The sequence below is a fragment of the Acinetobacter sp. CY05 genome (genome assembly GCF_059515805.1).
The window spans coordinates 57,672-288,357 of the sequence record NZ_JCAKMW010000001.1 but is presented as its reverse complement, the minus strand read 5'-3'; the positions used below and the strand labels follow the sequence as shown (position 1 = coordinate 288,357).

The 230,686-nt window shown below is 41.7% G+C and carries 229 protein-coding genes, 10 tRNA genes and 2 pseudogenes (2 of these 241 only partly in view); 123 read left to right on the top strand and 118 right to left on the bottom strand.

Annotation, left to right across the window (positions count from 1 at the left end):
* The 3 genes in view from AC5YCD_RS01515 to AC5YCD_RS01505 are tightly spaced (at most 52 nt apart) and all read right to left on the bottom strand, a layout consistent with a single transcriptional unit that may run on beyond the window.
* A protein-coding gene (locus AC5YCD_RS01515) for a phage antirepressor KilAC domain-containing protein (protein WP_496128354.1) crosses the window boundary here: on the bottom strand, positions 1–6 show its 5' portion. Its footprint begins 699 nt before the window's first position; only the first 6 of its 705 coding nucleotides appear in the window; its start codon is at positions 4–6; the stop codon falls past the left edge of the window.
* A gap of 52 nt (positions 7–58) precedes the next feature.
* Complete coding sequence (locus tag AC5YCD_RS01510; protein ID WP_496128353.1) at positions 59–526, bottom strand: phage regulatory CII family protein; 468 nt, start codon at positions 524–526, stop codon at positions 59–61.
* A gap of 51 nt (positions 527–577) precedes the next feature.
* On the bottom strand, positions 578–766 hold the full coding sequence (locus tag AC5YCD_RS01505; RefSeq protein ID WP_496128352.1) for a hypothetical protein: 189 nt from the start codon (positions 764–766) through the stop codon (positions 578–580).
* Between the two features lie 108 nt (positions 767–874).
* On the opposite strand from AC5YCD_RS01505, the gene AC5YCD_RS01500 reads away from it, so the two are divergent.
* From AC5YCD_RS01500 to paaI, 12 genes are all read left to right on the top strand, one after another.
* Positions 875–1,528: a LexA family protein gene (locus AC5YCD_RS01500; RefSeq protein WP_496128351.1), complete on the top strand. Its 654-nt coding sequence runs from the start codon at positions 875–877 to the stop codon at positions 1,526–1,528.
* Positions 1,529–2,322: 794 nt separating this feature from the next.
* Entirely contained in the window at positions 2,323–2,535 is a 213-nt protein-coding gene (locus tag AC5YCD_RS01495) for a hypothetical protein (RefSeq protein ID WP_496128350.1), read from the top strand.
* 12 nt (positions 2,536–2,547) lie between these two features.
* Entirely contained in the window at positions 2,548–2,850 is a 303-nt protein-coding gene (locus AC5YCD_RS01490) for a hypothetical protein (RefSeq protein WP_496128349.1), read from the top strand.
* Between the two features lies 1 nt (position 2,851).
* Complete coding sequence (locus AC5YCD_RS01485) at positions 2,852–3,187, top strand: hypothetical protein (protein WP_496128348.1); 336 nt, start codon at positions 2,852–2,854, stop codon at positions 3,185–3,187.
* Positions 3,184–3,522, top strand: a complete 339-nt coding sequence (locus tag AC5YCD_RS01480) for a phiTE_072 family protein (RefSeq protein WP_496128347.1) — start codon at positions 3,184–3,186, stop codon at positions 3,520–3,522. The genes AC5YCD_RS01485 and AC5YCD_RS01480 overlap by 4 nt, the downstream gene beginning before the upstream one ends.
* Positions 3,519–3,935, top strand: coding sequence for a hypothetical protein (locus tag AC5YCD_RS01475; protein WP_496128346.1), 417 nt, complete (start codon positions 3,519–3,521; stop codon positions 3,933–3,935). Before AC5YCD_RS01480 ends, AC5YCD_RS01475 begins: the two co-directional genes overlap by 4 nt.
* Positions 3,928–4,125, top strand: a complete 198-nt coding sequence (locus tag AC5YCD_RS01470; RefSeq protein WP_496128345.1) for a hypothetical protein — start codon at positions 3,928–3,930, stop codon at positions 4,123–4,125. The genes AC5YCD_RS01475 and AC5YCD_RS01470 overlap by 8 nt, the downstream gene beginning before the upstream one ends.
* Before the next feature lie 33 nt (positions 4,126–4,158).
* Positions 4,159–4,410, top strand: coding sequence for a hypothetical protein (locus AC5YCD_RS01465; RefSeq protein WP_496128344.1), 252 nt, complete (start codon positions 4,159–4,161; stop codon positions 4,408–4,410).
* Positions 4,397–4,933: a hypothetical protein gene (locus tag AC5YCD_RS01460; protein ID WP_496128343.1), complete on the top strand. Its 537-nt coding sequence runs from the start codon at positions 4,397–4,399 to the stop codon at positions 4,931–4,933. The genes AC5YCD_RS01465 and AC5YCD_RS01460 overlap by 14 nt, the downstream gene beginning before the upstream one ends.
* Positions 4,930–5,139: a helix-turn-helix transcriptional regulator gene (locus AC5YCD_RS01455; RefSeq protein WP_407410691.1), complete on the top strand. Its 210-nt coding sequence runs from the start codon at positions 4,930–4,932 to the stop codon at positions 5,137–5,139. The genes AC5YCD_RS01460 and AC5YCD_RS01455 overlap by 4 nt, the downstream gene beginning before the upstream one ends.
* A 105-nt stretch (positions 5,140–5,244) precedes the next feature.
* Entirely contained in the window at positions 5,245–6,033 is a 789-nt protein-coding gene (locus AC5YCD_RS01450) for an rRNA large subunit pseudouridine synthase E (protein ID WP_496128342.1), read from the top strand.
* Between the two features lie 161 nt (positions 6,034–6,194).
* Complete coding sequence (paaI, locus tag AC5YCD_RS01445; RefSeq protein WP_496128341.1) at positions 6,195–6,584, top strand: hydroxyphenylacetyl-CoA thioesterase PaaI; 390 nt, start codon at positions 6,195–6,197, stop codon at positions 6,582–6,584.
* Between the two features lie 8 nt (positions 6,585–6,592).
* On the opposite strand, the gene AC5YCD_RS01440 is transcribed toward paaI, so the two are convergent.
* Positions 6,593–7,225: a hypothetical protein gene (locus AC5YCD_RS01440; protein ID WP_496128340.1), complete on the bottom strand. Its 633-nt coding sequence runs from the start codon at positions 7,223–7,225 to the stop codon at positions 6,593–6,595.
* A gap of 60 nt (positions 7,226–7,285) precedes the next feature.
* A complete protein-coding gene (locus AC5YCD_RS01435; RefSeq protein WP_496128531.1) occupies positions 7,286–8,989 on the bottom strand; it encodes a M61 family metallopeptidase in 1,704 nt (567 codons plus the stop codon).
* Between the two features lie 180 nt (positions 8,990–9,169).
* Here AC5YCD_RS01435 and AC5YCD_RS01430 point away from each other — a divergent pair, with 180 nt between their 5' ends.
* From AC5YCD_RS01430 to AC5YCD_RS01410, 5 genes are all read left to right on the top strand, one after another.
* Positions 9,170–10,465 (top strand): D-alanyl-D-alanine carboxypeptidase family protein, encoded by a 1,296-nt coding sequence (locus AC5YCD_RS01430; RefSeq protein WP_496128339.1) that lies wholly within the window; start codon positions 9,170–9,172, stop codon positions 10,463–10,465.
* Between the two features lie 97 nt (positions 10,466–10,562).
* Entirely contained in the window at positions 10,563–11,864 is a 1,302-nt protein-coding gene (locus AC5YCD_RS01425; RefSeq protein ID WP_496128338.1) for an NAD(P)/FAD-dependent oxidoreductase, read from the top strand.
* 136 nt (positions 11,865–12,000) lie between these two features.
* On the top strand, positions 12,001–12,483 hold the full coding sequence (locus AC5YCD_RS01420; protein ID WP_122901294.1) for an FKBP-type peptidyl-prolyl cis-trans isomerase: 483 nt from the start codon (positions 12,001–12,003) through the stop codon (positions 12,481–12,483).
* A gap of 93 nt (positions 12,484–12,576) precedes the next feature.
* Positions 12,577–13,596: a hypothetical protein gene (locus tag AC5YCD_RS01415; RefSeq protein ID WP_496128337.1), complete on the top strand. Its 1,020-nt coding sequence runs from the start codon at positions 12,577–12,579 to the stop codon at positions 13,594–13,596.
* Between the two features lie 197 nt (positions 13,597–13,793).
* Positions 13,794–15,224: a cryptochrome/photolyase family protein gene (locus AC5YCD_RS01410; RefSeq protein WP_496128336.1), complete on the top strand. Its 1,431-nt coding sequence runs from the start codon at positions 13,794–13,796 to the stop codon at positions 15,222–15,224.
* 30 nt (positions 15,225–15,254) lie between these two features.
* Here the strand turns inward: AC5YCD_RS01410 and yaaA are convergent, their stop codons facing one another.
* Positions 15,255–16,034 carry a peroxide stress protein YaaA gene (gene yaaA / locus AC5YCD_RS01405; protein WP_496128335.1) on the bottom strand — a complete coding sequence of 260 codons (780 nt, stop codon included), beginning with the start codon at positions 16,032–16,034 and terminating at the stop codon, positions 15,255–15,257.
* A 122-nt stretch (positions 16,035–16,156) separates the two neighbouring features.
* Here yaaA and AC5YCD_RS01400 point away from each other — a divergent pair, with 122 nt between their 5' ends.
* A complete protein-coding gene (locus AC5YCD_RS01400) occupies positions 16,157–16,786 on the top strand; it encodes an alpha/beta hydrolase (protein WP_496128334.1) in 630 nt (209 codons plus the stop codon).
* 37 nt (positions 16,787–16,823) lie between these two features.
* On the opposite strand, the gene AC5YCD_RS01395 is transcribed toward AC5YCD_RS01400, so the two are convergent.
* From AC5YCD_RS01395 to pheA, 4 genes are all read right to left on the bottom strand, one after another.
* Positions 16,824–17,186, bottom strand: coding sequence for a hypothetical protein (locus AC5YCD_RS01395; RefSeq protein WP_496128333.1), 363 nt, complete (start codon positions 17,184–17,186; stop codon positions 16,824–16,826).
* Between the two features lie 113 nt (positions 17,187–17,299).
* Complete coding sequence (locus AC5YCD_RS01390) at positions 17,300–19,546, bottom strand: bifunctional prephenate dehydrogenase/3-phosphoshikimate 1-carboxyvinyltransferase (RefSeq protein WP_496128332.1); 2,247 nt, start codon at positions 19,544–19,546, stop codon at positions 17,300–17,302.
* Between the two features lie 3 nt (positions 19,547–19,549).
* Positions 19,550–20,641 carry a histidinol-phosphate transaminase gene (gene hisC, locus AC5YCD_RS01385; protein WP_496128331.1) on the bottom strand — a complete coding sequence of 364 codons (1,092 nt, stop codon included), beginning with the start codon at positions 20,639–20,641 and terminating at the stop codon, positions 19,550–19,552.
* A gap of 63 nt (positions 20,642–20,704) precedes the next feature.
* Positions 20,705–21,814, bottom strand: a complete 1,110-nt coding sequence (gene pheA / locus AC5YCD_RS01380) for a prephenate dehydratase (RefSeq protein WP_496128330.1) — start codon at positions 21,812–21,814, stop codon at positions 20,705–20,707.
* A 317-nt stretch (positions 21,815–22,131) separates the two neighbouring features.
* On the opposite strand from pheA, the gene AC5YCD_RS01375 reads away from it, so the two are divergent.
* On the top strand, positions 22,132–23,850 hold the full coding sequence (locus AC5YCD_RS01375; RefSeq protein WP_496128329.1) for an AMP-binding protein: 1,719 nt from the start codon (positions 22,132–22,134) through the stop codon (positions 23,848–23,850).
* A 109-nt stretch (positions 23,851–23,959) separates the two neighbouring features.
* Positions 23,960–24,457 (top strand): DJ-1/PfpI family protein, encoded by a 498-nt coding sequence (locus AC5YCD_RS01370; protein WP_496128328.1) that lies wholly within the window; start codon positions 23,960–23,962, stop codon positions 24,455–24,457.
* A gap of 40 nt (positions 24,458–24,497) precedes the next feature.
* Here the strand turns inward: AC5YCD_RS01370 and AC5YCD_RS01365 are convergent, their stop codons facing one another.
* Complete coding sequence (locus tag AC5YCD_RS01365; protein WP_496128327.1) at positions 24,498–25,841, bottom strand: dicarboxylate/amino acid:cation symporter; 1,344 nt, start codon at positions 25,839–25,841, stop codon at positions 24,498–24,500.
* A gap of 431 nt (positions 25,842–26,272) precedes the next feature.
* Here AC5YCD_RS01365 and AC5YCD_RS01360 point away from each other — a divergent pair, with 431 nt between their 5' ends.
* On the top strand, positions 26,273–27,274 hold the full coding sequence (locus tag AC5YCD_RS01360; RefSeq protein ID WP_496128326.1) for a glycosyl transferase family protein: 1,002 nt from the start codon (positions 26,273–26,275) through the stop codon (positions 27,272–27,274).
* Here AC5YCD_RS01360 and AC5YCD_RS01355 read toward each other — a convergent pair.
* From AC5YCD_RS01355 to AC5YCD_RS01345, 3 genes and pseudogenes are all read right to left on the bottom strand, one after another.
* Positions 27,271–28,379, bottom strand: a pseudogene (locus tag AC5YCD_RS01355) (alkane 1-monooxygenase). The gene AC5YCD_RS01360 and the pseudogene AC5YCD_RS01355 sit on opposite strands and share 4 nt — an antisense overlap.
* Before the next feature lie 100 nt (positions 28,380–28,479).
* Positions 28,480–28,752, bottom strand: coding sequence for a YeaC family protein (locus tag AC5YCD_RS01350; protein ID WP_496128325.1), 273 nt, complete (start codon positions 28,750–28,752; stop codon positions 28,480–28,482).
* Positions 28,752–29,660, bottom strand: a complete 909-nt coding sequence (locus tag AC5YCD_RS01345) for an NAD(+) kinase (protein ID WP_496128324.1) — start codon at positions 29,658–29,660, stop codon at positions 28,752–28,754. The genes AC5YCD_RS01350 and AC5YCD_RS01345 overlap by 1 nt, the downstream gene beginning before the upstream one ends.
* Before the next feature lie 190 nt (positions 29,661–29,850).
* Here AC5YCD_RS01345 and mrcB point away from each other — a divergent pair, with 190 nt between their 5' ends.
* Together mrcB and AC5YCD_RS01335 are read left to right on the top strand one after the other, a co-directional pair.
* The gene (gene mrcB, locus AC5YCD_RS01340) at positions 29,851–32,271 is read left to right on the top strand and encodes a penicillin-binding protein 1B (protein WP_496128323.1); all 2,421 of its coding nucleotides are present in this window, start codon (positions 29,851–29,853) and stop codon (positions 32,269–32,271) included.
* Positions 32,272–32,290: 19 nt separating this feature from the next.
* A complete protein-coding gene (locus AC5YCD_RS01335; protein ID WP_496128322.1) occupies positions 32,291–32,449 on the top strand; it encodes a hypothetical protein in 159 nt (52 codons plus the stop codon).
* Positions 32,450–32,472: 23 nt separating this feature from the next.
* On the opposite strand, the gene AC5YCD_RS01330 is transcribed toward AC5YCD_RS01335, so the two are convergent.
* On the bottom strand, positions 32,473–33,375 hold the full coding sequence (locus AC5YCD_RS01330; protein ID WP_496128321.1) for a thiamine phosphate synthase: 903 nt from the start codon (positions 33,373–33,375) through the stop codon (positions 32,473–32,475).
* 134 nt (positions 33,376–33,509) lie between these two features.
* On the opposite strand from AC5YCD_RS01330, the gene hemP reads away from it, so the two are divergent.
* A complete protein-coding gene (hemP, locus tag AC5YCD_RS01325; RefSeq protein ID WP_496128320.1) occupies positions 33,510–33,680 on the top strand; it encodes a hemin uptake protein HemP in 171 nt (56 codons plus the stop codon).
* A gap of 65 nt (positions 33,681–33,745) precedes the next feature.
* Here hemP and AC5YCD_RS01320 read toward each other — a convergent pair whose 3' ends face one another.
* From AC5YCD_RS01320 to tfpB, 4 genes are all read right to left on the bottom strand, one after another.
* Positions 33,746–35,050, bottom strand: coding sequence for a sensor histidine kinase (locus AC5YCD_RS01320; RefSeq protein ID WP_496128319.1), 1,305 nt, complete (start codon positions 35,048–35,050; stop codon positions 33,746–33,748).
* Positions 35,047–35,709, bottom strand: a complete 663-nt coding sequence (locus AC5YCD_RS01315) for a response regulator transcription factor (protein WP_496128318.1) — start codon at positions 35,707–35,709, stop codon at positions 35,047–35,049. Before AC5YCD_RS01315 ends, AC5YCD_RS01320 begins: the two co-directional genes overlap by 4 nt.
* A 79-nt stretch (positions 35,710–35,788) precedes the next feature.
* Positions 35,789–36,148: a NirD/YgiW/YdeI family stress tolerance protein gene (locus tag AC5YCD_RS01310; RefSeq protein WP_496128317.1), complete on the bottom strand. Its 360-nt coding sequence runs from the start codon at positions 36,146–36,148 to the stop codon at positions 35,789–35,791.
* 91 nt (positions 36,149–36,239) lie between these two features.
* Positions 36,240–37,997: a type IV pilus assembly ATPase TfpB gene (gene tfpB / locus AC5YCD_RS01305; protein ID WP_496128316.1), complete on the bottom strand. Its 1,758-nt coding sequence runs from the start codon at positions 37,995–37,997 to the stop codon at positions 36,240–36,242.
* A gap of 174 nt (positions 37,998–38,171) precedes the next feature.
* On the opposite strand from tfpB, the gene AC5YCD_RS01300 reads away from it, so the two are divergent.
* Positions 38,172–39,185, top strand: a complete 1,014-nt coding sequence (locus AC5YCD_RS01300; protein ID WP_496128315.1) for a hypothetical protein — start codon at positions 38,172–38,174, stop codon at positions 39,183–39,185.
* A 24-nt stretch (positions 39,186–39,209) separates the two neighbouring features.
* Here the strand turns inward: AC5YCD_RS01300 and tsaA are convergent, their stop codons facing one another.
* Positions 39,210–39,920: a tRNA (N6-threonylcarbamoyladenosine(37)-N6)-methyltransferase TrmO gene (tsaA, locus tag AC5YCD_RS01295; protein ID WP_496128314.1), complete on the bottom strand. Its 711-nt coding sequence runs from the start codon at positions 39,918–39,920 to the stop codon at positions 39,210–39,212.
* Between the two features lie 102 nt (positions 39,921–40,022).
* Here tsaA and AC5YCD_RS01290 point away from each other — a divergent pair, with 102 nt between their 5' ends.
* A complete protein-coding gene (locus AC5YCD_RS01290) occupies positions 40,023–40,802 on the top strand; it encodes a ferredoxin--NADP reductase (protein WP_122901339.1) in 780 nt (259 codons plus the stop codon).
* A gap of 43 nt (positions 40,803–40,845) precedes the next feature.
* Here the strand turns inward: AC5YCD_RS01290 and AC5YCD_RS01285 are convergent, their stop codons facing one another.
* The 9 genes from AC5YCD_RS01285 to glyA all read right to left on the bottom strand — a co-directional run bounded on the left by AC5YCD_RS01285 (position 40,846) and on the right by glyA (position 50,461).
* The gene (locus tag AC5YCD_RS01285; protein ID WP_496128313.1) at positions 40,846–41,379 is read right to left on the bottom strand and encodes a hypothetical protein; all 534 of its coding nucleotides are present in this window, start codon (positions 41,377–41,379) and stop codon (positions 40,846–40,848) included.
* 822 nt (positions 41,380–42,201) lie between these two features.
* Positions 42,202–43,767: an alkyl hydroperoxide reductase subunit F gene (gene ahpF / locus AC5YCD_RS01280; protein WP_496128312.1), complete on the bottom strand. Its 1,566-nt coding sequence runs from the start codon at positions 43,765–43,767 to the stop codon at positions 42,202–42,204.
* 137 nt (positions 43,768–43,904) lie between these two features.
* Positions 43,905–44,822, bottom strand: a complete 918-nt coding sequence (locus tag AC5YCD_RS01275) for a hypothetical protein (protein ID WP_496128311.1) — start codon at positions 44,820–44,822, stop codon at positions 43,905–43,907.
* Between the two features lies 1 nt (position 44,823).
* Positions 44,824–45,954, bottom strand: coding sequence for a toxic anion resistance protein (locus tag AC5YCD_RS01270; protein WP_496128310.1), 1,131 nt, complete (start codon positions 45,952–45,954; stop codon positions 44,824–44,826).
* 2 nt (positions 45,955–45,956) lie between these two features.
* Positions 45,957–46,760 (bottom strand): tellurium resistance protein, encoded by an 804-nt coding sequence (locus AC5YCD_RS01265; RefSeq protein ID WP_496128309.1) that lies wholly within the window; start codon positions 46,758–46,760, stop codon positions 45,957–45,959.
* A 74-nt stretch (positions 46,761–46,834) separates the two neighbouring features.
* Positions 46,835–47,491 (bottom strand): Crp/Fnr family transcriptional regulator, encoded by a 657-nt coding sequence (locus AC5YCD_RS01260; protein WP_496128308.1) that lies wholly within the window; start codon positions 47,489–47,491, stop codon positions 46,835–46,837.
* A 100-nt stretch (positions 47,492–47,591) separates the two neighbouring features.
* Positions 47,592–48,557, bottom strand: a complete 966-nt coding sequence (locus AC5YCD_RS01255) for a TauD/TfdA dioxygenase family protein (RefSeq protein WP_496128307.1) — start codon at positions 48,555–48,557, stop codon at positions 47,592–47,594.
* Positions 48,558–48,691: 134 nt separating this feature from the next.
* Positions 48,692–49,096, bottom strand: coding sequence for a nucleoside diphosphate kinase regulator (gene rnk, locus AC5YCD_RS01250; RefSeq protein WP_496128306.1), 405 nt, complete (start codon positions 49,094–49,096; stop codon positions 48,692–48,694).
* Positions 49,097–49,207: 111 nt separating this feature from the next.
* Positions 49,208–50,461, bottom strand: a complete 1,254-nt coding sequence (glyA, locus tag AC5YCD_RS01245; RefSeq protein ID WP_496128305.1) for a serine hydroxymethyltransferase — start codon at positions 50,459–50,461, stop codon at positions 49,208–49,210.
* A 320-nt stretch (positions 50,462–50,781) separates the two neighbouring features.
* Between glyA and AC5YCD_RS01240 the strand changes: the two genes are divergently transcribed.
* From AC5YCD_RS01240 to AC5YCD_RS01230, 3 genes are all read left to right on the top strand, one after another.
* Positions 50,782–51,027: a hypothetical protein gene (locus AC5YCD_RS01240; RefSeq protein ID WP_496128304.1), complete on the top strand. Its 246-nt coding sequence runs from the start codon at positions 50,782–50,784 to the stop codon at positions 51,025–51,027.
* 171 nt (positions 51,028–51,198) lie between these two features.
* A complete protein-coding gene (locus AC5YCD_RS01235) occupies positions 51,199–51,897 on the top strand; it encodes a putative quorum-sensing-regulated virulence factor (RefSeq protein WP_496128303.1) in 699 nt (232 codons plus the stop codon).
* Between the two features lie 257 nt (positions 51,898–52,154).
* The gene (locus AC5YCD_RS01230; RefSeq protein ID WP_496128302.1) at positions 52,155–52,505 is read left to right on the top strand and encodes a hypothetical protein; all 351 of its coding nucleotides are present in this window, start codon (positions 52,155–52,157) and stop codon (positions 52,503–52,505) included.
* Between the two features lie 37 nt (positions 52,506–52,542).
* On the opposite strand, the gene AC5YCD_RS01225 is transcribed toward AC5YCD_RS01230, so the two are convergent.
* Together AC5YCD_RS01225 and AC5YCD_RS01220 are read right to left on the bottom strand one after the other, a co-directional pair.
* Positions 52,543–52,755: a hypothetical protein gene (locus tag AC5YCD_RS01225; protein ID WP_496128301.1), complete on the bottom strand. Its 213-nt coding sequence runs from the start codon at positions 52,753–52,755 to the stop codon at positions 52,543–52,545.
* 374 nt (positions 52,756–53,129) lie between these two features.
* Positions 53,130–53,206 (bottom strand) — tRNA-Arg (locus tag AC5YCD_RS01220).
* A 178-nt stretch (positions 53,207–53,384) separates the two neighbouring features.
* On the opposite strand from AC5YCD_RS01220, the gene AC5YCD_RS01215 reads away from it, so the two are divergent.
* The 8 genes from AC5YCD_RS01215 to AC5YCD_RS01180 all read left to right on the top strand — a co-directional run bounded on the left by AC5YCD_RS01215 (position 53,385) and on the right by AC5YCD_RS01180 (position 60,239).
* The gene (locus tag AC5YCD_RS01215; protein WP_496128300.1) at positions 53,385–54,320 is read left to right on the top strand and encodes an ABC transporter ATP-binding protein; all 936 of its coding nucleotides are present in this window, start codon (positions 53,385–53,387) and stop codon (positions 54,318–54,320) included.
* On the top strand, positions 54,317–55,090 hold the full coding sequence (locus tag AC5YCD_RS01210; protein ID WP_496128299.1) for an ABC transporter permease: 774 nt from the start codon (positions 54,317–54,319) through the stop codon (positions 55,088–55,090). The genes AC5YCD_RS01215 and AC5YCD_RS01210 overlap by 4 nt, the downstream gene beginning before the upstream one ends.
* The gene (gene queF / locus AC5YCD_RS01205; protein WP_496128298.1) at positions 55,090–55,902 is read left to right on the top strand and encodes an NADPH-dependent 7-cyano-7-deazaguanine reductase QueF; all 813 of its coding nucleotides are present in this window, start codon (positions 55,090–55,092) and stop codon (positions 55,900–55,902) included. The genes AC5YCD_RS01210 and queF overlap by 1 nt, the downstream gene beginning before the upstream one ends.
* 21 nt (positions 55,903–55,923) lie before the next feature.
* Entirely contained in the window at positions 55,924–56,580 is a 657-nt protein-coding gene (locus AC5YCD_RS01200; protein WP_496128297.1) for a hypothetical protein, read from the top strand.
* A 331-nt stretch (positions 56,581–56,911) separates the two neighbouring features.
* Positions 56,912–57,919, top strand: a complete 1,008-nt coding sequence (gene mltB, locus AC5YCD_RS01195; protein WP_496128296.1) for a lytic murein transglycosylase B — start codon at positions 56,912–56,914, stop codon at positions 57,917–57,919.
* Positions 57,920–58,190: 271 nt separating this feature from the next.
* Positions 58,191–58,802 carry a septal ring lytic transglycosylase RlpA family protein gene (locus AC5YCD_RS01190; RefSeq protein WP_496128295.1) on the top strand — a complete coding sequence of 204 codons (612 nt, stop codon included), beginning with the start codon at positions 58,191–58,193 and terminating at the stop codon, positions 58,800–58,802.
* A 102-nt stretch (positions 58,803–58,904) separates the two neighbouring features.
* The gene (locus AC5YCD_RS01185) at positions 58,905–59,360 is read left to right on the top strand and encodes an Mpo1 family 2-hydroxy fatty acid dioxygenase (RefSeq protein ID WP_496128294.1); all 456 of its coding nucleotides are present in this window, start codon (positions 58,905–58,907) and stop codon (positions 59,358–59,360) included.
* A 213-nt stretch (positions 59,361–59,573) separates the two neighbouring features.
* Positions 59,574–60,239 carry a hypothetical protein gene (locus AC5YCD_RS01180; protein WP_496128293.1) on the top strand — a complete coding sequence of 222 codons (666 nt, stop codon included), beginning with the start codon at positions 59,574–59,576 and terminating at the stop codon, positions 60,237–60,239.
* Positions 60,240–60,302: 63 nt separating this feature from the next.
* On the opposite strand, the gene tsf is transcribed toward AC5YCD_RS01180, so the two are convergent.
* Both tsf and rpsB read right to left on the bottom strand, forming a co-directional pair.
* Complete coding sequence (tsf, locus tag AC5YCD_RS01175) at positions 60,303–61,184, bottom strand: translation elongation factor Ts (protein WP_496128292.1); 882 nt, start codon at positions 61,182–61,184, stop codon at positions 60,303–60,305.
* 141 nt (positions 61,185–61,325) lie between these two features.
* Positions 61,326–62,075 (bottom strand): 30S ribosomal protein S2, encoded by a 750-nt coding sequence (rpsB, locus tag AC5YCD_RS01170; RefSeq protein WP_496128290.1) that lies wholly within the window; start codon positions 62,073–62,075, stop codon positions 61,326–61,328.
* A 212-nt stretch (positions 62,076–62,287) separates the two neighbouring features.
* On the opposite strand from rpsB, the gene map reads away from it, so the two are divergent.
* From map to chrA, 5 genes are all read left to right on the top strand, one after another.
* On the top strand, positions 62,288–63,112 hold the full coding sequence (map, locus tag AC5YCD_RS01165; RefSeq protein ID WP_496128289.1) for a type I methionyl aminopeptidase: 825 nt from the start codon (positions 62,288–62,290) through the stop codon (positions 63,110–63,112).
* 137 nt (positions 63,113–63,249) lie between these two features.
* Positions 63,250–64,461 carry an MFS transporter gene (locus AC5YCD_RS01160; RefSeq protein ID WP_496128288.1) on the top strand — a complete coding sequence of 404 codons (1,212 nt, stop codon included), beginning with the start codon at positions 63,250–63,252 and terminating at the stop codon, positions 64,459–64,461.
* Entirely contained in the window at positions 64,454–64,588 is a 135-nt protein-coding gene (locus AC5YCD_RS01155) for a hypothetical protein (protein WP_496128287.1), read from the top strand. The genes AC5YCD_RS01160 and AC5YCD_RS01155 overlap by 8 nt, the downstream gene beginning before the upstream one ends.
* Positions 64,589–64,775: 187 nt before the next feature.
* Positions 64,776–65,729: a TauD/TfdA dioxygenase family protein gene (locus AC5YCD_RS01150; RefSeq protein ID WP_496128286.1), complete on the top strand. Its 954-nt coding sequence runs from the start codon at positions 64,776–64,778 to the stop codon at positions 65,727–65,729.
* A gap of 183 nt (positions 65,730–65,912) precedes the next feature.
* On the top strand, positions 65,913–67,097 hold the full coding sequence (chrA, locus tag AC5YCD_RS01145; RefSeq protein ID WP_496128285.1) for a chromate efflux transporter: 1,185 nt from the start codon (positions 65,913–65,915) through the stop codon (positions 67,095–67,097).
* A 316-nt stretch (positions 67,098–67,413) separates the two neighbouring features.
* Here the strand turns inward: chrA and sthA are convergent, their stop codons facing one another.
* Entirely contained in the window at positions 67,414–68,829 is a 1,416-nt protein-coding gene (sthA, locus tag AC5YCD_RS01140; protein ID WP_496128284.1) for a Si-specific NAD(P)(+) transhydrogenase, read from the bottom strand.
* A gap of 212 nt (positions 68,830–69,041) precedes the next feature.
* Here sthA and lipA point away from each other — a divergent pair, with 212 nt between their 5' ends.
* Both lipA and AC5YCD_RS01130 read left to right on the top strand, forming a co-directional pair.
* Positions 69,042–70,055: a lipoyl synthase gene (gene lipA / locus AC5YCD_RS01135; protein ID WP_496128283.1), complete on the top strand. Its 1,014-nt coding sequence runs from the start codon at positions 69,042–69,044 to the stop codon at positions 70,053–70,055.
* A 170-nt stretch (positions 70,056–70,225) separates the two neighbouring features.
* A complete protein-coding gene (locus AC5YCD_RS01130; RefSeq protein ID WP_496128282.1) occupies positions 70,226–71,458 on the top strand; it encodes an acetamidase/formamidase family protein in 1,233 nt (410 codons plus the stop codon).
* Positions 71,459–71,513: 55 nt separating this feature from the next.
* On the opposite strand, the gene AC5YCD_RS01125 is transcribed toward AC5YCD_RS01130, so the two are convergent.
* Genes AC5YCD_RS01125 through AC5YCD_RS01110 form a run of 4 tightly spaced genes read right to left on the bottom strand, consistent with a single transcriptional unit; the run spans position 71,514 to position 75,536 of the window.
* Positions 71,514–71,699, bottom strand: coding sequence for a hypothetical protein (locus tag AC5YCD_RS01125; RefSeq protein WP_496128281.1), 186 nt, complete (start codon positions 71,697–71,699; stop codon positions 71,514–71,516).
* Complete coding sequence (locus AC5YCD_RS01120; RefSeq protein ID WP_496128280.1) at positions 71,696–73,405, bottom strand: FAD-dependent monooxygenase; 1,710 nt, start codon at positions 73,403–73,405, stop codon at positions 71,696–71,698. Before AC5YCD_RS01120 ends, AC5YCD_RS01125 begins: the two co-directional genes overlap by 4 nt.
* 24 nt (positions 73,406–73,429) lie before the next feature.
* On the bottom strand, positions 73,430–74,713 hold the full coding sequence (locus tag AC5YCD_RS01115) for an MFS transporter (RefSeq protein ID WP_496128279.1): 1,284 nt from the start codon (positions 74,711–74,713) through the stop codon (positions 73,430–73,432).
* Positions 74,714–74,756: 43 nt separating this feature from the next.
* A complete protein-coding gene (locus tag AC5YCD_RS01110; protein WP_496128530.1) occupies positions 74,757–75,536 on the bottom strand; it encodes an IclR family transcriptional regulator in 780 nt (259 codons plus the stop codon).
* A 389-nt stretch (positions 75,537–75,925) separates the two neighbouring features.
* On the opposite strand from AC5YCD_RS01110, the gene fahA reads away from it, so the two are divergent.
* The 6 genes from fahA to AC5YCD_RS01080 all read left to right on the top strand — a co-directional run bounded on the left by fahA (position 75,926) and on the right by AC5YCD_RS01080 (position 80,333).
* Positions 75,926–77,233 (top strand): fumarylacetoacetase, encoded by a 1,308-nt coding sequence (gene fahA / locus AC5YCD_RS01105; RefSeq protein WP_496128278.1) that lies wholly within the window; start codon positions 75,926–75,928, stop codon positions 77,231–77,233.
* Positions 77,220–77,858 (top strand): maleylacetoacetate isomerase, encoded by a 639-nt coding sequence (gene maiA / locus AC5YCD_RS01100; protein WP_496128277.1) that lies wholly within the window; start codon positions 77,220–77,222, stop codon positions 77,856–77,858. Before fahA ends, maiA begins: the two co-directional genes overlap by 14 nt.
* 22 nt (positions 77,859–77,880) lie before the next feature.
* Positions 77,881–78,456 (top strand): VOC family protein, encoded by a 576-nt coding sequence (locus AC5YCD_RS01095; protein ID WP_496128276.1) that lies wholly within the window; start codon positions 77,881–77,883, stop codon positions 78,454–78,456.
* A 3-nt stretch (positions 78,457–78,459) separates the two neighbouring features.
* On the top strand, positions 78,460–79,161 hold the full coding sequence (locus AC5YCD_RS01090) for a CoA transferase subunit A (RefSeq protein WP_496128275.1): 702 nt from the start codon (positions 78,460–78,462) through the stop codon (positions 79,159–79,161).
* 3 nt (positions 79,162–79,164) lie between these two features.
* The gene (locus AC5YCD_RS01085; RefSeq protein ID WP_496128274.1) at positions 79,165–79,812 is read left to right on the top strand and encodes a CoA transferase subunit B; all 648 of its coding nucleotides are present in this window, start codon (positions 79,165–79,167) and stop codon (positions 79,810–79,812) included.
* Between the two features lie 131 nt (positions 79,813–79,943).
* Positions 79,944–80,333: a carboxymuconolactone decarboxylase family protein gene (locus tag AC5YCD_RS01080; protein WP_496128273.1), complete on the top strand. Its 390-nt coding sequence runs from the start codon at positions 79,944–79,946 to the stop codon at positions 80,331–80,333.
* Between the two features lie 54 nt (positions 80,334–80,387).
* On the opposite strand, the gene carO is transcribed toward AC5YCD_RS01080, so the two are convergent.
* Positions 80,388–81,107: an ornithine uptake porin CarO gene (gene carO / locus AC5YCD_RS01075; protein ID WP_496128272.1), complete on the bottom strand. Its 720-nt coding sequence runs from the start codon at positions 81,105–81,107 to the stop codon at positions 80,388–80,390.
* A gap of 305 nt (positions 81,108–81,412) precedes the next feature.
* Between carO and dapD the strand changes: the two genes are divergently transcribed.
* The 5 genes from dapD to AC5YCD_RS01050 all read left to right on the top strand — a co-directional run bounded on the left by dapD (position 81,413) and on the right by AC5YCD_RS01050 (position 84,731).
* On the top strand, positions 81,413–82,234 hold the full coding sequence (gene dapD, locus AC5YCD_RS01070) for a 2,3,4,5-tetrahydropyridine-2,6-dicarboxylate N-succinyltransferase (protein ID WP_496128271.1): 822 nt from the start codon (positions 81,413–81,415) through the stop codon (positions 82,232–82,234).
* Between the two features lie 108 nt (positions 82,235–82,342).
* Positions 82,343–83,053: a 7-carboxy-7-deazaguanine synthase QueE gene (queE, locus tag AC5YCD_RS01065; protein ID WP_496128270.1), complete on the top strand. Its 711-nt coding sequence runs from the start codon at positions 82,343–82,345 to the stop codon at positions 83,051–83,053.
* A 25-nt stretch (positions 83,054–83,078) separates the two neighbouring features.
* Entirely contained in the window at positions 83,079–83,747 is a 669-nt protein-coding gene (queC, locus tag AC5YCD_RS01060; protein ID WP_496128529.1) for a 7-cyano-7-deazaguanine synthase QueC, read from the top strand.
* Positions 83,748–83,763: 16 nt separating this feature from the next.
* Positions 83,764–84,165 carry a hypothetical protein gene (locus tag AC5YCD_RS01055; RefSeq protein WP_496128269.1) on the top strand — a complete coding sequence of 134 codons (402 nt, stop codon included), beginning with the start codon at positions 83,764–83,766 and terminating at the stop codon, positions 84,163–84,165.
* Positions 84,166–84,278: 113 nt separating this feature from the next.
* A complete protein-coding gene (locus tag AC5YCD_RS01050) occupies positions 84,279–84,731 on the top strand; it encodes a peroxiredoxin (RefSeq protein WP_496128268.1) in 453 nt (150 codons plus the stop codon).
* 34 nt (positions 84,732–84,765) lie between these two features.
* On the opposite strand, the gene AC5YCD_RS01045 is transcribed toward AC5YCD_RS01050, so the two are convergent.
* Positions 84,766–85,365 carry a LysE/ArgO family amino acid transporter gene (locus AC5YCD_RS01045; RefSeq protein WP_496128267.1) on the bottom strand — a complete coding sequence of 200 codons (600 nt, stop codon included), beginning with the start codon at positions 85,363–85,365 and terminating at the stop codon, positions 84,766–84,768.
* A gap of 104 nt (positions 85,366–85,469) precedes the next feature.
* On the opposite strand from AC5YCD_RS01045, the gene AC5YCD_RS01040 reads away from it, so the two are divergent.
* Positions 85,470–86,366, top strand: coding sequence for an ArgP/LysG family DNA-binding transcriptional regulator (locus AC5YCD_RS01040; RefSeq protein WP_496128266.1), 897 nt, complete (start codon positions 85,470–85,472; stop codon positions 86,364–86,366).
* Positions 86,367–86,393: 27 nt separating this feature from the next.
* On the opposite strand, the gene AC5YCD_RS01035 is transcribed toward AC5YCD_RS01040, so the two are convergent.
* Both AC5YCD_RS01035 and AC5YCD_RS01030 read right to left on the bottom strand, forming a co-directional pair.
* Positions 86,394–87,902 carry an amidohydrolase family protein gene (locus AC5YCD_RS01035; protein ID WP_496128265.1) on the bottom strand — a complete coding sequence of 503 codons (1,509 nt, stop codon included), beginning with the start codon at positions 87,900–87,902 and terminating at the stop codon, positions 86,394–86,396.
* A gap of 200 nt (positions 87,903–88,102) precedes the next feature.
* Positions 88,103–88,672 carry a nicotinate-nicotinamide nucleotide adenylyltransferase gene (locus AC5YCD_RS01030; RefSeq protein WP_496128264.1) on the bottom strand — a complete coding sequence of 190 codons (570 nt, stop codon included), beginning with the start codon at positions 88,670–88,672 and terminating at the stop codon, positions 88,103–88,105.
* Between the two features lie 100 nt (positions 88,673–88,772).
* On the opposite strand from AC5YCD_RS01030, the gene AC5YCD_RS01025 reads away from it, so the two are divergent.
* A complete protein-coding gene (locus AC5YCD_RS01025; protein WP_496128263.1) occupies positions 88,773–89,573 on the top strand; it encodes an enoyl-CoA hydratase-related protein in 801 nt (266 codons plus the stop codon).
* Between the two features lie 18 nt (positions 89,574–89,591).
* Entirely contained in the window at positions 89,592–90,347 is a 756-nt protein-coding gene (locus AC5YCD_RS01020; RefSeq protein ID WP_496128262.1) for a nitroreductase family protein, read from the top strand.
* A gap of 8 nt (positions 90,348–90,355) precedes the next feature.
* On the opposite strand, the gene AC5YCD_RS01015 is transcribed toward AC5YCD_RS01020, so the two are convergent.
* The 4 genes from AC5YCD_RS01015 to AC5YCD_RS01000 all read right to left on the bottom strand — a co-directional run bounded on the left by AC5YCD_RS01015 (position 90,356) and on the right by AC5YCD_RS01000 (position 96,462).
* Entirely contained in the window at positions 90,356–90,676 is a 321-nt protein-coding gene (locus tag AC5YCD_RS01015) for an NGG1p interacting factor NIF3 (protein ID WP_496128261.1), read from the bottom strand.
* Positions 90,677–90,836: 160 nt separating this feature from the next.
* Complete coding sequence (locus AC5YCD_RS01010) at positions 90,837–90,956, bottom strand: KGW motif small protein (protein WP_496128260.1); 120 nt, start codon at positions 90,954–90,956, stop codon at positions 90,837–90,839.
* Between the two features lie 361 nt (positions 90,957–91,317).
* Complete coding sequence (purL, locus tag AC5YCD_RS01005; protein WP_496128259.1) at positions 91,318–95,151, bottom strand: phosphoribosylformylglycinamidine synthase; 3,834 nt, start codon at positions 95,149–95,151, stop codon at positions 91,318–91,320.
* 321 nt (positions 95,152–95,472) lie between these two features.
* Positions 95,473–96,462, bottom strand: a complete 990-nt coding sequence (locus tag AC5YCD_RS01000) for a M28 family metallopeptidase (protein ID WP_496128258.1) — start codon at positions 96,460–96,462, stop codon at positions 95,473–95,475.
* Positions 96,463–96,619: 157 nt separating this feature from the next.
* Here AC5YCD_RS01000 and AC5YCD_RS00995 point away from each other — a divergent pair, with 157 nt between their 5' ends.
* The 3 genes from AC5YCD_RS00995 to ruvB all read left to right on the top strand — a co-directional run bounded on the left by AC5YCD_RS00995 (position 96,620) and on the right by ruvB (position 99,644).
* Positions 96,620–97,960, top strand: coding sequence for a deoxyguanosinetriphosphate triphosphohydrolase (locus AC5YCD_RS00995; protein ID WP_496128257.1), 1,341 nt, complete (start codon positions 96,620–96,622; stop codon positions 97,958–97,960).
* Between the two features lie 70 nt (positions 97,961–98,030).
* Positions 98,031–98,633, top strand: a complete 603-nt coding sequence (ruvA, locus tag AC5YCD_RS00990; protein ID WP_496128256.1) for a Holliday junction branch migration protein RuvA — start codon at positions 98,031–98,033, stop codon at positions 98,631–98,633.
* A gap of 9 nt (positions 98,634–98,642) precedes the next feature.
* Positions 98,643–99,644 carry a Holliday junction branch migration DNA helicase RuvB gene (gene ruvB, locus AC5YCD_RS00985; protein ID WP_496128255.1) on the top strand — a complete coding sequence of 334 codons (1,002 nt, stop codon included), beginning with the start codon at positions 98,643–98,645 and terminating at the stop codon, positions 99,642–99,644.
* Positions 99,645–99,660: 16 nt separating this feature from the next.
* Here ruvB and AC5YCD_RS00980 read toward each other — a convergent pair whose 3' ends face one another.
* Positions 99,661–100,092, bottom strand: coding sequence for a hypothetical protein (locus AC5YCD_RS00980; protein WP_496128254.1), 432 nt, complete (start codon positions 100,090–100,092; stop codon positions 99,661–99,663).
* A gap of 96 nt (positions 100,093–100,188) precedes the next feature.
* Positions 100,189–100,473, bottom strand: a complete 285-nt coding sequence (locus tag AC5YCD_RS00975; protein ID WP_496128253.1) for a hypothetical protein — start codon at positions 100,471–100,473, stop codon at positions 100,189–100,191.
* Between the two features lie 168 nt (positions 100,474–100,641).
* On the opposite strand from AC5YCD_RS00975, the gene AC5YCD_RS00970 reads away from it, so the two are divergent.
* The 7 genes from AC5YCD_RS00970 to pal all read left to right on the top strand — a co-directional run bounded on the left by AC5YCD_RS00970 (position 100,642) and on the right by pal (position 106,729).
* Positions 100,642–101,547: a TonB family protein gene (locus AC5YCD_RS00970; protein ID WP_496128252.1), complete on the top strand. Its 906-nt coding sequence runs from the start codon at positions 100,642–100,644 to the stop codon at positions 101,545–101,547.
* Between the two features lie 189 nt (positions 101,548–101,736).
* A complete protein-coding gene (gene ybgC, locus AC5YCD_RS00965; protein ID WP_496128251.1) occupies positions 101,737–102,144 on the top strand; it encodes a tol-pal system-associated acyl-CoA thioesterase in 408 nt (135 codons plus the stop codon).
* Positions 102,145–102,168: 24 nt separating this feature from the next.
* Positions 102,169–102,867: a protein TolQ gene (gene tolQ, locus AC5YCD_RS00960; protein WP_496128250.1), complete on the top strand. Its 699-nt coding sequence runs from the start codon at positions 102,169–102,171 to the stop codon at positions 102,865–102,867.
* On the top strand, positions 102,867–103,313 hold the full coding sequence (gene tolR, locus AC5YCD_RS00955; RefSeq protein ID WP_496128249.1) for a protein TolR: 447 nt from the start codon (positions 102,867–102,869) through the stop codon (positions 103,311–103,313). The genes tolQ and tolR overlap by 1 nt, the downstream gene beginning before the upstream one ends.
* Positions 103,314–103,316: 3 nt before the next feature.
* Complete coding sequence (tolA, locus tag AC5YCD_RS00950; protein WP_496128248.1) at positions 103,317–104,675, top strand: cell envelope integrity protein TolA; 1,359 nt, start codon at positions 103,317–103,319, stop codon at positions 104,673–104,675.
* A gap of 170 nt (positions 104,676–104,845) precedes the next feature.
* Positions 104,846–106,123, top strand: a complete 1,278-nt coding sequence (gene tolB / locus AC5YCD_RS00945) for a Tol-Pal system beta propeller repeat protein TolB (RefSeq protein ID WP_496128247.1) — start codon at positions 104,846–104,848, stop codon at positions 106,121–106,123.
* Positions 106,124–106,150: 27 nt separating this feature from the next.
* Positions 106,151–106,729: a peptidoglycan-associated lipoprotein Pal gene (pal, locus tag AC5YCD_RS00940; RefSeq protein ID WP_496128246.1), complete on the top strand. Its 579-nt coding sequence runs from the start codon at positions 106,151–106,153 to the stop codon at positions 106,727–106,729.
* A gap of 33 nt (positions 106,730–106,762) precedes the next feature.
* On the opposite strand, the gene AC5YCD_RS00935 is transcribed toward pal, so the two are convergent.
* Complete coding sequence (locus AC5YCD_RS00935; RefSeq protein WP_496128245.1) at positions 106,763–106,948, bottom strand: NF038105 family protein; 186 nt, start codon at positions 106,946–106,948, stop codon at positions 106,763–106,765.
* A 183-nt stretch (positions 106,949–107,131) separates the two neighbouring features.
* Between AC5YCD_RS00935 and AC5YCD_RS00930 the strand changes: the two genes are divergently transcribed.
* From AC5YCD_RS00930 to AC5YCD_RS00910, 5 genes are all read left to right on the top strand, one after another.
* A complete protein-coding gene (locus tag AC5YCD_RS00930; protein WP_496128244.1) occupies positions 107,132–108,106 on the top strand; it encodes a class 1 fructose-bisphosphatase in 975 nt (324 codons plus the stop codon).
* A 48-nt stretch (positions 108,107–108,154) separates the two neighbouring features.
* Positions 108,155–108,931 carry a TrmH family RNA methyltransferase gene (locus tag AC5YCD_RS00925; protein WP_496128243.1) on the top strand — a complete coding sequence of 259 codons (777 nt, stop codon included), beginning with the start codon at positions 108,155–108,157 and terminating at the stop codon, positions 108,929–108,931.
* Between the two features lie 157 nt (positions 108,932–109,088).
* Positions 109,089–109,703, top strand: coding sequence for an RNA polymerase sigma factor (locus AC5YCD_RS00920; RefSeq protein ID WP_496128528.1), 615 nt, complete (start codon positions 109,089–109,091; stop codon positions 109,701–109,703).
* Entirely contained in the window at positions 109,700–110,020 is a 321-nt protein-coding gene (locus AC5YCD_RS00915; RefSeq protein ID WP_496128242.1) for a hypothetical protein, read from the top strand. Before AC5YCD_RS00920 ends, AC5YCD_RS00915 begins: the two co-directional genes overlap by 4 nt.
* Positions 110,010–110,399: a DUF3106 domain-containing protein gene (locus tag AC5YCD_RS00910; RefSeq protein WP_496128241.1), complete on the top strand. Its 390-nt coding sequence runs from the start codon at positions 110,010–110,012 to the stop codon at positions 110,397–110,399. The genes AC5YCD_RS00915 and AC5YCD_RS00910 overlap by 11 nt, the downstream gene beginning before the upstream one ends.
* Positions 110,400–110,425: 26 nt before the next feature.
* Here the strand turns inward: AC5YCD_RS00910 and hda are convergent, their stop codons facing one another.
* Both hda and cxpE read right to left on the bottom strand, forming a co-directional pair.
* The gene (gene hda / locus AC5YCD_RS00905; protein WP_122899650.1) at positions 110,426–111,133 is read right to left on the bottom strand and encodes a DnaA regulatory inactivator Hda; all 708 of its coding nucleotides are present in this window, start codon (positions 111,131–111,133) and stop codon (positions 110,426–110,428) included.
* 40 nt (positions 111,134–111,173) lie between these two features.
* Positions 111,174–112,376: a chloramphenicol efflux transporter CxpE gene (cxpE, locus tag AC5YCD_RS00900; protein ID WP_496128240.1), complete on the bottom strand. Its 1,203-nt coding sequence runs from the start codon at positions 112,374–112,376 to the stop codon at positions 111,174–111,176.
* 134 nt (positions 112,377–112,510) lie between these two features.
* Here cxpE and purM point away from each other — a divergent pair, with 134 nt between their 5' ends.
* Entirely contained in the window at positions 112,511–113,581 is a 1,071-nt protein-coding gene (gene purM / locus AC5YCD_RS00895; protein ID WP_496128239.1) for a phosphoribosylformylglycinamidine cyclo-ligase, read from the top strand.
* A gap of 6 nt (positions 113,582–113,587) precedes the next feature.
* A complete protein-coding gene (gene purN / locus AC5YCD_RS00890; protein ID WP_496128238.1) occupies positions 113,588–114,217 on the top strand; it encodes a phosphoribosylglycinamide formyltransferase in 630 nt (209 codons plus the stop codon).
* A gap of 32 nt (positions 114,218–114,249) precedes the next feature.
* Here the strand turns inward: purN and AC5YCD_RS00885 are convergent, their stop codons facing one another.
* Together AC5YCD_RS00885 and sppA are read right to left on the bottom strand one after the other, a co-directional pair.
* Positions 114,250–115,038: an alpha/beta fold hydrolase gene (locus tag AC5YCD_RS00885; protein ID WP_496128237.1), complete on the bottom strand. Its 789-nt coding sequence runs from the start codon at positions 115,036–115,038 to the stop codon at positions 114,250–114,252.
* Positions 115,035–116,057, bottom strand: a complete 1,023-nt coding sequence (gene sppA, locus AC5YCD_RS00880; protein ID WP_496128236.1) for a signal peptide peptidase SppA — start codon at positions 116,055–116,057, stop codon at positions 115,035–115,037. Before sppA ends, AC5YCD_RS00885 begins: the two co-directional genes overlap by 4 nt.
* A gap of 120 nt (positions 116,058–116,177) precedes the next feature.
* Between sppA and AC5YCD_RS00875 the strand changes: the two genes are divergently transcribed.
* Positions 116,178–117,170 carry a lysophospholipid acyltransferase family protein gene (locus AC5YCD_RS00875; protein WP_496128235.1) on the top strand — a complete coding sequence of 331 codons (993 nt, stop codon included), beginning with the start codon at positions 116,178–116,180 and terminating at the stop codon, positions 117,168–117,170.
* Here AC5YCD_RS00875 and AC5YCD_RS00870 read toward each other — a convergent pair.
* From AC5YCD_RS00870 to AC5YCD_RS00860, 3 genes and pseudogenes are all read right to left on the bottom strand, one after another.
* A pseudogene (locus tag AC5YCD_RS00870) lies at positions 117,103–119,511 on the bottom strand (DNA internalization-related competence protein ComEC/Rec2); the annotation flags it as partial. The gene AC5YCD_RS00875 and the pseudogene AC5YCD_RS00870 sit on opposite strands and share 68 nt — an antisense overlap.
* Before the next feature lie 83 nt (positions 119,512–119,594).
* Complete coding sequence (lolD, locus tag AC5YCD_RS00865; RefSeq protein ID WP_496128234.1) at positions 119,595–120,275, bottom strand: lipoprotein-releasing ABC transporter ATP-binding protein LolD; 681 nt, start codon at positions 120,273–120,275, stop codon at positions 119,595–119,597.
* Complete coding sequence (locus AC5YCD_RS00860; protein ID WP_496128233.1) at positions 120,268–121,503, bottom strand: lipoprotein-releasing ABC transporter permease subunit; 1,236 nt, start codon at positions 121,501–121,503, stop codon at positions 120,268–120,270. The genes lolD and AC5YCD_RS00860 overlap by 8 nt, the downstream gene beginning before the upstream one ends.
* A gap of 24 nt (positions 121,504–121,527) precedes the next feature.
* Between AC5YCD_RS00860 and AC5YCD_RS00855 the strand changes: the two genes are divergently transcribed.
* A complete protein-coding gene (locus tag AC5YCD_RS00855; protein ID WP_496128232.1) occupies positions 121,528–122,103 on the top strand; it encodes a PilZ domain-containing protein in 576 nt (191 codons plus the stop codon).
* On the opposite strand, the gene AC5YCD_RS00850 is transcribed toward AC5YCD_RS00855, so the two are convergent.
* Positions 122,083–122,994: a DMT family transporter gene (locus AC5YCD_RS00850; RefSeq protein WP_496128231.1), complete on the bottom strand. Its 912-nt coding sequence runs from the start codon at positions 122,992–122,994 to the stop codon at positions 122,083–122,085. The genes AC5YCD_RS00855 and AC5YCD_RS00850 overlap by 21 nt on opposite strands.
* The gene (locus AC5YCD_RS00845) at positions 122,994–123,464 is read right to left on the bottom strand and encodes a YaiI/YqxD family protein (RefSeq protein ID WP_168401668.1); all 471 of its coding nucleotides are present in this window, start codon (positions 123,462–123,464) and stop codon (positions 122,994–122,996) included. Before AC5YCD_RS00845 ends, AC5YCD_RS00850 begins: the two co-directional genes overlap by 1 nt.
* A gap of 227 nt (positions 123,465–123,691) precedes the next feature.
* Here AC5YCD_RS00845 and AC5YCD_RS00840 point away from each other — a divergent pair, with 227 nt between their 5' ends.
* Positions 123,692–124,621, top strand: a complete 930-nt coding sequence (locus AC5YCD_RS00840) for a hypothetical protein (RefSeq protein WP_496128230.1) — start codon at positions 123,692–123,694, stop codon at positions 124,619–124,621.
* Between the two features lie 40 nt (positions 124,622–124,661).
* Here the strand turns inward: AC5YCD_RS00840 and serC are convergent, their stop codons facing one another.
* The 8 genes from serC to AC5YCD_RS00800 all read right to left on the bottom strand — a co-directional run bounded on the left by serC (position 124,662) and on the right by AC5YCD_RS00800 (position 133,359).
* Positions 124,662–125,744: a 3-phosphoserine/phosphohydroxythreonine transaminase gene (gene serC, locus AC5YCD_RS00835; protein ID WP_496128229.1), complete on the bottom strand. Its 1,083-nt coding sequence runs from the start codon at positions 125,742–125,744 to the stop codon at positions 124,662–124,664.
* A gap of 169 nt (positions 125,745–125,913) precedes the next feature.
* Complete coding sequence (locus AC5YCD_RS00830; protein WP_496128228.1) at positions 125,914–126,381, bottom strand: hypothetical protein; 468 nt, start codon at positions 126,379–126,381, stop codon at positions 125,914–125,916.
* Positions 126,382–126,424: 43 nt separating this feature from the next.
* Positions 126,425–126,772, bottom strand: a complete 348-nt coding sequence (locus tag AC5YCD_RS00825; protein ID WP_496128227.1) for a hypothetical protein — start codon at positions 126,770–126,772, stop codon at positions 126,425–126,427.
* A gap of 126 nt (positions 126,773–126,898) precedes the next feature.
* Complete coding sequence (locus AC5YCD_RS00820; protein ID WP_496128226.1) at positions 126,899–127,300, bottom strand: DUF3887 domain-containing protein; 402 nt, start codon at positions 127,298–127,300, stop codon at positions 126,899–126,901.
* A gap of 62 nt (positions 127,301–127,362) precedes the next feature.
* Positions 127,363–130,299 (bottom strand): DNA gyrase subunit A, encoded by a 2,937-nt coding sequence (gyrA, locus tag AC5YCD_RS00815; RefSeq protein ID WP_496128225.1) that lies wholly within the window; start codon positions 130,297–130,299, stop codon positions 127,363–127,365.
* Positions 130,300–130,606: 307 nt separating this feature from the next.
* Positions 130,607–131,539, bottom strand: a complete 933-nt coding sequence (locus tag AC5YCD_RS00810) for an FAD-binding protein (protein WP_496128224.1) — start codon at positions 131,537–131,539, stop codon at positions 130,607–130,609.
* A 15-nt stretch (positions 131,540–131,554) separates the two neighbouring features.
* Positions 131,555–132,304, bottom strand: coding sequence for an electron transfer flavoprotein subunit beta/FixA family protein (locus tag AC5YCD_RS00805; RefSeq protein ID WP_496128223.1), 750 nt, complete (start codon positions 132,302–132,304; stop codon positions 131,555–131,557).
* 449 nt (positions 132,305–132,753) lie between these two features.
* Positions 132,754–133,359, bottom strand: a complete 606-nt coding sequence (locus AC5YCD_RS00800; RefSeq protein WP_496128222.1) for a LysE family translocator — start codon at positions 133,357–133,359, stop codon at positions 132,754–132,756.
* A 112-nt stretch (positions 133,360–133,471) separates the two neighbouring features.
* Here AC5YCD_RS00800 and AC5YCD_RS00795 point away from each other — a divergent pair, with 112 nt between their 5' ends.
* Positions 133,472–133,960, top strand: a complete 489-nt coding sequence (locus AC5YCD_RS00795; protein ID WP_122899692.1) for an Lrp/AsnC family transcriptional regulator — start codon at positions 133,472–133,474, stop codon at positions 133,958–133,960.
* A 40-nt stretch (positions 133,961–134,000) separates the two neighbouring features.
* Here AC5YCD_RS00795 and AC5YCD_RS00790 read toward each other — a convergent pair whose 3' ends face one another.
* The 6 genes from AC5YCD_RS00790 to AC5YCD_RS00765 all read right to left on the bottom strand — a co-directional run bounded on the left by AC5YCD_RS00790 (position 134,001) and on the right by AC5YCD_RS00765 (position 139,308).
* On the bottom strand, positions 134,001–134,369 hold the full coding sequence (locus AC5YCD_RS00790) for a hypothetical protein (protein ID WP_496128221.1): 369 nt from the start codon (positions 134,367–134,369) through the stop codon (positions 134,001–134,003).
* 132 nt (positions 134,370–134,501) lie between these two features.
* Complete coding sequence (locus tag AC5YCD_RS00785) at positions 134,502–135,422, bottom strand: tyrosine recombinase XerC (protein ID WP_496128220.1); 921 nt, start codon at positions 135,420–135,422, stop codon at positions 134,502–134,504.
* Positions 135,423–135,468: 46 nt separating this feature from the next.
* Positions 135,469–136,314 (bottom strand): diaminopimelate epimerase, encoded by an 846-nt coding sequence (dapF, locus tag AC5YCD_RS00780; RefSeq protein WP_496128219.1) that lies wholly within the window; start codon positions 136,312–136,314, stop codon positions 135,469–135,471.
* Positions 136,315–136,327: 13 nt separating this feature from the next.
* On the bottom strand, positions 136,328–137,572 hold the full coding sequence (gene lysA / locus AC5YCD_RS00775; RefSeq protein WP_496128218.1) for a diaminopimelate decarboxylase: 1,245 nt from the start codon (positions 137,570–137,572) through the stop codon (positions 136,328–136,330).
* A gap of 42 nt (positions 137,573–137,614) precedes the next feature.
* Positions 137,615–137,788, bottom strand: a complete 174-nt coding sequence (gene lptM, locus AC5YCD_RS00770) for an LPS translocon maturation chaperone LptM (protein ID WP_496128217.1) — start codon at positions 137,786–137,788, stop codon at positions 137,615–137,617.
* 119 nt (positions 137,789–137,907) lie between these two features.
* Positions 137,908–139,308 (bottom strand): amino acid permease, encoded by a 1,401-nt coding sequence (locus AC5YCD_RS00765; protein ID WP_496128216.1) that lies wholly within the window; start codon positions 139,306–139,308, stop codon positions 137,908–137,910.
* 297 nt (positions 139,309–139,605) lie between these two features.
* Between AC5YCD_RS00765 and AC5YCD_RS00760 the strand changes: the two genes are divergently transcribed.
* The gene (locus AC5YCD_RS00760) at positions 139,606–140,952 is read left to right on the top strand and encodes an alanine/glycine:cation symporter family protein (RefSeq protein ID WP_496128215.1); all 1,347 of its coding nucleotides are present in this window, start codon (positions 139,606–139,608) and stop codon (positions 140,950–140,952) included.
* Positions 140,953–141,002: 50 nt separating this feature from the next.
* On the opposite strand, the gene AC5YCD_RS00755 is transcribed toward AC5YCD_RS00760, so the two are convergent.
* A complete protein-coding gene (locus AC5YCD_RS00755) occupies positions 141,003–141,374 on the bottom strand; it encodes a hypothetical protein (RefSeq protein ID WP_496128214.1) in 372 nt (123 codons plus the stop codon).
* A 161-nt stretch (positions 141,375–141,535) separates the two neighbouring features.
* On the opposite strand from AC5YCD_RS00755, the gene radA reads away from it, so the two are divergent.
* On the top strand, positions 141,536–142,930 hold the full coding sequence (gene radA / locus AC5YCD_RS00750; protein WP_496128213.1) for a DNA repair protein RadA: 1,395 nt from the start codon (positions 141,536–141,538) through the stop codon (positions 142,928–142,930).
* Positions 142,931–143,043: 113 nt separating this feature from the next.
* Complete coding sequence (locus AC5YCD_RS00745) at positions 143,044–144,051, top strand: Tim44 domain-containing protein (RefSeq protein WP_496128212.1); 1,008 nt, start codon at positions 143,044–143,046, stop codon at positions 144,049–144,051.
* A 209-nt stretch (positions 144,052–144,260) separates the two neighbouring features.
* Here the strand turns inward: AC5YCD_RS00745 and AC5YCD_RS00740 are convergent, their stop codons facing one another.
* Positions 144,261–145,454, bottom strand: coding sequence for a trypsin-like peptidase domain-containing protein (locus tag AC5YCD_RS00740; protein ID WP_496128211.1), 1,194 nt, complete (start codon positions 145,452–145,454; stop codon positions 144,261–144,263).
* A 137-nt stretch (positions 145,455–145,591) separates the two neighbouring features.
* Here AC5YCD_RS00740 and AC5YCD_RS00735 point away from each other — a divergent pair, with 137 nt between their 5' ends.
* From AC5YCD_RS00735 to AC5YCD_RS00710, 6 genes are all read left to right on the top strand, one after another.
* The gene (locus tag AC5YCD_RS00735; protein ID WP_496128210.1) at positions 145,592–146,350 is read left to right on the top strand and encodes a Nif3-like dinuclear metal center hexameric protein; all 759 of its coding nucleotides are present in this window, start codon (positions 145,592–145,594) and stop codon (positions 146,348–146,350) included.
* Between the two features lie 140 nt (positions 146,351–146,490).
* Complete coding sequence (sodB, locus tag AC5YCD_RS00730) at positions 146,491–147,117, top strand: superoxide dismutase SodB (RefSeq protein ID WP_122899714.1); 627 nt, start codon at positions 146,491–146,493, stop codon at positions 147,115–147,117.
* Positions 147,118–147,252: 135 nt separating this feature from the next.
* A tRNA-Asn gene (locus AC5YCD_RS00725) sits at positions 147,253–147,328 on the top strand.
* Positions 147,329–147,507: 179 nt separating this feature from the next.
* Positions 147,508–147,583, top strand: a tRNA-Asn gene (locus AC5YCD_RS00720).
* 172 nt (positions 147,584–147,755) lie between these two features.
* Positions 147,756–147,831 (top strand) — tRNA-Asn (locus AC5YCD_RS00715).
* A gap of 51 nt (positions 147,832–147,882) precedes the next feature.
* Positions 147,883–148,347 (top strand): DUF2726 domain-containing protein, encoded by a 465-nt coding sequence (locus AC5YCD_RS00710; protein ID WP_496128209.1) that lies wholly within the window; start codon positions 147,883–147,885, stop codon positions 148,345–148,347.
* On the opposite strand, the gene AC5YCD_RS00705 is transcribed toward AC5YCD_RS00710, so the two are convergent.
* Positions 148,337–148,555, bottom strand: coding sequence for a hypothetical protein (locus AC5YCD_RS00705; protein ID WP_496128208.1), 219 nt, complete (start codon positions 148,553–148,555; stop codon positions 148,337–148,339). The two genes, AC5YCD_RS00710 and AC5YCD_RS00705, sit on opposite strands and share 11 nt — an antisense overlap.
* Positions 148,556–148,656: 101 nt before the next feature.
* A complete protein-coding gene (locus AC5YCD_RS00700; RefSeq protein WP_496128207.1) occupies positions 148,657–150,396 on the bottom strand; it encodes an FAD-dependent monooxygenase in 1,740 nt (579 codons plus the stop codon).
* A 166-nt stretch (positions 150,397–150,562) separates the two neighbouring features.
* Here AC5YCD_RS00700 and AC5YCD_RS00695 point away from each other — a divergent pair, with 166 nt between their 5' ends.
* Positions 150,563–151,435: a LysR substrate-binding domain-containing protein gene (locus tag AC5YCD_RS00695; protein WP_496128206.1), complete on the top strand. Its 873-nt coding sequence runs from the start codon at positions 150,563–150,565 to the stop codon at positions 151,433–151,435.
* Here the strand turns inward: AC5YCD_RS00695 and AC5YCD_RS00690 are convergent.
* The 5 genes from AC5YCD_RS00690 to glnA form a co-directional block, all read right to left on the bottom strand.
* Positions 151,432–152,667 (bottom strand): alpha/beta hydrolase family protein, encoded by a 1,236-nt coding sequence (locus AC5YCD_RS00690; protein ID WP_496128205.1) that lies wholly within the window; start codon positions 152,665–152,667, stop codon positions 151,432–151,434. The two genes, AC5YCD_RS00695 and AC5YCD_RS00690, sit on opposite strands and share 4 nt — an antisense overlap.
* An 81-nt stretch (positions 152,668–152,748) precedes the next feature.
* A complete protein-coding gene (ubiA, locus tag AC5YCD_RS00685; protein WP_496128204.1) occupies positions 152,749–153,627 on the bottom strand; it encodes a 4-hydroxybenzoate octaprenyltransferase in 879 nt (292 codons plus the stop codon).
* Between the two features lie 11 nt (positions 153,628–153,638).
* Positions 153,639–154,106 (bottom strand): chorismate--pyruvate lyase family protein, encoded by a 468-nt coding sequence (locus AC5YCD_RS00680; RefSeq protein ID WP_496128203.1) that lies wholly within the window; start codon positions 154,104–154,106, stop codon positions 153,639–153,641.
* Positions 154,106–154,384, bottom strand: coding sequence for a hypothetical protein (locus AC5YCD_RS00675; protein WP_496128202.1), 279 nt, complete (start codon positions 154,382–154,384; stop codon positions 154,106–154,108). Before AC5YCD_RS00675 ends, AC5YCD_RS00680 begins: the two co-directional genes overlap by 1 nt.
* Before the next feature lie 95 nt (positions 154,385–154,479).
* On the bottom strand, positions 154,480–155,895 hold the full coding sequence (gene glnA / locus AC5YCD_RS00670) for a type I glutamate--ammonia ligase (RefSeq protein ID WP_496128201.1): 1,416 nt from the start codon (positions 155,893–155,895) through the stop codon (positions 154,480–154,482).
* An 852-nt stretch (positions 155,896–156,747) separates the two neighbouring features.
* Here glnA and AC5YCD_RS00665 point away from each other — a divergent pair.
* The 6 genes from AC5YCD_RS00665 (at position 156,748) to AC5YCD_RS00640 (ending at position 160,953) form a co-directional block, all read left to right on the top strand.
* Positions 156,748–157,335, top strand: a complete 588-nt coding sequence (locus tag AC5YCD_RS00665; protein ID WP_496128200.1) for an anthranilate synthase component II — start codon at positions 156,748–156,750, stop codon at positions 157,333–157,335.
* Positions 157,336–157,346: 11 nt separating this feature from the next.
* The gene (trpD, locus tag AC5YCD_RS00660; RefSeq protein ID WP_496128199.1) at positions 157,347–158,393 is read left to right on the top strand and encodes an anthranilate phosphoribosyltransferase; all 1,047 of its coding nucleotides are present in this window, start codon (positions 157,347–157,349) and stop codon (positions 158,391–158,393) included.
* A 13-nt stretch (positions 158,394–158,406) separates the two neighbouring features.
* Positions 158,407–159,213, top strand: coding sequence for an indole-3-glycerol phosphate synthase TrpC (gene trpC / locus AC5YCD_RS00655; RefSeq protein WP_496128198.1), 807 nt, complete (start codon positions 158,407–158,409; stop codon positions 159,211–159,213).
* Between the two features lie 10 nt (positions 159,214–159,223).
* Entirely contained in the window at positions 159,224–159,907 is a 684-nt protein-coding gene (locus AC5YCD_RS00650) for a Smr/MutS family protein (protein ID WP_496128197.1), read from the top strand.
* A 93-nt stretch (positions 159,908–160,000) separates the two neighbouring features.
* Positions 160,001–160,549, top strand: coding sequence for a GTP cyclohydrolase I FolE (folE, locus tag AC5YCD_RS00645; protein WP_171525750.1), 549 nt, complete (start codon positions 160,001–160,003; stop codon positions 160,547–160,549).
* A 47-nt stretch (positions 160,550–160,596) separates the two neighbouring features.
* Positions 160,597–160,953 (top strand): cupin domain-containing protein, encoded by a 357-nt coding sequence (locus AC5YCD_RS00640; protein ID WP_496128196.1) that lies wholly within the window; start codon positions 160,597–160,599, stop codon positions 160,951–160,953.
* 20 nt (positions 160,954–160,973) lie between these two features.
* On the opposite strand, the gene AC5YCD_RS00635 is transcribed toward AC5YCD_RS00640, so the two are convergent.
* The gene (locus AC5YCD_RS00635) at positions 160,974–162,353 is read right to left on the bottom strand and encodes a GGDEF domain-containing protein (RefSeq protein ID WP_496128195.1); all 1,380 of its coding nucleotides are present in this window, start codon (positions 162,351–162,353) and stop codon (positions 160,974–160,976) included.
* Positions 162,354–162,766: 413 nt separating this feature from the next.
* On the opposite strand from AC5YCD_RS00635, the gene AC5YCD_RS00630 reads away from it, so the two are divergent.
* Complete coding sequence (locus AC5YCD_RS00630) at positions 162,767–163,093, top strand: hypothetical protein (RefSeq protein WP_496128194.1); 327 nt, start codon at positions 162,767–162,769, stop codon at positions 163,091–163,093.
* Between the two features lie 50 nt (positions 163,094–163,143).
* Complete coding sequence (locus tag AC5YCD_RS00625) at positions 163,144–163,698, top strand: DUF4385 domain-containing protein (protein ID WP_496128193.1); 555 nt, start codon at positions 163,144–163,146, stop codon at positions 163,696–163,698.
* Here the strand turns inward: AC5YCD_RS00625 and AC5YCD_RS00620 are convergent.
* The 4 genes from AC5YCD_RS00620 to hemE all read right to left on the bottom strand — a co-directional run bounded on the left by AC5YCD_RS00620 (position 163,676) and on the right by hemE (position 168,124).
* Positions 163,676–165,568, bottom strand: coding sequence for an Lnb N-terminal periplasmic domain-containing protein (locus tag AC5YCD_RS00620; RefSeq protein WP_496128192.1), 1,893 nt, complete (start codon positions 165,566–165,568; stop codon positions 163,676–163,678). The genes AC5YCD_RS00625 and AC5YCD_RS00620 overlap by 23 nt on opposite strands.
* A gap of 41 nt (positions 165,569–165,609) precedes the next feature.
* Positions 165,610–166,074, bottom strand: coding sequence for a DUF3015 family protein (locus AC5YCD_RS00615; protein WP_496128191.1), 465 nt, complete (start codon positions 166,072–166,074; stop codon positions 165,610–165,612).
* A 172-nt stretch (positions 166,075–166,246) separates the two neighbouring features.
* The gene (locus AC5YCD_RS00610) at positions 166,247–167,044 is read right to left on the bottom strand and encodes a DUF817 family protein (protein WP_496128190.1); all 798 of its coding nucleotides are present in this window, start codon (positions 167,042–167,044) and stop codon (positions 166,247–166,249) included.
* 9 nt (positions 167,045–167,053) lie between these two features.
* Positions 167,054–168,124, bottom strand: coding sequence for a uroporphyrinogen decarboxylase (gene hemE, locus AC5YCD_RS00605; RefSeq protein ID WP_496128189.1), 1,071 nt, complete (start codon positions 168,122–168,124; stop codon positions 167,054–167,056).
* A 204-nt stretch (positions 168,125–168,328) separates the two neighbouring features.
* Here hemE and AC5YCD_RS00600 point away from each other — a divergent pair, with 204 nt between their 5' ends.
* Both AC5YCD_RS00600 and AC5YCD_RS00595 read left to right on the top strand, forming a co-directional pair.
* On the top strand, positions 168,329–169,558 hold the full coding sequence (locus AC5YCD_RS00600; RefSeq protein WP_496128188.1) for a L,D-transpeptidase family protein: 1,230 nt from the start codon (positions 168,329–168,331) through the stop codon (positions 169,556–169,558).
* Positions 169,559–169,698: 140 nt separating this feature from the next.
* Complete coding sequence (locus AC5YCD_RS00595) at positions 169,699–170,397, top strand: pirin family protein (protein ID WP_496128187.1); 699 nt, start codon at positions 169,699–169,701, stop codon at positions 170,395–170,397.
* A 36-nt stretch (positions 170,398–170,433) separates the two neighbouring features.
* Here AC5YCD_RS00595 and AC5YCD_RS00590 read toward each other — a convergent pair whose 3' ends face one another.
* From AC5YCD_RS00590 to greB, 4 genes are all read right to left on the bottom strand, one after another.
* Complete coding sequence (locus AC5YCD_RS00590) at positions 170,434–173,196, bottom strand: M16 family metallopeptidase (protein WP_496128186.1); 2,763 nt, start codon at positions 173,194–173,196, stop codon at positions 170,434–170,436.
* Positions 173,197–173,350: 154 nt separating this feature from the next.
* Positions 173,351–173,441: transfer RNA gene (locus tag AC5YCD_RS00585), tRNA-Ser, on the bottom strand.
* A gap of 176 nt (positions 173,442–173,617) precedes the next feature.
* Positions 173,618–173,708, bottom strand: a tRNA-Ser gene (locus AC5YCD_RS00580).
* Positions 173,709–173,803: 95 nt separating this feature from the next.
* A complete protein-coding gene (gene greB / locus AC5YCD_RS00575; RefSeq protein WP_496128185.1) occupies positions 173,804–174,292 on the bottom strand; it encodes a transcription elongation factor GreB in 489 nt (162 codons plus the stop codon).
* A 359-nt stretch (positions 174,293–174,651) separates the two neighbouring features.
* Here greB and AC5YCD_RS00570 point away from each other — a divergent pair, with 359 nt between their 5' ends.
* Entirely contained in the window at positions 174,652–175,764 is a 1,113-nt protein-coding gene (locus tag AC5YCD_RS00570) for an MltF family protein (protein WP_496128184.1), read from the top strand.
* A 47-nt stretch (positions 175,765–175,811) separates the two neighbouring features.
* On the opposite strand, the gene AC5YCD_RS00565 is transcribed toward AC5YCD_RS00570, so the two are convergent.
* Together AC5YCD_RS00565 and ttcA are read right to left on the bottom strand one after the other, a co-directional pair.
* The gene (locus AC5YCD_RS00565; protein WP_496128183.1) at positions 175,812–176,195 is read right to left on the bottom strand and encodes an SCP2 sterol-binding domain-containing protein; all 384 of its coding nucleotides are present in this window, start codon (positions 176,193–176,195) and stop codon (positions 175,812–175,814) included.
* A gap of 137 nt (positions 176,196–176,332) precedes the next feature.
* Positions 176,333–177,256 (bottom strand): tRNA 2-thiocytidine(32) synthetase TtcA, encoded by a 924-nt coding sequence (gene ttcA / locus AC5YCD_RS00560; RefSeq protein ID WP_496128182.1) that lies wholly within the window; start codon positions 177,254–177,256, stop codon positions 176,333–176,335.
* Positions 177,257–177,750: 494 nt separating this feature from the next.
* Between ttcA and AC5YCD_RS00555 the strand changes: the two genes are divergently transcribed.
* Positions 177,751–178,611 (top strand): lytic transglycosylase domain-containing protein, encoded by an 861-nt coding sequence (locus AC5YCD_RS00555; RefSeq protein ID WP_496128181.1) that lies wholly within the window; start codon positions 177,751–177,753, stop codon positions 178,609–178,611.
* Between the two features lie 123 nt (positions 178,612–178,734).
* Positions 178,735–179,640 carry a protease HtpX gene (gene htpX, locus AC5YCD_RS00550; RefSeq protein WP_496128180.1) on the top strand — a complete coding sequence of 302 codons (906 nt, stop codon included), beginning with the start codon at positions 178,735–178,737 and terminating at the stop codon, positions 179,638–179,640.
* A gap of 42 nt (positions 179,641–179,682) precedes the next feature.
* Here the strand turns inward: htpX and AC5YCD_RS00545 are convergent, their stop codons facing one another.
* The 3 genes from AC5YCD_RS00545 to AC5YCD_RS00535 form a co-directional block, all read right to left on the bottom strand.
* Positions 179,683–180,237, bottom strand: a complete 555-nt coding sequence (locus tag AC5YCD_RS00545) for a DUF4112 domain-containing protein (protein WP_496128527.1) — start codon at positions 180,235–180,237, stop codon at positions 179,683–179,685.
* Positions 180,238–180,321: 84 nt separating this feature from the next.
* Positions 180,322–181,653 (bottom strand): magnesium transporter, encoded by a 1,332-nt coding sequence (mgtE, locus tag AC5YCD_RS00540; RefSeq protein ID WP_496128179.1) that lies wholly within the window; start codon positions 181,651–181,653, stop codon positions 180,322–180,324.
* 95 nt (positions 181,654–181,748) lie between these two features.
* Positions 181,749–184,847, bottom strand: a complete 3,099-nt coding sequence (locus AC5YCD_RS00535) for a multidrug efflux RND transporter permease subunit (RefSeq protein WP_496128178.1) — start codon at positions 184,845–184,847, stop codon at positions 181,749–181,751.
* Positions 184,848–185,045: 198 nt separating this feature from the next.
* On the opposite strand from AC5YCD_RS00535, the gene AC5YCD_RS00530 reads away from it, so the two are divergent.
* On the top strand, positions 185,046–186,179 hold the full coding sequence (locus tag AC5YCD_RS00530) for a glycerophosphodiester phosphodiesterase (RefSeq protein ID WP_496128177.1): 1,134 nt from the start codon (positions 185,046–185,048) through the stop codon (positions 186,177–186,179).
* Between the two features lie 55 nt (positions 186,180–186,234).
* Here AC5YCD_RS00530 and AC5YCD_RS00525 read toward each other — a convergent pair whose 3' ends face one another.
* A complete protein-coding gene (locus AC5YCD_RS00525; protein ID WP_496128176.1) occupies positions 186,235–187,854 on the bottom strand; it encodes a YadA C-terminal domain-containing protein in 1,620 nt (539 codons plus the stop codon).
* A gap of 560 nt (positions 187,855–188,414) precedes the next feature.
* Here AC5YCD_RS00525 and AC5YCD_RS00520 point away from each other — a divergent pair.
* Complete coding sequence (locus AC5YCD_RS00520) at positions 188,415–188,798, top strand: hypothetical protein (protein ID WP_496128175.1); 384 nt, start codon at positions 188,415–188,417, stop codon at positions 188,796–188,798.
* Between the two features lie 340 nt (positions 188,799–189,138).
* Here the strand turns inward: AC5YCD_RS00520 and groL are convergent, their stop codons facing one another.
* From groL to AC5YCD_RS00500, 4 genes are all read right to left on the bottom strand, one after another.
* Positions 189,139–190,773: a chaperonin GroEL gene (groL, locus tag AC5YCD_RS00515; RefSeq protein WP_496128174.1), complete on the bottom strand. Its 1,635-nt coding sequence runs from the start codon at positions 190,771–190,773 to the stop codon at positions 189,139–189,141.
* Positions 190,774–190,824: 51 nt separating this feature from the next.
* Positions 190,825–191,115: a co-chaperone GroES gene (locus tag AC5YCD_RS00510; RefSeq protein ID WP_067729023.1), complete on the bottom strand. Its 291-nt coding sequence runs from the start codon at positions 191,113–191,115 to the stop codon at positions 190,825–190,827.
* A 185-nt stretch (positions 191,116–191,300) separates the two neighbouring features.
* A complete protein-coding gene (locus tag AC5YCD_RS00505) occupies positions 191,301–192,071 on the bottom strand; it encodes a metallophosphoesterase family protein (RefSeq protein ID WP_496128173.1) in 771 nt (256 codons plus the stop codon).
* Entirely contained in the window at positions 192,052–192,987 is a 936-nt protein-coding gene (locus AC5YCD_RS00500) for a diacylglycerol/lipid kinase family protein (RefSeq protein ID WP_496128172.1), read from the bottom strand. Before AC5YCD_RS00500 ends, AC5YCD_RS00505 begins: the two co-directional genes overlap by 20 nt.
* Positions 192,988–193,401: 414 nt before the next feature.
* On the opposite strand from AC5YCD_RS00500, the gene AC5YCD_RS00495 reads away from it, so the two are divergent.
* From AC5YCD_RS00495 to AC5YCD_RS00485, 3 genes are all read left to right on the top strand, one after another.
* Complete coding sequence (locus AC5YCD_RS00495; protein WP_496128171.1) at positions 193,402–195,231, top strand: phosphoenolpyruvate carboxykinase (GTP); 1,830 nt, start codon at positions 193,402–193,404, stop codon at positions 195,229–195,231.
* A 307-nt stretch (positions 195,232–195,538) separates the two neighbouring features.
* Entirely contained in the window at positions 195,539–196,855 is a 1,317-nt protein-coding gene (locus AC5YCD_RS00490) for an MFS transporter (RefSeq protein WP_496128170.1), read from the top strand.
* A gap of 94 nt (positions 196,856–196,949) precedes the next feature.
* Positions 196,950–197,378, top strand: coding sequence for a hypothetical protein (locus tag AC5YCD_RS00485; protein WP_496128169.1), 429 nt, complete (start codon positions 196,950–196,952; stop codon positions 197,376–197,378).
* Positions 197,379–197,402: 24 nt separating this feature from the next.
* Here the strand turns inward: AC5YCD_RS00485 and AC5YCD_RS00480 are convergent, their stop codons facing one another.
* On the bottom strand, positions 197,403–198,071 hold the full coding sequence (locus AC5YCD_RS00480; RefSeq protein WP_496128168.1) for a class I SAM-dependent methyltransferase: 669 nt from the start codon (positions 198,069–198,071) through the stop codon (positions 197,403–197,405).
* Between the two features lie 311 nt (positions 198,072–198,382).
* A complete protein-coding gene (gene folD, locus AC5YCD_RS00475) occupies positions 198,383–199,231 on the bottom strand; it encodes a bifunctional methylenetetrahydrofolate dehydrogenase/methenyltetrahydrofolate cyclohydrolase FolD (RefSeq protein ID WP_496128167.1) in 849 nt (282 codons plus the stop codon).
* 154 nt (positions 199,232–199,385) lie between these two features.
* On the opposite strand from folD, the gene AC5YCD_RS00470 reads away from it, so the two are divergent.
* The 5 genes from AC5YCD_RS00470 to AC5YCD_RS00450 all read left to right on the top strand — a co-directional run bounded on the left by AC5YCD_RS00470 (position 199,386) and on the right by AC5YCD_RS00450 (position 200,746).
* Positions 199,386–199,459 (top strand) — tRNA-Cys (locus AC5YCD_RS00470).
* A 10-nt stretch (positions 199,460–199,469) separates the two neighbouring features.
* Positions 199,470–199,555, top strand: a tRNA-Leu gene (locus AC5YCD_RS00465).
* 118 nt (positions 199,556–199,673) lie between these two features.
* Complete coding sequence (locus tag AC5YCD_RS00460) at positions 199,674–200,396, top strand: hypothetical protein (protein ID WP_496128166.1); 723 nt, start codon at positions 199,674–199,676, stop codon at positions 200,394–200,396.
* Positions 200,397–200,506: 110 nt separating this feature from the next.
* Positions 200,507–200,592, top strand: a tRNA-Leu gene (locus tag AC5YCD_RS00455).
* 68 nt (positions 200,593–200,660) lie between these two features.
* Positions 200,661–200,746 (top strand) — tRNA-Leu (locus tag AC5YCD_RS00450).
* A 108-nt stretch (positions 200,747–200,854) separates the two neighbouring features.
* Here AC5YCD_RS00450 and AC5YCD_RS00445 read toward each other — a convergent pair.
* From AC5YCD_RS00445 to rlmE, 4 genes are all read right to left on the bottom strand, one after another.
* Positions 200,855–201,169 (bottom strand): DUF5713 family protein, encoded by a 315-nt coding sequence (locus AC5YCD_RS00445; protein WP_496128165.1) that lies wholly within the window; start codon positions 201,167–201,169, stop codon positions 200,855–200,857.
* A 75-nt stretch (positions 201,170–201,244) separates the two neighbouring features.
* A complete protein-coding gene (gene folP, locus AC5YCD_RS00440) occupies positions 201,245–202,099 on the bottom strand; it encodes a dihydropteroate synthase (protein ID WP_496128164.1) in 855 nt (284 codons plus the stop codon).
* A gap of 71 nt (positions 202,100–202,170) precedes the next feature.
* The gene (ftsH, locus tag AC5YCD_RS00435; protein ID WP_496128163.1) at positions 202,171–204,066 is read right to left on the bottom strand and encodes an ATP-dependent zinc metalloprotease FtsH; all 1,896 of its coding nucleotides are present in this window, start codon (positions 204,064–204,066) and stop codon (positions 202,171–202,173) included.
* Between the two features lie 136 nt (positions 204,067–204,202).
* Complete coding sequence (gene rlmE / locus AC5YCD_RS00430) at positions 204,203–204,853, bottom strand: 23S rRNA (uridine(2552)-2'-O)-methyltransferase RlmE (RefSeq protein WP_496128162.1); 651 nt, start codon at positions 204,851–204,853, stop codon at positions 204,203–204,205.
* A 195-nt stretch (positions 204,854–205,048) separates the two neighbouring features.
* On the opposite strand from rlmE, the gene yhbY reads away from it, so the two are divergent.
* Positions 205,049–205,372 carry a ribosome assembly RNA-binding protein YhbY gene (yhbY, locus tag AC5YCD_RS00425; RefSeq protein ID WP_496128161.1) on the top strand — a complete coding sequence of 108 codons (324 nt, stop codon included), beginning with the start codon at positions 205,049–205,051 and terminating at the stop codon, positions 205,370–205,372.
* 9 nt (positions 205,373–205,381) lie between these two features.
* Entirely contained in the window at positions 205,382–205,921 is a 540-nt protein-coding gene (locus AC5YCD_RS00420; protein WP_496128160.1) for a DOMON-like domain-containing protein, read from the top strand.
* A 33-nt stretch (positions 205,922–205,954) separates the two neighbouring features.
* Here the strand turns inward: AC5YCD_RS00420 and AC5YCD_RS00415 are convergent, their stop codons facing one another.
* On the bottom strand, positions 205,955–206,524 hold the full coding sequence (locus AC5YCD_RS00415; protein ID WP_496128159.1) for a hypothetical protein: 570 nt from the start codon (positions 206,522–206,524) through the stop codon (positions 205,955–205,957).
* 310 nt (positions 206,525–206,834) lie between these two features.
* Here AC5YCD_RS00415 and carA point away from each other — a divergent pair, with 310 nt between their 5' ends.
* The 7 genes from carA to AC5YCD_RS00380 all read left to right on the top strand — a co-directional run bounded on the left by carA (position 206,835) and on the right by AC5YCD_RS00380 (position 214,623).
* Positions 206,835–207,977 (top strand): glutamine-hydrolyzing carbamoyl-phosphate synthase small subunit, encoded by a 1,143-nt coding sequence (gene carA, locus AC5YCD_RS00410; RefSeq protein WP_496128158.1) that lies wholly within the window; start codon positions 206,835–206,837, stop codon positions 207,975–207,977.
* 13 nt (positions 207,978–207,990) lie between these two features.
* A complete protein-coding gene (gene carB / locus AC5YCD_RS00405; RefSeq protein ID WP_496128157.1) occupies positions 207,991–211,221 on the top strand; it encodes a carbamoyl-phosphate synthase large subunit in 3,231 nt (1,076 codons plus the stop codon).
* A 92-nt stretch (positions 211,222–211,313) separates the two neighbouring features.
* A complete protein-coding gene (gene greA / locus AC5YCD_RS00400; RefSeq protein ID WP_496128156.1) occupies positions 211,314–211,790 on the top strand; it encodes a transcription elongation factor GreA in 477 nt (158 codons plus the stop codon).
* 200 nt (positions 211,791–211,990) lie between these two features.
* Positions 211,991–212,617, top strand: coding sequence for a CatB-related O-acetyltransferase (locus AC5YCD_RS00395; protein WP_496128155.1), 627 nt, complete (start codon positions 211,991–211,993; stop codon positions 212,615–212,617).
* A gap of 39 nt (positions 212,618–212,656) precedes the next feature.
* Positions 212,657–213,556 (top strand): hypothetical protein, encoded by a 900-nt coding sequence (locus tag AC5YCD_RS00390; protein WP_496128154.1) that lies wholly within the window; start codon positions 212,657–212,659, stop codon positions 213,554–213,556.
* A gap of 65 nt (positions 213,557–213,621) precedes the next feature.
* Positions 213,622–213,972, top strand: a complete 351-nt coding sequence (locus tag AC5YCD_RS00385; protein WP_496128153.1) for a hypothetical protein — start codon at positions 213,622–213,624, stop codon at positions 213,970–213,972.
* Positions 213,973–214,179: 207 nt separating this feature from the next.
* Positions 214,180–214,623, top strand: coding sequence for a universal stress protein (locus AC5YCD_RS00380; RefSeq protein ID WP_496128152.1), 444 nt, complete (start codon positions 214,180–214,182; stop codon positions 214,621–214,623).
* Here the strand turns inward: AC5YCD_RS00380 and AC5YCD_RS00375 are convergent.
* Entirely contained in the window at positions 214,607–214,969 is a 363-nt protein-coding gene (locus tag AC5YCD_RS00375; RefSeq protein ID WP_496128526.1) for an MGMT family protein, read from the bottom strand. The genes AC5YCD_RS00380 and AC5YCD_RS00375 overlap by 17 nt on opposite strands.
* Positions 214,970–215,027: 58 nt before the next feature.
* Entirely contained in the window at positions 215,028–216,527 is a 1,500-nt protein-coding gene (locus AC5YCD_RS00370) for a cation:proton antiporter (RefSeq protein WP_496128151.1), read from the bottom strand.
* Positions 216,528–216,724: 197 nt separating this feature from the next.
* On the opposite strand from AC5YCD_RS00370, the gene AC5YCD_RS00365 reads away from it, so the two are divergent.
* Complete coding sequence (locus tag AC5YCD_RS00365; protein ID WP_496128150.1) at positions 216,725–217,282, top strand: hypothetical protein; 558 nt, start codon at positions 216,725–216,727, stop codon at positions 217,280–217,282.
* On the opposite strand, the gene ypfJ is transcribed toward AC5YCD_RS00365, so the two are convergent.
* Together ypfJ and AC5YCD_RS00355 are read right to left on the bottom strand one after the other, a co-directional pair.
* Positions 217,275–218,177 carry a KPN_02809 family neutral zinc metallopeptidase gene (gene ypfJ / locus AC5YCD_RS00360; RefSeq protein WP_496128149.1) on the bottom strand — a complete coding sequence of 301 codons (903 nt, stop codon included), beginning with the start codon at positions 218,175–218,177 and terminating at the stop codon, positions 217,275–217,277. The two genes, AC5YCD_RS00365 and ypfJ, sit on opposite strands and share 8 nt — an antisense overlap.
* Positions 218,178–218,220: 43 nt before the next feature.
* A complete protein-coding gene (locus tag AC5YCD_RS00355; protein ID WP_496128148.1) occupies positions 218,221–219,144 on the bottom strand; it encodes a DUF808 domain-containing protein in 924 nt (307 codons plus the stop codon).
* A gap of 158 nt (positions 219,145–219,302) precedes the next feature.
* Between AC5YCD_RS00355 and trpS the strand changes: the two genes are divergently transcribed.
* Entirely contained in the window at positions 219,303–220,316 is a 1,014-nt protein-coding gene (trpS, locus tag AC5YCD_RS00350; protein WP_496128147.1) for a tryptophan--tRNA ligase, read from the top strand.
* Positions 220,317–220,656: 340 nt separating this feature from the next.
* On the opposite strand, the gene sucD is transcribed toward trpS, so the two are convergent.
* The 7 genes from sucD to AC5YCD_RS00315 all read right to left on the bottom strand — a co-directional run.
* Complete coding sequence (sucD, locus tag AC5YCD_RS00345; protein ID WP_496128146.1) at positions 220,657–221,568, bottom strand: succinate--CoA ligase subunit alpha; 912 nt, start codon at positions 221,566–221,568, stop codon at positions 220,657–220,659.
* 11 nt (positions 221,569–221,579) lie between these two features.
* Positions 221,580–222,746, bottom strand: coding sequence for an ADP-forming succinate--CoA ligase subunit beta (sucC, locus tag AC5YCD_RS00340; RefSeq protein WP_496128145.1), 1,167 nt, complete (start codon positions 222,744–222,746; stop codon positions 221,580–221,582).
* A 177-nt stretch (positions 222,747–222,923) separates the two neighbouring features.
* A complete protein-coding gene (gene lpdA / locus AC5YCD_RS00335) occupies positions 222,924–224,357 on the bottom strand; it encodes a dihydrolipoyl dehydrogenase (RefSeq protein ID WP_496128144.1) in 1,434 nt (477 codons plus the stop codon).
* Positions 224,358–224,417: 60 nt separating this feature from the next.
* Positions 224,418–225,632, bottom strand: coding sequence for a 2-oxoglutarate dehydrogenase complex dihydrolipoyllysine-residue succinyltransferase (gene odhB / locus AC5YCD_RS00330; RefSeq protein ID WP_496128143.1), 1,215 nt, complete (start codon positions 225,630–225,632; stop codon positions 224,418–224,420).
* A gap of 18 nt (positions 225,633–225,650) precedes the next feature.
* Positions 225,651–228,470: a 2-oxoglutarate dehydrogenase E1 component gene (locus AC5YCD_RS00325; RefSeq protein ID WP_496128525.1), complete on the bottom strand. Its 2,820-nt coding sequence runs from the start codon at positions 228,468–228,470 to the stop codon at positions 225,651–225,653.
* Between the two features lie 806 nt (positions 228,471–229,276).
* Positions 229,277–229,987, bottom strand: coding sequence for a succinate dehydrogenase iron-sulfur subunit (locus AC5YCD_RS00320; protein WP_496128142.1), 711 nt, complete (start codon positions 229,985–229,987; stop codon positions 229,277–229,279).
* 14 nt (positions 229,988–230,001) lie between these two features.
* Positions 230,002–230,686: the final stretch of an FAD-binding protein gene (locus AC5YCD_RS00315; RefSeq protein WP_496128141.1), read on the bottom strand. It continues 1,214 nt past the right edge of the window; only the last 685 of its 1,899 coding nucleotides appear in the window; its start codon lies beyond the right edge, outside the window — the gene reads right to left on this strand; its stop codon occupies positions 230,002–230,004.

The following is a 230,686-nucleotide window of genomic DNA, read 5'->3' as shown; positions in this document are numbered from 1 at the left end:
ATTCATGTTCATTTACCCTGTTAGTTGGTGAACAACCGAAAAAGCCTGACCTCGCACGTCAGGCTTTTTCTGTTTCTGAGTTATTGTTTTTAATACAAGCTTGAAATTGCGTATCAAGCTGCGCCAGTGCAATATGCATTTGATGAATAATCTTTGACATATCTGCCACTTCACCTTGAGTCACACGACCATCTGCCATGATTTCGCGGAAAGTAGACATCACATCGCCACCACGCATGCCAATACAAAGCACCTTGTCGGTGAGTGATATATCGCGGCTTTCAGGAATATCGGGAAGATCAATAGCAACTTTCCCATGTTCAGCAGCTAGTGCTTGCATGATTCGATAATCACCAGTTAAGGCCATCAGTTTTGATGCTTCAGCAAGTGTTAAATGATGCGTCTTCGTGTTTGGATTCACTTTGCTATTCAGTACCGCAACACTCATACCCATACGTGGTGCTAATGATGATGCGCCACCCGGATAATCATGCACTGTGTTATACGCTGCATCTTCGATGTTCATGTATGCCCTCTTTGAACGTGTTTTTGTTTAGTGTGTTAAGCGATAATTTGTTTAAGCGGTTAGAGCTTTTAAATTTGCTTTCACCTTACCTTGCGTAAGAACTTCAAAAGTTGCTTGTGTACGAAGTGGGATACCATTTTTCCCCCACTTCCATAATGTGACTTCTGAAAACCCAATTTTTTGGGATAATTCGCGTTTGTTTTTACAGCCGTAATGGCTCATAAGATCACTAAGTTTCATCGCCCTCTTCACTTAACTACAGTTAATAAACCAAAGTTACCACACCTTAACCACAGTTTCAAACTAATGCATTAACATTAGTTAAGATTATTGAGAATGGATTTGATCATGTCTTTCCACTTACGCCTTCAAGAAAAATTAAAAGAAAAAGGCTATAAGCCTGCTGATTTAGCTAGAGCGGCTGAAGTTTCAAATGTAGCTGCTGGAAAGTGGATTCATGGAGATAGCCAACCAAAAGCCGGGAAACTAAAACTTATAGCGAGATTCTTAGGTGTTAGTGATGATTGGCTTTTAACTGGTAGAGAGGCATCTCCACGACTAGATAACAATATAGATTTATCTCAAAAATTTTCTATCGAAGGTCGTCCAGTCCCTGTGATCTCATGGGTAGCTGCTGGTACATTTGACTCAATAGAAACTGTTCTAAAAGACGTTGAAGTGGATGAATATCTACCACCCATTAGAGAATGTGGGAAAAATGGATATGGTTTAGTTGTTGTTGGCAACTCAATGAAGCCTGACTTTAAGCCGGGCGATCGAATTTATGTAAATCCCGATATCCAAACTTTTGATTTACATACAGATGATTTGGTGATTATTGCGTGCTGTGGTGAAAGTGAAGCCACATTTAAAAAGTTAATCATTGAAGGTGGTGTTAAGTACTTGCAGCCACTTAACCCAGATTGGCCTGAACAAATTATTCGCTTAACTGAAGATTGTCGTTTGGTTGGCAAAGTGGTTGGTTTGTATAGAAAAATTTAGTTGAGTCTTTCTAATGGAGTTTGGTGTGGTTGACTTGATACAAATCCATGAAATACGACTTAAAAATACTCGAGATTTAATGAAAGAATCGCGATTAAGCCGTGTTGACTTTGGTTTTTTATGAAAAAGATAATTCAAGCAATAAAGATGTGGTGGTGTGGAAATGTCTTCACCTATAAAGACGAAAATGTCTTTGGAATTGGAGTTGATAGACACTGGACTTCAAGAACTGCGCATTCCGTTGTTAATTATATGATTAAGCATCAAGCTTGGATAATACCCACAATTATCACAGCAGTTGTTGCTATAGTTTTGGCTAGACCTTGGAAATGGTAATTACTTAAACCAAGTCCACCAAGGGAACCCATATATAGTCTTTTTTTTATTTAATGGTTTTGAATTTTGACGAATCTCCCTCATTAGTTTTTTTCTTTCTGCAATGTGATTGTTTAATCTTACTTTTGCTTTAGATAGTTTATGTTTTTTGATAACAGGGAATTTATCTATAACTCGCATTAATATGAATATGATTGTGAAAGTATTCATCAATAAAGAAATACAAAGTAAATTAATATCCACTTAAAAAAGCTCCACACAACCCACCCCTTGCGGTGGGTTTTCTTTTGTCTATTAAAGCATAGTTAACAAAAAAAGCTGACTAAATAAAAACCATAGTTAATTTTATTGTTGACTATTTTATTAACTATAGTTAATCTTTTAATCACAAACAACAAAAAACCTCGCCAGACGTCGAAATCAAGGGCGAGGTTTTAGGACTAAACAGTGGAGTCATTATGACAAATCAAACTACCGAAAAGCAAATGCCAAAACTCTTTGAGCGTGTGGTTGTTGTAACTGCAGCAATCACCGCAACACTCTTCGTTTATTTCTTGCTGATTCAGCAAACAGATCAGATTGAAGTCGATGCCGAGTTTAGTCGTGCATACGCTTCTGAAATGCAGGCCATTCGAGCCGAAGCTGATCGAAAACACTATTTCGAAAATTAAATTAGGTGATCTATGACTTCAATCAAAAAGCAATCTCGCCCTGCCTTCCGTGAATTTTTGGGTGAAGCTGATGGTCAGTTCAAGGTGCGTGTTGGTCAAACCATTTATCTCGTTGAGCCGCACCGCCTAACTGCAAATCGCTTCAAGATGATTCATCCGGGTTTTAGTTGGCTGAGTCGCACAAAAGTCATTGATCGTAAAACACAAGAAATTCGTGCGCTTACTGTTGAAGATTTACAAAAAGAATGGCTGACAAAGAATCTACAGGCCGTTGTAAATCAGAACGTACGTCGCTCCCAATATAGTGAGACTTAGAATGTCAATTATCTATAAAGCAAAAGATGTGCAGCCATCTAATCCAGCTGTTGTACCTACCCGCCTTTGCAAAGCTTTCACAACATTTTTATTGAACGGCGGTTACCAAGGGTTTGATGTGGAAAATCATGCTGAGTTTAAGAAGCCTAAAAGCCCATCAATTCATATTTCACTAAATGGGGCTATTTGTAAGCAAGGTCAGAAGCAGTATGCACTTTTCTTGCAAATCTACCTGCGCACTGGTGCTAACTTTTTAGAGCGCTTAAATCGACAAGCAAACATGGCGATTCGTAGTGGTAAAGCTGGATTTAAATTTATCGATAAGGTGGCGGCATGATTCCTCAAGTTAATGTTCATCACATTCCGTCATCAGATGAAGTTACTCAAATCGATATGTTTTGCGTTAAGCATCCTGATGGCCAATATCAAATCACTATTCGCTGTTGGGATCATGCTTGGACTGCTTATCGTGAGTGTTGTGGCTTCGAAACCATTGAGCAGTATTTTACTGAAATGTGGTTTGAAAATGGTTTTGAGGAACATTTAGTTAATTTGTTCTTACGTGCAAAACATACGAAAGCCGAGGAAAAATGGCTGCGTAAAATTATGAAAAATATTTGCGTGTACTTAAAAAATCTTAATTCTGATAGCGTTCAGGAGTCAGCCGCATGATAAACGCACCAATTAAACAGGGATACGGTGATGCCATTGCTCAGTTTCTAGCAAACGGCGGGCAAATCACACCTGCAGTTAATAGCAATAAGTCGCCTGATTTTAACCCCAACCTGCCCACTGGTGGTCTTGAGAATTTTCAGCTTCGCAAAGAAGCTGAGCAACAAGGTTTTAAATCTTATTCAACGTTTGTGCCGTGCGAAAAGTGCAATACGTCAGAGCGTTCAGTCAAAACAAATGCTTGTCTTGCTTGTGATCGACGTAGAGCACGATCAAAAACAGGCTTAAGTGATAAGACTCTGCAAGATGTTGGTCTCTACTTACTAGATAGCGGCAAGTCTATTGAGTTCACCAGTGGTGGCCAAACGTACGTATTAAAAATTGAAGCAGCTCAGGAGTCAACCAATGTATGACTTTCACTGCCCATTTTGTTCATGGGGTATGGATCGTGAAGATATTAACGATCAAGTACATGAAGATGATCATGTTGGCGAATGGGAAGTTAAGTGCAATCACTGTAAAAAGGACTTCACACTCGAAGCTGCACCAAGCATTGATTATTTTGTTCGTATAAAGAAAACACAGCAGACCACCTCTTTTTGAGGTGGTAGTGAAAAACTATCAGGATTAGAAGAAATGAAAAATCAAGAAACCAACTTATCTAAAGTTATGGCTATACATGCCGAACTTCTTGAAGAAAACCCTTATTGCTACTTTGAACTTGCTTATACACGTTATACAGATTGGATGGCTTGGATCTGCACCAATTCTCGTGACCACGACCCAAGCAGAAAAGTTTTGCTTTGTGGTCAAGGTTCAACAGCTGAAGAAGCATGTGCTGATGGTTTAGCTAAATATGAAGCGGAGCAAGCCGATGCAAGCGAATGAAATAATTAAGCGACTTGGTTATGAAAAAGCCAAAGTTATGCTTCAAGGTTTGGGTAATGAATATAATGCTGCATTGCTTGAATACCGCCGCCAAAATGGTTTTTTTGAAGTTGGGGATACAGTAGTAATAATTAATCATCCAACTGCGAGTAAAGGTACTTACCAGGTTAGAGAGCCAATAAACAGTAACTCTGTTGGAATTGCGCCTATTTGTAAAAGCGGCAATGTTTTGGATATGTGTGCTCAATTAGCATCACCATACTATTTGCGACATGCTGAAGATATGGAGATTGAAGCTCAGCGACAATTAGATCTGCCAAAGCGTAACTCAATCATCAAAGCTAATTTTAAAAATGCTGCAGGTGAATATATTCAGGTTATTGGCAAAGTTCGAGAATTAAAAGGCCGAACAATTTGCTGTAATGAGGTTGGTACCGGGAAACCGTTCTTTTGTTTACCTGGCGAGTTTAAAAAATATGATCTGCCTGAATCTGTAATTTTAAGTTTGGGAGAAGTGTCGTGAGCACTACTATTGATCGTCGTGTGCGTGCATCTGAGTTTATGCAACTATTGGCGGTTGGTCGTGAAAAGTTTTACAAAATGATCAATCGCGGCGAAATTGAAAAGCCAATTAAGATCACTGATCGTGATGTCTTCTGGTACGAATCATACGTTAAAAACAAAGTTGAAGAACATAAGCCCAAATCTGATACAATGGCCCACATCTAAGTGGGCTTTATTTTTATCTATACGGTTAGGTTTGCAAAAACGGGTAACTAAACGGGTAATAGGCAAAAGCCGTAAAACTTTTCATATATTTATCAGTGTGTTATTGTGAAAATTGTAATTCTTAACAAGCCTTATGACGTCCTCTCCCAGTTTCGTAAAGACGAAGCCCATATGACCATGTCTGACTTTGTCGATGATCCAGACTTACGTCTTGCGGGTCGTTTAGATATGGACTCAGAGGGCTTGGTGTTTTTAACTGACCATGGCGGTTTAAACCAATACATTACCAACCCTGCCAATAAAAAGTTTAAAACTTATTTGGTACAAGTCGATGGTGATATCACTGAGGACGCGCTTGAGCAACTGCGTAAAGGCGTTGAGCTCAAAGATGGTATGACGCTGCCTGCTAAAGCCATTAAAGTGCAGCAGCCTGAATGGTTATGGGATCGTGATCCTCCAGTCCGTTACCGCGCTAATGTACCAACCTCTTGGGTTGAAATTCAAATTTGTGAGGGTCGTAACCGCCAAGTACGTCGTATGACTGCTGCCGTTGGTTTTCCAACACTGCGTTTAATTCGTACCCGTATTGGTCAAATTGATTTAGTGCAATTGGGTTTACAACCGGGCGAAACCAAAGAAATTGAACCTTTGTTATATTCAGATTTCCAAAATGTACCCAAGGAAGAACCCTACCGTTCACGTTCTTATGTGAAAAAACCGGGTGGTACAGGCGGTAAGCCAATGGTGCGTAAAAATAAAGATGGTTCTGTGAAAAAATCAGGCACCAAACGTATTTGGCAAATGGATGACAGTGAAAAGCCACGTCGTAAGACCAATGGTACTACACGTCCAAACACCAAAGCACCACGCGGTCGTGGCCGTGGTCGCGGTTAAGTCATCGCTTATTTAAAAGCCTGCCCTTGTGGTGGGCTTTTTTATGCTTGTTATTTAAGATATAAAACTTAGGCTATTTTTAAACGCTTGAATTCACTTTGATCTTTATGTTATCTATACGCACACAATAAAAATTTATAGCTAAAACAAGGAAAATATTGATGGATCAAATGGTGAATCCCATGTTTAATAATGACATGCTGATGCAACAATTAGGCGCACATTTAGTTAGTTTTGCCGAACATACTGCAACGGTTGAACTTAAAATTACCGAACAGCATTTACAGGGGCATCAGACTTGTAATGGTGCGGTGATTTTTGCGCTATGTGATGCGGCTTTTGCGATTGCCTGTAATACAGGTGAGCATCCTGCTGTGGGGCAGCATTGTAGTATTAATTATTTAAAAGCAGGTGCTTTGGGTGATGTGTTAACTGCAACGGCAGAGCATAAAACCACCAGTGGCCGTACAGGGATTTATGACATTAGCGTCACCAATCAAAAGCAACAGATTATTGCTGAGTTTCGCGGCACTTCACGAATTATTAAATAAAAATAAGCTCACGAAAGTGGGCTTCTATAATCATTTTCAAATCTTACACAAGCTATTTTCTCAATACCATTAGATATAACGAGCGTAAAGTCATAATAATCACTATATATACCACCAAGCTGATTGCTATATCGTATTTCTATTCTGAAAGTAGTGTGCTTATGTAGAGTTAAACTCATTTTATCATTTTGATTTAATGCCAAAGTAAACTTATATTCTTCATTAGATTTTAAAATATCTAATCCCATTTGATACTCTTCATTAGTATCCAACCTGTAAATCTCAACACATCTTGCGGATTGTCCAACATTCAATACTTGGAATGTAATCTCTTTTTTATCTGCTTTTGAATATTGAATATTATATATTTTCAATATTGGTTTAGCTGCGTTATGCATAGCTTTCATTTGGTCTGCTATAGCTTGAATATTTAATGCGTTACTCTTAGTCTGATCACAATACCCATAAATAAGCCATAACAATGTAAGCGGTGTAAATACTCCTGCTAATACGCCCGATAGTTCATAAAAAGTTGTCGGTCTATCGAATAACTCAAGAACGTAAAAAGCTACAAAGACGATGATCCATACTATAGAAGTAATAGCTACGAATTTAGTAGAAATAAGACTTTTCTCTTCCATATTAAAATAAAAAACCCATGTCGAAACATGGGTTTTAAGTTAAAACTGCTTCAAATGCAATTATGCTTTAAGCCATTTTTCAGCTTTGGCTTGATCTGCCACTTTTAACTCAACCGAAGCTAAGCCAGTTTCTGCTGCTGTCACTTCAAATTGCATTAACTCATCACGGCGGAAAGCAAGTACCGTAAACCTACCTTGCTGCTTGGCATAACTTGCAAGTAATTTTTCTGAGGCTTTTAAACCATCAATCGCAATAATCACATCATTGGCAGACAGACCTGCTTTAGCGCCTGCACCATCACGACGCGCTTGCTGAACCACAACACCTTCAGGTTTGTCGCTGAGCTTTAAACCAAAGGCTAAAGCTTTGTCATCTTTGACTTGATACGAAATACCAAATTCAGGGAATAACTGATCAAGTGGCAATTCATCTGTTGTATTGACTAAATGGTTGATTTGTTCAAGCCAGTTATCACCCGTTAATTCTTTACATAACTCGTAAATGGTACGTTGATTGACTTGAATACCGTTTTGCGCATTTTCATACAGTTTACGCATTAAGGCATCTAAACTTGAACCACGTAAACGTAAACCTAAGTCTAAACACAACGCCACTAAACAACCTTTGTTGTAATAGCTAGTACCTGCATTATTTGAGTTTTCATCTTGACGATAGAACTTAATCCACGCATCAAAACTCGATTCAGCCACAGTTTGTACAAAACGACCCGGATTTTGTAAATAACGATCAATCTGCGCTTTAAGCAACTCTAAATAGGCATCCTGATTGATCACCCCACTACGTAATAAAATCAAATCATCGTAGTAAGAAGTAAAGCCTTCAAAAATCCACAATAAAGAGGTATAGCCTTCTTTATTCAAATCATAATTGACAAAGTTTTCAGGACGGATAAATTTCACCAACCAAGAATGGAAATATTCATGGCTGCATAAGCCTAAGAAACGCTGATAGTCTTTCGATGGCTGTTCAGGCTCATTGGCTTTGGGTAAATCGGCACGCGGCGTAATTAAACTGGTGCTGTTTGGATGCTCTAGACCACCATAACTATTGCCCGTTGCCATGGTCATAAATGTATAGTCTTTAAATGGCGCCGAACCAAACAGTTGAATTTCTGTGGCACAGATTTTTTGAATGTCTTGCTGCATACGCTCAGCATTCATGGCATGTTTACCTGACACCACAAATTCGTGGGCAATCCCTTCAGCTTCAAAGCTAAAACGGGTTTGCTCTGCCAATTCAAATGGTGAATCAATTAGCTGCGCATAGTTATCCGCTTCTAAAGTAAAACGACCTTTGACTAAACTACGGGTTTTTAAGCCTGTGGCAATTTGGAAATGCTTTAATTCGTCAGGTAAGAAGACTTCCACCTCAACCGCTTTATGCTCTTGACCTTCTAAGCTTAAACAAGCACACGCTGGGTTAATGTATAGACGTGTTGCATCCACATAGGCGCCACGTACCGACAAATCATACGCATAAACATCATATTCAACCGTAATTAACTCGTAATCGGTATTAAACAAACGCCATTTATTTTTCTCAAATTTTTCAATTTCGAGTAAACGCCCTTCTTCATCATAAGCGCGTACGCTTTCTAAATGCTTGGCAAATTCACGGATTAAATAGCTGCCCGGAATCCACGTTGGCAGTGCTAAAACCTGTGTTGGCTCAGCCACAAAACGTAAAGTGACATGAGCAAGATGCTGACGATAATCGTCAAATTCGATTTGATAATGCAACATAATGGGCAAGACAAAAAATAAAATAGGTAACTTGGCAAGAAGCTTAACATTTTTTTGCCAAGCAATGCATAGACGTTGCATTTGTCGGCTTTTTGACTAGCCAGAAGAAAAAAAAAGGCATAGCATGCGCAGACTTTTTTTAGATTGCTTTGTCAATGGATTGGCAAATAAGGAACCGCCTTGAAACCTGTGTTTTACCTGTTGGCAAGCTTAGGGCTACTCTGCTCCAGCGCAAGCTATGCCAACCTACTTAACATTGCCCCTGAATCTGTTGAAGCTGAAGCGTGGACCATTGTGGATCCACAATCAGGTCAAGTGATTGCTGAACATAATAGCCATGTACAGCGTGCGCCTGCCTCACTCACCAAAATGATGGTGGCTTATATTGCCTTAAAAGACATTCAAAACGGCAAGCTGACATTAGATGAAGTCCTTACCGTCAGCCCTGTGGTGAATCAGGTGATGTGGGATGAATCACAAATGCGCTTAAAAGTAGGTGAAAGCGTCAATGTCGATACGCTGCTGGCAGGCTTAATTGTGATGTCTGCCAACGATGGCGCATTAATGCTCGCAGAACGCATTTCAGGTAATGTCCCTAACTTTGTGGCACGCATGAATGCTGAGGCCAAAGCCTTAGGCATGCAGAACACCCATTTTGAGAATCCACCTGGCATTACCATGCCAAAGCATTACTCAAGTGCTGCAGATTTAGCTTTACTGGGTCAAGCCTTAGTCAATCAAACCCCTTACTATCTGCATTATTCAAAAATGCCAAGTTTTAGCTATCACAATATCTTTCACCATGCGACCAATTTACTGTTGCCTGTGGATGCCAGCGTCGATGGCTTAAAAACCGGTTTTACCAAGGCAGCAGGTTATAACTTAGCCCTCACAGCAAAGCGAGCAACGGGCAACCCTTATGCGCCTGAACGTCGTTTGCTGGTGGTGGTCTTGGGTACGCCAAATGCGCAAAAACGTGCCGAAGTGGCACATAAGCTGATGAATGTGGCCTATACCTATACCCGTAATGAAGCCATTATTAAAGCAGGACAAACAGTGGCTGAAATTCCTGTCACCAAGTCTAATTACACTTGGTTTCAAGTAAAAGCTTTAAGCCCTCAGGTCGCAACCACCTCCCTCTATCAGCAAAGTTTCCCAATCAATCTTAAAGACTTTGATCAGGCCAGCCAACGAATTCGCTATATGGCGGTGAGTGGTGAGCAGCAAGTCATTGAGCCTTTGTCGGATACTAAAACCAAAGTAGATATTCGCCTACCACAGCAAAGTTTAGCTGCACCTTTACACCAAAAAATGGATTTGGCTGAGGTTAAGGTCTATCAAAATGACAGTTTGCTACGCAGCTTTTCAATCGAAAACCAAGTTGAAGTGGATCGCTTAAATATTTTTGCCCAGTTTTTTGCTTGGTTTAGTGACCTTTGGCATCAAGTAGAACGCAAAGCTAAAGTTACGCTGTAATTTTATGTAACTTGTATAACAATTTTTGCTAGGTTGAACTTTTAGGAGATGGCATAGTCATGCCATCTCTTTTTTCTATAACAACAATAGGGACACAATGATAACTACACATAAAATTGTGATTATTGGTGGCGGCGCAGGTGGACTGGAACTAGCAACACAATTAGGCAATAGTTTAGGTAAGTCCAGCAAAGCTGAAATCACGTTAGTCGATCAAAAACTTACCCATATATGGAAACCCCTGTTACATGAAATTGCCGCAGGCCGCTTAAACATTCATGAAGAAGAAACCAATTATTTTGCGCATGCAGCCAAGCACTACTATCAGTTTGTTTTAGGGCGTTTTGTCGCCGTGGACCGTCACAACAAACGCGTGAGCATACAAAGTGAACAATGGGCAAAAAAAGCCGCCAATGGTGATAGTGCCAGCAGCGCTACGATTTCATTAGACTATGACACCCTCATTTTAGCCTTAGGTTCAACTTCTAACGACTTTAATACCGAAGGCGTGAAGCAGCACTGCCATTTCTTGGATAATTTAGAACAAGCGCAAAAGTTCCAACAAGATTTACTGCATTTATATTTAGATGCACAGCATTTGCCCGACGCACGTGCCTTAAACATTGCTATTATTGGCGCAGGTGCCACAGGTGTGGAATTGGCAGCCGAACTGATTCATGCCAAAGAACACTTTTATCAATATGGCCTGACCAAGATTGATCCAAGCAAAGTCAATATTACGGTCATTGAAGCAGCGGATCGAATTTTACCCGCACTTTCGACTAAAACCTCTTTACATACCCATGAGCAACTTGAAGATTTAGGTATTCAAGTCCTAACGCACCATCGTGTGGCCAAAGTGGATGCCGACACAGTATATTTCGCCGATGGCTCTCAGTTGGCAGCAGAAATTAAAGTCTGGGCCGCAGGTATTAAAGCACCTGATGTATTTAACCATTTCACTGAATTTGAAAAAGATCAAATCAATCGCTTACATGTATTTGCCACCTTACAAACCACCATTGATCCTGATATTTTTGCCTTTGGTGATTGTGCACATTGCCAACCCATTGCCAATGAACCAGTGCTGGCACCACGTGCGCAAGTGGCCAGTCAGCAAGCCAGCTTTTTAGTGCGTGCCATGAAAGCCCGTGTGGCCCAGCGCCCTTTGCCGATGTTTAAATTTTCAGAAAAAGGTTCCTTGGTATCATTAAGCCAACACAGTGCTGTGGGTGAACTCTTAGGCAAAGTCAATATTCACGGCGTGATTGCCAAGTCAATGTATGTCTCCTTGTATCGGGTGCATCAAGCCAATATTCATGGTTATACCCATGCCGGTTTACTCACCGCCAAAGATTTAATGACAAAAAACATTGGTCCAAAGATAAAACTGCATTGAAATTTATTGATGTGCCCCTATTAATAAAAAAACAGCATTAGAACGGTAAAAATGCGAATTTTAGCGAAATCTCTTCGATAAATTTATTTTTCCCTTTATGATGTATCTTTAGAAATTTATTGAATGGATCAATAACATGACTGCAATTGCAAATAACCACGTGGTATCTTTCCACTACACATTGACTAACGCTGAGGGTGAAGTTCTTGATAAATCTCAAGGCGAGCCACTTGTATACTTGCAAGGTGCAGGCAACATCATCCCTGGTTTAGAAAACGCATTACTTGGTAAAGCAGTAGGCGATAAGTTCACTGTAACTGTACCTGCAGCTGAAGGTTACGGCGAATACAACCCTGAACTTGTACAAGAAGTTCCTGCTAAAATGTTCCAAGGTGTGGATAACATCCAAGCGGGCATGCAGTTCCAAGCACAAACTGATGACGGCGTACAAATCGTAACTGTGAAAGCGGTTGAAGGCGAAAACGTAATCGTTGATGCAAACTTCCCACTTGCTGGTCAAGACTTAACTTTTGATGTTGAAATCGTAGACATCCGTGATGCTTCTCAAGAAGAATTAGATCACGGTCACGTACACGGTGTAGGTGGTCACCACCACTAAGATCATCTGATCTACAAAAAGGCAAAGTATTTTACTTTGCCTTTTTTTATGGCATCGCTTTTAATCAAATCAAGATCATTGGCTTTATATATTATGAAAACAACTTATCTGATTGCCATTTTAGCTTGCGCTATCACACAAACTGCCTGTAGTAAGACACTCGCTGAGCCAGCCAAATGCCGTACTAATGCCCTGCCTCACGCACAAGATTTTAATAAACTGTATCAAAAAGATGAATTTCGTATCTTCTATTCAACCTTAGCAAATTCCAAACATCGTCTAAAAGAGAACAAAGATCAAAATAAAAATGGTGTGCCGGATTATGTTGAAGATGTGGCGACTCAAGCAGTGGCCAGTCGTGAAATTTTTAAAGCAGCAGGTTTTCGCCATCCACTACAGAGTCCACGCTATCAAAATATACCCAACATTAGTATTTTTATTCAAGACTTAAAAGGCAATGGGGTAGCTTATGAAGTGCCTGCTGCTCATCCTAATCTGCCCAACCAAATGCCGTGTAGTTTGGTCATGCACATTTCTACAGATCTCAAAGGCTTTCCAGGCAATTATTGGACCACCGTGACCCATGAACTTTTTCACTTATACCAATACGGTTATACACAATTTAAAAACCGCTGGTATTTAGAGAGTTTAGCCAATTGGTCAGAGCGTAGTTTACGTGTCGACCTCAGTCCAGCCACAAAAAAACTCCCCCCTCTGCCTAAAAACCCACAAAGCTTACAGCAGGAAATCTTTAACGAAGGTTATCATCGTTTATGGCGGCGTTTAAGTGTCATTGAAAGTCAAGATCGTCTCATTATTCCAGCACATTTACAAAAAATGCGTTATAGCAATGGCAGCTTGGTATTTAAAGACCACGAATGGCGTAATACAGCTTTAGTGCTCAAGGTCATGCAAAATCTAGAACAAGCCTCTTTCAACATCAGTCAAGAGAGGCAGTGGCAAGCCTATAAATGGAAAGAAAGTGATCAGCGCTTAAAAGCGTGGGATGCGGTGATCTGGCAAAATATTCAAGCAGCTCTCAAACAACAAGGTTATCAAAGCCCAGAAGCCAAGCAATTGCAACGACTTCAGCTTAGCACAGTGACGCGTTGACCCAGATGAGACCAAATTCAACGCTTTAGCTCAATCAAGCTGAACTGTAATAAACAAGTAAACTCATTCGCTGTACCTGTTCTATGATTTATTTTTAAGTCAATATATAAAATACCAACAAAGCTATCGATTAGCCTCACAAGAATTTCACGTGTTTTCAAGCTACACTTAATTCATTTACGCATTTTATGAGCCCTATGTCTGCTTATCAACTTGTTTGGCTGCGCCAAGATTTACGTACCTTTGATCATAGTGCCTTGTACCATGCAATGGCCGCTGGGCCAACTATTGCTGTGGTGGTGCTATCACCACAGCAATGGCAGCTGCATGGGGATGCGAGCCTAAAAATCGATTTTTATTTACGCCAATTACAGCAGTTACAACAGCAGCTTAAGCGCCTGAATGTACCACTCGTGATTTTGCGTATTGAGCATTGGCGCGACATTGCAGAGCACTTTTGTCAGCTCTGTCAACAACTGTCTATTGTCAAGCTTTACGCCAACTGTGAAGCTGGCATAAACGAACAACAGCGTGACAATTTGGTTCAAGAAACACTTCAACATATCGGTGTTGCGGTGGAGTTTTTTCATGATCGAACCATATTTCCATTGGGTTCGATTTGCAATAAATCAGCGCGGCCTTATCAAGTCTTTGGTGCCTTTAAAAAACAGTGCTATGAACGACTCCGTGTCGCTTTACCCTCCTGTTACCCTGTGCCTGAAGCCCAAGCCAAAATCGATTTAAATTTAGCATCGTTTTGCACCATCCCAGAGTTAACTGAACTTGGCTTTAGGGAGATTGACCCCACACAACAAACGCTGTGGCCGGTGGGCGAAGAAACCGCACTGGATCGTTTAGACGTTTTTATTGCCGATCAAGTCAAACATTATCAGCATGAGCGCGACTACCCCAATTTAAATGCCACGAGTCAATTGTCACCCTATTTAAATAGCGGGCTGTTGTCTATACGCAGCTGTATACAGGCCCTATTCCGCTCACAATATGGTGATTTTTATTTTGACAATGAAGGGCAACAAACATGGCTCGATGAATTGTTGTGGCGCGAATTCTATCAACACCTCCTCTTTGATTTTCCACACCTCTCAAAACATCTGCCCTTTAAAGCGCAAACACAGGCATTAGCATGGCGTAATGATGCGCAAGATTTAGCAGCATGGCAACAAGGACAAACTGGGATTCCGATTGTAGATGCGGGTATGCGTCAAATGCGTGCCACAGGTTGGATGCACAATCGTGTGCGAATGATTGTGGCGATGTTTTTCACTAAAAATTTACTCATGGATTGGCGTATCGGTGAAGCATGGTTTATGCAGCACTTAATTGATGGTGATTTAGCTGCCAATAATGGTGGCTGGCAATGGTGTGCCTCTACCGGTACCGATGCTGTGCCTTATTTCCGAATTTTTAATCCAGTCAGTCAATCACAAAAATTTGACCCTCAAGGTGACTATATTCGACGTTGGGTGCCCGAATTAGCGCATTTAGATGCCAAAGAAATTCATGATCCTTATGCTAAACAACCCCATCGAGCTTTAAATTATCCCAAAGCAATCGTTGATTTAAAGCAAAGTCGCCTACGTGCTTTAGCGGCATTTCAAGCTTTATAAAAAAATCCCGATCAATGATCGGGATTTTTCTTAAGCAAGCTGCTCATCACGTTTAAACACCAGCTCATTGCCGTGTGAGCTGACTGGGTCAAAGTAGTAACCATCCACATTAAATGCTTTTAAGGCGTCTGGCTGTTGCACTTGGTTTTCGATAATATAGCGCGCCATTAAACCTCGGGCTTTTTTGGCGTAAAAACTAATCACTTTATATTTGCCATTTTTCTGATCTAAAAACACAGGCTTGATCACTTGTGCATTAAGTTTTGACTCTTGTAGTACTTTATAATATTCATCAGAGGCCAGATTCACCAAAATATCTGTTTGATTTTCTTTTAAATCTTGATTGATGAAATCAGTGATGATATTGCCCCAAAACGCATATAAATTGCTGCCACGCGGATTTTTTAAACGTGTGCCCATTTCTAAACGATAAGGCATCATTAAATCTAAAGGTTTTAGCAACCCATATAAACCCGATAACATACGTAACTTTTGTTGGGCATATTCTAATTGCTGATCCGACAAACGATAAGCATCTAAACCCGTATACACATCTCCCTTAAATGCAAAGATGGCTTGGCGACTATTGGCCAAGTTAAAATCTGGCTGCCAGTCACGAAAACGTGCCACATTTAGCTGCGCAATTTTTTCACTCACCGACATTAAACTGGCAATTTCTGTAGCACTGAGCTTACGACTTAGGTCGATAAGCTGTTGTGAGTGCTCTAGCAACCTTGGTAAAGTATGCACATCTGTAGGTAGACTGGTTTCATAATCGAGGGTTTTGGCTGGGGAAATAACAACAAACATAGAAAATTTGATCAAAAAATAATTAAACAAATATAACAGCAGCGCTATTTTAATGCCAATCTGTGTTTTTACTGAACATTATCGGTAGAATGTCGCGTTGTTTCTTTACCTGACTGTTGATTATGTCTGAGCAAATTTTCATCCAAGGCCCAGCAGGCAAAATTGAAGTTTTTGTCGATTACCCTCAGGGTGAAGTGAAAGGATTCGCTGTTGTCTGCCACCCCCATCCTCTACAAGGTGGTACACCGCACCATAAAGTTCCGGCACTGCTCGCGCAGATGTTTTTAGAACGTGGCTGCGTCGTCTATCGTCCAAGTTTCCGTGGTTCAGGCGCGAGTGAAGGCGTACATGATGAAGGTTTTGGCGAAACCGAAGATGTATTAGAGGTGATCCAATTTGCCCGCAAAAAGCATCTCACCGTACCATTTTATGCCGGTGGTTTTAGTTTTGGCGCGCACGTGATGGTCAAGGCTTATGCCACGCTCCCTGTAGAACTACAGCCCAAACAAGCCATGATCTGTGGTTTACCTACTGCAACTGTGGCAGGTGTACGTCATTATGTGACTCCACCGATTAAAGGCGATATTCTGTTTATTCATGGCGAAGCTGACGAAGTGACTTTATTGTCCGATATGATTGAGTGGTCACGTCCACAGCGTCACTTAGTCACGATCTTGCCAGGTGCCAATCATTTCTTTACCGGTTATTTAAAACAATTACGTCTTGCAATGACACGTTATTTAACCTTGTAAAATTTAAAACCTCGCTTTTGCGAGGTTTTTTTAGGCCTTATTTCCACTTAAAATCATGAAAATTTTTATCACTTTTTAAGGTCGTTTCAACGGCTTGTGCCAACTGATTCAGTAAACTTTGCTCGGTGATCCGCTCCAACCAGTCTTGTTCTTCTGCAGGATAAGAGCTGATTTCACAAACCATTTGTCCGTTATCATCTTGACTTTGACAGCTTACCGCCAACGGTAATTCATGCTCTTCAACACTGACTGCAATATGATCACCACTTTGCGATAAGGTTTCAAAACCAAAATCTGCCAATTTATCTGCCAAAAGCTGCGTGACGTGTTTTTGTGCCAAAAGGCATGCGTTGACATTATTATTTGCTTCACAGTGTGCAATAAATTGTAAAACTCTCATCTATGCATCCAAAAGACATTTTTGTTGTATAGACTTGAGCATATGCTCATAAACTCAAACAGCCAAGTGAATCACTTGGCTGTTGTGTATTTTTTGAGCAAAATTTAGACTAATTACTCAGTCACTTGAATTGCTAGACCTGCTGTGTTAGCCAGTTCAGTAAAGGTTGGGAAACTGGTTGCCACTGTTTCTGTACCTACAATTTGAATTGCACCTGAAGTACGTAGACCTGCCATCGAGAAACTCATGGCAATACGATGATCATGATGTGATTCAATTTCACCACCGGTGAAGATTGCGCCCCACTCACCTTGTTTACCCTTACCTTCAATGATGATGCCATCTTCAGTTGGTGTGCAGTCAATACCCATGGTTGTTAGACCATCTGCCATTACTTGAATACGGTCTGATTCTTTAACACGTAATTCAGCAGCACCGGTTAATACAGTTTGACCTTCTGCACATGCCGCGGCAATAAATAACGCTGGGAACTCATCAATGGCCAATGGCACTTGATCTTCCGGAATATGAATGCCTTTAAGCGTACGTGTGCCTTGAATACGAATGTCTGCAATCGGCTCACCGCCTGCAATACGCTCATTGTGTACGGTAAGATCAGCACCCATCTGTTTTAAAATTTCGATAATCCCAGTACGCGTTGGGTTAATACCCACAGCTTCTAAAGTAATATCTGAACCTTGTGTAATCGCAGCGCCCACCATAAAGAAGGCTGCTGAAGAAATATCAGAAGGCACTTGAATATGAGTACCCACCAATTTGCCACCGCCTTGCAAGGAAATACGATTACCTTCGGTTTTTACCTCATAACCAAAGGCACGTAACATACGCTCAGTATGATCACGGGTCGGCTCAGGTTCAGTGACAGAGGTTTCACCTGCCGCCCAAAGACCTGCCAATAAAATCCCTGATTTCACTTGCGCAGAGGCCATGGGTAAGTCGTAATGTACGCCTTGTAAAGCTTGACCACCGGTAATTGAAATCGGCGGTGTACCACGCTCACCTGTGCTTTGAATTTGTGCACCCATTAAACGTAATGGCTGAGCAATGCGCTCCATTGGTCGTTTAGACAGTGATGCATCACCGGTCATGACTGAATCAAATTGTTGCGCAGACAACATGCCTGAAAGCAAACGCATAGAGGTGCCTGAGTTGCCCATATACAGCGCAGATTTTGGTGCTTTTAGGCCATGCATGCCCACACCATGAATGGTCACTTCACCATTTTTAGGGCCTTCAATCGAGACACCCATATCACGGAAAGCTTGCAAGGTAGCCAGCGCATCTTCACCTTCTAAAAAACCTGTGACATGCGTGGTGCCTTCTGCAATCGCACCAAACATGATTGAACGATGTGACACTGATTTGTCACCTGGTACGGTAAATTTACCTTGGAAATTCTTAGCACCCGGTTGGATTGTAAATTGTTGTGTCACTTGTGTGTTCTCCAGCAAAGGTTTTTGAGCAAGCATATGATTAAAGTGCTGACGCGCCGCTTGAGCATGGCCCAATAAGCCCATCAATTGTTGTGAATTTTCATCTTCAATCAGTTTGCGAATCACCGCCAATTGTTGTTCAAAACCATCTACAGCTTTTAAGATCGCGGTTTTATTGGCGAAAAAGATGTCATGCCACATTTGTGGATCACTGGCAGCAATACGTGAGAAATCACGAAAACCGCCTGCGGCATAACGGAAAATATCTAAGTTATCTTCTCGGTTGGCCAGTTGTTCAACCAAGTTAAAGGCCATTAAATGCGGCAAATGACTGGTATGTGCCAACACTTCATCATGTTTGGCCACATCCATACAAATCACTTCTGCATGAGCAGCTTGCCACAGTTGAATCAGTCGCTCGACTGCCCATGTGCTACTTGTCGGCAGTGGGGTCAAAATTACTTTGTGATTGGCAAATAAATCCACTTTACCTGCATGCACACCCGTATGCTCGGCACCAGCAATCGGATGCCCCGGTACAAAACCTGCTGGTAAGTCTTCACCATACACCGCTTTAGCTGCCTCAACGACATTGCCTTTGGTACTGCCGACATCGGTAATAATGGTGTTGGCCATTAAATGTGGTTTGATCAGCTCAAGGACTTTTTGGGTCGCGCGCACGGGTAAAGCCAGTACCACTAAATCCGCACCTTGCACCGCATCAATCGGGTTATCATAACCCGCACAAATTAAACCTAAAGCTTTGGCATCGCTTAAGGTTTTCTCAGAACGGGTGGAGGCCACAATCTGTTTGGCTAAGTTTTCTGCCACCATCACGCGGGCTAAACTTGAACCAATCAGACCTAAACCAATAAAAGCAACTTTTTCAAACTGTAGCTGTGACATTAGTTATGCTGTTGCCTCTAAAGACAGAACTTTCGCCAATGCGCTTAAGAATTTAGCATTTTCAGCTTCGGTTCCAATCGATACACGTAAATGGTTGGCAATCCCTACAGGACGCACAATCACACCTTCTTTAAGTAAAGCATTAAACGTGGCCGCAGGGTCTGCTTGTACATCCACCAATAAGAAGTTGGCACGTGATGGCACATAGTTTAAGCCCAAAGCTTGAAAACCAGCTTCTAACTGCGCCATACCAGCTTTATTGGAAATACGCGATTTTTCAATAAAGTCTTCGTCTCTTAATGCGGCAACGGCTGCTACCATGGCTAAATGGTTCACGTTAAATGGCTGACGAATACGGTTTAAGAAATCTGTCACTTCAGCAGAAGCTAAAGCAAAACCCACCCGTAATGCCGCTAAACCATAGCATTTAGATAAAGTACGGCTAATAATTAAATTTGGATATTGGCTTAAGAATTTTAAGCTGTTGAAGTTTTCTGGGAAATATTCCACATACGCTTCGTCTAACACCACAATCACATGGCTTGGCACTTGCTGCATAAAGCTTTCAAATTCAGCTTCTTCAAACCAAGTCCCAGTTGGGTTATTTGGATTAGCAATAAAGATTAACTTGGTGTTGTCTTGTACTGCTTTGGCCATGGCATCTAAGTCATGGGCAAAACCTTTGGCAGGCACTTCAATGGCCTCAGCATTAATGGCTTGGGTCACTAAAGCGTACACAGCAAATGCGTGTTGGCTATACACCACAGAATCTTTTTCTGACACAAAGGCACGGGCAAACATTTCTAATAGATCGTTTGAACCATTACCTAAAGTAATTTGTTCATGTTGCACATTAAACTGTGCTGCCACTTGGTCTTTTAAAATAAAACCACCACCATCAGGATAACGACCAATTTCTGCCAACTCTGCTGCGACGGCTTGTTTGACTTTCTCTGAACAACCGAGAGGGTTTTCATTAGATGCCAATTTTACAATATCCGTTAAACCTAATTCACGCTCTAACTCGCTCATAGGTTTACCTGGTTGATAAGGCTTTAATTTTGCAATGCCGTCATTGGCTGGCACAAAGGTCATATTCTACTTCCCGATGGAGACAATTATACCGAGCAACAGCAGTTGCGCTGCTCGGCTTAAAACTTATAGCACAGCGATTGGGTATGAACCAAGCACACGTACTTCTTTGACTAAAGGACGAATTTCTTCAATCGCCGCTTTAACCTGTTCTTGCTCAATGTGACCTTCTAAATCAATAAAGAACACATAAGCCCACTTCTCTGGTAAAGCTGGACGCGTTTCAATACTGGTCAAACTAATATTGTGTTTGGCAAATGGCGCTAAAATTTCAAGTAAAGCACCGGCGCGGTCATGTGCTGAAATCAGTAATGAAGTCTTGTCATTGCCGCTTTGTGGCACTTTTTCACGACCAATCACCAAGAAACGTGTGGTGTTTTCAGGGTTATCTTCAATATTGCTATGTAAAATTTCTAAGTCATAAATATTGGCTGCAATTTCAGATGCAATCGCTGCTGAATGCCATTCATTACGAATACGACGTGCTGCTTCTGCATTTGAACTTAAAGCAACACGCTCTACACCCGGATAATGCGCATCTAACCAACCACGGCACTGCGCAAGGGTTTGTTGATGCGCATAAATTTGTTTAATGCTGTCTTTACGGGTGTTTTCAGAAATCAAAAATTGATGATGAATACGCAGTTCGACCTCACCAATCACATTTAAATGTGAGGCTTTAAAACAATCTAAAGTATGATTCACCACACCTTCTGATGAGTTTTCAACTGGCACTAAACCATAATGTGCGCTACCCGCTTCGACTTCACGGAACACTTCATCAATGGTAGGTAATGGACGTACTACCGCATCTTGACCAAAATGCTTGAGTACTGCCGAATGGGTATACGTACCCACAGGCCCTAAAAAGGCAATACTTTGTGGCGCTTCGAGCGCTAAACATGCCGACATAATTTCACGGAACAAACGCGCCATGGTGGCATCAGACAACGGGCCATCATTACGATCCATGACATTGCGTAAAACTTGTGCTTCACGTTCCGGGCGGTAAAACAATGGATTCTCTTCTTGCGCGAATTTGGCTTTGGCAACAGCTTCAGCTAAACGTGCACGGCGGCTAATCAGTTGTTGGATCTGTTGATCTACAGAGTCGATATCTTCACGAATTTTAGCTAAATCAAGAGAAGTCGTTGTGTTTTGATCGTCGTTGACCATTGTTATGTCGCCCTTCAGGAAATGTGATGCAAACAGTATAACAATAGAGAGCTTTGAAATCTTGCGCAATACAACTTTAATGGATTCAGTCTTAAAAACAGACAGTTGGTTAAAATAAGCTCAATTGTTCAAAGGTCTTCTGCCAACCTATTTCTTATTTTTTAAGCACTCATAACCATTAGTTTGAGCTTGGCTTTTGCTCGCCTTAAACTTGGCAAATTTGCCTTGGTTTTTGGCATTTTTTCAACTAGGCAAGCCTACACTTTTTATGCACATTAAAGCGCTACAGCCAATAATAACAATCAAGGATGATTTAAATGAGCATTTCAACACTGCAACCGTGGCAACAGCACTTCCCAAAGCAATTGCTTGAGCATCCTTTCGGTGAGCAACCCTTAGCTCAGCATTTAACTGCGCTTTTAGATCAAGCAGTTGCGCAATACTCAAACCAGCCTGCTTTTAGTTTAAGCTTGCCAAATGGCTTGAGCCAAACTCTGACTTATCAGCAAATTGAGGATTTTGCCAATCAACTGGCCAATTTCCTACAACATACTTGGCAGCTGCAACCCGGCGATGTAGTCGGTATACAACTGCCTAATAGTCTGCATTACCCCATTGCGGTGTTTGCCTGTTGGAAAATTGGTGTGATTATTAGCAATATTAATCCACTGTATACTGCACGCGAGTTGGAATACCAGTTAACTGATACTCAAGCCAAAGCCTTAATTGTTTCAGATCTCTTCTTAAACACCTTTGAGAAGGTGCTGCAGCAACAACCGAAATTGGCTGAGTTAAAACTGTTAACCGCAAGTTTAAGTGAATTTTTCCCTGCACCGATTCAACAACAATTGGCGCAACACTTTCACCAAGAAGCGCAACAACAACAGCGCAGCACCAGTGCCAGCATCCCTTTTACGACTTTTGCACAGGCGCTTGCGCAAGGTGCTACACACTTACCCTATCAAGCCCAGCAGCATCAGACTGCAGTTTATCAATATACTGGGGGTACTACAGGTCGTAGTAAAGGCGCAATTATTTGCCACAGTAATCTGATTCATCTCATTGCAATGATGGCGCAATATCTAGAGGCTTATCAGACACCAATCAACCCACAGCAATGTATTTTAACCGCGATTCCGCTGTATCATATTTTTGCCTTTACCGTAAACTTCTTAAGTTTTGTTAAAGGTGGCGGACATAATGTTCTTATTCCATCACCGCGCCCCATGCACAACTTAAAACCTGCCTTTGAACAATTTGACATTACGTGGCTGACCGGTGTAGATACTTTATATGCAGGTTTATTGGCAGAAGATTGGTTTGTGCAAAATCCACCGCAGTTAAACTGCGCCATTGCCGGTGGTACAGCCTTACGCCCAAGTACTGCCGAACGCTGGACAAACATTGTGGGTCCAATTTTGGAAGGTTATGGCATGACCGAAACCAGTTGTGCGGCGCTATTGCATCCGCCGCTTGATTCAATCCGCCGTGGTTCAATTGGTTTTCCATTTCAAGGTTCAAATATCAAAATTATTGATGATCAAGGTCAAGAGTTAGGGATTGATCAAGCCGGTGAGCTTTGTGTACAAGGGCCACATATCGTGCAGGCTTATTTAAATCGCGATACAGAGACCCAAGAGACTTTTATAGATGGTTGGCTGCATACTGGTGATATTGCCAAAATTGATGCTGAGGGCTTTTGTTATATCTTAGATCGTAAAAAAGATATGGTATTGGTCTCAGGTTTTAATGTGTATCCTAATGAAGTTGAAGCGGTACTCATGCAGCATCCTGATATTCGTGAAGCAGCAGTGATTGCCGTTAGCGATGAAAATACCGGTGAAGCGGTCAAAGCGTTTATTGCCACACATAAGCCTGTATCAAGTCACGAGATCCTTACCCACTGTCGTCAACATCTAACCGCCTATAAAGTGCCTAAACACATTGAGTTTTTGGCAGATCTACCTAAATCCACAGTAGGTAAAATCTTACGTGCTGAGCTACGCATACTTGAACAGCAGTCACATTCTGCCTAGCATCGCATTTACCTTAGATTATGATTTGACCACAAAACTCCCCTGCATCATGCAGGGGTTTTTAGTTAGGCTAAAACACAAACGACTCTGACACACAAGGGATGGTCTCATGTCTAAAAATATTGCGCTCTTGCTCGGTCCTAATTTTAGTGACGCTGAATATTTGGCGGCAGCTGATACCTTACAATTTGCCGGCCATCATCTGATTCATATTAGTCCTTGCTTAGAAGATGTGATTTATGGGGAAAAACAAACACCAGTTCAATTACAGCAGCATTTACCAGATGTTTGTCTGCTGGGCATTGATGGTTTAATGTTGTTTGCCTTAGAACAGCATCCTTGGGTCAGTGATTTTGTACAGCGGGTGGCCAATGCACATAAGCCCATTTTTAGTTTTAGTCAGGCAACCGAACTTCTCATTGCTGCTAAAGTGGCTTATGGACGCCGTTTAACCGCAGCCAGAAGTGGGCAAGCCTCTTTAAAGGCTGCAGGCGCCGTGTATTTAGACCAAGCAGTGGTCAATGACCATAATCTGTATATTTCAAGTCGCAGCCACGAAGACTTAGCTGCCTTTTTACAAGAAACCTTACATGTATTACGCGCATAAAAAAGGGCAGCCTCAGCCACCCTTTTAAATAACTCTAGCGTTAAGCGTTGGCTTTACTCTCTTCTGCCATTTGCGCATCAATCACATCTGGATGTGCTAAAGCATAGTCCAAACGCTCTTTATCTAATTGACCTACCCATTTTGCAACCATAATGGTTGCCAATGAATTACCAATTAAGTTAGTTAAAGCACGTGCCTCAGACATGAAGCGGTCGATCCCTAAAATTAAGGCCAAACCAGCCACAGGAATATGTCCTACCGCAGAAAGTGTTGCCGCCATCACAATAAAACCTGAACCCGTCACACCTGCTGCGCCTTTAGACGAAATTAACAGTACAAGCAGTAAGGTAATTTGGTGGGAAAGGTCCAGTGGTGTATTGGTGGCTTGTGCAATGAAGATGGCTGCCATGGTTAAGTAAATCGAAGTACCATCTAAGTTAAAGGAATAACCTGTTGGAATGACCAAACCGACAACTGATTTTTCACAGCCTGCCAGTTCCAATTTTTTCAACATTCGTGGTAATACCGATTCAGACGACGAGGTACCTAATACAATTAACAACTCTTCACGAATTAAGCGAATCATTCGCATGATGCTAAAGCCACCAATACGCGCAATTGCACCCAAAATAATAAAGATAAACATGACACAAGTAATGTAAAAACAGATGATTAACTGTGCCAATTGCGCCAGTGTACCAATGCCATATTTACCAATGGTAAATGCCATCGCACCAAATGCACCAATTGGTGCAAGCTTCATCACCATATTTACAATGTTAAAGAACACATGTGAAATTTGATCAATAAACTGTAAAACCGGTTTACCTTTAGCGCCCAACTGATGCAGCGCAAAACCAAACATAATGGCAAACAGTAACACTTGCAGGATTTCACCCTCTGCAAATGCCCCCACCACCGTGTTTGGAATAATGTTCATAAAGAAGTCAATCGTAGATTGCGATTCACCACTTGCGACATATTTTGAGATGCCTGCTGTATCTAAAGATGCAGGGTCTACGTTCATGCCAACACCTGGTTTCCAGATGTTAATCACTACCAGACCAATCACAAGCGCGATTGTTGAAACAATTTCAAAATACAAAAGTGCGACGCCACCGGTTTTACCCACTGACTTCATATTTTCCATACCAGCGATGCCACTGACCACTGTACAGAAAATTACCGGAGCGATGATCATTTTAATCAAACGAATAAAACCATCACCTAAAGGTTTCAGTTGTTCACCAAAACCCGGTACATACTGCTCTACACCATTGATGATTTGCGTGCCGCTTGGTGAGAAATGCCCGACCAAAATACCCGCAATAATAGCAATAATCACCTGAAAATATAGAGATTTATAGATTGGTTTTTTAGCCATAGTGTTACTTCTTTCTATATTTCTTAAACTTCAAGAAATACCCAATATTTGTCTATTCTCTCGAATACACAGCCCTTAGCCCTCTGGGAATACCCAACGGAAAATGGGTATTGCTGTTGCAATACCCCAATAAAAAAACCTGATGATTTAGAAGATCTAAGCAATACTTTAAAAGTATCAAAAAAGATGAATTTATTTAAAATGCATCTATTCAGAACAGGAGATAACTAAAAATTAATCAAATAATATAAAAAACGCCCCATTTTAGCTGAGTTTTGAGCATATTTTGGCTGCCATAGCTTACATTTCACCCAACCATCCTTAGACCTTAGTCTAGTTGCTGTAACTATAGTTTCAGCCTTAGCTCTTTTCTCGCTACATACTCTCATGCACAATAGGGCCATGAGCCTTTATTCACTTTGATGCACTTTATGAACAATAAACGTAATATTTATCAAGATTTTGAACATCCATTTGCCCAATTTGTTCGTATTGTGGGCAAAGGCAAAAATGGGGCGCGCTCGTTAAGCTATGACGAAGCCTATCAAGCATTTTCGATGATTTTAAAAGATGAAGTGTTGGATGTGCAGCTCGGTGCATTTTTAATGTTGCTGCGGGTCAAAGAAGAATCTGTCGATGAATTAGCAGGCTTTGTACAAGCCACCCGCGATCAACTGCAATTTAAAGCCTTAGACGTCGATTTAGACTGGTCATCTTATGCCGGTAAACGTAAGCATTATCCGTGGTTTTTACTTGCCGCGCTGACTTTAGCTAAGCATGGCTATAAAGTGGTGATGCACGGCGCTTCAGGGCATACGATTAACCGCCTTTATACTGAGCAAGTCTTACAATACTTAGGCTATCCAATTTGCCAATCAGATCATGACGTTGAACAGCAGCTTCAACAGCATCACTTTGCCTATTTACCGTTACATGCAATCTCGCCAATTTTAAGTGATTTGATTGGTTTACGAAATGTCATGGGTTTACGCTCACCGATTCATACCTTAGCGCGTCTGATTAATCCATTTAATGCCAAAGCCACTATGCAAGCGATTTTCCATCCGGCTTATCGCACTTCACATCAACAAGCGGCTTTTAAGTTAGGCTATCAAAACAGTGCCGTGATTAAAGGCGAAGGCGGCGAGTTTGAACGTAATCCAGATGCCAAAACCTTAATTTGTGGTATTCAAGATGGCGTGATGTATGAACATGAATTACCTAAACTGACTGAAAATCGTAGTCCAAGTGAAGAAGAACTCGATTTAAGTATTTTTAAAGCAGTATGGGAAGGCAAACAGTCACATGCTTATGGCGACATTGCCGTGCCTGAAACCATGGGTATTGCCCTCTATACCATGGGCGTGTGTGACTCATACCCTGCAGCCATGCAAAAATCGCGTGAGCTGTGGCAAACACGCCTTGAGGTTTAAGACTGAAGCTGATCTGCATACTGATGCATACGACTTAGATCACCCTGATAATGCTGTAAAATTCGTGGATGCATTAATCTAAACCAACGCTTTGGTATAAATACATCGCCAAACAAGGCACCGTAACCTTTGGGGAGTAGCGGTGCTGTTGGGTCACTCTCAAGTAAATGGAATGGTTTAGTCGGATGCGCATGATGATCACTATGCCGTTGTAAATGATAAAACAAGACATTGCTGCATAAGCTATTATGGTTCCAACTGTGTTGCGCTGTGACGGCTTCATACCGCCCTGTATTTAAGCGTTGCCTTTTTAAGCCATAATGCTCCATATAATTGACCGCTTCTAATAAGGTAATGCTATACGCCACTTGCGCGCTTTGTAATAGCAGCCATTTTTTTCCAAAGATTTTCAACATACCCGCATGAAAAATCAGCCCTGCTGTCCAAGCTTGTAAAAGTTCATTATGAGGATGCCAAAAGCTTAAATGTTTACGCGCTAAACGATTTTTTTCGATGTTGATCGCAGATTTAAAACCGCCCCATACCGTACGTGGCAAAAAGCGCCAAAATGACTCCCCATAATAAGCAGATGCCGGGTCTTTGGGCGTAGCCACAAAACGATGATGGCCATAATTATGTTCAATTCTAAAATGTGAATAGGCGCTTGGTAATAGCACAATATGCGCTAACAAATGTTTATAGGTTTTAGATTTATGCCCAAGCTCATACGCAACACTCATTCCCACTACATTGACCACAGACAACAAACTCGCCAGTAGTAGCGTGTCTAAGACTCGCGTATCTTTTCGTGTGGCTAAGTATCGAAATTGGTGGCGTATTGCAGCGGAATATAGGCGGCGACCACACGAGTATAATAAGGATCATGTTGTAATTGTTTGAGTTGCTCAAGATTAATCCGATGATCATCCTCAGCAAAATAACGGTCAAAAAAAGGAATCAGGCCATGTAAGGTGATTAAGCCAGTACTGGCAAATACACTCTGCAGCACTTTAGGGCCTTTGGCAAAGCCAATTAATGCGCCCGTTGCAATCACAGGAATACTTAGCCCCAACAACCACAATTTACGTTTTGGATCAGCATACATTGTGCTACTCCTGAGCAAGTTCTCCTCAGATTATGCCATGCTCAATAGCGTCACAATTGTGTATTCCTGCAATTAAAAAGACACCCGAAGGTGCCTTTTTTTATACAAAACGAATCGGTTTAAATTCCGGCTCATTTTTGTGATGATCATCATCACATTCTTCGCCTTCTTCTTTTGTGCCACGGTCGATATAACCGCTACGTTCAGTTTCGGGCAGATGTTTCATTTCCCAAGCATAGACCGCTTGCATACAGGTTTCACGTTGCTCTTGCGTTAAAGCAACACCATTGGGCCATTTACCAATTTCAACGGCTGTACGTAAACGCTCGACAATTTCGGGGTTGAGCATCGCCAACATTTGTTCAATATTCATTATTCATCCTGCTGTTGCAATGAATCAAAACCTTGGTTCCACCCAAGTTTGGTACGGCATGCCATATAAAAATCATACCCAGGTGGATGCAGTAAATTCAGTTTAAAGGGATGTTTACGGATATGTAAACTGTCGCCTACACCTAAGGATACACTATGTTGACCATCTGCGCTGACCATTGGTAAGACACGGTTTTCACGAATGATGATTTTAATTTCGCTATTGCCCCCCACCACAATCGGACGTGACGACAACGTATGCGGATGCATCGGCACCAAAGCAATGGCATCCATACTTGGATGTAAGATCGGGCCACCCCCAGAGAGCGCATAGGCGGTCGATCCCGTTGGGGTTGAAACAATCAAACCATCACTGTGCTGACGATACACATATTGCCCATCAATATTGAGTTCAAAATCAATCATGTGTACCGATTTACCTGAGTGCAGCACCACATCGTTTAAAGCAATCGCTTGATAAATGGATTCACCTTTAGAGCGCACTTCCATTTCCAGTAAAAAGCGCCGGTCACGCTGATATTCACCTTGTAATACCTGATCGAGCTTATGCAACACTTCTGTAGGTTTAATATCGGTTAAAAACCCCAGACGTCCCCGGTTGACCCCAATCACAGGCGTATTATGCCGTACCAAAGCGCGTGCGGCATGTAGCAATGAACCATCACCACCGACCACAATCACCAGATCCACCACTTCACCTAATAAACTACGACTGACGGTTTGAGTATTTTGGTAAGGTACTAACTGCGCTGTTTCGATATCAAATACGGGGTGTAGCCCTTGTGCCATTAAATGGTCATGAATGAGACATAAAGTTTCGACCACTGATGATTTATCAGGGCGACCAATTAAGCCAATGTTTCGAAATGTCTTATGTGAAATGTGCACCGACGATATCGCTCCGCTACGATTCGATTGCTATCATAGCATTAACCCGTTTAATTTTAAAAAAACTTTAAAGCACTGAATCAAGCCAATTTTTTTGGGCAATCTTGCTGCTCGTTCACAGTTTGTTTCTTGCAAATTATTGCAAAGCTTCGCATCATTGGCGTAATTGTCTTGGTTGTTATATGTGGTTATGAAGTCTGAGCGCGGTATAGGCATTATTGCTTTACTCTTTTGTATTTTAGTGATTGGCGCATTTTTAGCCTTTAGTGTCTATTTAATTCGTCTGGATAACGTGGTCAGAACCAAGTTTGAGGGACAGCGTTGGGATATTCCAGCCAAGGTCTTTGCCCGTCCGCTACAAATCTATAACAATGCCCCAGTGAGCCAAGCTGAGTTTATTCAAGAACTTGAATTGCTGGGCTATAAAAACTCTGATGGTTATAATAAGACGGGACACTATGTCAGTACTGGCAATACTTTATATGTGCATACCCGTGGTTTCGACTTTGGCGATCATGTTGAACCTGAACAAATTTTAAAGGTCAATTTTGAAGGCAACCAAATTGCTCAGGTCAGCGCCACCAAACCGACGGCCAATGGCATTGCCCAATTAGAACCCATGCTGATTGGCGGTATTTATCCGCAGCATAATGAAGACCGTGTGCTGATTAAATTAGCCAATGTGCCAAAACCGCTTATCAATGCCTTAATTGCTACTGAGGATCGTAATTTTTATCATCATTATGGGGTATCTGTGCGTGGCACGGCGCGTGCTGTGGTGTCAAACCTAACCGGTGGTAAGCGTCAAGGTGGCTCAACACTCACCCAACAATTGGTCAAAAACTTTTATTTAAGCCCTGAAAAAACCCTTAAACGTAAAGTCAACGAAGCGTTCATGGCGATGTTAATTGAGCTGCATTACAGCAAAGAGGAAATTTTAGAAGCTTATTTAAATGAAGTTAATTTAGGTCAAAATGGCAACTATTCAATCAATGGTTATGGCTTAGCGGCACAGTTTTACTTTGGTTTACCGCTACGTGAACTCAATATTGCCCAACAAGCATTTTTGGTCGGTTTGGTTCAAGGCCCATCCTTATATAACCCTTGGCGTAATCCAGAAGCAGCGAAAAAACGCCGCGATATTGTACTCAACAATATGTTGGTGATGGGCTATTTAAATCAAGCAGATTATGAACGTGAAGTCGCACGTCCATTAAATGTGATTAGTAAACCCACTTTAGGCCCTGCACGTTTCCCAGATTATCTAGATGTGGTGCGTCGTCAATTACGTAGCGAATATCAAGAAACTGATTTAACCAATACAGGCGTAAGGATTTTTACCGCCCTTGACCCAATTGCCCAAACCAATGTCCAAAAAAGCTTTAAAGCATCCGTACAGCGTTTAGAAAATGCCAATTCGCGTTTAGATAATTTACAAGGTGCAGTGTTAGTAGCACGCCCTGACAATGGCGAGTTGGTGGCTGTGGTCGGTTCAAGTCAAGATTTTACTGGTTTTAACCGCGCTTTAGATGCCAAACGTCAAGTTGGCTCGTTATTAAAACCGGTGATCTATTTAACCGCGCTAGAATCTGGGCGTTATCACTGGGCCAGCCCTGTTGAGGACAGCTACATCAGCATTAGCTCTGAAGGCAAAGCCTGGACGCCCAAAAACTATGGCGGCAATGAATATGGCATTGTTCCTATGGCACGTGCGCTCTCACAATCTTATAACTTGTCTGCGGTCCGTTTAGGCCAAGAATTTGGCTTAGCCAGTTTTAGCAATCATTTAAAACGTTTTGGTGTCACTAGTCCAATTCCGCCTTATCCATCCATTTTCTTAGGTGCGGTGGATATGTCACCCATGGAAGTATTAAGCATCTATTCCAACTTTGCATCAGGTGGTGTGAAATACCCTGCTCGAGCGATTCGTAATGTCGTGGATAGTCAAGGACGCAACCTTACTCGCTTCGGTCTAGATCTACAGCAAACCATTAAACCTGACAGTGCTTATGTACTTAATTATGGCTTACAACAAGTGATGCGTACTGGTACAGGTCGTGCTGCCTATAACACACTGCCGAGCAATTTAAATTTAGCTGGTAAATCTGGCACCACCAATGATACACGTGATTCATGGTTTGCTGGGTATTCGGGTAACTATGTGTCTGTAGTATGGCTTGGCTTAGACGATAACAAAGTTACAGGTCTAACCGGTTCTTCCGGCGCCTTACCCGTATGGAGCAATGTCATGTCACAGCTTCGTCAGCAGCCTGTAAATTTACGCCAACCCAATAATGTCTCTTGGCATTGGATGGACACAGCATCAGGCGATAAACTTTCTGCCCAAGGCTGTGAAAATGCAGTGCATATTCCTATGCTGCGTAATTCAGTGCCACGCCGTGCCACGCCTTGTGGCAGTGCACATTATGAAGTGGTACCTGCAGAACCAAGCAGCAATGAATATCAACAACCCGAAGCACCACAACCTAGTGCGCCTCCACAAACTGAAGACAGTATTGAAAATTGGATTCGTGAAAGTGAATCTGAGATTCAGCAAGGACGCTATAACGACAATCGCGAGGTGATCTCCAGTGGCAGCTATAATCAATAAACTGGTAAAGCTCAGCTTGATGAGCAGTTGTGTAGCATGGCTGTGTGCATGTAGCTCACAGCCAGTAGCAACAACTGTAGCTCCTGCAGCAACCAGCAAGCCCCAAATATATACCACCCCTACCGGGGTGATCATCACTCCGTATGATGTAGAACCTATTATTCGCCAAAGCTTATAAAAAAGCACCCTCAGGTGCTTTTTTTACATAAAGCGTTGTCCTGCAACCCCATAAGCAGCATGACGCTTGGCCTGTGCTAAATCTTCAGCTTTTAACCCACCTAACGCAAACACCGGAATATGCATGTTTTGCGCCAGTGCTTCAAAACCTGCCCAACCTAAAGCCTCGGCTTCGGGATGGGTGGCTGTGGCATGCACTGGACTTAACAAAACCGCATCGACACCAATCTTTTGGGCCACTTGTAAACTGAGTTCATCATGGCAACTGGCGATATAACGCTGACCTATAAGCAAATCATCTGCTTGAACAGCCAGCAATTGCTGCTGTTTAAGATGAATCGCACCTACATTGGCTTGCTGAATCGAATTCAAATGCTGATACAACTCAACATTCAGAATCATCTGCGTTAAACGTTCAACGGACACCTCAGCCAGCAGTTGCAGTTGTTGCTCTAGCGGCAATTCATTGCGCCAATAAAACAACTGTTGATGACCAGATTGAGCCAAATCCGCTAAATTCGCACTGATTTTAATCCTCTCAGGCCAAATTAAACGTTGAATCAAACGCTGATTGGCTTTTGGAAATTGTAACTCTGGCAATTGCAAACGTGTATACCAACGCCAAGGTTGCTGTATTTCAGGATTGAGTGCCTCAGGCACTGTGGCGTGAAAGATATGCAGATTGACAATTAAATCCTCATATTCATGCTGAATAAAATCAAAATTATGCCAAGCTTGAATAGCAAGGCCGACTTCCTCCAACACTTCACGGCGACATGCCTCAAGCGCTGTTTCACCCGCCTCGACTTTACCACCAGGGAATTCATATTGATTACCTTGATGTTGATGTGCTTCACGAAAACCCACCAAGACATTGCCCTGCTGCAATAAAATTGCAATGGCGACATTAAGTTGTGCTTTAGACATCGAGCTTTTCCTATACGTTTGCTGCAGTGTACGCAATTTTGTAGTTTTTATAAATTAAGCGTTGACAGGAGTATTCGATAATGATTATCATTTAAATATTGAAGCACACCACGAAAAAAACGGAGAATTCCAACATGAACGCACCATTTAGCCTCTTTACTCGCCATACTGAATCTCAACATTCACTGCCGATGCTGCATTCAAACAACTTATTTGCTTTAGGTCGAGAAATTCGCATTATGCATGCGGGTGAGGAATACCGTTTGCGTTTAACCCGTAATAATCGTCTGATTTTAACCAAATAATAAATAGAGCAATATAACAATAAACGTGGACACTCAAGGCAGAATACAGCGCATTCTGCCTTTTTTTATTTAAATTCAATACTTGCCACTAAGCCCCCTGTCTGCACGGGTACAAAACTTAACTGGCCACCATGTAAACTCACAATTTTTTGACAAATCGAAATCCCCAACCCTGAACCTTGGCTTTTACTGCCTAAAGCACGATAAAAACGTTCACCTAAACGTGCCAATGTTTCTGCTGCAATAGGTTCACCTTGATTAATAATTCGAATACAGCGTTGCTGTGGATCTATCACCAGCTGTACCTGAGCTGCAGGAGGACTATAACGTATGGCGTTATCAAGCAAATTACGAATACAGGTAAACAATAACTCGCGATTGCCTTCAATCCAAAGTTCATGCAACTGTAGATCTAACCCAATCTGTTTGTCTTGAATAAAAGGCAATAAAGCGTCTAGTACTTCTAAGCTAATGTCTCTTAAATCACAGGGTTGTTTAGGTAAACTCTGTGCTTGGCTCGGATCAAGACGGGCCAAGAGCAATAAGTTTTCTAAAATTTGTGTGCTACGAGCCACATCATTTTGAATGGGTTGTAAATCTTGGGCTAAATGGGCATGGTCTTGGTATTTACGTTTTAATACCTGCAACCGCATGTGAATCGCCGATAAAGGCGAACGTAGCTCATGCGAGGCATCTGCAGTAAAACGTTGTTCAGCATGTAAAGATTGATCCAAACGCCCAAGCAATTGATTGAGCTGCTTTAAAATGGGCTGTAACTCACGAAATTCAGGTTGAGGTGTTTGAATCGGACTTAAATCTTGGGCGTGCTTTTGCCCAATACTTTTAGACAACAATACCAAGCTTTTAAATTGACGTTGAATCGCGAAACGCACCAGTAACCATTGCAGTAACCACAGTAAGCTTAAGATCCCCAAAAACCAGACAAAGGGCTCACCTAAGTCTTTAAGCCGAATCGACATGGGCTGATAAACATAAGCTTGCATGCCATTTTCTTCGAGCAAATAACTACGCCAGAATTTACCTGTTGACCAAAAAACACCATAATCAGGTGCTATGTGTTGTTGCTCAAAAGCAAAGTCAGCTGATGTGACTAAAGTAAAATCTTGGGTTTTTAAGCTATATTGAATGGCAAACTCTTCACTCAATTCATCCACCTGAGAGCCTGCTTGGCTGCTAATATCCCGCATAACCAGCATATCCGCCACTTCATCCATGATTTCATCATGAATGTGCATGGTGTGATAAATCGATAAGCCTAAAAACACCAAAAGCGCCAATAAGCCTGCCACAATTGAGCTTAAAATTGAGGTTTTGATTAGCTGACTTTGCAGCGAAATAGCGTTTTTCATTCGGGTTGCTGCATGCGATAGCCTAAACCCCGTAAGGTTTTAATGTATTGACTGCCAATTTTTTTGCGTAACTGGGAAATAAAAACTTCTACAGCATTACTTTCCACTTCAGCGCCCCACGCATAGATCGATTCTTCAAGTTGCTCACGGGTCATTACATGCTCAGGTTTTTGCATCAGTTTATGTAAAATTTGAAATTCTTTGGCGGTTAAATTAACAACTTTCCCCGCTTGAGTTAGGGTCTTGGCTTGGGGGTCAAGCACTAAGTCAGCAAAGCACAAATCATGGCTTTTTTGGCTTTGATGTTGGCGCAGTTGACTACGGATCCGTGCTGATAGCTCTTCTAAACTAAAGGGTTTGACCAAATAATCATTGGCACCTAAATCTAAGCCTGAAACACGATCTTGCACGGTATCACGTGCCGTAATCATCAGCACAGGAGTTTGGGCATTATGACGACGCAAAGCGATTAAAATCTCATCCCCTGTGGCTTTGGGCAAACCACGATCAAGTAGCACACAATCATATTGATGCTGCTCTAAAGCCAAAATGGCATAATCGCCACGCTCGACCCAATCGACGTTATAGCCATCCATTTCCAGCCAAGTTTTAATGCTTTCAGCCTGTGCGGCATCATCTTCTGCCAATAATATGCGCATGCTTGATCCTTGTTTTTTTGTTTACTATACAAAAAAACCACATCGCAAGGTATGTGGTTTTTTGTAGTGAATGACTGACTTAGAATTTCACAGCATCTACATCAATTTCAACACGTTTAGTTGGCTTATAATCTACATCCACTTCACCAATTAATGTCACAGGGGTGTTGGCTGCAATCGGCTTGCCCTGCCATAAATCATCGTCAATATCAACGGTCATGCTGCCTGTTGCATCACGGAATTGATATTTTTCGTCACCAATGGCTTTAACCACATAACCTTTGACTTGTACTTTGGTATCATCCTTAGCCGCTAAGGCTTGTTTCACCGTCATTACAGGTGTGCTAATTGCCTGTTGATTAACAGTAGTATTGGCAGTTGCCATAGCAGCAGTGAATGCAACGCTAGCAGCGATTAAAGTTTTTGCGATCATATTCATAGTAAGCTCCGGTATGTAGCTGATGTCTTTTCGATGAAGTCATTAAAACAAACCAAGCTGAAGCTAAGCTGAAGATACGTTAATTTATGTATTAACTTAACGGCACCACACGTAAAACTTCTTCTAAGGTGGTTTCGCCTTGAATGACTTTACGTGCCCCTGCAATTCTTAATGGTTCCACACCTTGTTTTTGCACTTGGAATTTGAGTTGTTCTAAACTGGCTTCATGCCCAAGCATTTGTTTGAGTTCTAAACTCATCGGCATAAACTCATAAATGCCAATGCGTCCTTTATATCCAGTGTCACGACACGTCTCACAGCCTACTGCTTTATAAACAAAATTTGGCATTTGGAATTGATAACCAAAGGTTAAATGTTTCCAGTCTTGCTCATTAATAAACGTTTCTTGTTTACACTGTGCACATAAACGACGCACCAAACGCTGCGCCAATACGCCTAAAATGGTGGCTGAGGTTAAAAACGGCTGCACGCCTAAATCATGTAGACGGGTTAAACTGGATGGTGCATCGTTGGTATGTAAAGTTGATAACACCAAATGGCCCGTTAAGGCAGCCTGAATCGCCATATTGGCAGTATCTTGGTCGCGAATTTCCCCCACCATAATAATGTCAGGGTCTTGCCGCATTAAAGCGCGAATACCATCGGCAAAGCCCAAATCAATCGCGTGATTGACCTGCATTTGATTAAAGCTTGGCTCAAGCATTTCAATCGGGTCTTCAATGGTACAGACATTAACTTGCTCAGTGGCAAGCTGCTTTAGACTCGAATAGAGCGTGGTGGTTTTACCTGAACCCGTTGGCCCCGTCACTAAAATAATGCCATGACTGTTTTGGCTGATCTTTTGCCATTGTTGTAATAATTTTTCGTCAAAGCCTAATTCAGTAAACGAGCGCACTAAGACTTCAGGGTCAAAAATACGCATCACCAGCTTTTCCCCAAACGCGGTGGGAAGTGTCGATAAACGTAGCTCAGTCTCACGGCCTTTTGGAGTCCGGGTTTTTAAGCGTCCATCTTGTGGCTTACGTTTTTCTGCCACATTCATACGTCCTAAAATTTTAATCCGCGAAATCACCGCCATTAAGGTATTGGCGGGCATGTGATAAATGGTATGTAATACCCCGTCAATACGAAAACGAATTTTGCCTTGTTCTTTACGCGGCTCTAAATGCACATCACTAGCCCCTTGTTCAAAGGCAAACTGTAAAATCCAGTCGACCAATTTGACAATATGCTGATCATTGGCATCCGGATTTTGGCTATCACCCAACTGTAATAAGGCTTCTACCCCTTGATGCTCACGTTCATAGGCACCTGACTTTTGTGAGCCACTCACCGCACGGCTGACTTGGTAATATTCAACTAAATAACGCTGTAAATGCTCAGGATTTAGCATCACAGGCTGAATAGTTTTAGGGGCAAGACTACGGGCTAAATTCTGCTGCCAATCGGTAACAAAAGGCTGATCGGTGGCGATTAATATTTTTTTGTCTTGCACCTCTACTGCTAAAATTTTATTGCGTAAGGCAAACTCTTGCGACATCACCGCAGTCAGCGCGGCCACATCCGCTTTTAATGGATCAATCACATAAACTTCAAAGTTGGCTTTTTTTGCCAACCATTCAGTTAATAGGTTTAAGCTTAAAATTTGGGTAAGATCATGCTGATTTTTTAGATTAAAACTGGCAATCCATTGCAGCGGATGCCATTTCAGCTGTTCACGCTGACGATGGGTGGTTTGTATTAAAAGTTTTTCTCGATCAGTAATATAGCCATCATTTTTAAGTTGTTCTAAACACCAGGTACTGTCGATTTCAAAATTAAATTGCATTATTTTGTCCCCCAATCATAGGGTTAATATAACAAAAATTCCTAAGCCCCGACTATTTCTACCTTAGATTGGCCATATAAATGCGCAAGTAAAACACACATTTATTGCCATATTCACATAAAAAAAATGATGTAAAAATAGCCAATACTTTTTATTTAAGTTTTGGGGTAAATCATGAAAGTTCAAATTCTCACGCTGTGTATCAGCGCCTTGTTACTCAGCGCTTGTGGTGGCGGTGGTGGTTCTTCGAGTACCGAATCCCCAACGACTCCTCCAAGCCCCGTACCTGAAAATCCAAAACAGCCCACACAACCAAAGCCAAATACCACACTACAGCAGTGGCATCTTATTGAACTTGAAGAAAACCATGCATCATCGAGCCAATTACGCGAATTTGAACTGTATCGCAATGTGTTGTCTTTCAGCGATGGTAAGTTCTATACGCTTGAAAATGGCGATGCCATGTATTTGACTGAAGATGCTGTTTATAAGGCACATGATTTACCCAAAGGCAAATATGGTTATGAATATGGTTCAGGCACCATCACCGATGAGGCAATGACCATTCGTTTACGTTCCACACTTGGCAAAGAAAAGTTAGAATTTATCAACTACGTCAAAAAAATAGATATTAGCGGCAATAGTCTTCTGCCACGTTTACAACCTGAACTGAATTGGGAATTAAACTCGCTGAGTTTGGATGAGCTGAAACGCAATATTTCTGTACAAGATTTAAATACACTGCAAGCCTTACAAAAATTGAAATTCCCGCAAGGCTCAATGTGCCTGCAAAAACAGGCTTCTGCCAATAATCAAGCCTATATTGTGGCTGATATAGAATATGAACGAAATCAGCAAGGTTTTCTTGACTATGCCAAGCAGTATGGTACTAATCCAAATATCTTAAAGTTCAATTATATGAACACTACCTCTTACATCAACACAGGCAACAATACTTGGGGCTACACAGAATACGAAAACGGTTATTACTGGAGTGAATACAATGAAAAAGGTATTGAATATTCAGTGGCAGATGATTTAGAACAAAAGCGTCAGCAGGTACAACAGTTCGATTTAACTGCTGCCGAAAAAGCCGCGCGTTTAGAATTAATCGACCAAATCGCTGAAGGCTGTACTTACTACAATAAAACTGCAGCAGATTATATTTTTGCGCATGTAAATTACTAAAATGACAACATCAGCATATACGTACTAAAGCGCGTGTATGCTGACTTGATTTTCATTTACACTAAAACGTACATTTAAGTTAGCAAAGCTCATGCCATAGATGCGTTCAGGATCATCTTGATAGGCAGGACGTGGGTCAAGCGCTAAAACCTGCTCAAGCTCTTGACAGCTTTGTAGATTAATTATTCCCTTTTTCACTAATTCATCACGTGAAATTTGTGCATTTTCCAACCAAATAACTTGTTTACGCACGGGCTCATCCTGTGCATAAGCACTTTTTGCATCTATAACTGCATCTGAATATTGAATATAAGGTTTAATATCTACAATAGGGGTGCCATTTAATAGATCACTTCCCACCACGTAAACACGTACATGTTTACCCACTTTTTCAACCTTTTTAAGCCGTACCACCGATAAACCAATAGGAGCAGGACGATACATACTACGGCTAGCAAACACCCCAATTTTTTGATTACCGCCTAAACGGGGTGGACGAACTTGTGGACGAAATTTAGCGCTATCTTGTTGATTTTTATTATCATGAAACTGCCACACCAACCAAAGATGGCTAAATTCTTCAATACCCACAAAAGCATTTAAATCATTATAAGGGCCGTTCATTTCAATATAAGATTCTACCTCAACCAAATTTGGCTGCCGCGGAATCCCAAATTTCTCTTGGTAAGGAGAGCGCATATAGCCGATAATCGGCAAAGTTAAAGTCGTCGTCATCACTTTTTCTGATAAGCTCAATTAAATATATTCAGTTTATCGAGAATGATTTTAGATTAGAATAGCAACCTGTTCTAATTTGATAATTTATTGAGACCTTTAATGGCTGCTTTTAACGTCGAAAAGATTACTCATGTCCACCACTGGAATGACACTTTATTTTCTTTTAAAACGACTCGTGACCAAGCTCTTCGTTTTAAAAACGGTCAGTTTGTGATGATCGGCCTTGAAGTCAATGGCAAGCCGTTAATGCGTGCCTACTCAATTGCCAGTGCAAACTATGAAGAAGAGTTAGAATTCTTCTCAATTAAAGTGCCAGATGGTCCATTAACTTCTATTTTACAAAAAGTTAAGGTGGGCGATGAAATCTTGGTTTCTAAAAAACCAACAGGTACTTTGGTACTGGATGATTTAAACCCAGGTAAAAACTTATACCTTCTCTCTTCAGGTACAGGTCTTGCACCATTCTTATCAACAATTCGTGATCCAGAAACTTACGAGCGTTTCGAAAAAATTATCGTAGTTCACGGTACACGTTTTGTTTCAGAATTGGCATATCAAGACTTAATTGAAAATGAAATTCCAAATCACGAATTCTTTGGCGAATTAGGCGCGAAAGAAAAACTGGTTTACTACCCAACTGTAACCCGTGAAGATTTCCATACTCAAGGTCGTGTAACGACTGCCATTGAAACTGGCGCTTTGTTTGAGAAAATCGGTTTACCACGTTTTAACCCAGAAACTGACCGTGCCATGTTATGTGGTTCACCTGCGTTCCTTGACGATGTGGCTGCACTTCTTGACCAACACGGTCTTAAAGAATCACCACGTATGGGTGTTCTAGGTGACTACGTGATTGAACGTGCATTCGTTGAAAAATAATTTTATTTTTCTATAAAAAAACCGCGCATTTCGCGCGGTTTTTTTATCTTTTACAGACGATAGAAAATTCTTCCACTTCCATATCAAAAATCATTAAGTTGAGTAGCATCTCATTTGCTGTTAATGTTTTGATTTTCAGCTCCATTGGCTCTGGATCAGCTAAAGCTGCTTTTAAATTCACTTTGGCTTCAAGCTCAGGATGATCTGTGCTGAATTTTTTTACATCATATTGATCCAAGATTAGTTTCATACCCTCTAAGTGCCAACGCGCCTGAATCTCATAGTTAAATTGTGCTTTTTCTCGTTCATTTTCAAGGGTAGAAACAGTTTTCTGTCGCTGTTGTTGATTTTTCTGAAAAGACCATTGCATTTGGCTTTTCGCATCATAACCCATATAGTCCATGGCTTCCGTACATGACCAATCCCCCACAATAGCCACATCTAGAGGCGTAAGGGTTTGCGCAGTTATAGCGCTGCTGCATGCCGTTAAGCATAAAACCGTTAATAATTTTGTTATATAGTTCTGAATGTACATAATTGAGTCCAGTTTTAATATTTTAATCAAATGACTTTTCAATTATACCCACCTGTGATGAAGTTAAAATGAAATCTATCTTTTAAACTTGAGTGTTGATATGAGCTCGCTAAAAAATTTGGCTGAGGTATTTGATTAGCGTAGTCGCCCTTGTTGGTTGGCAAAACCGACACAACTTGCCCCACCACCCACGATAAAGCCACATTCGACATTTCAAGATGCCTATCATTGCGTTTGCATCATAAGAGGTACTATAGAAGCACCAGCGCTTATGATTAAACTGACAAGGGTTCAAAAACATCATTTTTTCATGATATCCCCCATTAATATGCGTTGAGTTGTACTTTGGCATTGCTGCCTAGCAGTAATAGTTTGATTGTGCTTTTGAACATACTTTTCCGAATTTCTATGCATACTAAATACCAATATTTTTAATCAATTCGCCTCATTCTGGTAAATTGTTAACTGTTGTAAATAAATATTTATCAGGTTTTTTTATGCAAATAAAAATAAATTAAAATAATGTTGTTTATAGGTTTTTTAAAAGATATTTCACATTTTAATTAAAAATATAGTCTTTTTTGGCAAATAATCTTGAGTGTTTTACTAGGTTGAATCTAAATAAAAAAGCCTTACAATAAACCCATAATTTTTATATGCCTTTATTTATGCTATTCGCACTCAGCATCCATAACCTAAGCTGCTCAACACTAAGCACCAATATAAGGATGAAAAATTAAAGGGGGCTGATAATAAAAAAAGGAACTCGGGTGTTAGCATCCAAAGTTCCTATAAAACAAGAATATAAAACTTATAAACTTGTGAAGAGGTCAGTGTGCTTGGGGACACACTGACCTTATTCTCTTATTGACCAGAACGGATAATATAATCAAATGCAGACAGCGATGCTTTAGCGCCTTCACCTGTGGCAATGATGATTTGCTTGTAAGGCACTGTGGTACAGTCACCCGCAGCAAATACACCTTTGACATTGGTTTCATTACGTTCGTTAATCACAATCTCACCACGGTTTGAAAGTTCTACAGCCGTTTCTTTTAAGAAATCTGTGTTTGGTAACAAACCAATTTGTACAAAGATCCCTGCAAGCTCAACAGTATGTTCAACATCCGTTGCACGGTCTTTGTATTTCAGTGCAGTCACTTGTGAACCATCACCCACCACTTCGGTAGACAAGGCATTTTTGATCACAGTTGTGTTTGGTAAGCTGTTTAACTTGTCTTGAAGCACTTGGTCAGCACGCAGTTTGGTATCAAACTCAACCAAAGTCACATGCTCAACAATACCTGCAAGGTCGATTGCTGCCTCTACACCTGAGTTACCACCACCAATCACCGCAACACGTTTGCCTTTGAACAGTGGGCCGTCACAGTGTGGGCAGTAGGCTACACCACGGGTTTTGTATTCTTGCTCACCCGGTACATTCATTTCTCTCCAACGTGCACCTGTAGATAAGATGACAGTTTTCGATTCAAGTTTGGCACCGTTTTCAAGTGTTACTTCAACTAAGCCGTTGGCAGTCTCGTCAGCACCTTTGATGTCAGCTACACGTTGCAAGTTCATGATGTCCACGCCATATTCACGAACGTGTGCTTCCATTTCAGCTGCAAACTTTGGACCTTGGGTTTTTTGAATCGAAGTGTAGTTTTCGATGTCCATGGTGTCCATGACCTGACCACCCATACGCTCCGCCACGATACCAGTTTTAATCCCTTTACGTGCAGCATAGATCGCAGAGGTATTGCCCGCAGGACCGCCACCGATGACCAAGACATCAAAAGCATCTTTAGCATTTAACTTTTCAGCATCTTTAGCCGCAGAGTTGGTATCTAATTTTGCAACAATCTCTTCCAAAGTCATACGACCTTGACCAATGTGTTGGTTGTCTTGGAATACCATCGGTACCGCCATGATTTTGCGTTCTTCTACTTCGTCTTGGAAGAATGCACCATCAATCATGGTGGCTGTTGTCCCTGGGTTATAAATAGCAATCAGGTTTAATGCTTGAACCACGTCTGGGCAGTTATGGCAGCTTAAAGATACAAATACATCAAAGTCAGATTGTACGCCTAAGCCCTTAATTGAAGCTAAAACTTCATCCGACACTTTAGGTGCATAACCAGAGGTTTGTAGCAACGCTAGAATCAATGATGTGAACTCATGGCCCATTGGTAAACCGGCAAAGAATACCCGCGGCGCTTCACCTGCTTTAGCAATACCAAAGCTTGGGACACGTTTGTTTTGACCATCAAAACGTGCAGTCACCAAGTTGGATAATGCCGCAACTTCTTCAACCAATTCTTTGATTTTGGCTGATTTATCTGAATCGTCTAGGGCTGCAACTAATTCAATTGGGCCTTCAAGGCGTTCTAATAAAGCTTTTAATTGCGCTTGAGTATTTTGATCTAACATTGCTAACGTCTCCAAAGGAGTAAATGTGTTGTTAAGGCCATCATAGAGAAAAACTTAAAAAAGGTAAAACAGTTAGTTTTTATAATTTTAATCGTTTTTTTAAATTAAAGCCCAAAATTTTATTTTGGGCTTTAAGCTTAATTTTCTATACGCTGCTTAATTTGCTGACTGCGCCGCGCAAAATACTGGCTGAATAACCAAAATAATATACTTACAGCCAAACTCAGCCCAGCCAACACAATTAACCCGACACGTAGTTGTTGATTAATGGCTTGCATTTTGTGTACTTGGCTTGCCAAGGCATGTGTACTTGCACTCATACTGTTGCCGTAAAGCTGCTGTTGCATACTCCATAACTGTTCAGTTTTAAAACCATACTGGTTAAATTGCGGATTATCTTGCTCTGCCTGAATTAAGTGTGCCACATAAGGTTGAGCTGCTGCTTTATCAGCAGGTTGATGCAATAATGCGGTTTGTGCCAATAAATAAGCTTGTACTGTAGCAGGCGTCTGACTGGCATTTAATTCTTGGTACATTACACTTTCATTTATATTCTGAGCATACTGAGTTAGTGCAGTATACGCCTGATCTTGCTCATCACGCAGGTCATACTGCACGTAGGTTAAGCCTGACCACAGTAGCATAAAAGCAATCAACCACCCCACAAACTTAATGACAAAAGACTGAAAATGCAGGTAGAAAAAGCGGATTTTTTTGAGTAGATATACCACAAAAAATGCACCTATAAACGACACGCAGACTTTCAAAATCAGCCAACCAAACCAACTGAGTAGACTGATAAAATAATCTTGCTCTTGGCCCATCAAGGTCAAGTGCTGAGCCGACACAGGAATATGTAGTTGCTCTACTTCAGATGTCAGCCCAAAAAAACCAGCCACTAAATCCTGCTGCAAAAATCCAGCCATTAACAACACAATAAACATGCTACTGCTGAGTAAACATAGCCATATAAAATTGCGTTGGCGCTTTTTTAACTGCCTTAAGCCAGTTTCTACTTGGCTTTCTGGCATGATCGCATGGGCAAACTTACTCAACTTATGCCTCCTTTGAGGATTGCTGCTCCAGCTTTGGACTCGATTGACGCACTAAATTATCTAAATCATGCTGTAACTGACGTAGGCGTGTACTGGCTTCAGCACGTTTTTGCACCCCTTGTTTTTGAATCTCAATCACGTCATTTACAGTTTTAATCAAGCTATTTTGCACATATTCCAAGGTTTCTACATCAATCACAGAACGCTGATTGGCACGCGCGGTATCGACTGAATTTTGGTGTAGCAACTCTGCGTTACGACGCAATAGCTCGTTGGTGGCGTCATCAATCGCATTGGCCAATTGCACACTATTTTTCTGCTCATTTAAGGAAATGGCTAAACTAATTTGGTTTTTCCAAGCCGGTAAAGTAATGTTTTTAATCGCATAAAATTTATCGACCAACATTAAATTATTCGATTGAATAATACGAATCATCGGCAAAGTTTGCATAGCTGACTGTTGCAAAATCTGCAAATCACTGACACGTTTTTCTAAATTATTGGCCACATGATTTAAATCATAAATCTGCTGGGTCACTTTAGGCTCTGCAGGTTGGGAATTCAAGGCAGCAATTTGCTGTTGTAACTCATGTTGCTTAAGTTGCCCAGCTGCAATATAAACCCCCAATTGTTTATATTCATCCTGCACGCCATTAAACATATGATCTAAAGTGGTCACACGCTGCTGCAACCCACCTTGTGAAGTTTCAATTTCAGTAACTAAACGATCAATTTGCGCTTTGGTATGATCAAAGTTTTGATCAAAACTTTGTTTAGCACCTTTGATTTTATTGAATAATCCCCCTAAAAAGCCACGACTCTTTTGCGGATTGATAATACTACTGGTATTGAGCTGCTGAGCCACTTGTACTACTTGGTTAAGCTTTTGCCCAGTTTCGTCTAAATCTTTATTTTGCACTAAACTGAGTAACTCATCGGTATAATGTGCGGTTTGGCTAGCAATATTTTTGCCATATTCTGCCACACTATGCTGATCAATCTCGTCTAATTCAGCACGTGCCTGCAACACAGCCTCAAAGTCGCTGTCTTTTAGACCCAACTCGGTTAAATTTAAGCGCTGAAAATCCTGTTCGGTCGCGGTTACAACTGCAGGTTTTTGAGAATCAGTCATATTTACCTCGAATGTGAAGGTGGTGATGCATGTTCTAAAGCATGCTTTAAAGTATTAATCAGGCTATTGCGGCTTGCATCAAGGGCTTGACTACTTTCTGTAACATATTGATTTTGGCTTTGTTGCAAATGATATTGCCAAGCTGGTAATAACACCTGTTCTGCTTCTTTAAAGCGATCGAGTAAGCTAAATGCCAATTGCTGGCTGAGATACATTTGTTGCATGGCAATATCATTACTGCTTTGCAACGTTTCCAAAGTATTAATTTTTTTGGATAAACGCTGCGAAAACTGATCGAGCGGATGTTGATGCTGAATAAAATCCGGATATTCAATTAAAAATTGCTTTGCCGCCAAAATGTATTTCGCCATTTGCTCACGTAAACCCATCAGCTGCCGATAGCGTGACTCAGACTTTTGAATTTCAATTTCAAGCTGTTGACTTAAGGTATGGCTACGGGCCACTAAACGCTCTAAATTTTTATAATAGGCAATTTGTTTAGAGGCATAATCTAGGTCACTGCCCAACCAACGTTGCAAGCGATTAAAACGTTTTTTTTGCATGTATTTTTTGGATTGATTAAGCGCCTGAATCAGCTGTTGAATACTTTGACTTAAATCTTGCGTGAGTTTGGGATCAATGCTATTGAGTAATACGGCCTGTGCCTGTACCAAACGCTCAGCGTAACGATTGAGCTGTGCTTGATCATGTAACATCGGCACTAAATCATGCCGTTTAATGGCTAAAAGTTCTTGCTGCTCAACCTCAATGTCTGATAAAGGCGTAAATTGCTGTGAATATGCCATACGAAGCTCCCCCCAAACACTACTCTTTGATACTACGTGGTTTAAGTGAGCTTTTATGTTGCATTTTGCAATTTTTACCAGCTCGCCCACTCTGCTAAAGCACTCAGATTTAAAATCTTGACTCGATGATAACGCCATTCGATGAAGCCAAGCTGAAGAAATACACCTAATTGCTTATGTAGGGTTTGACGCGATACCTGTAAGAGATCGGCAAATTGTTGTTGACTAATTTTAATATCACCCTTGGCTGTTTGCTGTTCATGTAATTTAAGAAGTTGATAAGCGATGCGCTGTTTGAAGGTACCTGCCACCTGATAACGCTGTGCCTCAACACTTTGCCATAGCCGTGAGCTTAATAAGTCAAAGACTGCATTTTTTAAGGCCGGATTATCCTGTAACTGTTGTAAAAACACGGCTTGGGGAATTTTAAGCAGCTGTGCTGAGCTCATAGCAAAATAATCATAATACAATGCTTTTTTCTCTAAGCAGGCAATCAAGTTAAATACTTTAGGTCCTTGTAGATATTGAGCAATATGCAAATTACCCTCAGTATCTAAATGGCCCATTTTAATGTAGCCACGTATTAAAAAATAAACATCTTGCTCAGCTAAGTCTAAACCTTGCTCAGGCACAAAAGTACTGATCTGTAGCTGATCCCAAGCCTTGGATAACTGTAAATGCTGTAAAACAGGGTCGCTTTGACACAGGGTGTGTAAATCTTGTTGACGCATAGCCGTATAAAAAAAAGACCGAATATCAAATATTAGGTCTTTTTTTCATGTCGAGAAAAACGATTATTTATGCTAAGTTCAGCATGGTTGATGCTGTGGCTTAAGAGACTTTTTTATAAATTTTACCGCCTTCTGCACGCAGTTCTGAAATATCTTGGTTCACAATGTGTTTTAAGGTTTCACTTGGGCGACCATCCACACCGACTGGCACATCCCCTGCAAGGGTTACTCGAGTGGCAACACGCAATTCATCGCCATAGTCATTGATGGCACGGTGCTGCGTAGCACGATTGTCCCAAATCGCTACATCCCCTTCGGCCCATTGCCAACGCACCACATTTTCCCATTCTGTAATATGCTCTTGAAATAATTCAAATAAACGACGTGAATCACGTGAATTAAATCCAACAAAGCGCTTAAAGAAATGACCCAGCACTAAAGTTTTTTCACCAGTTTCCGGGTGCACTCGCACCAAAGGATGTTCAGTTTCAATTTCTACAGCTGTGGTAAAAATTTGACGCTGTTCAAGGTTTTGCGCTGACACACGACCAGTATAGTCATAATCATTGCTATGTACCGCGCGTAGACCCTCTGCCAATAATTTTAACGCTTCAGGTAAATACGCGTAGGCAGTTGCAGTATTGGCCCATACAGTATCTCCCCCTACTTGAGGTGCAATGACGTTACGTAAAATGGTCGCCTTGGGATAATTGGCCAAGAAAGTAATATCGGTATGCCAAGAATCTGCACGCCCCCCACGTGAATCAATCGCTAAGGTATGCGCTGTCCCATCTTTTAGTGGCACACTTGGATGATTAGAAGGTTCACCGAGCAAACGGGCAAAGTCTTCTTGCTCTAGATCAGTTAAATGTTGCTGACCTCGAATAAATATGACTTTATATTGTAATAAAGCTTGGTTGAGCTCAGTCACAACTTCTGAGCTTAAATGACCACCTAAACGGATATTAGAAATTTCTGCTCCAGTACGCCCACTCACTGGACGGACCTGAATATATTGATAGTTAAATGTTGGCTGATAGTTTTGGCTCACGGCGCTGTTCCTCATGTTCTGATGCATTGATGGTGTTAGACATGAGATTGCCGTAAGCGTATTTAAATTTCTGTCAAAAATTTGACAAATCTTAAGCTAATAATCGCTAATCTTTGCAACGAAACAACAGTCACTCCAGCAACATTGAATTATAAAAAATCACCTTCACGCTCTGGTTGAAAGAGTACTTTTTCAATTTTCACCTGCATGATCTGACCATCGGGTTGCGGCCATTGAATTTTTTGTCCTTCACTTAAACCTAAAATGGCTGCACCAATAGGCGCGATCACGTTGACTTGATTGGTTTCACCTTTAAAATCATGTGGATAAACCAAAACCACTTCTGTAGGTTCATTTATGTCGCCAAGGCTAATTAACACGCGTGCATTCATCGTCACCACATTGCTAGGTACGTCCTGTGCAGCAACTACTGTGGCACGTGCTAACTCCTCTTCTAAATGCTGCATGGTTGCGGTCAATTGCTGTTGATGTTCCAACATTGTTTCTAAACGATTGAGATCTTGTTCAGAAATAATAATTTGTGGTTTTTGCATGTTTTATTCTCAATTTGGCTTTACTTCAGTTATAGCAGAAAAGTCACAGCATGTGCTTTTCTCGTGACCATAAAAAAAGCCCCCTTGAGGGGGCTTTTCTCAAGTTTAAGCTTATTTAGCGTAAACAGGGAATTTTGCACATACAGCAGCAACTTTTTCTTTTACTGCAGCAATAACAGCCTCGTCGCCTTTGGCATCTAAGATGTCAGCGATCCAACCAGCAAGTTCACGTACTTCAGCTTCGCCAAAACCGCGTGTTGTAACTGCTGGTGTACCAATACGGATACCAGAGGTTACAAATGGAGAACGTGGATCGTTTGGTACAGAGTTTTTGTTCACAGTGATGTGAGCTGCACCTAACCAAGCATCTGCTTCTTTACCTGTAATGTCTTGTTTGATTAAAGACAATAGGAATAAGTGGTTTTTCGTACCGCCAGAAACAACATCATAGCCACGTTCGATAAGCACTTCAGCCATTGCTTGTGCATTCTTCACAACTTGTTGTTGGTATTCTTTGTATTCAGGCGCCATTGCTTCTTTAAAGCAGATTGCTTTAGCCGCTACAGCGTGAACAAGTGGACCACCTTGGTTACCTGGGAATACTGCAGATTGAAGTTTTTTCTCAATCTCTTCGTTGGCTTTCGCAAGGATTAAACCTGAACGTGGGCCACGAAGTGTTTTGTGTGTTGTTGTCGTGGTTACGTCAGCAATTTGTACTGGGCTTGGGTAAACGCCAGCTGCAACCAAACCTGCAACGTGTGCCATATCAACAAATAGGTAAGCACCTACTTTGTCTGCAATTTCACGGAAACGATTCCAGTCAACAATTTGGCTGTACGCAGAGAAACCGGCAACGATCATTTTTGGCTTGTGCTCAAGCGCTAAACGTTCAACTTCTTCGTAGTCGATCTCACCTGTTTCTGGGTTTAAACCGTATTGAACAGCGTTATACGTCTTACCAGAGAAGCTTACTTTAGCACCGTGAGTCAAGTGACCACCGTGCGCTAAGCTCATACCTAAAACGGTATCGCCTGGGTTTAAAAGCGCTAAGTAAACTGCAGAGTTGGCTTGTGAACCAGCGTGAGGCTGAACGTTAGCGTAATCAGCACCAAAGAGTTCTTTAGCACGGTCAATTGCCAATTGTTCAATGACATCTACATATTCGCAGCCGCCGTAGTAGCGTTTGCCTGGGTAGCCTTCAGCATACTTGTTTGTAAGTTTTGAGCCTTGTGCTTCCATGACTGCTTTAGAGCAGTAGTTTTCAGAAGCGATTAACTCAATGTGCGCTTCTTGGCGAGCATCTTCGTTAGAGATTGCTTGAGCTAATTCTGGGTCAAATTCAGCAATAGAGATATTGGCAAACATTAGCGAGGTCCTATTAAATTAGGGCTTTTAAGCCGTGCTAAGATTGGCGCGTATTGTAGCATGAAGTTTTCAAATTTAGCGCAGCTAGTTGGCCGACTTTTACATAAAATTTGGCCTTTTAGGTTAAAAAAAATCGTGACTTTAGTAAAATCAACTTATTGAAAAGCCTTTAGAGATTTTCAATATTACCACAATCGTATATTTTTTAACTCAAAGCCAAATCTTCAAGGTGTCGAATACTTGCCTTTCTATGTTTAATTTTTGGTTTTATCTTAGGCTATTTTTAAGAGGCCGCCCAAAACGCAGCACCTCACCCTACTGTGCACCGTGTCTACCACGCAGCAACAACGCGCCTATATTTAAAAGCCATACATCAAAAAGACAGTGATCGTATTGGTGAGCTGAATTTACTCTCAGCCAATCAAAGCGTGTTTTTACGTTTACTCAAACAGACCTTTCCAGCGTATGAGATTGCGATTAAACAACAGCGCTTTTTACTCCTCGATCCAGATCACATGCCCATTGCGATTTTTGAATACCGCGATGGCATTCATCCCATTCAATGAGTCGATAGCGAAGATGAAATTGCCTTACATTTATATAAAGGGATTTTATCCAATGAAGCCCTTAAACAAGATGCAGCAGCGTTAAAAGTGAAAATTCAACCTTAAAAAGCCTTTATTGTTCAAAGCGTATCAGGTAGATTGCCCTTTTAGCCCATTGCCTTAGGATCGCACATGCACGCCATTATTCTCGATACCGAAACCCATACCTTAAATGGACAACCGATTGAGATTGCTTATGCGCCTATCGATATTCATCAAGGTCAACTCAGTCTAGATAAAAGTCAAATTTTTGATCAACTGTATTGCGTTGATGAACCGATTTCCTATGCAGCCATGGCAGTCCATCACATCCTTGAGAGCGATTTAGAAGGTCAACCGCATTATACCAGCTTCCGCTTGCCTCAAGACACGGTCTATATGATTGGACATAATATTGATTACGACCTACGTGCCATTGAAAAATGCGGTGTAGATACCAGTCATATCAAGGCCATTTGTACCCTCGCCTTAGCACGACGTGTCTGGCCAGATGCAGAAGCACATAACATTTCCGCCTTAATTTACATGATTAGTAAAGGCAGCAGTAAAGCGCGTGACATGATTAAAAAAGCCCATCGTGCTGATATGGATATTATTTTAACCGCCAATATTCTTAACCAAGTCATTCAACATCTCAATATTCAAAGCTTAGAAGAGCTGTATCAGATTTCTGAAGATGCCCGCATTCCACGTAGCTTAAATTTTGGCAAACATAAAGGCAGTGCTATCTGCGACTTACCAAGCGATTATGTACAATGGTTATTGCGTCAAACTGATCTAGATCCCTATCTACGCAAGGCTTTAGAAAGTCAAAATATTCAGACTTTATAAAATTTATTTGGCAAGGCCGCGGTCTTGCCAATTTTTTATAGACTTGCCTTATAGTCTTTTTATGTTAATTGATTTGTTTTTGTTCTTAATAAAAAAATTATAAAAATAAAAAAGTGCTTGATATAAAAAATAAAAATAAAAATAAACGCATTTAACCTTCGTTAAAATGTGAAAACTATACACTGCTCTACCACTTTAGTGCATAACGCGACATACAGCATTTTTCATATAGTCATCCTTTTCGCTGGACACATCTAATGCGTAATTATCTTGTCTTTGATGCTTGTGATAATCCAATGTATTTAAGTAAAGTCGGCAATTGGGTGATTACCTTTTTAAGTCCTAAAGAGCAAATACAACAGATTGAATTGGCGATTACCTATGTCTTACCACGCCAGCTCAGCGAAGCCTTACAACCCCGACGGGTGATTATTCAAAGTTCAGGTAATCGCGAACAATGGTTAATTCAACAAATCGAATGTTATAACAGCCAAAATATGCAAGAAATTTCTGTCACGAGCGACGATGCAATTGGCCAACAAGCGCTAAACCAAATCATTGAAGAGTTTGCCAAATATGACGTTGATGTACGTCTAGTGCAAGCTTAGCCCTTCAGTATAAAAAGCCCACCTCAGTGGGCTTTTTTTATTCATCGACAATACGATAAATATTCGGGGACAAATCACTACTAAATAGGAACTCAATGCTAGGCAACAACAATTCATTACCCACCACCACATGCTCAACATGGCGCGCAATATTGGCAGCATGACATGGTTCAGGAATTGTTTTTAAAAAGGCGCTGGCCAAATGGCGCTGATCAAATTGATCTTGTAATGTAATTTGTAGCATAGGCATCGGTCATGCTCCGAAAATATAGTGTTTAAAATTAAACAAAACATCGCCATTAATTTTTATTTATGCCTGCATCACTGCAAAAGGGAATATTAAAAAAGCCCGCGGAGCGGGCTCTGTGTTGGAAGGCTAGTGCTGATTTATTGTCTAGTGGCATACCTAAAGTATGTACTTGAGACTCAACGAGCTGTCATTGATCCGTCCAACTAAGAAGTAGCGTCTTAACGACCTACTGTAAGTTGACTATAAAACTGAATGTTTGGCTTGGCAAGTATGCTTAACATTTAAGCAAAAATCATCATACAGATTCTAAATTGAAGCTTTATTTAAATTATGAGTACAACTCAAGGTACCTACAACAGAGGCGAGAGAGAAAATGGTGCGCTTGGCGGGGATCGAACCCACGGCCTCAGGCTTCGGAAACCTGCACTCTATCCAACTGAGCTACAAGCGCGCGTGCACATCATAGCAAAAAAATACACAAGGTAAAGCAACTCTCTCAATATTCTTGCTTTTTATGTCTATGCTTTAAACAATGTTCTGTATTTGCAATGCTAAATTCTGTTGCTGGTGCTTGGTTTCATCGTTCTTATCGCTCACAATACGCACATTATTTCGTATATGAGAATTTCATGACTGATGCTTTGACGTTAAGAGACTTGTCCAAAACCTATCGCAACGGTTTTCAAGCGTTAAAAGGGATTAATCTAGATGTGCCTGAAGGTGAATTTTATGCACTCCTTGGCCCCAACGGTGCAGGCAAATCGACAACCATCAGTATTATTAGCTCCTTAACCAAAAAAACTGGTGGTACGGTAGAAATTTTTGGTCATAATTTAGAAACTCACCCTTCACATGCCAAACAGAACTTGGGTGTGGTACCGCAAGAATTCAACTTCGGCCATTTTGAAAAAACCTTTGATATTTTAGTCACCCAAGCCGGCTATTACGGTATTGCCAAAAAAGTGGCTGAACAACGTGCTGAAATGTACCTTGAAAAATTAGGTCTTTGGGATAAACGTAATACCCAAGCACGTATGCTCTCGGGGGGAATGAAGCGTCGTTTAATGATTGCACGTGCCATAATGCATGAGCCTAAACTGCTGATTTTGGATGAACCTACTGCAGGTGTCGACATTGAGCTGCGTCGCTCGATGTGGGAGTTTTTAAACGAAGCCAACAGCCAAGGCACATCAATTATTTTAACCACGCACTATTTAGAAGAAGCTGAAATGTTATGTCGTCGTATTGCGATTATTGATCGTGGTGTGATTAAAGAAGATACCAGCATGAAAAGCTTTTTGAATCAGCTCAATGAAGAATCGTTTGTTTTTGATTTAGCTGAACCCATTAGCGCGCCGCAAATTGAAATTATTGGCGTACGATTTAACTTAATTGATCCTGTCACTTTAGAAGTGACTTTAGATAAAGCCCATAGCATGAATGACTTGTTTGAGTTACTGCAAGCTCAAGGCATTTTAGTTCGTAGTATGCGTAATAAATCCAATCGTCTGGAAGAGCTGTTTGTGAAAATGGTGGAAAAAAATCTCGCTGAGGATGCCCAATGAACTTTAACCAACTCAGTATCGCCTTCTTCACCTTATTAAGAAAAGAAATTCGTCGCTTTATGCGTATTTGGCCGCAAACTTTACTACCACCTGCCATTACCATGAGTCTGTATTTCGTGATCTTTGGTAATTTAGTGGGTTCACGTATTGGTGATATGGGCGGCTTTAGCTATATGCAGTTTATTGTGCCTGGCTTAATTATGATGGCGGTGATTACCAACAGTTATGCCAACGTTTCTTCTAGTTTCTTTAGTGCCAAGTTCCAAAAAAGCATTGAAGAATTGATCATGAGCCCAATTCCACTGCACCTGATTTTATGGGGTTATGTGTTAGGCGGGGTCTGCCGCGGTTTATTGGTTGCGGTGATTGTGACTGCCATGAGTCTATTCTTTACCGACCTGTATATTAGCAATTGGTTTGTGACCATTTATACGGTGCTCATTACATCGCTATTATTTGCATTAGGTGGCTTCATTAATGCAGTATATGCCAAATCGTTTGATGATATTTCGATTATCCCAACCTTTGTCCTCACCCCTTTAACTTATTTAGGCGGTGTGTTTTACGCCATTAGCGCGCTTAGCCCATTTTGGCAAAACTTATCTTTAATTAATCCTGTTGTATACATGGTCAATGCCTTCCGTTTTGGTATTTTGGGGCATAGTGATGTCAATGTTGGCATTTCTTTAACCATTATTACCTTATGCTGTGCAGGCTTATATGCAACAGCTTACTATTTACTTTCTCGTGGTTCAGGAATGCGTGAATAATGAGTGTAGAACAATCTCTCTTGGGTAAAGACACCCAATACCCAACCCAATATCAACCTGATATTTTGTTTCCAATTGCCCGCGAAACTGCACGTGAAAAATACGCGCATGTGGCTGGAATTCGTCAAGGTCAGGATTGGTGGCATGTGTTTGAAATTTCTTGGCTTAATCCCAATGGTGTGCCGCAAGTGGCCATTGGTCGCTTAACTCTCCCTGCGACGTCTCCTAACTTAATTGAGTCAAAATCATTAAAGCTCTACTTTAATAGTATGAACTTCACGACTTTTGCATCTCAAGCTGAGTTTAAAGCCACAGTCGAACAAGATTTATCCAAGGCTGCAGGTGCAGCCGTTGGTATTGATCTGTTTCATGTTGATGAACTCGAGATAACTAAGCCACAAGGGATTTGTATAGATCAGGAACAACCCACGCGCTTAGAACACCATCCCGATGCGACTCTTTTAGCATTCGATGCCAGTGAGGAAGAAGTTGAACTGAGCTTATACTCACATCTGCTGCGCAGTAACTGCCCTGTCACCGGTCAGCCTGACTGGGGAACAGTATTTATCCGTTATCAAGGTCGCAAAATTTGCCAAGCCAGTTTATTGGCCTACATTATTTCTTATCGTCAGCATAATGGCTTTCATGAGCAATGTGTGGAGCAAATTTATGCGGATATTTGGCAAAATTTAAGCCCCAATAAACTTATGGTGTATGCAACCTACACCCGTCGTGGTGGTTTAGACATTAATCCATGTCGTGCCTCTCATGCAGATTGGTTGGTGAGCCCAATTCGTCTTGCGCGTCAATAAATACACGCTGAGGTTTTTGTAATGGCGAAGTTTGGCTTTCTTCCATCAACTGAATTACTTGAGACCATGCACTATGGTTTAAGAGTTAAAAATTCAGGTGAGGCATTAACCCCTATTCGTAATGAAATTGCACTTAGCATCAATGAGGAAATCTTAACCATTTTACTGATTGATTTGATGAAGCAATTCCCGAGTAGCGATAAAAGTGAAACCGGCTTAAAACTGGCACGATATTTAAAAGCCAGTGTGGTGACCTTACTTCAGTCTATCTGGAGTGATGCCCCCAACAAAATTGCAAAAACCTCAATTGAGTTTTATGGGCAAAGCTTATTTAAATCGGCAGATCAACAATATCGAGTCGGTTTTAGTTTAGACCCACGCTTATTCACCAATTTGCAGCAGAGCTTGGTGCACATTCAAGCCGGCGAACGTGTTCATCAAGCAGCGCTAGCTGAAACCTACAAGCAATGGGCCGAAGCAATCGTGCGGCATTTTTTAACCAATTTTAGTCAAACCCTAGAGTTAGACATGTTAAAAGCCAAAACCCTTGATAGTGCAAGCAGTACACTTTTAAAAGCCATCTATATTGCGCTTGATAAAATCATTATGAATTTAAACCGTAATGAGTTGAAACTACTGGCCAATTATCATCTCCTGCTATTACATTCCAAATCATAAAACACCAGCTTCGGCTGGTTTTTTTATAGGCCTTATATGTGCCACTCTGTGGGCACTAGCATATTGTGGTTCTGGCACATCCAGTGGGATCAAGCAATGTAGTCGAGATAATATAATCTGCCTTAGGGTTCTGATTTTTATTTAATTTTAAATCACGTACAATAAGGTGATCCTGCAATAAGAAGTTGGTTTTGTAAGCTTTTGTATTGGTTTTTGTGTTGTCTATGGACGGTAATGCTATGTTAAGCCCGTGCAAGACACCCTCTAATAACCAATTTTGTTTTGGATGATCTTGCACTTCCTTTCCAGTAGTCAGTTTTTGGACTTTAACATGACGTTAAAATTTCGTTTCAATCAAAAATTACAAAGCTTAGCGCTGATAGGTGCAGCCTTGTCACTCACCAGTTTGAGTAGCCAAGCCAACGACTTTCAAGCGCATCCTGAATATGCCAGCTTTAAACAAAAAACCATGCGTAGTTATGGTCTCAGTGAGCAGCAAATTGATTGGGCTATGAATGGCAGCCGTAATCGTCCTAATATTATCGAAATCATGAATCGTCCAGGTGAAAGTAAACCTTGGTATAGCTATAAAACCAACTTTTTAGCTGAAAGCACCATTGCCCGCGGAGTGCGTTTTAAACAGCAATATGCAGATACTTTAAATCGTGCTGAGCAACAGTTTGGTGTCCCACAGTCAATTATCTTGGGCATTTTAGGGGTAGAGACCGGTTATGGGGCCAATAAAGGCAATTTAATGACCCGTGATGCCCTTGCTACCCTTGCCTTTGGCTACCCCCGCCGTGCTGCGTATTTCCAAGATGAGCTCGGGGCTTTAATTGCATTTAGCTATAAAGAAGGCGTCGCAACCAGTTCTATTCAGGGTTCATATGCCGGTGCCATTGGATATCCACAATTTATGCCAAGCAATATTCCAAAATTTGGTGTTGATTACGATGGCAATGGTCATATTGATTTACGCGATTCTGCTGTAGATGCCATTGGCTCGATTGCAAATTACCTCGCTCAACATGGTTGGCAGCGTAATCAACCGATTGCTTTTGCCGCACGCTATAGTGGTCAGACACCAGATCAAGTCATTGCCAAAGATTTAACTCAGCCAACACCGTATGGTGTGCTCAAAAATCAAGGCATTGCACCGCTTAACCCCTTGGTACGCATTGATAATTTAGATTTAGTCAATGTGATTCAATTACAGGAAAATTATGGCCCGAGCTATTACATCACTTACCCAAATTTCCAAGTGATTACCACCTACAACAAGAGCCGTATGTATGCCACTGCTGTATGGCAATTAGGCAATGAAGTAGCTAGTCGTTAAGACTAGCTTTAATTCATAGCAAAAAAGTCAACAATTTTTTTGATCATTTTGCGCAAAATATCGGCATTTTAAATAAATTGTTACAATATTGTATAATTATTAACCATAAAAACCGCTTTTTTCGTAATTTTTCTCATTATTTTGGTATCAGCTCTAGACACTTTGTAGAGCGCATGAATATTATCCTTGCTGTCAAATGTAGTTGCAAACATGAATTTATCACCAGATTTGCCCGCCTCTACACTGGCAAATTATTGATATAGGAGTTTTTATGCATTCATCGTTTAAATATATTTTAGCCCTCAGTAGTATCTTCGTCCTGAGTCAATCACAAGCAGATATGGTTCAATCATCATCACTAAAAAATGATCCAGATACCACTCGTTTAGCGGCACGTGTACTCAATAAAGAAGCTCAAGACTTCAATCATCATTTTTCTAATTTAAATAGCCTTTCAATCACTGAGCGTTCAGGTGACCAAGTTCGTCGTCAAACCATCGCTGCTAAAATTGATATTCCTGCTGAAGAGCCTTCAGTGATTGAAAAGTTAAATACTGTGGCATCTAACACTGTACGTAAGTTTAGCCAAACAGGTATGGCGTCTTGGTATGGTCGTCAATTCCATGGTCGCAAAACAGCGAGCGGCGAAACTTTTGATATGAATGCTTTAACTGCAGCACACCGTAGTTTACCACTGAACTGTTATATCCGCGTGACCAACAAAACTAATGGTAAGAGCGTGATTGTGAAAGTGAATGACCGTGGCCCATTCCATGGTAATCGTGTACTAGATTTATCTTATGGTGCAGCCAAGCAACTGGGAATTACCAGTGCAGGTGTAGGCAAAGTCAGCATTGAGCGTGTCGATGGTCCTAACTCTTAATCAGTGTTGCTGCTACATTTGATCGAAAAAAGCCACAGTTATTGTGGCTTTTTTATTTTGGTCAGTGCTATGTTATTCAATCTCTGATGACAGGAAGTCAGTATGCGCACATTACAAGATTGGTTTTCCGAATATAACCAAAGCCACCAAAATCCTTTCAATAAAAAAATCCATTGGCTCTGCGTACCTAGTATCTATTTTGCCATCGTGGCGATTGTGGCTCACTTTAGTTGGCTATTGGCTTGTGTACTTTTAGTATTAAGCTTTATGTTTTATGCTCGTTTAGATGTGGTTTTGGCTTGTGCCATGGCTGTGCTTAATTTAGTCATCGTTGTCTTAATTCATCGCCTACCTTTCGGATTAGCGGTTTATATGACTGTGTTTATTTTGGCATGGATTGGACAGTTTTATGGTCATCAGGTAGAAGGTAAAAAACCATCTTTTTTTAAAGACCTCCAATTCCTCCTGATTGGCCCTATTTGGTGCCTTGACACTTTTCTAGGCAAAGCTAGCTTTAAATGGAAAACACGTCAAAAATCGCAAATGGTGCACATTTAGGGCGTGTTATCGGTTTTCACAACCAAAGTGAACCATTTGATAGGGAAATTAAAGTTAATTCGCTCTTTTTAGGCTTAAATTTAGCTCCATAACTTTAAAAACTCGACTTAAGCTCACCATAGGTGTTTGCACTTATACGCCGTACCGATGGGTTGCTGCTTTATTATGCAAAATCTTCTATAGTAGAGACTGCCCTCCTCACCATTTTGTACTATGCACCCAAGTCAATTACTCCGCGATTTACTCATCTATATTTTTCCTAAACTTCAGCCGCATGATTTCCCACAAATTGATGTGCACGAAAGTAGTGATGCATGGTTTGAAACATGGTTGAGTGAATATCCTATTGCGCACGAATATGTGATTGATTGTGATTACCGCGATTGGGCCAATGCCTTTGATCTCAAATTAAATTTTTTATCTGTGTTGGAAAAGCCAATTGACATTGATCAAACTTTAGATGAAGTTTACGATTTTTTTGAGCAATTACATGAAGAAGAACAAGCCTTCTCTGATTTTATCGAACAAGAAACAATACCCTCTGACAATGCTGTAGATGAACTGATCTTGCTACAATATGATGAAGATCTTGAATTAGACCAAGTAGAGTCTTTTTATTTTGAACCAAGCGATGATGTTTTAGAATTGACTGTGGTGATTGTTGAGAATTTACTCAATACAATCTTACGCAATGGTTTTAATGTGATTGCGATTATGCATCCGCATAAGTTCCAATTTATTTTAAGCCATGCACAACCAAGTGCTTTACAAGATTTAACGTTTTTATTTGAAGAGGCTTATTCTGTACCACAAGTACGTCTATTTTTAAGTGATGATTATAGTCATCATCAATTTGCGCATTTAGTGGGTAAACTTTAACACCCTATATAAAAAAAGCCCCAAAATTTGGGGCTTTTTTTAACTTTTACCTAAAGGTAAAAATTATTGCGCAGCAGCCGCCGCTTGAGCAGCAGCAACTTCGTCAGCGAAGCTCATTTCTGCTTTCTTCTCAATACCTTCACCTACTTCGAAGCGAACGAATTGAGCAACTGTAGTACCTGTTGATTTAAGTACGTCAGCAACTTTCTTGTCGTTGTCGATTACGTACATTTGGTTCTCAAGTACAACTTCGTTTAAGTACTTTTGAACTGAACCAGTCACCATTTTTTCAACGATGTTAGCAGGCTTACCAGATTCAATTGCTTTTGCTTCAGCAATTTCTTTCTCTTTCGCGATAAGCTCAGCAGATACGTCAGCTTCAGTTACAGCAACTGGGTTGAACGCAGCAACGTGCATTGCAATACCTTTACCAGTCGCAGCATCACCAGCGAATGCAACTACAACACCGATTTTTAAACCGTGTTTGTAAACTGCAAGGTTGTCGCCTTCAACGATTGTTGCGCGACGAACTTGGATGTTTTCACCGATTTTTTGAACAAGTGCAATACGCGCTTCTTCAACAGTTGAACCATCTTCAAGTTTAAGTTCAGCGATTTGAGCAGCTTCAGTTACGTTTGCAGCAAGGGCAGCCGCAGCAACTTTCGCAGAGAAACCAGCAAAGTTTTCGTCTTTAGCAACGAAGTCAGTTTGGCAGTTCACTTCTAAAAGAAGCGCTTTGTTGCCTTCTTGAGCAATGGTGATCGCGCCATCAGCCGCAATGTTACCTGCTTTTTTAGCCGCTTTTGCTTGACCTGATTTACGAAGGTTGTCAATTGCAAGCTCAATGTCGCCACCAGCTTCAGTTAACGCTTTTTTGCATTCCATCATTGCAAGACCAGTACGATCACGCAATTCTTTTACCATGCTTGCAGTAATAGCAGTCATGTGAATCTCCTAAATTCGGTAGAAAATGTATTCTTGTTTGGAACAGAAACGGCCCAGAGGATACTCATGGGCCGTCTGCATACATAACGCTTACTATGCCACCATCACATGTCGCAAAAATGACAAGCTCGCGTCAACGCATTAAGCCTCTGGAGCTTCTTTAACGTCTTCAGCTTTTGCTTGCGCATTTGCTTGAGTTTGAGCGTATTCTTTACCAGCAAGGATCGCGTCAGCCATAGCAGAAGCATAAAGTGTTACTGCACGGATCGCATCATCGTTACCCGGAATAACGTAGTCTACGTTGTCTGGGTTAGAGTTTGTATCAACGATACCGATTACAGGAATACCAAGGTTTTTAGCTTCTTTGATTGCAATTGCTTCGTGATCAACGTCGATTACGAATAATGCGTCAGGTAAACCACCCATGTTTTTAACGCCGCCTAAAGCGCGTTCAAGTTTTTCCATCTCACGAGTACGCTCTAAAGCTTCACGTTTAGTCAGCTTAGCGAAAGTACCGTCAGTAGATTGAGTTTGAAGGTCTTTTAAACGGTTGATCGATTGACGTAAAGTTTTCCAGTTCGTCAACATACCACCTAACCAACGGTGATCAACGTATGGTTGACCAGCGCGTTGCGCTTGTTCACGGATGATTGCAGAAGCAGCACGTTTAGTACCAACGAACAAAACTTTGTTCTTTTTGCTAGCCAAGTTGTTAGCAAAGTTCAACGCATCATTTAACGCAGGAACAGTGTGCTCAAGGTTGATAATGTGAATTTTGTTACGCGCGCCAAAGATGTAGTCGCGCATTTTTGGGTTCCAAAAACGTGTTTGGTGACCAAAGTGTGCGCCTGCTTGAAGAAGGTCGCGCATGCTTACGTTGTAATCTGCCATTTTCTTTTACCTTAAAGATTTGGGTTAGGCCTCCATATATCCGCATTCTCCACCTTTAAAAAAGGCACCCAGAGAAATGTGTCGATATATGTGCGGATTTTAGTGCCCCATCGCACAAAGCTCGTGAAAGAGATTCACGAAAAAGCATTTGATAAAATGGGCGGCTATTTATACCATAGTCACATACAAATTTCCAAAAGTTTTTGAAGATCATGAACAGTACTTATGAAGCTCCACGTCGTTTAATCAAATCTGCTGAAGATATCGAAAAGATGCGTGTAGCAGGACGACTTGCAGCAGAAGTCTTGGATATGATCAAACCGCATATTGTTCCGGGTGTAACGACCTTAGAACTTGATACGATTTGTCATGATTATATCGTGAATAAACAAGACGCTATTCCTGCATGCTTAGGCTATGGTGCAGCACCGGGTCGCCCAGCATTCCAACATGTGATCTGTACCTCAGTGAATCATGTGGTGTGTCACGGGATTCCGTCTGAAGCGAAAAAACTGAAAAAAGGCGATATCTTAAATATTGACGTGACTGTGATTAAAGATGGTTTTCACGGCGATACCAACATGATGTATATCGTGGGTGAAGAAACCTCTATTTTAGCCAATCGTTTATGTAAAGTCGCGCAAGAAGCGATGTATCGTGGTATGGCAGTGGTGAAACCGGGTGCAACAATGGGTGACATCGGTCATGCCATTCAACAATATGTCGAATCTGAGCGTTTTAGCGTGGTGCGTGAGTATTGCGGTCACGGGATTGGCGAAGTGTTCCATGATGAGCCACAAGTATTGCACTATGGTCAACCGAATACTGGTATGATTTTAGAAGAAGGCATGACCTTTACCATTGAACCCATGGTCAACGCGGGTGATTGGAAAACCAAATTGCTGGGCGATAAATGGACTGTTGTGACCAAAGACCATAGTTTATCTGCGCAATATGAACATACATTATTGGTAACAAAAACTGGCGTAGAAGTACTCACTGCACGTCCTGAAGAAGATTTATCACGTTTTAACTAAGTAATACCGTGATCTGAAAGCCACCTACGGGTGGCTTTTTTTATATAACTAAAACAAAAAATCCACCGAACTTAAAGTTATCGTTGCCACATTTTGAATGGTTTAACATAAGCACACACCAAAAATAGGGATGTTGTATGTCAGACACGCGCTTTTCTCAACCACTCATTTATATGCTGATTGGCAGTGCCATTATTTTGGCCTTGTCTCTTGGGATTCGGCATGCATTTGGTTTGTATTTGGTGCCCATGAGTCACGAATTTGGTTGGGGGCATAATGTCTTTAGCTTAGCCATTGCCCTACAAAACTTAATTTGGGGTGCTGTACAACCCATTACCGGTGCTTTTGCCGATAAATACGGCTCTAAAGTGGTGGTGATGGTGGGCGGGGTGTTATATGCCTTAGGTTTAGGTCTGATGGCCATGAGTTCAACCGGCTTATTGCTGAATCTCAGTGCAGGTTTGATCTTAGGTTTAGCTTTATCGGCAACCTCATTCCCTGTTTTACTCTCGGCTGTAGGGCGTGCCGCACATCCCTCTAAACGAAGTTTAGCCATGGGCATTGCCAGTGCCGCAGGTTCATTTGGTCAGTTTATTATGCTGCCTACTACCTTGCTGCTATTACAAAGTTTTGGTTGGAAAAGTGCCTTATTGATTAGTGCAATTTTGGTAGCACTGTTAGTTCCATTGGCATGGACGCTTAAAGCCCCCATGTATGTCGATCCGAATGCCGCGCCCTCTACAAAACCCGCCTTAAGCTTTAAACAGATTTTAACGATTGCCAAAAACCATAAACCGTTTTGGTTTTTATCCTTAGGCTTTTTTGTCTGTGGTTTTCAGGTGGTGTTTATTGGCATTCACTTACCCGGTTATTTAATTGATCATGGTTTTAACGCAACTACAGGTACAGTGTTTCTTGCATTAGTGGGTTTATTTAATATTGTCGGTACCTATACTGCTGGCTGGCTCGGGGGCAAATACTCCAAACCCCATTTGCTGATGGGTTTGTATGGTCTACGCGGTATCGCCATGATTTTATTCTTGCTATTACCACTCACTACTTGGAGCGTATACGCCTTTGGCGTGGTGATGGGACTCCTGTGGTTATCCACTGTTCCACTCACCAACGGTATTGTAGCCAATATGTTTGGCGTTAAATATTTAACCATGCTCAGCGGTTTGGTATTCTTTACCCATCAAGTCGGTTCATTCTTAGGCGGTTGGCTCGGTGGCCTCAACCATGACATGACGGGCAATTACAATGTGGTGTGGATTTTATCCATCTTACTGAGTATTTTTGGAGTGTTAGTACACTTCATGGTCAATGAAAAGGCGGTGGTACATGACTGAATATTCTTGGCAACTCAAACTGTTTTTAAGCTTGATCCTACTGTTGCTGCTAGCCCTCTCTATTGGCTTATGGATGCAAACCCCACAGTTATTTGAGTATTTTAACCAAGCCTTTTGCGCCCACTAGTGTGGTTTTTTAAACATGCTATACAGCAGAAAATCTAACTTAGAGCGTACAAAACACTAAAAGATAGAAAAACAATAATTTAAGTTATTTTCTGCTGTTTTTCATAAACTTAGATATTTTTATGATTTTGTCTTTGCCTCTGTTCATCTTAAGTTAATCCCAAGCAATAAAAAACTTAGGAATAAATATGACTGCACTCACCCAACTTTCTCAAGCCATTTTTGATGCACCACATTGGCATCAATCAGAGCAATTACAAAACGATCACGACATTGAAATCCGTCCCATTCAAGGTGCATTAGGTGCAGAAGTTTGGGGCTTAGATGCAGCCAAAGCACAAAGCGGAGCAACCATTTTTCGTTTAAAACAAGCCTTGGCCGAGCATTCGATTTTAATTTTTAAAGGTCAAACTTTAGATGATGCACAGTATTTAGCATTTGCCAGTTATTTTGGCGCGATTTTCCGCCCAAGTGCCGACAACCCTGTATTAGCCACCCAAGAAGACACAGGTACACCGCCTGATGTCATTCCTGTATCCAATGCGGTAGGACAAGGTGATTATACTGGTCATGGCGAATTGGCAGCACATGCCGACCATCAATGGACGCCACAACCCTCTTTTGGTTCATTACTGTATGCCATTGAACTGCCACAAGATGGTGGACAAACCGCATGGTATAACACCATTCAAGCCTATGATGCGCTAGATGATGCAACCAAAGCACATATTAATGGTTTGCAATTGATCACCTATAACCCTTTTGTCCGCGCAAACAATAATAAAGGTCAAAATGGTTATGGCAATACGCCTTTATATCGCTTTAAAGATCAACCCACGGTTGGCTATGGCTATGCGCATCCTTTAGTGCGTACCCATCCTGAAACAGGACGCAAAGCGCTGTGGCTCAATGAACGCTCTGAAGTAGCATTGGTCAATTATGATGATCAAGCAGGCAGTAAACTGATTGCCCAATTACGTGCGCATCTCCTTAAACCTGAGTTTCGTTATGAACACAATTGGCAGCAAGGCGATATTGTGTTTTGGGACAATCAAGTGACGCTACATTCGCGTAAACCTTTTCCAAGTGAGCAACGTCGTTTATTAAAACGCATTAGCTTAGCCGGCAGTCGCCCATTTTAATTCACTCCCAACGAATAAAAATAAACAATAAAAATAAGTATCTCTTTTACAGCGAATGAGTATGCCTAAGGCATACTCTTTTTTTATCTGTCACTTGAACGACATGCTTTTGATTTAGAATCGTTGATTTTCTGCAATCGAATGACTTTGCTCAACACATTTAACAAGGATGGAGATAGGTGCATGCAACTTAGCTATGGGCAAATTTTTTGGCTATTTTTACAACTTGGTTGCATCGCTTTTGGTGGTCCGGCTGCACATTTAGTCTTATTTTATCAGCGCTTGGTAAAAGACTTAGGCTATATTTCCGAGCAGCAATATAGTGAGGTTTTGGCTTTAGCACAAATTCTGCCTGGACCAACCAGTAGTCAAGTGGGTATTGGTCTGGGCTATAGATTAAAAGGTTATGGTGGCGCAGTGTGTGCTTGGTTAGGATTCACCCTACCGTCGATGTTGATCATGACCTTGGCAGCCATCATCGGTGTAAAGATCAGCCCTTATTTGTCGGGTGAGTTTTTTCATGTCATTCAACTATTGGTATTTGCTGTAGTGATTTGGGCCTTTTGGCAAATGCTGCGCAGTTTTTGTCAGCGCGGTTGGCAATACATCATTATGCTCATCGCCACAGGTTTGTTATATGTGTTACCACATAGTGTCAGTCAGATTATCGTGATTGTCATGGGAGCTATGGCAGGAATGTATTACGCCAGCAATGGTCCAAACTCCCCTGTGATACAGACCTCTTTGCCACCTAAGCAGCAATCTGTCGCTCGCTTGTTTTTGCTGCTATTTGGTCTGCCCTTTGTTATGGTTGCGCTTTTACAGCACGTTAACCCCAATATTTGGCTCGGAAGCTTTATGGCTTTATATCGTACCGCTTCTTTAGTGTTTGGTGGCGGGCATATTATTTTGCCGTTATTACAACAAGAATTTGTCGCAACGGGTGTATTAGCACAAGCACAGTTTGACCTAGGCTATGCCTTGGCACAGCTCATGCCTGGCCCTTTATTTAGTTTTGCCAGTTATTTAGGTGCGTTACTGCCCTTAACATCATCCGCTTTATTGAATGCTGTATTTGCTACAGTGGTCATTTTTTTACCGTCTTTTTTACTGATGTTTGGCTTACTGCCTTTTTGGTCAAAGCTTATGCAAAAGCCACGTTTATTTGCAGCATTGGTGGGTATTAATGCCGCAGTGGTGGGATTATTGTTGTATTTAGTATTAGAGATGGGACAAAAATATCTTAGCTCCGTTTGGGATGTCATTTTTGTGATTGTGCTGATTGCATTATTACGCAGTAAACTGCCAATTTGGCTCAGCTTAATCGGTAGTTTTGCCGCTTATTATGCTGTTTTAACACTCCTGTAAAAATAAAAAAGCCCTAAGCAAAATGACGGCTTTTTTGGATTATTGGAAATAGCTTTTTATTTGCGCCATATTTTTATCTTATGCTAAAACAATACGCGCTTACTGCAAATTAAAATAAGCTACCCAGTAGCTTTATCTTTTTGCGACACATAATCTGCACTTATACGCGTCGAAGCAACCACTAGAATATTCTGCTGCACTTATCAGATACTCACCCGTGCTAAGAATTGATTTTAGCAATCTCTATTCAAAAATAGTCGAGGCATAAAAAAACCGCAAGCCAAAACTTACGGTTTTTTTATTTTAAATCAAAAACTTAGAATAAACGATTCATGCCGTTTAAAGTTGCCACACGATAGGCTTCCGCCATAGTTGGATAGTTAAATGTGGTTTCTACAAAATACTTAATAGTATTGTTTGGGCTATTCATCACTGCTTGACCAATATGAATAATTTCTGATGCGTTATTACCAAAGCAATGTACACCTAAAATTTCTAAAGTATCACGATGGAACAATAACTTAAGCTCACCGACGGTATCACCGGTAATTTGCGCACGCGCCAAATGACGGAAAGACGCTTGACCCACTTCGTATGGAATCTTCTCTTCAGTCAGCTGCTGCTCAGTCTTACCAATCGATGAAATTTCAGGAATGGTATAAATACCCGTTGGAATATCAGTGACTGGCTTAATGCCTTCTTCACCGCTCATATTACCGCCTGCTGAACGACCTTGGTCATAGGCAGCAGATGCAAGAGATGGCCAACCAATCACATCACCTGCAGCAAAGATATTCTCAACTTCAGTTTGATATTCATCATTTACGGTAATTTGACCACGGCTGTTTGGGGTAATGCCCACGTTTTCTAAGCCTAAACCATCGGTATTGCCTGAACGGCCGTTACACCACAAAATCGCATCAGCTTTAATTTTCTTACCACTTTGTAAGTGTAAAACCACATGATCATCAAAGGTTTCTAAATGATCAATCTGCTCATTGTGACGAATCAAGACACCTTGTTCACGTAAGTGATAAGACAATGCATCTGAAATTTCGTCATCTAGATAGCTCAGTAATTTAGGTTGAGTATTAATTAAATCCACTTTATGGTCTAAACCAATAAAGATAGAAGCATATTCACAGCCAATTACACCCGCGCCATAAATAATGATTTTTTGGATTGAATAATCTAGATCCAAGATTTTATCCGAATCAAACACACGTGGATGATTAAAATCAAGCGCCGCTGGACGATACGGACGCGAACCTGTTGCCACGACAATTTGTTGGCAAATAATGGTTTCAGTAATGCCTTCAGGACTAAAAATCAGCACCGTGTTTTTATCTTGAATATAGGCACGGCCATGGAAGATATCAATTTTATTACGATCGTAGAATCGGGAGTGAGTTTCTACTTGTTGCTGAATCACTTTATGTGCACTTTGCAACACTTGTTTCATCGTAAATTGACGCCAGTCACCCATTTTTTTAAACATTGGGTCACGGCGATAACGAATAATGTTCGATACCGTTTGACGTAAGGCTTTACTCGGAATGGTACCCACATGGGTACAGTTACCGCCTAATTGCTCACGCAGATCTACAATTGCAACACGCTTACCAGATTTAGCAAGTTTCATTGCCGCGCCTTCGCCCGCAGGGCCCGAACCGAGAACAACCGCATCATATTTTACGAAAGTCCCACTAACGACCTCTTTCTTACGTGGCATTCAACGCTCCTTCAAAATTCAATTTTGTCGTTTATCTTAAAGATATTATGACCGAAAGAGAATGCTTTTGCTGTATTTAGTCATCATATATTAACCAATAACAACATTTCTAAATTGAATACTGTTTTTACCCCATTTATGGGCAACTTGGTTATAATGGCGCATTGTGATTGAAATATCTCCCCCGTTAAAAAACAGTGGAAAAATTGAATATGTCTGAAAACCGTAAACCTGAACAGGGTGTTAAACTTCGTGGCGCAGAGAAAGTCGCGCGTATTCCTGTAAAAGTTGTTCCTACGGTTGAAACCCCACGTAAGCCGGATTGGATTCGCGTAAAAATGGCGGCACCAGAAGAAGTGCAACGCATTAAAACCACCTTACGTGCGCAAAAATTACATACAGTATGTGAAGAAGCCGCTTGTCCGAACTTACCTGAGTGTTTTGGCGGTGGTACAGCAACCTTTATGATTATGGGTGACATTTGTACCCGTCGTTGCCCATTTTGTGATGTGGCACACGGTCGTCCTAATGCGCTTGACCCAGATGAACCTCGTCATATGGCAGAAACCATTGCCAACTTAGGTCTGAAATATGCAGTCATTACTTCGGTTGACCGTGATGACTTATTAGACGGCGGTGCACAACATTTTGTGGACTGTATTAGAGAAGCGCGTGCGTTAAGCCCGAAAACTTTACTTGAAATTTTAGTGCCTGATTTCCGTGGTCGTATGGATGTAGCGTTACGTATTATGACGGAATGTCCGCCAGATGTATTTAACCACAACATCGAAACTGTACCGCGTCTATATAAAGCCATGCGTCCGGGTTCAGATTACCAACACTCTTTAAACCTTTTAAAAATGTTTAAAGAATATTGCCCAGATGTACCAACCAAATGTGGTTTGATGGTCGGTATTGGTGAAACGGAAGAAGAAGTCATTGCTCTGCTTGATGATTTACACGCACACGGTGTGGATTACGTGACCATTGGTCAGTACCTACAACCATCAAAACAGCATGCGCCAATTGACCGCTTTGTAACGCCTGAAGAGTTTGAGCGTTATACTGCACATGGCCAAAAGCTGGGCTTTAAAAATATTTGGGCAGCGCCAATGGTACGTTCAAGCTACTTTGCTGACCGTCAATACTACGGTGAGCCAGTACCAGCAGTACGTCGTAAAGCCGATCCTGCGAAAAAAATTGATGTTCAAGTCATTGAAGCGTAATACTTCAATGTGTTTAAAAGCCCTCTGTTGAGGGCTTTTTTATGCTTGAACATTTTAAAGTAGCCATATTTTAGTGCACTTTTCTTGTATATTTAGACCAGAAGGTCAAAAAACCTTGGCATAATCTTTGCTCAGTTCTCATGATCTTTTTCTGATTTTTAGGACACTTTATGTCGGGTTTTAAACTTAAATTGCTTTCATTGGCTTTAGTCACAGGGCTTACAAGCCCAATCAGCTTTGCAGAAGACTTCACGATCTTAAAGCAAATCCATTCAACCCCGACTCAACTTAACACTGGTGCCCATCAAGGGCATTATTATGTTCCATCCACTTTAGACACCATTACGTGGGGCTATTTACCTAATCGTGATGCAAAAGCAGTACTCACCGTAGATTCAGGCAGTACAGTAGTTTTTGATACCGTCTCACATGAAGGTTTATTAGAAGACCAAGGTCGTGATGCGAAAAAATATTTCCAAGCACAAGGGGTTAAAGCCGCACATATTTTGCCAGAAGCCATGCTGATTACGCAGTCCAAGCTTCAACATGATTTTCACAAAGATGGCCCGCATATTGTGACAGGTCCGGTAGCTATTCGTGGCGCGATGCCAGGCGATGTGCTCAAAGTTGAAGTCTTAAATGTAGAGCCGCGTGTGCCTTATGGCGTGATTTCTAATCGGCATGGTAAAGGGGCTTTAGTGGGTGAGTTTCCTCAAAAAGCCCAACAAGCCAATCCTTCTGCGCAGCATCCTGAGCGTTATGGCAATGTCTCTGTCTTCACCCCAATTGAGAAAAATGCACAAGGTGACTATGAAGGCGTGATTAAAACCACAAGTGGTGCTGCCATTCGTTTTCCACTTGCACCTTTTATGGGCTTAATGGGGGTGGCTGCCAATACTAGCGCGCCTGTGCATTCGGTTCCACCTGCCCTGTATGGTGGCAATATTGATATTAATGAACTGGGTAAAGGTGCAACCGTTTACTATCCGGTACAAGTGAAAGATGCGCTGTTTTATACCGGTGATGGTCATTTTGCCCAAGGTGATGGCGAGGTTTCCCTTACAGCACTTGAAGGCTCAACGCGTGCTACGCTGAAATTAACCTTGATTAAAGCAGGTCAAGCCAATATTCCCGGTAGAACTATCACCCAGCCATTGGCTGAAAACGCACAGTTTTGGATTACGCCCGGTTTAGATGAAGACCTTGATGAAGCCATGAAAAAATCAACTCGTGAAGCCATTCGTTTTTTAAATCAAGAATATGGCATTGAAGAGCATATTGCTTATGCGTATCTAAGTGCAGCCACTGATTTTGAAGTGTCACAAGTGGTGGATAAAACCAAAGGCGTGCATGCCATGATCCGAAAAGCAGATTTCAAAGAATTTAAAGGCAAAAGCCAATAACGTGTAACACTTTAAAAAAAAGCCCGTTTACACGGGCTTTTTTAAATATTTATCCTTAATCTTCAAACACTTTGGCTTGATTGATTAACTGTACAAATAAGTTGCCATCTTGGATTTGATTGGCACTTAACAAAGCAAGTTTCACTAAAAATAACTCACGTTTATCTTCAGCAATCGCATCAATGCTCTCTGCTAAATGGTCATAGACTTTTTCGAGTTCTGGAATTGAGATATTGCTCATGCTGCTGCTCCTGCTGGCGCCATGATAAATTGATTTAAAGTTTCAGTAATCGCGTTGTCACGGTAGTTGATCCAACGACCATTGATGTGATGCCCCGGACGCACCAAGTACACAGCACCTGCCGCGGCAAAGAAACGTTCTGCAGCAATTTGCGCCGAAATAGTTAAGTTGACATCTGCCTCTGCAATGCTAGCCGCATCAATATTTAAAGCCAACAATTGTGCAGGCACACCACGCTTTTTAAGTGCTGCTACTTCTGCCACTAAACCTTCAGCCACTTGACCGTTTTCAGTCAGCGCAATCACACTAAATTTACCGCTAATTGAATCATATAAGAATGAACCATCGGCAAATTTCACATTTGGAATTAAAGCACCATTTTCTGTGATTTCATTCATTAACGCGTTATCGTCATTTTTACTGTTCAAAGGCGAATGCGTGTAGGCATGTGGACGCGAGGTACGCCAGTGGTACAGCGGACGCACAAACTCATGTTGTAAAGATAACGACAACACAGCGTTACGTAATAAGCGGAAACCATGTGATGGCGGTGCCATAAAACGGGTTGATTTACCCGCTTCAGCGATGATTTCACGCGCAGCGCCTACACGATCAAAGGTATAGCTTTGTAAAAGTTTTTCAGGTGCCCAACCATTCACCACCGCAGCAAGTTTCCATGCTAAATCTTGTGCATCTTGGAAACCGGTATTGGCACCACGTACCCCAAAGATTGGCAATAAATGTGCTGCATCACCAACAAACATAATTCGGTTATGCACATAGTTGTCTAAGGTTAAAGCACGCGCTGAATAGACTGTGCTCCAATCCATTTCCCACTCTAAATGATCTTGACCAATCATTTTTAATTGATCATTCACCGCTTTGCTCAGATTTTCAGGTTTTAGTGCCTCTTCAGGGGCAATACTTGGATCTAACTGATAGTCAAAACGCCAAATATTATCTGGCTCACGATGCATTAAAATCGTGTTACCCGGATTCCAATCAGGTGAGAAGAACGCTAAACGCTCGGTTGGATAATCCAATTTAATACGGATATCAGCAATCACGAAACGACCTTCGTAGCTGGCACCTTCCATCCACAGTTTCATGCTTTCACGAATTGGTGAACGCCCCCCATCCGCTGCTACCACCCAATTTGAGAGATGACGGTACTCGCCTTCAGGAGTATGAACAGTTAAGGTTACTTGCTCATTGTCTTGGCTTTGCGCCACAACTTTGTTGCCCCAGCACACTTCAATATTGTCATCCTCTTGAATGGTTGCTAATAAATAATGTTCTAACCAATTTTGTTGTAAGTTATTCAGTGGATAGAACTGATCATGTTCATTCACAGGCGTTGCCATACGGAAACACACTTGACCTTTATAGATCGAATTACCATGTGTCCAAGGCAATGCACGTTGCATAATTTTATCTGCAGCGCCAGCGGCATTTAAAATTTCCATTGAACGCTTGGTATACACCAAAGCACGGCTACCTTCAGACAATTGCTGTTCAGCTGAAAGTAAGATCACCTTAACACCTTGCTTCGCCAGCAATAATGCAGTGCTCATGCCAATTGGGCCAGCACCCACCACAGTCACGGTTTGTGCATCTGTCACCACATCGCTCTGCCTATGAAAATAGGGATATACTTGGTAGTTGTAGTAAAGCGAATCGCGTGGCTTAGTTTCTGGAAAATGCATCTTGAACTCCTTGTCCTGCCGTTTTTAAGATTTTGATAAAGAAGAATATAGATCAGGCTGAGCAATACAACGGTATGCTTGACTGCCGCGTAATCCATATACATAAAAAGCAAATAATAAAATGGTGAGTACGGTACAGATCATCCACACCATACTAAATGAACCCGTTGCTGTAGCGAGCATTGAAATTGCAGGTACCCCACTGGCAATCCCTAAGGTCTGGAAGCGTAAGCAAATGCCATACACTTCGCCATAATGCTCAGGGCCGTAAGTTTTAGAGGCAATCACCGCAGGCGTCACTGTACCTACACAGTTGCCCATCCCCCAGAACAACACACCCACCAGACCGAGTACCCACATCTCACTTGAAGTGGTGAAAATAAAGGGAATACAGGTCATTAAGATACATGCCACCACAATCGCGGTTGAAAATACCGAACCAAATTTGTCATACAACCAGCCCAGTAAGACTTTCGCGAAGATCATCACCCCTAAGGTAATGACCAATAAAGTCGCTGCTTGTTGCATGCCAAAGGTGTTTTGCAGATAAACGGGTAATTGCAACACAATACCGCCACCGACAAAGCCGACTAAAAATTGTGCCGCCAACATTGACCAAAAAAATGCTTTCTTTTTGAGTTCTTTGGCGGGTAAATGCACCAAAGCTAAATTGGATTGTGTGCTGCTTTGCTGACTCACCTGATCAGCACCAAGCGCTTTTAGTCCCATTTGCTCAGGTGACTCTTTAATCAAGAGTAAAATGAGAATGCTGCCGACCACAAACATCATCAACGCCACGCTCTGATAGGCAAAACCTGTGCTGTAATGTTCGATGCAGTAACTGATATATTTACTTAAGCCCATCCCAAAGAAGGCACTACCAGATAAAGCCAAACTCATGGCTAAACCTTTTTTCTCCACAAACCAACGATTGACTAAAATATTGGGTGGAATAAAGGTTAAACCTGTTGAGAAGAAGCCAAACAGCGCTGCAACCACATACAGGCTCACCACGTTAGTCGCTAAAGAAAACGCTGCATAGCTTAAGCAAAAGCCAGTTAAGAAAAACAAGAGCGCTTTTTTGGTATGTTGCTGTAATAGCTTGCCAATTTTAGGTGAAAACAACATCACCGTAATGTTAATAATGGTCGAGCACAAGGCAAATTGTGTCGCGCTAATCCCCACTTGTTGAGTAAAAGCATTCAGATAAATATTAAATGTGGTGATGGTCAGCGCAATCGCTGAACCTGAAATCACCATCAATGCCAGTACAATCCACCAGCCGTAGAAAAATTTGGAATTTCTCATCGTGCTTTCCCTGAGTCTAAAGCACAAGGTCAAGCACGCATACTTAACCTTGTGTGATTTGAGCAGTTAAGGCTTTTGCAGTTCCTTGCAAGGCCTGTACCCGCTCGTGGCTAAAATCAATTGGCAGATGTTGTTCGCTACCGAGTGCCGCAATACAAAATTCAATTTCGCCATGAATATTGAAAATCGGCACGCAGATGGCATTCACGCCTGCCAGCATATCGCCTGAAACTGTGGCTGCACCCACTTGGAGAATGCCCTGTTTCATCTGTTCAAATTCGGCCCAGTTCCCCGGATAAACCGCAATTCCCTGCGCCTGTTTGTGTTGCCATTCTTGCTCTAGCAGCGGTCGAATCATGGCTTCGGGCATAAAAGCCGCAAAAGTACGTCCCGTTGCGGAATTCAACATCGGCATGACTGAACCAACACGGGTAATCACAGATACCGGCTGATTGGGTTCAATCCATTGCACAACTAATGGGCCTTGTGAGCTCCATTTACTAATTTGCAAGCCGCAATTAATGTGGCGATGCAACGCGTAAATCTGTGCTTGTGCCGCTTGAATGGTATCGGTGCGTTGAATACAACCGAGTCCTAAACGCCATGCTTGATCACCCAAGGCATAACGTCCATCCAATAACTGCTTGGCATATTGCATCCGTACTAGGCTCACCATATAGCGGTGCACTTTGGCGGGATGCATGGCAAGTTTTTCTGCCAGTTCTTTGAGCATCATGGGACTGCTGTGTGCAATTAAAGCATCTAACACAGTTAAGCCCACTTCTAGTGACTGCACTCCAGCTTGGGTTTTCTCTTCAGACATCGATCTTGTAACTCTCATTGCAATAGCGAGCATTCTACGCGAAGCCGCTCAATTGCAAAGCCACAACATCAGCTCAATTGCCTGTTTAATTGCCAGCTTGGCCGTGTCCTTATGCTCTAGAACTTTAGTTTAATTACGAAATACGTAACTAAATTATGTATTGCGTAATCTGTGAAAATGAGTATGATGAGATTAATAGTAAAAATCAAGGGTTGTTAGACGTTAGGCGTATAAGATCAAAAATATGAATTTAAATTATTGTTTTTAATTAATTTAATTTTTTGAAAATGATTTTATAGTGCCAAAAACAACCTTTTTTGAAGTTTTTTTCAGATGCCGCTTTGCAATACCGCACGGATTGCGATGCTTCGAGACAAAGGATATCAGCCATGACAGCTCAACTTCGCGCATTTATTGATGTAGCCCAAGATTCAGATTTTCCGATCCAAAACTTGCCTTATGGCGTATTTAGTCAAAGCCCTTCAGGCGAGCGCCACTGTGCCACGGCCCTTGGTGATTGGGTGATTGATTTAAGCGTGTTAGAAAATGCAGGTCTTTTGACCTTGACTGGTGGGCCTTATTTTCATCAAGCCACTTTAAATGCGTTTATTGAATCAGGTCGTGCCAACTGGACAGCATTACGTCAGCAACTGCAAGCCTTGCTGAGCGCAGAGAACGCAACTTTACGTGACAATCAAGCCCTGCGTGATCAAGCCTTTTTTAAACAAGATGCTGTGACTATGCACTTGCCTGTACATATTGGTGGTTACACTGATTTCTATTCATCCAAAGAACATGCCACCAATGTTGGCTGCATGTTCCGTGATCCTAAAAATGCCTTACTGCCAAACTGGTCAGAATTACCTGTCGGTTATAACGGTCGTGCCAGTTCTGTGGTGGTCAGCGGTACAGATGTGCGTCGTCCATCGGGTCAAATTAAATTACCTAACAATGACCGCCCTGTATTTTCGGCATGTCGTAAGCTCGACTTTGAACTCGAAACGGGCTTTATTGTGGGTAAAAGCAATGCGCTTGGCGAACCTGTTGCCATTGAAAATGCATGGGATCACATCTTTGGTATGGTGCTATTTAATGACTGGTCAGCGCGTGATATTCAACAATGGGAATATGTACCGCTAGGCCCATTTAATGCAAAAACTTTTGCTTCTTCAATTTCACCGTGGATTGTGACTTTAGACGCGCTTGAGCCATTTAAAACCAACAGCCCAGAACAAACGCCTGCACCACTGGCTTACTTACGCGAAGACTTAAGCGCCAACAGCTATGACATCAACTTATCTGTTGAATTGCAGCCTGAAAATGCTGCCAATGCAGATGTGATTTGCCAGACCAACTTTAAATATATGTATTGGTCAATGGCACAGCAATTAACCCACCACACCGTTGCTGGCTGTAATTTACAAGTAGGCGATTTAATGGGCTCAGGGACTATTTCAGGCCCTACACCAGACTCTTACGGTTCACTTTTAGAACTCACTTGGAACACAACCAAACCATTAACGCTTTCAAATGGCGAACAACGTAGCTTCTTAGCCGATGGCGATACCTTAATTATGAAAGGCTACTGCCAAAAAGACGGTCTACGCATTGGCTTTGGTGAAGTGAGCGGAAAAGTGCTGCCTGCTGTTGAGTTTAACTTTGCCCAAACTGAGGAAGATGCGCGTGAAGCTGTATAGTTATTTTCGCAGTTCAGCCGCTTATCGCGTACGCATCGGTTTAAACCTAAAAGGTTTAAATGCCGATGTGGTGCCGGTGCACTTGGTCAAAGATGATGGGCAGCAACATGCGCCTGCTTATCAAGCCATTAATCCCAATGCCTTAGTGCCTGCGCTAGATGATGACGGTTTTATTCTGACGCAATCCTTAAGTATTTTGGAATACTTAGATGAAGTGCATCCTGAAACTGCACTGCTGCCACAAGAGCCTAAACAACGTGCTTTGATTCGTGCGTTTAGTCAAAGCATTGCGTGCGATATTCATCCGATCAATAACTTACGTGTATTGCAATATTTATCCAATGAATTGCAGATCAGCGATGAGCAAAAATCGGCATGGTATCGCCATTGGGTTGAGCTGGGTTTAAAAGGTTTAGAAGCTCAGCTCCAAGACTCAAACGGCAAATTCTGCTTTGGCGAGCACGCCACTTTGGCAGATTGCTGCTTGATTCCACAAATCTACAATGCGCTACGCTTTAACATTGATGTCAGCGTATACCCAAAAATTCATGCCATTTATCAGCACTGCTTAAGCTTGGCGCCATTTCAACATGCAGCGCCTGAAAACCAAGCAGATGCGACATAAACAATAAATAAGGATATTGACCATGACCATTCAAATTGAAAAAATTCATCATGTGGCTTACCGCTGTAAAGATGCCAAAGAAACCGTGGAATGGTACAAAAAAAATCTGAATATGGATTTTATTTTAGCCTTTGCAGAAGACCATGTGCCATCGACTAAAGCCTTTGACCCGTATATGCATTTATTTTTAGATGCAGGCAATGGTAACGTTTTAGCGTTTTTTGAGCTGCCAACCCAACCAGAAATGGGCCGTGACGAAAACACGCCAAAATGGGTGCAACATATTGCGCTTAAAGTCAAAGATCGTGATGCTTTAGTGGCTGCTAAAGCACATCTTGAAGAAAATGGTATTGATGTTTTAGGCATTACCAACCACGGTATTTTCCATTCAATTTATTTCTTTGATCCAAATGGTCACCGCCTAGAATTGGCCTATGACGATCCAACTGCAGCTGCAAAAATCGCCATGATTACTGAAGAAATGAAATACGAAATGCTGGAAGAGTGGAGCAAAACCAAACGTGCACCACATCATACTCATTTCTTACATGCTTCTGAATTAGATAACAATTCGGCTTCAGCCAAGGTGGATGCATAAGTCATGAATAAATTGGTTGCCAGTGCCGATGTGGCGCTACAAGATATCGTGGCCGACAACCAAACCCTCGCTGTGGGTGGTTTTGGTTTATGTGGTATTCCTGAAGCGTTAATTGAAGCGCTTAAAAATACCGGTGTTACGGGTTTAACTTGTATTTCAAATAATGCCGGTGTGGATGATTTTGGTTTAGGTAAATTATTACAAACCAAACAAATCAAAAAAATGATTTCATCTTATGTGGGTGAAAACAAAGAATTTGAACGTCAATATTTAAATGGTGAACTTGAAGTTGAACTGACCCCACAAGGGACTTTGGCAGAAAAATTACGTGCCGGCGGTGCAGGTATTCCAGCCTTTTACACCCAAACAGGCGTGGGTACTTTAATTGCAGAAGGCAAAGAAGTACGTGAATTTGCTGGCAAAGACTATATTTTAGAGCCGTCTTTAACCGCTGATGTGGCTTTAGTCAAAGCCTATAAAGCCGACAAAGCGGGTAATTTAGTGTTTCGTAAAACCGCGCGTAACTTTAACCCAGAATGTGCTATGGCGGGTAAATTTACCATTGCCGAAGTTGAACATGTGGTTGAAATTGGCGAGATTGATCCAGACGACATCCATTTACCGGGTATTTACGTCAATCGTATTGTATTAAATGCAACACCTGAAAAACGTATCGAACAAATGACGTTAAAGGCGGAGGCTTAAAACATGGCTTGGACACGTAATCAAATGGCGGCGCGTGCTGCCCTTGAACTTGAAGACGGCTTCTATGTCAATTTAGGCATTGGCTTACCGACTCTCGTTGCCAACTACTTACCCGAAGGCATTAACGTCTGGTTACAATCTGAAAATGGTTTATTGGGGATTGATGAATTTCCTACCCAAGACACCGTCGATGCCGATTTAATTAATGCTGGTAAACAAACCGTGACCGCACGCAAAGGTGCAGCATTTTTCTCAAGCTCAGAATCTTTTGCTATGATCCGTGGTGGCCATGTCAATATTGCGATTTTAGGCGCTATGGAAGTGTCACAAACTGGCGATCTTGCTAATTGGATGATTCCGGGCAAAAAAGTCAAAGGTATGGGCGGTGCCATGGACTTGGTCGCAGGGGTACAAAAAGTTGTGGTCCTGATGGAACACTGTGCCAAAGACGGCAGCCCGAAAATTGTGCCGCAATGTGCCCTACCATTAACTGGCAAAGGCGTGGTACAGCGTATTATCACTGATCTTGGTGTCATGGACATCACAGCAGATGGTGTTGAACTGATTGAACTGGCGGAAGGTGTGTCGCTTGAACAGATTCAAGCAGCCACAGGCGTACCTTTAAATACCCAAAACCTAAAAGCCGCTTAATCTCGCCAAGCAGAACATCAAGCAGCGATAAGCTGCTTGATGTTTATCTACGACTTTTGCAGTGTAGTCGACCTCTATCACGCGGTTTACACTGACAATGCTGAAATAACAATCAAAACATCGAGGGATTTATGTCACAACAAGACTATGACAATGGCTTAAAAGTGCGTACCGAAGTCATGGGTGCCAGCTTTGTCAAACGTGCGCAAGACAATACTGTGCCATTTACCCAACCTTTACAAGATTGGATTAATGAACATGCTTGGGGTTCAACTTGGCAACGTGAAGGCGTGCTACCACGTAAATATCGCTCACTCATTACCATTGCTTTTTTAACCGCGCAAAAAAGCCCAGCAGAACTCAAAGGTCATGTTCGTGGTGCTTTAAATAACGGTGCAACCGTAGAAGAAATCCAAGAGGTATTACTGCATAGCTTGCCCTATTGCGGCGCACCTGCAACACAAGAAGCATTTCGTGCTGCTTTAGAAGTGATTCATGAATACCAAACCAATCAAGCTTAAAATGATATAGACATAAAAAAACGAGCCGTAGCTCGTTTTTTTAGCATATATAGATTAGAAGCGGAAGCTTAAACCTAGCTTAGCCACTGGTAACCATTCGTATTCATCATCATTTTGTAATTTGCTACGTTGATTGGCTAGCGCTTCAGCCGCTGTTGTGGTGCCATTGACATCTAAAGCACCCGCATTACCTGTGTTATACAGTGTTACTTCAGGATTGCCTGTGTAGTAAGCACCGATTTCACCAAATACGCCCCAACGATTGTTGATTGCTGGTGAGAAACCAATACCTGCATACGGTGCAATATCATTACCGTATTTCAGTTTACCTACAACATTACCAACGTCAGCGCCAAAGGTTTTACCATCTAACTTGATTTCACCATCACTACCTGGACGGCCTTTTAAATCATATTTAGAATCGATGTAACCTACACCCGCTGCCATATAAAACCAGTTTGACCACGGACGGATTTGCGCATTTAAATAAGCAACGTTGTTGTCCATATCGGCATCATACTTGGTTCCGTCTACAGAAATATCATCTGACCAAGAAATGTCACCACCGTTATAACCAAGTACTACATCAACTTTTGGGTTTGCAGTCCAAACTAATGCACCACCGTAACCTGTTGTACCCACTTCAGCACGTACGCCTGATGGAATTAACTGATTACCGTTGAATTGGTAGCCATCGCGTACAACCGATGAGTCTGCCATTACAGAACCTGCGGTCGCTAAAGCGGCTGCTGCAACAAGCATACGTAATTTCATATTTTTCTCCTCAGAACGAGTTTTTTGTGATCGTCTATTGTTATGCAGCACATGATATGCTGTTTTTTGCGTAAAATTCACCCAAAAAATGATTATTTTTTGTTATCTTTTGATACAAATAGCATTAATTCTTGATAAATAAAATTTTTATTACGCTTGATACACGATTAGTTTATGTTTTTTAAGCTAAGCATCGAACTTAACTTGCAATCTTGAGCATTTTTTGCATCTTAGCTCATTTTTCGTCTGCTTTTAGCAAAATATAGTGTAAAATCTTGAAAAATTTTTTTCTGGAAGAAAAGATCATGTCGCAGCTTTCAACAATTATTGAACAGGCTTTTGAAGACCGTGCTAACTTCAGCGCAGCCGATTGCCCAGCTGAAGTACGTGCAGCAGTTGAAGAAGCAATTGCTGGTTTAGACAACGGGACATTACGTGTTGCAGAAAAGATTGATGGTGAATGGGTAGTTCATCAATGGTTGAAAAAAGCGGTATTGTTATCTTTTAAGCTGAACGACAACAAGCCAATTGAATCATGTGATTTGCAATTCTATGATAAAGTAGATACCAAATTCACAGGTTGGACTGAAGCGCAATTTAAAGCCGCTGGTGTACGTGTTGTACCACCTGCTGTTGCACGTCGTGGTTCATTCCAAGCCAAAGGCGTAATTTTAATGCCTTCTTATGTCAATATTGGTGCGTATGTAGATGAAGGCACCATGGTGGACACTTGGGCTACTGTCGGTTCATGTGCACAAATTGGTAAAAATGTACATTTATCAGGTGGTGTAGGGATTGGTGGTGTATTAGAACCCCTACAAGCAAACCCAACCATTATTGAAGACAACTGCTTCATTGGTGCACGTTCTGAAATTGTTGAAGGCGTGATTGTTGAAGAAGGTTCTGTGATTTCCATGGGCGTGTTTATTGGTCAATCGACTAAAATTTACGACCGCGCAACAGGCGAAATTCACTACGGCCGTGTACCAGCAGGTTCTGTTGTTGTTGCAGGTAGCCTACCATCTAAATGCGGTACGTATAGCTTATATGCTGCGATTATCGTGAAAAAAGTAGATGCGAAAACACGTGCTAAAACCAGCCTAAATGAGTTATTACGTGACGACTAACTAGTCGTCGCTCTCTACGGAACATGCGTTCCTTGTCTCTACGACCAGCGCTGGTCGTAGGGATTTTTATTTTTATACTTTGTTATTTATCTCTCGGTTAATTTTGTTATGAATACGCTTCGATCTTCCGCTATCCCTGTTTCTGATCCGTCTGCGGGTTTACGCATTACGGAGATCTTTTATTCATTACAAGGTGAAGCCAATAGCGCCGGCTTACCCACGGTGTTTATCCGTTTAACTGGCTGTCCGCTACGTTGTAGCTACTGCGATACTACCTATTCCTTTGAAGGTGGTGAGCGCCAATCATTAGAACAGATTATTCAAACCACACTCGATTTTGGGACCCCGCATGTTTGCGTAACCGGTGGTGAACCTCTAGCACAGCCCAATGCCCTGCCTTTAATGCAGCGTTTAAGTGATTTAGGTTGTCAGGTCTCTTTAGAGACCAGTGGTGCTTTAGATGTATCTAAGGTCGATGCACGTGTTTCAAAAGTATTAGATTTAAAAACTCCAACTTCAGGTGAAGTTGCACGAAATTTGCTAAATAATTTGGATCATTTAACACCGCACGATCAAATTAAATTTGTGATTTGTAATCGTGAAGACTATGTGTGGTCAAAACAGCAACTTGAACACTATCAATTGGCAGATAAAGTCAGTACCGTCTGGTTCTCACCTGCCTTTGCAGTCGAAAAAGGCGCAGTACATATGCCACAATTGGCACGTGATCTTGCGCAGTGGATTTTAGATGACCGTCTCCCAGTTCGTTTCCAGCTGCAACTACATAAATTGCTTTGGAATGACGAAACCGGTCGTTAATTAACTCAATTTTTGGAGAATGAATATGCGCCCTCGTGCCATTGTGTTGTTATCTGGCGGCCTTGACTCAACCACTTGTTTAGCTTGGGCACAGGCGCGTTATGAGTGTATCGCGTTAAGTTTTATGTATGGTCAGCGCTCCACCACAGAGCTCGATGCTGCTCAAGCCATGACCCAAGCCGCGGGTGTTGAACACCGCGTGATTAATATTGACTTAGGTAATTTAGGCGGCTCAGCGTTAACAGATCATACAATTGACGTGCCAGATCATGAAGAACAAGGCATTCCAATTACTTATGTCCCTGCGCGTAATACCATCTTTTTATCTTATGCTTTAGCTGCAGCTGAAGTCTTTGGTGCAGAAGCGATTGTGATTGGCATTAATGCGGTTGATTATTCAGGTTATCCAGATTGCCGTCCTGAGTTTATCGAAGCCTTTGCCAATATGGCACGTCTTGCCACCAAAGTTGGGGTCGAAGGCAAACCGCTTAAATTTGAAACACCTTTGTTACATTTATCCAAAGCAAATATTATTCGCTTAGGCTTAGAACATGGCGTAGACTACAGTCAAACGGTATCTTGCTATCAAGCAGATGACCAAGGACGTGCTTGTGGTACATGCGACAGTTGTCGTCTTCGTAAACAAGGTTTTGAAGATGCAGGTGTGGCTGACCCGACACGTTATATACCGTAATAATAGGGTAAAGGTTATGAATATTTTAAAATCAAACATTCTCTCTGGCGCTGTATTGGCAGCAGTTGCAGCTTTTGCAACTGGTGCACAGGCGCAAGATAAATTACAACAAGCATATAAAAGTACTAATGTTAAAACTGCTTTAGTGAATGTTTGTAAGGAAGAAACTAAAAAAGGCAATAAGCTTACTGCAGCTGAAGTGAGCAAGTACTGTACCTGTGCAGTCAATGCCGATGGTAAGTTAACCAATGATCAAAAATGGCAAATCCAAAGTGCTATTAATCAAAAGAAAAGTCCATCAACCCTTGCCTTTGTACAAAAACAAAATCAAGAGTTAAAAACTTGCTTTGGTCCACAATTGGTCAACAAACTGCAAAAGTTGACTGAACAAGCGCAAGCTTCTCAGAAAAAATCTTAATTTTTTCTGCCTAAAAAGCCTACTGTGATGTAGGCTTTTTTTATGCCTTGATTACTCAACTTGCTACAATTCAGTCTATTTGATGATGATCGAATTATTTTTTGGATGCTATGATGACCACTTTACTCAATCAAAATTTCCCAACTACACACGGCGAAGTGAATTTAAGCCAAGTCCATTCCCCTTGGCTGATTGTATATTTTTACCCTAAAGATTCAACTCCGGGATGTACTGTGCAAGCGGTGAGCTTTTCTGGTCTTAAAGATCAATTTGAAGCCTTAGGTGCCACTATTTTTGGTGTATCGCGTGACTCTGTTAAAGCCCATCAAAACTTCAGCGCTAAACAAGAGTTAACCATTGATTTAATTAGCGATAAAGAAGAGGTGTTATGTAAACACTTTGATGTAATTAAAGAAAAAAATATGTATGGTAAGCAAGTCATGGGCATTGAACGCTCAAGCTTTATTTTCCATAACGGCACTTTGGTTAAAGAATATCGTAAAGTCAAAGCCGCAGGCCACGCTGAACAAGTATTGGAAGAGCTTAAAGCGCTACAAAGCGCATAAGCGGTTATTCAAAGGCACTCTGTAGAGTGCCTTTTTATTGCAACAATGAATAGGCAATTGACCACATAATCAGTGCGATGCTGCCATCCAATATTTGCCAAGCACGTGGACGAGTAAAGATGGGATATAATAATCTTGCTCCATAGCCTAGCGCAAAGAAAAATACTCCTGAAGCAAGCATGGCCCCTAACGCAAAATAGTGCTCAGTACCCACATACTGACTGGAAATGGCGCCAAGCAGCACCACTGTGTCTAAATACACATGCGGATTAAGCCAAGTCAGTGCTAAACAAATGATCAGCAGTTGTTTTAAACTTGGTGGCTGCTCGCTAGCTAAAGTTAAGCTTTGCCCACCTCGAATGGCACTGTAGGCGTGCCGCGCGCCATACAGAATTAAAAATAACGCGCCAATGTACTTGGCCCATAACAACATATTGGGATTGAAGAGCATCCAGTGTGAAAAGCCAAATACCCCAACTGCAATCAGCAGCGCATCTGACAAGGTACAGCATAAGCAAATGGCAAAGATATAGTGTTGTTTTAAACCTTGCTTGAGTACAAAGGCATTTTGCGCCCCAATGGCTACAATTAGACTTAGCCCCATGACAAAACCACTAGCAAAACTGCTTAGCATGACATCACTCTTTCCTTAAAATCAGGAAATTATGCCAAGGACTAGATTAAATTGATTAAAATTAAGAAAATATTAGTGATCTTGAGTTTTTTTTAAGGATAGTCATGCTCTCCTCCAAAGCATGTGAAGCATTTTTAGCCGTGGCAGAACTGGGCAGTTTTGACGCAGCTGCACTACATTTACATTTAAGCGCCTCAGCTGTCACTTTAAGGGTGCAAAGTCTTGAAAAACAGCTTGGACAAGTGTTGTTGTTACGAGAGCGTCCATGCCGTGTGACCCAAGCCGGACAACAACTGATGCAGCACTTACAACAGCAACGATTAAGGGAACACCAGCTATTACAGCAGTTAAATGGTCAGGCGCATGCATCTGGATTTCAAGAATTTTGGATTGCCAGCAATGCTGACTCGCTTGCCACGTGGTTATTGCCCTTATTACAGCCTCATCTGTTAGAACACGCTATTATTTTAAAATTACATTTAGATGATCAAAGCCAAACTCACCAGTTGCTCGAACAGGGCTTAGTCAGTGCCTGTATCTCGAGTGAAAATCAGGTGATGTCCGGCTGTGTCGCGGCCTATTTGGGAGAAATGCAGTATAAAATGGTGGCCAGCCCTGATTTTGCTCGGCGTTATTTTCAGCATCCCTGCAACCGTGAACATCTCAAACACATTCCTGCGGTTATTTTTGATGACAAAGATCTACTTCATCAAGAGGTAATATTGCGCCTGTTTGGTTTGCAACAACATCAATATCCACATTTTTTTATTCCATCTTCAACTGCTTTTGTACAAGCCATCGAGTTAGGTTTAGGTTTTGGTTTAGTGCCGCAATATCAAATTGCAGATGCTTTAACGACAGGTCAACTGATTGAAATCTTACCCCAAGCGCAAACAGCTATACCGCTGTATTGGCACCATTGGCAACAACAACCCACTTTACTCAAGCTATTAACTGAAACCCTCGTGACACATGCCCAATATGTATTAAATGGAAAGTAAAAAGCCCAACCCTGTTGGGCTTGGGGTTTAAGCCACTTGAACGTGCTGTAGCTTATGCTCCACTTGTGTCCCTTTAAAGAATTCAGGATTATTGGCAGTATAAAATCGATATGGATTATCAAACACCATAGCCTTAAAGTCTTGTGGGCTAATTGCACCTTCTAACACCAAATCATAGGCTTCTGCTAAAGGCTCGGTCAGCTCAGGCACATCCCAATGGCCCGAATCTGAAGAATACAGCGCATTGACTTTAATCCCAAATGGATTGCCCTTAGGATTCAATGCAGCAACAATCGTACGGTCATCTGCTTCGTTACCAAAATAGAAGTTAGGCACCCAGCGATCATGAATATCTTGCAGTTTCTCAATTTTTGCTAAAGCAAAATCATTAATATCTGCTGGCTTTTGCTCACGGAAACGTAAGGCTGAGGCTACGCCAAACACACTATCAAGCAACTGTTGGTCGCTATATTCACGCCCTTGGAATAAGTCTTGACCATATTGACGATACAATTTGACAATTAAATCTGCATCCACATGGGCTGGGTTATATTGTTGTACATTTTGATTACCGCGTTTTTCAAAGCGGTCAACCAGATGCGTCAGGACATTGGCTCCCCATGCCGCACCTGCTTCCAGTAAAGCAATCCGCAGTTGAGGGAAACGTTCGGTTACCCCACCAAAGAACAATGCTTTCGCCAGAGCTTCTGAGGCATCAGCAAAGTGGTTAATGTGATTAAACATGTAATTACTTGGTGAATTACGTGCCACCCAACTTTGACTCCCCGAATGCGTTGATAAGTTAATCCCCAGCTCAATACTCTTTTGCCAAAAGGGGTCATAATGATGTGCACTATCAATACCAAAGAAATCTAACCAATATGCATAACGTGCCAATTCTGGGTCATTTGGATATTTGTCAGCAATCGCTTGCACTGGACGACGTACCGCACCTGGAATAAGGGCAGTTTTTAAGCCCAAGGTATTCACTGCATACTCAAGCTCTTCAATCCCCTCCTCTGGGGTATGTAAAGGAATTGCTGCCACAGGGGTTAAACGGTCTGCATATGGTCGATAGATATCAGCATGATAGTGATTGATCGCACGCGTTAAACTACGGCGTAACTCTTCATTACTGGAGTTAATCGGAAACAAGGAAATATTGGGATATAGCACTGCATAGTCAGTGCCAAGCTCTTCTAAACGCTCATTCAGTAAGGCAGGGAGTGACACTGTGGCCAAGTCATAGCTATTTTTCGCAGGCAAGGCCCAAAAAGGTGGACGAAATAGACGCTGATCCAGACGTTGCTGTGGTGTGGCTTTATACCACTCTGCTGCTAAGGCATTGAGTCCATTCTGATGTAAGTGCTCACGAAAGCTATCAACCACCTGAGCACCACCGTATTGAGCAATATAATCTTCTAATAATGGACTAAATTCATTGGTATGGATATCGGTATCAATCACAGGATGATCGAGTCCTGCTTTCACTTGGGCTGAGCGTGAGGTTTTGCCTAGATTTTGTAAAACAGTCATGGAGAATACTCATTATTATAAAGTCTCCTCATGAGTTCAAAATATGTGCCAACCTATTTTTAACATAAATTACAATATCTTATGCTTTTTAATCACCTTGGCGTGTTTAAATTACAGCACAGGAGCGTCGAGTTTTATAAAAATTGAGCTTTTTGCAGCAGTCCATTTATCTCATTAAACTGCTGCTTTTATGCTAACAGCTATAGGCTGCTTTGATCGTGCTGCTGATATTTGGCTTGTAGCTGTGAATAGATATCTGAGTGTTGAAATTGTTGTAAAAACTCAATGGTGCCTTGTGGCAAAAATTCAGTTTGAATTTCACCACGATAATAGGCTTCACGTAATGGCGTAGCCGAAATTGAGCCGACTAAACTATCAAGTTCTAGCATTTCCCACTCAGGAAACAGCTGTAAATAATAAGAAGATTCATCTTTAAAATGACCAATTAAACCGACTTTATCGCTTGCTTGGGTCACTGCTGCCACCAAGTCTTTGACCAGTTTGACCCACTTCACATCATTATAAACATCAATCACATGCACAAATTGAATTCGGGCTTGGTCTGCTTGAGAAAAATTCGACAAAATCATCTGTTCACGTTCTTGAGCTAAAAACGGATTTTTAAGATTACGTTCGTCTTGTGCTGAGCCTAAGGCTAAAATTACCCCTTGGCTGTGTTGTAAGGCAATTTCAATGGTTTGCAAATGTGCCAGATGAAAAGGTTGAAAGCGGCCAATAAACACCAAATGGTCAAACGCGTATGCTGTCATATCTTCACTTTGATGGAGCAAGTTATTGTATCGCGCCTAAAAATATGCGACATAATGACTTGTAAATCCATTTAATAAAATCTAAAGCAAGGATAGTACGATGACATTAAGCTGTATTCAACACGCACAACAACATTTACAGGCAAATTTACAAGATGGGATTTTAACCCTTGCCATAGATCGCAGTGAAGCTAAAAATGCCCTCTATGGCGACTTATATCTTAGTATTGCCCAAGCTTTAGATGAGGCGGATCAGAGCCCTTTAGTGCGTGTGGTGATTTTACGCGGGGTAGATGCAGACTTTACCGCCGGCAACGACATGAAAGATTTTTTAAAGTTTACTCAAACACCATTAACGGTTAAAGCCGGCTTTACTCCACCTTTTGTACTATTAAAAGCCGCTGCACGCTTTTCTAAACCTTTAATTTGTGCGGTACGCGGGGTTGCGATTGGCATTGGCGTGACCATTTTATTACATGCTGATTTAGTCTATGCGGACTCAAGCGCCTTGTTCCAAATTCCGTTTGTCAGCCTAGGGTTATCTCCTGAAGGGGCTTCAAGCAAATTATTGGTTCAGCAAGCCGGTTACCATAAAGCAGCTGAATATTTGCTCACAGCCAACAAATTTGATAGTCAAGTTGCCTTGCAAATGCAGTTAATTAACGGCATCTATGACAATGTCTACGAGCATGCTTATCATCAAGCACAACATCTAGCCAAGCTACCGCTAGCATCACTAAAACAAACCAAAGCCTTAATGAAACATAATCTAAAAGAGATTATTGAATGTATTGATCATGAAGCAGAAATCTTTATGAAACGTGTAGCCTCACCTGAGATGGCTGAGGCCGTTGCTGCCTTTATGCAAAAACGTCAACCCGATTTTAGCCAATTTAACTAACCTAAGATTGTAAAACTTATGTCAAATTCACCTGAAAAAAAACGTTATTTTGAAGCAGCACCCACTGATATTGATGTTGCGAATTTCCGTAAAGTAGTGGAAAGTCGTCGTTCAGTACGTAAATTTACCGACACCCCAATTCCAGCGGAAGTTTTGGATGCTTGTTTAGATTTAGCCTTACTTGCACCCAATTCTTCTAATTTACAGCCGTGGACTTTTTATGTGGTACAAAACCCTGCCAAGAAAAAGCAATTGGTCAAAGCCTGTCTCAGTCAATTAGCAGCAAAAACCGCCTCAGAATTAATTGTTTGTGTAGCGCGTACCGACCGTATTGACGAAATGGCCAAACGTAATTTAAGCGAATTTCCATTCCCTGAAGCCCCTAAAGCCGTGCAGAAGTATTACAAATTTATTCCTTATAATTATAAGACAGGCGTTTTAAATAGCTTAGGTCATGCACGTAAAATTGCCTTTGGTGTGGCCCGTAAATTTGATAAACAACTGCCAGTTTCTGCCTTTAATCCAAGTGATGCCAAACTCTGGGCCAGCAAAACCACGGCACTTGCCTGTGAAAACTTGGTACTCGCGCTACGTGCCTATGGTTTTGACAGTTGTATGATGGAAGGTTTTGATGAACCTTTAGTACGTAAAATTCTCAATTTAAATAGCCAGCAATACCCAGTTATGGTGATTGGTGCAGGTGAACGTGCAGCTGATGGGGTATTTTTCCCACAGTACCGTTTTGACCGTGAACTGTTTATTCAAAAAGTCTAAGCCATCACTTATAGCGCGTCTACATCTAGAATTTGCACAAATTCAAAAGCAGGTTCTTCATAAGGATGCGCCTGTTGCAAAGCCTGGGCCACGGCACGGGCTTTTATCTTAGGCACAATGGTTTCTACCCGCCATTCGGGCACTTGTTCTAATGTATCGAGTTCACCAATAAAGGGATTCGCGCCTTTTACGGGTTTAAATTGTCCTGTACCTAAGACTTGCCAAGCACAATGTTCATAGTTACCTATCCCACCCGCGCCTGCATTAAAAATTGCTGTTTTGGTACTTTCTAAATGGCTTTCAGGAACGTAATAAATGAGTTTTAGCATGAGAATATTCTTAGTTGAGTAGAATAATTACAATCATATTAACCAATAATAGCTATGTCTAATAATCCTATTTCAGCTAGGTAGATATGACCTCTTAATTCAGCTTAATCTCTAAATAAAAATAAAAAACCACCTTACGGTGGCTTTTTAAACCTCTATTTTAATGCATAAAATATGCAATACACATAAAGGAAATCTGTAGAAATAACACCAAATAAAAAAGTTTCCAGCCTTTTTGACGCAGGCTTACTTTATCTAATAATGCTAGCGTTTTTGCCATGTCATCACCTCATACCTGAGAATTACTACTGTACTTGAATTGTTGTTTTCCCCGTAAAACACGCACATGCCAGCACGGCGTTTCTTTTACTATAGAAGCAAAATCCAAACCAAGTCCAGTGGGAGAAATAAAAGTTTACTATGCAAATACCGCACAACAAAAAACCACCCGTAGGTGGTCAAGTGCTTTTATTCTACACAGTTTTTAAGTTTTTTCCAATTGGTTCATTTATTCAACTTAATGGCATCAGCAAGCTTGGGTTTATTTTATAATAAAAAAATCAATTGATCTTTACGGCAAAAGGCTATTTTAAAACCATAAAAAAAGCCCCTCAACTGAGGGGCTTTTTTTATGGTTTTAATTAACCAATAAATTTACGTGCGTTACGGAACATACGTAACCATGCACCATCTTGATCCCAATCTTCTGGTTTCCAAGAATGTTGTAGCGCACGGAAGTTACGCTCTGGATGCGGCATCATAATCGTTGCACGACCATCCATAGACGTTACACCCGAAATTGCTTCTGGTGAACCGTTCGGGTTCATTGGGTAGTGCTGCGTTGGTTGACCATGGCTATCCACATAACGTAATAACACTTGGTTACCTGCATTTAATGCAGCAAAGTTTTCATCAGATGCAACCGCACGACCTTCACCATGCGCAACCGCGATTGGTAAAATCGAACCTTCCATGCCTTCTAACAATACAGAATTTGATTTTTCTACACGGACGTTAACCGCACGCGCTTCAAACATCTCAGACGTATTGCGGTGGAAACGTGGCCAGTTGTCTGCACCCGGAATGAGCGGCGCAAGTTGTGACAACATTTGGCAACCGTTACAAATACCTAAAGAGAAGGTTTCATTACGGTTAAAGAATTTCTCAAATTGATCACGCAATTTCGGATTAAATAATACCGATTTTGCCCAACCACCGCCTGCGCCTAATACGTCACCATACGAGAAGCCACCACATGCCACTAAGCCTTCAAATTCATCAAGACTAATGCGACCTGCAAGTAAATCACTCATGTGTACGTCAACGGTATTAAAGCCGACTTTATCAAATGCTGCTGCCATTTCCACATGACCGTTTACGCCTTGTTCACGTAAAATCATCATGTTTGGACGACGTAGGTTGATATATGGCGCTTCAATTTGTTCGTTTAAGTCAAATGTAGGCTGTGCGATTAAACCTTTGTGGTTTTTATCGGTGATTAAGGCAAATTCTTGATCCGCAGTTTCTACGTTGTCACGTAAACGTTGGATTTGGTGCGACACTTCAGTCCAAGCCACTTGTAAGTCAGAACGCTCAAACACTAAACCATTAACAGTTAATTGGTCTGTGTTGTTCACAGTACCCACAACTGTAATCGCATCTTTTAAGCTTGATGCAGCAACTTCTGCTTGTAATGCATCCCAATCTGCTTTGGCAATTTGCAGTACAGCACCAATTTCTTCAGCGAAAAGACTTGCAACTGTTTGCTCTTCTAATGCTACACCTAGACGTGACGCGAACATCATTTCTGCAACAGTGGCCAACAAACCACCATCACCTAAGTCATGGTAAGCTTTAATGAAGCCACGTTGGTTCCAATCTTGTACTAAAGCAAAGAAGGCTTTGAAATCTTCAAAGTTATCGACATCTGGTGTAACAGAACCAATGGCTTTATACACTTGCGCTAAGATTGAACCGCCTAAACGGAATTGACCTTTAGACAAGTCAATACGTACCAGTACAGACTCAAGGTTTTTCAACTCAGGCGTTAAGGTTTTGCGTACATCGGTTACAGGTGCAAATGCAGTAATCACGCCTGACATTGGCGAAGTCACAGATTTATCAACGCCTTCATCATTCCAAGTGGTACGCATAGACAATGAGTCTTTACCTACAGGAATCGCGATACCCAGCGCAGGACACATTTCCATACCGATAGCTTTTACGCCTTCAAATAAAGCTTGGTCTTCGCCCGGTTGACCTGCCGCTGCCATCCAGTTGGCTGATAATTTAATGTCGCTGATTTTAGCAATCTTGGCAGACATAATGTTCGAAATTGATTCAGCCACTGATAAACGTGCAGAAGCGGCTGGATTTAACAATGCTACAGGTGGACGTTCACCCATAGCCATTGCTTCACCAGTAAAGCCTTGTAAGCTGGTTGTGGTTACCGCAGCATCCGCTACAGGCACTTGCCAAGGACCTACAAATTGATCACGCGCCACCATACCGGTAATCGAACGGTCACCAATGGTGATTAAGAATGATTTTGATGCAACGGTTGGGTTCTTCAACACGCGGTAAATTGCATCGGTAAGATCAGTCACTTTCGACGCATCAAAGTCATCGCCTTGACGTTCAATCGACTCGTATGAACGGCTCATGCGTGGTGTGCCGCCCAGCATCACTTGCATTGGCATATCCACAGCTTTGTTTTCAAACAGTGGATCTTCAACGGTTAAGTGACGTGCTTCAGTCGCTTCACCTAAGACCGCAAACGGACAACGTTCACGCGCACAGATTGATTCAAATAAGGCTAAAGAACTTGGACGGATGGCCAATACATAACGCTCTTGCGCTTCGTTTGACCAAATTTCCATTGGCGACATGCCCGGCTCTAAAGACGGAATCTTACGTAGGTTTAGAATTGCACCTAATTCGTGATCGTTCACTAACTCTGGCATCGCGTTTGAAATACCGCCCGCGCCTACATCGTGTACCGATACGATTGGGTTGCTGTCTTCCATGCGCCAGCAAGTATCAATCACTTCTTGGCAACGACGTTCCATTTCTGGGTTTTCACGTTGTACCGAAGCAAAGTCTAAGCTCTCACCCATGGTACCGCTGTCTACAGAAGACGCTGCACCACCGCCTAAACCAATTAGCATAGCTGGGCCACCAAGGACGATCAGTAAGTCACCCGGTACAATTGGGTCTTTTTCGACGTGATCGGCACGGATATTGCCGTAACCACCGGCAATCATGATTGGTTTATGGAAGCCTTTCACATCGCCATTGACGTTTTGTTCAAAGGTACGGAAATAACCATTTAAGGCTGGACGACCAAATTCGTTGTTAAACGCTGCACCACCTAAAGGCCCATCAATCATAATTTGAAGTGGTGATGCCATACGTGATGGCTTACCGTAGTTTTCTTCCCATGGCTGTTCAAAGCCCGGAATATTTAAGTTAGATACAGTAAAGCCTGTTAAACCTGCTTTTGGTTTACCACCACGACCTGTTGCACCTTCATCACGAATTTCACCGCCTGAACCAGTTGCTGCACCCGCAAATGGCGCAATCGCAGTAGGATGGTTATGCGTCTCTACCTTCATTAAGATATGCGCAGCTTGGTTTTTGTATTTATAAACGTGGTGACCGTTTTCTTCTTGAGTTGGATAGAAACGTTGTGTGTCAAAACCCACAATCACAGAGGCGTTATCTTTATACGCAGATAGTACGTCTGTTGGTGATTCTTTATAGGTATTTTTAATCATTTGGAACAATGACAATGGCTGTACTTCGCCATCAATGGTCCATTCAGAACCAAAGATTTTATGACGGCAGTGCTCTGAGTTCGCTTGGGCAAACATCATCAGCTCGATGTCATTTGGGTTACGGCCCATTTGAATAAATGCGTCCGTTAAGTAGTCAATTTCTTCCATTGACAAAGCAAAACCAAACTCATTATTGGCTTTCACCAAAGCATTTTTACCTTGACCCAAAATATCAATTGAGTTTAAAGGTTTTGGTGCAGTTTCAGTAAATAATGCTGCCACATCTTCTAGCGCGTTAAATACGCTTTCTGTCATACGGTCATGCAGCACGTGTAGTGCTTCTTTAGACAGCTCTTTTACGCCCTTTAGGGTAAATAAAACGCCGCGTTCAAGACGGTGAACCGGCGTATTACAGTTGGCGAAAATATCGGTCGCTTTTGATGACCACGGCGAAATGGTGCCGACACGTGGAGTCACAAGAATTTGAACTTCATCGCTTGCAGCTTGACGTAAAGTAAAGGCCTGGCCGTCGTTTAAAAGCTGTAAAGCGGATTGCTGTTGTTGCTCGCCGAGCGCTTGGTCAAAGAGGTAGACCCATTGGCTTTCAATTGATTCAACAGAACTAATTGACGATAAACGTGATAATAGTTGAGTTTTCTTAAAAGAAGAGTGTGCAGGTGCACCGGCAACGATAAACATGCTAATTTTGGCTCCACGGGCAGGTCGAAAACCATGCCACAATGTGAATTGAGAGAGGGTCACATTCTACTGTGAATTCGCGGAATCAGCTAGATTAAAAGCACAAAATTAGCGTAAGTTTTTCTAAGAATTCTTTATTTTTCATACAAAAAAATTGAATGTAGTCGCACAGATTATCATAAAAAAACCTGCTGCCAAGTGTTCTTTTTAAAATATTTGCGACAAAATATAAATGCTTAAAAATACAGCAACTTAAAATAGCACATGCACTGATGCGCTGTGCTTAAAATAGCAGCATCCTCATCAAGATCAGCTGATGAATTATTGTTCTAGGGCAGTAATGAGCTGTAAAACGGCATCACGCGCAATCTTTAATGACTGTTCATCAATCTGCGCTAAACTGTCACAGGCTTGGTCATCGCACGGCGCAAATTCCAAAATACCCTCTTGCAGATGTTGATTAAAGAACATCAGTGAGGCTACAGGCACTTTCCCCATAAAGGCTGTATGGTCGCTGCCCCTCACTGTGGCAATCTCTTTACGCATGGCAATATTTTGGCTTTCTAAATATTGGCTTAAAAGCTGTTGCAATTTTGCATCCCCTGAATGTGTGGGAATAGTGTTTAAAGTTGCGACTACTGACGCATCCTCTTGTCGCGCTGAGCCTTGCTGTTTAAGTGTGCTTTTTAACTCATTTATAAAAGCCGTATCGGCATCTATTGGTAAAGCAGTTGGATGTTTGCTGCCTACCCTGTCTACATTGATATAAGCACGAATCCCGTTCAGCTGTTGCGCTGTCAATTGATCCACAAAATGCTTCGATCCCGCATTATCTACTTCCTCAGAATCCCAAAAGGCAAAATATAGACTCACGGGCGGCTGGTGCTGCTGTTTAGCATAATATTCCATCACTGACATGACTACCGCAACGCCGGAAGCATTATCATTGATTCCCGGCCCCATCGTCACCGAATCATAATGCGCACCTACAATGATGGCTTGGTCTTTATTCTGACCCACAAGCTCAACGATGATATTTTGCCCGATCTTATGGTCAGTATTCACAAAGATCATACCTTGTGGATTAAGTCCCAAAGCCTTGGCATACTGACGAATATACATACCTGACCATCTTCCCCCTTCACTGCCCACAGCACGATTATTTTGATGTTGTTGCGCAATCTGTTGAAATTTTTCTAAGTGCTGCCACATGTCGCTCTGCTGCGTTAGTGTCAATATTTGAGGCGGCAAACTGCTACATGCGGTTAAGCTCAAGGCACTTAAAAGTACCGTTAGATATGCTATTTTCATGCGTGATCTCTTTATCATTATTTTTTCAGCATAGCCTTGTGTTGATCAAAGCATAATTACATTATGTAATAAGACAAGTTATGTCGCGTTATACTAGGCTTAAGGCGCTTTTTTTGGCATGATGAGACTGATCAAAAACCTATAAGATCGAGATGGCATGACACAAATGCGTTGGTTACAGTTACTTTCCACAGTACGGATGGGCAGCAAGACCCAAAGTTCCGAACAAGCCCGTAGCCCATTTCATAAAGATTACGATCGGATTATTTTTTCGCAAAGCTTCCGTCAACTCAATCGTAAAACGCAAGTGCATCCCATGGCACAGCATGATGGTATTCATACGCGTCTAACCCATTCCTTAGAAGTGTCTTGTATTGGGCGCTCTTTGGGCATGCTCACCGCAGAAAAAATTAAAGACCAACTACCGCCTTGGATTAGTGCTGCTGATTTAGGCGCCATTATTCAAGCCGCTTGTTTAGCGCATGATATAGGCAACCCCCCCTTTGGCCATGCCGGTGAATATGCCATTCGCGAATGGTTTGACGATGCCACACATGGTGACTTTTTAACTGCGCTTTCCCCGGCCGAACAAGCCGATGTACGCCAGTTTGAAGGCAATGCGCAAGGCTTACGACTCCTCACCAAAATTGATGATCATCCGCATGATGGTGGTATGCGCTTAACCTATGCCACTTTAGGTGCCTATTTAAAATATCCGTGGCTGTCTAAAACCATTGAAGAACAAGGCAATATTAGCGCCAGTCAGCGGGCCAAATTTGGTTGCTACCAAGCCGAAAAACAGATTTTGCAACAGATTGCGGAGCAATTGGGTTTAATCCAATTGGGTGAGTATCATTATTGTCGCCACCCCCTAACCTATTTACTCGAAGCCGCTGACGATATTTGTTATGCCTTAATTGATTTAGAAGATGGCATTGTGTTGAACATGCTGTCCTATGAGCAAGTCGAACCGATTTTCCTAAATTTATTGGGCGATTATCCACGGCCGCAAGAATTGGCCATGCCGTTGAGTACATGGCAACAAAAAATTGCCGCGCTCCGTGGTCGTGTCATGAAACGCTTAGTCGAAGAAGTGTCCAATGCCTTTGCTCGCCATCACAATCAAATTCTAATGGGTCAATTACAAGGTTCATTATTGCAATACTGTGCCAGCGACATTGCTCCCGGCATTCAAGCGGCTAAAAATTTAGCGCGTGATCATATTTTTGAACATCCACAAAAAGCTGGCCTTGAAATTATTGCCCATCAAAGTTTGCAGAATATTTTAGATGCCTTTATCCCCTTAACCACGCCCAATAAAACCTTAAGTTTTAAAGAACAACGTTTAATGGCGATGTTACAGCGTTCGGGGGCACAGTTTAGCAACCACCATTACAGCAACATTATGCAAGTATTGGATATTATCTCGAAATTTTCTGATCATCAGGCCTATCAATTGGCGCAGCAACTGCAAGGCAATAAAGTTGGCTTAATTTAAGCAATATTTTGCCTTTTTAACTTAGCCTCTCTACTATGTGAGCCAGTAAAAATAGAGTGAATCAAAACAAATGATTGGATGTTTAATTGGTGAAGTGTTTGCCTTAGAAGCCCCAACTGTGGTGCTGAATGTCAATGGTGTGGGCTATGAAGTCGATACCTCGCTATCAACCTTTTGCCAACTGCAAAAAGGGCAAAACGTCACCCTATGGACGCATTTGGTGGTACGTGAGGATGCGCAGCAACTCTATGGCTTTTTAACTCAGCAAGATAAAACCATTTTCCGTACTTTACTTAAGGTCAATGGCGTGGGCCCTAAAATGGCGCTGGGCATTTTATCAACCTTAAGCGTAGAAATGCTGATTCACACCGTTGAACATGAAGATGTCAACACCTTGGTGAAAGTCCCGGGTGTGGGTAAAAAAACCGCAGAACGCTTAATGATTGAACTGCGTGATCGTTTTAAAGCTTTGGCGACTGCACCTAGCACCACCAATGCAACGACTACACAAATTCAGTTTGATTCGCATTCTGCGGTGGCAGAAGCTGAGGCTGCTTTACAGTCTTTGGGTTATAAACCTTTAGAGGCGCAAAAACTGATTAATGCAGTGAAGGCAGATTATACCGAAGCTAGCGATATTATCCGTGCTGCGCTGAAGTCCTTAAATAAATAAGTTGAGATTATGCAAGATCGTTTAATTAGTGGTTCTGAAAAACCCGAAGATCATTTTGATCGTGCCATTCGTCCCACTTCACTGGAAGACTATATTGGTCAACCAGTGGTACGTGAGCAAATGGAAATCTTTATTGGTGCGGCACGTGGACGTGGTGAGGCGCTTGATCACACCTTAATTTTTGGCCCACCGGGTTTGGGTAAAACCACCCTAGCTAATATTATTGCGCGGGAAATGGGCGGCAGTCTTAAGTCTACGTCTGGCCCTGTATTAGAACGCGCAGGCGATTTAGCTGCCATGCTGACCAATTTAGAAGAAGGCGATGTGTTATTTATTGATGAAATTCATCGTCTTTCCCCTGTCATTGAAGAGATTCTCTATCCTGCTATGGAAGATTATCAACTCGATATTATGATTGGTGAAGGTCCTGCCGCACGTTCGATTAAACTCGATTTACCGCCATTTACGTTGGTTGCTGCCACCACCCGTGCAGGTTTATTGACTTCTCCGCTGCGTGACCGTTTTGGCATTGTACAGCGTTTAGAGTTTTATTCGGTTGAAGACTTAACCCATATTGTCAAACGTTCTGCGAGTTTGATGGATGTACCCATGACAGACGAAGGCGCAATCGAAATTGCCCGTCGTGCCCGTGGTACACCGCGTATTGCTAACCGTTTATTACGTCGTGTCCGTGATTACGCACAGGTCAAAGGCACAGGCGAAGTCACTGAAGAAATGGCACAGCGCGCTTTAGATATGCTCAATGTAGATAAAGCCGGTTTAGATACTTTAGACCGCCGTTATTTAAGTATGTTACTTGAGCGTTTTGATGGTGGCCCTGCGGGTGTTGAAGCTTTAGCTGCGGCTATGGCAGAAGATTCAGGTACATTGGAAGATGTCATTGAGCCATATTTAATTCAGCAAGGTTATGTGATGCGAACTGCACGCGGACGTATTGCTACTAATATGGCGTATATGCAGTTTGGCATGACCCCACCTGAACCAAAATAGAAATTAAGAAAGCAGCTTAGGCTGCTTTTTTATTAGATATATTTTTGAAGTGATTAATAAATTCGTATAGCAGATAATCACGAATACATATAATCATACTTTCACTTTTCCTAATATCTTCAAACTTACCAAATTGGCATACTTTTTTAAATTCATTAAAATATTCAGCACTATATTCTTCATATTCATTAATTATATCAATAGGTTTCCGTAAATCTTTACTACTTAAGACATACTCACAACCAAAATTATTTATTAATTTTTTTGCAAAATAGTCTACAAAATTGTGAATAATATAAAGAGGCGCATCTGCTTTCTCACATGTAGTAAATAGTAAAGAAATTTGCGCCATAATTAGATTCATTTCTTGTCGATCTTTGGATAATTGCCGCCACAAAGATTTTGACAGTTCATTTTTATAAATTCTTTCACGAAATTCTAATTTCAAATAATTTTCTTCAAAATCCTGAGCTTTATTTATAAAATTATGAACAATATTAATATATTCCGCACCTAATTTTCTTAACTCTCTTTCTTTAACGATTTACTTCTCAAGGTTGATTTGATTGTTTAAAGAATCAAAAGACATCTCTGTTAATTTAAAACTTTTCTGTCCATACCAATAAGCCAACCCTGTAGCACATAATCCTAAAAACACAGCGATTCCTGTGGCATAGTCAAAAGCAGCTATCGACATATCAGTACTTTTTTCAAATGATTTTATTGCTGTGGTATCTGTAGAGACATTTAAATCAAGATAAATCTTTTCACCATTTGGTTGTTGTAAAACAATCATCTGATTTTTTGCTAGTTGTTCTGTATCTGCCATTTTCCCCTCTTAAAATAGCAACCATATCAAGCGGCTATCGTATAAGCAAAAAGCCAAAAATTAAATAAAAACTAAGCTTTAAAAATTACACTTAAGAATGAGAATTATTTACTTTAATTATCCATTAAATTTCTTTATGATCAGACACAAATTTATAAGGGAATTCTAATGAATATTAAAATTTTAGGACTAAGCTTTTTATTATTGAGTCCACTCATTGCATTACAAGCACAAACGCCAAAAACAGTTGCACAAGTGCAGCCACAATGGAAAACACCCCCAACACTCAATTACACAAACAAAGACCTAGAAAATCAAAATCGTAAAACCACCTTACATATCATGGGTAATCCTCAAGGGAAAGTCATCAATACCCGCATCATACAAAGTTCAGGCATCGCTGCACTGGATCAAAAAGTGCAAGATGCTGTTATGGCCAGTGAATTTCTCCCCTATCCGAATGTATTTGAAGTGACGCAATCCTTTGAAATGACCATCTCTCCATTACAAGACAGTAAAATTTGGTTAGTAAAACCGTATATTTCTTATCAAAACCTCGACCTACAAGGCCAAAACCGTTATCTGACCTTACAAATTACCCGCGACCCAAAAGGCTTTATTGATGCGATTACAATCTTACAAAGCACAGGCCTTCAACATTTAGATGAAAAAATCATTGCACAAGTCAAAGATGCACGCCTTAACCCTAAAACCACCCCTCAAAAATTAACCCTACCTTTGAGCTTAGGCACACGATTTAACCAACAACAAAGCCGTAAAGTGACATTAAAGGATGATCTGCCTGTTAATGAAGCTGCTAAAATTTGGCGTCATTTCCCGCATATTCAATACACGCAACATGATCTGGCTGGGCAAACTCGCCATTTAAGCTTTCGCCTCAGCTTTAATGAAGCAGGCAATCTCGCCAAAAGCACCCTCACACAAAGCAGTGGCATCCCACAATTAGACGCCAAGATCTATCAACAAATTAAAACTGCGCTGCTTTATAGTCACCACGCGCCTGTCACCTTAAATATTCCAATCGTCTTAACAGCAAAAGATCCCCAGCAATGACCCTCAAACCTCAGCCAATATCTAGTGCCTGACAGGATACTTTTTGCCAATACAGCTTTTTTATAATTGGTGACTTCAGCCATAGGCGATGAGATTGATTCTGCTAAACTTCGCATAATCCTAACACTCGCTTTAAAGTCTGATGCAGGCGCGGCAGACATATTTTAGATTTCATACTGGAACGCACTTATGAGCAATAGATTTGAATTCCCTATTCGTATTTATATTGAAGATACTGATGCTGGTGGTATTGTTTATCATGCGAACCATATTCGCTTTATGGAACGCACGCGTACCGAATGGTTACGTGCTTGCGGGATCGAACATTATTGGCATCAAAAAGATTACAACTTTGTGGTGCATAAAATTAACTTAAAATATATGCGTCCAATTTTAATGGATGACTTAATTACCGTAACTGCAACTGTTGTTTCTTGTAAATCAACCTCATTTGTATTGCAACAGAATATTTATCGTGGTGAAATCATGCTAGCTTCAGGTGAGGTCGAGTTGGCATGTATTGATGCCAATATGAAACCTCGCCGACTTCCAGAGGAAATGCGTGAACTCATACGTAACACCATGGAAGCGGATTAGAAAAATGAATTGGCACATGTAACTATGGCAACACAAATCGAATCTTCCCTACACATCTCAGATCTTATTTTACAAGCGAGTCCAGTGGTACAACTGGTGATGCTGATTTTATTATTGGCATCCATTTGCAGTTGGTATTTGATTGCTAAGTTACATTTGACCTATAAAAAAGCCAGCCGTGATGATGAACATTTTCAAAAAATGTTCTGGTCTGGCGCTGAATTATCCACCTTGTATAACAATGCCCAGCTCAATACCAAACGTACTGGTCTTGAAGATATTTTCTATCACGGTCAAGGTGAGTTTTTAAAATTACAAAAACGCCATGCCTCTGTTGCGCAAAGTATTGACAGTACAGAACGTATTTTACGGGTGGGTTTAAGTCGTGATCAGGCGCATTTAGAGCAAGGTTTAGGCATATTGGCCAGTATTGGTTCTGTAGCACCTTATATTGGTTTATTTGGTACAGTATGGGGCATTATGAATGCCTTTATTGGTTTATCGGATGTCGATCAAGTCAGTCTTGCCACTGTTGCTCCCGGTATTGCCGAAGCCTTAATTGCTACTGCCATTGGTTTATTTGCCGCGATTCCTGCGGTTTTAGCCTTTAACCATTTTACCAGCCAAGGCGATCAAATTTATAGCGACCGCGCCTTGTTTGCCGAAGAAATGGTGGCCCTGTTACAAGCACAATCTGTAGGTAAACCACAGGACGATGCCTAATGCGACACTCAGGCCGTTTTAACCGTATTAAAAAACCACTCAATAGTGATATGAATGTGGTGCCCTACATTGACGTCATGTTGGTGTTATTGGTGATCTTTATGGTCACTGCACCCATGATTACCAGTGGCATTCAAGTTGATTTACCTAAAGCCAATGCAACACCACTTGAAAATAAATCGCCGCCGGCGATTGTGACCTTAGATCAAAATGGTCAGTATTTACTTAAATACCAAAACCATAACAATGATCAAGCCTTAAGCTTGGCTGAGTTAGAGGCTGTGCTACAAGCAGCGCAAAGCGAACAACAGCAGCAAAATAGCGAGCTCACAGTGGTGATTAATGGCGAACAATCACGCCCGTATGGCGAAGTGATTCAACTGATGAACCAGCTGCAAAATTCCGGTTTAAGCAAAGTTGCCTTGCTGACCGAGCCGGTATCTTAAAAAATGAAAAACTTTCAAAAGCCCCCATTTGCGCAAAAGAAATTAGCGCTGGCTTTTACAGCAGGCGTGCATGTGCTTGCCATTATGGGTTTACTCTACGTAGGCATGAGTAAGCCACTACAGCCCCCTAAGCCTCTAGAAACTGTGCTGATCCGTCCTGAAGATTTAGTGCCTGAACCTATAGTTGAAGAAAAAACGCCTGCTCTTATAGAAGAGGCGGAAAGCGCAGATACAAACGTAGCGAATCAAATTACCCAAACCGCAGCGCCTACTGCTAATGCGCCTGTGATTCCTGTGCCCGTACCGACTCCTAGCCCCAAAGTACAGCCAGATAGTAATCAGCTCAACGCGCAAAAAGCAGCCGAACAAGCCAAACGCGCCGAACAACAAGCCGCCCAAGATGCAGCAAAAGCCCAAGCACAAAATAAAGCGGCAGAAACTGCACGCTTAAAAGCCCAAGCTGAAGCAGATGCTGCCAAACAAGCCGCGGCTCAAGCTAAAGCTGACGCTGCCAAAGCCAGTGCCGCAGACAAAGCCCGCGCTGAGGCGGCTGCGCAAAAGGCTGAAGCTGCGGCTAAAGCCAAGGCTGATGCGGCTGAAAAAGCTAAAGGGGATGCCGCTGCAAAAGCTAAAGCCGATGCAGCTGCAAAAGCTAAAGCCGAGTCTGCTGCCAAAGCCGAGGCAGCTGCTAAAGCTAAAGCCGATGCAGCAGCCAAAGCCAAAGCCGATGCAGCAGCAAAAGCTAAAGCCGAGGCTGCTCAAAAAGCCAAAGCCGATGCAGCTGCTAAAGCTAAAGTCGATGCAGCTCAAAAAGCCAAAGCCGATGCAGCTCAAAAAGCCAAAGCCGAGGCAGCTGCAAAAGCTAAAGCCGACGCAGCTGCTAAAGCCAAAGCTGATGCGGCTGAAAAAGCTAAAGCCGACGCAGCTGCAGAAGCCAAAGCCGATGCAGCAGCAAAAGCCAAAGCCGAGGCTGCGGCAAAAGAACGTGCCGAGGCTGCTGAACGTGCCAAAGCCGAAGCTGCGGCTGAAGCAAAAGCCTCTGCTGCGGCCAAAGCCAAAGAAGAAGCTGCCGCTAAAAAAGCTGAAGCGAGAAAAATTGCCTCTACTGCTAAACGTGACTTTGAGAGCAAAATTCGTCGTGCGTGGGATATTCCAAGTGGTGCAACAGGACAAAGCGCCACTGCCCGTGTCACTTTAAGTGACAGCGGTAGTGTCCTGTCTGTAGTGGTCAGTTCAAGTAATCCTGACCTCAAAGCCAGTATTGAAGCTGCTGTACGTGCAGCTGCACCGTACCCAATGCCCTCTGATCCAGAGGCACGCAGTCAGGCACGTAGCTTTACTTCAAGTTTTACCGCCCGATAAATCAAAAGCGCGATTTGAAGCCAAAATCGCGCGTTTTTTCCACTCAAATTTACAAAGTTTGAGTAATAAAGCGCTCAACTGGGGCTTTTTTATTACAGAATATCTGTCATGATAACCAACAAAATTTTCACAAAAATTCAAATCTTTTGAGTATTTAAAGGACTAAGGATATGACGCGTAAACACCTACTCGGCTTAGCATTAATGACCGCCTTAGGCGCGAGTCTTAGCAGCCAAACCTTTGCTCAACTCCATCTAGAAATTGTCAAAACTGCCGAAGAAAGCCCTAAAATTGCCATTGTCCCGTTTAGCAGTGACTCTAGTATTTATCCGATTGTCGAAAATGACTTAAATCGTTCAGGCAAATTCTCAAGCGCCTCGAAAAACTTACCGGCAACTGCTGCCAATGATCAGCCTAATGCAGGTGCTTGGAAAGCAGCAGGGATTCCTTACTTAGTTACAGGATCAAGTAAGACCAATCCAGATGGTAGTATTGCCATTCATTATCAACTCTATGATGTAGAAAAAACCACTTATCTACTAAATGAAATGCTCACTGTACCTGCTTCACGCACGCGTCAGGCAGCACATATGATTAGTGATACTATTTTCCAAGCCTTAACAGGCATTGCTGGCGATTTTAGTGGTCGTATTGCCTATGTACTGCGTAACCCAGCCACACCTGAGCAGCGTTATACCTTACAAATTGCCGACACCGATGGTGAACAGCCAAAAACGATTCTGACTTCGCGTGATCCTATTCTATCGCCAGCTTGGACACCCGATGCCAAAAGTATTGCCTATGTATCGTTTGAAACTAAACGTCCTGCGATTTACTTACAAAATCTTGCTACAGGCAGCCGTGAAAAAATCACCAGCTTCCGGGGTTTAAATGGTGCACCAAGTTTCTCACCCGATGGCAAAAGCATGTTATTTACTGCATCCATGCATGGCAACCCAGAAATCTATCAAATGGATTTAAGCACGCGTAGCTTACAGCGCATGACCAATAACAGCGCCATTGATACTGAAGCACGTTATACCCCAGATGGTAAAGGCTTTATCTTTACTTCAGATCGTGGTGGCTCTGCACAAATTTATCGTTATGACTTTGAATCGGCTGATACCAAACGTGTCACCTTCCGTGGTGCTTTTAACGCGCGCGGTACTTTAAGTGCAGATGGCAAAAAAATTGCTCTGGTCCATCGTCCAAGTGGCAGCAACTATAAAGTTGCCATTCAAGATATTAATAGCGGCGTGACCAATGTGCTCACCCCAACCAGCTTAGATGAATCACCAAGCTTCTCACCAAATGGGCAAATGGTGGTGTATGCCACACGCGAAGCGAATCGTGGTTTATTGTCAATTATGTCACTCGATAGCCGTTTCCGTGTCAACTTACCAAGTGAAGTGGGCGAAGTACGTGAACCTGCTTGGGCACCCAAATAAAGCTTAAATTAAATAAGGATGATGAAGATGAAAAAAATGCCAACGCTGCTCTTGCCAATTTTAGCAACAGCCCTACTCTTTACAGGCTGTGCCAGCCGTAAACCGGTTAATCCAGTGATTAGCGATAACGCTTTAAACAACAACACTCCAAGCGTTACAGTCGATACTCAAGGCTTAAGCGAAGATGCAGCGCTTGCTGCACAAAGCTTAACCGGTGCTTCAGCCAAAGGGGTCACTGAAGCCAATAAAGCCTTTTTAGCCAAACGTGTGGTGCATTTTGACTATGACAGCACAGAACTCTCAACTACAGATGTACAAACCCTACAGGCCCATGCTCAGTTTTTAATGGCCAATGCCAATTCACGCGTTGCTTTAACCGGCCATACCGATGAACGCGGTACACGTGAATACAACATGGCACTCGGTGAACGTCGCGCTAAAGCGGTAGAAAGCTTTTTAGTCAGCAGTGGCGTTAGTGCTACACAATTAGAAGCGGTCAGCTATGGTAAAGAAATGCCTGTCGCAACCGGTAGTAATGAAGCAGCATGGAAAGAAAACCGCCGCGTAGAAATCAATTACGAAGCAGTCCCGCCTTTGCTCAAATAAAGCCTAAAAAAAGCGCTCATTAGAGCGCTTTTTTTATGACGGCTGTTGCTCATCCTGTTTAGGTTGCAACGATTCAATTAAATCATGTTTGTTAAACTCTTTATATTCAGGTTTAGCCTCATAGTCCTGCCAAGCTTGTTTAATATTGTCGGCAGAAATCTCATCTAGACTAATTGCTTCACTTGGAGTTGGGGTTGCATCAAACTTATGTGTGGTCATTGCGATCCTCCTCGCCTTATTTCTTATCCTTTAAATCAACATAGCAGTTTTTAATGAACTTGCAAGGGTAAAATCATAGCAAAAGGTCGAGTTTAATTTTTCTTTTTGTTGGTTCTCCTCTAAAATAGCGGCCATCTTTTCTTATTATCTATGTGTGCATGAGCACTGCGGAGTTTTCCAGCGATGGCATATCTTACTCTTTCCCAATTTCTACAACAACAAAGCGGGAACTTAACACCTGAACTCGCTCAAGTGATTGAAACAATTGCAAACACGTGTAAAAGCATTGATGTATTGTTACAAAAAGGCGCGCTTGCCGGTGTATTGGGCAGCGCACAACATGAAAACGTACAAGGCGAAGAGCAAAAGAAACTCGACGTCATTTCAAATGACTATTTAATTGATGCCCTGAAAGTTCACCCACATGTCGGCGGCTTAGCCTCTGAAGAGTTAGACGAATTTACCCCTGCACAAGAGAACGGTGAGTTCTTGGTGCTATTTGATCCGCTAGATGGTTCAAGCAACATCGATATTAACATGTGCGTAGGTACCATTTTCTCAATTTTGCCGGCTAAAAATGCAGTAACGCAAGCGGCTGACTTTATGCAAGCAGGTCAGCAGCAAGTGGCTGCAGGTTATGTGCTCTATGGTCCATCAACCATGATGGCGTTAACTGTTGGTGCAGGCACGGTGTTCTTTACCTTTGACTTAGACAGCCAAGAATTCTTGTTAACCACACAAGACATTACAATTGCAGCAGACACCAAAGAATATGCCATTAATGCCTCAAACCAACGTCATTGGGAGCAACCAGTACAACGTTATATCGATGAATTACTAGCAGGTAAAACTGGTCCACGCGAAAAAGACTTTAATATGCGTTGGGTTGCATGTATGGTGGGTGATATTCACCGTATCCTGTGCCGTTCTGGTATTTTCATGTACCCATACGACTTAAAAGATCCGAAAAAAGCCGGTCGTTTACGTTTAATGTATGAAGCGAATCCAATGAGTATGCTCATGGAACAAGCTGGCGGTGCCTCAACCACAGGTCGTGTACGTATTTTAGAGATCCAACCAACTGACTTACACCAACGTGTACCTGTCATTATTGGTTCAAAAAATGAAGTTGATCTTGTGACCAGCTACCATAACTAATCTTTGAATGCCCATAAGCTCTTCAGTTTATGGGCATGAGCTTCTCCCATGTCGACTATTTTTTTAGAATCTAAAGATAATCCTAAGATTAAGCATTTACGTGCTTTAATTGAACAAAACAGCTATCGCAAAAAGCAAGGTCAAACTGTGCTTGAAGGTACACACTTGTGCCAAGCATGGTTAGAACAAAATAGGAAAATTAACTCAATTTTCACGACTGAAAAATCACTCACCCATCCAGAAATCTGCGACATTTTAGACCTTTATCAAGGTTCAGTTTTTGTCATTGCAGAAAGCTTATACCGTGACTTAAGCACCTTAGGTACCACCTTACCGTGCTTAGCCGTGATTGATCAGCCCACCTCACGCCAAAGCCTTGACTTTGCAGCAGATACATTAATTTTAGAAAACGTACAAGATCCGGGTAATGCAGGTACTTTACTACGTTCTGCAGCCGCTGCTGGCATCAAGCAAGTCATTTGTACCAAAGGTTCAGCATCTCTGTGGTCACCACGCGTATTACGTGCGGGTATGGGGGCGCATTTTAGCTTACAGACTTTTGAAAATGTGACTTTAGAAGACGTGTTATCACGTTTTGAAATTCCAGTGTATGTGACCAGTTCACACCAATCCACTAGCCTCTATGAACAAGATCTCAGCCAAGCGTGTGTTTGGATTTTAGGCAACGAAGGTCAAGGTGCATCTAGCTATGCCCTAGAACATGCCAAATCTGTGGCCATTCCACAGCCGGGCGGTCAAGAATCTTTAAACGTGGCGATTGCAGGTTCGATCTGTTTCTTTGAAATGGTGCGTCAGCGTCTGTAATTGTGTGTTTTGTTTTAACGTTGAACCATCTACTTAAAATTTAAAGTACACTAGAAAAATAATTAAAGAATTGTCAACCCAATCATTATTTCCAGCGTTATAACACTATGACAATGGAAATAATGCTGGGTATCCAATGACAGGATTTTCCATCTCTATGGATTTAGCACCCAAACAGTCTCAAAGCCAAGATGCCAGTATTCTTAAGAGTACGGCCGAGCAACGCCTTAAGCTTTTTATGCAAGAGGTGACTGGACGCGCTTTAGTCATGATGGAGAGTGCCACCCAAGGTCAACAAGGTATTGCTATGGACTTAGTCCAAGAGGCTTTTATCTCATTGCATAAATCCTATAGCGATCGCCCCAATGATGAATGGTATCCCCTGTTTTACACCATTTTAAATAACAAATTACAAGATTGGCGACGTAAAGAAGCACGGCGCGCCAATCCATTTTCTTTCTTTAAAAAAGTCAGCTTGGATGATGAAGAGATTGAACTGCATGATGTCGTTGATGAACATGCCATTAATCCAGCCGATTTTGTTGACCAACATGTCACTGCTGAAGAAATTCAAGCAGCGATTCAACAACTCCCCTTACGCCAGCAACAAGCCTTTATGCTCCGCGCATGGGAAGGGTTTGATACCCACACCACCGCACAGATTATGAACTGCTCAGAAGGCAGTGTAAAAACTCATTATCACCGTGCGATTCAAGGCCTGCGTGCCACGCTCGCACATTTAAATCCACATCTGGGAGGGTCATCAACATGAAACATGATGATTACTTAAAACAAGTCACTTCCAAACTCGATCACTTAGCTGACCGTCCCCACGACAAAGCCCAAGTGATGAATCAGGTCTTTGAACGTATTCAACATAAAAAGACATCACGTTACGGTTTATGGAAAATGTCAGGTTTTGCCTTAGCGGCTGCCATCACCGGCATCGCAATTTTACCGCACTCAAATGACATGACTGAACAACCTGTTAATCAAGCCGTTGTATCACCAAAACTTTCGCCACAGATGGTTGAAGATTTGGAAATGCTGATGGTGCTAGGTGAAGACCGAGGTCCGCATGGCAGCTAAGAAACTGGCTTTAGCCTTGTGTGCCATTGGCTTTTTACAAAGCAGTTTTGCAGGCTTTGAACGTTTTTGGCTATTTTCTAAAGATGCCAATAGCCAAGTCGACAGTTGGGAAAGCATGTCTGAAGCTGAACAAATGGCAGCGATTAAACGCTATCAAAGTTTAAAAGAATTACCACAAGAACAAAGCAGTAGCTTGCAACAGCGTATTGATTGGTTTACCCAATTGCCCGAGCAAGAAAAACAAAAGATGCGTGAAGTTTGGCAAAAAATGAGTAGCACTGAACGTCGTGAACTTGGACAACGCTTAGAAAAAGCCCGTCCTGAAGAGCGTAGTGCCATTCGTGATGAATATATTGTCAAATACACGCAAGCGGAATAAAAAAAAGCCTCATCAGAGGCTTTTTTTTATTCTTGATATTCATCAATTAAAGCAAAAATCTGTCTTAAAGTCGCACCGCTAAGCTTAGTTTTTTCACCTTTTAACAATTGAATCAATTGCTCTAAGCTTTGCAATAAAATGGAGGCTTGGTGTGGGCCATGGTTAAGCAAGTAATCAATAATTTGCTGATCAATATGAATACCACGGCGATCAAGCACAGAATTAACCAAGGCATAGCGATCGGCATATAAACTGCCATTGGGGACACGTACACTCACCGCTTGGGTTAAGCGTGACTGTAAATCAGGTAATTCAAGTTTCAGTTCAATTGGTGCCATACGCGATGAAAACACCAATTGGCCACCTTCTTGATTATTATAATTAATCAGATGAAATACTGCCTTTTGCCAATGTGGCACGCCACTGATTGCCTCAATATCATCTAAGGCGACTAAGTCATAACGCTCAAGTGAGGTAATGGCTTCTGTTGGCGCATCGAGCAACTCAAGTAAAGATACTTGAATGGCAGATTTACCCACATCAAGATAAGAGTCGCAAATCGCAGAAAGCAGATGACTTTTTCCAGTCCCTGCCCCACCATAGACATAAAAACGACTGACTAAACCAGCATGAAGCTGACGGACTGCATCAATCACGTGTCCCCATCCTGGACCCGAAAAATCGCTAATTCGAGCGTCGAGTTGAGGTTCAATGTCTAATTGCAGTTGGCGCATATATGTCGTATAGCCTTTTCACTTACATGTTATTGTCAGGTCAATCCATCTTACTCGATTTTTCATTGAGTTGCTGCGTTTTTAAGTCAGGATTTTTCATTTCTACATGTACATCGACTTGCTCTGTGACGATGTTTACTGCGCCATCTTCGGTCGCATTAACCGTGAGTTGCGGCTGAGCTTGATAAAGTTGACTGGTTTCGTAAAATTCCCGCACATGACGCAGTAATACTACAATTACAGCAGCCACAGGTAAGGCAATCAGCATGCCTAAGAACCCAGCCAATTGTGCACCTGCCAACACGGCAAAGACCACGGCAACTGGCGATAGACCAATTTTATCACCCAATAAAAATGGCTGTAAAATATAACCCTCAATGGCTTGCCCGACCATAAACACTACTAGTACCAGTGCCAACTGCATCCAATCTAAACCAAATTGGAAAAGACTGGCAATCACCGCAGCAATAATACCGACAGCAAAGCCTAAATAAGGAATGATGCTGGCAAGGCCTGCGATCATGCCAATGATTAAGCCTACTTCCAAACCAATCAATTGTAGACCGACGGCATAGACCACACCCAACAATACCATGACCAAAAGCTGACCTTTTACAAAGGCACCTAAAACGCTGTGACACTCGCCCACTACATGCAAGGTATTGGCTTCATAACGACGTGGAATTAAGCGACGTAAACCATCGAGCATACGATCCCAGTCCAGTAGGAAATAAAAGGCAATAATCGGAATTAACACCACCGTACCGCCAATCTGAATAAAGTTTAAACCCGACTGTGCTAACTTTAGCGCCATGGCTTGTACACTGTCAGCACTATAGTTGGTTTGCACATAATCCATAATCACGGTAGAGAACTGTTGGGTATCAATTTCCATTTCATCGACATTAAAAGTCTCAGATACCCAAGGCAAGAAAGTATAATTAACCCAATGAATCCCTGCAGGAATACTGTCTCTTGCATACTTTAACTGCTCCCAAATCAGCGGCACTAAGTACCAAACTGCTAAGGTCATTACAATGGCAATACCCACAAAGACACAGGTAATCGATAGCCATCTTGGTAGACCATAATCATGCAGCTTATCGACCAAGGGGCTAAATAAATAGGCGATTAAAAACGCACCGACAAAGGGAATAACCACTGGTTTTAATAAGTAGAGAATCCAGACAATTAGAGCGATGCCCGCCAATATAAAAATACGACGCAAGGTTTTGTCACCCATAATTTCGCCTTTTTCCTTGTTATTGGTTATGAAACTTAAAATATTTCAATAAAGATAGCATTTTGCCTCATAAATAACATAAGAGTTTCGTATATTCAGGTTATAATCGCCGCGCGAATGCGGAGACTTCAATTATGAGCAACTCAACTTCTACCCCAAACACCGGTTTAAGCTACAAAGACGCGGGTGTCGACATTGAAGCGGGCGACGCGTTAGTCGATCGTATCAAATCAGTCGCAAAACGCACATCACGTCCAGAAGTGATGGGAGGCCTTGGTGGCTTCGGCGCTCTTTGTAAAATTCCTAAAGGTTATGAAGAACCTGTTCTCGTATCAGGCACAGATGGTGTTGGTACAAAATTACGTTTAGCACTTAATTTAAACCGTCATGACACCATTGGTCAGGACTTGGTGGCAATGTGTGTAAACGACCTTCTTGTCTGCGGTGCTGAACCGTTATTCTTCCTTGATTACTATGCAACAGGTCACTTAAATGTGGACGTAGCAGCTAATGTCGTAACAGGCATTGGTGCAGGTTGTGAACTTGCAGGCTGTGCGTTGGTGGGCGGTGAAACTGCTGAAATGCCAGGCATGTATGAAGGCGAAGACTATGACCTTGCAGGCTTCTGCGTAGGTGTGGTTGAACACAGCAAAATCATTGATGGCTCTAAAGTAAAAGCGGGCGACGTGTTAATTGGTGTGGCATCAAGTGGTGCACACTCAAACGGTTACTCTTTACTTCGTAAAATCTTAGACGTAAAAAATGTTGATTTAACTCAACTCGTTGACGGTCGCCCACTTGCAGATGCTGCAATGGAACCGACTCGTATTTACGTAAAACCAATTCTTGAATTACTTAAATCTGTTGATGTACATGCCATGGCACACATCACAGGTGGTGGTTTACCTGGTAACTTACCACGCGTATTACCAAACGGTGCACAAGCGATTGTCAATGAAGGTTCATGGGAGTGGCCTGAATTGTTTAAATTGCTACAACGTGAAGGCGGCGTAGAACAGTTTGAAATGTACCGTACATTTAACTGTGGTGTTGGTATGGTGCTTGTGGTTGATGCAGCCGATGCAGACAAAACTGTTGAACTTCTTACCAGTCTTGGCGAAAAAGCGTGGGCAATGGGTTCAATCGTCGATAATGCTGAATCAGTTGCTGGTGCAGATGAAAAAATCCGCGTTGTATTCGCTTAAGTTGTAATGATTAAGATTGCAGTTTTAGTTTCAGGTAGCGGTTCTAACCTCCAAGCCTTGATTGATGCCAATCTATCGGGGCAAATTGTTGGGGTTATTTCCAATAAACCTGAAGCCTATGCCTTACAGCGTGCCCAAAGAGCTGGTATTGCCACGGCAGTCATTGAACATAAATACTATCCAAGTCGTGAGAGTTTTGATGCTGTGATGCATCAACAACTCCTCGATTGGGATGTAGATTTAGTGATTTTGGCTGGGTTTATGCGTATTCTAAGCGCAGACTTTGTGCAAAACTGGCAGGGTAAGATGATTAACATTCATCCTTCGCTGTTGCCACATTACAAAGGTATGCATACCCATCAACGTGTGCTTCGTACTGGCGATGCCTATCATGGCTGTACGGTACACTATGTGACTGCGGAGCTTGATGCAGGTCAAGCCTTAGCACAAGGTGTATTACGTGTTGGTACACATGATAACGAAAGCAGCCTCGCTGAACGTGTGCATAGACTTGAACACTTGATCTATCCGCAAGTAGCGGAGTGGATTTGTAATGGCACTTTAGTGCATACAGCACAAGGTCTATTGTACCGGGGTCAGCCTTTGACTGAACCGCTACAATTTACCAAGCTTTAAAGCATAAAAAACGCAGCCTCGGCTGCGTTTTTTTAAATCAATTTCTTTAAATATTGCACCAGCTCAACTGGATGTTCTAGTGGGAACATGTGGCCCCCTTTAAACACGCTATAAGGAATACCGAGTTTTTGCTGAATCCGCTTAGGAAAGCCTTTTTCATTAAAAATACTGTTTTCCCCCACCACCAAATGCATCGGCACACTTGGTTCAGGTATGGGCTGCCAATATTTTGAAGGATTAGTTCTAAAAATATTCACTTCATCCATTTTAGCAATGGTTAAGGTCACACCACCACGTATGGGATCATCTGTTAATGCATGCTGAATATAAGCATTGAAGCAATCATCATCAAAGTCTTTATAAAAACCTTTAGGACGTAAACTGAGCGCTGCTTGCTCACGACTGTCCCAATGATCACGGCGCTTTTTAGACAAGCCGGCAGGACTCAGTTGATCCAGCTTCTTCGGCTGTAAACGTTTCATCAACGCTAAGGCCAATGCAGTTTTACCGACCAATAAAGGTGGATCAAGCAAAATCACTTGATTAAATAATTCAGGTCGCGCATAGGCCGCTTGCATCGTCAACACCGAACCCAATGAATGGCCAATCCCAATTACAGGCCGCCCTGCCGCTTGACGTACAATGCTATCAACCACTTGTTGAGTTAAGCTTTTCCACCCCTCATCAATGGGATAGCGTTTATCTGTGCCTAAAGGCTCGGTATATACCACATCGTACTCATCTGAGAGTAAATCAAAGAGCTTTTGATACACCTGACTCGGTACACCATTGGCATGCGCGAAATGAATTAAAGGTTTCATCTTAGTTTTGGGTCTTGTTCTGTTTGCAATTGTTGTTGCACAGATGATGCAATACCTTGACCAATTTCGCTACCCATACGACCTAAAATCGAATCTAAAGGATTATGTTCAATGGTGTAATTGACGGTTTTATCCAACTTAAGTTCACGTTTGAGGGTGTTGATGCTGCCAATACGATCCGCAACACCTAGTTTAACGGCTTGATCACCCGTCCAGAATAGCCCTGAGAAAATTGCCGGGTCATTGGATTTGAGTTTATCACCACGTCCATCTTTCACCGCTTGAATAAAGTGACTATGCACGTTATTTAACACATCTTGCACATGCGTTTGCTGCGCAGGATCAATCGGTTGGGTCATCGACAATAGAGCTTTGTTGTCACCTGCGGTCATGGTGCGATCTTGTACGCCTAATTTTTGCATTAAGCCATTAATGCCATAATTGGGCATAATCACCCCAATTGAACCGACTAGGCTTGATGGATTGACAATAATTTGATCAGCTGCAGAGGCAATATAATAAGCACCTGAAGCACCCGTATCGCCAATCACGGCATAGAGTTTTTTCTCGGTATGCTGCTGTTTTAAATAGCGAATCTCTTGCCAAATTTCATCGGATTGAACTGGTGAACCACCCGGTGAGTTAATGTTTAATACCACCGCTTTGGCTTGGCTATTGCTAAAGGCTTTATTTAAGGCTTTGATGGTATTTTCACTGTTGACACTTTGTTTATCTGCACCAATGGTACCAATCACATCCACCACCGCCAAATGCGCCGAACTAGTCCCTGCAACCGCATCACTTTTACCGGCGCTAGAGCACCCTCTGCCCATCGCTAAAACAATAAACAATAAATAGGCAAAGGTCAGACATTTAAAGAAAATACCCCAACGGCGTGCACGGCGCTGTTCTTCTACCGATGCCAAAACCGCTTTTTCAAGTAATTTCCATTCTGGTCCTGTGGGTGGTGTAGGCTGTACCTTTATTTCATCTTGTGGTTTTGGTGGCCAATCGGACATAAAAATGACCCAATGTAATTAAAATTGCCCTCATTATATACAATGATTGTGCTTGCACTGTCTAAAGTCGTTACTTTTCGCCTATAATAATTTTCTTTTCTGGCGAAATCTTATCCCTCCATGACTGAGCCCATTCAACAGACCTCGACCTATCGTTTGCTCAACTTTGTTAGCCGCCAACCGATACAGTTATCACGTTTTGTTGCCAAAATGTTAGCTGGTTTGGTGAATAATTTTAAGATTTCTAAAACATCTAATACCATTCGTCTTAACTTACAAATTGCCTTTCCAGAGATGACAGCGCAAGAGCGTGAGCGGATTTGTCGTGCAGCAGTTAAAAATGAACTGTGCTCCTATTTTGAGTTTTTTAGTATTTGGGGTTCGAGCAACCAAAAAAATATTAGCCGTATCCATCATATTCACGGTCGTGAAATTTTGGAAGCCGCTTTAGCCGAACAAAAAGGCGTGGTTTTGGTGGTTCCACATTTTGGTACATGGGAAGTCATGAATGCGTGGGTAGCCCAGCACACCACCATGACCATTATGTATAAGCCAGTTAAAAATCCAGCAGCTGATCAATTTGTACGTCAGGCACGTAGCCGTGAGCAAGCCAATCTGGTGCCTACCGATGAGTCTGGGGTACGGCAAATTTTTAAAGCCTTAAAACAAGGCGGTACTACGGTAATTTTACCAGATCATACCCCCAATATTGGCGGAGATATGGTGCCGTATTTTGGTGTACCTTTAGCGTCCAGTAACTTAAGTGCCAAACTGATTCAAAAAACCAAAGCCAAAGCCATTTTACTCTACGCTCTACGTAACGATCGCGACGGTTTTGATATGTATATGGAAGCCATTGATGACGCTATCTATCAAGGCAGCGCCAACCAAGGTACAGAAATTATTCATCATGCGCTTGAAGATCTGATTCGTCGTTATCCAGAGCATTATCACTGGAGCTATAAACGCTTTAAGGCCAATCCTGCTTTGAGCGGTTTATATAATGCGCCAACGGCTGAGGCCCTCGCCCGAGTTGAGGCATTACGCGTTGCAGCCACAGCCGCTCGCGACGCTGAGCTTGCAGCAACAGCTGATCTTGATCATTCATCATAAAAGTTAAACTGCCCTGCTCAATGGTACTTAGCATTGGTATGTTTAAGGCGTGTAGACGTGCTTGTACCTCTTCAGTGGGATGACCATAACGATTGGCAAATCCCGCTGAGACAACGGCCACTTGAGGGCGATAATGCTGTAAAAAAGCATAGGCAGAACTGTGTTTACTGCCATGATGGCCTAAGACCAACACATCCACCTTTAAATGTGGATAATGCAGTAACAGTTGATGTTCAGTTGGCCAACCCGCATCGCCCATCAATAAAAAATGTGTCGTTTGGCTTTGGCCTTGATACGTCACATACAACACACAAGAGGTCTCATTTTTGGCCTGATTGGCCGTGGCTAAAGCGCTTTTCGGTGGTGAAAGCACTTCAAAACTCAGCCGCTGCCAATGCCACTTTTGCCCACGTTGGCAATACTCAAACGGAAGCGAATGCTGACCTAAAGATTCATTGCTCATGAGGTTGGCAATCTTGATTTTTGCTGCTACCGCCGGATAAGCACCACTATGATCTTGATCTAAATGGCTTAAGATCACTTGATCGAGCTGTTGAATGCCACTACGCAACAAAAACGGTAAAATTACATTTTCGCCTAAGCTAAAACGGCGTTCATCTGGACTACCCCCCACATCTACCATCAGTGCTTGTCCTTGATCACGAATCAAAACCGCCTGCCCTTGCCCCACATCTAAGACATGTAGTTCAAATGGCTGACGGCTATGGTCATAAAAAAATATTGGCATTAAACAGACGAGTGCCCAAAATTTAGGGATTAAACCACGCGGTAAAAACAAGATCACTAGGGCTAAAATCAGCGCGATGAGTTGCCAAAAATTCATGGCCCATGGCAGCAACTGCGGTTGAAACCAAGCATCTAAAAGCTGTAAAACCGCCAACAAAACGCTCAGTATCGCATCATTTATATGCCATAACATTGCGCCTAGCGGCTCAGACAGCAGCCACGCTACACCTGCTACAATATCTAGTGGCACTACCACTAAACCCAAATAAGGAATGGCAATTAAGTTACTGATTGGGCTGATCCATGCCACTTGCTTAAAAAAAATCAGCATTAAAGGCAGCAAGGCAATAAAAATTTTCCACTGCGATTCCACCAACAAGCCTATAGCCTGCTTTACACGCTGTATTGTGCTAAAAGCCGTTTGATCTTGGCGCTGTATCGTTTGGTAAATTCTAAGCAAAATAAAACATGCGCCATACGACAACCAAAAGGCTGCGGATAACACACTAAAAGGATCAAATAACAACAGTAAGGCCGCGCTATAAGCCAATAATTTTAAAGGCTGTAAGGCTTGACCAAACAGTAACAGCACACAGCTTAAACTTACGATCAGTAGTGTGCGTAATGCTGGAATTTCAAAGCCCACAAAAGCACAGTACAAGGCCACAGCAATGACAAACGGCGCAATCAGGACATAGGTTTTGGGCAATTTCAAATAGAGCTTAGGCTGATAGCGACCAATGAGTTGTTGTAAACCCCAACACAACATAGCCGCAAAAATCAGTACATGTGGCCCAGAAATCGCCAATAAATGACTGATACCCAAACGGCGAAAATCGTCTTCCGTCTCAGGAGTTAATAAACTGCGATCCCCAGTTAACAAGCCGAGTAATAGCCCTTTATGCTTCATGGGTTGCTGGATCATAAACTCACGTACAGCCAGACGCTTTTTTTCAATACTCAGCTGTAGTTTTTGACCTAAACCAAGGGGATAACGTTGTTGTAATTGCTGCACTTCACTGGCAGATAAAGGCCGAAGCTGCTCAATACGCAGCGTCGCCATAATGTTTTGTTGTACATACCATTTTTCTTGATCAAAAGCCCCACGCGTGGCATAGCCATGTGCAGGTCGCACTTGCCCCTGAATCTGATAATACTGCCCCAGTTGCAAAACGGGGGTTTTGGCTTGCCCCGTTTTTTCATTAATCGCCGTATAACTAAGCCAAGTGACGGGCTCAGGCTTAAAGCCTAACACTTGTACCGCTTGCACAATGCTGCGTTCACTGCGTTGATTAAGTCGCTCGACATAAACCACCACATCTACCGCTGCAATTTGCGTTTCGCGTAAGGCCAATCTTTGTTCTAATCCCGACTGGGCATAGCTATACCCGAGCACACATGCCACGAACATGCCAAGCATGGCATTGCCAACACCTAACCACACCTGTTGCAATTGATGCTGTAGATACAATTGCAGGAGTAACAGCAGCAAAAACAGCAGCGCCAGCGCAAAACCAATCTGAGGCAGACCTGCAATCTGCTGCCCCATCAATGCAATGCCCGTTAACCATGCCAAAGCTAAACCAATGTACATGCTCCAACCATCCCGTGTCAGCGCTTACAGACATGATAAAGCCCACCGAAGTGGGCTTCAATCAAAACGCGATAACAGGTATTTTAGTCGACCCAGACCCCATCTTGCATATGCAAAATTGAATCGGCTGCTTTGGCTAGTTCTTCATCATGAGTCACAATCAGCATCGCCATATTAAACTCACGGCGTAAATCCGTCAGCAACTCAAAAATTTTCACTGCGGTTTTACGGTCTAAATTACCCGTAGGCTCATCAGCTAGCATTAAAGCCGGCCTAGCCACGAGTGCCCGCGCCATGGCGACACGCTGACGTTCACCCCCAGAGAGCTCACCTGGTTGATGAGTTAAACGATGCGATAAGCCCACCCGTTCTAGTAAATATTCTGCTTGTGTTTTCACCTTTTTAAAGCTAGCCCCTTGGCGCAGCATTAATGGCATAGCGACATTTTCAAGCGCAGTAAATTCAGGCAATAGATGATGGAATTGATACACAAAACCTAAATGTTCATTTCTTAAAAAACCACGCTCAGCTTCGCCTAAAGTGTCAAAACGCTGGCCTTGTAAATACACTTCACCACTGGTCGGGCAATCGAGCCCACCCAAGACATGCAACAAGGTACTTTTACCCGAACCACTTGAACCCACGATCGAGACAAATTCACCCGCCTTGACCCCAAGGGATAAGTCTTTAATCACTTCAACATGGTTTTTACCATCATTAAAGGTTTTGTTGATGTGACGCGCTTCTAAAACAAAATTACTCATAGCGTAGCGCCTCCGCAGGTTGAATTTTGGCTGCGCGGAGCGCTGGATAAATTGTGGCTAAGAAGCTTAATACCAGCGATAAACTCACAATGATTAGCACATCTTGCCAACGCAAATGCGATGGTAAATAGTTAATAAAGTAAGCATCAAATAAATTTAAGCCTAAAGTGTTGTTGAGCCAGCCAATCACCGAGCTGATGCTTGAGGCAAAAGCAACACCTAAGATTGCTCCTGCAACTGTACCAATCACACCAATAATCGTGCCTTGCACCATAAAGATTTTGGTAATCGTGGCAGGTGAAGCACCCAAAGTACGTAAAATCGCAATATCGGCTTTTTTATCCGTCACCACCATCACTAGGCTTGAAACAATATTAAACGCAGCAACTAGGACAATTAAGAACAGCAATAAACTGACCATCGCCTTTTCCATCTGAATGGCGCTAAATAAGTTACCGTGGGTATAGGTCCAATCTGAGGCATAGAAACCACCTGGTAAATCACGCACAATTTCATTGGCGACGGTAGGTGCGGCAAAGATATCATCGAGCTTCATACGTACGCCTTGTGCACCATCGGGTAGACGTAACAAGGTCGAGGCATCATTTAAGGCAATATACCCCATCATCGAATCCACTTCAGCACCAATACTAAAGATCCCGACAATTTTAAAGCGTTTAAAACGCGGTACCACACCCGCTGGTGAAGGCGTCGCTTCTGGCAGCACCAAGGTAATATTATCACCAATGCCTAAACCTAAGGCATCGGTCATTTGTTTACCCAAAACAATACCAAACTCACCTTTTTTTAAGTCATCTAAATTACCCGCCACCATATGGTCTTGAATAATAGAAACCTTGCGCTCATATTGTGGCTCGATCCCTGTGACCATAATACCAGAGACTTGACCGTGCGCAGTGAGCATGCCTTGCAATTGGGTAAAAGGTGCTGCCCCAACAACATGTTTATTTTGCTCTACTTTTTTGGCAAGTTCTGGCCAATCTGTTAAAATTTGTGTAGACGAAACTGTGGCTTGTGGCACCATTCCTAGGACACGATTTTTAAGTTCACGGTCAAAACCATTCATGACCGACAGCACTGTAATCAATACCGCGACCCCAAGGGTCAACCCGATCATTGAAACCAGTGCAATAAAAGAAATAAAGTGGTTACTCCGCCGTGCGCGAGTATATCTCAACCCTATATACAGCGAGATTGGTTTAAACATACCATCTAGTCCGAGGTAATAATCATGGAAAATATTCAGCCTCAACACGAGCGCACTGAGCGTCGCGTGATGTCTCGTATTGATGCCGCTTTAAGAATAAATTATCAGTTAATTTCTGAAGCTGCTGCCTTAGCTGATCCCTATGCTGCCAATTTCATTTTACCGCGTTACTTTTTACTGCAAGCCGAATTGGATCAGTTTGATCATGCTTTGACATTTGAGCTGAGTAAATTAACTGAAAAAGATCAACAAATTGCTAAAATCTTATCCTTATTCAATCAAAAATTAAACTTATTTACAGGCGCATTATACGATTCTATTGTACAAAGCATGTTACCTAGCCCTGAGCGAGTCAATTTTTCTGAAACAGGCTTAAGCTTTTATAGCCGTGAAGAAATTAGCAAAGGTAGCTATTTGCATGTCACATTAAGTCATGCTGAGAATGTTTTTCATATTGCCGCCAGCGTGCAAGTGATCTATAGCCAATTGCAAGCCGATGGACAATATCGTAATGGTGCCTATTTTGTGACTATTTCAGCGCAAGATCGAGCTAAACTTGCTGAATGTATTGAAAAAAATTTAGCCGATTTTTCGTTGTAAATTACGACTGGTTTTAAAATCACGATAGAAATATACCGCTAAACCGAACAGTAATACTCCAGCACCAACAAACACCATCAAAGAGAGTTTTTCTTGATTCAGCCATGCACCCAAAAAAATAGCCAACATCGGCGTCATGACCGTGGTTAAGGATAAGGTGGTGGCTTTAATATTTTTCACCAATTTAAAGTAGCAAAACATGGCAATTAAAGATGCCATAATCACGGTATAGAGCAAGGCTCCAATACTCTTTAGGCTTGGCATAGCAGTTGGTGCATATTGCCAAATAAACGGCAAGATACATAAGGCCATGAGGGTCGAAACTAAAATCGAACCTGTGGCCTGTGCCACTGGGGCAACATGCATGGCATTGACTTTTTTGACCCAAAAAATCGAAGCCGCATAGCTCAAGACACTTATCAGCATTAAGGCAATACCAATGGGATGAACATGCTGATTTTCACCTGCAAAGCAAATTAAACTTAAGCCAAATAAGGCAATCAACATCCCAAGCCATTGCATGAGATGCAGTTTTTGCTTAAAAAAGCTCAGTCCAATCAGACCTGCCATAATCGGTGCTAGACCAAACATCAGCGCAATCAGACCTGAACTTAAATAGGCGGTTGCCATATAAGTAAAAAATTGCGAACCAATCAAACTAAAAGCACCGGCTAAATAACTATGCAGCGCGACTTTATTGAGAGGAAAATTTTGCCTAAGAACCAGCATTAATACAGCGGCTAAAGGTAAAGCAATAAAAAAGCGTAACACCAATGCCCATAACGGATGTAGATCATCCACACTCCAAACAATCGCTAAAGGCGTGGTCGACCAAATAAATACCAATAAGGCATAGGTCAAGATTAAATTGCTTTTGCTTAAATTGGCCATTACTGCGCGGTCTTACGTTTTTGCTTAAAAATGGTTTGATCTAGGCTATTGGAAAATTCACGCTTATCACGCTCGGATAAAGGCGGTGGTCCACCAGTTTGTACGCCTGCACCACGTAAGGTTTCCATAAAATCACGTAAATGTAGGCGCGCTTTAACATTGGCCTCAGTATAAATTTCACCGCGTGGATGGATCGCAATTCCACCTTTTTCAATCACTTGTGCCGCAAGTGGAATATCTTGAGTCATGACAATGTCATGTTGTTTCATACGCTCAATAATTTCTTTATCGGCTTGGTCGGCACCGCTCATCACTTGAATGGAATTAATTCGTAGTGACGGACGAATGCCGACATTTTGGTTGGCCACAAAGGTCACTTCAAGCTGATGACGGTCTGAGGCACGCATAATCACATCACGTAAAATTTTAGGTAATGCATCTGCGTCAACCCACAATTTAAATGGCAGCACTGCCGCATCCTAAATTTAAAAACTCAAAGCTTAGTGTAGCAAAATTGTGGCGGTCGCGCTGAGCTAAGCTAAGCTTAAACCAGATTTTAAGAGGCAATGTTTTAGAATATCTGTACAGTAATACGCTAGGCGTTTGTATTTATTTGCCTAAATTTGAGGCATGTCCCTTGAAAAAATTAAATCATCCTCGATTAAATAACTAACCCACTCAAAGTTCTATTGTGCATATGAAAAATCAAAATAGACCAGAAATGATCACCATTGAAGATCAAAACTTTGGCAGCCATGTTGAGCATTGGAATTTACTTACCGAAAATCCAAGCAGCGATGTGCCCAAATGGATGGGGCTTGCGCTGGATGCGCCTGTGATGCCGATGGGTCTATGCACGCAAGAGTGTGATATGGATACCAATACTTGGCTGATTCAAGGCCCAAAACAATCGCATATTTTGATCAATCAAGTGATTGATGTCGAAAATAATCGTCCCAAAAAAGTTAAAACTGCCTTTCCTAGTTTTACAAGCCCATATAAAGTGCAAGCACAAGTCGAACGCATTATTACCTGTAAAACCAATACTCAAGCGGTATTACGTTTAAACTTGGGCAATAACAATATTGTCTATGCCTTTGATAGTTTATATAGCGTCAATCATCATTGTTATGACGCAAAGCAGCCGTATATTGCCGAACTGAATGCTTGGGCCTATGAATTAGAAGCTGTTGGTGAACATGAACAATTGGTGGTGGATGACCCTGCCTCAATTAAACATCACCGCGCGTTAAATGATATTTTAGCGGCCAATGATGGTGTTGCGCCTGCGGACTTACATCAACAAATTCAAGCATGGCAACCTAAATCTGAAGAAGATAAGGAACCTGTTACGGTTGATTTCTCTAAGATGGTCGCCTACTTGTATGGTGAAACCTTAGGTCAAGAAGATGAAGCATGGTTCCAAGGTCAAGTGGTAGGTAAAACCAGCATGCAATTTATGCAGCAAGATTACACGCTTTATGACGTCACTCTATTACGTGAAGATAATTCTGAAGCGACTTTAATTCGCATTGCCACGCGTGATCCGCAATACAGCAAGTTTAATGTGGGTCAATATATTCGCGGTAATATTTGGCTACAAGTCAATATTCAGCAATCTGCATAAAAAAAGCCCAAGTTTAACTTGGGCTTTTTGACTTTAAGGCTTAAGCATTGCGTTTAGCAAAGTCATCCATAAAGTTAACTAAAGCTTGTACACCTTCAAGTGGTACAGCATTATAAATGCTGGCACGCATACCGCCCACTGAACGGTGACCTGCGAGATTTAATAAATTGTTTGCTTCAGCTTCAGCCAAGAACTGTTTTTCAAGCTCAGGTTTTGCCAAAGTAAACGGTACGTTCATAATCGAACGATATTCTTTGGCAATTGGATTGGCATAGAAATCGCTAGCATCGATATAGCCATACAGTAATTCAGCTTTGGCTAAATTTACCTTATGGATTGCCTCTACGCCACCTTGCTCAAGTAACCATTCAAACACCAAGCCTGATAAATACCACGCATAAGTAGAGGGTGTATTCACCATTGAATCATTTTTGGCTTGTGCTGAGTATTTTAAAATGCTTGGGATGCTCTCTACAGCTTGATCAAGTAGATCATCACGAATAATGACTAAGGTTAAACCTGCAGGGCCAATATTCTTTTGCGCACCAGCATAAATTAAACCAAACTTAGATACATCAATCGGTGCCGATAAAATGCTTGATGATAAATCGGCAACCAATGGTTTATCCGTTTCAGGAATGTTTTTAAACTGAAGACCACCAATGGTTTCATTATCCGCATAATGTACATATGCTGCATCAGCAGATAAGTTCCAAGTATCTTGCTCAGAAATCGCTAACTTGCCAGCGCTGTCTTTAATGCCTGCTTCAATGACGTTAATGTCGCCATAACGTTTCGCTTCTTTAAGCGCTTTTTCTGACCAAATACCAGTATGGATATAATCAGCTTTGCTGTTTTTACCTAACAAGTTTAAAGGAATCGCTGAGAATTGTAGCGATGCACCACCTTGTAAAAACAAAACTTTGTAGTTTTCAGGAATATTCATGAGCTTACGCAAGTCTGCTTCAGCTTTGGCTGCTACCGCAACATAGTCTGCACTACGGTGGCTCATTTCCATAATGGATAAGCCTTTGCCTTGCCAATCCAACATTTCAGCTTGAGCTTTTTCTAAAACGGCAGTGGGTAATGCAGCAGGGCCAGCACAGAAATTGTACGCGCGCATGATTTTTCCTTGTCAATGTGAAACACAATAGAAATGGCATTTAAGCATATCTTGTGCACTCTTGCATAAAATTATTTCAATCTAATTTTTCAAATACAGTTAAAAAATCAATATAGATTCAAGAGATAATTTGAATAAAAAAGAGATAAGTTTATTTGCATGGATTATCTTAATGCTTTTCAGTGACAATTTTTTCACAATAGCGGCGTAACATCTGACTATAAAATCGCCATGCACCATAGAGTAAAATTAACATTAAAAGTTCAGCAAAAAATAAGCCTGTACAGTCTTCGCCTAGATAAGATCGACCTGTGAGGCGACCTAGTCCAAAACTCATGGCTATATCTAATAGGCTCAGCGTCAAAGCCCATCGCGCAAAACGCGCATATGAACGCTGTAAATCTTGATGACCTTTATCAGCTGTGTTTTTATACAACAGTGCACAACAAAAATGTGCCGTCAGAGCTAATCCCGCAATACTCAATGCCTGATAGAACACATCCGTATGAGGAATCTCCCAGTAACGAATGCCTTTACCAATCATCGAAGCTCCCACCATAATACAGCTAAAAATTGCGATGGTGATGATGATCAATTTGATCCAAAATAAAGATTGCTGCTGCGGTCGCTGATTCATATAAATGAGGCTATTTTATAATAAGAAACGAGATGAGATGTATTCATGGCAGATTAGAATGCTTATTTTTGTGGATATGACGCAGTATGAAATATCGTAGCCCCCAATATCCTACACACATCACTACACTTAAAATGATGCTGGACAGGTGCCACTGCGTTGATACTTTAGAATCAACAATATAATCGCCCGTACATAAATCTGCCACGACAACCAAAATTGCATAAGGCCATAACATGACAATAGGTTCGGGCTGCTGCCGCATGCGCTTAGCATATAGGCCAAACCCCAAACTTAAACTGAATAAACTTAAAGCTAATTTACCCAATGCTGTCATCGCAATGCCTAGTTGGACAAGCGCATAAAATCCCAGATAGTTTAAACTGACCATACATAACAATGCCAAACATACGGCGCAAGCTTGTCGTATAGGCAACTGAATCAGCATAAAAAAGGTCAAATCACAAAAGTATTTGACCTTATCATCTTTGTAAATGACACGCAAATGCTGCTGTATTTATTCACCAAACACTTGAATATTAATATTGGTAATTTTTTCGCTGCCACTAGGTTTGTCAAAACTGACATCGTATTGCACTAAGTTTTTTGGATAGGCAATTTCATAACTGACTTTATATTCACCTGCATTTGGCATGCTTTTGCTCATAATTTTCTTATATTTTATTGTCTCTTTAGGAATTGAGCTGGCAAATTTCTTTAACAGTTTTGGATTTTCTGTAAAATGTGCTTGTAGTTTAGGGTCTAAATGCTGTACAAATTTTTCAAAATCACGTTGGCTTAAATCTTGATAAGCGGCTTCGGCAGCTTGGGCTTGCGCTGGGCTTGGATCAGCTAAATCTTGTTGTCCACAACCCGCTAAAGCCAATACAGCACCACATGCCAATAATTGAGTTTTCATCGGTTTATCCTAAAAAATTAAAGAAAAAAGGACGCCGAAGCGCCCTTTTTTAAAGTCAAAGCTTAGTCTTGAGTCACATCTTGTGATACGTCAGTCATTGACATCTCTGTATCAGCAACGATTTCAATTTCATCTTCTTCGACAGCTTCAATAGCTTCAACGCCCACTAAGGTTTCGTCTTCTGCTAAGCGAATCAGACGTACACCTTGAGCATTACGACCCGTTTGCGCAATTTCAGAAGCGCGCGTACGAACTAAAGTACCACCATCAGAAATTAACATCAGTTCTTTGCTGATATCAATCGCAACCGCACCGACCAATTCACCATTACGCTCTGAGGTCTTAATGGCAATCACGCCCTTACCACCACGTTTTTTGGTTGGGAAATCATCTACTGGGGTACGTTTACCATAGCCATTGGCAGAAGCACACAGCACTTCACCGGTTTCAGGCACCACGACTAAAGATACAATACGACTAATGAATGCGCTTTCGCTGTCTTCATCATCATGGTCGAGCTCTTCTTCAACGTCTTCTACAGCTGCGCCAATGGTCACACGCATGCCGCGTACACCTTTGGCCGAACGACCCATGGCACGTACATCAGTTTCTGCAAAACGAATCGCTTTACCTTCGTTAGAGAACAACATGATTTGCTGTTCACCATCGGTAATTGCCACACCAATTAAGGTATCTTCTTCATTGAGTTCAATAGCACGTAAACCATTTGAACGTACATTACTAAATTGATCTAACTCAACACGTTTGACCGTACCTGACGCGGTTGCCATAAACACAAAGTAGTTTTTGCGTAGGTTAATGGTTTCAGCGGCAAATTCAGCCAACAACGCATCATCAAATTCAGCCGTTTCTGCTTCAAGTTCAGTGCTGAGTTTTTTCAACACTAAACGTAATTCATCTGACAATTCATCACTGCTGTCATCAAAATTAGTTAAGGCTTGGCTTAAATCTGCAAAGTGCGTAGCAACTACAGCATTTTGCTGTAATTTGGCAGCATTATTGGCAACCAATGCTTTAAAGTCGGCAATACGAACTTTAAATTTCTTCGGTACGTCAATTACCGGTAAAATTGCAGTGATGCTTTCATTGGCTTCAAGCGGCAATAAGTTGATGATTGGACGACCTTTGGCACCACGTGAGGCTTGTGGCACTTCAAATACGCGTAAACGATAGACTTTACCCACATTGGTAAAGCACAGCACGGTTGCATGGTTTGAAGTCACAATCAAATGACGAATATAGTCATCTTCTTTCATGGAAGTTGCCGATTTACCACGACCACCACGGCGCTGCGCTTGATAATCAGACAATGGCTGAGTTTTTGCATAACCTGATTGAGAAACAGTGAGTACCACTTGTTCTTCAGGAATCAAATCTTCACGTGAGAAATCTACGCGTGATTCAACAATTTCGGTACGACGTGCATCACCATATTGTTGTAAAATCAACACTAACTCTTCACGAATCACCGTCATTAAACGACTAAAGTCATTTAAGATATCGGTTAGATCGGCAATTTGCGCCAAGATTTCAGAATATTCAGCTTGTAACTTGTCTTGTTCTAGACCCGTTAAACGGTGCAAACGTAACTCTAAAATAGCAGCAACTTGCGCTGGCGATAAGCGGTAAACATTGGCATTTAAGCCAAATGGACGCTGTGGATCTTCGCCTTCAATCTCATCAGGACGAATCGACACAGAACCTGCCGCATCAAGCAGTGCTTGTACGCCACCCGCTTGCCATTCACCCGCTTGTAACAATTCGCGTGCTTCAGCAGGATTGGCTGAGGAACGAATGGTTTCAATGATCGAGTCGATGTTGGCAAGCGCAACGGTTAAACCTTCTAAGATATGCCCACGTTCACGTGCTTTACGCAACTCGAACATGGTACGGCGTGTCACTACTTCTTGGCGGTGACGAATAAATGCCGCGATAATATCTTTTAGGTTCATCAATTTAGGCTGACCATTGTCTAGGCAAACCATATTGATGCTAAATGAGTTTTCTAATTGCGTGTTTAAGAACAGATTATTCACAATCACTTCAGCGTTTTCACCACGCTTTAAGTCGATTGCAATACGCATACCCTCTTTATCAGATTCGTCGCGTAGTTCTGAAATCCCTTCAAGTTTTTTCTCTTTTACCAGTTCCGCAATACGCTCAATAGTTTTGGCTTTATTGACCTGATAGGGAATTTCAGTAAAGACAATGGTGGTACGACCAGTTTTGGCATCTTCTTCAAAATGGTATTTACCACGAATATGCAAACGACCTTTACCAGTACGGTAGGCATCGACAATGCCCGATTTACCGTAGATGATGCCACCTGTTGGGAAATCTGGGCCTGAAATATGTTCCATTAAACCTTCAATGGAAATATTCGGGTTATCAGCATACGCAAGACAAGCATTGATGACTTCAGTCATGTTATGCGGTGCCATGTTGGTTGCCATACCTACCGCAATACCCGTTACCCCGTTAATGAGCAAATTAGGTACGCGAGTTGGCATGACTTGAGGAATACGCTCAGAGCCATCGTAGTTATCTTCCCACTCCACCGTGTCTTTTTCTAAGTCAGACAACAATTCATGGGTAAGTTTTTGCATACGCACTTCGGTATAACGCATTGCCGCAGCAGAGTCGCCATCAACCGAACCAAAGTTACCTTGGCCATCGACCAATTGGTAACGTAAGCTAAACTCTTGTGCCATACGAACAATGGTTTCGTATACAGCAGAATCACCATGCGGGTGATATTTACCGATTACATCGCCGACAACACGGGCAGATTTTTTATACGCTTTGTTATAATCATTGCCTAATTCGTGCATAGCGAATAGCACACGACGATGCACAGGCTTTAGACCATCTCGAACGTCTGGTAATGCACGAGATACAATCACACTCATAGCATAATCGAGATATGAACTCTTCAGTTCATCCTCAATGGCAATCGGTCTAATTTCCGATACGCTCATGCATACTCCTTATTCTATAAGCCCAAATTAGGCTTATATTCATCACTTAAATCTTGCAAACTTTTAGCTTAAAAACACTAAGCTAAAATCTAAAAATCAGCCGTAAATTATAGCATAAAAATGCTCTATTGCGCCGATTGTCATGCGCTTAATTTGAGTTAATTTTCTCTATTTTTTATGATCATTTTGGTGAGTTGAACTTGCATTTTTTTTTGCATTTTAAATGCTTCTCTTACCCATTTTGCTCAAGCACATGCCATAAAAAAAGCCCCTGTTTAAACAGGGGCTTTTTTTCTACTGGGTAGAATTAGATTTTAGATACTAATTCAGGCACCACAGTATTTAAGTCGCCCACTAACCAGTAGTCAGCCACTGCATTAATTGGTGCTTCTTCGTCTTTGTTGATCGCAACGATCACTTTAGACTCTTTCATACCTGCCAAGTGCTGGATTGCACCTGAAATACCCACTGCGATATATAGGTCAGGGGCAACGATTTTACCTGTTTGACCTACTTGCATATCGTTTGGTACGAAGCCTGCATCTACCGCAGCACGTGATGCACCTTGCGCTGCACCTAACTTGTCCGCTAACGGATCAAGAATAGTGTGGTAGTTTTCACCAGAACCCACACCGCGACCACCTGATACTACAATACGTGCAGCAGCAAGTTCAGGACGCTCAGATTTCACGATTTCTTCGTTGATAAAAGTAGATACGCCTGCGTCACCTTGTGATGCAACCGCTTCAACTGCTGCAGAACCACCTGTTGCAGCAACTGGATCAAACGCTGTACCACGTACCGTACCCACAACAATAGATTCAGAAGACTCTACAGTTGCAATCGCGTTACCTGCGTAAATTGGACGCTTGAAAGTATTTGCAGATTCAACAGCAATGATGTCTGTAATCATGCTCACATCAAGAAGTGCAGCAGCACGTGGTAATACATTTTTACCAGATGTCGTAGACGCTGCTAAAACGTGTGAATAACCTTGTGCAACTTGCGCTACAAGTTTCGCTACGTTTTCAGCCAATTGGTTGGCATAAGCTGCATCGTCAGCAAGTAATACTTTGCTTACGCCTGCAACTTGTGCTGCTTGGTCTGCAACCGCTTGCGCGCCTGAACCTGCAACCAATACTGTGATATCACCACCGATTTTTTGTGCTGCAGCAACAACGTTTAAAGTCGCAGCGTTTAACGCTTTGTTGTCGTGTTCAGCAATAACTAAAATAGCCATGAGTTCAGTCCTGCCTTAGATCACTTTCGCTTCGTTTTTAAGTTTTTCTACAAGCTCATCTACAGACTTCACTTGTACGCCCGCTTTACGTTCTGCTGGTGCTTCAACTTTCACTGTTTTAAGTTTAGTGGTTGCTGTTACGCCATAATCTGCAGGAGACTTAGTTTCAAGCGGTTTTTTACGCGCTTTCATGATGTTTGGTAGTGCCGCATAACGTGGCTCATTCAAACGTAAGTCAGTTGTGATAATTGCAGGTAAGCTTAATTCAACAGTTTGTAAACCACCGTCGATTTCACGCGTCACTTGCACTTTAGCACCATCTACTTTGACTTCTGAAGCAAAAGTACCTTGACCTGCGTCAAGCAATGCACCAAGCATCTGACCCACTTGGTTTGAGTCATCATCAATGGCTTGTTTACCTAAAAGGATCAATTCTGGTTGTTCAGCTGCAACCACACCTTTTAAGATTTTTGCCACTTCTAATGCACCAAGGTCATCAGCAGTTTCAACCAAAATACCACGGTCTGCACCAAGCGCCATTGCTGAACGAATTTGTTCTTGCGCTTCTTTAGGACCCACTGAAACCACGATGATTTCAGAAACTGTTCCCTTTTCTTTTAGACGAACCGCTTCTTCCACTGCGATTTCACAGAACGGGTTAATGGACATTTTAACGTTAGTAAGGTCAACCCCACTGTTGTCCGGTTTAACACGAACTTTAACGTTGGCATCTACCACACGTTTTACTGCAACAAGAGCCTTCATGTAATCCTCGGCTGTTTTAGCAAATTAAATATTGAAAAAAGTTAAAAACTTTTCACTTAAAATTTTTTAGGTGCCCTATCTTGCAATGCACACGGCATTTCGGTCAAGCATCATTTAAGTAAAGCTGAATAAAAAGATGCTTTTTTTACTGAACGATGCGTTCATGTTTTTTTTAACTGGATAAATTGACAGCATCTTGTGCAATTTTTGTTATTTTTTAATATTTGATTTATATTATTTTTTTCGCTGATTTTAAACATCAGCTGTGCTTATTAAAAAAAATATAGCTTTTAAAAGCCTAGACCAAAGACTAAATTTTAGGCAAAAAATATAAAACTGATGCGTAAAAATTGGATGCTTTTTAGTCAATTTACTGGCTTTTTATTTTGCCAAGCCCTCAGAATTTGCCATAAAAAAGCATGCTGTATAGAGCATGCTTTTGAAAGCTGTTAGTTGATAATCAACCATGTGGCAGCCAGCGCCAATAAACCACCTGAACCCGCATCAATCCATTTTTGTTTACGTGCATCGATTTGGGTGTTTTGACTCAGCTTGGCAAAGATTAAACTTAAACTGCAATACACCACAAAAATTAAGCCAATAAAGATCAACGATAAAATCAGACCTTGCGTTACAGTGTTGGCAGATTGATCAATAAACTGCGGTAAAATCGCAAAATAAATCAACATGCCTTTAGGATTTAACAGCGCGGTAAAAAAGCCTTTTTTAATCGGGCTCGCTACAGCTTTATTTTCAATGCGTAAATTTTTATTTTGGAACACTGATTTGATTAAGCTAAAGGATAAATATAAAAGATAGGCAATCCCTAACCAGCGAATACTTTCAAATAAAATCGGGAAAGATACAATAATTGCAGCAATACCAAGCGCCACTAAAATAGAGTGTACCAAGTAGCCGCAACACACCCCAACCGTTGCCATCATGCCCGCTTTTGCATCTTTACCCAGCACTTGTGACAAGATAAACAGCATATCTGGTCCAGGTGTAAAAATTAAAGGGATTACCGTTAAGGCAAATAATGCAAATACAGACATGTCCTTCTTCCTATCTGTTTTTAGAAAACACAAATAGTATCTGTGAATTACTACAAAATAGGATTGCAATTATTCTATAATAAGACTTATTTTTCGAATTTTCTTCTATTTTATGAAGCTTTCTCCTAAACATATTTCAGTAAAGTTAGATAGGATAGACAAAACTATCATTCAGGCTTTGCAAAATAACGGCCGTATTCAAAACAATGATTTAGCCCGTGAAATTGGATTGTCGCCTTCATCTTGCCTACGTCGCGTCAAACTCTTAGAAGAAGCGGGCGTGATTCAAAGTTACACCACAGTGGTTGACCCACAAAAAGTCGGGTTACAACTGATTTTATTCTCACGGATTTGGTTGGTGGGACAAGATGCCGAAACCATTGACACCTTTATTGAGGCGATGCGTGAATTACCGCAAGTCATGGAATGCTATATTATTTTAGGTGAATGCGATGCCATGCTCAAAGTGGTGGTGCCCGATTTAGAAAGTTATCGTAAGTTTCAATCGACACATTTGACCAAGAAAAATGGTATTACCAGTGTTAAAACGGATTTACCGAGTCAAATTATTAAACAGAGTTTTCAATTGCCTTTGGATTAAGTACTTGTATAAATATGCCCTCAAACCTGAGGGCATTTTTTTAAGCTTGCTTGGCCGCTAAAAAATCACGATGCACATGACTTAAATCAATCAAGTCATATTGGCTTAAATGAAAAATTTGCCACACAGCTAAGAAATCTTCTTTTAAATCAATCTCACCTTTGACCACAGGACGCGCTTGCCATTGCTGATCCGAAATCCATAAAAAGGTTTGACCAGTAATATCTATGGCTTGTGCTTTACCTTCAGCATTTAGGCCTTGTACTTGAGCAGCAGCGGGTAAGGCAGCTTCAAGTTTAGGCAGCGTAATTTCAACAAAATGTTTAATTTGACGTAAACCATAGCCTGCAAAAATTTCTTTTTGTCTTGGGCTGAGTTGTTGATATTTTTGTTCAATGTCCGCAATCATACTGCTTGCCTATACACACTTTAAATAATCTTAAATTCTGCTGCTCTTTATAGCTTAAATTGTGCTGTTTTATTATTCGACAATAGTTTAAAAAATAATCTTGACTTTAACAGAGCGACACGCAAGCACGGTTTAGTTTTTCTGTTGCTGGGCGCGTGGATGTGCTTGGTCATAGACTTGGGCCAAACGATCAAAATCCACATGGGTATAAATTTGCGTGGTGGTCAAGTTGGTGTGGCCTAACATCTCTTGCACTGCACGCAAATCACCACTATTGGAGAGTAAATGACTAGCAAAACAATGTCTTAATAAGTGCGGGTGCAAATCAATATTGACCCCGGCACGCTGTGCTTGATATTTCACTCGATTTTCAATTTGTCTGGCACCTAAACTTGTACCTCGCTGACTGACAAATACAGGCGCATGCGGGCCAAACTCAGCATTGAATTGGGTATATACTTTTAACCATGCAAATAAGCTGTCTTTGGCTTTGGTACCAAATGGCACAATACGGGTTTTATTGCCTTTACCGGTAATTCTTAATAATTGCCGATTAAAATCGAGATCTTTAATGGTGAGGTTTTGAATTTCAGCTAAACGTAAACCGCTTGAATAAAATAACTCTAATAAGGCTTTATCACGTAACCACAGCAAGGCTTGTTGGGGCTCAGTTGGCGCAGGCTGATCTAAAATTTGATTGACCGTTTCAATATCGAGCATACCCGGTAAAGCACGGGGCTGGCGTTTAATTTGAAAATCTGCCGCCGGATTATGTTGCAGATGATCGCCCTCTACCGCCCATTTCATAAATTGGCGAATCGCAGAGAGTAAGCGTTGAATGCTATTACTACTCAACTGTTGTTGTTCAATTTTTTCAGCCACATATTCACGTAAATCACTACTTTCCAAATCAGTGAGATTTAAGTTTTTTTGCGCACAGAAATCTAAAAAATCACTGACATCACGCTGATAGGCCACTAAGGTATGCGGTGATTGTTGCTGCACTTCACGTGTAGTCAGCCAAAGGCCAAGTAATGCTTTAGGATCGAACATAATGCCTCAAAAAAGTGAAGCCGGTAAATTTACCGGCTTAACACCATTAACCTTGGAAATAGCTCAGGTCAAGTCGACCTTCATAGACATTTGCAGTTGGACCGGTCATCCATACCACATCGCCTTCTTGCCATTCAATCAGCAGCTTACCGCCAGCCAGTTCGATTTCTACCGAATTGCCCAGTAAACCACGGCGCATGCCTGAAACAGCTGCCGCACAAGCCCCCGTACCACAGGCTAAGGTTTCACCCACACCGCGTTCAAAGACGCGTAAGCGAGCAGATTTTTCGTTAATAATCTGCATAAAACCAGCATTGACTCGTTGTGGGAAACGCGCATGTGATTCTACTTGTGGTCCTAAACCGGCCACATCAGCAGTCAGCACATCATTCACAATCGTCACTGCATGCGGATTGCCCATATTCACCACATCAATCGTGAGGTGTTCTTGATTGGCTACTTCAAGTTCATACAAAGGCGCAGCAGCATCGGCCATAAATGGGATCTGTTCTGGTAAGAATTTAGGATAACCCATGTTCACCCGCACCCAGCCATTGGCACCGAGTTCTGGTTCGACAATACCTGCTTTGGTTTGTACTTTGATTTTGGTTTTGTTGGTCAGTTGACGCTCATGCACAAAACGTGCAAAACAACGTACCCCATTACCACACTGCTCAACCTCAGAACCATCGGCATTAAAAATGCGATATTTAAAGTCGACGTTAGGTAAATCAGGTGGCTCGACTACAAGCAACTGATCAAAACCAATGCCAAAGTGACGATCAGCCAGACGCTGAATGGTGAGCGTATCTAAATAAGCGCGCTGGCTAATTAAATCCACCACCATAAAGTCATTGCCTAGACCATGCATTTTGGTAAATTCTAATAACATCTTGTTTTATCCTTTAAGGCAACAGACGTTCACGTTCCCAAAGCGATTCAATCGTTTCACGCTCACGAATCACATAGGCATTTTCGCCATCCACCATCACTTCTGCAGCACGGCCACGGCTGTTGTAGTTTGAGCTCATCACAAAGCCATATGCACCCGCACCCATAACGGCTAACACATCATTTTCTTGAATGGCAAGCTCACGCTGTTTACCTAAGAAGTCACCGGTTTCACAAATGGCACCTACGACATCCCATTCTTGAGTCTCGACGTCAGTACGTGGGCAAACCGCTTGAATATCCATCCACGCCTCATATAAAGCCGGACGAATTAAGTCATTCATCGCTGCATCAATAATGGCAAAGTTACGGTGTTGTGTCGGTTTAAGTAAATCAACTTTAGTCAGTAACACACCGGCATTGGCAGAAATACTACGCCCAGGTTCCATATACACTTTAAGGCCCAATTTTTCTAAAGCTGGACGTAAAGCGTTGGCATATTCAGTGACGGTAGGTGGTACTTCATCTTTATAGGTTACGCCTAAACCACCACCAATATCGATGTGTTTAAGAGTAATCCCCATGTCTTTAAGTGTGTCGATCATGACAATCACACGATCTAGCGCATCGACAAAAGGCTGCGTTTCTGTAAGCTGTGAACCAATATGACAGTCAATTCCCACAATCTCTAAATGCGGTAATGAGGCTGCATAAGCATAGGTATCAAAGACGCTGTCTGATGGAATACCAAATTTATTTTCTTTTAAACCGGTTGAAATGTACGGATGGGTTTTTGCATCGACATCTGGATTGACACGCAATGAGATCGGTGCTTTTTTGCCTAAACGTGCTGCTACTTTTTCAATTCGGTCCAGCTCGGCATAAGATTCAACGTTAAAGCAAGCAATCCCGACGTCCAAGGCTTTTTCAATATCGGCTTCTGATTTACCCAAACCAGAGAAGACGATTTTACTTGGCTCACCGCCTGCTTTCAGGACACGTGCCAATTCGCCACCTGTCACAATGTCAAAACCTGCACCTTGCTTGGCCAATACATTGAGTACAGCAAGATTCGAGTTTGATTTCACCGCAAAACAGATCTGATGATCGATAAACTCAAAAGCACGATCCATATCTGCATAATGTTTTTCAAAGGTTGCCTTTGAATATACATATAACGGTGTACCATGTTGTTCAGCCAATGCTTGTAATGAACATTGCTCGGCGTGCAACACCCCATCAATACGGGTAAAACTCATGAATCTATCCTTTTTCAATATACGCTAAGGTGTAGCGGCAAATTATTGCGGCGCTACAGGTTGTGACTGCTCGGTAGGTTGCGCTGGGTAAAGCAAATATTTGGCACGGTGGTCGTAGTCAGGATCGCTTGGCAGTTGCAAAGCACCCGTTTGACCACAGGCAGATAAAGCAAGACTTAAGCAACACACACTTAAGACACAAAAGGCTTTCAACATCACGATTATCTCTAGATAATTTTGATGCAGTATAACGCGATCATTTCGCTGACCCAAGAGATTAACCATAGATAAAAAAAAACGCCAGCACTCGCTGACGTTTTTTTAATTCAAATTAATTATTTGTTTTTGGGCTTATAAAAACCAAAATAACCTAAAGCCAAGATCACCAGCCATATCGGACTGACCAATAGCGCTTGACGGGTATCTTCTTCTAAAGCCAACACCACAATCATACTGAGGAAGAATAAAATCACCACTGCACACGTGAACAAGCCACCTGGCAATTTAAAACGAGATTTGGCATGTAGCTCAGGACGTGTTTTGTAATACACGATATAGCTCCACATGATAATAATCCACACACAGATAAATAAAATCGTAGAGAGCGTTGTGGCTAAAGTAAAGGCACGTACCGTATCTGGCACAAAGTATTGTAATGCTGCACCAAGTAATAAACATACCGCTGAGAAATACAATGCATTGGCAGGCACAGCACGTTTATTCAGTTTAGCAAATGATTGTGGCGCTTGTTCTTCACGCGACAAACCAAACAGCATACGCGAAGTGGAAAACACCCCACTGTTCATCGATGACATGACCGATGACAACACCACCAAGTTCATAATAATTGCCGCAGCTGCAATGCCTGCTTGGCTAAACAAGTTGACGAATGGCGAGATATTCGGATCAATTTGATTCCAAGGAGTCACTGACATCACCACCAGCAACGCCAACACATAGAAAATAATGATACGAATTGGAATAGAGTTGACCGCTTTAGGTAAATTCTTTTCAGGGTCTTTGGTTTCCGCAGCCGTGGTTCCCACTAATTCCACCCCAACAAAAGCAAAGATGGCAATTTGGAAACCGGCCAAAAAGCCCATTGCCCCAGTTGGGAATAAGCCACCATGTGACCAAATATGGCTAAATGATGCCACATGACCAGTATCTGAGGTAAATCCAGTAAAGATCATCCATAGACCGACCCCAATTAATACCACAATGGCAATAATCTTAATGAGGGCAAACCAAAATTCTAATTCACCAAACAGTTTAACCGTGACTAAGTTTAAACCCATGATAAAAATAATCGCGGCAACACTAATCATCACCCCCTCAAATGGAGTAAAGGGTAAACCATGATTAAAGAACTGCAGGTAGTAAATGATAGCGGATAAATCAGCGATCCCGATGGTGATCCAGCATAGCCAATAGGTCCAACCGACAAAATAGCCGGCCCAAGGCCCAATCAAATCCGTTGAAAAGTCGATAAATGATTTGTAGTTGAGGTTTGATAGCAATAGCTCGCCCAAGGCGCGCATCACTAAAAACACCATAAAACCAATAATCATATAAATGACGACAATAGAGGGTCCAGCAAGGCTAATCGTTTTGCCTGAGCCCATAAACAAACCTGTACCAATGGCACCGCCAATTGCGATCAACTGTAAATGACGATTGGACAAGCTTCGTTGTAATTCGCCCGAATTTGGCGAATTGTGTTGTTGATTTGACATTATTTTCAATTCATCTTCGATGTCCATCGCGACAAATTAGCTTAAAAGTGCTAAAAAACAAAAAAAAATATCGCATCATCTATATTTTCTACAGATTTTATCAAATTCATTTATTTTTCTTATGCTCAAAATCAATAAGTTAAGCATCAGCAGAAAAATGCACGCAATAGTCACCGTCTGCTTGAAAAATGTGCAGTTTTATGTGAAGAATGTTGGCTTGACTAAAATTAAAACAGAGCACAAGCATGGCATATCACTTGCATGCTGTTGATCCTAAACACAACAAGAAGAGAACGTATGCAGTTACAGAGTTTGATGGAAACCCTTAGCGGCTGGGTTTGGGGTCCTTATATGCTCGTCCTGATTGTCGGGACAGGTATATTTTTGACCTTCCGCTTACTATTTTGGCAATTTCGCATGTTGCCTTTGGCTTTTAAACAAGTCTTTGGCAAACATCCACAGCATAAAGATGGCGATATTTCACAGTTCGCCTCCTTAATGACCGCCCTGTCTGCCACCATTGGTACAGGGAATATTGCAGGGGTCGCAACCGCCTGTGTTTTAGGTGGGCCAGGGGCCGTTTTTTGGATGTGGATGACCGCACTTTTTGGCATGGCGACCAAATATGGTGAAGGTGTGCTGGCAGTCAAATATCGGATTAAAAACGAAAAAGGCGAAATGTCAGGTGGCCCGATGTATTACATTGAACGCGGCTTAAAATGGAAATGGTTGGCACTGATTTTTGCCCTATTTGGCACCTTAGCTTCGTTTGGGATTGGCAGTTCAGTGCAATCCAATACCGTGGCCCTTGCCGTCGAAAATAGCTTAGGCATTGACACCTGGATCACCGGCATCATCATCACAGTTTTTTCAGCTTTAGTGATTTTAGGCGGAATTAAAACCATTTCCAAAGCATCATCAGTGATTGTACCCATTATGGCCATTGGTTATGTCTTGGGAGGTTTAGTTATTATTTTTAATAATCTTGAATTGGTAATCCCTGCCTTAAAGATGATTGTAACCTATGCTTTTACTGGTGAAGCGGCACTCGGCGGTGCAGTCGGTGCTGCGATTCGTTATGGTGTGGCGCGTGGGGTCTTTTCCAATGAGGCAGGTATGGGTTCAGCCCCAATTGCAGCTGCAGCAGCGAAAACCGATCACCCTGCCCGTCAAGGTTTAGTCTCTATGACCGGTACTTTTATTGATACTATTATTGTCTGCTCAATTACCGGTATTGTATTGGTGATGGGCTTTATCATAGCGGGCAATAGTTTTGGTGAGCAAACGGGTGCGGTACTCACCATTAGCGTGTTTGACAAACTATTACCAGGTGTTGGCGGTTGGGTGGTCACTTTTGGTATTATTTTCTTTGCATATTCGACCATTTTAGGTTGGAGCTATTATGGCGAAAAATGTGCCACTTATTTATTGGGTGAAAAATTCGTACTGCCCTATCGCATTATTTATATTGCCTCAGTTTTTATTGGTTGCGTAGCCACCCTTGATTTAGTCTGGTTATTTGCTGACACCTTTAATGGTTTAATGGCAGTACCTAACTTAATTGCCCTATTGCTGTTGTCTGGGGTCATTGCCAAAGAATCCAAAGATTTTATCGCACGGCGTAAATCCGGCGAATTGTACTAAAATAAAAAGCCACGTTTAACGTGGCTTTTTTTATTGTGGCTTGAAAGGACTTATTGTAAGCGTGTGGTCATGGCAACTGCACGATCCGCCATCAGTTCAAGTGCCGTTTCTAAAGACAAGACAAAGAAATACACGCCTTCGAGTTTCATATTACCATCATCATCTTCTAAATACTCGCACAGCTCACGATATAGCGCATCATCTTCATCAACAGCGAGGTCAATGTAAGTATGCTGTAATTCATGATCATTTAGGCTTTCTTCTTCTAAACCTAAACAATCTGTATAGGCAATTTCGTGGTCTTCTAGCCATGCCAAGACAATTTCATTGATTGGACTGTCTGGATCTTCAAAATGAAGAAACAATACATCACGGTTTTTTTCACGCGCAATGGCATCAATATAAGGAATTGGTTGTGACATGCACGATTTCACTTTTATAAATACAATATCGCATTATACGAAGCAAATGCTGACGGTTGTATTTTTTTAGCTAAATAAAGCGACAAAGTGTGTCGTAAAAATTTGGGATTTAAGCACAGCCTCGCTATGCTTGAGCAGTCTATGGAGTGTTGTGCAAAATTATGGCCAAAGCAAAAAGTGTGTATCGCTGTGAACAATGTGGCGCAGATCATCCCAAATGGTCAGGTCAATGCAGTGAATGTGGAGAATGGAATAGTTTAGTTGAAGTGAGTGTGGCCCCTGTGGTGACACACCGAGCTGCCAGCAAAAGCAGCGGCGGGGGGTATGCAGGTCAAGCTGCCACCATTACTACACTCAATCAAGTTTCTGTATCACGCGAAACGCGTTTACATACTGGCATTGGTGAATTTGACCGCGTTTTAGGCGGCGGTTTAGTTACAGGCTCTGTGGTGTTAATTGGCGGTGATCCGGGGATTGGTAAATCAACCATTTTGTTACAAACCGCAACCCATATGGCTTCACAAGACAGTGCAGCACTTTATGTGACGGGTGAGGAATCTTTATCGCAAGTCGCACTACGCGCACAGCGCCTAGAACTCCCTACTGAACATTTAAAAGTCATGGCCGAAACTTGTGTGGAACGCATTTGTGAAGTGCTGGCGCAGCAGCGCCCTGCTGTGGCTATTCTAGATTCGATTCAAACTTTATATACCGAAAGCTTACAATCTGCCCCAGGTGGCGTATCGCAAATTCGTGAATCAGCTGCCATTTTAACCCGTTATGCTAAAAACAGCGGCACAGCCTTATTTATTGTTGGTCATGTCACCAAAGAAGGTTCTTTGGCAGGCCCACGCGTTTTAGAACACATGGTCGACTGCGTGTTGTATTTTGAAGGTCAGTCAGACTCACGCTATCGTATGATTCGTGCGGTCAAAAACCGTTTTGGTGCGGTCAATGAACTGGGCGTATTTGGCATGACCGATAAAGGCTTACGCGAAGTGGCCAATCCATCTGCCATTTTTTTAAGCCGTTATGATGAAGCAATTCCCGGTTCAATTGTCATGATCAGCCGTGAAGGCACACGCCCATTGTTGGTAGAAGTACAAGCCTTGGTCGATGACGCGCATGGTCAACCGCGCCGCGTGGCACTCGGTTTAGAGCAAAACCGCTTAAATATGCTGCTTGCAGTGATGCATCGTCATGGTGGAGTGCAAACCTCAGGTCAAGATGTTTACGTGAATGTGGTGGGCGGCTTAAAAATCACCGAAACAGGTTCCGATTTGGCTGTGCTACTGGCCTGCGCCTCAAGCTTACGAGGTAAAGCGCTGCCACAACAATTGGCAGTATTTGGAGAAGTCGGTTTATCAGGTGAAATCCGCCCTGTTCCAAATGGGCAAGAACGTTTAAAAGAAGCCATCAAACATGGTTTTAAATATATTATTTTGCCGCGTGGTAATGCACCACAAAAAGACATTAATGGCGTCACCATCGTCAGTGTGGCGCGTTTACACGAGGCATTATCAGAAGCAATGCGTTTGAGTGAAGAATTAACCTAAAGGCTTTGTATGTAAATCCTGCAAGATGCAAAAAAATATATTTTTATTGTTGAAATTGTCTAGAAATGACGGCATAAATACAGGGTAAAATTTTATTTTTTAAGGATACTTTGATGGAAGTTCGACAGCGTAGTTTGATTACAGGTATTTTAGCTGCTGCTCTTTTGGTTGCACCAATGGCAGAAGCGAAACGTGCTGGTAGTGGTAAAAGTCATGGTATGAGCCGTCAAGCTGCACCTACTCAATCGTATCAACAGCCGCGTCAAGCCACCCCTGCTCAACAACCTGTCGCACCTGCTACTGCTCCAGTACAACAAAAATCTGGTCCGGGTGTTGGTGGTATGGTTGCAGCTGGTGTTGCCGGTGCAGCGATTGGTGCTGTAGCAGCCAATGCTTTAGCAGACGATAAACCAGCATCACAAGCACAAGCAGCTTCTGAAGTTGCCCCAGTTGAAGAAGAAAAAGGCGGTATTCCAGGTTGGATTTGGATCTTACTCGCTGCTGCCGTTGCTTTCTTCTTGTTCCGTAAAATGGGCGCAAAAAAAAAAGTAGCTTCTAATCCATACGCACCAAACAATGGCGCCAATAATGCGCCATTTGGTCAAGTGCCACCTGCTGCATCAAATGATAACTCAAATATCTTTGGTCAAAATGTAGGTGGTTCTACACCAAGCAACAATGCCCCATTTGGTCAAGCACCGCAACAAGCGCCAGCGTTTGGCACAGCCTATACCAATAGTGGCAACCAATTACCAGATGGTACAGAACCTGCTGCCTTCTTACGTATTGCACGTCAACGCTTTAACCATATTCAGTCGATGAATACTGCCAGCAATATTGGCGAAATTCAGCGTTATTTAACCCCTGATCTGTATCAGTCAATGTATCAAGACATTATGGCCAATCAAGATCAAGACGTTGCTGAGTTCTCGAACTTAAATGCCATGGTGGTTGAATCGACCACTGAAAATGGTCAATACATTGTCAGCGTACGCTTTACAGGTACAGTCAGCGAAGACTTAAACAGCTTGCCACAACCATTTACTGAAATTTGGCACTTTGTTAAACCTGCAGGTTCTAACCAAGATTGGTTAGTAGCAGGCATTCAACAAGAAAGCTAAGTTTTCAACTAAAAAAAGCCTGTGCCTGTCACGGGCTTTTTTTATAGCTATTGTTTAGTTTTTTGATCCGTAATCCGTAATCCGTAATCCGTAATCCGTAATCCGTAATCCGTAATCCGTAATCCGTAATCCGTAATCCGTAATCCGCAGATTAAGTTAAATCTTAAAAACAACAGCAATAAAAAAGCCCCTCTTGAGGGGCTTTTAATTTAACGACTTTGCGGTAATGGAATATATTGATGATTTGAATTTTGCTGAGCCACTGCTGGTCGTTCAGCCACCATCACCTCAGCCTCTAAGGCTTGGTCTTTACGTAGCAAGCTAATTTTCACTTTGCTATTGGGTACTTGCAAACCTACATAATTAACCAAGAAGCTCGCTGAGTTGATTTCCTCACCATTGACTTTCATCAACACGTCACCATTTTGGATACCCGCTTTAGCTGCAGGGCCATTTGGTTCAACCTCTGCCACTACAACCCCTTGGGTTTTTGTAGCTAACACATCGGTTTGTTCCACAGGCAACAATTTTAAGCCAACATAACCACGAATCACTCGCCCATGTTGCAAAATTGAATTTAACACATGCTGACAGACAGGTGCAGAAATGGCAAAACCAATACCTAATGAGCCACCCGACTGTGAGAAGATCGCGGTATTTACCCCGATTAAATTACCTGCCACATCAATTAATGCACCACCTGAGTTACCTGGGTTAATGGCTGCGTCGGTTTGTACAAAATCTTCATAGTTGTTAATTCCAAGACCTGAACGACCTGTCGCTGAAATAATCCCTTGGGTGACTGTTTGCCCTACGCCAAACGGATTACCAATCGCCAGCACCACATCACCCACTTCATTACCACTGAGTTTAAATGGCAATACAGGCAGTTGATCCAGCTCAATTTTAATGACTGCCAAATCTGTTTCAGGATCAGAACCAATCACTTTAGCTAACGCACGGCGACCATCATGCAGCGCCACCACAATTTGATCTGCTTGTTCAATCACGTGGTTATTGGTCAGGATGTAACCATCTTGACGGACAATCACCCCAGAACCTAGGCTATTTTCATTACGATCTTGGGTAAATTGATCTGGCAATTGGTTGCCAAAAAATTCACGAAACATCGGATCATTGAGTAAAGGGTGATCGACTTTTTTGACCTTTTGCGTAGTAAAAATATTTACCACCGCAGGCGCCGCCACTTTGACCGCAGCGCTATAGGAGGCAACCCCACCAGTACGGCTAGTATTGACTAAAGGCTCGACTTTTTCGGCCGGCATTTTTACGCCATCAACTGCCACAGGCGCAGTTGGTTTTTGTTGTTGTTGCCATATAAAAAATCCAGCAATCACCAACACAAGTAAGACCCAAGGTAACCAGATTAAGGTGCGGCGCACAGTTGTTTTCCTCTATTTAATATTGTCATCATGCCTAATATTTAGTGTGTATTGTAAGCCCAATTGACACATTGTTTTGTTGGCTTTAGTTACAATTTAACATAGGCTAAATACATCACTACACTCGAGAATTTACTATGGCAAAGTTAAGCGACATTATTCAATGGTGTGATCACACTTTAAAAGCACAGGAGTTTAAAGATTACGCACCTAATGGTCTGCAAATTGAAGGCAAAGCTGAAGTGAATAAAATCTTATGTGCGGTTACTGCCTCACAAGATGCGATTGATGCAGCCATTGCTCAAGGCGCAGATTTACTCTTAGTACATCATGGCTATTTTTGGAAAGGCGAAGCTTACCCGATTACAGGTATGCGTGGTAAACGCATTAAAAGTTTGATTCAACATGATATTTCTTTGGTAGGTTACCATTTACCTTTAGATAGTCACCCCACTTTAGGCAATAATACTGCAATTGCTGATCTTTTAGAACTTGAAAATATCGAAGCACTTGATCCATCAGAGCGTCACCCTATTGGTAATATCGGTTATTTAAAAACACCAATGTCCCCAGAAAGCTTTAAAGCGTTACTGACCCAGCGTTTAGGTTTTAATACCATTCATTTAGCAGCAGATAAAACGAGCATACAAAAAATTGGTTTTTGTACCGGTGGTGCACAAGACTTTATTCATAAAGCTGCCAGCCAAAAGTGTGATGCCTATATTTCAGGTGAAGTCTCAGAACGCACTTTTTATGAAGCACAAGAATTAGACGTACACTATTATGCCTGTGGGCATCATGCGACAGAACGCTATGGTGTGCAGCGTCTAGCCCAAGCCTTAAGCGCCGAATTTGGCATCGAAACGGTGTATTTTGAATTGAATAACCCGATCTAATCTTTTATTTTTATTTATCTGTATAAATTCAGGCTTTATTGTGTATTGTTATTAAAGATCAATGCGCCATTTGGTCCAGAATCGATTACAATAACCACACTTTTTAATCTCAAAACCCAGCATTAGCAAGGAATTGAAACATGACAACGATTACTTTACCGGCTCTTCCGTACGGTTACGAAGATCTTGCTCCACACATCAGCAAAGAAACTTTAGAATTTCACCACGACAAGCACCATAATACTTATGTTGTTAACTTAAACAACTTGATCAAAGGTACTGAACTTGAAGGTAAAACTTTAGAAGAAATCATCAAAGCGTCTGCTGGTGATGCCTCTAAAGCAGGTATCTTCAACAATGCTGCACAAGTTTGGAACCACACGTTCTACTGGAACTGTATGGCTAAAAACGGTGGCGGTGCTGCAACTGGCGCGTTAGCTGCTAAAATTGACGAAGCGTTCGGTTCTTACGAAAAATTTGCTGAAGAGTTTGCTGCTGCTGCAACAACTCAATTCGGTTCAGGTTGGGCTTGGTTAGTTGCTGACGAAGTAAACGGTAACTTATCTATCCTTAAAACGTCTAATGCTGATACACCAATGGCTCACGGTAAAGTTGCTGTATTAACCATCGACGTTTGGGAACACGCTTACTACATCGATTTCCGTAACGCACGTCCTGCATACATCAAAACTTTCCTAGAAAGCCTTGTAAACTGGGATTACGCGAACGCGAAATATGCCGGTCAAGAAGCTGGTGTTGAAAAATAAGTTTTATTTTTCAGTGTAAAAAATCACCCGCTTTAGGGTGATTTTTTATTTTTTGTTTAAAAATAATGCAAGCAATTCATTTATATTAAAAAATTATTGACCATCTAGAAAAATTCTCTATAATCGCTCTCAGATTCTCCAATAGCTCAGTCGGTAGAGCGACGGACTGTTAATCCGCAGGTCCCTGGTTCGAGCCCAGGTTGGAGAGCCAAGATTCTTAAAAAACCCACTCTTTGCAGTGGGTTTTTTATTGACTAAAGTTTCACAATATTAAAAATACTTTAGATTTAAACCACTTGCTTAAATTTAAATCATTTAAAAGCAATTTAACTGATTTTTTAAAATTCTCACTTGACCCCTTTTAAAAATTCTCTATAATCGCTCTCAGATTCTCCAATAGCTCAGTCGGTAGAGCGACGGACTGTTAATCCGCAGGTCCCTGGTTCGAGCCCAGGTTGGAGAGCCAAGATTCTTAAAAAACCCACTCTTTGCAGTGGGTTTTTTATTCTTTAAAATATATGCCTGTGCCCTAGTTTTTATCTAATTTCAAACAATCTGCTTGTTTTTAAAACAGTTATGATTTTTTTAACTTAAATAACTTGACGCCATAGCAATTTGCTTTATAATCGCCTGCAGATTCTCCAATAGCTCAGTCGGTAGAGCGACGGACTGTTAATCCGCAGGTCCCTGGTTCGAGCCCAGGTTGGAGAGCCAAAATTCTAAAAACCCACTCCAATTGAGTGGGTTTTTTCTTATGTGTGATTTATGCAAGTATTCAGCTTAACGCAAATCATCTTCTTTATGATTGGCTGCATGGCAACATTGGCCTTGGTGTTGCTTGTGCTTCGTCGCCCTGCTGCACCCCAAAAACCTAAAACCTATTATCCTAAAAAAGTCATTACCAATTTTGAAAGTAAACTTTTCTTTCAACTCAAAGCCGCTTTTCCAGAACCCAACTATTATATTTTGGCGCAAGTCGCATTTACTGCTTTAATTACCAGTCAAGATATTCAGGTTAGAAATAAATTTAATCGCAAAGTCACGGACTTTGTGGTGCTAAATAAGCACTTAGAAGTGCTGGCAATTATTGAACTCGATGATCCTAGCCATATAGGCCAAGAAGCACGCGATGCTGCACGTGATGCAATGTTTCATGATGCTGGCTACCGTGTGATTCGTTATACCGCCATTCCATCGGTACGCCAGCTACAAAAAGATCTTAAGGCTTAGGACTGGCTTCTGAAGCGGCTTTTTCTGCAGCTTCACGCGCGGCAATACGATCTAAAATTTCTTGCTGCTGTTTTTGATAAGCTTGCTGATTTTTAGCATCACTCTTAATCGCAAAAAATGCCACTGCCACCAATAAGACCGGAATGATTAAACCTAGACTTGCCAGTAAAATAACTTTAGGCGTTAAACGTTTGCTATTTGTCGACATCAATGACACTCCATAGCGTTAAACAAAAATAGGCGCATCATTCTAGCAAGCCCAGTTAGCAAAGCAATGAAAAAAGCCGACCTCATGTCGGCTTGTCTATTTTAGAGATTTAAGTTGAGCTGCTGCAAGACGTTGCTCAGCGTGGCTTGATGATCCACATCTGCTGTGACAGAGGACATACGCCATGCAATATAACCATCTGGACGCACTAAAATCGCGCCATTGTCATCTATTTCAGATTTAGCCTGCCATGTGGCATAGACATCACGATAATCACGCGAACCAATCTGAATAACATCTAAGTAGTCTAGGCCTAAGGCTTGTACGGCTTCACGCCACGCTTTACCCGACAATCCTGTGATCAAAGTAAAGCGACCTTTCCCTGTGATATCTAGCGTGGAATGTTTACGTCCTTTGCGATCGACCAACCACGTATGTGGAATTTTGGCGCCTGGTCGCGTGGTGGCTTGTAAATACAGTTCTTGATCTTTGACAAAGACTTCTTCAGATTCATCAGCAATCACAGCCGATGATTGATAACGTTGATTCAGCTCTACCCCTTGGGCATTAAACTCATGATGTTTAATTTCTAGAGCTTGATAAAGCTGTTTACGTATTTTTGCTGCTTCTTCAGTTTCTGCAAAAATACGTTCTAACATTTGCGCTTGGGTTTGAATACCTTGATCAAAACCAAAAACCTGTTTTAAATATTTATAGTCAAAGCGTGATTGATTAGCACGCGCTACAATTTGTTTACCTACAGGTGCACGTTCATCACTATAGGATTGCAATAATTCAGGTTGTGCCCAGCCTTTCACCGCATAAGCCAATTTCCAAGCTAAATTAAACGCATCTTGCATACAGGTATTTGAACCTAAGCCACTTGATGGTGGATGACGATGCACCGCATCCCCCCCACAGAAGACTCGACCCTTTGAATAATGAGTGGCATAGGTTTGATTAACATACCAATATGAGAGTTTTTCAATCTCTAAATCTTCAACATGTGCACCCACAAAAGCATCTAAACGCGCTTGCACTTGCTCTGTGGTGACTTGTGGCTCGCCTTGGCTAATATCAAAGCCCCAACCCATAATCCATTCATTCCATGGGCTAATGGCGCGTAATAAGCCCATACCAATCTCACCAAAGCCCGCTTCAGGATTAACAATCCATTGTAAAATTGCCGGACGATGCTGCACATATTGGCTTAAATCAGCTTTAAAGGTCACATATACCGTACCTGCACGCGACATGACACCTTCTAATGGCAACTCCAACTCCTCAACCACTTTAGAGCGCGCGCCATCCATACCCACCAAATATTTGGCACGTAGACTAAATTCAGTATGGGTAATTTTATTTAAGAACCGTGCAGTAACACCGTGTTCATCTTGTTCATGGGATAAATATTCGGTATTAAAATTATAAATCGCGCCACGCTCGCCGGCATTTTTCACCAACAAGGCTTCCATTTTGGGCTGAATTAAATCAATTAATGGACATGGGCTGCCTTTTAAATAGTCGCCATAACGTTCATCACCTGTTCCCCAAGCGCTCATACGAGCAATTTCTTCTCCCACCAAACTGGTGGTAATTAGACTCTCGCCCATTTCGTGCCACGGCGTAGCAATTTGTTTGGCTTGCTCTTCGACCCCCAAATCACGCAGCACTTCCATGGCACGTTGATTGGTAATATGCGCACGGGGACTGTTGGCCAGCCAATTAAATTGGGTAAACAGTTGAACTTTGATGCCATAGGTGGCCAAAGCCAAACCTAAAGTTGAACCTGCCGGTCCTGTGCCAATCACCAAAACGTCGGTGTCATAATGCGCTGCCATGTGCGACTTCCTCTTACAGCAAGGGCTTAAATTGATGCCTCAGTATAAAAACTGTCTATCATGCTGCAAGGCATATAAGTTTTGCCTATAGACGCCTAGATTTTCCCTATACTTTAGGAGGATTGTTGTTTACATTAAATCGGCTAAAGATTCACAGGGCTCAACGATGGAACTGCGTCATTTACGTTATTTTGTGACTGTGGCAGAAGAACACAGCTTTACCAAAGCCGCGCAAAAATTATTTACCACCCAACCGTCCTTAAGTCAGCAAATTAAAGATTTAGAACAAGAAGTCGGAGTGCAGTTACTCGATCGCTCTGCTCGTCAAATTAGCCTAACCCAAGAGGGGCAAGCATTTTTAAGCTATGCACAAGCTGCATTAGATAATGCTCATTTAGCCATTGCCGCAGCACGCCAAGTGGCGCAGCAAAAACAGAATCAAATTCATATTGGTTTTTTAAACGTGGCAGAAATTAAACTCATGCCGCAGCTGTTGGCCAAGCTGAAACAGCATATGCCAAGCTTGCAATTACATATTCAAAGTTTGACCTGTTTAGAGCAAATCCAAGCCTTAAAAAATGCTGAACTCGATTTAGCTTTTACTCGTTATCAGCTAGATGAGGCTGAATATGCGCATCATTTAATTTTACAAGAACCTTTGTATTTGGTGGCATCACAAAAACTGTATCCACACCAGCAACCCATGTCTAAAAAAACTCTCCAGCGCCAAACGTTAATTTTATGTGAACAAACTGCCTCACCTGTGCTGTATGAAAAAATCCAACAGCACTTTGATTTCGAGCAGATGCAAAAACAACAATTGATGTGGGTGACCAATGTTTTACAGCATATTAATTTAATTAATATGGGCTTTGGGTTTAGCTTTTTACCCGAATACGCTTTAAAATTTTTAAATCAGGATATCGTTACGATTAAAACTGAGTTTGCCTTACCGCAATTGGCACTCTATGCCAATTACCGTAAGGACTCAGCCAATCCAGCACTGGGCTTTATTTTAAAAGAACTACAAGCGCTTTAACGTGCTGGCATATGTTGCTGAATAAACTCCACCACTTCTTTATTTTTAAATACAATGGCTTGAGTATGCGTTGCACCTTCGACCAAATGCAGCTCGACCTCTGTACCTTTGGCGGCTAACTCTTCAGCCAACTGCTCAGTCACCACATAAGGCACAGCAGCATCCAGTTTACCTTGTACAATCATGACCGGCTTGGCAATGTATTGGGTTGCCGGTTGATTCTCTGCTAAAAAGGCAGCAATTACTGGATTTTGGTCAAAGTTTGGCGTTAAGCCCGGATAGTCTAAAACAGTTTTCCCTGGATTTTCTGCCACATATTGCAAAATATCTTGGGTAAAACGTGGGCCTAATTCACTTAAACATAAACCATTATCACCCGTAGTGCCTAAAGCGGCAGCTACAATTGGTTGGGAGCGCGACTCAAATACACTATTATAGTCAAAATCTGGCTTATAAGCTTGAATCCCTGTGGTGACATAGGCGGCATAAGACAATAACTCAGCATAACCTGCAGCTGCGGTGCCCTTTTCAACTAAACCCACACTTTCTGCTAAAAGCACATCTTTTAATAAGTTCGGAGCAATATGTTGAATGATATAGCCCAAACTTGAAGCAGGTGCAGCTGCCACTGCTCCCAAATAATGAGCATCTTGCTGGGCAAACTCAGCTGTAGCAAGTGAAGCATGCCCGCCTTGTGATTGGCCAATACTCATCCATGTACCTTTAGCCTCCTTCGCATAACGTTCTTGATAGGCTTTTTGTGCATAAATCGCCGATTTAGCTGCACTTTGTAAATGTAGATAAGGATGAATCCCTTTTTCACCTAACCCTTCGTAATCAGGTGCCACAATCACATAGCCTGCGGCCAATAAACTTTCAGCCAATATTCTAAAACGTGGATTGAGTTGATTATTACTTGGCGCACACTGATCGCCACTGCCCACCGTGCCATGTTCCCAAACCACCACACGCCAACCGTCCTTAGGTTTTGCTGTACGTGGCGTGAAGACCAAGGCAGAAGCTGTTACTGGCTGGCCTGTGACACTAGGCATGGTATATTTCATGACATTAATACGACTAGCCGCCAAAACACGATCATGCTGATAGTTGCTTTCACTCAGATAAGTGTCATAACGAGCCGCGCTATGGCTGTCATTGTCATCATTACATGCAGTTAAAAACAAGCTGCTACTACACGTCAGGGCAAGTAAGGTCTTTTTCCAAATTGACATTTTTTATTCCTAATTGATTTTATTGTTATGCCTTGTTAATTAAACATAAAAAAAAGCATCTGACTAGGATGCTTTTTAAAATTAAATCAGACTCAAGAAAATACCTAAAAAGAATATCAGTCCAACCCAGCGATTGTGCCTGAATGCCCAAAAGCACATCCCTGGTCGTTTATCTTTCGTTTTTGTCCATTGGTAAATAAAATCAGCCGCAATCACCAAGAGCGCAACTAAGCCAAATGGCATGAGTAAGTTTTCTAAATATAGAGCGCTGCTAAATAAACTGAGTGCCAGTGCTTGTAGTAAAGCAATGATTTGGATGTCATAACGTCCAAACAAAATTGCGGTAGATTTCACCCCAATCTTTAAATCATATTCACGGTCAGTAATAGCATATTGAGTATCATAGGCTACAGTCCATGCCAAATTACCAAAATACAGTAACCAACACGTTAAATCAGGGGTTTGTCCCACTGCAGTATAAGACATCGGAATCGCCCATGAAAATGCTGCGCCCAATACCACTTGTGGCAAATGGGTGTAACGCTTCATAAAGGGATAAACAAAAGCTAAAGCCAATGCCCCAAATGACCAATAAAAGGTTTCAATGGGTAAAAACAGTAGCATCAACGCACTCGCAAGTACCAAGCCTAAAAACACATAAATCGCTTCACGCGCGCGAATCACGCCTGTAGCCAAAGGCCGTGTTTTTGTTCGCTCTACCGCACCATCAACTTTACGATCAGCAAAGTCATTAATGGCACACCCTGCGGCACGCATAAAAATGGTGCCTAATATCATGGGAATAAGGATATTTAAGCTCGGTGTACCTTGATTAGCAATCCACAGCGCCCACATCATTGGCCAAAACACCAATTCGGTGCCAATCGGTTTATCAAAACGACATAAATAATAATAAGCGCCAATTCGCTCGCGCCAAGTGGTTGCGTGTACCATTGCCATATTGATTTCGCCTACTGCTTTTGAATAAAGTCATAAAAAGCGGGTAAAAAACTCTCTTGTACGATAAATTTACACCCATGCCAAGTATAGCAGCTCTGACGTGTCCAACCATCTTCAAGCCACAAGACACGGCGCTCACATTGAGGTGTGGTTCTTTGAAATAAGTACCAACCAATGGGTTTTTTACCAATATGTCGAAAAATACGCGCTTTTTTTTGCAAGCTTAAAATGGGAAAAATACTTTTGGCTTTGACCCAAGGCTGCGCATCTGAGCCATATAAATAGGCTTCTCGTACCCATGCCGTATGCTGATACGGCATCTGCAACCATTTGGCGTCCACAAAGCTCAAACGCGCAAAATGCTCATGTAACGGTTGCACCCGAAACTGCCCTCGCCCCAGTTGGGTGAGCTGCTGGGTTAAAGAACCTTCTGCATAAAGCCAAGCCTGAAGCTCGGCAGGTATTGGTAGTTTGGACATTAGGCTGTATCAGTTTTAGCAATCACTTTAAATTGACCTTGCGGTGTTTTAATTAAAATAAAACCTTCTGCACTTAAATAAAATTCTTGAGGATAGTCAAAATCTAAAGCCAGTTCAGGGTTTTTAAGCTCGACAAATTGCGCCTGTTTATAACCTTCAAGCGTACGCCCTAGTTCCAAATAGGTCACTTCTGAAAAATTAAGTTTAAATCCCTTGTCATGATCTTGTGGATCATTCCATGGGAAAAAGCCGGTATGTTTTTTACGTGGTTTTGCCATAACGCTTCAATTCTGGTGAAATCATTTGATCTTAAAGTAAATATACAAAAAACCCGCGACAAGCGCGGGTTTTTTTCACTTTTAATTCTAAAGAATTACAAGCTGTAGTACATATCAAATTCAACTGGATGCGTAGTGGTATTCAAACGACGCACTTCTTCAGTTTTAAGTTCGATATAAGCATCTAGCATTTCTTTGGTGAATACACCACCTTTAAGCAGGTAATCGTGATCCGCTTGAAGTGCTTCTAATGCCATATCTAGGCTATGTGCCACTGTTGGGATTTTCGCTTCTTCTTCCGGTGGAAGATCGTATAAGTTTTTGTCTGCAGCTTCACCTGGGTGAATCTTGTTTTGAATACCGTCGATACCCGCCATTAACAATGCCGCGAAACCTAAGTACGGGTTCATCATTGGATCAGGGAAACGTGCTTCAATACGCTTGCCTTTCGGGCTAGATACGTAAGGAATACGGATCGATGCAGAACGGTTACGTGCTGAGTAAGCCAACATAATCGGTGCTTCATAATGCGGTACTAAACGCTTGTACGAATTCGTAGACGGGTTAGTAATTGCATTTAATGAACGTGCATGTTTAATAATACCGCCAATGAAGTAAAGCGCCATTTCTGAAAGACCCGCATATTCATCACCTGCGAACAAGTTTTTGCCGTCTTTAGAAATTGACATATGCACGTGCATACCAGAACCGTTATCACCTACCATTGGCTTCGGCATAAAGGTTGCAGTTTTTGCATACTGGTGTGCAACGTTCCACACCGCATATTTAAACTGTTGAACTTCGTCCGCTTTACGAACCATGGTGTTAAAGCTTACACCAATCTCAAGCTGACAAGATGCAACTTCGTGGTGATGAACTTCAACGCGACCAGGACCCATGATTTCTTCAATTTTTGCACACATATCAGCGCGCATATCTTGTGAAGAATCTACTGGTGGTACTGGGAAGTAACCGCCTTTCACACGTGGACGGTGACCTGAGTTACCCGCTTCGTAGTCTTTACCCGTTGACCAAGCAGCTTCTTCAGCGATTAATGTATGGCGCGCGCCAGACATATCGATGTCCCATTTTACTTCGTCAAATACGAAGAATTCCGGTTCTGGACCGAAGAATGCAGTATCACCGATACCTGTAGATTTTAGGTATTCTTCAGCACGACGAGCAATCGAGCGAGGGTCACGTTCATAACCTTGACCAGTTGAAGGTTCAATGACATCACACGTCACAACAACTGTAGGTTCTGCAAAGAACGGGTCGATAAAACCTGTTTCTGCATCTGGACGTAAAATCATGTCTGATGCTTCAATGCCTTTCCAGCCAGCGATTGACGAACCGTCAAACATTTTACCGTCTTCGAAAGTATCTTCGTCAATACTGTCTGCTGGGTAAGTGACATGTTGCTCTTTACCCTTAGTATCCGTAAAGCGGAAATCGACCCATTTTGCGCCACTTTCTTCGATGAGTTGAAGGACCTTGTTCGCCATGCTCATTTTGCTCCGATGATTTTTTGTTGCACTCAACCGTGCGTGTTAGTAGTTGGCTGTTGTAAAGCAATTCCCATACCAACTTTTAAAAGCCATGCTAAAACGTTGAAATCTTTGCCAGGATACGCGATTTAAGCCAATTACTTTGCCGCTATTATACTGTGTAGACAGGGAAATGCACCATATTCAAACATGCTTGGGCGCAATTCTTATAAAACAACCAACACATGCTCTATAATAGTGCATTAACCTGCAAAACTCAGCAACTTCCGTACATTTTTCGAGCAAAAAATAGCCTGTATTTTTAGATTTATTAAGGATAGATTCAAATTGGGAAAGTTTTTTATCATCAATTGGTCTTAATTGTTTAAAACATCAACAATTGTTTTTATATAAGCGCATGATTTTAGAAAATTAGTTAAATTTTATCTTTGTTTTATATAAGAAAAAAACAATCTCTTTTACTTTTTAATAGCTTTTTCAGATGCTAAAACCAGATTTAATTCAGCACAATCTAGGTGCATTTTTAATTCTTGATTCGCTTAGGCGACTTAACAAATATTGATTAACTGCACTACAAAGTTCATTGTGTTGCCTTGATTTGAAGCATGCCTTGGCTTTGAGTGATCACTTGGTTGTGTGCTGAGCTGTAATCAAGTCGGTTAAGGCGCTTTTTAAAGCTTCAAGTTCAGTAAAATGCGGATGAGCTCGAAATAGTTCAGCAGAAAATGTAGATTTTTTGTTATGATGCCAATCGTCTTATTTTTCACCCAATCATTTTGGTTGATTCTTGAGATGAACTCTATATTAGGACAACTTCGCACAGTTAAGTGCATAATTTTTCAATAGGTTAAGCTCATGCTTTTAATGATCGACAACTATGACTCCTTTACTTATAACATCGTGCAATATTTTGGCGAGTTAAACCAAGAAGTAAAAGTAGTCCGTAATGATGCCGTGACGTTGGAAGATATCGAGCGATGGCAACCGAAGTATTTGGTCATTGGGCCAGGACCATGTTCACCGAGTGAAGCCGGCATTTCAATTCCTGCCATTCAACATTTTGCTGGCAAGATTCCCGTGCTTGGGGTGTGCTTAGGCCATCAAAGTATTGGACAAGCCTTTGGCGGCAATATTGTGCGTGCCAAACGCGTGATGCATGGTCGTTTATCGGATATGTACCATACCGATACTGGAATTTTCAGCAATTTACCCTCGCCTTTCTCAGCAACGCGTTATCACTCCTTGGTGATTGATCAAGCGACTTTGCCTGAGTGTTTGGAGGTGACTTGCTGGACCAATGAAGCAGATGGCTCCATGGAAGAAATTATGGGCGTTAAACATAAGACATTGCCGGTAGAAGGCGTGCAGTTCCACCCAGAATCCATCTTAAGTGATCATGGCCATCAAATCTTTAAAAACTTCCTTGAAAATTATGCAAATTGATTGAGCGCACTATGAATATTCAACAAGCCTTAAGTAATATTACTAAAAACATCCATTTAACTGATGCACAAATGCAAGATGTCATGCGTAGCATCATGTCTGGCGAAGCCAGCGATGCACAAATTGGCGCCTTTATGATGGGTTTACGCTTAAAAGGCGAAAGTATCGAAGAAATTACCGCTGCTGCGCGGGTGATGCGTGAGTTTGCGATTAAAATTGATGTATCTGATCTTGACTATTTAGTCGATATTGTCGGCACAGGCGGTGACGGTCAAAACTTATTTAATGTGTCTACTGCTTCAAGTTTTGTGATTGCTGCCGCAGGTGCCACCATTGCTAAACACGGTGGTCGCGGTGTATCAGGTAAATCAGGTTCTTCAGATTTACTTGAACAAGCAGGCATTCAGCTTGATTTAAATATGCAACAAACTGAGCGCTGCATTCGTGAAATGGGCGTGGGGTTTTTATTTGCACCCAATCACCATCAAGCCATGAAATATGCTGCTGGTCCACGTAAAGAGTTAGGCTTCCGTAGTATTTTTAACTTACTCGGCCCGCTCACCAATCCTGCTGGAGTCAAACGTTTTGTGATTGGGGTGTTCTCGCAAGAATTATGTCGTCCAATGGCAGAAGTATTGATGCATTTAGGTGCAGAGCACGTCATGGTGGTCCATTCACATGATGGTTTAGACGAAATTAGCCTCGCCGCTAAAACCTATGTGGCAGAACTCAAAGACGGTGAAATTTTTGAGTGGACCATTCAACCGGAAGATGTCGGTATTGAATCACAAACTTTAAGTGGTTTAAGCATTGAAAGCCCAGCCGATAGCTTAAAACTGATTAAAGATGCGCTCGCTAAGAAAAAATCAGCGATTGGCGAAAAAGCCGCCAACATGGTTGCGCTGAATGCCGGTGCAGGTCTTTATGTCTCTGGTTTATGCGTCAACTATAAACAAGGTGTGGCCTTAGCGCATGACATTATTTATGGTGGTCAGGCACTCGAAAAAATGGGCATCTTAGCCGAATTTAGCAAAACCTTAAAAGAATACGACGTTTAACAGGATGTAGACCATGATTGAGATTGCCAACACGATTTTAGGGAAAATTGTTGAGCGTAAACATGATGAGTTTAAAGCACGCTTAAAACAAAAAAGTTTGTATGATGTCGAGCAACTCGCACAAGCGGCAACCCCAGTGCGCGGTTTTGCGCAAAACTTGCAAGGCAAACGTCCAGGTGTGATTGCTGAAATAAAAAAAGCCTCTCCCTCTAAAGGCATTATTCGTGAAAACTTTAATCCTGCAGAAATTGCCGAACAGTATGAAGCCGCGGGTGCTGCCTGCTTATCTGTACTGACAGATGTAGACTTTTTCCAAGGAAACGACGAAAATATCCAGATTGCACGCACACATTGCAGCTTACCTGCGCTGCGTAAGGATTTTTTAATTGATCCTTATGGGGTCATTGAAGCACGTGCTTTACATGCTGATTGTATTCTGTTAATTGTGGCCTGTTTGTCTGACCAACAGTTAGAAGAAATGTCAAAAACCGCATTTGAACACCATTTAGATGTATTGGTTGAAGTACATGATGAAGCAGAACTTGAGCGTGCCTTACAATTGTCTGAGCGTTGTTTACTTGGCGTGAATAACCGTAACTTAAAGACCTTTGACGTTGACCTCAATACTTCGTTACGCTTGAAAAAGCTGCTTGAACCCTCACGTTTGTTGGTGACAGAAAGCGGTATTGCCACCCCTGCTGATGTCGCGATGATGCAAGCCAACGATATTCACGCCTTTTTAGTGGGCGAAAGTTTTATGAAACAGCCTCGTCCTGATCATGCCTTTAACGCATTATTTGGGCAGCCTCAACCAATTTAATTGATCTCCTATGAGTAATAACGATTCTTCCCTGTCTAAAGACCAGTACAACCTACTGAAAGCTTTTAAGAAACAGATTACGAATCCGCATGCAGCGGTCAAAGCACCTGAACCCAAAGTGGTTGAGGTGGCTGACCCTGTAGCTGAAGACATGGCTTTATTTGCCAAAGAAATGCGTGGTGTAAAAAAACTTGCAACCAGCAATACTGCCAAAACGCCAGTGATCAGCAAGAAAAAATTAGATGCGCAGACTCTAGCAAAACGGGCAGCAGCCATGGGGCCAATGGAAACTGATGAGACTTTGCTCTCAGATACGGTTGCCACTTTGAATCCTGTCGGTAGTCAATCCAATTTAAGCTATCGTATTGCCACTTTGCAGCATAGAGTGTTCGAGGATTTAAAAGCTGGTAATTTACGTTGGTTTGAAGCGGTCGATCTACATGGTTGTACCGTAGAAGAAGCACGCGTTGCTGTGCTGCAAATTATTCAAATGGCCAAAGACGAAAACCAAAACGTGATTAAAATTGTACACGGCAAAGGCCCAGATGCAATTTTAAAAACTTATGTTAACGGTTGGCTACGCCAACACCGTGATGTTTTGGCTTTTGTCAGTGCGCCTGAAAAACAAGGCGGTACTGGAGCGGTATTAGTGTTACTAAAACGCACAGAAAAAAACCCAAAGTTTAATCAGTAATCGGATTTTTCCCCAAAGGCGGGCATTTTGATAGTTTTCTGTTACAATGCCCGCCTTGTTCAATCTCAGTGTAAGTGAACACGTCTTATGTCTATGCAGCAATCCTACGCAAATATCCTAACTGCCGTTGGTGAAGATCTAGATCGCCCAGGTCTTAAAGATACACCTGTGCGTGCTGCTAAAGCTTTTTCGTATTTAACGTCTGGTTATAGCAAAACATTAGAAGAAGTGACCAATAACGCAGTCTTCCCTTCTGATAACCGCGAAATGGTGTTAGTGAAAAATATCGAATTTTATTCACTCTGTGAGCATCATTTACTGCCATTTTATGGCCGTGTGCATATTGCTTATTTACCAGAAGGTAACGTTTTAGGCTTATCTAAATTTGCCCGCATTACCGAAATGTTTGCGCGTCGTTTACAGATTCAAGAAAACCTAACCCAGCAAATTGCCGAAGCTGTTGCAGAAGTCACAGGTGCGCGCGGTGTTGCTGTGGTGATTGATTCCGCCCATATGTGTATGATGATGCGCGGTGTAGGCAAACAAGAATCAACTACGCGAACCGTATCTTTTACAGGTGATTTTAAAACCAATAAAGATGAGCGTCGTGAATTCTTATCTGCAGTGCCAGAAAGTTATTAAGCAAATCAGCCTCAACATGTTTGAGGCTTTTTTATGGATGAATATATATGACACAGCTTTACATTGCCGGACAAGGCCTTGCTACAAGTGAATCAAGCATCGACTATCCACGCCCTGATCGTTTAGTCAAAAATAATCCCCAGCGTTTAACCCAAAGTTTATATGAACATCCCAATATGAATGCTGGCATTTGGCAATGCGAAGTGGGCGCTTGGCATATTGTCTTCGCTGAAAATAAACAAGAATTTTTTCACGTCTTAGAAGGTGTGGTTCGCTTGCACGATCAAAATCAAAGTGTGGTAGAGATTAAAGCCGGTGATGCAGGTGTCATTCCACCGGGGTTTAAAGGCACCTTTGAAGTGGTCGAAACAGTCAAAAAATACTTTGTGGTGGTAGATGCATAGCATCTACCCTTTACACATAATTATGCCAACTCAGGCACAGGGGTGTGACAGAGTAACTGACTATATACTCGATTGCGACCTTGTTGTTTGGCCTGATATAAGGCCGCATCGGCAGCATCTAATAAGCGTTGATAATCAGGATGTCCATCATAATTGACGCAGCCAATGCTCACTGTTAGTTGTACATTCTCACCATTGGCGAGCGCCAGTCGCTGTGCTGCAATATGGGCACGAATATTCTCTGCAATTATCTGTGCCTGAGCAAAAGATGTGTCTACCAGTAATACTAAAAACTCTTCACCGCCGACACGAAATGCATAGTCACTGCCACGAGTATAATGCCTTAAGGTATCTGCGATCATTTTTAACGCCAAGTCACCTTGGGCATGGCCATAACGATCATTGAGCTGTTTAAAGAAATCTGCATCAAGAGCAAGTAAAGCCAATGCCGCATGATTTTGACGAGAAAAATGAATTTCACGGGCCAAAATGGTATTTAAATACCGCCGACTCATTAATTGGGTTAAAGGATCATTACCCGCTTGTAAATAATCCACCATTTGAAACAGCTGTTCTAACAAATTTTGAATTTCACGGTTAATCTGACGAATCTCTTGAATAGTTTCTAAGGGATCTTGATCGAGTTGCTTCGTTTTTAAATCATCTATATCTTGAATACGCTGTAAAATTAAATCGACTTGTGCCGTACCTTGAAAGGCATAAGCTGCTTTATGAATGAACCATAAACCAAATTCAGATTTAGACAAAACCGGATACTGGCGTACATCTTGATGAGAAAACACCCGATACATCAAATCATTTTCCCAATGAAGTAGACTGCTGCGCTGATGATCTTTTTGGATCGCTACATCTTGTATGGCAGAAAATGCCCGATAGCTTTGTTTGTTTTCGTGTTTCTCTACCGTATTTTCCTCATAAGAACAACACATCACTTCTGTCGTTAAACCAATCACTTGGATAAAGTAACTATTTAGACGAGCATCATAGGCTGTAGGATGTTCTGCCTGTACTCGAAAAATATTGGCATAAATTTCACGTACGCCTCGCATAATTAACCATGACGGAATACCCACCCGTGCATGAACACGCCCCACTTTTTGCTGTTGTTCAATTGCGGCTTGATATGTATTTTGCAGAGGGACTTGAAAGGTTGCCAGTAACCAGTTTTTCAGCGTCTGCTTAAGGCGCTTTTGCACGATATCATCGCCAAAAAACTCTGCGGCTTTAGGTAACAACAACATTTGTTCATAAAATGCCAGTACCAAACAGTCCACATGTCGAGCAATAAACGCTGCGGCTAACTTCAATTCGTTGTGTTGATACTGCTGACAAATACTTTGCCAAGCCAATACTGTGTCTGATGGAACAAGCGCTTGCATGGAGGGAGAAACCGTCAAATTTGACAAAACGCCATCATAATCTTCTGCATAAATAGACACAATTCTAGATTTCTAAAAATTAGTCATTTACAAAAAAGTGCTCTCATTTAATTTGCTTTTTCAGTTTTTCTGATCACTATCGCGATTAAATGCAAGTCTTTTCAGTTCAATCATGCACATGAATCCGATTCAAGCCACCCTCATGCCAATCAACATACATTCCCTGCATTAAGCCATGAAAACTTCGCGAAAATATCAATGCGTGCTTAAAATCTAGACTCATTTTATCTGTATTTTTTAATTTTTATTTAAACTTCTTACAGCGAATCTACATATCACTACATAACTACAGCCCTATGCAACAAATTTTGAGCCTACATTAAAGAGGTCAATCTACACAGGATGGAATCCACATGGCAGCAACAGCAAAAAAAACCGAAAAGAAAACCTCGACTGCAAAAGCCAAAAAAGCCACTGAGGACAAAGTCAAAAAGTCCAACAAAACCAGTAAAGCAGATCAAGACAAAGCAGTAACCAAAAAGGCCAAAACAGTCAAAAAACCGGCTAAAAAAGCTGAGACCAAAGACACAAAGTCCGAAGTTAAGAAAATAGCCAAAACCAAGAAGTCGGATACTGACGCTAAAGTCAGCAAAAAGGCAGCAAGCACTAAAAAGCCAAGCAAAGCCAAAACCACCAATAAGGCTAAAGCGACCACAAGCAAAGCTAAAAAAGACAAATAAGCCACGATAAAGCCCCTCTACAGGGGCTTTATTTGCGATCAGGAGTACATATGCCCAAGACAACAGCAGAGGTCCCACGGCGTGCAGCACGCGTAAACTCGAATAGTTTTGACTATAGTTTAGATTTCAAAACAATTAACTTTAGAGAGCGTCCAGAACTGTATCGTATTGGACGTGGTGAACAAGGGGTGTTGTTGGTTGAACCCTATAAGTCGGAAATTTTACCGCATTGGCGCTTTGCTGACCCTGCAAAAGCCACTTTAAGCAGTGACACAATTTACCAACTTTTTTTAGATTATTTAAAACAACATGATTTTATTGGCGCAGATATGGCACGTAAATTTCTACAAATGGGCTATACCCGTGCGCGACGTTATGCCAACCATAAAGGGGGTAAAAAATACAAGGGCCCTGTGCCTGTAGATAAAAAAGGCTTGAGCGGTGCACATGGACGCGAAGAATTGCCTCGCTCAGCTGAAGATCCCATCAAGGCACAAGCCGCAGCCATTTTTAAGCAAAAATGGGATATGGCTCAACAGCATCCTGACTACTTAGCACAAAAACAGCAGTTTCTAGCATGGATTAAAAATACTGTACAAAGCTAAAACTCAAACGATCCCAATTTTTGTGGTCTTGTAATTGATATTCATAACCCACACGTAGGGTCTGATTAGGCTGAATCACGTATTGCAACTCTGTTTTGGCCTTCATTTGCCATTGATCAACATCATCCCAAAATGGCAATTCGACCTGCACAACACTATTGATCTGATCCGACCATAAACTTTGACAACCTGCTGTCGGACCAATTCCAGTGCGCCAGCCCAAGTCTAATGCTTTACCTGCCTGAAATTGATTTTGTAATTGCCCATAGCATAAATGTTGATCACGGCCGAGCAACCAGCTGTAACCTAACTGGGTTTTTAAATTCACTAGCCCGTGCTGATCATCCTCACTAAAATTGCCATGCCGATCAAGCGCTTCTTGTTGCCAGCCCAAATTAAAGCCCCAGCTAATATCACTTTTAAATGCCGTGATAGGACTATAAGAATTAACACTCAATAGATTCAATTCAGTGAGTTTAATTCGATCATCACGATATTGCACTGCCCCCTCTAACACCTGTAATTGTGTGCCCAAACGAAAACCAGCTTGCGGATCGATTAAATCGTGATAAGCCTGTCGATGCGAAATTTCAACAAACTCTTGACCTTGTACCTGCCCTACTTTTAATTGAATATTCTGAGCATGGTGACTTTGACTTGGATCAAGCTGTGGCTGTATCGGTAAATCACGTTGTTTCTCTACCTCTAAATAGCTTCTTAAACTCAAAATACGTCTTAATTTGGGTTGCGCCTCACTCGCTGCGACTTCTCGGCTGGTGAGCTGCAGATACAAAGCGTCATAAGCCATTTCTAAAATTTTAGCTTGTTCTAATGGATCATAGTGGCGTATGAACTCTGCCATTTTTTCGCTAGGTTTTTGCGTGAGTTGCTGCGCTACCAGTGCTAGTTTTTGTCCGTGTGCTTTCGCTTGCGTATTTAATTGGGTTTCTAACGCTGGACGATAAACCACATCTTTAACCAAACCATGTGCTTGAATCGTTTTTAAAGTCTCAACTGGAATGGCAATGCGTTGAAACTGTTGTTGTAGGTTTAATGCAGGTCGGACTAAGTCAATCAGACCCAATAAGCGATAAGCACAGTTATCTGAAATAAAATAATACGGGAAAGAAACATTTTGCATTTCCCATAAATGCTGCACCATAAATTGGGTTTCTTCAGGTGTTAAATTGAGTTCATATTCCCATAAGTCTCGACTTTCAAAATCGCCATATTCTTTTACCTTACGGTAGTAGGGTAAAATCGAATATTCCCCTGGGTATTGTCCAGTTAGTCCTTTGAGGGCAAATGACCAATCACTTTGTCCTGCCACCGTAGCCGCATAATTCACTGCATAAGAAACCAGGCTTAAATCTTGGCTTTTCTCCGGATCAATCCTGAGTAAAGTATGCCCAAACATCGAACTCGGATTGCCCATAAAGTCAGTGGCATAAATTAAAGTGGCCCGATGCGGCTGGATCTGTTGCCACCAAGCCTCTAGTTTAGGACAACTCACTTTAGGCAAAGCATGTAGATCAATATTTAATTGTTGAATTAACCATTGGCTGCGTGCGGGAAAACGACAACGCATGGCTTGATCAGGTAGAGCATTTTGAAATAAGGCTTCAACATGGGCCGCTAATTCTTGTTGAGGATTTTTTTGTCCATTGGGCGTTAAAAAGAAACCTGTATAGCTGACCTCACTAAGGCCAGACTGTTGATAGGTCAAATGTTGCCAAGTAGGATGTTGATGCAATTGCAAGCGTTCAGCCTGTTGGATATAGCTATTATGTGCAAAGCTGATACTCGGGACTAAGCTTAATACGAAGGTAAAACACAGAAAGCGTGGCACTGATAAAGATGCTCTAATCATAAGTCAAAGGAGTGCTCTGCCCGAAGGCAGAGCCTAGTCTGTTAAACGTAAGCTTTAAGTACGTCGTCTTGAGCCATCACATGTTGTAAAGATGCCAAAACTTCTAAGCTGTTTTCAGAGGCATAAATTTTTGTAAAGTTGGCTTTAGAGACCGCAAAGAAATGCGCTTTATCTTGGGCTTTAATATTGAGTAATTCTGCCAAAACGTTGAGGTTCTCACCTTCACCCACCGCCATATCACGCGCTAGATTTTCTGAATTTTCATTGGTAAAGGTCACCACTTTAGCGGACACAGTACCATTGCCATTACAACCGAGCGTACCAAAGGTAATACCAAACAATTGGTTTAAGAAAATACCATTGGTGGTGGCTGCCATAATTTTTGGAATTTTACCTGATTGACCTGCCCAGACTTGAGAGCCAATACCACAACCGGCATCACTATCTGCAAATGCTGTCATTGAACCCAAAGCAAGTACACATCCTAGAACAACTTTTTTTAACATATGGAAATCTCCAGCAATTCTTATGGTTTTTTAGTTATTGTGTATAAAAATTATTCTACACATCTTTAAAATAGCCGTATCATTTTTAAAATACAAAACTTTTCTTTTCAGTTTAATCATAAAATTAATAAGCTTCTATTTTTAAAAGATAAAAAAAGCGGGAATTTCCCGCTTAATGTAATTGCCAGGTCCCCTTGTCCGAGCGTTGGCCTAAAATTTTGAGTACCAAGACCAAACTGAGCAACAGGAGTAAATACCAAGAACCAAGTTTCCCCCACCCAACCATATGCCATGCATCCACTTGGCTTGGATACAACCAAATTTGATAAAAGGTACTGATGTTTTCAGCAATCCAAATTAAGAAAGCCAATAACCAAAGTACGGGTAATATAGGTAGGGTCAATTGATGCTCGGCCAGAGAAAAACGAATCTTGGTTGACCAAAACATCCATGTACTCCATGCAAATAAAGCATAGCGAATATCAGGTACAAAAAACTTAGTCATAAAATTCATATAAGACAGCACAGCCAAGATCAGCATATGACTAAATCTAGGTAGATGACTGACACTCACCTGATATAAACGCAAGGATCGGGCAAAAAAACTCCCCACTGCCGAATACATAAAACCTGCAAACAACGGCACGGTTAAAATTTTAAACACTGCAGGCTGTGGATAATGCCACGAGGCAATCGCAGGATGGGTTAAAAAGATCTCCATGATCATTGCCATGATATGAAATAAGGCAATCACTTTGGCTTCAGCCCAAGATTCAAGCTTTAAATATAATAAACAGGCTTGAATTAGCAATGCATAGATCAACAGATAGTCATAGCGGAATAAACCATAAAATTCCTGACTCCCCATAGAGGCCGTTAAAGCAAAGGCAAGCAGCAATAAAATACCAAATAAGGCAGCCGAAGCTGCCTTATAGGAGAATTCTATGCTGGATTTAAAAATATTCAGCACAACTCAACCTTATAAATATTTAGCGCTATATTCATGTACGGTATCAATAAAGGCTTTAGGATGCTCAGGATTCACCCACTGGGTAATACCATGTCCTAAATTAGCGATATACCCGGTTTTTTCACCACCTGCATAAGCATCGTCAAGCATCGCTCGAGTCGCTTGAGCAATCGCTTGTGGTGTGGCATATAAAGTTGCAGGGTCTAAGTTACCTTGGAGTGCCGCACGGCCTGCTACAGTTTGACGGGCAACTTGCAAGTTGGTTGTCCAATCTAAACCAAAGGCATCTGCACCGGTTGCAATCATTGGCTCTAACCACTGACCACCACCTTTAGTGAATAAAATCACGGGAATTTTACGGCCCTCTTTTTCACGTTGTAAGCCGGCCACAATTTTTTGCATATAGTTCAGTGAGAATTCTAAATACTCACGATGCGCAAGCGCTCCGCCCCAGCTATCAAAAATTTGTACCGCTTGTGCACCCGCATCAATTTGCGCATTTAAATAATCGGTCACTGCCACAGCCAAACGATCCAATAAAGCGTGCAATACTTCAGGCTGTGCATACATCATCTGTTTGGTAAAACGAAAATCTTTGCTTGAACCCCCTTCAACCATATAGGTCGCCAAGGTCCAAGGACTACCTGAAAAACCAATCAGTGGAACTTGGCCACCGAGCGCTGAACGAATCGTGCTGACCGCATTCATGACATAATCTAAATCAGATTTGGCATTAAAAGCGGGTAAGTTGGCAACGTCTTGTTCAGTACGTACGGTTTTATGAAATTTTGGTCCTTCACCCGCTTCAAAATATAAACCTAAACCTAAAGCATCAGGCACAGTTAAAATATCAGAAAACAAAATCGCAGCATCTAGATCATAACGGCGTAGCGGCTGTAAGGTGACTTCACAGGCAAAATCATTGTTTTTGCAAAGAGACAGGAAATCGCCTGCTTGAGCACGGGTGGCGCGATACTCAGGTAAATAACGGCCCGCTTGGCGCATCATCCATACAGGGGTGGTATCTACTGGCTCACGCAATAAGGCACGTAGAAAACGATCGTTCTTTAAGGTCGTCATTACTTTCCTATCTCAATCTATAAGTCTTAAGCGCATCATAACAAAAAGGCTCTAAATTGAATAACTTCTTGTGTGGCAAAAAAGCGATTAGGCTAAGTGGGAAAATGCATCCTGACACAAAACAACTACTGCAAAACAACCAATTTTCTGTAATACTTGTCACGTTTCTATCAATGTAAATGAATAATTTTAAGGTTGAATTACATGTTCGTTCGCACAGTGCTCGCAATGAGCTTAAGTTGCATGCTTGCTGGTACGGCTTTTGCCACAGCGCCTGCTGAACAACCATTAAAGCCTCAAGTGGTGTCTAGTGCGGTAGCTGATCCAATTGATCCGTTAGCGACCACTGCTTCTTCTGCACAGATTACGCAACAAGAACAACAAGACTTAAATCAAGCGTCAAAAACGCTCGATGATTTACAAAAAGCTGAAAATATCAATGCAGCCACAGGAATTGAACCGGCGAGTGCTACGACAGTACCAACATCGGAGCCAACAGTAACAACGTCTACGCCTCAACCTGCTGTAAAAGCTTCTTGGACCCTAGATGGCTTAAACAATGCCACATGGTATGAAAATATTGGTAAAGGTCAATTTCCTGTCTACGCACGTGCGCATGTGATGTTAAGCAATTCATATGCATCACCGGGTGCTATTGATGGTAGTAGTGGTAAAAACACCCTTAAGGCTATCTCTACTTTCCAACAAATCAACGGCTTAAAACCAACAGGTGAACTGGACAAAGCCACTTGGGATGCTTTGGTTGCCAAACAAGGTTCACGCCCTGCTTTTGTGGAATACACCATTACTGCAGCTGATGCCAAAGGTCCATTTGCCAAGTCAATTCCACGCGATTATGCCTTACAGGCCAAAATGCCAGGTCTGTACTACACCAGTTTGGTAGAAATGTTGGCTGAAAAATTTCATATGGATGAAGGTTTCTTAAAACAACTTAATCCAAAATCAGGCTTTAAAGTGGGTGATCGTATTGTCGTGGCAAACGTCAGCAATAAATTACCTGAAGATATTCATTTGATTGTGGCACATAAGGGTGCTAAACAGCTGTATTTATTTAACAGCCGTAACCAGATGATTGGTTCTTTCCCAGCAAGTATTGGCAGTACCAGTACTCCTTCACCAACGGGCACTTATAAAATTACTGGTGTAGCGCGTAACCCGTATTATAGCTACTCACCATCAAATTTTATTCAAGGCAATAACACCAAACCTCTGTCTTTACCACCAGGTCCAAATGGTCCAGTCGGTAATATTTGGATTGGTTTAAGTAAAAAATCATTTGGTATTCACGGTACACCAAGCCCATCGATGATTTCTAAATCATACTCACATGGTTGTATCCGTTTAACCAACTGGGATGCCAATAATTTAGGCAGTAAAGTCAAATCTGGCGTTACAGTTAAATTCTTAGAGTAATTCAAATGAGTCCGCTTAGGCGGGCTTATTTCTTACCTGATCGTTTCATATTTAGAACAAAGTGTCACTTTTATCGGCTTTAGTCTTATATTTCTTCAATCTATAATGCTCAGCAACAGATAAGAAATATGGAGCGACACATGAACGCTTATTTACACCGCAGTGAAGATCGTGGCCACGTCAAAATGGGCTGGCTAGACAGCAAACATAGTTTTTCGTTTGGCAGTTGGTATAACCCCAAATACATGGGTGTTAGCAGCTTAAGAGTGATTAATGACGACCACATTGCAGGTCAGCAAGGTTTTGGTACGCATCCACATGACAATATGGAAATCTTAACCTGCGTGCTCAAAGGTACCATTTCCCATAAAGACAGCATGGGTAACAGTGGCGATATTAAAGCTGGCGAATGGCAGTTGATGAGCGCAGGCAGTGGGATTCAGCACAGCGAGATGAACCGCTATGATGAAGAGGTGCATTTACTGCAAATTTGGATTCACAGTAATGAGCATGACGCTGTACCCACTTATCAACAAATTGAATGTGACGTCACCAAGCAACCGAACCAATGGCATGTGATTGCAGGTGCTAAAGCGCATGCCCACATGCATTTACGCCAAAATGCTGAAGTAAAATCTGCTTTACTGGAGCAAGATCAGATCTTAGCGGTTAAAACTGAATATGGTCTTAACTATATTCATGTGATCAGTGGTGCTGTAGAAATTGGCGAGCATCTAGTCAAAGCAGGCGATGCTTTGTTATTTCGTGATATTGCTGAAGTTAAAGCACTGAATGCTGCACAGATGATTTGGTTTGATCTCACTGAACAAGCTAAATAAAACAAGCCCGCAATTGCGGGCTTGTTTATGCCTTATTTATTCAGGCTTGCCATATTGATCTGCCATCACTTCTATTAACTGCTCGGGCTGAATATAAGTTTGAATAACACGATGAATATCTTTGGTGGTGAGTTTAGCAAAAGCTTGATCACGCTGGATTCGGCTTTGCATATTTTCATCATGCTCTAGTTGACTGGTTAACATTTTGTGAATATTACGTTCATCTTCCAAATTGGTTACGCGACGTTTTAAAATGGCGGCTTTGGCTTCTTCTAGCTCTTGCGCTGTCACTCCATTTTGAATTAACTCACGCAAAACTTGATGTATGGCTTTTGAAACTTGCTGTGCTTGGCCTGCAGAATAATTCGCTGCAATCGTTAAAGCCCCTGACTTCACCTCTCGATGAGTATTTAAGCTACTACTAAAGCCATACACCAAACCATTTTTTTCACGTAATTGTTTAGCAAGACGTGAGGAAAGCTGTGAATGACCTAAAATATGATTAAACACTGTGAATGCAGGTGAATCGGGATCTTCACTACTCAGTGGTAAAGTTAACATCGCTACATAACTGCCAAATTCACGCGGTTCCGCAAAAAGATGATGTTGCTGTGCGGTATAGGCTTTATAACGCGGCAACACACGAGCAAATGAGCTCTGCCCCGGCCAGTAGCCTAACTCTTTTGCCAAGAATTGCTGCATAGTATTGGGATTAAACTCACCCGTCACCGCTACTTGTGCCTGCTGTAAATTAAAAAACTCCTGATAAAAAGCTTTCACTTGAGCATTACTGGCCTTTTTTAACTGCGCTTTACTGAGTTCAGGCTCGAAATGATAACGCATATCTCCGGGTTGATATTGTTCTAGAATTTGACCCAGTTTTAAAGCAACCACCGTATCAGGTTCAGTATAAGCGCGATCTAACATGGCAAGACTTTGCTGACGAATCAGTTCAAACTCTTTCTCTTCAAATTTGGGCTGTTTTAAGTTATCTAAAATAAATTTGAAATAATCGGCAAAATACTCTTTTTTGGCAGACACCTGAATGGTAAAACTATTACTACTGCTTGATACATTTGCACGGCCACTGACACGAATAGACTCATCAATCAGTTTTTGACGTTCATACTGTTCTGAACCACGCAAGAGTAAGTAGGCTGTCAGGCCAATCAACTCACTGCGGTTAAATAAACTCTCTGCGTTACCAAAATCTATAGAAATGGTGGCATAGGTTTTATCATCACGCGTGGTGGTTGGAAACAATGCATATTTAACACCGTTCTCTAAACGACCACGCTCAATTTGTTGATCCACCTGATTAAGCTTCAGTTTTGCAGTTTTCACATAACTTTTAACTTCAGTTTTATAGGTTTTTACGTCTTTGAATGCCACCTCAGGTACATCTTGCTGATCTAAGGTTTTGGCTGGAGTAGTCGCTTTTTGCGTTGCCGCTTGTTTTTGCTCTTCAGGTGTCGGGGTAATCGTCGCACTTATCCGATTCTTAGCACTTAAAAACTGATTGAGACTTTGATTTACTGTATTAACATCTAAAGCTTGTAATTTCTCTTGATCACTAAAGAAAGCTTGCCATTGCCCTTCACGATCCACCACATAATGACTTATTAGACCCAACATTGCTGCTGAGCTTTTTAAGATATTTTCCACACCATTTTTTTGCATGTCTTTAATACGTTGCAATTCAGTATGATTAAAACTTGCTGGAGAGTGTTCAACTTGCGCAAGTAAGCTAGTCTGCACCGCTTTAGCATCATGCTGCGGTGAATAGACTGCTGCCATGACACTGACATTACGTTCTTGATCGCTTGCATCTAAAGCCATGACCCCAGTAGCAATGCCTGATTCAACCAAAGGTGCGTATAATTTGCCTGTCGGTTCTAAACTATATAAATAAGGTGCAAACGATAAGGCATAACTTAAAGTTTGATCCTTAGGCTGCATGTAAAAATTCACCTGTAGATAGTCACTGCCTTTTGCGACACTAAACTGACGTTGCTGTATATTATTTAAATCAAATTTTATTTTGGCCGCCGCGGCTGGCAAAGCACGTTTGGCAATTGGACTAAATTGTTGATCAATCTGCTTTAATACTGCAGCTTTATCAAATTTACCTGTCATGACCAATACCGCATTATTGGGTGCATACCAATCTTGGTAATATTGCTGCAAATCAGGCAAAGTAATCGATTCAAGCTCTTTAAGATCACCAATGGGTAAACGCCCCAAATGTTGATTGCCGTAGGCTGATTTGACCATTTGATCCATCAGTACTGCCATGGGTTGATCTAAACGTATTTCACGCTCACGTTTAACAATATCAATTTCACCGGCAATCCATTTTTCTTGCAAAACCAAGTTGTGCATACGCTCGGCTTCTAGATGCAAAATCTCATTCACTGCTTTTTGTTCAGCACGAATCACATTGCTATACTGGGTTGAATAGTAACTGGTACTGGCATTGTTAGAGAGTGTATGCTGATTAAGACGACGTTGAAATTCTGCACCTGCAACCGCCTTGGTGCCTTTAAATGCCAAATGCTCAAGTAAATGTGCTAAGCCACCCTTGCCTTGTGGGTCATTGAGTGAGCCTGTTAAATAAATGGTATTCATATAGACACGGCTTTCTTTGGGATTTTCTGCCAAAATCACCCGCATACCATTTTTAAGTTGATATTCTTCGATGTTATGCGCTGAATGTAAAAGTACTGGTGTTGCTCCGACGGTCATACTGCCGGCGAGCAGCCATAAAGACACAGACAACTGTTTAATGCGCATTAACATAAATTAGACCTAATCATAGTAAATTTTTATTCTCATTTTTTATGAGAAAAATAAAGTAATGATAATTATTCACATTTATATTGGCTTGTCTACTTTTACAGCAGAATCGAGATATAAAAAAAATCCCCAATCATTGATTGGGGATTTTTGAATTTGGCGGAAGCGGTGAGATTCGAACTCACGGAGGGGTATAAGCCCTCGTCGGTTTTCAAGACCGGTGCATTAAACCGCTCTGCCACGCTTCCATGTGCGCTATCATATAAAGATTTTTTAAATTTGGCAAACCATTTTTAGCAAGCTTGCTGATTTTTACAGCAAAAAATGCTTCAAAAGTAAACATTTGAGTTTTTAGATAAGTTTTGCCCTATTTAACACATTTTGAAAAAAAAATCCTCAATCATTGATTGAGGATTTTTGAATTTGGCGGAAGCGGTGAGATTCGAACTCACGGAGGGGTATAAGCCCTCGTCGGTTTTCAAGACCGGTGCATTAAACCGCTCTGCCACGCTTCCATGTGCGCTATCATATAAATATTCTGTTGGCTTGGCAAATATTTTTTCACTATTTTTCGGCTATTTGCACAAAATTCCGGCAAAAAATACGTTATTTAGCAATTTTTAGGCATGTCATAGCGAATTTGATTAATGTACCAAACTTTTTTACCCAAAGGCGTGACTACCGTCACCTCGTCATCAACTTGTTTGCCCAATAATGCGCGAGCCATGGGCGAATCAATCGAAATATGCTGTGGATGGTGATCATAAATTTCATCCACGCCCACAATTCTTAAAGTTTTAACTTCACCTGCTTCGTTTTCAATTTCAACCCAAGCACCAAAATAAACCTTCCCCAATTGCTGCTCAGAAAAGTCGATAATCTTAAGTTCTTCTAAACGCTTGCCTAAGTAACGTACACGGCGATCAATCTTACGTAACAGCTGCTTATTATACTGATAATCGGCATTTTCTGAGCGATCACCAAGGCTTGCAGCCCAATTGACTTTTTTAGTGATTTCAGGCCGTTCTTGATGCCAAAGCTGCTGTAACTCAGCCACCAGTTTGTCATGCCCAGCACGGGTAATCAGATTAGATTTCATAGAAAATTGACAATCAGATGTATGTAAATTTAAAACATTTTTGTCGACCTTATAACAGAAAAACACAAATCCGCAAAATTTAAAATTTTATATTATTAAAAATCAACAACTTAAAAATTATATTTTATTTATTTTTTCAGCAAAATTTGACAAGGCGGATTTTCACATTTATTATGCCGCCATGTTTATTTATTGTCCATTTTTTAATCACTGTAGTTTTTCTACACAATTTTCAATTTTTCCCATGTCATTTTGAATGACGTTCATGACTGCCCACCCCGAATTGAATTTATCACTCTTGACCAAGTGAAGGCTTTGCTTTGACTTGACGGGCATAAATTACTTGTAGCGGAGACAACATGCACAGTAGTTCAACCTCAGGCGCGAGGCTTAGCCTTAAATCTGTTACTTCCTCTCTTCCAGTAAAAGCACTTGCACTTGCAACAGCCATTATTCCGTTTCACAGCATTAACGCCAGCAAAGCGCATCAATATGATCAAGTTGTGAATCAGAAAAAACTTACCGTGGTCAGTGTGGCCAACCCAACGACTGTATTTGAAGATGGTCGTCATTTACATGGTTTTGGTTATGATTTGGTACGTAACTATGCCAACAGTTTAAATGTAAAGCTTGATTTTAAAGTGGTGCAGGATAATGCCACTGCTTTAAAATGGGTGGCGCAAGGTAAAGCCAATTTTGCCATGACCACTGCGAGTGTTTCGAGCATTGAGCAAAAAAAACTGACTTCTTTTTCAGCCAGTTGTGGTGATTTATCTAGCTTACAGAGCAATGGCTTAAATACCGAATTGAACTGGGTATTTAAACAAGCGGACGATCCATTATCTGAAACCGCCAACGGCTTTGTTTGCCGTGCTAAACAAAGTGGTTCAATGCGTCAGTTAGCCTCTTTTTATAACCGCAATGTAGTCAAACCTGAAACATGGCGTGTTATTCAGCGCGATTTGAAAAATCGTATGCCAATTTATAAGACCAACTTTACCCAAACGGCTCAACAATATGGCCTAGATTGGCACTTATTGGCAGCCATTGGTTATCAAGAGTCATATTTAAAGCCCAATTCAGTTTCGCCTACAGGCGTGCGTGGCTTAATGATGTTGACCAATAACACGGCTAAAGCGATGGGCGTCAGTAACCGTACTGATCCAAAGCAAAGCATTCAAGGTGGTGCGAAGTATTATGATCAAATGCTGAGTCGTTATAGCCATATTCCTTTCCCAGATCGTAACTGGTATGCCTTAGTCGCTTATAACATGGGACCGGGTGCTGTGGCTGGAATTCAGAAAAAAATCCGTGCTCAAGGCAAGGATCCGAATAACTGGGTAAATTTATATGCCTATTTAGATCGTAACAAAGCCAGCAATGGTCGTTACCGTCAAGCAGTACAATACGTGACCCGTATTCGTGCTTATTTAGAGCATATTAAAACCACACCACAATTGGTCAATATCTAAAAAAAAAGCTTAACCCGAGGGTTAAGCTTTTTTTATTGCAACATGCGTTAAGCAGTAGCTGCTAAAATATTTTTGAATAAGGCTTTTTGTTCAGCACTTGGTTTTGCGGTTTGTAGAGCCATCAGTTGTGACATATCACCTTGTACTTTAATCTTACCGGTCATAAACGCTTGCATGGCTGCCGTCATATCAAACTCTAAAAACACTTTACGTAAGGTTTCACCATCCATCGTTAAAGTGGTTTTGGCTTGTTCAGCGAGACCTTTTTGCAGCTTACCACCTGCCAGTGCAAGTTCTGTCGTACCGGCTGCATCATTGACAATTAAGTTGATGGCTAAGGCATTTAACGCAGGAGGTAAATTCAGCTCGCCCGCCTGTGCTGTTAATGATTCTACTGTTGCAAACCAATCATCCGTTAAAAACGCTGGCATGTCTCATCCTCAATTATTTCTGTTATTGCTAAAATGGTTTTACTCTTTTATAGCATGTAATCACCTATTTAGCCCATGCTTTTTTTAAGATAAAAAAATAGGTGTCATCAAGACACCTATTGATTGAAGCCTATTACTTATTCAGCAGCAAAGCCTAGGTTCACCATAGTAATACGTTTACTTGCGCCTTCTGTTTCATCTACTGTACACGTACCTTTAAAGTCAAATTCACGTTCGCTATCTAAAGCTTCAAAGTCAAATAAGTCACGGTCGGCCAGTTGCGATGGTGAAACGTTTTGTAGTGCACCAAAAATGCTGTGTAGACGTTTTGGATGCTCTTTATCCCATTGACGTAACATGTCATTAAGCATGGCACGCTGTAAATTCTCTTGTGAACCACATAAATTACATGGAATGATTGGGAACTTACGCATCTCTGCGTATTTAATAATATCTTTTTCTTCCACATAGGCCAGTGGACGAATCAAGATGTTCTTTTTGTCTGAAGACAAGAGTTTTGGTGGCATTGCTTTTAAGCTACCACCATGGAACAAGTTCAAGAAGAAAGTCGCTAAAATATCATCACGATGATGCCCTAACGCCACTTTGGTCGCGCCAATTTCTTGAGCAAAGCCATATAACGAGCCACGGCGTAAACGTGAACATACCGCGCAGTACGTTTTACCTTCTGGAGTCAGCTTTTTAGTAATACTGTAAGTGTCTTTTTCTAAGATATAGTACGGAATGTTATTTTCTTCTAAATAACGCGGCAGTACATCTTCTGGGAAACCTGGTTGCTTTTGGTCAAGATTGACTGCAATCACATCAAAGTTAATCGGTGCAATACGCTTAAACTGCAACAAGATATCAAGTAAGGTATAACTGTCTTTACCACCTGAAATACACACCATGACTTTGTCGCCATCTTCGATCATTTTAAAATCACGAATAGCATGACCGACCTGACGGCGTAATTTTTTCAAAAGACGATAGTACGCAGAGCTGGTTGGGAGTTCTGGCTTAAAATTAAAGCCTTGATTGGACTCAACTGGCGAGAACATAGACGAGATTAACCCATAAATACAAATAACGCGGAATTTTAGCCGATTCAAGCTTAAAGCGCAGCAAAAGAATGTAAATTCTGCCCAAATGCAAGTGCTGTCATCAAATTGTCGCTAAAGGGTTGATAAATTAATCAATCTAATATTTTTGCAACAAAATTTTGCTCAACACAGTTGTTCGACACACTTTTCCACAAAAGCTGTGGATAACTTTGTGGATTCTCTAACACTTGACAAGGTCTGCCGCCCATCTAATAAGGCTTCTATTTAAATTGATCATTTTTTGATCAATTTAATATTTGTTTTTAATCAATAACTTAAATATGTCAAGTCGATGAAAATAAAAAAAAATTAATTTTTTTTTATTTCTGAGCTGCTGTTTTAACACCCGTTTTTATAAACAACTTAATAATTAAACAATCAAGAGCTTTCGTGATGGATTTTTTTTGCTAAACTGAAGGCTATTGTTTGGGGACAGATTTTAAATTACTACAATGAAAATCGACTTCGCCATTTTGGGGATGTGTACAACTGTGGTGAGCTTATGCTGGAGTAGCTTCAGTTTTGCTGGGGAAACCATCTATCAACTCAAAGATCAGAACGGCACCACTTTATTAACCAATAAACAGACCAAGTACACACATTTAAAGGTTGAGAAAAAGACCTTCTATCCTGACAGTAATATTCATTCTTATGGTAATTATGGCGCTAACGAAGCGGCAGTAGCCCCGAGTCAAAGTCGGAATAAAAATGCCTTTGATCATATTATTCAACAAGCCGCGCAGACACATGGCGTTTCTGCAGGTTTAATTAAAGCTGTCATGCACACCGAATCAGGATTTAATGTACATGCACGCTCCCCTGTCGGTGCACAAGGTTTAATGCAACTGATGCCAGCCACAGCTAAACGTTTTAATGTCTCTAATGCCTATGATCCGCAGCAAAATATTATGGCGGGTGCTAAATATTTAGCCTGGCTACTCAAACGCTTTAATGGCAATACCTCTTTAGCACTGGCAGGCTACAACGCAGGTGAAGGGAATGTGCAAAAATACGGGGGTATTCCACCGTTTCGTGAAACCCAAGATTATGTACGCCGCGTCAATAGCCGCTATCAAAACCTATATGCGGGTGGCTTAACTAGCACGCCGCGCTCTGCGATTCAAAACGCTAGCCAAGCTCCACAAGGTGCAACAGTTATTGCTCAATCGAGCAACTATAGCCAAACTACCACCCCAAGCTATAGCCGTGAGGTGATTCGTTTAGCTGATGGCAGTTATACTGATCGTCCGGTACGTGGTTCATATAGTACAGGTCATGCGATTGCTTCAGCTTCGATTACTTTTGACAATTAATCCGATTTTTTTGCTCAAGTTTGGTTATTTTTTCTTGAATTTTCAGCTCATTCACCGCATATTGAAAGATATGATTTTCATTCATAAATCAGATTATATTTTTACGATAAGAGGATTTTCTCAATGATGCGGATTGGTTTGTTCTTGCTAACCAACCTCGCGGTACTGGTTGTAGCTGGCATTATTTTGTCACTCTTCGGTGTCGGTAGTTACCATGGCGCGGGTGGCTTGAATCTAGGCAACCTGTTGGTGGTCTGTTTTGTGTTTGGTATGGTCGGCTCAATGATTTCGCTATTCATGTCGAAATGGATGGCTAAAAAGACCACAGGTACAGAACTGATTGACCCAAATGCACCTCGTAACCAAGCAGAAGTTTGGTTGTTACAAGAGGTTGCGCAGCTTTCTCAACGTGCTGGTATTAAGATGCCAGAAGTTGGTATTTTCCCATCTTATCAATCGAATGCCTTTGCAACCGGTTGGAACAAAAATGATGCTTTGGTTGCGGTTTCGACTGGTTTACTTGAGCGCATGAATAAAGATGAACTGCGTGCAGTATTGGCCCATGAGATCGGTCACGTTGCCAATGGCGACATGGTGACACTTGCCTTAGTACAAGGTGTAGTCAATGCCTTTGTCATGTTCTTTGCGCGTATTGTCGGTGACTTTATTGACCGTAACGTGTTTGGTCGTGAAGAAGGTGAAGCCCCTGGTCTTGCCTATTTTGCCATTACCATTGTACTCGATATTGTATTTGGTATTTTAGCCTCAGCCATCGTGATGTGGTTCTCGCGCTACCGTGAATACCGTGCCGATGAAGCAGGTGCACGCTTAGCTGGTAAACAAGCCATGATTTCTGCTTTACTTCGTTTACAAGCAGAAACTGAAATGCCAGATCAAATGCCAAAAGAAATGAAGGCATTCTCAATTTCAGCCGGTCAAGAACAAGGATTTAGCTTAGCCGCTTTATTCCAAACCCATCCGACCATTGAACAACGTGTAGCAGCTTTACAACAACTTGATTGTCCTTAATTGAAGTTGCTTGATTAAAAGGCCTCCTCTCTAGGGGGCTTTTTAATGGCCAAATATATTGATTAACCCAATCACGCCAAAATACAGTGCCACTAAAAAAACAATGATAAACAATGCACCAAGTAAATCAGGAATGTGCACCCAAAGCCAAGCCACAACAGGATGACGCCAAAACTTTGAATGTTGCTGCTTTTTTTCTAATTCTTCATGTAAAAATGGATGCACAATGTGATGATCGCTTTGGATTTGATATTCTTCGCGAATATGTTCATGCACCACATTTAAGGCTCTTTTACTCGGGCGAATAAAGACATCAAACACTGTACCCGCCACAGGAATAAAGCCAACCACTGCATCCATCACAGCCAATTTAATCACGGGATTAAGCTTATGCTGTGGCACGCCAATTTGGCGGGCCTTATAAATGGCATAACAGGTCAAAGCAAAACCGGCAAGATCTCCAGCCACAGGTAAGGTACTTAAAGCTGCATCAGCGCCTACGCCCTGTTTGGTAAATGGAATCCGCACCAATGAGTCCATCATAGTGGCAAATTTAGCCAAATCTCGCTCTAGGCGAATAACTTCTTGGCGTGACATTTTCGCTTGCTGTGCTGTTGGCATAGTGGACCTTGATGTATAAATGCTATTGAAAGCACATAAAAATGTATGGATTTCCTCAAGTTAAAATAACAGTTGCGAGGCGATAAATAAATACACCACTACGCCTGTTGCATCACAAATTGAGGTCACGAGTGGCCCTGAGGCACTGGCAGGATCAAGTTTAAGTTTGTTTAAAATAAACGGTAAGCTCATACCAATCAGTGCGCCTAACAACACAATGCCCATCATACTAAATGCCAAAACAACCGCCACCATGATATCACCGCGGATATAGCCTAAAATAGACACTGCAATGGCCATGGTAGCGCCTAAACATAGTGCCACTAAGCTTTCACGTCCAAGTAAGCCAAACCAGTCTTTAAGCTCCACATCTCCAGTGGCTAAAGCACGTACCATTAAGGTGGCAGATTGTGAACCAGCATTGCCGCCACTGCCCACCAGCAGCGGTAAGAAAAAGACTAATACAATATGCGTGGCGATAATCTCTTCAAAGTGGGCAATCCCTAGACCTGACAATAAACTCCCAAAGACTAAAATGACCAGCCAAAAGACACGTTTTTTATATAGGGTGAAAATTGAGGCATGTTTGAGGCTTAAACTGCCCTCATTTTGCACGGCGCTGCCCTTTAAAAAATCTTCATCAGTTTCAGCACGCATCACATCCATGGCATCATCATAGGTCACAATACCCACAAGACGTTGTTGTGCATCGACAATCGGCAAAGCCAAAAAATCATAATGTGCCAGTCGTCGAATCACCTGTTCTTGATCCTCTTCAACATGTGCATAAATTAGATCCTGACACATGGCCTCAGCAATCTTGATACTAGGCTCAGCCTGAATGATTTGTCGCAGTGAGATTACCCCTAACAACTGCTGTGCAACATCAACCACATAAATCAAATTTAAGGTTTCACGATCCGCAGCAACTTGGCGTAACGCCTCAATTGCTTGTTGTATACTCATATCGGGGGCAAGTGTGACAAAGTCAGAACTCATAATCGAGCCGGCTGAAAAATCAGGATAGGCGGTCAACTCACTGAGCTGTTGCTGTATCTGTGGTGGTAGATGTTTTCGTAGTTGTTGCTGTAAATCGGGCGCTAATAACTGATAAAGATCGGTCCGATCATCAGAATGCATCTGCTCTACAATGCCACTTAAATCTTGCACATGTAAATGCTGTGCCAATTGTACTTGCATAGCATGCGGTAAATGTTCAAAAATGCGGCCACGTTGTTGGCTGTTGCACAGTACTTGAATTTGCTCAGCCAAGCTTAATTCCGCTACAGCATCACTAATGGTTTGATGATGGCGTGTTGCAAAAAGCGTATCTAACTCGTTGGCTCGATCTTGCTTGAGACGCTGCAATATCTGTTGTTTTATATGATTCATCGCAATTTTTTAGCATTGTTTAACTTTATTCAAACAGATTTTACCGCCCTTAGATAGCGATAAAAAAAGGGATGCTTGCGCATCCCTTTAAAGATTTACTCTGTTATTGGCTTTAGCTTGGTGTTGCGACGAATCAGTACATACATAAACGGAATAAAAATCAGTACCAATACAGTACCAAAAATCACACCGCCCAAAACACTGGTGCCAATTTCTTGACGGCTGGCTGCGCCTGCACCGCTGGCTAAGACTAATGGCACAATGCCGGCACCAAAGGCCAGTGAAGTCATCAAAATTGGACGTAACCGTAAACTTGCCCCCTCAATCGCCGCTTCTATCACATTGACTCCACGCGCTTGTGCCAATGCTGCAAATTCAGCAATTAAGATGGCATTTTTACACGATAGACCAATGGTGGTGAGTAAGGCAATTTGGAAATAAATGTCATTTGGAAAACCTGCCAAATAACTAAAAATCATATTACCACCAACACCCAATGGAATTGCGGTCATCACAGCGGCAGGAATTGACCAACTTTCATATAAAGCTGCAAGGCATAAGAAAATAAAGCCAATTGAGATCAGATATAACCACATAGCTTGATTACTAGAGCGTTGTTCCTCAAAAGATAGACCGCTCCATGACAGGTCAACACCGCCTAAGTCATCAATCATATTTTGAATATCCAACATGGCCTGACCGGTGCTGCTATTTTTAGCCCGATCAGCCTCCATCTCTAACGCAGAGTAGCCCATATAACGATTCACCACTTCAGGACCACCGCTCCAACTTAAAGTAGAGAAATTGCTAAATGGCACCATTTGGTTATGGCTGTTACGCACCGACCACTGGGCTAAATCTTCAGGTGTAGCACGAAATTCTGCATCACCTTGCATAATCACCCGTTTAATGCGCCCACGATCAATAAAGTCATTAATGTAGTTACCGCCCCATGCCGCTGATAAAGTCGAGTTAATCGCATTTTGGGTTAAGCCTGCTGCCATCGCTTGCTTTTGGTCAATGCTGACGTTGAGCTCGGCTTTTTCAGGATTAGATTTTTTATCCAAATTTTCAAAACTGTTATAGTGATGTGCTTGGCTTTGTAACTGTGTAAATTGCGCATCTAAATATTGACGACCTTGCCCTTCAACATCACGTAGCCAAAAACTCAACCCATCCGTTTGGCCTAAACCATTGACTGATGGCGGCAGCATCATATTAATTTGTGCATTAGGATGCGCTTTAAAATGCGCCAATGCACGTTCGCGAATTGCTTGAGCAGAATTCTCTTGACCACGGCGTTCATCCCAATGTTTTAATGCAATGAAACCTTGGGCCAAATGTTGTCCTGAACCCGAGAAGTTACGCCCATAACGCAGCATGACCAGATTAACATTGTCTTTTTCTTGACTTAAGAAATACTCACGAATTTCTTCGCCCACTTCACGGGTTTTAGATAAAGGTGCACCATCTTGTAATTTAAGCTGCACACTCAAAATCCCTTGGTCTTCACTGGGAATAAAACTGGTGGGTAAAGCGCGGTAAAATAAGGCAAATACGCCAAGTAGACCGATAAATACCACCAAGGTAATGAGCTTATATTGAATCGTAGCGCGCGCTAAGGCTAAATAGCGCTGTTTTAGCTTGTCTAATGTTTGATTAAACCAGATTGCCCATTTGGCTTGCTTGGTTTGAGGTTTTAAAATTAAGGCACATAAAGCAGGCGTTAAAATTAATGCCACAGCCAATGATAAGCTCATGGCCGCTACCAATGTAATGGAGAACTGGCGGTAAATGACCCCCGTCGATCCGCCAAAAAATGCCATTGGAATAAATACAGCAGTTAAAACCAAAGTAATTCCGACCAAGGCGCCGCTAATTTCCTGCATCGATTCAATAGCAGCTTGCTTGGCCGTCATGGCTTGTTCATGCATCAAACGTTCTACGTTCTCGACCACCACAATTGCATCATCTACCAACAAGCCAATCGCAAGTACCAAGGCAAATAAGGTAAGCGTATTAATACTCATCCCGAGCAGATATAAAATTGCCATGGTACCTAAAATCACCACAGGCACCGTAATGGTGGGAATTAAGGTGGCACGCCAATTTTGTAAGAAGATGAACATCACGATCACCACCAAAATAATCGCCTCAAATAAGGTTTTTACTACCTCTTTCATCGACTCTTTCACAAATGGGGTGTTATCGCGTGGATAAACGATCTTATATCCTTCAGGCAGTTGTTTTCTTAAGCGCTCCACCTGTTGGTCAATCAATGCTGCGGTGGCAATCGCATTGGCACCTGAAGACAAGGAAATCCCCATCCCCGCCGATGGATAACCATTAATGGTGTTATAAGATTGGTAATTTTCTGCACCAAGTTCAATACGGGCCACATCTTTTAAGTAAACAAACTCACCATTTTGGCTAGATTTTAAAATAATCTCTTCAAATTCTTTTACGGTGCGTAAACGACTCCCTGAGGTGACTTTGGCATTGAGATATTGTTCAGTTGCTGTTGGTAATTCACCAATGGCACCGGCAGCCACTTGTGTATTTTGCGCTTCAACGGCTGCCCGAATATCGCTTGGTATTAAATTATATTGGCGCAGTTGATGCGGGTTAAGCCAAATACGCATGGCATATTGCGAGCCAAATACGTCAACCTCACCGACACCATCAACGCGTGCTAACTCTTGTTCCAAATGGGTCAGCATATAATCCGACAACGCAATGTTGCTGCTTTTGGCGGTTTCATCATATAGACCAATTACCATATGGGTGTCGCCTAAGGATTTAAAGACATTAACCCCTTGGCGTTTTACATCTTCAGGTAAACGATTAAGTGCGCCATTAATGGCATTTTGCACTTGCACTTGAGCTGTATCTGGGTCAGTACCGTTTTCAAAACTAATGCTAATTCGTGCCCGCCCGGAGGCATCACTACTCGAACTAAAATATAATAAATTATCTAAGCCCTTGATTTGTTGCTCAAGAACTTGGGTAACACTTTCTTCTACTGTTTCTGCTGAAGCACCACTATAGGTTGTAGCGACAGTAATACGGGGCGGTGCAATATCAGGGTAGCGTTCTACCGGCAAACTCATCACCGCGAATAAACCAAACGCCATCACAATAATGGCAAGCACCCCAGCAAAAATAGGTCGTTCAATAAAAAATCTAGAGAGCATGAGGATTCTGTAACATGCTGATTACAGCACTATAAAAAGAGGCAAATGAGAATAAATATTGTCTGTCTATTGACTAAAACACAAGCAAAATCTGAGTACTGATACAATTATGAAGAAATCATGAAGATTGTCTTCTTGTCATGTGGTTTTAAAGTTTGACTGCCACACTTAACTTTCCAATATAAATTTGAGCAAATGATGAGAATAAAAATTTGTCTAGCAATGGGTCTATTTGTCCTTGCCGGCTGTAATGATGATAATAAAACCAGTCACAGTCCTGCGTTGCCAGAATATCAAGCCCCTAAACTTATTATTGTTGGGCATCGTGGTGCGAGTGGTTCACGTCCTGAACACACTTTAGCAGCCTATCAAAAAGCGATTGACGATGGCGCAGATTTTATTGAACCAGACTTAGTTCCGACCAAAGATGGTTATTTGGTTGCTAGACATGAAAGTGAAATTAAAGACACCTCCAACATTGACCTCTTTCCACAATATGCCGATCGTTACCAAACCAAGGTGATTGATGGTGTGAGTTATACAGGCTGGTTTACCGAAGACTTTACCCTCAATGAATTGCAACAGCTCAAAGCACGTGAACGTATTCCAGATGTGCGCCCTAGCAACACCCAATATAATGACCTTTATGATATTCCAACTTTAGAACAAATTATTGAATTGGCCGATGCGCATTATCGTAAAACTGGCAAAATCATTGGGCTCTACATTGAAACAAAACATCCTAGCTACTTCGCCAGTTTAAATTTGGCCATGGAAGATAAGCTACTGAGTACGCTTGCCAAATATGAATATACCCGTGATATTGCGCCAGTCTACTTGCAGTCATTTGAAGTCACCAACTTACAATATCTCAATGAACAACTAGAACGTCATAAAACACTAAAACATAGCAAAATTGTGCAGCTCTATAGCAATAAAGATAGCCAACCTGCCGATTATGCATTGCAGGGGGTCAATAAGCGCTATGCAGACTTAGCAACCCCTGAAGGACTAAAGTTTGTGGCAAGTTATGCTGATGGCGTAGGTCCAAGCAAAACCTACATTTTACCCAACAAACAACCTGCCACCCCAACTTCCTTTGTGCAAGATGCCCATCAATATGGTTTAAAGGTGCATCCTTATACGCTACGTTCAGAAAACAATTTCTTACCTGATTATTTAGATTGCAGTAGCAATCCAGCCGAGTACTGCGAAACAGGTGCCTTAAAAGAATTTGAATTATTTTTTAAAGCCGGTGTAGACGGGGTATTTACTGATGATCCAGCTCTAGGTCGCAAAGCTGCAGATTTATTTCTAGCAAACCATCCTTAAAAAAAATCCCCGCAACATGCGGGGATTTTTTAATCTTATATATGTGCGGGATAAATTATTTACCACCAAACACATAAGCTACACCTAAACGACCGCCAACTTCACCATTACCTGCAGCACCCAATGCAGCACTTAATGAAGTACGCCCGTCAGCAAGCACACCTGCTAAGCCTAATGCACCAGCAGATTCACCTTCATAGTGACCGACACCACCAAATACAGCAAACTGGCCTGCGCCAATATTTGGAATTTGTTGTTGTGCTGCTAAGGCAATCGCAATACCGCGGTAAGCAGTTTCTTCTACATCATCAATACGTTTGTTTAAACGTGCTGCCGTAGAACCAAACGCTCCAATTTGCGCATCTGTATACGCATTTGCTGAAGCCAATACTTTGACATCTTCTGCTTTAGCAGCGTCTAAAGTTTTTGCATCTTCAGCTTTAGCAAAGTCTTGTGCTGCCGTTAATGTCTCACTGGCTTTTGTATCACTATAATAACGTGACGTTTCTTGGGTTGTTAGGATGGCTTGATCTAAACGTGAAACTTCAGACGTTACTTTATTGTCGATAATTGTGACATTATCGTCTAAGCGTTTTACTTCTACATCTAAATTTGTAACTGTTGCACCTACCCCATCAATACGATCGTCTAAACGCACAACTTCATTATCTACCTTAGTTTGTAAAGTATTTAATTCGTCTTTACTCGCTTTTTCATCCAAAGTTTTTTGCAGATCTTTTCCAGCTAAAATAAGCTTCTCTGTTACAATTTCTTTGGCTGATAAATTATCAGTAGTAATTTGACCTGCTTCAATTATGGTCTGAGTTTGGCCTAAGCTATTTTTATCAAGGATAACTAATTTATCGTTCGTCAATGTTGAGGATTGCTCTGTACCTGCTACATGGTCAATTTCCTTAACTTCTACTCCATATGATGGCTTATGGTCTTGTAAGCCTTTAGCATCCACACCTGTCTGATTAGCTAAAGAAATATCACCTACTGTAATTAGCTGTGATTCTTTTTCTATTGGAAGAGAATTATCATCCCATTCTGCAAAACTACCACTTAATGTAGGAATACCAGAGTAACCACCATCGCGACTATCATTGACTAAATTCCCTTGACCATATTTATATTGCTCTTCGCTTAGAGTTTTATAGCCATATTGCAAAAAATTACTATCTACAACTTTAATTTCTTTTGCACTATCATATGAGTGCTCTTCTTTTAAAGAAAGTCCTGCCAAAACACGATCGTAATTGCTTTCATCAACACCATCAATTTCATTACCTACACTAAATGACAAATGTGGTACATTAACACCGTTAATATTTTGTGTAGTTTCGTTTATATTTTCTATCTCAAAATATTGAGCATTGTTACTTCCTAAAGATGTAACTTTAAGAAAGTATTCATTATTTGAGCTTTTGTACAACTCATTTAAAATACTCGTTTCTTGATTTGAATTAGAGTTAATAATATTACTTTGAGATCCCAAGTCAACAAATTGGTGTGATGAATAGTCTCGATCCCCCCACCAACCATCAACAGTAGATTGCCAATCTGGTTGACTCGTTTGCCAACTAGACCAATCAAGTGTCGCAGCTTGAAGATTAGAAGTTAATGCCAATGCTAATGTTAATGCTGATAATTTAGAAGCAGTTTTAATTTTCATAAAGTTCTCCGATTATTATAAAAAGCCTGGTTTACCCTAGGACTTTGTAAACCAGTAAAACGTTGGGCACCGCCAAAGCCTATAAAAGCAGCAACCCGAACAATCCTCTGATGGATGCAGACATAATAATCAAACAAAAACTTACATATCAATCAATATTTGATTTAAATATAAAATAATAATTTATTTTTAATATAAAATTCTGTTAAACACATCACAATCTTTTGATATGTAAAAAAGTAAATTTCATGCTTTATTAAGAAAATAACAGCACCCGAATGTAAAATTACATTAGGATTAAATAATTCCCAGTCCCCAAAAAATAAAATTTAAAACTTTGTTTTTAAGCGATAAAAAATAAAATTACATTGAAAAAATAATTAAAATTTATTCAAAAATCGATTATTGCTAAATAATTACTACATTTTTAATCTATTTTATTTGCTATGCTAAGAATGTTCTCAAAGCAATGAAACGTAAAATTTCTCGTACAATAGTCCATATTGATTAATATGTATTTTGTATAAAATATAGTTCTATATGTGTTGTGTCAGTTTTACATGAGCAGTCAACAAGAAAAGCAGTTATTCTCAGAACGCTTAAAACAAGCGTTAACCCAAGCCGGTTATCCGATTAGTCCGACTTTTTTATCAACCGAATTTAACTACCGCTATGATGGTCAACCCATTAGCGTGCAATCAGCAAATAATTGGTTATTGGCTAAGGCTATCCCAAATCAGGATAAACTTGCTGTACTGTCCATTTGGTTAAATGTCTCCAACCAATGGCTACGCTTTGGTGATCAAGATGCAACGCATGCGACGCAAGCCGTCCTAGAAAAATCAAACGATGTAGATTTAGATTTCTTTTTAAAGTTTAAAAAATTATCCCATCAACAAAAGCAGATTTTAAAACAATTGCTTGATGAGTTTACGAAGTCTTAGCATGTGCAAGCAGCTGAATATATTTTTTTTGTTGTTCTTGATAGTATTGTATTAAATCTTCGTATTCTCGAATTTTACGATAGAGACGCTGCACTTCTTCTTTAGGTATTAATAGCATTTCTGGTTGTTTTATTTTATTGTTCATATGTATGAATAAGATTGACTTCTGATTAAATAATAAGCATTTGTTGTAACATAAAACAACCAAAAATACTAATAGAATTGTGACAAAAAACACACCTTAGTATGATTTGTAGAAATATTTAGCATTCATCTATTGAAATTAACATAAAAAAAATCCCCGCAATATGCGAGGATTTTTTTATGAATGAGAGATGACTTACATCATACCGCCCATACCACCCATACCGCCCATGTCAGGCATTGCAGGTTTGTCTTCTGGGATTTCAGTGATCATACATTCAGTTGTAAGCATTAGGCCTGCAACAGATGCAGCATGCTCTAAAGCAGAACGTGTTACTTTAGCAGGGTCAAGAATACCCATTTCTAGCATGTCGCCATACTCTGAAGTTGCAGCGTTGTAACCAAAGTTACCTTCACCGTTTTTCACTGCATTGATCACTACAGATGGTTCATCGCCAGAGTTTGCTACGATTTGACGTAAAGGCGCTTCAATAGCACGGCGTAAGATATTAATACCTACGTTTTGGTCATCGTTGGCACCTTTAACATCGTCAAGCGCTTTAGCAGCACGTACCAATGCCACACCACCACCTGCAACAACACCTTCTTCAACCGCAGCGCGAGTTGCGTGAAGTGCGTCGTCTACACGATCTTTCTTCTCTTTCATTTCAACTTCAGTTGCAGCACCGATTTTGATCACTGCAACGCCGCCTGCCAATTTAGCAACACGTTCTTGCAGTTTTTCTTTATCGTACTCAGAAGTCGATTCTTCGATTTGTGCACGGATTTGCGTAACACGCTCAGCGATTTGCGCAGCATCACCTGCACCATCCACAATCACAGTGTTTTCTTTAGATACGGTCACTTTGTGTGCAGTACCTAAATGATCCAGTGTAGTTTGCTCTAAAGACATACCAATTTCTTCAGAAATCACTGTACCGCCAGTTAAGATCGCGATGTCTTGTAACATTGCTTTACGACGGTCACCAAAACCAGGTGCTTTTACTGCACATACTTTAATGATGCCGCGCATGTTGTTCACAACAAGAGTTGCAAGCGCTTCGCCTTCAACATCTTCAGCAATAATTAAAAGTGGTTTACCCGTTTTCGCCACTGCTTCTAATACAGTGATTAATTCACGGATGTTGCCAACTTTTTTGTCTACTAAAAGAATGAATGGGTTTTCAAGTTCAGCAGTTAAAGTATCTTGTTTGTTAGCAAAGTATGGAGAGATATAACCACGGTCAAACTGCATACCCTCTACAACGTCAAGCGCATCTTCAAAGCCTGAACCTTCTTCAACAGTGATCACGCCTTCTTTACCTACGCGTTCCATTGCTTCAGCAATTAAACGGCCTACAGTCGTGTCAGAGTTTGCAGAGATCGAACCCACTTGCTCAATCGCTTTAGTATCTGATGCAGGTTTAGCAGTTGCTTTAATTTCAGCAACTAATGCTTTAACTGCAAGGTCAATACCACGCTTAAGATCCATTGGGTTCATACCAGCAGTCACTGATTTGATCCCTTCATTTAAGATCGCTTGCGCAAGTACAGTTGCAGTTGTTGTACCGTCACCTGCGATATCATTGGTTTTTGAAGACACTTCGCGTACAAGCTGTGCGCCCATGTTTTCAAATTTATCTTTTAATGTAATTTCTTTAGCAACAGAGACACCATCTTTAGTGATGTGCGGTGCACCGAAAGAACGGTCGATGACAACGTTACGACCTTTAGGACCTAAAGTCACTTTTACCGCATCGGCAAGTACGTTTACGCCTGCGATCATTTTTGCGCGAGCTGAATCACCAAATTTTACGTCTTTAGCTGACATGTTTTAACTCCAAATTTTTTAAAAATTATTTAAGTGAATTAAAAGGACAAATTAAGCTTCAAGAACCGCTAAGATGTCAGATTCTTTCATAATTAAAAGCTCTTCGCCGTCAACTTTTACAGTTGTACCTGCATAAGTACCGAACAATACTTTGTCGCCCACTTTAACGTCTAAAGCGCGTACACCATTGTCCGTAATTTGACCATTACCTACAGCAATGATTTCGCCTTGTGCTGGCTTTTCCGCAGCAGAACCTGGAAGTAAAATACCGCCAGCCGTTTTTGTTTCTTCTTCAACACGACGGATTACTACGCGGTCATGTAATGGACGAATGTTGCTCATAGAAAACTCCATCAAATAAGTCTTAAAGTAAAAGACGTCAACTTCGACTTTTTTATTCCTTCAGTCAACGCCATTAAAATCTATGACTCAGTTGTGGGGATGGAAAAAAACGCTTCAAGGGCAAAAATTAAAAAAAATGCATTTTTTGCTCATTTTTTAATCTTTAGCGATAATTTTGTTTAATCTTAAGCATTCGCGGCGCCTCGAATAAAACATTGTTTCACATGATCAAAATAATAATGCGTAACTTGTCCATTGGCGTGCAGTGTATTTAAGCTATTCGGTAAGCCTTGATGTAGACGATAGGAAGTGGCAGTGCCTGCCTGAATGGCAAGCACGGGATGCTGGGCTCTTAGATGATAAATTTGATTTAGGTCATGCACAGCTGTTTGATGTAAATGCCCATGCAACACTGCATTAAGTCCACTTTGGCTCCAAGTTTCTAGCGCGATTTTGCCTAAAATTGGACAATCTTTAAGACCATGTCGATTATGCGGCGGTGTATAAAAAGGTTGATGGGCCAGTAACACTTTATATTTATGAGGTGGTGCTGCTTTAAGCTTGGCATCAATGCGTTGAATTTGCTCAAGCGAAATATGGCCTTTGGTATGATAACGCCGACGAATACTATTTAAACCTAAAATATAAAAATGCTCAGTCTCTAAAGTACTTTCTAAACTGCCAAAAAATAATTGATAGGTATAAAAGGGTTTGACTGCCCGTTGCCAAACCGCGTATAGCGGAATGTCATGATTACCTGGTACCACCAAATACGGCAATTTCAAGCTGTCTAAAAATTGTTTGCAGGCATAAAACTGACTTAGTCGCGCGCGTTGAGTCAAATCACCACTCACCACAACAGCTTCTATAGGATTATTTAAACAAAACTCTCGAATCGCGGTTAAACAGACTGGTTTTTCAGTCCCAAAATGTAAATCAGACAGATGCAGTAACATGAGGCACCACCACCTTTAATGCAGCATGATCCACCCAAATTTTTAAAGGCGGTTTGACTTTGACCAATTCACCATCAATCGCAAGACTTAGCTTTTTGGCCCGACTATGAATAATCACCTGATCTGCAGCAAAGCTATGTACATCTGCTGTACGTTCTAACTGACCCCGTATAAGCTGCCATAACATTTTAAATAAAGTGAATTTATCGGTCTTGGCCACCACCACACCTGCGACTTTGCCTGCCGCTGCATCTTTGGCAATTTTTAAATTGAGTTCTGCCAACTGTAATTGATTATTGCCTAAAAACACTAAAGGTGTGGTCACTGGATAACGTTGTCCATCAACCTCCACATCAAGCTTTAATTCTTTACGATCTCGAATAAGTACATCTAAACCTGAGGTATAGGCGTTTAGGGTTAAACGCCCCAAATAATGGTTATAACGTTCACGTTTTTGAATAAAAAGTGGATACAAGCCTAAACTGGCATTATTTAGATAAATATACTGATTTAAACGCGCCACATGTACAGACTGAACTGCGCCTTGGCTAATCACTTGAGCTGCTTCAATTAAATCCAAAGGAATACCCAACACACGCGCCACATAATTAAAGGTGCCTAAAGGCAAAATCCCCATTTTAATGGGGGTATGCAACAAGTAAGCCGCGACCGCATTTAAGGTTCCATCCCCCCCTGCTGCTACGACTACCCCTTCAGGTTGCTGTTGATGGCGCTCTAAGACATGCTGCATCATCTGTTGAAATTGCGCCTCATCACGCATTTCAAAACTTTGAATGCTAAAACCTGCTTCACTCCATAAGGTCATGATTTGTTCATAGACGCTTTCTTTATGATTAGCATGAAAACCAGATTTTTGATTATAGATAACCGACAGGGGAATTAAAGCGGGCGCCATAGGAATTTCCTTTTATCATGCTGCTAATTTCGAGCAATTTACAGGCAAAGAAAACAGCTTTTATGTAAAATTCAAATCAGCATCATTTATTTAATCAATCATAAAATTTATTTAAAAAATGATTATAAGATATTGTTTTTTAAAACAATAATAAAAATAAATACTCGACATAAAAGCAATGAATCCCAAAAAAAAAATACAATATTAGTTGTAACATATTGTTTCATATGATTTTTTTAAAATTTAATTCTTTAAAAGCCAAAAAAATCAGCATCATGCTTTAGTCTTATTTTTTTTGCAATTTTATGCTTTAATAGCGCCACTTTTTTTCATATTGAGTTCAATTTCTGCACTGCATGCGAGATTGAGCTGTACTTTTTGTACATTTTGTACATATTTGAGATAGGCCTCACCATGACCCAAGTGAACGCACCAGCATTCGTTCGTCACCCTAAGCTTATTGCATGGGTTGAAGAAATTGCACAATTAACTAAACCTGCAAAAATCGAATGGTGTGACGGTAGCCCAGAAGAATATCAACGTTATATCGACTTGATGATCGCTAACGGCACAATGCAAGCGCTTAACCAAGAAACTCATCCAGGTTCTTACCTTGCGAACTCTGATCCTTCTGACGTTGCTCGTGTTGAAGGTCGTACTTATATTTGTTCAGAAAACAAAGAAGACGCTGGCGCAACGAACAACTGGGAAGCTCCAGCTGAAATGCGTGCTCGTCTGAACGGTTTGTTTGACGGTTCAATGAAAGGTCGTACTTTATACGTGGTTCCTTTCTCTATGGGTCCTTTAGGTTCTCATATTGCCCACATTGGTATTGAACTCACTGACTCTCCTTATGTTGCTGTTAGCATGTCTAAAATGGCACGTATGGGTAAAGCAGTTTATGACGTTTTAGGTACTGATGGTGACTACGTACCTTGCGTACACACAGTTGGCGCGCCGTTAGAAGAAGGTCAAAAAGACGTGGCTTGGCCATGTAACCCAGACAAATGGATCGTACATTACCCAGAAACACGTGAAATCTGGTCTTATGGTTCAGGTTACGGCGGTAACGCATTACTGGGTAAAAAATGCTTAGCTTTACGTATTGCGTCTTATATGGGTCGTCAACAAGGTTGGTTAGCTGAACACATGCTGATCCTTGGCGTGACAAACCCACAAGGCGAAAAACACTACATCGCAGCAGCATTCCCATCTGCATGTGGTAAAACAAACTTCGCGATGTTAATTCCACCAGCAGGTTATGAAGGTTGGAAGATTGAGACTGTAGGTGACGATATTGCTTGGATCAAACCAGGTGAAGACGGTCGTCTATATGCAATCAACCCAGAAGCTGGTTTCTTCGGTGTAGCACCTGGTACAAATACCAAAACTAACCCGAACTGTATGGCAACACTTCATAAAGACGTGATCTATACCAACGTTGCTGTGACTGACAATGGCGAAGTTTGGTGGGAAGGTCTTTCTAAAGAAGCACCTGCAAATCTTACCAACTGGAAAGGTCAACCTCACACTGGTGAAGAAAAAGCGGCTCACCCGAACGCACGTTTCACCGTATCTGCAGGTCAATGTCCTTCGATTGATGCTGACTGGGAAAATCCAGCAGGTGTTCCAATCTCTGCATTTATCTTTGGTGGTCGCCGTGCGGACACAGTGCCTCTAATTTCAGAAGCATTTGACTGGGTTGACGGTGTTTACAAAGCGGCAACAATGGGTTCTGAAACCACTGCTGCTGCTGTTGGTCAACAAGGTATCGTTCGTCGTGACCCGTTCGCGATGCTTCCTTTCGCTGGCTACAACATGGCCGACTACTTCACGCATTGGTTAGAAATGGGCGAGCAAGTTGCTGCTAAAGCTGAAGCTGCGGGCAACAAACTTCCTGGTATCTACAACGTGAACTGGTTCCGTCGTGATGCTGAAGGCAACTTCGTATGGCCTGGTTTCGGTCAAAACATGCGTGTTCTTGAGTGGATCATTGATCGTTGTGAAGGTCGTGCAACTGCTGTTGACACGCCAATCGGTCGCGTTCCAACTTATGAACAGTTGAACTGGACAGGTACAGACTTCTCTAAAGAGCAATTTGACCTTGTGACTTCTCAAGACAAAGATCAATGGATCAAAGAACTTGAAAGCCACACTGAATTGTTCGACAAGCTTGGTGATCGTATGCCAGAAGCGTTGAAAAAACGTCAAGCAGAGCTTTTAGAAGCGGTTAAATCTGCATAATTGCTGATTTAAGTCAAAAAAAGGTCGCGTAAGCGGCCTTTTTTTTATGCACCAAAATATAGCGAAAATCTTATCTTCTGAGAATATATGCGCTAATAAAATACCAACTTATTAAAAAACACAATAAAACTTAAGCATTTGTTAAATTTTAATCATTTTATTAATAGGTGATTAAGTACTAAGCTAATTTTGCACTAATGTCTTATCTGATTCATTTCAATAAACACTTATAACTCAGCCACAATAATTTTATTAATTGCCATGTGAGGGTCATGGACAATTAATCTCAATGATTCGAGGAGAATTCATGAGTCAAACTACACCAACATCACCGCCAACCATTGACCGTAAAACACGGGTGAAATCGATTATCGGGGGGTCTGCAGGTAACTTAGTCGAATGGTATGACTGGTATGTATATGCCGCATTTACGCTTTATTTTGCACCACGATTTTTCCCAGAAGGCGATGACACGGTTAAATTATTGCAAGCTGCTGCTGTATTTGCCCTAGGCTTCTTAATGCGTCCGATTGGCGCGTGGGTCATGGGCATTTATGCTGATCGCAAGGGTCGTAAAGCAGGCCTTTCTCTTTCTGTATCATTAATGTGTTTAGGTTCCTTAATGATCGCCTGCGCACCTACTTATGATACGGTAGGGATGCTAGCGCCCGCAATCTTATTACTTGCACGTTTATTACAAGGCTTAAGCGTTGGTGGTGAATATGGTTCGAGTGCCACCTATTTAAGTGAAATGGCGGGTAAAAACCACCGCGGCTTCTTCTCGAGTTTCCAATATGTCACCTTAATTTCAGGACAGCTTTTAGCGCTATGTACGCTCATTGTATTGCAGCGTACTATGAGTGAAGCAGCACTGAGCGATTGGGGCTGGCGTATTCCATTTTTTATTGGTGCAATCTTAGCGGTTGTGGTGTTTTGGATTCGTCGTGGTTTAGTCGAGAGTGAATCTTCTAAGCAAGCACAAAAACAAGCGGCTGAGGGTGGGCCTAAATCGGGCGCGATTGAACTATTTACCAAGCATCCTAAAGCAGCGTTTACAGTAATTTTATTAACTGCGGGTGGTACATTAGCATTTAATACATTTACCACCTATTTGCAAAAGTATTTGGTGAATACTTCAGGTTTTGAAAAAACTACAGCAACAGAAATTACTACTGCTGCAATCTTTATCTTTATGTTAATCCAACCTGCAATTGGTGCGCTTTCAGATAAAATCGGTCGTAAGCCAATTATGATTGCCTTTGGTGTACTCGGTGTACTGTTTACTATTCCAATCTTCAATGGCTTAGCGACAACATCAAGCCCAACCACAGCGTTTATGCTGTGTATGAGCGGTATGTTAATTGTATCGGGCTATACTGCGATTAATGCTGTAGTGAAAGCAGAATTGTTCCCTGCTCATATTCGTGCTTTAGGAGTGGCCTTACCTTATGCAATTGCCAATACATTATTTGGGGGTACTGCAGAGCTTGTAGCATTAAGCTTTAAAAATGCGGGACATGAAACTTACTTCTTCTACTACATTACCTTTATGATTGGTATTTCTTTAGTGACTTACATCTTTATGAAAGATACTAAGAAACATTCGATGATTACTGACAATTAAATATTGTTGTGTAGCAGATGTAAAAAAGCGCCCAGTCAGGGCGCTTTTTCTTTATGATACAACAGCCTAAAACCAACAATAAATGGAATGCTTTATGCAAAATATCTATAAATTCGCGGCTTTGTCTGCGCTTGTTTTATTAGCAGCTTGTCAAACCACTCCACGTAGCTATAACGGCGTTACAGGTTATAGCGTTGAAACCCAAACCCCAAATAGTGCCACCTTAGCTTACACTTTAGCAGGCCGTCAAAATCAGCAGTTAGATGCCAATAAGTTACAGGCAGCCTGTCAAAAGGTTTTAGGGCATCAACACCATTATCAAATTAAAGTCCTGAGCATCAATGAAATTGCTAATCCTACGCAAATGGATGAGTCTTATGGACGTCAAATTGGCAATACACGCACCCAATTTGCTTTAAGCAATACACAAGAGCTTCATAGCCAACAAAACTATGCCACCTTACAAGCGCTAGAAGCGCGTCCAAGTACACTACATGTGGTACGTTATACCTGTAGCCTGTAATCTGCTCAGTCTTGTAAGACGCTCTTACAGCGTCTTATAAAAGCTTACATTACGAAATTCAGGTGATTCATCTAAATCTGGCCATGTGGTGGCACTTCGCTCATCTAATTTTTGGTATTTTGGATGACTAAAGTTTTTAACACGGCTATCTGCGACCCATACTTCTGGGGCAAATTTTAAAAATTCATCTAAGAAAAAACGATTACACTGGTCATACAGCACATCAGCAGCCAACAATATATCGACTTGTTCAGCTTTATATAGATCATCTAAATATTCAAGCTCAACACCATTCAGTATTGCATTGGCACGGCACGCATCAAGACTAACCTTGTCGATATCACAACAAATTACACGTTTAGCACCAGCCATTTTTGCCGCAATCGCACCCCCCCCCGAACCTGCACCAAAATCCAACACCACTTTATCTTTAACATGATGAGGCTCTGCCAATAACCATTGCGCCATTGCCAAACCTGATGCCCAGCAGAAGATCCAATACGGCGTATCATTCCAAATCCGACGAATCACGTCATCATCGAGTTTATCGGTTGGAAAAACAGGTGGAATGAGCCAAAGAGAGATTGGAGTTTCGGGCAATTGCTGCGCATATAATTCACAATTAGGAATCACAGTATGCAAGGATTTTAGTAAATGTTCAGGCGCTTTGGGAAATTGGAACGTGCAGGTCATTAGAATTTTATTTTTCGGATATGCAAAATTTGATGTTAAGAACAGACATTAAATTCAAATGAAAGTTCCCTCTCCTGAGCGAGATTTAAAGCACTGCTTTTAAATCGAAGCGCAAGGGAGAGCTAAAAAGAGGATTATTTATAAAAAAGTACCCTCGTCCTAGCCTTCTCCCTGAGCCATATATAGTGTAAAAGAGGCCTTAGAATCTCCCCTAACCCCTCTTTAGACAAGAGGGGGAAAATTCCCTCCTGAGCTAAATTTACAGCACTGCTTTTAAATTTAGCGCAGGTGGAGGGTTAAGGAGGATTAAATTAACCCAACGCCTTCTCAGCCGCTTCAACCGTTTGACGGATCAAAGTTGTGATGGTCATTGGACCTACACCACCTGGAACTGGTGTATACGCAGATGCAATCTCTTCAATACCTTGTAATTGAATATCACCTACACCGCCGCCATCACGTGGATGGAAGCCAGCATCAACAACCACAGCGCCTTGTTTGATCCAATCTTTTTGGATTAATTCTGCTTTACCTACTGCACCAACAATGATGTCTGCTTGCTTCACAAAGCTTGCAAGATCTTGCGTACGTGAATGGCAAATGGTCACAGTGGCATTGGCTTCAAGCAACATAGCAGCCATAGGTTTGCCTAAAATTGCAGAACGACCGACAACAACCGCATGTTTACCTGCAATTTCAATGTTGTTTTCTTTTAAGATCGTCATGATGCCCGCAGGAGTTGCAGAACCATACGCTGTTTCACCCATTGCCATACGACCGTAGCCCAAGCAAGTTACACCATCGACGTCTTTTTCAAGTGAAATAGCATCAAAGCAAGCACGCTCATCAATTTGTGCAGGCACTGGATGCTGTAACAAAATACCGTGAACATCAGGATTGGCATTAAGTTTCTCAATTTCAGCCAATAACTGTTCAGTCGTGGTCTCTTTTGGAAGTTCAACTTTTAATGAATCCATACCGACGCGGCGGCACGCATTCCCTTTCATACGTACATAAGTTGCAGATGCACCATCGTCACCGACCAAAATAGTCGCAAGGATTGGAGTACGACCTGACTTTGCTTTTAACGCTTCTACGCGAGTGAATAAGTCAGCTTCAATTTGCTTTGCCAATGCACGACCATCTAAAACTAATGCCACGGCACTTCTCCCAAGTGTTGATATGAATCAATTTTGCACATAATACATGATATTTTCAGGTTTTTTTCGCTATATGTATATTTTATAAGCATTTGAGTAATATCCCCTATTGCGTTTTTTTCTGACCCTGCTAATATACGCATCAACAAGACGTGGCGGGGTGGCAGAGTGGTCATGCAGCGGACTGCAACTCCGTGTACGCCGGTTCGATTCCGACCTCCGCCTCCATCTTGTTAAAGCCCGAGTGGTGAAATCGGTAGACACAGGGGATTTAAAATCCCCCGCCCACAAAGCGTGCCAGTTCGAGTCTGGCCTCGGGCACCATTTTATACAACTTAAAATGGTGTAAATAAAGAACCCAGCATTAAGCTGGTTTTTTTATGCCTAAAATTTATAAATCGATTATATTAAAACATTATTTTTCTCGTTTCAGCTGGACACTATGCGGTCTGATCAAAAAATCTCGCAATATTTACAAGAGCTTGAAGCTAAACACCCACAAGCCCTGCGTGGTAATTTTCTATTCTACAGTGCTTTAAAAACCAAAGGCATGCTGGATGAACTCAAAGAACTCATCCCTTGGGCTTTAGCCGCTCTGATCTTTATTCCAAGCCATTTTATTTTAAAACATTTCATCACACGCTTTGGTTATGCCGAACATGCCCTACACCTTGCGACTTTAAGCATTATGCTAGTGTTTATGCTGTATGTACCATTAATTTTAAAACAAGCCAAACATAGCTCACATTACTTTTATCAGCAGCAAAAACATGCACCGATTAAATTAGCTACACTGATTATTTTACAAGCGCTAAACATGGTTTACCTAGACAGTGTGTTTTTACAAGGCATATTGCTGTTCTTTGCTATTAGTTTTGGCTTTGTACGTTTTTATAAAGAAAATCTATTTCGTGAGCAGGCTACATTGCATGACTACTCTGCTCTACAGCAAATCCGACGCGCCAGTTTTTGGAGCTATAAACAAACCATTGCTGCAAAATGGCGTTATCGTCTAATGAAAAAAGGCACCAAACAAGCCAAATTACAAAGTGTGAAAATTCAATATTATTTAACTTTACATGTACAGCTCTATAAATACGAGCATGAATTTTGCAAAAAAGTAAAACACACCGACATCGAAAAGTACTTAGATAGCTTAATGTAAGGAAAATCTGTGCTTTTATTAAACACAAACACATGATTTGCTTAAAAATATAGCAAATAATCAAAACAATGCTTGCCATATAAAAATTAGTTCTTTATTATTGCGCTCATGCCCGAGTGGTGAAATCGGTAGACACAGGGGATTTAAAATCCCCCGCCCACAAAGCGTGCCAGTTCGAGTCTGGCCTCGGGCACCATTTTAAATTAGTTCGTTAAAATGGTGCGGTAAAAACTTTTAAGTCTTTAACAAAAAAATTGAACTAAAGCCCGAGTGGTGAAATCGGTAGACACAGGGGATTTAAAATCCCCCGCCCACAAAGCGTGCCAGTTCGAGTCTGGCCTCGGGCACCATTCTTAACTTAAAGAATGGTGCAACAAAGAACCCAGCGTTAAGCTGGTTTTTTTATGTCTAAAATTTAATAGGCATAAAAAAGCCCCGTAATTTACAGGGCTTTGATTCTACCATTCACGGTTTGAGACCAATTCTTCCATCTCAAGGTCCATATAACCGTACTCTTGCGCCACCATCATCATGGCTTCAGCAATATAATCGGCAGCCGTATCATCTAAACTTGAATCTAGATCTTCAAACTGTGGTTTCATCTTATTCAGCTCAATCACGGTTGCTTGGGCAAAATGATAGATTTCCGCTTCAGATAAATTACCTTTAGCAATTTTTTTGGCAAACTGTTCAACGAGTTGCTTCACTTCAGCAACGAGAATATCGGGATAATATTCATCATCAAACATTGGGAGAAGTAAATCTGCAAACATACAGCTCTCTAAACTAAATGCATTAAAGCGAGCCTATATAACATAATTTAACCAATTCACCAAATTTACAGCCTATTAAAGTCCGCCTTGCATGGCTTGCCAAACTTTAAGTGCATCGGCTGTCGCTTTAACATCATGCGCACGTACCATACATGCACCTTGTTGTACACTGAGTAAATGCCCTGCCACAGAACCAATCGCACGTTGCTGTGCTTCTGCTCCACCTAATGCTGCCCCAATAAAACGTTTACGAGATAATGCAGATAGTATTGGATAACCAAGCTGATTAAGCTGATGTAACTCATTTAATAACTGTAGATTTTGCTCAGCATTTTTAGCAAAGCCGAAGCCTGGATCAATCATGATGTGTTCAGGCTTTACGCCTGCATCTAGCGCATCTTGTACACGTTCAGATAACTCACGCATGACATCTTGCGTGACATCTGTATATTGATCAAGATTGTTCATGGTGGTGGGTTCACCACGCATATGCATAATAATCACAGGGATATTTAAGGCAGCTGCAGTTTCAATTGCCTGTGGACGGGTTAAAGCACGTACATCGTTCCAAATATGTGCCCCTGCCGCAACTGCGGCCTGCATTACTTTAGGCTGTGAGGTATCAATTGAAATTGCGACAGGATACTGTGCTAAAGCTTCAACCACAGGCACAACACGCTGTAGCTCTTCTTCTACACTCACCGCAGCTGCACCTGGACGGGTTGATTCACCACCAATATCAATCACTGTAGCACCTTCGGCAATCATAGCTAAAGCACGCGCTAACGCAGCATCTTTACTATTATACTGCCCACCATCACTAAAAGAGTCTGGTGTTACATTTAAAATACCCATGACATGAGGGCGAGACAGGTCAAGTTGCACATGACCACATTGCCAAATACGTTGCGGTAAAGGCATTAGCTGCATATCAATCTCCTTATTACAAATTGCATTTTAACAGCCCCAATAAAAAAGAGCCTCAATTGAGGCTCTTTTTATTAGCTACTGCTACTTGGTAGCGGTGGCGGTGTGGTTGGTGCCTCTACAGGCGTCACATCCAACACAGGGTTATCAGCAACATATACTTTTGGTGGCTGTGGCTCTCGACCTTCCATGATGTCACGGATTTGGTCACGATCAATAGTTTCCCATTCCATCAGCGCTTTAACCATCGCATGGGCAATATCTTTGTTATTTTCTAAGATATCACGGGCAACTTTATATTGTTCATCTAAGATACGACGGATTTCACGATCAATCTCAAGCTGAGTGGTTTCCGAAATTGTACGGCTACCAATACTGCCCATGAAAGATTGCTGTGAATCATCTTCATAGACCATAACGCCCATCTTGTCAGACATACCGTATTTGGTCACCATCGCACGCGCCATTTTAGTGGCACGCTCAAAGTCATTTGATGCACCAGTCGACATTTGATTAATGAACACTTCTTCGGCAATACGACCACCAAACAAGATTGAAAGTTCATTTAACATTTTGTCTTTGTAATGGCTGGTTTGGTCATGTTCTGGCAACTGCCAAGTCACACCCAAGGCCCAACCACGCGGCATAATTGTCACTTTATGTACAGGGTCAGTACCTGGCAGCATTTCCGCGACAATCGCATGGCCTGCTTCATGGTAAGCCGTAGCACGACGTTCTTCTTCACGAATCACCATCGATTTACGCTCAGGACCCATATACAGCTTGTCTTTAGCATCTTCAAAGTCATGCATATCGACAGTGTTTTTGTTACGACGTGCAGCAAACAAAGCCGCTTCGTTGACAAGGTTTGCCAGCTGTGCACCAGAGAAGCCCGGTGTACCGCGTGCTAAGACTTTTACATCAACACCAGTTGTAGAAGGTAATTTGCGTAAATGTACATTTAAGATTTGCTCACGACCTTTAATGTCAGGCAAACCGACCATCACTTGACGGTCAAAACGACCTGGACGCAGTAATGCTTTATCCAATACATCGGCACGGTTGGTTGCAGCAATGACGATAATACCTTCATTGCCTTCAAAACCATCCATCTCAACCAACATTTGGTTGAGTGTTTGTTCACGTTCGTCGTTACCGCCGCCCGTACCTGAACCACGGTGACGACCAACAGCATCAATCTCATCAATAAAGATGATACATGGCGCATGGCGTTTAGCTTGTTCGAACATATCGCGTACACGTGATGCACCCACACCCACAAACATTTCGACGAAGTCAGAACCTGAAATACTAAAGAACGGAACTTTCGCTTCACCTGCAATCGCCTTAGCAAGCAAAGTTTTACCCGTACCCGGAGGACCAACCATTAACACGCCTTTTGGAATAGTTGCACCAAGACGTTTAAATTTCGAAGGGTCTTTTAAGAAATCTACGATTTCAACCACTTCTTGTTTTGCTTCGTCACAGCCTGCAACATCGGTAAAGGTCACTTTAATTTGGTCTTCGGTCAGCATTTTTGCTTTCGACTTACCAAAACTCATTGGGCCATTTTTACCGCCTGCACCACCACCCATGTTGCGCATAAAGAACATGAATAACAAAATGATTAAAAGCACAGGGAAACTTGCAATGAGAAGTTGCATCAATAAACCTTGGCGCTGAGGTGCAGTACCTTCAACGACAACATTTTTCTCAATCAGGCTTGGCATCAGTTCAGGATCTTGAACCGCTGGGCGAATGCTCTCAAATTGAGTGCCATTAGTCTTTTCGCCACTAATTCTTTCGCCATCAATTGTAACTTGCTTAATTTGGCCAGCATCCACCGCAGCAACAAACTCTGAATAGTTCATTGCTGTTGGCTTATCACTGCTACTGATATTGCTGAAAATCAGAATCAGTACGCCAAGTATCACCAGCCACAATACGGCATTCTTGAAGAGATCGCTCAAAGCTTTATTCCCATATCAATCTAATTTGATCATGCCCGAGGTGGGTGTGATCCTAAAGGTTTCGCTGAAGATCAGCTGTCAAAGTTGAAAAAGTACAAAATGCACAATTTTTAACGGCTTGGCAAGTAGACTTTGTTTATTTAAACGCTTTCTTACGCCCTTGACCCAATAAGAAAACTTCTTTTGAGCGCGCACGTGATGCCGCAGGTTTAGCCGTTTTTAATACATCAAAGTTAGTGACAACTTCTTTACGGAATTCGTCAAAGCCTGTGCCTTGGAAGACTTTGACCAAAAACTGTCCCTTAGGGCCAAGTACTTTAGTCGCAAAGTCAAGCGCTAACTCACAAAGATAAATTTGACGCGGCTGATCAACAGCCTTATTACCAGATGTATTGGGGGCCATATCAGAAATTACAACGTCTACTTGGCGTCCATCTAAAATTTCGAGCAATTTATCAAACACTTCTTGCTCACGAAAATCGCCTTGTAAGAAGGTCACGTCAGGCAATGCATCCATTGGCAAAATATCGGACGCAATCATCAGGCCCTTACTACCGACCAATTTTCCAGCAATTTGTGACCAACTTCCTGGCGCTGCACCCAAATCCACCACGGTCATGCCTGGTTTGATCATTTTATATTTTTCTTGAATTTCAAGAAGTTTATAGGCTGCCCGGGCACGATAACCTTCCTTTTGTGCTTTTTTTACAAAAGGATCATCTAAATGCTCTCGCATCCAGTCACGACTACTTTTGGATAATTTTTGGTTGGTAATGCGTGTCGCCATAACTCTCTAAATACAAAAAACTTCTAATCTTTAAGTGTACGTGAAAAACACAGTTTTTGCAGTATCCAAGTGTATCTAAATTGCCAAGCAATGCAGATTTTTTCTATGAACAAGATCGATTATTTGCACAGTTTTTACAGCGTTTAAGCTTGCAATTTGCTATACTAAGCCGTTTTTAAAATTAGGTTATATTTCATGGCGGCTTTATCTATTCAGGAACGTAAGCGTTTACGTCAAATTGGTCACGCACTTAACCCAGTGGTGATGCTTGGCGGTCAAGGTTTAACTGAGAATGTCATCGAAGAGACTAACCGTGCTTTAAATGATCATGAGCTCATTAAAGTGAAAATTGTAGCGGAAGATCGCGAAGCACGTGCAGCGTTAATTGAAGAAATTGCGCAAGTAACAGATGCTCAAATTGTACAAACGATTGGTAAAATTGTATTGCTTTATAAAAAAGCGGCAAAACAAAACCAAAAGTTATCTAACCTTGTGCGTCACGCACATTTGTCTAACTAATTTTAGATTATGGCAAGTTATGAACTCAGCGCCTTTGAACGTCGCTTTGAGGCGATTTCAATTGTAGGTGCCATTGAGAGTTTAAGCCCATATACCTTAAATGTAGGCTTTTGGGTACGTGATCCAAATCAATGGATTATGTGGCCTAAAGTTGTTGCTGATCAAACACGTCAAGATTTTCTTTGGCAAGATACTTGTTTTGAGATGTTTATTGGCGTGAAAGGTGAAGATTATTATCGTGAGATTAATCTTTCCCCAAGTGAAGCTTGGCAAGTGTATCAATTTGAAGAATATCGTTATCCAGAAGATATGCCACCGAAAGCGGCATACGATATTGAATTGAACAGTTTAAAACGTACGCATTATGGTTTAAGCGTCAGTCTAGACTTAACTGAGTTTATGTTAAAACATAAATTAAAATGGTCAGATCTGTTTATCGGTTTAACTGCGGTACTTCATACCACACAAGGCCAACACCTGTATGCCATGCAGCATAGCGGTGCGCAAGCCGACTTTCACAACAAACGTGATTGGTTACATGTATTTTAAAAAGTGAGCGTCAAGCTCACTTTTTTTTATCTCTTAAACCTGAGGTTTACTGTCATCTTTTGCTTCAGGTTTAGCCGCTTTATTTAAAGCTTCTAAGGTATGTTCTTTAGAACGCTTAAAGGTTTCTGTCAGTTGTTCTTTGTGTTTGAGTGAAATTTCACTTACATCTTGTTTTAGCTCTTTACCAAGCTTAGATAAGTCTTCAAGGACTGCATTAAACTCTGCTTTAACAAAAGCACTAATTTCAGACAAATCAGCTGTTTTAAGCCCTTTTAAGTTTTCTAAGCGTTGTAATAAATCTTGTTTCAGTTGACCAATCTTTTCTTGCACGCCTAGATTCTTTTCTGTGCCTTTTTCATCACTTGATTTGTCAGCGACCACTTGCTCAACCTCAGCTTTGACTTCAGCAATTTTGTCTTGAACCTGTTCGAGCTTGGGTGCTACTTTGTCTTGGGCTTGCTCAACCTTAGCTGTCACTTTGTCTTTGACTTCCGCTGCTTTTTCAAGCACCTTATCTTTGGTTTCTACAGCTTTAGTTGCAGACTTATCAGCAGCTTCTTTTACTGGCGTTTTTGTTTCTGGTGTTTTATTTTGTTCAGTCATTTGTCGTTCCTATTTTTGTTTATGATCTAATCAGCTTAATGGAAGTTGATAAAATTTAAGTTTTGATTTGTTAGACAATTCTAAAATGCTTACATTTTTTTGCATCTGCTCAACAAACAGACTTTCAGGCAAAAATCAAGGGATTTATCTTACATATTCAAGTGAAACTAAATGGACTTCCCCTTGTTTAGAGCGTATAATGCCGTGTTAAGTTCAAGCGAGCAGACAGAGGGAGGATAGGTTAAAAAAACAACCTTCCTTTTTTTTCGTCTTCTCGCTTTTTTACAGCCTAAATTTCAGGAGCTTTGGTTTGAGCACTCCCGCCATTTTAGCCCTTGCCGACGGTACGATCTTTAAAGGAACGTCTATCGGTGCATCGGGTAGTACGACTGGTGAAGTCGTTTTCAATACTGCCATGACTGGCTATCAAGAAATTTTGACTGACCCAAGTTATGCACAGCAACTTGTAACTTTAACTTACCCACATATTGGTAACACGGGTTGCAATGAAGAAGACGCTGAGTCAGGTCGTATTCATAAAGTATGGGCCAACGGTTTAATTATCCGTGACCTTCCTTTATTGCATAGCAACTTCCGTGCCGAACAATCACTGGGTGATTACTTAAAAGCACATAACGTTGTTGCCATTGCCGATATCGACACTCGACGATTAACACGTATTTTACGTGATAAAGGCGCACAAAACGGCTGTATCTTAGCTGGCGAAAATGTAACAGAAGAACAAGCATTAGAAAAAGCGCGTGCATTTGGCGGTTTAAATGGTTTAGACCTGGCTAAAGAATGTTGTGACCCAGAAGGTTTTGAGTGGACTGAGGGTTCTTGGACACTTGGCCAAGGCTTTAAACAACCTGAACTTAAATTCCATGTTGTTGCATACGATTACGGTGTCAAAACCAACATCTTACGTATGCTCGCAGACCGCGGTTGTAAATTGACTGTTGTGCCTGCACAAACTCCTGCTGCTGACGTACTTGCACTGAATCCAGATGGCGTATTCTTATCGAACGGCCCTGGCGATCCAGCTGCATGTGACTACGCAATTGAAGCTGTAAAAACCATTGTAGAAGATGCTCGCAATATTCCTGTATTTGGTATTTGCTTGGGTCACCAAATTCTTGCTTTAGCAAGTGGCGCTAAAACTGTGAAAATGCCTCACGGTCACCACGGTGCCAACCATCCTGTACAGAACATCGAAACTGGTACAGTGATGATTACTTCACAAAACCACGGCTTCGCGGTAGATTTCGACACTCTACCTGCAAACCTAAAAGCAACGCACAAATCGCTGTTCGACCAAACTCTTCAAGGGATTCATCGTACAGACAAGCCTGCGTTCAGCTTCCAAGGTCACCCTGAAGCAAGCCCTGGTCCACATGACTGCGCACCATTGTTCGATCATTTCATCGAACTTATCGAAGCATCTAAGAAGTAATTAAGGAAGCATCATGGCTAAACGTACAGACATTAAAAGCATCTTAATTCTAGGTGCTGGTCCAATTGTAATTGGTCAGGCGTGTGAATTTGACTATTCAGGCGCACAAGCATGTAAAGCACTTCGTGAAGAAGGCTACCGCGTTATTTTGGTCAACTCGAATCCAGCGACCATTATGACTGACCCTGCAATGGCAGATGCAACGTATATCGAACCGATTACATGGCAGACTGTTGCAGCGATCATTGAGAAAGAACGCCCAGACGCAGTTCTTCCAACCATGGGTGGTCAAACTGCATTGAACTGTGCCCTTGCCCTTGATGAGCACGGCATTTTAGAAAAATACAATGTTGAATTGATTGGCGCGACCAAAGAAGCGATTGAGAAAGCTGAAGACCGTAAATTGTTCGATGAAGCAATGCGTAAAATCGGTCTTGAATGTCCAAAAGCTGACATTGCTGAGTCAATGGAAGAAGCTTTAGAAATTCAAGCGCGCTTCGGCTTCCCTGTGATCATTCGTCCATCATTCACCATGGGTGGTTCAGGTGGCGGTATCGCCTACAACCGCGAGGAATTCATTGAAATCTGTGAACGCGGTTTCGATCTTTCTCCAACCAAACAATTATTGATCGATGAATCTTTAATTGGTTGGAAAGAATACGAAATGGAAGTTGTTCGTGACAAAAACGACAACTGTATCATTGTATGTACCATTGAAAACTTTGACCCAATGGGCGTGCACACAGGTGACTCAATCACGGTTGCGCCTGCGCAAACATTAACGGACAAAGAATTCCAGTTACTACGTAATGCATCTTTAGCGGTTCTTCGTGAAATTGGTGTAGAAACAGGTGGCTCTAACGTTCAGTTCGGTATTTGCCCGAAAACTGGTCGTATGGTTGTGATCGAGATGAACCCGCGTGTATCACGTTCATCTGCCCTTGCTTCTAAAGCAACTGGTTTCCCAATTGCGAAAATTGCGGCGAAATTGGCTGTAGGTTATACCCTTGATGAGTTGAAAAATGACATCACTGGCGGTACAACACCTGCATCATTCGAACCTGCAATTGACTACGTTGTAACTAAGATTCCTCGTTTTAACTTCGAGAAATTCCCACAAGCTGACGCAACACTGACTACTCAGATGAAATCTGTGGGTGAAGTGATGGCGATTGGTCGTAACTTCCAAGAGTCTATGCAAAAAGCGCTTCGTGGTCTTGAAGTGGGTGCATCTGGCTTTGACGAAAAAATCGAAGTGGGTACTGAAGGCGCTAAAGATAAAATCTTACAAGAGCTTAAAGTTCCAGGTCCTGAGCGTATTTGGTACGTAGGCGATGCATTCCGTCATGGTTTCACCTTAGACGAAGTCTTTGCTGCAACCAATATCGACCGTTGGTTCTTGATCCAAATCGAAGACATCATCAAAACTGAAGAACAAATCAAAACTTTAGGTTTTGGTGATTTGAATGCCGACAATATCCGTGCATTCAAACGTAAAGGTTTATCGGATCTTCGCATTGCGGACTTGATGGGCATTTCACAAAAACAATTCCGTAAACACCGTTGGAACTTAGGCGTAATGCCAGTTTACAAACGTGTGGATACATGTGCAGCTGAATTCGAATCTGATACAGCTTACATGTACTCAACTTACGATGAAGAATGTGAAGCAAACCCATCGAACAAAGACAAGATCATGGTGATCGGTGGCGGTCCTAACCGTATTGGTCAAGGTATCGAGTTCGATTACTGCTGTGTACACGCGGCGCTTGCAATGCGTGAAGACGGCTATGAAACCATCATGGTGAACTGTAACCCTGAAACGGTTTCTACAGATTACGACACCTCTGATCGTTTGTACTTCGAACCAATTACCCTTGAAGATGTTCTTGAAATCGTACGTATCGAGAAGCCAAAAGGCATTATCGTACAGTACGGTGGTCAAACACCTTTAAAATTGGCGCGTGCTTTAGAAGAAGCAGGTGCACCAATCATTGGTACATCTCCTGATGCAATTGACCGTGCAGAAGACCGTGAACGTTTCCAACAAATGATTCAACGTCTACAACTTCGTCAACCAAACAACAGCATCGTAAAATCTGCTGAAGAAGGTATGGCGGAAGCTGCGAAAGTTGGCTACCCACTTGTGGTACGTCCTTCTTACGTACTCGGTGGTCGTGCGATGGAAATCGTGTATAACGATGAAGAATTACGTCGCTACTTACGTGATGCGGTTCAAGCATCTAACGATGCCCCTGTTCTGCTTGACCGTTTCTTAGATGATGCCATTGAAGTAGACGTTGACTGCGTATCTGACGGTAAAGATGTGGTGATCGGCGGTATCATGCAACATATCGAACAAGCGGGTATTCACTCAGGTGACTCAGCATGTTCGATTCCTCCGTACTCTTTATCTAAAGAAGTGCAGGACGAAATGCGCCGTCAAACCATCGCAATGGCAAAAGAGCTTGGCGTAATTGGTTTGATGAACGTTCAGTTTGCGGTTAAAGGCGACGACGTTTACATCCTAGAAGTGAACCCACGTGCATCACGTACTGTACCGTTCGTGTCTAAGTGCATCGGTGAATCTTTAGCGAAAGTGGCTGCACGTTGTATGGCGGGTCAATCTCTTGAGTCGCAAGGCTTTACTTCAGAGATTATTCCTGAACACTTCTCTGTAAAAGAAGCAGTGTTCCCATTCAACAAGTTCCCTGGTGTTGACCCAATCCTTGGCCCTGAGATGAAATCTACAGGTGAAGTGATGGGCGTTGGTAAAACATTTGGCGAAGCATTCTACAAAGCCGTGCTTGGTGCAAATGAACGTTTACCGGGTCTACCAACGACAGGCGAAATCAAACACGCTTTCATCTCTGTTCGTGACTCAGACAAGCCACGCGCAGCAGGCATCGCGAAGCAACTGATTGACTTGGGCTTCAAGATTCTTGCAACTGATGGTACATTTAAAGTACTTAGCGATGCGGGTCTAGCATGTGAACGCGTTAATAAAGTGACTGAAGGTCGTCCTAACATTGTGGACCGTATTAAAAACGGCGAAATCCACCTTGTGATTAATACGACTGAAGGTAAAAAGGCACAAGAGGATTCATTCTCGATCCGTCGTTCAGCGCTTCAAGGTAAAGTGTATAACACAACCACCTTGAATGGTGCAGACGCAGTATGCCAAGCTTTAGCCATTAAATTACCAATGGACGTATACCGTTTACAAGACCTAACCAAAGGTTAATTTATTTCCCGAGAAGTCCCGCTGCCTCTTGGTGGCGGGACTTTTTTATTTTTTAGACCGGTATTTTTTATACTTAATTTTGAGGGACAACTATGCAACGTTATCCTATGACTCCTGAAGGCAAAGTTGCCTTAGAGAAAGAATTACATCAGCTAAAAAGTGTTGAACGTCCGCGTATCATTGCAGCAATTGCTGAAGCGCGTGAACACGGCGATTTAAAAGAAAACGCAGAATACCATGCAGCGCGTGAGCAACAAGGTTTCTGCGAAGGTCGTATTCAAGACATCGAAGGTAAACTTGGTGCTTGCCAAGTGATTGATGTTAAAACACTTGAGCAAACTGGTCGTGTGGTTTTTGGTGTTACAGTGACCATTGAAAACTTAGATACTGAAGAACAAAAGACCTATAAGATTGTAGGTGATGACGAAGCAGACTTTAAGATCAACAAGATCTCTGTAAACTCGCCAATCGCGCGTGGTTTATTAGGTAAAAATGAAGGCGATGATGTGAAAATCGTAACGCCACAAGGCGAAGTAGAATACGAGATTTCTAAAGTTGAATATCTTTAATTTCTAAAGCCTTGTGCTGCACAAAGCCCCTCAATTGAGGGGTTTTTTAGTATTCTACCTTGGTCAATCTCCCCATACCCCTCTTTAAAAAAGAGGGGCTTTTCTCCTTTTTTTAAAGGGAGACTTTACTAAGCCAATCTTATCCAAACAAGGCTTAACTACGTTATAATTCTGCTACCCCACATCACCACCGTTTTCCTATGTCTGAAAAGCTGATCAATTCTCCTGTTAACCATTGGTGCGAGTTCGAATTTATTTCTAAAACGGTAAAAAATCCGAATATTCACATCAAAGGCAACTACAGCTATTACTCAGCCTATTGGGATCAAGGTTTTGAGCGCTGTGTGGTACGTTATTTACATGATAAGCCCTCTACGCCTGAACGCCCGATTGATCAGCTCTATATTGGTAATTTTGTCTGTTTTGGCGCGGAATGTGTGATTATGATGGGTGGCAATCAATTACACCGTACCGATTGGGTTTCGGCTTTTCCGTTTGATACACGTAGTTTTGTGCCTGCGGGTGACACCGTGATTGGCGATGGTTGTTGGATTGGTAGCCGTGCCATGATTATGCAAGGTGTAACGCTTGGTGAAGGTGCTGTGGTTGCTACAGGTGCTGTTGTGACTAAAGACGTACCGCCTTATGCTGTAGTGGGTGGTATACCTGCAAAGATTATTAAATATCGCTTTCCTGAAGATGACATCAAAAAACTACTTTCTCTTAAGCTCTATGATTTAGACGAAAAGCAGTTTTTAAAAATGCGTGAACAGTTGCAGACGAATGATATTGAAAGCCTAATTCAATATATACAAAATCCAAACTAAGTTTTATATTTAACATAAATTCAATAAATTTCAATAAAGATGCGCTTATCTCCAAAAACACTAGAAAAGCTTCGTGAACTAATTAATGAAATTACTCAATATAGGTCAGGCCCTAAGATTATAGAATTTTTTTCTACTTTTGATTATGTTGATGTATATGGGAATGACTACTTAAGAAAATATGGTCAAGGTTTTCCATCTAGATGGATATATACAGATCAACGGCTATCACAAATTAATAATTCTCCTAAAATGGTTGCCTGCATCAAAAATCTATTTACTCCCATTGATTACATGGATAATTTGAAAAGACTCGATGATCTAATCACTGAATTTAACAAATATCTTCAATTTGATAGATACCAAATCAGTAGAGTAAATACTGAGATAAAAATTAGAGCGGTAAATGAAATAAATATAGATGATTCATTACAATCTAAACATACAACCTCAGAAAACCAATTTATAAAACATGAGTTTAAACTCGATTGCTCTAAAATTAATTTAATTCCAACTTTATTACCTATTATTGATAATCGGATGTTGGAAATAGAAAAATCCTTCAAAGCAGAGGCTTACCTATCCGTTATTTTATTAGCAGGAAGCACTCTAGAGGGCGTTCTTTTAAATATTGCTTCTCAAAATCAAAAAGCTTTTAATACCTCCTCTAATAGCCCTAAAAAAGATGGAAAAGTTAAAAGCTTTGATCAATGGACTCTTAATAATTTTATTGAGGTTTCGCATTCAATTGGCTTAATCGAAAAAGATACATACAGATTCAGCAAGGAGTTAAGAGATTTTAGAAATTACATTCATCCATTCCAACAAATGACTGAAAACTTTATCCCAAGGGAACAGACTGCAAAAATTTGTTTGCAAGTTCTGAAATCCGCAATTTCAGATATACAAATAAACCAAAGTAAACTTGCACGTTACTGAGATTCTATAGAGAACTATATGAGATCTTGCTAAGTTAAAAACTCTTGTCTACAAGGATTAAGACAATGTCTAAACTTCTATTAAGCTCATTATTATGTACTTTAAGTATTGCAAGTTTTGCAGCTTCTCGGATGCCCCAGCCTACAACTGTTGACAGTATATATGTTGAAATTGCTAAAAACTTTAACACTATTCAATGCCAAGAATTCCCAACCCAACAACAAAAACTAGATGAAGTGCATAAACAACTCAAATCTGCCAATATCATGAGCTATAACGCACGCATCAGCGATGATGGTCGTATGTATCCTACGGTGTGTGGTGGTCAAATGGGGCATTTGGCGATATTTAAAATTGCCGAAAAAGATTTGAAAAGCGCGCAGCAACTAGGCTTTGTCCGCTTTCCAATACACTAAATATCTGCACCTTCGGGTGCTTTTTTAAGGTTGGGTATTGAAAAAATGCGCTGAATTTAAAGCACAACTTGACTACTTTTATTCGCTTTTTCTAGGTGGATAATCCTGCAATCCACCAAGTTTATCCCTATGAATTTACTTGGTTTTATTCTATTTAATTTTCAGTTAAGATCAATAAATAAACAAAGCAACTATAAGGAAAATAGTATGACCTACCAACATATCCTTGTTCCGATTGATGGTTCAGACACTTCATTGGCTGCAGTCGATAAAGCAGCTCAATTTGCCAAAGCCTTTAATGCTAAAATTACTGTTGCACAAGTGATGGCACTAGATCCTTATATCGCGGCTGAATATATTTCAGGTGCACAAACGAATGACATGATTGAACGCGCGCGTCGTGCCATTTTAGATGATTTAGCCACTGCTCAAGCTAAGTTTGCTGAGCTCGGTGTCGAAGTTGAAACCCAGCTCTTAGAAGGTCAAATGGTGCATCGTGAATTGATTGAGGCAGCGCAAAAATTAGCTGTCGATTTAATTATTATTGGTTCACATGGTCGTACGGGTTTGAAAAAATTATTCTTAGGCAGCGTGGCACAAAATGTACTCAGTGAAGTCCATATTCCTGTTTTGGTTATTCGTCATCCTTAACTGACGCAGCAAGCTCTCCACCAAGGTGTGGGGAGCGTTCGATGTGCCAAGCATATTTTTTAAGATCGACCCGCTGCTTTTCCACCATAACACCCTCTTGTCGCAGTAAATGACACTGTCGGTTTTCACCGTGATGCAAACCTTGCGTACAAATCTTACCCTGACTATTGAGCACACGATGCCATGGTAGATCACTGCTTGCATCTAAACGTTTGAGTACATAGCCAACTAAACGTGCATGCTGAGGTAAACCTGCCAGACGAGCCACCTGACCATAACTGGCAACACGTCCATAAGGAATCTCTGCCACCACAGCTAAAATCAGTGGAGCAAGTTCATTAGCCATTGACATAGCTTCTCCTTAATAAAAACAGCCACTTTAACGTGACTGCTGTGAGATGAGCTTAAAAGTTTTCCGGACTTTCTAGCCGTTTCACTTCTTGAACTTTTTCAGGATTATGGACTGCTGCCACACCATCATCCGCACGGGTATCAATTAAATGATCGGCTTGGTAGACCGTAATAATTTCATTGCCATGCGCATCCTCACCCACCAAGTATTGAAAACCCTTGCGGTTAAGCTTATGACACATACGTTGATACCAACCTTTAAAACCTGTGGTTTCTTCATTGGGATTATAGTAAAAAGCATTCATGACTGCGGGTAAACCCAAACCACACACGAGGCCCGATAACAGTACTGCAATAAAGGTATAGCCGATTAAGATACTGCTATATTCACTTAGCTGTGGCACATTGGCCACCGCGAGAATTAAGGCCAAGGAAATCCCACCACGTACCCCACCCCAAGATAAAATGGTCAAACTCCCGTTATAGCTTTTTTTACGAAAGCTTGGGAAAAAGGCAAAAGATAAATAATTGGCGGCAAAACGTGACACATGCAAAATAATAAAAGCCACAATTCCGCCTAAAATTAAGCTAAAGCTTAAATCTAGGATAAACAGCTCTAAACCAATTAAAGTAAATAAGAAGGAGTTAATAATCCCTTCAACCGTATGCCAAAAATGATTCACTTCGCGGATTTCACGCTCTTGTAAAATCTCTTTCCATTTATTCCCCACAATCAAACCACCAATCACGCAGGCAATCGGTGCTGAAGCATGGGCAAACAATGCCACTAAATACGAGCCACAGGCCAAAAGTGCGGTAGTGAGAATTAATGACTCCATTTCATGCTTACCACGTAGCAAACGTAAAATACCGTGACCAAAGGCAGTACCAATCACCACTGCCACAACAATCTCATACAGCAGGGTTTCTAACACGCCAATTACGGTGAAATGCTCACCTTGTAGCACGTTTAATAGTGTCATAAATACCGCAATACACATGGCATCATTAAACAGTGATTCACCTTCAAGTTTGACCATTAGATGATGTGGAGCGCGCACTGAGCTCAGCACACCTTTGATCCCAATCGGATCAGTTGCCCCAAGTGCTGCACCTAGCAACAACAGCACCATTAAATCAACCTGATGCCCAATTAAGAATTGATAGCCATATAAAGCAATACCAAAGAACACAGCGCATAGCACTAAGGCAATACTGGCCAAAATCCCAATCGGTTTCCAATGGCTACGTAAATCAGAAACTTTAAATTTAAGTGCCGATGAGGTTAAGATAAAACAGATCACACCATTAATTAAAAAGTCATAAAAATCAATATGTCTGACGGCTTCTTCAATATTATGTAGATTAATAACAATAAACGGATTGCCATTGAGCAAGCTTGCAGCCCACTGCAAAATAAAAACAAAAATAGCAGAAACAATGGGGACGCCAATCGCTTGCGGAAAGCCTAATACCCTTTTATTAAAGATGGTGGTTGCTATCGAGAGCGCAAAAATAACTGTAAATACTTGTAAAAAAAAATAATTTCCCATCACCCTTCCGTCTATAGAATGGAGTTTGGCAGCAGCGGAGCAATTCAACCATTTCCAATAAAAATACTTTGTGAATAAGCATTTATTCACATGATTAGTCTAACGCTTTTTCCATCGATTCCCGTGCAGAAATCATAGTTTTTTTGTGCTATTTGCCCTACACTCATGCGCTGTTTTGCTTCAGCTTTTGGTTTCCTATGCATCACACTGTAAAAACGATCTTCCGTCTTTGTTTGGCAACGATGATTTTTTTCATCACCTTGGCCTTACTATTTACTTGTGCGGTAAAAATTCAAGAGATTGTAAATGCTGATCAAAATTTTATGCAAAAGCAAAGTTTTAGCTTAAGCTCCACGGCGAAAGAACAATTTGTCTTACTCTCTAACAACCAAGACCCTGACAATGCAGTATTTATCCTAATTGCCAATCAAGGTTATGTTGCCAAGATTAACTGTGAACATCACGCTAAAGATCTTTGTGTTGATGATGATAATAAGAGCCATACACGTCAAATTAGCCAAGCCAATTTAGTTAAAGCAGGCCAATGGTTCTATATTCAGGATGTTGCTTATCGTGACAGCCGTAGTGGTAAAACTGCCGAATTCCATTATACAGATGCTCAAATTCAACAGTTTTATCAAAATGACGTGTCAGCGCTGAAATATACGGTATTTGGTATTGCTTTATTTGCAGCCATTGCCTTATATGTCAGCAGCCGAATTTTGCGTCATTTCCGTCGCTTCTTAACTAAATAGGTTGATTAAAGGTATCGCATTGATTGATCTGCCCACCTTTAAAGCCAATATCAAACCATGTCATACGCTGGGCACTGGTGCCATGGGTAAAACTGTCTGGCACAGCATAGCCTTGCGCTTGTTTTTGTAAGTAATCATCACCAATTTTATGCGCTGCATCCATCGCTTCAGCAATGTCCCCTTGCTCTAAAAATTGAGTACGCTGATGGTTGTGATGGGCCCAAACACCTGCTAAACAATCCGCTTGTAATTCTTGACGTACGGACAAAGCATTTGCCTGCGCTTTAGAGGCTTGACTACGCGCTTGTTGTACTTGACCAGAAATCCCTAAAATAGTTTGAATATGATGCCCAACTTCGTGTGCCACCACATAGGCTTGGGCAAAATCACCTGCTTGGTCTTGGCGTGACAATTGGGTGGTATTTTGCTCCCCTGTAATGCCCATTTGCGTGCGCATATCTTTAAAAAATGCGGTATCAATATACACTTTTTGATCGGCCGGACAATAAAATGGCCCCATGGCAGATTGTGCAGCACCACACCCTGAATTGACTGCACCACTAAACATCACCAATTTAGGCGGGATATATTGTTGACCCAATTGCTGTTGAAAAACTTGACTCCATGTATCTTCGGTATCTGCCAATACCACACTGACAAATTCCATCGCTTCTTGTTGTTCAGGCGTGGGCTGATCTAAACCCACTGCCTGACTGGTTTGACCTTGGGTGACTTGTTTGGTGGTTTGGTAGGCTTGCTGTGGGTCAACGCCAAAGAATTTCCACGCTACAAACGCCACCACCAAACCTAAAACACTAATTCCACCTGCTTTTGCAGCACCGCCACCGCGACGATCTTCTACATTATTGCTGCTACGACGCCCTTTCCACTGCATAGTTTATTATCCTTATTCAATGACTTGCCTATTGTAACGGGCTTTAACGGCTTTTCACACCTGACCAAATTTTTTGAATGCCTTTTACAAGACCAAGTACAATCAAACCAGCAATCATGCCAATCACAAAATTAATTAGTGTTGGTGTTAAGGCACCAATAATATTGCCAACGTTTGGAATATGCTCAATATGATCAACAGCATCCTCAGTTAAATGATGCAGCAGTGGAATCGCATGATTAATGATGCCGCCACCCACTAAAAACATCGCTAAGGTGCCTACAATCGTTAAAGTCTTCATTAAGATGGGAGCAAATGCCAATAAACCACGACCAATTTTTTGCTGTAAAGCCGAAGGTTTTTCAGTGAGATAAAGACCAATGTCATCAATTTTGACAATCAAAGCCACTAAGCCGTAGACACCTACTGTCATTGCAATTGCAATCACGGTTAAAACAGTCACTTTGGTCACAAAAGCTGCTGCTGCTACAGTGCCTAAAGAAATGACTATAATTTCTGCCGATAAAATAAAATCGGTACGAATCGCGCCTTTAATTTTATCCTTTTCCATGCTGCGTAGTTCATTTTCGGTATGTGCCAGTTCAACTTTGGCTTCTTCTAAGGTTTTTGCTTTTTTATGTTGAATGCTATGAATAACTTTTTCGACCCCTTCATAACATAAAAACAATCCTCCTAGCATTAATAATGGATTAATCAGCCACGGCGCAACCACACTAATACCTAGAGCCAAAGGCACTAAAATCAGTTTATTGACAAAAGAACCTTTGGCGACCGACCACACGACCGGTAATTCGCGATCTGCTTTTACCCCACTGACTTGCTGGGCATTTAAGGCCAAATCATCACCTAATACCCCAGCGGTTTTTTTGGCGGCCATTTTACTCATCACTGCCACATCATCCATAATCGTGGCAATATCATCTAGTAATAACAGTAAACTACTCATGGTTTATTTCTCTGTTTTATTTTTATTGAGTTTAAAACTACAAATTTAAAAACTCTGTACAGCATTTATTAAGCGTGAGCTGACACAACCAAAACTTATGCCGTACAATGTGGGCATTCATCGCCATATTGATGTAGTACAACGACTTGGAAGACAGCATGACGACTCCAGATAATCGTCCAGTAATCTTAACTGGCGACCGTCCAACCGGACAATTACACTTAGGCCACTTTGTGGGCTCATTACGTTCACGCGTAGGTTTACAAGATTCACATCATCAGCACCTCTTATTGGCTGATGCGCAAGCTTTAACAGATAATGCCGACAACTTTGAAAAAGTGCGTCGCAATATTATTGAAGTAGCCACTGACTATTTAGCGGTAGGCATTGACCCAAAAAAAACGACCATTTGCGTACAGTCGTGCCTGCCAGCACTCAATGAACTGACCATGTTGTATCTTAACTTTGTCACTGTGTCACGTTTAGAGCGCAACCCAACCATTAAGTCTGAAATTCAGATGCGTGGTTTTGAACGTGATATCCCCGCAGGTTTTTTATGCTACCCAGTAGCACAGGCTGCTGATATCACAGCATTTAAAGCAACAGTTGTTCCTGTTGGTGAAGATCAAATTCCTATGATCGAGCAAACCAACGAAGTGGTACGTCGCTTAAATCGTCAAGTGGGTCGTGAATTACTGCCTGAATGTAAAGCTTTACTTTCAAATGTCGGTCGTTTACCGGGCTTTGATGGTAAAGCAAAAATGTCAAAATCTTTAGGCAATACCATTGTGTTAGATGCCACAGATAAAGACATCAAAAAAGCAGTCAATGCCATGTACACAGATCCAAACCACTTACGTATTGAAGATCCAGGTCAAGTCGAAGGTAACGTAGTATTTACCTACCTTGATGCTTTTGATCCAAACAAAGAAGAAGTTGAGGAACTTAAAGCACATTATCGCCGTGGTGGTTTAGGTGATGGCGTCGTGAAAAAACGTCTTGAAGGGGTACTTAAAGAATTATTAGGTCCAATTCGTGAGCGTCGTATCGAATTGGCCAAAGATCCTGATTACATTATGGATGTACTTAAACACGGTACAGATAAATGCCGTGACATTACGCAACAAACTTTAGATGAAGTAAAAACAGCACTTGGTGTGTTCCGCTTCTAATTCTATTTAAAAATAAAGCCCTTCCACTTGGAGGGGCTTTTTTATGCCATGGCTTTATGTAAGTTTAACTTCACAATTGGCCCGATTTATTCACATTGTGCTGTAGATTTTAACGTAATCTGACACTTTATTACCTGAATACTGCTGAACTTACAGGTATGAAGGCTTACTATAACCCTATAGCGAACAGGTTAACGAAGATTCTCCTCTGTGACCTTTAAGTTACCCCTGAACCTGTTGACTCAACAGATTCGTTTTTCTGCGTAATGAATACCCCAATCATTACGCATTTTTTTTGCCTGAAAATTGCCTCTAACGAGGCAATCTAGAGCTGGAGTATTTAGGTCAAAGCAATCGCAGGGTCCACCAGACCTTTATCTCTTAATACAGAGAGCATGGTTGAGCCTAGTTCTGCAGGGCTACGGGTATAGGCCATGCCCGCACGTTCAAAAGCCGCAAACTTTTCTTCTGCTGTACCTTTACCACCTGAAATAATGGCGCCTGCATGTCCCATACGTTTGCCTTTAGGCGCAGTCACACCTGCAATATAACCCACTACAGGTTTCGTCACGTTCGATTGAATATATTCAGCGGCCTCTTCTTCTGCCGTACCACCAATTTCACCAATCATAATAATCGCTTCAGTTTGCGGATCATCTTCAAATAGCTTTAAGCAATCAATCTGATTCATGCCCGGAATTGGATCACCACCAATACCAATACAGGTCGATTGGCCTAGTCCAAGCTTAGTGGTTTGAGAAACTGCTTCGTAGGTTAATGTACCTGAACGCGAGATAATGCCAATTTTGCCCTTTTGATGAATATGTCCTGGCATAATGCCAATTTTACATTCACCTGGGGTAATAATGCCGGGACAGTTTGGGCCAATTAAACGTGCATTGTTACCATAAGTTTCTAGATAACGTTTGGCTTTAAGCATATCTAACGTCGGAACCCCTTCAGTGATGACCACAATCAGCTCTAAACCAGCATCAATTGACTCAATAATAGAGTCGAGTACGAACGGTGCAGGGACATAAATAGAAGTGGCGTTGGCGCCAGTTTCTTGTACTGCCTCACGAACGGTATTGAACACAGGACGCTCTAAATGACGTTGCCCACCTTTGCCGGGAGTGACACCACCCACTACTTTAGTGCCATAAGCAATCGATTGTTCTGAATGAAAAGTACCATTTTTACCAGTAAAGCCTTGCACCAACACTTGGGTATTTTTATTGACCAGTACGCTCACGATTATTCTCCTTATGCTTGTACCGCAGCGACAACTTTTTCTGCTGCATCGGCTAGACCTTGGGCTGAAATCAGTTTTAAACCTGATTCATCTAACAATTTGGCGCCTAATTCGGCATTATTGCCTTCTAAACGTACCACTACAGGAATCGTCACATCCACTTCACGTACTGCTGCAATAATCGCTTCGGCAATCATGTCACAACGAACAATGCCACCAAAAATATTAATCAGTACAGCTTGCACAGAGGTATCTGCCAAAATAATTTTAAAGGCTTCAATCACGCGCTCTTTCGTCGCTCCGCCCCCCACATCGAGGAAATTGGCTGGTTGACCACCATATAATTTAATAATGTCCATGGTCGCCATAGCAAGGCCTGCACCATTGACCATACAACCAATATTACCCTCTAAAGCCACATAGTTAAGGTCATGTTCTGAGGCACGTAATTCACGCTCATTTTCTTGCGATTTATCACGTAGTGCAGCAATTTCTGGCAAACGGTATAAAGCATTGGAATCAATGCCAATTTTGGCATCAACGCATAAAATTTGTCCGTTTTCACGAATCGATAATGGATTAATTTCAAATAAAGCAAAATCGTTGTCAACAAAAGCTTGATATGCGCCAGTCATGATGGTGACGAACTGGTTGATCTGTTCATTTTTAAGTTTTAAAGCAAAGGCAACTTCACGCGCCTGAAATGGTTGTAGCCCCACCAATGGATCGACTTCAACTTTAACAATTTTTTCTGGGCTTTCTTCAGCGACTTTTTCAATTTCCACGCCACCTTCAGTAGAGGCCATAAAAGTCACACGGCGGCTAGAACGATCCACCACTGCACCTAAATATAGTTCGCGCTCAACAGGATAAACATCTTCACACACTAAGATTTGATGAACAGGTTGTCCCAAACTATCGGTTTGATAGGTCACTAAACGCGTACCCAATAAATTCTTGGCATAGTCAGCAGCTTCATCAGCTGATTTCACCACTTTGACACCACCTGCTTTGCCACGCCCACCGGCATGCACTTGGGCTTTCATCACCGCAAACTTGCCGCCTAGTTGTTTAAACGCCTCGCGCGCTGCTTGTTCAGTTTCTACGACAATACCTTCCTGAACTGGCATACCATATTTTTTTAATAGCGTTTTAGCTTGATACTCGTGTAAGTTCATGCAACAACCTTTGATTTATTGATCTTATATTTTGGCTTTATAGGGCAAACATCCGTCGAACTGTCTATAAAGCATTTTTTGCAGTCTTATTTTTAGATGATAAATCATCCAAACACAACCTTTTGGCATAAAAAAAGAGCAGCGGATGCTGCTCTCTTGGCATAATCTTAAAAAAGATTATTTACGTTTACGCTGAATCGCATGAATCGCACGGCCATCTACCGCTAAAGCTGCTTCATGCACAACTTCAGAGAATGTTGGATGACCAAATGTCATCAACTGAAGATCTTCAACAGATGATACAAATTCAAGCGCAATCATACCTTGGTGAACGATATCAGACGCAGCAGGTCCAATCACGTGCATACCAAGTAAACGATCTGTTTTCGCATCAGCAACAAACTTCACGAAACCAGCATTTTCGCCAGCCGCCATAGCACGACCGTTGGCAGCAAAACCGAATTGACCCGTCTTCACTTCGTGGCCTTTCTCGATGGCTTGCTGTTCTGTTAAACCTACCCACGCCGCTTCTGGGTGTGTGTAAATTACAGAAATAATGGTGTCGTAGTTGACTTGTGCAGCATGACCGTGAATACGTTCAACTGCCATGACGCCTTCTTCCATTGCTTTATGCGCAAGCATTGGACCACGAACTAAGTCACCAATTGCGTATACGCCGTCTACAGACGTTGCACACCAATCGTTGACTTCAACCAAACCACGTTCAGTGAGTTTAATACCACAATCTTCAGCCAATAAGCCTTCAGCATAAGCACGACGACCCACACAAACGATCAATTTGTCGAAAGTTTGAGTTTTGTCTTCGCCGCCTTGTGTATATTTCACAGTCACTTCACGGCCGTTGATTTCTGTACCAGCAACTTTAGCGCCAACACGGATATCAAGACCTTGCTTGCCAAGTACTTTTTGGTAGTCTTTTGCCAATGCTTTATCAGCCATTGGTAAGAATGCATCCATTGCTTCAAATACAACAACTTCTGCACCCAAACGACGCCATACTGAACCAAGTTCAAGACCAATTACGCCCGCACCAATTACGCCTAAACGCTTAGGTACTTCTTGGAATTCAAGTGCGCCAGTTGAATCAACAATGATGTCTTGATCAACAGGAGCAACTGGAATATTTACAGGCACAGAACCTGTCGCAAGAATCACGTACTTAGGCTCTAAAATTTGAGTTTCGCCTTCGTGCGATACAAACTCAACTTTTTTACCCGCAAGTAACTTACCTGTACCTTTTAACCATTCGATACCGTTACCTTTTAATAGGCCATCGATACCTTTAGTCAATTGGTTCACGATTTTATCTTTGCGCGCAAGAAGCTTAGTCAAATCAAACTTCACTTCACCCGTCGTGATCCCGTGGTCATCTAAGTGATGCACTGTATCTTCATAACGGTGAGAAGAATCAAGCAATGCTTTAGATGGGATACAACCCACGTTTAAGCATGTACCACCTAAGGATGGCTCGCCTTTATGAATACGTTTTTCGATACACGCAACTTTGAAACCAAGTTGTGCAGCACGAATTGCAGCTTCGTAGCCACCTGGGCCACCACCGATTACAACTAAATCGAATTGTTGAGACATTATTCTCTCCAAAAATGGGCTTAGAGGATCACTCTAAGCCCATGGATTTATTCTTTAAAATTAAAGGTCAAGGATTAGACGAGCTGGTTCTTCTAACAATTCTTTGATTGTTACTAAGAAACCTACCGCTTCTTTACCATCGATTAAACGGTGGTCATAAGAAAGTGCTAAATACATCATTGGTAAGATTTCTACTTGACCATTTACTGCCATTGGGCGCTCTTGGATTTTATGCATACCCAAAATCGCTGTTTGTGGTGTGTTCAAGATTGGTGTAGACAGAAGTGAACCGAAAGTACCACCATTAGTAATGGTAAATGTACCGCCAGTCATATCTTCGATACCTAATTTACCGTCACGCGCTTTACCAGCATATGCACGAATACCATTTTCAACTTCAGCATAGTTCATACGGTCTGTATCACGTAATACAGGCACTACTAAGCCACGCTCAGAAGATACAGCAACACCGATGTCATAGTAACCGTGATATACGATGTCGTCGCCATCAATTGATGCATTTACCGCTGGGTAGCGTTTAAGTGCTTCAGTTGCCGCTTTAACAAAGAATGACATGAAGCCTAAACGTGCACCATGGCGTTTTTCAAATGCGTCTTTGTATTGGTTACGCATTTCCATGATTGGTTTCATGTTCACTTCGTTAAACGTCGTTAACATTGCAGTTTCTTGCGTAGCCGCAAGTAAACGTTCAGCAACACGCTTACGAAGACGTGTCATTGGAACACGTTTTTCGATACGCTCACCTACAGCAACGCTTAAAGGTTGAGCAGCAGGAGCCGCTGGTTTCGCTTGATGGTTAGCAACGTCTTCTTTAGTAATACGACCGCCACGGCCAGTGCCTGCAACGTCAGCAGCATTTACGCCAGTTTCAGTTAAGGCTTTACGTACAGCAGGTGCTTGGTCTTGAACTTGCGCACGTTCAACGATTGGCGCATTACCTGCTTCAGTATTCGCTGCAGCTTGTTCAACTTTCTCTTCAGATTGAACTGCTTGAGTTTGTGCAGCGCCAGATACCGCGCCTTCTTCAAACTGAGCAATCACTTCAGATGAAAGTACTGTGTCACCTTCATTTTTAATGATTTGTGCAATCGTACCGTCGGCAGGAGCCACAACTTCTAATACAACTTTATCTGTTTCAATGTCACAGATCACTTCATCACGTGATACTGCTTCACCTGGTTGTTTGTGCCAAGTTGCGATTGTGCCGTCTGCAACTGATTCTGGGAATACAGGTGCTTTAATTTCGGTTGCCATGATTTTAGAATCTCCTGATTATTCTACGATCGCTAAAGCTTCATTTACGAGCTGAGCTTGTTGTTTTGCATGTAAGTATGGTGAACCACATGCCGGTGCAGCAGAAGCTTCACGGCCTGCGTAACTTAACTTGATTTGTTTACCTGAAGTCATTAAGCCTTCATATAAACGCGGTGCAATGAATAACCAAGCACCTTGGTTTTTCGGCTCTTCTTGTGCCCAAACAAGTTCCGTAACATTTGGATATTGAGCAAGAACTTCCGCTAAACGCGCTTCTGGGTACGGATATAATTGTTCAATACGGACAATCGCAGTATTGTTCAATTCTTTTTCACGACGTTTTTCCAGTAAATCGTAGTAAACCTTACCACCACACAATACAACGCGTGTTACGTCAGCTTTGTTGATGTTGTCGATTTCGTCGATCACAGTTTGGAAAGTACCCGTTGCAAGCTCATCAAGATTAGATGTTGCTAACTTGTGACGAAGTAAAGACTTCGGTGAAGTTACGATGAGTGGCTTACGAATTGGACGGATCGCTTGACGACGTAATGCATGGAAAATCTGCGCTGGTGTCGTTGGTGTGATCACTTGCATGTTGTCTTCAGCACATAGCTGTAAGAAACGTTCTAAACGTGCAGATGAATGCTCTGGACCTTGACCTTCAAAGCCGTGTGGAAGAAGCATGGTTAAACCACACACACGTTCCCATTTGGTTTCGCCAGATGAGATGAATTGGTCAATTACAACCTGCGCACAGTTTGCGAAGTCACCAAATTGCGCTTCCCAAATGATTAAACCGTGAGGAATAGTCGTTGCATAACCATATTCGAATGCAAGTACAGCCATTTCAGAAAGAAGTGAGTCGTACAATGCAAAACGTGGTTGATTTTCTTTCACATGGCAAAGTGGAATGTAAGTTTCGCCATCCACTTGGTTATGAAGTTTCGCGTGACGGTGTGAGAATGTACCACGACCCACGTCTTCACCTGTAATACGAACCAAGTAACCTTCATCAAGTAATGTTGCGTAAGCTAAAGTTTCCGCAGCACCCCAGTTTAAAGGCATTTCGCCAGTTTGCATTTTCAGACGGTCGTCAATCACTTTTGACACCTGACGTTGCATCACGAAACCTTCTGGAAGTTTACGCATGCCTTCGCCAAGCTCTTTTAAACGCTCAACTGGGAAAGTAGTATCCCAAACGTCTGTGTAGTCATGACCCAAGTAAGGTGTCCAATCTACAAACATTTTTTTGTTTGGTTCTAATACCAATGCATTGGCAACGTGCTTACCAGCTTCTAAATCAGAACGGTAGTCTTCAACCATTTGGTCTGCTGCAGCACGATCAAGAACACCTTCTTGAACAAGCTTATCTGCATATAAAGTACGTGTTGTGGTCTTTTTGTTGATCACTTGGTACATTAATGGCTGAGTTGCAGCAGGTTCATCGGCTTCGTTATGACCACGACGACGGTAACAGAACATGTCAATCACAACGTCTTTGCGGAAGGTATGACGGAAATCATGCGCAAGTTGTGCAACAAACAATACCGCTTCAGGATCATCACCGTTCACATGGAAGATCGGTGCTTGGATCATTTTCGCGATATCAGTACAGTATTCTGTAGAACGCGCATCACGTGGATCAGAAGTTGTGAAACCAACTTGGTTGTTCACTACAATGTGAACTGTACCACCTACCGTATAACCACGCGTTTGTGACATTTGGAAGGTTTCTTGGTTGACACCTTGACCTGCAAATGCAGCATCACCGTGAACGATGATTGGTAATACATCATCACCGCCAATGTCTTTACGACGTACTTGGCGCGCACGTACCGAACCTTCAACTACAGGTCCAACGATTTCTAAGTGCGACGGGTTAAACGCAAGTGCTAAGTGAACTTCGCCACCTGCAGTCATCACGTTAGATGAGAAACCTTGGTGGTATTTAACGTCACCAGAACCTTTCTTATGCAGTGATTTACCTTCGAACTCACCAAAAAGATCTGCTGGGTTTTTACCCATGATGTTTACAAGAAGGTTTAAACGGCCGCGGTGAGGCATACCGATCACAACTTCTTTACAACCTACAGAACCTGCACGTTGAATTACGGCATCCACCATAGGAATGAAAGATTCACCACCTTCCACACCAAAGCGTTTTGCACCAACGAATTTATTACCTAGATATTTTTCTAAGCCTTCAGCTGCAGTTAAACGCTCTAAAACGTGTTTTTTCTCATCTGCAGTAAAGCTAAATTGACCACGTGCACTTTCAAGACGTTGTTGAATCCAACGTTTCTCTTTGGTGTCAACAATGTGCATGTATTCAGTACCTACTGTTGCACAGTAAGTTGCTTCTAATGCAGCAATGATTTCAGCAAGGGTTGCTTCTTCTTTACCAATCGCAAGATTACCTGTGTTAAACACAGTATCAAGGTCAGATTTGGTTAAACCGTGTGCGTCTAATTCTAAATCAAACGCTTGTTCACGTTTTGCAAGACCTAGTGGATCAAGTTTGGCTTTTTGGTGACCGCGGTTACGGTAAGCAGCAATAAGTTGCAGAACGCCAATTTGACGACGCTCATGCTCAGAACTCACTGCGCTTTGAACCACAGGCTGTACACGGCTTGAATTGCGACCTAAAAGTAGGAATTGCTCACGTACATTGCTATGTGGTTGATCACCTTTAGGGAATTTATCGAAGTAAGCGCGCCAGTCAGCACCAACTGAATCTGGTGACGCTAAATAATGTTCGTAAAGTTCTTCAATATACGCTGCACTGTCAGCGGAAAGTTCAGTGTCAAGACGCAGAGCGTCAGCAACTTCTTGCATTTGTGGACCCATTTCCTATTGCAAAAACATTTCAGGATGCTTATTCAGCAAACCCATGATTGATAATGTCAAATTGGTGGCATGACATTAGTCCCCATTGGACATCAGCCATGAGGCGTTATCACTACGTTACAATAACGTAAATAATGAATCATAACGCCCCTCAGCGGCATCATCACTCATCACATACCCGGCAAAACCGAGCAATTTTTTGCAAATCGACTTAGCAAAATAAACCTGCTTGAGTTTACTTGGCTAAGGCGGTTTCTACAGTGTATTTATACGCCATTTTAACAGTTTAACTGTAGAAAAAATGTATGTATCCAACACCAATTTTCTATATGTAACAGCCTTTTAATCCTAACATGAAGCTGATTTTGGATTAATTTTTTTCAGCTATAGCCAGCATCAAGCTACTAAATAGTCAGTATATTGTAACGTATGCGATCGAATCTGAGGTAAACATTCGATGTAGACCAAAGTCCAAAGACTAGATAACAAAAAAGAGCATCTTGTTCCAATCTGCCCTTTGCCATTACCGTTACCGTTACCGTTACCGTTACCGTTATATGATAACATTTTAATGCCGTCTGTGTAGCACGAGCGAACGCTTTGTAGCCTCAAATAAACAAATTCCTTAACCGGATTGCGAGTCAGCGCAAAAAATAAACAATATCCTATTTTGAGCTCCATATTTGTCTTAGTCTTGAATAAGTTAAATGGATCAAAAATAATGATACTGTTATACAGCATTTAGATATAAAAAAAGCACACCTTTTGGTGTGCTTTTTTTTGACGTGGCAGAATTAACCTGCGTTGTCTAACAACATGCTACGGATGTGACCGATGGCCTTCGTTGGGTTTAGACCCTTAGGACATACAGACACACAGTTCATGATGCCTTTACAACGGAATAAAGAGAATGGGTCGTCAAGACGAGCCAAACGCTCTTGCGTTGCTGTATCACGCGAATCGATGATGAAACGGTATGCATTTAACAATGCTGAAGGACCCAAGAATTTGTCTGGGTTCCACCAGAATGATGGGCATGATGTTGAACAACATGCACACAGAATACATTCGTATAGACCATCTAAGTGTTCACGCTCTTCAGGAGACTGTAAACGCTCTTTCGGTGGTGCAGGTTGGTTGTTGATCAGGAACGGATGGATCTTGTTGTACTGATCGTAGAACTGATTCATATCTACCACCAAGTCTTTAATTACTGGAAGACCTGGTAATGGACGAATGGTAATCACTTCTGGTAAGTCGTTTAGGTTCCAAAGACACGCTAAACCATTTTTACCGTTAATGTTTACACCATCAGAACCACAAATACCTTCACGGCACGAACGACGGAACGTTAATGATTCGTCTTGTACTTTTAAAGCTAAAAGCGCATCAAGCAACATACGGTGCTTATCAGTCAACTCTAGTTTAAACGTTTGCATGTACGGTGCTTTATCCTTATCAGGATCGTAGCGGTAGATATTAAATGTACGAGTACCTCTACTCATCTCAACTCTCCTAATTAGAATGTACGTGGTTTCGGTGGAATAGCATCCACTGATAATGGACGGTAACGTACTGGTTTGTACTCAAGACGGTTGTCTGCAGAGAACCATAATGTATGCTTCATCCACTCATCATCACGACGGCCGTAAGGATAAGATGGGTGATCTGGTGGTAACTCGAAGTCTACAACCGTATGCGCACCACGACATTCTTTACGAGCAGCCGCAGAAATAAGCGTCGCTTTAGCAACTTCGTATAAGTTTTCCACTTCTAGCGCTTCAATACGTGCAGTGTTGAAGACTTTAGATTTGTCTTTTAAGTGGATATTACGAACACGTGGCTCAATCGCAAGAATTTCTTTTACGCCTTTTTCAAGAAGTTCTGATGTACGGAATACGCCAGCGTGGTCTTGAACGATGTCACGAATCGCATCCGCAACGTCTTGTGCATTTTCACCTGTTGTAGATTCATCTAATTTACGAATACGTGCAACAGTTTGCTCAAGCACAGTGGTAGGAAGTGGCGCATACTCATCACCGTGGTGTTTAGTCACGTAGTCAATGATGTGTTCACCCGCAGCTTTACCAAATACCACTAAGTCAAGCAGAGAGTTGGTACCTAAACGGTTTGCACCGTGTACAGATACACATGAACATTCACCAATTGCATAGAAGCCTTTCACTGGTTTAGTGAAGTTACGA

Bases quoted from the DNA above. Each gene is read 5' to 3' on its own strand.
- AC5YCD_RS01510 (WP_496128353.1), bottom strand. From the start codon at position 526: ATGAACATCGAAGATGCAGCGTATAACACAGTGCATGATTATCCGGGT.
- AC5YCD_RS01505 (WP_496128352.1), bottom strand. From the start codon at position 766: ATGAAACTTAGTGATCTTATGAGCCATTACGGCTGTAAAAACAAACGC.
- AC5YCD_RS01500 (WP_496128351.1), top strand. From the start codon at position 875: ATGTCTTTCCACTTACGCCTTCAAGAAAAATTAAAAGAAAAAGGCTAT.
- AC5YCD_RS01495 (WP_496128350.1), top strand. From the start codon at position 2,323: ATGACAAATCAAACTACCGAAAAGCAAATGCCAAAACTCTTTGAGCGT.
- AC5YCD_RS01490 (WP_496128349.1), top strand. From the start codon at position 2,548: ATGACTTCAATCAAAAAGCAATCTCGCCCTGCCTTCCGTGAATTTTTG.
- AC5YCD_RS01485 (WP_496128348.1), top strand. From the start codon at position 2,852: ATGTCAATTATCTATAAAGCAAAAGATGTGCAGCCATCTAATCCAGCT.
- AC5YCD_RS01480 (WP_496128347.1), top strand. From the start codon at position 3,184: ATGATTCCTCAAGTTAATGTTCATCACATTCCGTCATCAGATGAAGTT.
- AC5YCD_RS01475 (WP_496128346.1), top strand. From the start codon at position 3,519: ATGATAAACGCACCAATTAAACAGGGATACGGTGATGCCATTGCTCAG.
- AC5YCD_RS01470 (WP_496128345.1), top strand. From the start codon at position 3,928: ATGTATGACTTTCACTGCCCATTTTGTTCATGGGGTATGGATCGTGAA.
- AC5YCD_RS01465 (WP_496128344.1), top strand. From the start codon at position 4,159: ATGAAAAATCAAGAAACCAACTTATCTAAAGTTATGGCTATACATGCC.
- AC5YCD_RS01460 (WP_496128343.1), top strand. From the start codon at position 4,397: ATGCAAGCGAATGAAATAATTAAGCGACTTGGTTATGAAAAAGCCAAA.
- paaI (WP_496128341.1), top strand. From the start codon at position 6,195: ATGGATCAAATGGTGAATCCCATGTTTAATAATGACATGCTGATGCAA.
- AC5YCD_RS01440 (WP_496128340.1), bottom strand. From the start codon at position 7,225: ATGGAAGAGAAAAGTCTTATTTCTACTAAATTCGTAGCTATTACTTCT.
- AC5YCD_RS01435 (WP_496128531.1), bottom strand. From the start codon at position 8,989: ATGTTGCATTATCAAATCGAATTTGACGATTATCGTCAGCATCTTGCT.
- AC5YCD_RS01425 (WP_496128338.1), top strand. From the start codon at position 10,563: ATGATAACTACACATAAAATTGTGATTATTGGTGGCGGCGCAGGTGGA.
- AC5YCD_RS01420 (WP_122901294.1), top strand. From the start codon at position 12,001: ATGACTGCAATTGCAAATAACCACGTGGTATCTTTCCACTACACATTG.
- AC5YCD_RS01415 (WP_496128337.1), top strand. From the start codon at position 12,577: ATGAAAACAACTTATCTGATTGCCATTTTAGCTTGCGCTATCACACAA.
- AC5YCD_RS01410 (WP_496128336.1), top strand. From the start codon at position 13,794: ATGTCTGCTTATCAACTTGTTTGGCTGCGCCAAGATTTACGTACCTTT.
- yaaA (WP_496128335.1), bottom strand. From the start codon at position 16,034: ATGTTTGTTGTTATTTCCCCAGCCAAAACCCTCGATTATGAAACCAGT.
- AC5YCD_RS01400 (WP_496128334.1), top strand. From the start codon at position 16,157: ATGTCTGAGCAAATTTTCATCCAAGGCCCAGCAGGCAAAATTGAAGTT.
- AC5YCD_RS01395 (WP_496128333.1), bottom strand. From the start codon at position 17,186: ATGAGAGTTTTACAATTTATTGCACACTGTGAAGCAAATAATAATGTC.
- AC5YCD_RS01390 (WP_496128332.1), bottom strand. From the start codon at position 19,546: ATGTCACAGCTACAGTTTGAAAAAGTTGCTTTTATTGGTTTAGGTCTG.
- hisC (WP_496128331.1), bottom strand. From the start codon at position 20,641: ATGACCTTTGTGCCAGCCAATGACGGCATTGCAAAATTAAAGCCTTAT.
- pheA (WP_496128330.1), bottom strand. From the start codon at position 21,814: ATGGTCAACGACGATCAAAACACAACGACTTCTCTTGATTTAGCTAAA.
- AC5YCD_RS01375 (WP_496128329.1), top strand. From the start codon at position 22,132: ATGAGCATTTCAACACTGCAACCGTGGCAACAGCACTTCCCAAAGCAA.
- AC5YCD_RS01370 (WP_496128328.1), top strand. From the start codon at position 23,960: ATGTCTAAAAATATTGCGCTCTTGCTCGGTCCTAATTTTAGTGACGCT.
- AC5YCD_RS01365 (WP_496128327.1), bottom strand. From the start codon at position 25,841: ATGGCTAAAAAACCAATCTATAAATCTCTATATTTTCAGGTGATTATT.
- AC5YCD_RS01360 (WP_496128326.1), top strand. From the start codon at position 26,273: ATGAACAATAAACGTAATATTTATCAAGATTTTGAACATCCATTTGCC.
- AC5YCD_RS01350 (WP_496128325.1), bottom strand. From the start codon at position 28,752: ATGAATATTGAACAAATGTTGGCGATGCTCAACCCCGAAATTGTCGAG.
- mrcB (WP_496128323.1), top strand. From the start codon at position 29,851: ATGAAGTCTGAGCGCGGTATAGGCATTATTGCTTTACTCTTTTGTATT.
- AC5YCD_RS01335 (WP_496128322.1), top strand. From the start codon at position 32,291: ATGAGCAGTTGTGTAGCATGGCTGTGTGCATGTAGCTCACAGCCAGTA.
- AC5YCD_RS01330 (WP_496128321.1), bottom strand. From the start codon at position 33,375: ATGTCTAAAGCACAACTTAATGTCGCCATTGCAATTTTATTGCAGCAG.
- hemP (WP_496128320.1), top strand. From the start codon at position 33,510: ATGAACGCACCATTTAGCCTCTTTACTCGCCATACTGAATCTCAACAT.
- AC5YCD_RS01320 (WP_496128319.1), bottom strand. From the start codon at position 35,050: ATGAAAAACGCTATTTCGCTGCAAAGTCAGCTAATCAAAACCTCAATT.
- AC5YCD_RS01315 (WP_496128318.1), bottom strand. From the start codon at position 35,709: ATGCGCATATTATTGGCAGAAGATGATGCCGCACAGGCTGAAAGCATT.
- AC5YCD_RS01310 (WP_496128317.1), bottom strand. From the start codon at position 36,148: ATGAATATGATCGCAAAAACTTTAATCGCTGCTAGCGTTGCATTCACT.
- tfpB (WP_496128316.1), bottom strand. From the start codon at position 37,997: ATGCAATTTAATTTTGAAATCGACAGTACCTGGTGTTTAGAACAACTT.
- AC5YCD_RS01300 (WP_496128315.1), top strand. From the start codon at position 38,172: ATGAAAGTTCAAATTCTCACGCTGTGTATCAGCGCCTTGTTACTCAGC.
- tsaA (WP_496128314.1), bottom strand. From the start codon at position 39,920: ATGACGACGACTTTAACTTTGCCGATTATCGGCTATATGCGCTCTCCT.
- AC5YCD_RS01290 (WP_122901339.1), top strand. From the start codon at position 40,023: ATGGCTGCTTTTAACGTCGAAAAGATTACTCATGTCCACCACTGGAAT.
- ahpF (WP_496128312.1), bottom strand. From the start codon at position 43,767: ATGTTAGATCAAAATACTCAAGCGCAATTAAAAGCTTTATTAGAACGC.
- AC5YCD_RS01270 (WP_496128310.1), bottom strand. From the start codon at position 45,954: ATGACTGATTCTCAAAAACCTGCAGTTGTAACCGCGACCGAACAGGAT.
- AC5YCD_RS01265 (WP_496128309.1), bottom strand. From the start codon at position 46,760: ATGGCATATTCACAGCAATTTACGCCTTTATCAGACATTGAGGTTGAG.
- AC5YCD_RS01260 (WP_496128308.1), bottom strand. From the start codon at position 47,491: ATGCGTCAACAAGATTTACACACCCTGTGTCAAAGCGACCCTGTTTTA.
- AC5YCD_RS01255 (WP_496128307.1), bottom strand. From the start codon at position 48,557: ATGAGGAACAGCGCCGTGAGCCAAAACTATCAGCCAACATTTAACTAT.
- rnk (WP_496128306.1), bottom strand. From the start codon at position 49,096: ATGCAAAAACCACAAATTATTATTTCTGAACAAGATCTCAATCGTTTA.
- glyA (WP_496128305.1), bottom strand. From the start codon at position 50,461: ATGTTTGCCAATATCTCTATTGCTGAATTTGACCCAGAATTAGCTCAA.
- AC5YCD_RS01235 (WP_496128303.1), top strand. From the start codon at position 51,199: ATGCACGCCATTATTCTCGATACCGAAACCCATACCTTAAATGGACAA.
- AC5YCD_RS01230 (WP_496128302.1), top strand. From the start codon at position 52,155: ATGCGTAATTATCTTGTCTTTGATGCTTGTGATAATCCAATGTATTTA.
- AC5YCD_RS01225 (WP_496128301.1), bottom strand. From the start codon at position 52,755: ATGCCTATGCTACAAATTACATTACAAGATCAATTTGATCAGCGCCAT.
- AC5YCD_RS01215 (WP_496128300.1), top strand. From the start codon at position 53,385: ATGACTGATGCTTTGACGTTAAGAGACTTGTCCAAAACCTATCGCAAC.
- AC5YCD_RS01210 (WP_496128299.1), top strand. From the start codon at position 54,317: ATGAACTTTAACCAACTCAGTATCGCCTTCTTCACCTTATTAAGAAAA.
- queF (WP_496128298.1), top strand. From the start codon at position 55,090: ATGAGTGTAGAACAATCTCTCTTGGGTAAAGACACCCAATACCCAACC.
- AC5YCD_RS01200 (WP_496128297.1), top strand. From the start codon at position 55,924: ATGGCGAAGTTTGGCTTTCTTCCATCAACTGAATTACTTGAGACCATG.
- mltB (WP_496128296.1), top strand. From the start codon at position 56,912: ATGACGTTAAAATTTCGTTTCAATCAAAAATTACAAAGCTTAGCGCTG.
- AC5YCD_RS01190 (WP_496128295.1), top strand. From the start codon at position 58,191: ATGCATTCATCGTTTAAATATATTTTAGCCCTCAGTAGTATCTTCGTC.
- AC5YCD_RS01185 (WP_496128294.1), top strand. From the start codon at position 58,905: ATGCGCACATTACAAGATTGGTTTTCCGAATATAACCAAAGCCACCAA.
- AC5YCD_RS01180 (WP_496128293.1), top strand. From the start codon at position 59,574: ATGCACCCAAGTCAATTACTCCGCGATTTACTCATCTATATTTTTCCT.
- tsf (WP_496128292.1), bottom strand. From the start codon at position 61,184: ATGACTGCTATTACTGCAAGCATGGTAAAAGAATTGCGTGATCGTACT.
- rpsB (WP_496128290.1), bottom strand. From the start codon at position 62,075: ATGGCAGATTACAACGTAAGCATGCGCGACCTTCTTCAAGCAGGCGCA.
- map (WP_496128289.1), top strand. From the start codon at position 62,288: ATGAACAGTACTTATGAAGCTCCACGTCGTTTAATCAAATCTGCTGAA.
- AC5YCD_RS01160 (WP_496128288.1), top strand. From the start codon at position 63,250: ATGTCAGACACGCGCTTTTCTCAACCACTCATTTATATGCTGATTGGC.
- AC5YCD_RS01155 (WP_496128287.1), top strand. From the start codon at position 64,454: ATGACTGAATATTCTTGGCAACTCAAACTGTTTTTAAGCTTGATCCTA.
- AC5YCD_RS01150 (WP_496128286.1), top strand. From the start codon at position 64,776: ATGACTGCACTCACCCAACTTTCTCAAGCCATTTTTGATGCACCACAT.
- chrA (WP_496128285.1), top strand. From the start codon at position 65,913: ATGCAACTTAGCTATGGGCAAATTTTTTGGCTATTTTTACAACTTGGT.
- sthA (WP_496128284.1), bottom strand. From the start codon at position 68,829: ATGCCACGTAAGAAAGAGGTCGTTAGTGGGACTTTCGTAAAATATGAT.
- lipA (WP_496128283.1), top strand. From the start codon at position 69,042: ATGTCTGAAAACCGTAAACCTGAACAGGGTGTTAAACTTCGTGGCGCA.
- AC5YCD_RS01130 (WP_496128282.1), top strand. From the start codon at position 70,226: ATGTCGGGTTTTAAACTTAAATTGCTTTCATTGGCTTTAGTCACAGGG.
- AC5YCD_RS01125 (WP_496128281.1), bottom strand. From the start codon at position 71,699: ATGAGCAATATCTCAATTCCAGAACTCGAAAAAGTCTATGACCATTTA.
- AC5YCD_RS01120 (WP_496128280.1), bottom strand. From the start codon at position 73,405: ATGCATTTTCCAGAAACTAAGCCACGCGATTCGCTTTACTACAACTAC.
- AC5YCD_RS01115 (WP_496128279.1), bottom strand. From the start codon at position 74,713: ATGAGAAATTCCAAATTTTTCTACGGCTGGTGGATTGTACTGGCATTG.
- AC5YCD_RS01110 (WP_496128530.1), bottom strand. From the start codon at position 75,536: ATGTCTGAAGAGAAAACCCAAGCTGGAGTGCAGTCACTAGAAGTGGGC.
- fahA (WP_496128278.1), top strand. From the start codon at position 75,926: ATGACAGCTCAACTTCGCGCATTTATTGATGTAGCCCAAGATTCAGAT.
- AC5YCD_RS01095 (WP_496128276.1), top strand. From the start codon at position 77,881: ATGACCATTCAAATTGAAAAAATTCATCATGTGGCTTACCGCTGTAAA.
- AC5YCD_RS01090 (WP_496128275.1), top strand. From the start codon at position 78,460: ATGAATAAATTGGTTGCCAGTGCCGATGTGGCGCTACAAGATATCGTG.
- AC5YCD_RS01085 (WP_496128274.1), top strand. From the start codon at position 79,165: ATGGCTTGGACACGTAATCAAATGGCGGCGCGTGCTGCCCTTGAACTT.
- AC5YCD_RS01080 (WP_496128273.1), top strand. From the start codon at position 79,944: ATGTCACAACAAGACTATGACAATGGCTTAAAAGTGCGTACCGAAGTC.
- carO (WP_496128272.1), bottom strand. From the start codon at position 81,107: ATGAAATTACGTATGCTTGTTGCAGCAGCCGCTTTAGCGACCGCAGGT.
- dapD (WP_496128271.1), top strand. From the start codon at position 81,413: ATGTCGCAGCTTTCAACAATTATTGAACAGGCTTTTGAAGACCGTGCT.
- queE (WP_496128270.1), top strand. From the start codon at position 82,343: ATGAATACGCTTCGATCTTCCGCTATCCCTGTTTCTGATCCGTCTGCG.
- queC (WP_496128529.1), top strand. From the start codon at position 83,079: ATGCGCCCTCGTGCCATTGTGTTGTTATCTGGCGGCCTTGACTCAACC.
- AC5YCD_RS01055 (WP_496128269.1), top strand. From the start codon at position 83,764: ATGAATATTTTAAAATCAAACATTCTCTCTGGCGCTGTATTGGCAGCA.
- AC5YCD_RS01050 (WP_496128268.1), top strand. From the start codon at position 84,279: ATGACCACTTTACTCAATCAAAATTTCCCAACTACACACGGCGAAGTG.
- AC5YCD_RS01045 (WP_496128267.1), bottom strand. From the start codon at position 85,365: ATGCTAAGCAGTTTTGCTAGTGGTTTTGTCATGGGGCTAAGTCTAATT.
- AC5YCD_RS01040 (WP_496128266.1), top strand. From the start codon at position 85,470: ATGCTCTCCTCCAAAGCATGTGAAGCATTTTTAGCCGTGGCAGAACTG.
- AC5YCD_RS01035 (WP_496128265.1), bottom strand. From the start codon at position 87,902: ATGACTGTTTTACAAAATCTAGGCAAAACCTCACGCTCAGCCCAAGTG.
- AC5YCD_RS01030 (WP_496128264.1), bottom strand. From the start codon at position 88,672: ATGACAGCATACGCGTTTGACCATTTGGTGTTTATTGGCCGCTTTCAA.
- AC5YCD_RS01025 (WP_496128263.1), top strand. From the start codon at position 88,773: ATGACATTAAGCTGTATTCAACACGCACAACAACATTTACAGGCAAAT.
- AC5YCD_RS01020 (WP_496128262.1), top strand. From the start codon at position 89,592: ATGTCAAATTCACCTGAAAAAAAACGTTATTTTGAAGCAGCACCCACT.
- AC5YCD_RS01015 (WP_496128261.1), bottom strand. From the start codon at position 90,676: ATGCTAAAACTCATTTATTACGTTCCTGAAAGCCATTTAGAAAGTACC.
- AC5YCD_RS01010 (WP_496128260.1), bottom strand. From the start codon at position 90,956: ATGGCAAAAACGCTAGCATTATTAGATAAAGTAAGCCTGCGTCAAAAA.
- purL (WP_496128259.1), bottom strand. From the start codon at position 95,151: ATGTTTATCGTTGCCGGTGCACCTGCACACTCTTCTTTTAAGAAAACT.
- AC5YCD_RS01000 (WP_496128258.1), bottom strand. From the start codon at position 96,462: ATGAAAATAGCATATCTAACGGTACTTTTAAGTGCCTTGAGCTTAACC.
- AC5YCD_RS00995 (WP_496128257.1), top strand. From the start codon at position 96,620: ATGACACAAATGCGTTGGTTACAGTTACTTTCCACAGTACGGATGGGC.
- ruvA (WP_496128256.1), top strand. From the start codon at position 98,031: ATGATTGGATGTTTAATTGGTGAAGTGTTTGCCTTAGAAGCCCCAACT.
- ruvB (WP_496128255.1), top strand. From the start codon at position 98,643: ATGCAAGATCGTTTAATTAGTGGTTCTGAAAAACCCGAAGATCATTTT.
- AC5YCD_RS00975 (WP_496128253.1), bottom strand. From the start codon at position 100,473: ATGGCAGATACAGAACAACTAGCAAAAAATCAGATGATTGTTTTACAA.
- AC5YCD_RS00970 (WP_496128252.1), top strand. From the start codon at position 100,642: ATGAATATTAAAATTTTAGGACTAAGCTTTTTATTATTGAGTCCACTC.
- ybgC (WP_496128251.1), top strand. From the start codon at position 101,737: ATGAGCAATAGATTTGAATTCCCTATTCGTATTTATATTGAAGATACT.
- tolQ (WP_496128250.1), top strand. From the start codon at position 102,169: ATGGCAACACAAATCGAATCTTCCCTACACATCTCAGATCTTATTTTA.
- tolR (WP_496128249.1), top strand. From the start codon at position 102,867: ATGCGACACTCAGGCCGTTTTAACCGTATTAAAAAACCACTCAATAGT.
- tolA (WP_496128248.1), top strand. From the start codon at position 103,317: ATGAAAAACTTTCAAAAGCCCCCATTTGCGCAAAAGAAATTAGCGCTG.
- tolB (WP_496128247.1), top strand. From the start codon at position 104,846: ATGACGCGTAAACACCTACTCGGCTTAGCATTAATGACCGCCTTAGGC.
- pal (WP_496128246.1), top strand. From the start codon at position 106,151: ATGAAAAAAATGCCAACGCTGCTCTTGCCAATTTTAGCAACAGCCCTA.
- AC5YCD_RS00935 (WP_496128245.1), bottom strand. From the start codon at position 106,948: ATGACCACACATAAGTTTGATGCAACCCCAACTCCAAGTGAAGCAATT.
- AC5YCD_RS00930 (WP_496128244.1), top strand. From the start codon at position 107,132: ATGGCATATCTTACTCTTTCCCAATTTCTACAACAACAAAGCGGGAAC.
- AC5YCD_RS00925 (WP_496128243.1), top strand. From the start codon at position 108,155: ATGTCGACTATTTTTTTAGAATCTAAAGATAATCCTAAGATTAAGCAT.
- AC5YCD_RS00920 (WP_496128528.1), top strand. From the start codon at position 109,089: ATGGATTTAGCACCCAAACAGTCTCAAAGCCAAGATGCCAGTATTCTT.
- AC5YCD_RS00915 (WP_496128242.1), top strand. From the start codon at position 109,700: ATGAAACATGATGATTACTTAAAACAAGTCACTTCCAAACTCGATCAC.
- AC5YCD_RS00910 (WP_496128241.1), top strand. From the start codon at position 110,010: ATGGCAGCTAAGAAACTGGCTTTAGCCTTGTGTGCCATTGGCTTTTTA.
- hda (WP_122899650.1), bottom strand. From the start codon at position 111,133: ATGCGCCAACTGCAATTAGACATTGAACCTCAACTCGACGCTCGAATT.
- cxpE (WP_496128240.1), bottom strand. From the start codon at position 112,376: ATGGGTGACAAAACCTTGCGTCGTATTTTTATATTGGCGGGCATCGCT.
- purM (WP_496128239.1), top strand. From the start codon at position 112,511: ATGAGCAACTCAACTTCTACCCCAAACACCGGTTTAAGCTACAAAGAC.
- purN (WP_496128238.1), top strand. From the start codon at position 113,588: ATGATTAAGATTGCAGTTTTAGTTTCAGGTAGCGGTTCTAACCTCCAA.
- AC5YCD_RS00885 (WP_496128237.1), bottom strand. From the start codon at position 115,038: ATGAAACCTTTAATTCATTTCGCGCATGCCAATGGTGTACCGAGTCAG.
- sppA (WP_496128236.1), bottom strand. From the start codon at position 116,057: ATGTCCGATTGGCCACCAAAACCACAAGATGAAATAAAGGTACAGCCT.
- AC5YCD_RS00875 (WP_496128235.1), top strand. From the start codon at position 116,178: ATGACTGAGCCCATTCAACAGACCTCGACCTATCGTTTGCTCAACTTT.
- lolD (WP_496128234.1), bottom strand. From the start codon at position 120,275: ATGAGTAATTTTGTTTTAGAAGCGCGTCACATCAACAAAACCTTTAAT.
- AC5YCD_RS00860 (WP_496128233.1), bottom strand. From the start codon at position 121,503: ATGTTTAAACCAATCTCGCTGTATATAGGGTTGAGATATACTCGCGCA.
- AC5YCD_RS00855 (WP_496128232.1), top strand. From the start codon at position 121,528: ATGGAAAATATTCAGCCTCAACACGAGCGCACTGAGCGTCGCGTGATG.
- AC5YCD_RS00850 (WP_496128231.1), bottom strand. From the start codon at position 122,994: ATGGCCAATTTAAGCAAAAGCAATTTAATCTTGACCTATGCCTTATTG.
- AC5YCD_RS00840 (WP_496128230.1), top strand. From the start codon at position 123,692: ATGAAAAATCAAAATAGACCAGAAATGATCACCATTGAAGATCAAAAC.
- serC (WP_496128229.1), bottom strand. From the start codon at position 125,744: ATGCGCGCGTACAATTTCTGTGCTGGCCCTGCTGCATTACCCACTGCC.
- AC5YCD_RS00830 (WP_496128228.1), bottom strand. From the start codon at position 126,381: ATGAATCAGCGACCGCAGCAGCAATCTTTATTTTGGATCAAATTGATC.
- AC5YCD_RS00825 (WP_496128227.1), bottom strand. From the start codon at position 126,772: ATGGTCAGTTTAAACTATCTGGGATTTTATGCGCTTGTCCAACTAGGC.
- AC5YCD_RS00820 (WP_496128226.1), bottom strand. From the start codon at position 127,300: ATGAAAACTCAATTATTGGCATGTGGTGCTGTATTGGCTTTAGCGGGT.
- gyrA (WP_496128225.1), bottom strand. From the start codon at position 130,299: ATGAGCGTATCGGAAATTAGACCGATTGCCATTGAGGATGAACTGAAG.
- AC5YCD_RS00810 (WP_496128224.1), bottom strand. From the start codon at position 131,539: ATGGCTATTTTAGTTATTGCTGAACACGACAACAAAGCGTTAAACGCT.
- AC5YCD_RS00805 (WP_496128223.1), bottom strand. From the start codon at position 132,304: ATGAAGGCTCTTGTTGCAGTAAAACGTGTGGTAGATGCCAACGTTAAA.
- AC5YCD_RS00800 (WP_496128222.1), bottom strand. From the start codon at position 133,359: ATGTCTGTATTTGCATTATTTGCCTTAACGGTAATCCCTTTAATTTTT.
- AC5YCD_RS00795 (WP_122899692.1), top strand. From the start codon at position 133,472: ATGAAGCTTTCTCCTAAACATATTTCAGTAAAGTTAGATAGGATAGAC.
- AC5YCD_RS00790 (WP_496128221.1), bottom strand. From the start codon at position 134,369: ATGATTGCGGACATTGAACAAAAATATCAACAACTCAGCCCAAGACAA.
- AC5YCD_RS00785 (WP_496128220.1), bottom strand. From the start codon at position 135,422: ATGTTCGATCCTAAAGCATTACTTGGCCTTTGGCTGACTACACGTGAA.
- dapF (WP_496128219.1), bottom strand. From the start codon at position 136,314: ATGTTATTAGAATTTACCAAAATGCATGGTCTAGGCAATGACTTTATG.
- lysA (WP_496128218.1), bottom strand. From the start codon at position 137,572: ATGAGTTTTACCCGTATTGATGGGGTGTTGCACGCCGAGCAATGTTCA.
- lptM (WP_496128217.1), bottom strand. From the start codon at position 137,788: ATGTTGAAAGCCTTTTGTGTCTTAAGTGTGTGTTGCTTAAGTCTTGCT.
- AC5YCD_RS00765 (WP_496128216.1), bottom strand. From the start codon at position 139,308: ATGTCAAATCAACAACACAATTCGCCAAATTCGGGCGAATTACAACGA.
- AC5YCD_RS00760 (WP_496128215.1), top strand. From the start codon at position 139,606: ATGCAGTTACAGAGTTTGATGGAAACCCTTAGCGGCTGGGTTTGGGGT.
- AC5YCD_RS00755 (WP_496128214.1), bottom strand. From the start codon at position 141,374: ATGTCACAACCAATTCCTTATATTGATGCCATTGCGCGTGAAAAAAAC.
- radA (WP_496128213.1), top strand. From the start codon at position 141,536: ATGGCCAAAGCAAAAAGTGTGTATCGCTGTGAACAATGTGGCGCAGAT.
- AC5YCD_RS00745 (WP_496128212.1), top strand. From the start codon at position 143,044: ATGGAAGTTCGACAGCGTAGTTTGATTACAGGTATTTTAGCTGCTGCT.
- AC5YCD_RS00735 (WP_496128210.1), top strand. From the start codon at position 145,592: ATGGCAAAGTTAAGCGACATTATTCAATGGTGTGATCACACTTTAAAA.
- sodB (WP_122899714.1), top strand. From the start codon at position 146,491: ATGACAACGATTACTTTACCGGCTCTTCCGTACGGTTACGAAGATCTT.
- AC5YCD_RS00710 (WP_496128209.1), top strand. From the start codon at position 147,883: ATGCAAGTATTCAGCTTAACGCAAATCATCTTCTTTATGATTGGCTGC.
- AC5YCD_RS00705 (WP_496128208.1), bottom strand. From the start codon at position 148,555: ATGTCGACAAATAGCAAACGTTTAACGCCTAAAGTTATTTTACTGGCA.
- AC5YCD_RS00700 (WP_496128207.1), bottom strand. From the start codon at position 150,396: ATGGCAGCGCATTATGACACCGACGTTTTGGTGATTGGCACAGGACCG.
- AC5YCD_RS00695 (WP_496128206.1), top strand. From the start codon at position 150,563: ATGGAACTGCGTCATTTACGTTATTTTGTGACTGTGGCAGAAGAACAC.
- AC5YCD_RS00690 (WP_496128205.1), bottom strand. From the start codon at position 152,667: ATGTCAATTTGGAAAAAGACCTTACTTGCCCTGACGTGTAGTAGCAGC.
- ubiA (WP_496128204.1), bottom strand. From the start codon at position 153,627: ATGGCAATGGTACACGCAACCACTTGGCGCGAGCGAATTGGCGCTTAT.
- AC5YCD_RS00680 (WP_496128203.1), bottom strand. From the start codon at position 154,106: ATGTCCAAACTACCAATACCTGCCGAGCTTCAGGCTTGGCTTTATGCA.
- AC5YCD_RS00675 (WP_496128202.1), bottom strand. From the start codon at position 154,384: ATGGCAAAACCACGTAAAAAACATACCGGCTTTTTCCCATGGAATGAT.
- glnA (WP_496128201.1), bottom strand. From the start codon at position 155,895: ATGAGCATGGCGAACAAGGTCCTTCAACTCATCGAAGAAAGTGGCGCA.
- AC5YCD_RS00665 (WP_496128200.1), top strand. From the start codon at position 156,748: ATGCTTTTAATGATCGACAACTATGACTCCTTTACTTATAACATCGTG.
- trpD (WP_496128199.1), top strand. From the start codon at position 157,347: ATGAATATTCAACAAGCCTTAAGTAATATTACTAAAAACATCCATTTA.
- trpC (WP_496128198.1), top strand. From the start codon at position 158,407: ATGATTGAGATTGCCAACACGATTTTAGGGAAAATTGTTGAGCGTAAA.
- AC5YCD_RS00650 (WP_496128197.1), top strand. From the start codon at position 159,224: ATGAGTAATAACGATTCTTCCCTGTCTAAAGACCAGTACAACCTACTG.
- folE (WP_171525750.1), top strand. From the start codon at position 160,001: ATGCAGCAATCCTACGCAAATATCCTAACTGCCGTTGGTGAAGATCTA.
- AC5YCD_RS00640 (WP_496128196.1), top strand. From the start codon at position 160,597: ATGACACAGCTTTACATTGCCGGACAAGGCCTTGCTACAAGTGAATCA.
- AC5YCD_RS00635 (WP_496128195.1), bottom strand. From the start codon at position 162,353: ATGCAAGCGCTTGTTCCATCAGACACAGTATTGGCTTGGCAAAGTATT.
- AC5YCD_RS00630 (WP_496128194.1), top strand. From the start codon at position 162,767: ATGGCAGCAACAGCAAAAAAAACCGAAAAGAAAACCTCGACTGCAAAA.
- AC5YCD_RS00625 (WP_496128193.1), top strand. From the start codon at position 163,144: ATGCCCAAGACAACAGCAGAGGTCCCACGGCGTGCAGCACGCGTAAAC.
- AC5YCD_RS00620 (WP_496128192.1), bottom strand. From the start codon at position 165,568: ATGATTAGAGCATCTTTATCAGTGCCACGCTTTCTGTGTTTTACCTTC.
- AC5YCD_RS00615 (WP_496128191.1), bottom strand. From the start codon at position 166,074: ATGTTAAAAAAAGTTGTTCTAGGATGTGTACTTGCTTTGGGTTCAATG.
- hemE (WP_496128189.1), bottom strand. From the start codon at position 168,124: ATGACGACCTTAAAGAACGATCGTTTTCTACGTGCCTTATTGCGTGAG.
- AC5YCD_RS00600 (WP_496128188.1), top strand. From the start codon at position 168,329: ATGTTCGTTCGCACAGTGCTCGCAATGAGCTTAAGTTGCATGCTTGCT.
- AC5YCD_RS00595 (WP_496128187.1), top strand. From the start codon at position 169,699: ATGAACGCTTATTTACACCGCAGTGAAGATCGTGGCCACGTCAAAATG.
- AC5YCD_RS00590 (WP_496128186.1), bottom strand. From the start codon at position 173,196: ATGTTAATGCGCATTAAACAGTTGTCTGTGTCTTTATGGCTGCTCGCC.
- greB (WP_496128185.1), bottom strand. From the start codon at position 174,292: ATGAAATCTAATCTGATTACCCGTGCTGGGCATGACAAACTGGTGGCT.
- AC5YCD_RS00570 (WP_496128184.1), top strand. From the start codon at position 174,652: ATGCACAGTAGTTCAACCTCAGGCGCGAGGCTTAGCCTTAAATCTGTT.
- AC5YCD_RS00565 (WP_496128183.1), bottom strand. From the start codon at position 176,195: ATGCCAGCGTTTTTAACGGATGATTGGTTTGCAACAGTAGAATCATTA.
- ttcA (WP_496128182.1), bottom strand. From the start codon at position 177,256: ATGTTCTCGCCAGTTGAGTCCAATCAAGGCTTTAATTTTAAGCCAGAA.
- AC5YCD_RS00555 (WP_496128181.1), top strand. From the start codon at position 177,751: ATGAAAATCGACTTCGCCATTTTGGGGATGTGTACAACTGTGGTGAGC.
- htpX (WP_496128180.1), top strand. From the start codon at position 178,735: ATGATGCGGATTGGTTTGTTCTTGCTAACCAACCTCGCGGTACTGGTT.
- AC5YCD_RS00545 (WP_496128527.1), bottom strand. From the start codon at position 180,237: ATGTCACGCCAAGAAGTTATTCGCCTAGAGCGAGATTTGGCTAAATTT.
- mgtE (WP_496128179.1), bottom strand. From the start codon at position 181,653: ATGAATCATATAAAACAACAGATATTGCAGCGTCTCAAGCAAGATCGA.
- AC5YCD_RS00535 (WP_496128178.1), bottom strand. From the start codon at position 184,847: ATGCTCTCTAGATTTTTTATTGAACGACCTATTTTTGCTGGGGTGCTT.
- AC5YCD_RS00530 (WP_496128177.1), top strand. From the start codon at position 185,046: ATGAGAATAAAAATTTGTCTAGCAATGGGTCTATTTGTCCTTGCCGGC.
- AC5YCD_RS00525 (WP_496128176.1), bottom strand. From the start codon at position 187,854: ATGAAAATTAAAACTGCTTCTAAATTATCAGCATTAACATTAGCATTG.
- AC5YCD_RS00520 (WP_496128175.1), top strand. From the start codon at position 188,415: ATGAGCAGTCAACAAGAAAAGCAGTTATTCTCAGAACGCTTAAAACAA.
- groL (WP_496128174.1), bottom strand. From the start codon at position 190,773: ATGTCAGCTAAAGACGTAAAATTTGGTGATTCAGCTCGCGCAAAAATG.
- AC5YCD_RS00510 (WP_067729023.1), bottom strand. From the start codon at position 191,115: ATGAGCAACATTCGTCCATTACATGACCGCGTAGTAATCCGTCGTGTT.
- AC5YCD_RS00505 (WP_496128173.1), bottom strand. From the start codon at position 192,071: ATGTTACTGCATCTGTCTGATTTACATTTTGGGACTGAAAAACCAGTC.
- AC5YCD_RS00500 (WP_496128172.1), bottom strand. From the start codon at position 192,987: ATGGCGCCCGCTTTAATTCCCCTGTCGGTTATCTATAATCAAAAATCT.
- AC5YCD_RS00495 (WP_496128171.1), top strand. From the start codon at position 193,402: ATGACCCAAGTGAACGCACCAGCATTCGTTCGTCACCCTAAGCTTATT.
- AC5YCD_RS00490 (WP_496128170.1), top strand. From the start codon at position 195,539: ATGAGTCAAACTACACCAACATCACCGCCAACCATTGACCGTAAAACA.
- AC5YCD_RS00485 (WP_496128169.1), top strand. From the start codon at position 196,950: ATGCAAAATATCTATAAATTCGCGGCTTTGTCTGCGCTTGTTTTATTA.
- AC5YCD_RS00480 (WP_496128168.1), bottom strand. From the start codon at position 198,071: ATGACCTGCACGTTCCAATTTCCCAAAGCGCCTGAACATTTACTAAAA.
- AC5YCD_RS00460 (WP_496128166.1), top strand. From the start codon at position 199,674: ATGCGGTCTGATCAAAAAATCTCGCAATATTTACAAGAGCTTGAAGCT.
- AC5YCD_RS00445 (WP_496128165.1), bottom strand. From the start codon at position 201,169: ATGTTTGCAGATTTACTTCTCCCAATGTTTGATGATGAATATTATCCC.
- folP (WP_496128164.1), bottom strand. From the start codon at position 202,099: ATGCAGCTAATGCCTTTACCGCAACGTATTTGGCAATGTGGTCATGTG.
- rlmE (WP_496128162.1), bottom strand. From the start codon at position 204,853: ATGGCGACACGCATTACCAACCAAAAATTATCCAAAAGTAGTCGTGAC.
- yhbY (WP_496128161.1), top strand. From the start codon at position 205,049: ATGGCGGCTTTATCTATTCAGGAACGTAAGCGTTTACGTCAAATTGGT.
- AC5YCD_RS00420 (WP_496128160.1), top strand. From the start codon at position 205,382: ATGGCAAGTTATGAACTCAGCGCCTTTGAACGTCGCTTTGAGGCGATT.
- AC5YCD_RS00415 (WP_496128159.1), bottom strand. From the start codon at position 206,524: ATGACTGAACAAAATAAAACACCAGAAACAAAAACGCCAGTAAAAGAA.
- carB (WP_496128157.1), top strand. From the start codon at position 207,991: ATGGCTAAACGTACAGACATTAAAAGCATCTTAATTCTAGGTGCTGGT.
- greA (WP_496128156.1), top strand. From the start codon at position 211,314: ATGCAACGTTATCCTATGACTCCTGAAGGCAAAGTTGCCTTAGAGAAA.
- AC5YCD_RS00395 (WP_496128155.1), top strand. From the start codon at position 211,991: ATGTCTGAAAAGCTGATCAATTCTCCTGTTAACCATTGGTGCGAGTTC.
- AC5YCD_RS00390 (WP_496128154.1), top strand. From the start codon at position 212,657: ATGCGCTTATCTCCAAAAACACTAGAAAAGCTTCGTGAACTAATTAAT.
- AC5YCD_RS00385 (WP_496128153.1), top strand. From the start codon at position 213,622: ATGTCTAAACTTCTATTAAGCTCATTATTATGTACTTTAAGTATTGCA.
- AC5YCD_RS00380 (WP_496128152.1), top strand. From the start codon at position 214,180: ATGACCTACCAACATATCCTTGTTCCGATTGATGGTTCAGACACTTCA.
- AC5YCD_RS00375 (WP_496128526.1), bottom strand. From the start codon at position 214,969: ATGGCTAATGAACTTGCTCCACTGATTTTAGCTGTGGTGGCAGAGATT.
- AC5YCD_RS00370 (WP_496128151.1), bottom strand. From the start codon at position 216,527: ATGGGAAATTATTTTTTTTTACAAGTATTTACAGTTATTTTTGCGCTC.
- AC5YCD_RS00365 (WP_496128150.1), top strand. From the start codon at position 216,725: ATGCATCACACTGTAAAAACGATCTTCCGTCTTTGTTTGGCAACGATG.
- ypfJ (WP_496128149.1), bottom strand. From the start codon at position 218,177: ATGCAGTGGAAAGGGCGTCGTAGCAGCAATAATGTAGAAGATCGTCGC.
- AC5YCD_RS00355 (WP_496128148.1), bottom strand. From the start codon at position 219,144: ATGAGTAGTTTACTGTTATTACTAGATGATATTGCCACGATTATGGAT.
- trpS (WP_496128147.1), top strand. From the start codon at position 219,303: ATGACGACTCCAGATAATCGTCCAGTAATCTTAACTGGCGACCGTCCA.
- sucC (WP_496128145.1), bottom strand. From the start codon at position 222,746: ATGAACTTACACGAGTATCAAGCTAAAACGCTATTAAAAAAATATGGT.
- lpdA (WP_496128144.1), bottom strand. From the start codon at position 224,357: ATGTCTCAACAATTCGATTTAGTTGTAATCGGTGGTGGCCCAGGTGGC.
- odhB (WP_496128143.1), bottom strand. From the start codon at position 225,632: ATGGCAACCGAAATTAAAGCACCTGTATTCCCAGAATCAGTTGCAGAC.
- AC5YCD_RS00325 (WP_496128525.1), bottom strand. From the start codon at position 228,470: ATGCAAGAAGTTGCTGACGCTCTGCGTCTTGACACTGAACTTTCCGCT.
- AC5YCD_RS00320 (WP_496128142.1), bottom strand. From the start codon at position 229,987: ATGAGTAGAGGTACTCGTACATTTAATATCTACCGCTACGATCCTGAT.